Here is a 230686-nt window from a genome sequence, read left to right as displayed (position 1 = left end):
TGACCCGGACAACTTCCTCACCCCGCAGTTTGCCTGTGCCTCGCTCGAATCCGGGCTGAACTTCGCGCGCTATTGCGACCCGCAACTGGACAAACTGATCGCCGATGGCAAAAGCACCAACGACCCGGCGCAGCGCAGCCAGTTGTATAAAAAGGCGCAAACGATCATCCAGCAACAAGCGCTGTGGCTGCCGCTGGCGCACCCAACCGCCTACGCGCTGACGCGCAAGCAGGTCGAGGGTTACCAGGTCAGTCCATTCGGTCGCCAGGACTTTTCCAAAGCGCGCCTGAAGCCTTAGAGCCAACCGTACTCGGCCATCGACAGTGGCTCACCGTCGCCGACGATAAAGTGGTCGAGTACGCGCACATCCACCAGCTCCAGCGCCTCTTTAAGGCGGCGGGTCAGCACCCGATCCGCCTGACTGGGCTCGGCGACGCCGGACGGATGGTTATGGGTCAGAATCAGCGCGGCCGCGTTGTGCGCCAACGCGCGTTTGACCACCTGACGGGGGTAAACGCTAGCACTGTCGATGGAGCCATGAAACAACGCCTCGAACGCCAGCACGCGGTGTTTGGCATCGAGAAACAGGCAGCCAAACACTTCATGCGGCTCGTGGCGTAGCAGCGCTTTCAGGTAATCACGCACAGCCTGCGGGCTTTCCAGCGCCGAATCGCGGCGCAATTGCTCGGCCAGATGCCGACGTGCAATCTCTAGCACCGCCTGCAACTGGGCAAATTTGGCGGGCCCCAGGCCTAGTCGCTGACTGAACGAAGACAGGTCGGCCTGCAACAAAGCACGCAGGCTGCCGAAGTCGCCCAACAGGTGACGCGCCAGATCCACAGCACTCTGCCCGGCCACTCCGGTGCGCAAGAAAATTGCCAACAACTCAGCGTCGGTGAGCGCGGCGGCGCCTTGAGCGAGGAGTTTTTCCCGTGGGCGCTCGGCCGCCGGCCAATCACGAATACTCATCACACCTCCATGTGTGCTAAAAGGCGCGACAAAGCGCCACGTCAGCGAGCGCAAAGCCAAGCCAGGCAAGCACTTGGCAGCGCTACTCGCATACAACCCTTGTGCTATCGTAGCCCAACTTTTACGCGGCGACCGGCCTGGGGAGGTGTCAGCGTCGCGGTGTATACCCATCTCTATAAAGGCAGGCCTATGCAGCGGCTGTATCGGAAACGCATCATTGTTGGCGTGGGCGGCGGTATTGCCGCGTATAAAAGTGCTGAGCTGATTCGCCGACTCAAGGACCAGGACGCCGATGTACGCGTGGTCATGACCAAAGGCGGCCGTGAGTTTATTACGCCACTGACCCTGCAAGCCCTGTCCGGGCATCCGGTGCACCTCGACCTGCTCGACCCCGAGGCCGAAGCGGCCATGGGCCACATCGAGCTGGCGCGCTGGGCCGACTTGGTCCTCATCGCCCCCGCCACCGCCGACCTCATGGCGCGCCTGGCTCAAGGTGTCGCCGATGACCTGCTGACCACACTGGTGCTGGCCACCGACGCCACCGTCGCTCTCGCACCAGCAATGAACCAGGCCATGTGGCGCGACCCAGCGACCCAGGCCAATGCCCAGCTGCTGACCCAACGCGGCCTGCACCTGTTCGGCCCAGCCGCAGGCAGCCAGGCCTGCGGCGATGTCGGCCTGGGTCGTATGCTCGAAGCGGAACAGCTGGTGCAGTGTGCCGCTGACTGCTTCCAGCATCAGGCACTGACCGGCAAGCATGTGCTGATCACAGCGGGCCCGACCCAGGAAAACATCGACCCGGTGCGCTACATCACCAACCACAGCTCCGGCAAAATGGGTTTTGCCCTCGCCGAAGCGGCAGCTGAGGCCGGCGCTAAAGTCACCCTGATCAGCGGCCCAGTACACCTGCCAACCCCTGAGCGCGTTACCCGCATCAACGTCACCAGCGCCCGCGACATGCTCGCCGCCTGCGAAGCCGCGATGCCCTGCGACCTGCTGATCGCCGCCGCTGCGGTGGCCGATTACCGCCCGGAAGTGGTCGCCCAGCACAAATTGAAAAAAGACCCCACCAGTGGTGATGGCCTACTCCTGCAAATGGTCCGCAACCCGGATATTCTCGCCACCCTGGCGGGGCGTAGCGACCGGCCGTTCAGCGTCGGCTTTGCCGCCGAAACCGAAAATCTGCTGGAGTACGCCTCGCGCAAACTACGCGACAAGAATCTCGACCTGATTGTCGCCAATGACGTGGCCAACCCCAGCATCGGCTTCAACAGCGAAGAAAACGCCATCACCATCATCGACCGTGAACTGCAACAAAGCAGCTTTGCCCAGACCAGCAAGAGCAAGATTGCCCGCCAGCTGGTGAGCTTTATTGCCGAGCGCATGGCCAGCTGCTGACGCCCACTTACCGAACAGAGCCCGATATGCACGCCTTACAAGCCAAGATCCTCGACCCGCGCCTGGGCACCGAATTTCCGCTGCCGCACTACGCCACACCGGGCTCCGCCGGCCTCGACCTGCGTGCCATGCTCAAGCAGGAGCTGGTGCTTGAGCCGGGGCAAACCGTGTTGATCCCCACTGGCCTGTCGATCTATATCGGCGACCCCGGCCTGGCCGCAATGATCCTGCCGCGCTCGGGCCTGGGTCACAAACACGGCATCGTGCTGGGAAACCTCGTCGGGCTGATCGACTCGGACTACCAGGGCGAATTGATGGTGTCTTGCTGGAACCGCGGACAAAGCGCCTTCACCATCGCCATCGGCGAACGCATCGCCCAGCTGATTCTGGTCCCGGTGGTGCAAGCGCATTTCGAACTGGTTGAACAGTTCGATGAGAGTCAGCGTGGCGCAGGTGGCTTTGGCCACTCCGGTAGCCATTGATTGCCTTAATCTAATTTCCAGGATGAATTGCCGAGGAGACGCTGCATGAAACTCTTCAAGCGCACGGCCAAGGACACTGACGAGACAAGCGCCAGCGCCCAACTGACCAGCGCCCCCGCCGAGGTCAAAGCGGCCAAGAACAGCCCCAACGCCCTGTTACCGGGCATGCTGGCTGCCTTGATCGGCATCATCCTGGCCGGTGCACTGCTGTGGTTTGGCCCGCTTAACAGCGCTTACCAGCAGCAACTGCAACAACTCAGTCAGGCGTGGGGCGGTGGTCAGGCGACTGTGCTGCAGAAAGCCCTGCAACAGCTTAGCGCTGACACCCAGGCGGCTGCTCGCAACCCGCAACTGCTGCAGGCCCTACAAAGTCAGGACATTACTCAGGTACGCGCAGCCGAACGCAACCTCACCTACTGGTACGGGGTAGTCGACGCGCACCTCAATGCCCGCGGCCAGGCTGTGCAGGACATGGGCCGCAGCGCGCCGATGAACTTCGCCGCGCTGGACATGCTGCGCCGCGCCGAAAACGGCCAGACGCCTGCACCCGAGGCCTACAAGGTCGGCCAACGCTGGCTGGTGTATAGCGCCGCGCCGCTGCGTCTAAGCGAAGGTGAGCCGCTGCATGGCACCCTGCTGCTGGCTGTAGACCTGGAGCGTCTGCTCGCTAGCCTGCCAGTGATGCCCGCCGAAATCGGCCAGATCCAGCTGATCCAGCAATTCAATAACACCGCTGCACAGGTCCTGGCCCAGCGCGGTGACGCGCAAGGCAACGCGCAAGCATTCAGCACCGGCAACCCCAACTGGACGGTCAGCTTTACCCCTGGCCCGTCACTGACCAACCCGGTGTTCTCGCCACTGCTGCTGGCCATCGCCGGGCTACTGGCTCTGGCTGGCGCCATTACCGGCCTCTACCTATTGCAGAGCAGCCTGCAACGCCACCTGCGTGACGACGTGCTGCAGCTGGGGCAGATGCTCAAGGAGCTGTCCGCCGGCAAGGCCGTCAAGGCGTTCAGCCTGAGCCTGCCTGCCCTGGATATCCTGGCGCAAAACCTTGCACGCATGCCGCGCCGCGCCACGGAACAGGCCGCCGCCCCGACTGCCAATGCAGGCGCAGCCAATCCAGGCGTCGCCGCTATGCAGACGCCTGCCAGCGCCATGGTCGACCCACTGTTTCAGGACACCGATATCCTCGATATCGATATTCTCGACGAAGATCAGGACCTGCTCGGCCTCGATGAACCGACGCCAGCCCCCGTGCAGGCGAAAGCACCCAAATTGCCGGCCGATATCTTCCGCGCCTACGATATTCGTGGCGTGGTCGGCCGCACCCTGAATGCCGAAACCGCCTACTGGATCGGCCGCGCCATCGGCTCGCAAAGCCTGGCCCAGGGCGAGCCGAACATCGCCGTCGGCCGCGACGGCCGCCTGTCCGGCCCAGAGCTGGCGCAGCAGCTGATCCAGGGTCTGCTCGACTGCGGTTGTAACGTCAGCGATGTCGGCATGGTGCCGACGCCCGTGGTGTATTACGCCGGGCATATCCTCACCGGTAAATCAGCGGTGATGCTCACTGGCAGCCACAACCCACGCGATTACAACGGATTCAAGATCGTCATCGCCGGCGACACCCTGGCCAACGAACAGATCCAGGCCCTGAAAGCACGCATCGACAACAACGATCTGGCCAGTGGCGTTGGCACGGTCGAGCAGGTTGATGTGCTGGAGCGCTACTTCAAGCAGATCCGCGACGACATCGCCATGGCCAAGCCCATGCGCGTGGTAGTCGATTGCGGCAACGGCGTAGCCGGAGTGATCGCGCCGCAATTGATCGAGGCGCTGGGCTGCTCGGTTATTCCGCTGTACTGCGAAGTCGACGGCAACTTCCCCAACCATCACCCGGACCCCGGCAAGCCGGAAAACCTGGCGGACCTGATCGCCAAGGTGAAAAGCGAGAAAGCCGATATCGGCCTGGCCTTCGATGGCGATGGCGATCGCGTCGGCGTGGTAACCAATACCGGCACCGTCGTCTACCCCGACCGCCTGCTGATGCTGTTCGCCAAAGACGTGGTGTCACGCAATCCCGGCGCGGACATCATCTTCGACGTCAAATGCACGCGCCGCCTGACCCCGCTGATCAGCGGTTACGGCGGCCGCCCGGTGATGTGGAAAACCGGCCACTCGCTGATCAAGAAAAAAATGAAGGAAACCGGCGCGCTGCTGGCCGGCGAAATGAGCGGGCATATCTTCTTCAAGGAGCGCTGGTTCGGCTTTGACGATGGCATTTATGCCGCCGCCCGCCTGCTGGAAATCCTCAGCCAGGATCGCCGCGACGCTGAACACGTGTTCAGCGCCTTCCCCAACGACATTGCCACCCCGGAAATCAATATCCAGGTCACCGAGCAGAGTAAGTTCAGCATCATCGAACGCCTGCAGCGCGACGGTGTATGGGGTGAAGGCAATATCACCAACCTCGATGGCGTGCGCGTCGACTACCCCAAAGGCTGGGGCCTGGTACGCGCCTCCAACACCACGCCGGTGCTGGTGCTGCGCTTCGAGGCGGAAACCGAAGAAGAACTCGAACGGATCAAGGAAGTCTTCCGCGCCCAGCTGTACAGCACGGTGCCCGACCTCGACCTGCCGTTCTGATTGATTAGCGAATTTTCTACTGGAGCCCTGCATGACCCTCGAACGTGATGCCGCCACCAACGTCGCCAAGGTACTGTCCGAAGCGCTGCCGTACATCCGCCGCTTCGTCGGCAAGACGCTGGTGATCAAATACGGCGGCAACGCCATGGAAAGCGAAGAGCTCAAGCAAGGCTTCGCCCGCGACATCGTGCTGATGAAAGCGGTGGGCATCAACCCGGTAGTCGTCCACGGCGGTGGTCCGCAGATCGGTGACCTGCTCAAGCGTCTGTCCATCGAAAGTCACTTTGTCGACGGTATGCGCGTCACCGATACCGCGACCATGGACGTGGTGGAAATGGTCCTCGGCGGCCAGGTCAACAAGAGCATCGTCAATCTGATCAACCAACACGGCGGCAGCGCCATCGGCCTGACCGGTAAGGATGCCCAGCTGATCCGCGCCAAGAAACTTACCGTGACCCGGCAGACGCCGGAGATGACCCAGCCGGAAATCATCGATATCGGCCATGTCGGCGAAGTCACCGGGGTCAACATCGACCTGCTGAACATGCTGGTCAAGGGCGACTTTATTCCGGTCATTGCACCGATTGGCGTCGGTCAGGATGGCGAGTCATACAACATCAACGCTGACTTGGTGGCTGGCAAGGTGGCCGAAGCGCTGAAAGCCGAAAAGCTGATGCTGCTGACCAACATCGCCGGCCTGATGGACAAGCAAGGCCAGGTGCTCACCGGTCTGACCACCGAACAGGTCGATAGCCTGATCGCCGACGGCACCATTTATGGCGGCATGCTGCCGAAGATCCGCTGCGCCCTGGAAGCGGTGCAAGGCGGGGTGACCAGCGCACATATCATCGACGGTCGCGTACCGAACGCCGTGCTGCTGGAAATCTTCACCGACAGCGGTGTGGGTACCCTGATCTGCAACCGTAAGCGCCACTGAGAACCTGTTTACGATCTGCTGCGCGTCGGCCCTACTGTGTTAAAAACAGGCTCGGAATGCTCATTTACACCAGTAAACTCCGCTTCCTCGCCTGTTTTTTCCTTCTATGGCTCTAGCTCGCAAGATCGTAAATAGCTTCTAAGCATCCATAAGCGAATCAGCCGGGTAATCCTGGCTGATTCAGCCGCCTGATAGCCTGCTGCAACCCTTGCAGCAGGACGCCGCAACACCGAAGCTCAGTGATCCCACTGCCAGCCAGAGGTGTACCGCATGCCAACCGCGCCATCCCGTGAAATCTTCAGCTTTTTCCACACGCTGCGCGTGCGCTGGGCCGAAGTCGACCCGCAGAACATCGTGTTCAACGGTCACTACCTGACCTACGCCGATGTCGCTATCACCGAATACTTCCGTGCCCTGGACATCCGCTATCCGGACGATTTGAGCCGCGACGGCGGGGATTTCTTCGCCATCAAGACCGTGTTGGAGTACTTGGCCCCCGCCCGTTTTGATGACGAGTTGAACATTGGCATCCGCGTCGCACGCCTGGGCCGCTCCAGCCTGAGCTTTGCCATGGGCATCTGGTGTGGCGAGCAGGCGCTGACCGCCGGAGAAGTGATTTATGTGCACGCGGACAGCGCAAACCGCAGCAGCAGTCCGCTACCGGCATGGTTGAGGGAGAAGATTCTGACCTTTGAGCGCTGCGCGCCCGAGCAATAACGCTACCGGTTGCGGCCCAGCAGTTCCTTGAGGCGATCACGATCAGCATTGAAACTACTGTCCGCCTCTTTACGTGCAGCCTGATAACGCAGGATGTCGTCCTTGAGACGTTCCTGTTCGGCTTTCTGGTTATCGATCTGCGCCAGCAAATGCGCCGGCACTGCACGCCCCGCACGCTCATGGTCAGCGGCCTGACTTTGCAGGTTGGCCTGCTGAGTACGCACCGACTGCAGGTTGCCGCGCGCTACACCAATCAATCCATCCAACTCGGCCAGCTTGCGCTCACGCGCGCGCTCGACATCGTCTGGCGTGCTGTAGAGCCGCAGCAGCTGTGCATCAGAGCTGGCGCGGGCCTTCTCAGCAAGGATGTGTTTCATTTCCTCCGGGCTGGGCGCCGGCGGGACCACCTGAACCACTCGTCCCTGGTCATTCAGTACTTCATAGCCCTTGCTGATGTGCTCCGGCGGCACACCCTGGCGGCTGAGCACCGTGGTGCCCTTGTCATCGACGTAGCGGTACAACTCAGCCGCACCCGCCACAACCGGCAGCAGTAGGCCTAGCAACAGCGAACAGCAGGTCAGGGCAGGTCTATGCATCGATGCAGCACCTTATCGACAGGTTAGATTCCGTATTCGGCGCGGTAAGCTTGTACCGCCGGAAGATACTGCTTGAGTTCAGCATCCTCTGCCAGATATTCCAGTACCTGTTCGAGTGACACAATGCTCACCACCAGCATGCCGTAGTCGCGCTCGACCTCTTGAATCGCCGACAACTCGCCTTTTCCGCGCTCCTGACGGTTCAGGGCGATCAGCACCCCCGCCGCCTGAGCGCCTTGCGCCTGGATGATCTGCATCACTTCACGAATCGCCGTACCAGCGGTAATCACGTCATCGATGATCAGCACACGACCTGCCAGCGGAGCGCCCACCAAGGTGCCACCTTCGCCATGATCCTTGGCTTCCTTGCGGTTGAAACACCAGGGCATATCACGCTGATGGTGTTCGGCCAGCGCCACGGCGGTGGTCGCCGCCAACGGAATGCCCTTATAGGCCGGGCCAAACAGCACGTCGAAGTCGATACCGCTGTCCACCACGGCCGCTGCATAGAAACGCCCGAGCTGAGCCAGGGCCAAACCGCTGTCAAACAGCCCTGCATTGAAGAAATAAGGACTGATGCGCCCGGATTTGAGGGTGAACTGACCGAAGCGCAGAACCCCACGCTCGATGGCAAAACGGATGAAATCACGTTGATACGCTTGCATTAAAAAGCCCCGGACAGCACGGATTTACTAGGTAATTTAGCTAATAGAGGTGAGCTCGGGTATCATACACGCACGTGATTTTGGGGGCCATTTATGCGGATCATCAGTGTGAACGTGAATGGTATTCATGCTGCAGTCGAGCGCGGTTTGCTCAGTTGGCTGCAAGCACAGAATGCCGACGTCATCTGCCTGCAGGACACCCGCGCCTCCGCCTTTGAACTGGACGACCAAGCCCTCCAACTGGATGGCTATTTCCTCTATGCCTGCGATGCAGAAGTGCCCAGCCAAGGTGGCGTGGCGCTGTATTCGCGGTTGCAACCCAAGGCGGTAATCAGCGGCCTCGGCTTTGAAATGGCCGATCGCTACGGGCGCTACCTGCAGGCCGATTTCGACAAAGTAAGTATTGCCACCATGCTGATGCCTTCGGGGCAGCAGGGTGATGAGAGCTTGAATCAGAAATTCAAGTTTATGGATGATTTCACCCATTATTTGGACAAGCAGCGCCGCAAGCGCCGCGAGTACATCTACTGCGGCTCGTTCTACGTGGCACACCAGAAGCTCGATGTGAAGAATTGGCGCGACTGCCAGCAATCACCCGGCTTCCTCGCCCCTGAACGCGCCTGGCTGGATGAAGTGATTGGCACCATGGGCTATGTCGACGCACTGCGCGAAGTCAGCCGCGAAGGCGACCAGTTCAGCTGGTGGCCGGACAGCGAGCAGGCCGAGATGCTTAACCTCGGCTATCGCTTCGACTACCAGCTGCTCACGCCCGGCATGCGCCGCAGCATCCGCAGTGCCCGCCTGCCGCGTCAGCCACGCTTCTCGCAGCACGCGCCGCTGATCGTCGATTACGACTGGATGCTCAGCGTATAGCCTGATCTGCAGACAATAAATAGCCGGCATTTAGCCGGCTTTTTATTGTCTGCAGAGCGCCTATTTCACCAAGCGCCAGACGAAGGGATAGCGATAGGCCTGGCCTTCATTGGCTTTGATCCCGGCAATAATCGTCAGCACCAGCGCCGCGATGCTAACCAGCAGCAGCAGCGGGAAACCGATTACCACCACCATCAGCAGGAAGCACAGCAGCGCAGCCAGAGCCACGCTGATCTGGAAATTCAGCGCTTCCTTGCCCTGAGCATCGACGAACGGATCGAGATCCTTCTTGATCTGCCAGACGATCAACGGCCCAAGCAGATTGCCAAAGGGAATCACCAGCCCGAGAAAGGCCGCAAAGTGGCAAAACATAGCCCACTGACGGGCTTCAGGACCGGGAACCGGTTGTGGCGCTTGGAACTCGTCGCTCATGGTGCTTCTCCGTGCGTGATGGGCGTGTAATACAGCTCAATCAGTCTGCCAGTGCTGCTTGTTGCAACTCGAACAGCTCAGTCATGCCTTTCTGCGCCAACGCCAGCATGGCGTTCAGCTCCGCAGGCTGGAATGGCGCGCCTTCGGCAGTGCCCTGCACTTCGATAAAGCCACCGGCGCTGGTCATCACCACGTTGAGGTCGGTTTCGGCGGCGGAATCTTCCAGGTAATCCAGATCCAGCACCGGCTCGCCCTGGTACATGCCCACCGATACAGCGGCAATCATCTGCTTGAGCGGATCACCACCTTTCAGACCGCCACGTTTCTTGATCACTTTCAGCGCGTCGACCAGAGCCACCATGGCACCGGTGATGGACGCGGTGCGGGTGCCACCGTCAGCCTGGATCACGTCGCAGTCAACGTACAGGGTGTTCTCGCCCAGCTTCGACATATCCAATGCGGCGCGCAGCGAACGGCCGATCAGACGCTGGATTTCCAGGGTGCGGCCGCCCTGCTTACCACGGCTGGCTTCACGCTGGTTACGGTCGCCAGTGGCGCGCGGCAGCATGCCGTACTCGGCAGTCAACCAACCCTGGCCTTGGCCTTTGAGAAAGCGCGGAACGCCCGACTCGACACTGACCGTGCAAATCACTTTGGTATCGCCAAATTCCACCAGCACCGAGCCCTCGGCATGTTTGGTGTAGTTGCGGGTGATGCGAATCGAGCGCAACTGATCGGCGGCGCGGCCACTAGGACGTTTCATCTAGGAATTCCTGCTCTGAATAAAAAATCTGCTCGGCATTATAGGGCCGTAAGCCCGTAGCGGGTGCGCCGAATTGGGAGCGGCCGACGCACTGCGCTACAATCTTGCGCCTTTCGTTCCGACTTTTCGCGAGGTTCACCCCATGATCCACAGCATGACTGCCTTCGCCCGCGCCGAGCAGGCCGGTGCCAACGGCACCCTGAGCTGGGAGCTGCGCTCGGTCAACCATCGCTACCTGGAACCTCATCTGCGCCTGCCGGAAAGCTTCCGTGACCTCGAAGGCGCGGTGCGCGAAGCGCTGCGCAACGGCCTGTCGCGCGGCAAAGTCGAATGCACCCTACGTTTTAGCGACGACAATGCCGGCAAGGCCCTGCAAGTCGACCTAGAGCGCGCCGCACAGCTAATCGCCGCCGCCGAAAGCGTGGCCGGCCTGATCAAGCAGCCCGCCGCACTTAATCCACTGGAAGTGCTCGGCTGGCCTGGCGTCCTAGTGGCCGACGCCGCCGATCCGCAAGCATTGAATCAGAGCGCCCTGAGCCTGTTCACCGAGGCGCTGAACGAACTGAAGAACGGCCGCGAGCGCGAAGGCAGCGAACTGGCCAAGCTGCTCAATGAGCGCCTGGATAGCATCCTCGAACAGGTGGTCGCCCTGCGCGAACTGGTGCCGCAGATGCTCGCCGGACAACGCCAGAAGATTCTCGACCGCTGCGCCGAGATGCAGGCCGAGCTGGACCCGCAGCGCCTGGAACAAGAGCTGGTGATCCTCGCGCAGAAAAGCGATGTGGCCGAAGAGCTGGATCGCCTCAGCACCCACGTCAGCGAAGTGCGCCGCGTACTGAAAGCTGGGGGCCAGGCCGGTCGCCGCCTGGACTTCGTCATGCAGGAACTCAACCGCGAAGCCAATACCCTCGGCTCCAAGGCCTTCGACACCCGCAGCACCCAGGCGGCGGTAAACCTTAAAGTGCTGATCGAGCAGATGCGCGAACAAGTGCAGAACATCGAATAAGCCCGACCGCCACTGCTACTCTCTGAACAACGCGTTCCAGGATTGATCCATGAGCATAACCACCGGCACCCTCTACATCATTTCCGCCCCGTCTGGCGCGGGCAAAACCAGCCTGGTCAAGGCACTGATCGACAGCGAGGCGCAGATTCGCGTGTCCGTGTCGCACACCACACGCGCCATGCGTCCGGGTGAAGTGGATGGGGTGAACTACCACTTCGTCAGCCGCGAGCAGTTCCACGCCATGCTCGACAAGACCGAATTCCTCGAACACGCGGAAGTCTTCGGCAACCTTTATGGCACCTCTCAGGAATGGGTTAAACAGACCCTGCGCGACGGCTTCGACCTGATTCTGGAGATCGACTGGCAAGGCGCGCAGCAGGTACGTCGGCTGATGCCGGAAGCCAAATCCATCTTTATTCTGCCGCCGACCCAGGAAGCGTTGCGCCACCGCCTGACCAACCGCGGCCAAGACAGCGGCGAGATCATCGAGCGGCGTATGCGTGAAGCCGTCAGCGAGATGAGCCACTACGTCGAATACGACTACCTGCTGATCAACGATGACTTCGCCCACGCCTTGAGCGATCTGAAGGCGATTTTCCGCGCCAATCAGCTGCTGCAAAGCCCGCAACAGCAACGCCACAGCGGCTTACTCAGCGAGTTACTGGTCTGACTTATTACGCTGCGGCAAATCAAAGCTTCCCTTAATGCTGGTGATTTTTTAGACTATCCAGTCCGCTCGCCCATTTGGGCCCAGCTCTATTACGCATTTGCTACGAGGAACACCATGGCCCGCGTTACCGTCGAAGATTGCCTGGATCACGTTGATAACCGCTTCGAGCTGGTCATGCTCGCTACCAAGCGCTCGCGCCAACTGGCTACCGGTGGCAAAGAGCCGAAGCTGGCTTGGGAAAATGACAAGCCAACAGTAGTCGCGCTGCGCGAAATCGCTGCTGGCCTGATGAGCTACGACGTCATCGCGCAAGACGATATCGTCGAAGAAGAGCCACTGTTTGCTGCATTCGAGGAAGAGGCTAACGAGCCTCTGTAAGCCTATGCCGGGTCGACGTCGTCAGGCGCAGGGTCATCTGAATCGGCAAGGGGAACGCCCATGCCGAGCATAGACGCCCTCGCCGACAGACTTTCGACCTACCTCGATGGCGACCAGGTCAATCTGGTTCGCCGCGCTTATTTCTACGCCGAACAAGCCCACGACGGCCAACGCCGCCGCAGCGGCGAAGCTTATGTCACCCATCCCCTGGCAGTGGCGAGCATCCTGGCTGACATGCACATGGACCATCAGAGCCTGATGGCTGCGATGCTGCATGACGTGATCGAAGACACCGGTATCGCCAAAGAAGCTCTGGACGCGCAGTTCGGCGAATCCGTTGCGGAACTGGTTGATGGGGTCAGCAAGCTGACCCAGATGAACTTCGAGACCAAAGCCGAGGCCCAGGCCGAGAATTTCCAAAAGATGGCCATGGCCATGGCCCGCGATATCCGGGTGATTCTGGTCAAACTGGCCGACCGTCTGCACAACATGCGCACCCTGGAAGTGCTGTCCGGCGAAAAACGCCGACGCATCGCCAAGGAAACCCTGGAAATCTACGCCCCGATTGCCAACCGCCTGGGCATGCACAGCATGCGCATCGAGTTCGAAGACTTAGGCTTCAAGGCCATGCATCCGATGCGCTCCGAGCGCATCCGCACCGCGGTCAAGCGTGCTCGGGGCAACCGCAAGGAAATCGTCAACAAGATCGAAGAGTCGATCACTCACTGCCTGGCCCGCGAAGGCATGGAAGGCGAGGTGATGGGCCGCGAGAAGCACCTCTACGGCATCTACCAGAAGATGCGTGGCAAGCGCCGGGCGTTCAACGAAATCATGGACGTCTACGCCTTCCGTATCGTCGTCGACAAGGTCGACACCTGCTACCGCGTGCTCGGCGCCGTGCATAACCTGTACAAGCCCCTGCCCGGACGCTTCAAGGACTACATCGCAATCCCCAAGGCCAACGGCTACCAGTCGCTGCACACCACGCTGTTCGGCATGCACGGCGTACCGATCGAGATCCAGATCCGTACCCGTGAGATGGAAGAGCTGGCCAACAATGGCATTGCCGCACACTGGCTGTACAAATCCAACGAGGAAGACCAGCCCAAGGGCAGCCACGCCCGCGCGCGGCAGTGGGTCAAGGGCGTGCTGGAGATGCAGCAGCGCGCCGGCAACTCGCTGGAATTTATCGAAAGCGTGAAGATCGACCTGTTCCCCGACGAGGTCTACGTGTTCACGCCCAAGGGCCGCATCATGGAGCTGCCGAAAGGCTCCACGGCGGTCGACTTCGCCTACGCGGTACACACCGACGTCGGCAACACCTGCATCGCCTGCCGCATCAACCGCCGCCTGGCGCCGCTGTCGCAAGCCCTGGAAAGTGGCTCGACGGTGGAAATCGTCACCGCTCCCGGCGCTCGGCCAAACCCGGCCTGGCTGAGTTTTGTGGTCACCGGCAAGGCCCGCACGCATATTCGTCATGCGCTGAAGCTGCAGCGCCGCTCGGAATCCATCAGCCTTGGCGAACGCCTGCTGAACAAAGTGCTGGCCGGTTTCGACAGCCGCGTCGACAAGCTCTCGCCCGAGCGGGTGCAGGCGGTGCTCGCCGAATACCATCAGGACGTCATCGAAGACCTGCTGGAAGACATCGGCCTGGGCAACCGCATGGCCTATGTAGTGGCGCGCCGCCTGCTCAGTGACAGCAACGAAGCGCTGCCGAGCAGCGAAGGGCCGCTGGCGATCCGTGGCACTGAGGGCCTGGTGCTGAGCTACGCCAAATGCTGCACGCCGATTCCGGGCGACCCGATTGTCGGCCACCTGTCTGCCGGCAAAGGCATGGTGGTGCACCTGGACAGCTGCAAGAACATCGGCGAGATTCGTCACAACCCGGAAAAATGCATCCAGCTGTCCTGGGCCAAGGACGTTACCGGCGAGTTCAATGTCGAGCTGCGCGTCGAGCTTGAGCACCAGCGCGGTCTGATCGCCCTGCTGGCCGGCAGCGTGAATGCCGCCGACGGCAATATCGAGAAGATCAGCATGGACGAGCGCGATGGCCGCATCAGCGTCGTGCAGCTGGTGGTCAGCGTGCATGACCGCGTACATCTAGCCCGCGTGATCAAGAAGCTGCGCGCCCTGACCGGGGTGATCCGCATCACCCGCGCGCGCGCCTGATCGGCGAATACCCGAATTGAACAGCGCAATCAGCCGCCAGCTGTACTTTGACAGCTGCGGTGGCTTTCACCCAACCTAGGCAATCTAACTGGCAGCGCGCCCATGTGCGCTGCAGTGTTCCTCCACATCAGCTTTACAGGAGTTCCCATGAGCAAGAGCGTTATCACCAGCGACAAGGCCCCAGCGGCAATTGGCACCTACTCCCAGGCGATCAAGGCGGGTAACACCGTGTACATGTCCGGGCAGATCCCACTGGACCCGAAAACCATGGAGCTGGTGGAAGGCTTCGAAGCTCAGACCGTTCAGGTATTCGAGAACCTCAAGGCCGTAGCAGAAGCCGCTGGCGGTTCGTTCAAGGACATCGTCAAGCTGAACATCTTCCTCACCGACCTGTCGCACTTCGCCAAGGTCAATGAAGTCATGGGCCGTTACTTCGAGCAGCCCTACCCGGCCCGCGCCGCCATCGGCGTAGCCGCCCTGCCTCGCGGCTCGCAGGTGGAAATGGACGCTATTCTGGTTCTCGAATAAGTCCCTCGGCGGGGCCGCTGTCCCGCCCTTCTCTCTTGAGGACGCCGCATGCGTTGCCTGTTTGTTGCCCTGCTCACCGGCGTCCTGCTCAGCGGTTGCGCCAGCACACCGCAAGACCCAAGCGGCACTTGGATCAACCAGGCCGCCATTGAAGCTGCCGTCGAAAGCGGCAATCTGCGCGAAGCCTTGCTGGCTTATGGGCCTAACCTGGAGTGGCAGCTCGACAGCCCGCGCCAGCTGGCCAGTTTCAGCAACGGTTTTGAACGTGGTGAAGGTCGTTTTAAACGCCAGGCAGATGGCGAGCTGCGCGTGCACTTCTACGGCGACTTTGAAGAAAGCCTAAGCCTTAACAATGACGAGCTGATTCAGGCGCAGAGCGATACCTGGCCGGAGCAGCGCTTTGTCCGCGCACCGACAGCCCCAGGTCCACTTGCACCGCCAGGGAGCAGCTTCGAGCAGGCGTTGTACAGCGCCTACCTGGGCGGCACCTGGTTGATTGAGGAAGGTCTGGGCCAAGGCGGTCTGGTACTGTTCCAGGCCGACGGCAGCTTGCAGGGCCTGCCAGGCGCTGAGCGTTATGCGTTGTGTCTCGCAGGTGATTGCGCGGCCATGAGCGGCGAGTTCGACAGCCTCTGGCTGCAGCTGGGCGACCAAGGGCAGAGCTGGCTGTTCGAGCGTGAAGGCGACCAGTTGCGCGTCTTTGAAGCGCTCAATCGCTCACAGATCGATGAAATGCCCAACTACTACAAAGGCCAGCAGCGCTGGCTGTTGGTCAAACGCTAAACCGCGCGAAATGCCAAGCTACAGCTGCTGCAAAATCGCCCGGTAACCCTCGCGGTAGCTCGGGTACTGCGGCGTCCAACCCAAGGCGCGAGCACGGGCGTTGCTGCAGCGTTTGCTGCCGGAACGGCGCACCGTTGAGTCGTCGGACCAATGACTGATTTCCAGCTGCTCACGCAACCACGCCACCACGTCATGCAGCGGCGCAGGCTGATCGTCGACGCCGATATAGCAGTTATCCAGCGCCACACCACGGGCATCGGCCTGCAGCAGATAGGCCAGTAGCCCAGCCGCGTCGTCGACATGGATGCGGTTGCCATACAACGGCGGCTCACTGACCACCCGATAACCCTGACGCACTTGCTTGAGCAACCACTCGCGGCCGGGACCATACAGGCCGGTGAGGCGCACCAGGCTGGCGGGTAGCCCGCTGTTCAACGCCAGTTGTTCAGCCTCGCGCATGATGCGGCCGGAATAGCTGTCAGCCTCTGCAGGGGACTGCTCATCCACCCATTCACCGAGTTGTTGGCCATAGACGCCACTGCTGGAAACAAACAGCAGGCGCTTGGGCCGTTGGCTGTATTGCGCCAGCCAGGTGAGCACGCGGCGCAAGCCATCGACATAGGCGGCGCGGTAACCGGCCTCATCATGGTCGGTGGCGGCCGCGCAATACACCAGGTAATCCAGCGGCTCGCTCGGCCAGGCGGCCGGGCAGACATCGGCATGCAGATCGCCGGCTACCGGGCGAATACCCTGTGGCAGCAGCGCCACACTGCGGCGCAGGCCATACACCGTCCAGCCTGCAGCGCTTAGCTGCTGACCCAGACGGCCGCCGACATCACCACAGCCGGCAATCATCAGTGTCTTACTCATCGTTGCGTATTCCTTAGGGGCTGTTGCTTATCAGGGCAACAGTGCCACCAAGCTGGCCTGTTGCACCAGCTCCAGTAGCGGCTGCGGATACACACCGAGGAAGAACGCCAGCAACGCGACGAACAGCAACATCACACCACCCGCCTGCTGTCCCCAATGCAGAGGCGCGTCATGGCGGCGCAGGTTCGGCTCGACCATAAACAGGGTGACCATCACCCGCAGGTAATAGAACACACCGATGGCGCTGCCGATCACGAGGGCGGCGAGCAGCCACCACTGCTGCGATTGCACGCCAGCAGCGACTACGTAGAACTTGCCAATAAACCCGGCCGTCAGCGGAATGCCAGCCAGCGACAGCATCATCACGGTGAGCACCGCGGTCAGGTAAGGGCGGCGCCAGAACAGCCCACGGTATTCATACAGGGCATCGGCATCACGGCCGCTGTAGGGCGTCGACATCAGGGTAATTACGCCGAATGCACCCAGGCTGGTCAGCACATAGGTGGCCAGGTACACGCCAACCGCTTCCACGGCCAAGCCCTTGCTGGCGATCAACGCAACCAGCAGGTAGCCGAAGTGGGCAATGGAGGAATAACCGAGTAGACGCTTGAGGTTGTTCTGCAACAGCGCCAGCAGGTTGCCGAAGATGATCGAGGCGATGGCGATCAGCGTCAGCAGGTCATTCAACCAGCCGCCTGCGGTAGCCGGCGACATCTGATACAGACGCAACAGCACGGCAAACACGGCGACCTTACTGGCCGTGGCGAGGAAGGCTGCCACCGGAGCCGGCGCGCCCTCGTAAACGTCCGGTGTCCATAAATGGAACGGCACCAGCGACAGCTTGAAGGACAGGCCAATCAGCATCATACCCACGCCCAACTGCGCCAGCATGCTCGGCAGGCCGTCGGCGGCCAATTTGGCGCCGATGCCAGCGAAGGTCAGGTTGCCCGACTCGGCATACAGCAGCGCCATGCCGAACAGCAAAAATGCCGAACCGGCGGCGGACAGCACCATGTACTTGATGCCGGCTTCCAGCGAACGCTTGTTGAAGAAGGCGTAAGCAATCATGCCGTAGGTCGGCACCGAGAGCAGCTCCAGGCCGATAAACAGGCCCGCCAGATGCTGCGCGCTGACCAACACCAGACCGCCGGCAGCGGACAGCAGCATCAGCAGGTACAGCTCTTCGCGGTTGCCCGGGTAACCCTTGCCGGACTCGCCGCCCAGGTAGGCGTGGGTCAGCGTCACACAGGCCAGGGTCGCGGCCAGCACCAGAGCCATGTAGTAGCAGGCGAATTTATCCACCAGCAGCAGCGGCGTAACCTCGATGGGCGTTACGCCCAGGGCCGGCAGCAGTGACAGCAGGGCCAGGTTGAGGCCCAGCACCGAGAGGCCGAAGGTCAGCGTGTGGTTGCGCTTCCAGGCGATGGCCAGCATCACCAGCACCACCGTGGCACTGGTGATCAGCAGCGGCAGCAGCGCGATAAAGTGTTGAGTCGTGAATTCCATACGCTACTTACCGGGCCGGAACAGGTTGATTGAGGGCACTACCCAGCCACTGCTGCACGCCTTGCATGCTGGCGGCGGAGGTGTCGAGCACCGGCTGCGGGTAAACACCTAGCAGGATCAGCAGCACAGCCAGGCCGAGCACCATGCTCAGTTCGCGCAGCTGCAGGCCAGGCAAGGCAGTTTCCGCCTTGGCCGGGCCGAAGTAGGCGCGGTGAATCATGATCAGCGAGTAAACCGAACCGAACACCAGACCAGTGGCGGCCAATACGGTGACCCATGGCGCGCTCTGGAAGCTGCCGATCAGAATCAGGAACTCACCGACGAAGTTACCGGTACCCGGCAGGCCCAGCGCCGCAGCGGCAAAGAACAGGCTCAGCGCCGGCAGCCATGGCATGCGCGCCCAGATGCCGCCCATTTCGCGCATGTCGCGAGTATGCAGGCGCTCGTACAGCTGCCCGCAGAGGATAAACAGCGCGGCGGCGGACAGGCCGTGGGCGAGCATCTGCACCACGGCGCCCTGCAGGGCGATCTCGCTGGCGGAATAGATGGCGATCAGCACGAAGCCCATGTGCGACACGCTGGAGTAGGCCACCAGGCGCTTGATGTCGGTCTGCGCAAACGACAGCAGTGCGCCGTAGATGATGGCGAACACGCCAAGCCACTGGGCGATCGGCGCAAACTCGGCCGAGGCATTGGGGAACAGCGGCAGAGCAAAGCGCATCAGGCCATAGGCGGCAGTTTTCAGCAGGATACCGGCTAGATCCACAGAGCCTGCGGTCGGCGCCTGGGCGTGGGCGTCCGGCAGCCAGGAGTGAAACGGCACCACCGGGAACTTCACCGCGAAGGCGATAAAGAAGCCGAGCATCAGGATGTACTCGGTACCGGCCGCCATCTTGGTGTTGAGTAGATCGGCGTAGTTGAAGGTCAGCACGCCGGTTTGGTCGAAGTGCACAAATACAAGGCCGAGAATCGCCAGCAACATGATCAGACCGCTGGCCTGGGTGAAGATAAAGAACTTGGTGGCAGCGGTGATGCGGGTCTTGCCGTCGCTGCCGCTATGACCCCAGAGCGCGATGAGGAAATACATCGGCACCAGCATCATTTCCCAGAAGAAGAAGAACAGGAACAGGTCGACAGCGAGGAACACGCCGACCACGCCGCCGAGAATCCACATCAGGTTGAGGTGGAAGAAACCGACGCGGTTCTGGATCTCGTTCCACGAACAGAGCACCGAAAGCACACCGAGCAGGCCAGTGAGGCTGATCATCAGCACCGACAGGCCATCCAGCGCCAGGTGCACGCTGATGCCGAAGCGCTCGATCCATGGCACTTGGAACTCGGCCGCCCACTGCGGCGCAGCACCCGGCGCAGGCGCCAAGCTGAAGTCGCCAGTGGCCCACAGCCACAGACTCAGACCGAACAGCAAGGCCATGGTCAACAGGGCGATCCAGCGTGGCAGGATGTTGCCGAAGCGCTCGCACTGCCAGCACAGCAGGCCGCCGATAAAGGGGATCAGGATTAGCCAGGGCAGAATCATGACGGGCTATTTTCCTTAATTCAGAAACAGGAGAACGGCGAGCACCAGCACGGCGCCCCCGGCTATCGATGTGGCGTACCAGCGCACCTGGCCGGTCTCGCTGCTGGCCAGCAAGGCGTTGCCGCCTCGCGCCAGACGCGGAATCAGGCCAATACTGCGGTCGATCGGGTCGTGCCCGAGCAACCGGCAAAGCAACAGATACGGTCGCACAAACAGCTTGTCGTAGAGCCAGTCGAAGCCCCAGGCGGCGAACCACCAGGCCGATAGGAACCGCCCCGGTGCACTCTGCGCCACCGCTGTGGCGAAGCTACGCTTGCCGAGGAACAGCAGCGCGGCCAGAACGATGCCGATGATGGCAATGGCCCCCGAGGCGATTTCCAGGCTGTGCTTAGCCTCGCCACCGGCATGACCAACGCTTTGCGGCAACACGCCCGCCAGCGGTGGGCTGATCAGCGCGCCAATAAAGGTCGACAGCACAATCAGGGTGACCAGCGGCAGCCAGTGAGCGACGCCATGGCCGGCATGAGCTTCGGTCTTCTGCTCGCCATGGAAGGCGATAAAGATCAGGCGGAAGGTGTAGATCGACGTCAGGAAGGCGCCTGCCAGGCCTGCGTACAGCAGCCACTGGTGACCACTGGCAAAGGCTTCCCAGAGGATTTCATCCTTGGAATAGAAACCCGCCGTGATCAGCGGCAACGCCGCCAGCGCCGCGCCGCCGACGATAAAGCTGGCGTAGGCCAACGGCAGTTTCTTCCACAACCCGCCCATCTTGAAGATGTTCTGCTCGTGGTGGCAGGCGTTGATCACCGCACCGGAGGCGAGGAATAGCAGGGCCTTGAAGAAGGCGTGGGTCATCAGGTGGAAGATCGCCGCGTCCCAGGCGCCAACGCCCAAAGCGAGGAACATGTAGCCGATCTGGCTCATGGTCGAGTAGGCGAGGATGCGCTTGATGTCGGTCTGCACCAGCGCGGCGAAGCCGGCCAGCACCAGGGTCACGCCGCCGACAATGCCAACCAACTCAAGAATTTCCGGAGTCAGCAGGAACAGGCCGTGGGTACGGGCGATCAGGTACACGCCGGCGGTAACCATGGTCGCGGCGTGGATCAACGCAGAAACCGGGGTCGGGCCGGCCATCGCATCCGCCAGCCAGGTTTGCAGCGGCAGCTGCGCAGATTTACCCACCGCACCACCGAGCAGCATCAGCGTGGCGATCCACAGCCAGCTGTCGCCTTCCACGTACTTCTGCGGCGCCAGCACCATCAGCTCCTGAATATTCAGGGTGCCCAGGTGGAGGAACAGGATAAACAGGCCGATGGCCATAAACACGTCGCCGATACGGGTGACGATAAAGGCTTTCAGCGCCGCGTTGCCGTTGGCGGTGTGCTTGAAGTAGAAGCCGATCAGCAGGTAGGAGCACAGCCCCACGCCTTCCCAGCCGAAGTACAGCACCAGCAAGTTATCGCCGAGCACCAGCAGCAGCATGCTGAAGATAAACAGGTTGGTGTAGGCGAAGAAGCGCGAGTAGCCCTCCTCACCGCGCATGTACCAGCTGGCGAACAGATGGATCAAAAAGCCCACCCCCGTGACCACGCCGAGCATGGTCAGCGACAGGCCATCGAGATACAGGGTGAAGCTCGGCGCAAAACCGGCCACGCTCATCCACTGCCACAGCACCTGGGTAAACACGCCGTTTTCCGGCGGATTAAGGTTGAACTGCACGATCACCCAGGCCGCCGTCAGCGCGGACAGGCCCACCGAACCGACGCCGATCAGCGCGGAGAGGTTCTCGGAGAAACGCCCGCGCGAGAAGGCCAGAAGAAACCAGCCCAGCAGCGGAAATACACAGGTCAGAAATAGAAGGTTCATCCGCGCATCTCGCTGGCAGCGTCGACATCGAGGGTGTTGAAGCGGCGATACAGCTGCAACAGGATCGCCAGGCCGATACTGGCTTCGGCGGCCGCCAGGGTGATCACCAGGATAAACATCACCTGGCCGTCAGGCTGGGCCCAACGGCTGCCCGCCACCACAAAGGCCAGGGCGGTAGCATTCATCATCACTTCCAGGCTCATCAGCACAAACAGGATATTTCGCCGCACCATCAGGCCTATCAGGCCGAGGCTGAACAGCACGCCGGCCAGCGCCAGGCCGTGCTCTAGGGGAATCGCATTCATGCCGTTGGCTCCTTGGCATCGTGACGGCCGAGGTGATAGGCCGCGACCAGCGCAGCGAGCAGCAGCATCGAAGCCAACTCCACCGCAAGCAGGTAGGGCCCGTACAGGGCGATACCGACCGCTTTAGCATCAATGGTCTGCAAACCGAGGGCCGCACCACTGGGCGACTGGAACAGCACGTAGAGCAATTGCCCCAGCAACAACGCTGAGAGAATCGACGGGCCGGTCCAGATACCCGGCGTCAGCCACTGGCGCTCGTGCTCGACCGCCGCCGGGCCGAGGTTGAGCATCATCACCACGAAGACGAACAGCACCATGATCGCACCGGCGTAGACGATGATTTCCAGCGCGCCGGCAAACGGGGCGCCGAGGGCGAAGAAGGTCATCGCCACGGCCAGCAGCGAGAGAATCAGGTACAGCAGGGCATGCACCGGATTGCTCGCGGTGATCACCCTGAATGTGGCCGCCACGGCAACGCCGGCGGCGAGGTAGAAAGCGAATTCCATGTCCCCTCCTTAGGGCAGTAGGCCTTTGACGTTGATCGGTTCGGCTTCGTTTTGCGCGGCGCCTTTCGGCTTGCCGGCAATGGCCATACCGGCGACGCGGTAGAAGTTGTAGTCCGGATTCTTGCCCGGGCCGCTGATCAGCAGGTCTTCCTTCTCGTACACCAGGTCCTGACGTTTGAACTCGCCCATCTCGAAATCAGGAGTGAGCTGAATCGCCGTGGTCGGGCAGGCTTCTTCGCACAGGCCGCAGAAGATGCAGCGCGAGAAGTTGATGCGGAAAAAATCCGGGTACCAGCGGCCATCTGGGGTTTCCGCCTTCTGCAGCGAGATACAGCCCACCGGGCAGGCCACCGCACACAGGTTGCAGGCCACACAGCGCTCTTCGCCGTCGGGGTCGCGGGTCAGGACGATGCGCCCGCGATAACGCGGCGGCAGGTACACCGCCTCTTCCGGGTATTGCAGGGTGTCGCGCTTGCGAAAGCCATGGCTGAAGACCATGACCATGCTGCGCAGTTGGGTGTAGGTGCCGTGCACCACATCCCGTATATATTTGAACATTCTGTGGTTCTCCTTACTGGGCCGCGGCCAGCACGAATGCGCCGGTCACCAGCAGGTTGATCAGGGTCAGCGGCAGGCAGAACTTCCAGCTGAAGGCCATGACCTGGTCATACCGTGGCCGCGGAATCGAGGCGCGCAGCAGGATGAAGATCATGATGAAGAAGCAGGTTTTCAGGGCGAACCAAAAAAACGGAATCTGCGGCAGGATGCCAAACGGCCCGTGCCAACCACCAAAGAACAGCGTTACCAGCAGCGCCGAGATGGTGATGATGCCGATGTATTCGCCGACGAAGAACATGCCCCATTTCATCCCGGCATATTCGATGTGGTAACCGTCGGCCAGCTCCTGCTCAGCTTCCGGCTGGTCGAAGGGGTGACGGTGTGTCACCGCCACGCCGGCGATAAAGAAGGTACAGAAGCCGAAGAACTGCGGAATGATGAACCAGAGGTTTTCCGCCTGGTAATCGACGATATCGCGCATGTTGAACGAGCCAACCTGAGCGACGATGCCCATCAGCGCCAGCGCCAGGAACACCTCGTAGGACACCGTCTGCGCCGAGGCGCGTAGCGCACCGAGCAGGGCAAACTTGTTATTACTTGCCCAGCCGGCGAACAACACGGCATACACCGACAGCCCAGCCATGGCGAAGAAGAACAAAATGCCGATGTTCAGGTCCGCGACGCCCCAGTTCGGGGTGACCGGGATGATCGCAAAGGCCATCAACATGGCCGCGAAGGCGATCATCGGCGCCAGGATAAAGATGAACTTGTCGGCGAACGGCGGCGTCCAGTCCTCCTTGAAGAACATCTTGATCATGTCCGCGGCGATCTGAAACATGCCGAACGGTCCAACCCGGTTGGGGCCGTAGCGGTCCTGCCACCAGCCCAGCAGGCGCCGTTCGACAAAGCTCAGCAGCGCGCCGCAGACCACCACCACCAGCAGAATCACAATGGCCTTGAGTACGGCGATCAGCACGTCCAGCACTTCGGGGGTCAGCCAACTCATTGCGCGGCCTCCTCAATGCGGGTGACCACGCTACCTGCGATCAGCGCCGGCATGCCCGCCAAACCGACGGGCAAACCGACCACGCCGATGGCCAGCTCTTCGGTGATCTGCAGCGGCAGACGCAGGGTCTGCCCAGCGACTGTCAGGCTCAGCAGCGCGCCATCACTCACCCCCAGACGATCCGCTTCGGCCTTGGCCAGCAGCGCGTAAGATGCGGGAATGCGCTCTTGCAGCGGCGCGGCGCCGGCCGAGGTTTCTTCACTGCCGAACAGGTGATGCAGCGCCACGGCCTGCAAGGTGCCCGGAGCCGGGTTAAAGGCGGCCGGTACACTGAACCACGGCAGCACCGTGCCTTTGGCTTCCAGCAGACGCACACCGGGGTCACCAGCGCGCAGATGGCCGCCGACTTCGTCCTGGAACTTGTTCCAGGCCTGCGGCGAGTTCCAGCCCGGCGACCAGGCGAATGGAATCTGCTGACGGTCTTCCTTGCTGCCGGAATAGCCTTCCATGGAGAAGGCAAACGCCGAATCCTGGTCCTGCGGCTGACGCGGCTCGTGCACGCTGATATTGGCGCGCATGGCGGTGCGACCGCTGTAACGGTGCGGCTCACGGGCCAGCTTGAGGCCCTTGATGCGGAAGGTGGCGTTGGGCGCGGCTTCGCCGATGCGTGCCAGCAAGCTGTTGCTGGCAGCAACGGCAGCGGTCACCGCATCCAGCTGGGTCCAGTCGAGCGGCTTGCCCTGCAGGGTGCTGTGCAGAGCATGCAGCCAGCGCCAGCCTTCACGAATCAGGATGTTGGCGTCGTAGTAGCTCGGTTCGAACACCTGGAAGAAGCGCTGAGCACGGCCTTCGAAACTGACCAGGGTGCCATCGCCTTCGGCGAAGCTGGCTACCGGCAGCAGCAGATGGGCTTTTTCGCTTGTGGCGGTGTGCTGATGGTCGGCGACGATTACCAGCTTGGCGGCCGCCAGCGCGGCATCAACCTGGGTAGCATCGGCGCGACGGTACAGATCGTTTTCCAGCACGATCACGGCATCGGCCTGGCCGGACGTCAGCGCCTGCAGCGCCGCATCGACGGACTCGCCACCCAGCAGGACCAAGCCCATGCTGTTGGCTTCCGGCACTACCAGGCTGATGGAGGCGTTCTTTTCGCGATTCTTCAGCGCGCTGGCGATATTCGCTGCTGCTTCGATCAGGCTCTTCTCACCCAAGGAGGCACCAGAGACGATCAGCGGACGCTTGGCTTCAAGCAGCGCCTCGGCAATCAGCTGCACCAGCTCACCGACATCCGCATCCAGGCCGTTAACCGCCGGGGCGCTTGGGTCGATGGCATGGGCAACGGCGAAACCGATACGCGCCAAGTCGGCCGGTGCCGCATGCACGCAGGCTTCGGCGATGTCATCCAGGCGCGTGGCGGTGACGCTGGCGATAAACAACGGATGCAGCGCGTCCTGAGCGACGTTCTGCACGGCAGCCATGTGCCAGTCCTGAATCTTCATCGACGCGGCGATTTCAGTGGCTTTGCCCTTGACCGCCTGACGCAGGGCCAAGGCCAGACGAGCAGCGGTCTGGGTCAGGTCTTCGCCGAGGATAAACACCGCGTCGTGCAGTTCGACTTCACGCAGGGTCGGCACCGGCAGCGGACCGTTCTGCAGGATGTCGCGGATCAGACGGATATTTTCCAGCTCGCCAGCGGCGATACCGGAGTAGTAGTTAGCCTCGCCGACCAGCTCACGCAGGGCGAAGTTGCTTTCCAGGCTGGCGCGCGGCGAACCGATGCCGATCACCCGCTTGCCCTTGAGCAGCTCGGCGGCCTTGTCCAGCGCAGCGTCGATGCCGAGCTTTTCGCCACCGTCTTTATTCACCAGCAGCGGCTGACGCGGGCGATCAGTACGATTGACGTAGCCGTAGCCAAAACGGCCACGGTCGCAGAGGAAATACTGGTTCACATCGCCGTTGAAGCGGTTTTCGATGCGCCGCAGTTCACCGTAACGCTCACCCGGGCTGGTGTTGCAGCCGCTGGCGCAGCCATGACAGATGCTCGGGGCGAACTGCATGTCCCACTTGCGGTTGTAGCGCTCGGAGTGGGTCTTGTCGGTGAACACACCGGTCGGGCAAACCTCGACCAGGTTGCCGGAAAACTCGCTTTCCAGCACGCCGTCTTCGACGCGGCCGAAGTACACGTTGTCGTGCGCGCCATACACACCCAGGTCAGTACCGCCGGCGTAATCCTTGTAGTAACGCACGCAGCGGTAGCAGGCGATGCAGCGGTTCATCTCATGAGAGATGAACGGGCCGAGCTGCTGGTTCTGGTGGGTGCGTTTGGTAAAGCGATAACGGCGCTGGTTGTGGCCAGTCATAACCGTCATGTCCTGCAGGTGGCAATGGCCGCCCTCCTCGCACACCGGACAGTCGTGCGGGTGGTTGGTCATCAGCCACTCGACGACGCTGGCGCGGAACGCCTTGGATTCTTCATCGTCGATGCTGATCCAGGTGTTGTCGGTGGCCGGCGTCATGCACGACATGACGATGCGCCCGCGCGTATCGTTTTCATCGGTGTACTGCTTGACCGCGCACTGGCGGCAGGCGCCGACGCTACCGAGCGCCGGGTGCCAGCAGAAGTAAGGGATATCGAGACCGAGTGACAGGCAAGCCTGCAGCAGGTTGTCCGCCCCATCGACTTCGAAATCTTTGCCGTCTACGTGGATAGTGGCCATGGTTCAGGTTTCTTCTTTGCCCACCGAAGCGAGCTTGGCTAATGGAATCACGTTGTGCTGCGGGGCCAGGTCAGTGGCCGCCAGAGCGCCATTGTTTTACGCGGGGACGAACTGCCCCGTCGTTGCCGGAGCCGCCGAGCTGGCCACGCCAGCCTCGAACTCCGAGCGGAAATACTTGATCGCACTGCCCAGCGGCTCAACTGCACCTGGTGCGTGAGCACAGAAGGTTTTGCCCGGGCCAAGGAAATTGACCAGACCAAGCAGCGTGTCGATGTCCTGCTGCGTGCCTTGCTTGCGCTCCAGAGCGCGGAGGATCTTCACGCTCCAGGGCAGGCCATCGCGGCACGGCGTACACCAGCCGCAGGACTCGCGGGCGAAGAACTCTTCCATATTGCGCAGCAGCGAAACCATGCTGATGCTGTCGTCCACCGCCAACGCCAGGCCCGTACCCATGCGCGTGCCAACCTTGCCGATACCGCCGGCATACATCAGCGCATCCAGGTGCTCGGGCAGCAGGAAGCCGGTGCCGGCACCGCCGGGTTGCCAGCACTTGAGGGTGTAGCCATCGCGCATGCCGCCGGCGTAGTCCTCGAACAGCTCGCGAGCGCTTACGCCGAAGGGTAGCTCCCACAGGCCAGGGTTCTTCACCTTGCCGGAGAAGCCCATCAGCTTGGTGCCGTGGTCTTCACTTTCAGGGCGGGCCAGGCTCTTATACCAATCCACACCGTTACCAACGATGGCCGGCACGTTGCACAGGGTCTCGACGTTGTTCACGCAGGTCGGCTTGCCCCACACGCCGACGGCGGCAGGGAACGGCGGCTTGGCGCGCGGGTTGGCGCGGCGGCCTTCGAGGGAGTTGATCAGTGCGGTTTCTTCACCGCAGATATAACGCCCGGCACCGGTGTGAACGAACAGTTCGAAATCGAAACCGCTGCCGAGAATGTTATTGCCCAGCAGGCCGGCGGCCTTGGCTTCCTCAATGGCGCGATTCAGATTCGTCGCCGCATCGACGTACTCGCCGCGCAGGAAGATGTAACCGCGATAAGCCTTGAGCGCGCGGGCGGAAATCAGCATGCCTTCCACCAGCAGGTGCGGCAGCTGCTCCATCAACATGCGGTCCTTCCAGGTATTCGGCTCCATCTCATCCGCATTGCACAGCAGGTAGCGGATGTTCATGGATTCGTCGGCGGGCATCAGCCCCCACTTCACACCAGTGGGGAAGCCGGCGCCGCCACGGCCTTTAAGGCCAGAGTCCTTCACCGTCTGCACGATGTCAGCCTGAGCCATCTCACTCAGCGCTTTGCGCGCAGCGACGTAGCCGTTCTTCTGCTGGTACTCCTCCAGCCACACCGGCTGGGCGTCGTCACGCAAGCGCCAGGTCAGCGGATGGCTTTCCTCGCTGCGGGCGATCTTGTTGGCCGGGCCGATGGAGGTCAGCGTCTTGATGCTCATACGTAGGCCTCCAGCAGTTTGGCGACGCCGTCAGGTTGCACGTCGCCAAAGGTGTCGTCGTCGATCATCAGCGCCGGGGCCTTGTCGCAGTTGCCCAGGCAGCACACCGGCAGTAGGGTAAAGCGGCTGTCGCTGGTGGTCTCGCCGAGGCCGATACCAAGCTGCTTGTGCATTTCAGCGACGACCGACTCATGGCCACCGACATAGCAGGTCATGCTGTCGCATACACGGATAATGTGGCGGCCCACCGGCTGACGGAAGATCTGACTATAGAAGGTGGCCACGCCTTCGACGTCGCTGGCGGGAATACCGAGGATTTCACCAATCGCATCGGCGGCGCCATCCGGCACCCAGCCACGGGCTTTCTGCACGATTTTCAGCGCTTCGATCGACGCCGCGCGCGGGTCTTCGTAGTGGTGCATCTCGTGCTCGATGGCCGCATGTTCGGCTTCGCTGAGGATGAAACGATCAGTCTGGATTAGCGTGTTGCTGTTGGTTGTCTGGGTCATGTCAGCGGTCCACGTCAGCCATAACGAAGTCGATACTGCCCAGGTACGCAATCAGGTCGGCAACCATGCTGCCGCGAATCACTGAAGGGATCTGCTGCAAGTGCGGGAAGCTCGGCGTGCGAATACGCGTGCGGTAGCTCATCGTGCTGCCGTCGCTGGTCAGGTAATAGCTGTTGATGCCCTTGGTCGCCTCGATCATCTGGAAGCTTTCGTTGGCCGGCATCACCGGGCCCCAGGAGACCTGCAGGAAGTGGGTAATCAGGGTTTCGATGTGCTGCAGCGTGCGCTCTTTCGGCGGCGGCGTGGTCAGCGGGTGATCGGCCTTGTACGGGCCTTCCGGCATATTGCGCAGGCACTGGTCGATGATCTTGATGCTCTGGCGCATCTCTTCCACGCGCACCATACAACGGTCGTAGGCATCGCCATTAGCGGCCAGCGGCACTTCAAACTCGAAGTTCTCGTAACCGGAATACGGCCGCGCCTTGCGCAGGTCGAAGTCGCAACCCGTAGCACGCAAGCCAGCACCGGTGGTACCCCACTCCAGCGCTTCCTTGGTGTTGTATTGCGCCACACCGATGGTCCGCGCCTTGAGGATGCTGTTTTGCAACGCGGCCTTTTCGTACTCGTCGAGGCGCTTGGGCAGCCAGTCGACGAATTCTTTGACCAGACGATCCCAACCACGCGGCAGGTCGTGAGCGACACCACCGATGCGGTACCAGGCCGGATGCAGGCGGAAGCCGGTGATGGCTTCGATCACCTTGTAGGCGCGCTGGCGGTCGGTGAAGGTGAAGAACACCGGGGTCATCGCGCCGACATCCTGAATATAGGTGCCGAGGAACAGCAGGTGGCTGGTGATGCGGAAAAACTCGGCCAGCATGATGCGAATCACGTCGACCCGCTGCGGCACGGTGATGCCCGCGAGTTTTTCCACAGCCAACACGTACGGCAGGTTGTTCATCACCCCGCCGAGGTAGTCGATGCGGTCGGTGTAGGGAATAAAGCTGTGCCAGCTCTGCCGTTCAGCCATCTTCTCGGCGCCACGGTGGTGATAGCCAACTTCCGGCACGCAATCGACGATTTCTTCACCGTCGAGCTGCAGGATGATGCGGAACGCACCGTGGGCCGACGGGTGATTGGGGCCGAGGTTAAGGAACATATAGTCCTCGTGCTCGCCGCCACGTTTCATGCCCCAGTCTTCCGGTTTGAAGCGCGCGGCTTCTTCTTCCAGCTGCTGCTTGGCCAGGGTCAGGCTGAACGGGTCAAACTCGGTAGCGCGCGCCGGGTAATCCTTGCGCAGCGGGTGACCTTCCCAGGTCGGCGGCATCATGATCCGCGTCAGGTGCGGGTGGCCGCTGAAATTAATGCCGTAGAGGTCCCAGACTTCGCGCTCATACCAGTTGGCGTTGGGCCAGATGCTGGTGACGCTGGGCACATTGAGGTCGCGCTCGCTCAAGGCGACCTTGAGCATGATGTCGCTGTTTCGTTCCAGCGACATCAGGTGATAGAACACGGTGAAATCGGCACCCGGAAGACCACGACGCTGGGTGCGCAGGCGTTCGTCGACGCCATGCAGGTCATACAGCATGACGTAGGGGCGCGGCAGGTTGCGCAGGAAGGTCAGGATCTCGACCAGGCGCTCGCGGGCCACCCACAACACCGGCATACCGGTACGGGTGCTCTGTGCGGTGAAGGCGTCAGCGCCAAAACGGGAATTCAGTTCGACGACCACATCTTGGTCGTCAGCCTTGTACGGCGGTATGGACAGAATGCTGTCTGCAGTCATGGTCTCGGTCGCTATCGGTCAACGGCGTCAGTAGGCGGGCTCAATAGAGCCCAGGCTCACACTTCGTCGGGGCTACGCAGATTGGTCACGGCGATCCGCTGCTCGCGACGCTGCTCTTTCTGCGAAGGCATTTCGGCACGGTAAACACCCTGATCACCGACCACCCAGGACAACGGCCGGCGCTCCTGACCAATGGATTCCTGCAGCAGCATCAAGCCTTGCAGAAATGCCTCGGGACGGGGCGGGCAACCGGGAATATAGACGTCGACCGGCAGGAACTTGTCGACTCCCTGGACCACGGAGTAGATGTCGTACATGCCGCCAGAGTTGGCGCAGGAGCCCATCGAGATCACCCACTTGGGTTCCAGCATCTGCTCGTACAGTCGCTGGATGACCGGAGCCATCTTGATAAAGCAGGTGCCGGCGATGACCATGAAGTCCGCCTGGCGCGGGGAGGCCCGGATCACTTCCGCACCAAACCGCGCAACGTCGTGCGGCGCAGTGAAGGCGGTGGTCATTTCCACATAGCAGCAGGACAGGCCGAAGTTGTAGGGCCACAGGGAGTTCTTGCGCCCCCAGTTCACTGCGCCATTGAGAACATCTGAGAGCTTGCCCATGTAGATGTTCTTGTGGACTTGATCATCTAGCAGCGGGTCGGAAACAGTCTCCCGCTCGCCGACCGGATAGCGCTCATTGGGCGCATCCGGATCGATCCGAGTAAGTTTGTAGTGCATTGCCAAAGCCTCATTGTTTTAGCTTCGCCTGCCGCTCACGACGACCCTGAGGTGCCCAATCGAGCGCCCCGATCCGCCAAAGGTAGACAAGACCTGCCAACAGAATTGCTATAAAGACTGTAGCTTCGATTAGCCCAGCCCAGCCGCTTTCGCGTACTGAAACGGCCCAAGCGAAGAGAAAGAGGGCTTCGACGTCGAAGATCACGAAGAGCATCGCGACCAAATAGAATTTAGCTGACAGGCGCAGGCGCGCACTGCCGACGGGCAACATGCCGGACTCAAAGGGTTCGTTTTTGCTGCGGCCCCAAGCTTTGCTACCCAGCAGGCTAGACAAACCAAGCATAAAGCCAATCAGCCCGAAGACTCCGAGCAGGAACACAGCAAAAGCCCAGTTATGGGACATAGTCGTTACCGCATCAGGCATGCCGGTACTCCCTAGGTAAAAGGAACGGCTTGTAAAATTTTATTATGGCGAACGCGACCCAAAACCGGGTCATTTGCAAAGTATGGCCGCAATTCTATGCGCACAACGCTTTAGTAACTAATTATTTTCTGTTCACAAAGCGACAAAAATACGTAGCCAATCGCCAAAACCCTCTCAACGCATCAACCACGGGCGTTGAACCGCATCAGCAGTTGGTTCGATTGAATACAGCCGCTATGCTTGGCTGCATCTCAATGGATAAAGACTATGACCCTCACCGAACTGCGCTACATAGTCACCCTCGCTCAGGAACAACATTTCGGCCGTGCAGCCGAACGTTGTCACGTCAGCCAGCCAACGCTGTCGGTGGGGGTGAAAAAACTCGAAGATGAGCTCGGCGTGCTGATCTTCGAACGCAGCAAAAGCGCAGTGCGCCTTACGCCTGTGGGTGAAGGGATCGTGACCCAGGCGCAGAAGGTGCTGGAGCAGGCCCAGGGTATTCGCGAACTGGCCCAGGCCGGCAAGAACCAGATGGCCGCCCCCCTGAAAATCGGCGCTATTTACACCGTCGGCCCTTACCTGTTTCCCCATCTGATTCCGCAGCTACACCGCGTCGCGCCGCAGATGCCGCTGTATATCGAAGAAAACTTCACCCACGTGTTGCGTGACAAGCTGCGCAACGGTGAGCTGGACGCGATCATCATCGCCTTGCCGTTCCACGAAGCCGATGTGCTGACCAAGCCGCTGTACGACGAACCCTTCTATGCCCTGCTGCCAGCCGGCCATCCGTGGGCGGAACTGAAGACCATCGACAGCAAACTGCTGAATGACAAGAGCCTGCTGTTGCTTGGTGAAGGCCACTGCTTCCGCGATCAGGTGCTGGAAGCCTGCCCAACCCTGCGCAAGGGCGGCGAAGACAGTGCCAAGCACACCACCGTGGAATCCAGCTCGCTGGAAACCATCCGCCACATGGTCGCCTCAGGCCTTGGCGTGTCGATCCTGCCGTTCTCCGCCGTCGACAGCCATCATTACGCCCCTGGTGTAATCGAAGTGCGCCCGCTCAGCCCGCCCACACCGTTCCGCACCGTAGCCATTGCCTGGCGCGCCAGTTTCCCACGGCCGAATGCCATCGAAGTCCTGACCGACTCGATCCGTCTGTGCTCGGTGGCCAAACCACTGCCCAAGAGCAGTTAACACAAGCCATGACCGAATTGGCCGCGGTTTCTGTTACCGCGCTGAAAGGCGTGGGCGCTGCCCTGGCTGAAAAGCTCGCCAAGGTTGGCCTGGAAACCCTGCAGGACGTACTGTTCCACCTGCCGTTGCGCTATCAGGACCGCACCCGCATCGTGCCAATTGGCGCGCTACGTCCCGGTCAGGATGCCGTCGTTGAAGGCATTGTTGCCGGCGCCGATGTGGTCATGGGGCGGCGGCGCAGCCTGCTCGTGCGCTTGCAGGACGGCAGCGGCACCCTGTCTTTGCGCTTCTACCACTTCAGTCAGGCGCAAAAGGAAGGCCTCAAACGCGGCACACAGGTGCGCTGCTACGGTGAAGTGCGACCTGGTTCTTCGGGTCTGGAAATTTATCACCCGGAATACCGTGCGCTGTCTGGCAGCGAGCCGATTGCCGTGGAACAGACCCTGACGCCGATCTACCCGACCACCGAAGGCCTCACCCAGCAGCGACTGCGTCAGCTCAGTGAACAAGCCCTGGCGCGCCTCGGCCCGCACAGCCTGCCGGATTGGCTGCCGCCCGAGCTGGCCGACGATTACCAGCTCAGCCCACTCGATCGGGCCATTCGCTATTTGCATCGACCTCCACCGGATGCCGACCTGGAAGAACTCGCCGAAGGCCGCCATTGGGCCCAGCACCGCCTGGCCTTCGAGGAATTGCTGACTCACCAACTGTCGCTGCAACGCCTACGCGAAAGCGTCCGCGCACAGCAGGCCCCGGCGCTGCCCCTGGCGAAACGCCTGCCGCAGCAATACCTGGCCAACCTGGGTTTTACCCCCACTGGCGCGCAACAGCGGGTCGGCGCGGAAATCGCCTACGACCTCAGCCAGAGCGAGCCGATGCTGCGCTTGGTGCAGGGCGATGTCGGCGCCGGCAAGACCGTGGTCGCCGCTTTTGCCGCACTGCAGGCACTGGAGGCCGGCTATCAGGTGGCGCTGATGGCCCCCACCGAGATTCTTGCCGAGCAGCACTTTATCAACTTCAGCAAATGGCTCGCGCCGCTGGGGATCGAAGTCGCCTGGCTGGCCGGCAAACTCAAGGGCAAGGCCCGCGCCAGCGCCCTGGAACAGATTGCTGGCGGCGCCCCAATGGTGGTGGGCACCCACGCGCTGTTTCAGGAGGAAGTGCGCTTTGCCAATCTGGCGCTGGTGATCATCGATGAACAGCACCGCTTTGGCGTGCAACAGCGCCTGGCCCTGCGACAGAAAGGCATCGGCGGGCGTATGTGCCCGCACCAACTGATCATGACCGCCACGCCGATCCCACGAACCCTGGCGATGAGCGCTTACGCTGACCTCGACACGTCGATCCTTGATGAACTGCCGCCTGGCCGAACACCCGTGAACACCCTAGTCATCGCCGACAGTCGCCGCCTGGAAGTGGTCGAGCGTGTACGTCTGGCCTGCAACGAAGGGCGCCAGGCGTACTGGGTCTGCACGCTGATCGAGGAATCCGAAGAGCTGACCTGCCAGGCAGCGGAAACCACCTTCGAGGATTTATCGGCGGCGCTCGGCGGTCTGAATGTGGGCTTGATTCACGGGCGCATGAAACCGGCAGAAAAAGCCGCGGTGATGGACCAGTTCAAGCAGGGTCGGCTGCAGCTGTTGGTCGCCACTACCGTGATCGAGGTCGGCGTCGACGTACCCAATGCCAGCCTGATGATCATCGAAAATCCGGAACGCCTGGGCCTGGCCCAGCTGCACCAGCTGCGTGGCCGCGTCGGTCGCGGCAGCGCTGCCAGCCATTGCCTGCTGCTCTATCACCCGCCATTGTCACAGCTGGGCCGCGAACGTCTGGCCATCATGCGCGAGACCTGCGATGGCTTCGTGATTGCCGAAAAGGATCTGGAATTGCGCGGGCCCGGTGAAATGCTCGGTACTCGCCAGACCGGCTTGCTGCAGTTCAAAGTCGCCGACCTGATGCGTGATGCCGACTTGCTTCCAGCAGTGCGCGATGCCGCGCAAACCCTGCTGGAACAATGGCCGCAGCATGTCAGCCCGCTACTTGAACGCTGGCTACGGCATGGCCAACAATACGGACAAGTGTGAGCGAGAGTCTGCTGGCGTTTCGTTCGCAGGCTGCGTTGCTGCGCAAAATCTCGCAAGACTAAACGGAGGACGCAGGTAATAGTGTTGCCTTACCAAGTCATCCAACAGCGCATGGCGAGATTTTTCGCGCAACCCGAAGGGCAGGCCTGTTTTAGCGCGATACTGGGTTTCTCGACACTCATTTGGCACACCAAACTTCGTGTCTCGTGCCTTGCCTCGTGCTAAAACAGATCCCAGCGCGGCCGCTAACGAAACGCCGACAGCCCCAAACAGCACAACCGTCGTCTGCGCCGCATTTTCCTGATCCCGCTGTTTATACTCGGGGTATTGCTACTTCTGCTGGATACCGTCATGACCGAACTTGCCCTTGCTCCCGAGACCGCTCCGCGCCCGCCAGCGGTGATTCTGCAGTTGCTGGAAAAGCTCGGCCTGCCCTATCAAGTCTGCCGTGATCTACCGGGTCTGGCGGTCGCACAGCGGCTTCAGGCGGTGTTGCTGGATGACGCAGTGGGCGCCCTGCTGGTGCTCTATCCACAGAGTCAGCTACTCGACCTCAACCGCCTGACTGAACTGACCGGCCGCCAGCTAACGGCCGTCAAGCCGGAGCGCCTGGAGCGGATGCTCGGCAAGCACAACCTGAAAGTGCTACCCGGCCTACCGCCTTTGACCAGCTCGCCGTGCCTGTATGACGAACGCCTGCTGGACGTGCCAAGCCTGTACATCGAGTCGGGCCAGCCTGGTGTGCTGCTGGAACTGGCCATTGATGCGTTCAAAAGCCTGCTGAGCAAAGCCAGCGCCGCGCGCTTTGGTGAGCCGCTGAGCAATATCCGCCTGAACCTCGACCGCCCAGACGACGACCGCGCGGAAATCACCCTGGCGGTGCAAGCCTTTACAGCCCGGCGCATTCAGCAGCGCCTGGAAGAAACCATCGAAATCCCCCCCCTGCCGGAAACTGCGCAAAAAATCATCAAATTGCGCGTCGACCCGGAAGCCACGGTCGATGACATCACCGGCGTGGTCGAAACCGATCCAGCCCTGGCCGCCCAGGTGGTCAGCTGGGCCGCCTCACCTTATTACGCCGCCCCCGGTAAGATCCGCTCGGTGGAAGATGCCATTGTCCGCGTGCTGGGCTTTGATCTGGTGATCAACCTGGCCCTTGGCCTGGCGCTGGGCAAAACCCTGAGCCTGCCCAAAGATCAACCGCAGCACGCGACGCCTTACTGGCAACAGGCGATCTACAACGCAGCCGTAATCGAAGGGCTGACCCGCGCCATCCCGCGCGCGCAGCGCCCGGAAGCCGGCCTGACCTACCTCGCCGGCCTGCTGCATAACTTCGGGTATCTGGTGCTGGCACATGTGTTTCCGCCGCACTTCTCGCTGATCTGCCGGCACCTGGAGGTCAACCCGCACCTGTCGCACAGCTATATAGAGCAACATCTGCTCGGTATCAGCCGCGAACAGATCGGCGCCTGGCTGATGCGTTACTGGGATATGCCGGAAGAACTGGCCAGCGCCCTGCGCTTCCAGCATGACCCGGAATATACCGGCCCCCACGCCACCTACCCGAACTTAGTGTGCCTGTCGGTCAGCCTGCTGCGTAATCGGGGTATCGGTGCCGGCCCGCAGAGCGAAATTCCACAAAGCCTGTTCGACAACCTAGGCATTAGCCGGGAAAAAGCCGAAGACGCCGTGAGCAAAGTGCTGGCCGCCGAAGTCGCGCTGCGCGAACTGGCCGCGCAATTTCACCCTGCGAACTAAAGCGGGCTGAACAGAAAAAGGGGCCCCACGGGCCCCTTTTTCATGGCTGTCGGCTGACTATTTCTTCAGCTGCGCGCGCCGTGCGGCAAACAACTCCGGCAGCACCTGCACACTGCTATCGAGCAACTGCGCTACGGCTGGCTGCTCATACAGGGCGGCATATTCAGCCAGCTTTTCACTGGGCATCTGCCGGTAGGCATACAACATAAAGGACTCCACCGCTTGCGCGCTGGAAGCCCGCAGCGCGTCTTCCTGGGCCTTGGTTTGAGTGCTCAGCGCTTTTTCGTCGATGCTTTCGCCACGTCCCTGCAACGCCAGAAACGCCTGGGTTTTGCCGACTTCATAGCGCAACAAGGTGGCCAGGGTCGTGGTGTGTGCGGCAGCATCCAGACGACGGATCAAAGCAAGACGCTCCTCACGCGGCGGGCGATCAACCAATTGCGTGCGATAGGCTGTCAGCCCCTCAGCACCCCCTTCACCAACCGAACGCTCGGCGGCAGTAAAGCCCTGCGCCAGCGGGCTTTCCAGCAGGCTCTTGGCCTGTACCAACTGGGCTTGATCGAGTTTACCGGTCAGCTTCTTGGCCAAGTCCAGGCACAGGCCATCGGCGGCAAACACCTTGGCCAGCTGCGCTTGCTGTTTATCGCTCAGCCCGCGTTGCACCAGCGGCGCGCTCTGCTCGCAGAGCAAACGAATGCCTGCCAGCTCGAATAACGGCGCAAAGGCCTCGGCTTTGGGGGGCGCGGCATGGACAAGGGTGGTGGAAAACAGCAGGGCAATCAGCAACAAACGCATGGGCAAACTCTCACTAGGGCTATGCCCAGCCTAGCGAATGCGGTGCGCGCAGGCCAGCCCTGGCGCGCACAGCTGCGGATCAGGCAGCTTTTTTGGCGGCGTCTTTCTTTTTCGGCATCAGGTATTTGGTCAGGCCCTGGAACCAGATGACCAGCGCAGGGTTGCCCTGGATTTGGATGTCCTTGTTCTGGATGCCCTGCATAAACGCCAGCTGCTTGTTCTTCGCGCTCATGGTAGCGAAACCATAGGCAGCATCCTTGAAGCCCAGGGCGAAAGCCGGCTCAGTGGCCGCGCCGCGCTTGCTAGTAATGCGTTGATCTTTGACGATGAAGTGACGGGCAACTTTGCCATCCAAGGTGTGCAGTTGGAACACCATATTGCGATCGACCAACTGCTGCTGGAATGCCGGGTTTTCACGGCTGGCCTTGGCCATCAGGCGGCCCAGCATCCACAGAAGAAAACGAAATTTCATGCGCAAGGCCTCGCGAAGGGTAGGGAAAAGGCGGCGCATTGTAGCGGTTTGCAGCGGGGACTACATCCGGCTGAAAGAAGGGCGTGAGTACGCCAGCCGGTAGGAGCGACCCGGAGCCGAAGGCTCCGGGCTGAGGACTCAGTTAACCGCGTCTTTCAATAACCCGCAGAAAACCGTTTCAAAATTCACGTTTTGCAATTTATTTATTCATAATCATGCACTTACAATGTATAAATCCATGCTACTGCGCTAATCGTTTCAATTCAACCCCTCAGCCCCCTAGATTCGTTGCGGAGGGATCAGGATCGCCGTGATTTTGAAACAGCGACCGCTCGGTGACTCCCCCAACACGATCTATGAGCTGCCAGAAAATGATACGTTTTGATAAATCGGTGCCTCCAAAGCTGCTTGTAATACACGAACATCCCGTCCTCCGCGCCCAGGCTCGCAAGCATCTGGAGTCATCCGGATACACGGTGGTTGAAGCAGGTAGCTGTAGAGAGGCTATCGCAATCATGCATACCTGCACCTTCGCAGGAATAATTGTCGATAACGATATGGCTGATTATGAGGCTGCATCTCCACTTTCCGCTCGGAGCGCTACTGGAAACTCTAATATCCCGTGCATAGTACTTGCAACAACTCGGGTTATTCGAAAGCCGGATAAAGATTTCAACACAACCTTAGATGATTACTTGTATAAGCCTTTCAAACCTAGCGCTCTAGCCAAGCATGTACATCAATTAATAAAGACCTCTGTTGAGATCGAGCATTTAAGGCTTGTATGCCCCGCAGCCTACGCATTGACAGGGACAACAGGAATTAACCTCACAAAATTCAACCTTCCTTTTAAACAGATGATTGTGCTTCATGCTCTTGTCAGCAACTCACCTCGCGTTGTGAGCAAAGCATGTTTCGTAGACGTTCTATATTCACACAAGAGCCCGCCAATAAATCCTTATAATGCGGTAGAGTCCTTAGTTTTTCATTTACGTAAAAGACTACGCGCCGAAGAATCAAATGTGAGTATAAAATCTGTTCGAGGCGTTGGGTATAGAGCTTCCATTAACCAAATACAGAATTCGATAAAAAATGTTAATTTTCTGAAGCTCTAAAAATCCAGCCTCTACGAAATATCGGGATTGAAAGCCGCGTCTTTACCGGATTTACTTTATCAAATTAAACGTTTAAAACATCCTAGTACACCTATCACCGACTATGGGTGCCGGACTTGGTGATGAAGGTATTTCTTCGACTTTAACGATGATTTGTTCGTTACTTAATACGCTGAGGGCAGGAAGTGCTTAGACGGTTCTTCTGACCGGGATGCCCTTCTCAATGAGGTGAAGGCTGTCAAACTGCCCATGATCGTTATGAACGATGACGACCCAAACGACCGGTTGTGTCCATATTGTCTGGGTGAGCGCTCCCGGCCAAGAAGCCAACGGGCTCATTTTCCCGTCCTTTTGTCGCCGCAACGCGGAACATACTGTGCTGCCACTCTGGCGTGGGTGTCATCAAGCGTGCCGCTTCGTGTGAGAACTTAGCTATCAAGGCATACTTGCGGGTCTTTCTTTTTTGCTTCAAGTTAATCCTCGGCATACATGAGCGCGCAAACATCTCTCAAGCTTCGCAATCGGCACACGCGCCCGATCGAAGTAGCACGCGTAAAAGCGCTGCAACCATCGCAGATCCATTCATCAGCCATGCCTCAACGTCTGAGTCATAATCTCCATGCTCACACCCACTAATTTCTTAGTCAATGACACGGCCAACCCTACACATTCGCAACTCGCACTACTCCAGATTCATTAGGCGTCAACACATCAAAAACAAGCCAACAACTGCTGCCTGTAATGCTGGGAAAAACTCACCTGATAACTTGGCTCGACTGAAAAGCCCTCTAGTGAAATGATGCTCGTAGTTCCAGCCCCAATAGCCTGCTCTTTGCCACATCCAATACTGTTATCCAGATTATTGATATTGTCTGCAGCCTCGGCCGAACTAGGCGTTGAGCCTGAAGTGGAAGCTGGCATCTGTACCTCGCTCAGTACCGCCAAGTCCTCCGGCAAATCATCCGCAATTCTCTCAGCCAAACACTGCAGCGTCGGCTCCGCCAACATGAACAGCCAAGCTTGATCATCTGACTCACCTGTACGCCTAAGCACTCGCCCAAGCACTTGCCGATAATGCAGCTCGGTGCGAATACGGCTGAGATAGCAGCACACCTGAAGCCGAGGGATGTCCGTTCCTTCGCTGATCATTCCGACAGCGACAATCCAGGGAGAGGCGCTCTGCCTAAACGCATTGATCACCTGCTGCGCATCCGGGATTTTGTTGGTCACAATGCAGCAAACTCCACCCCTGGACTCCAGAGCCTGGGCAATTTGCTGAGCGTGCTCAATGTCAGTGGCAACAACCAAACCGGCAGCATCCGGCTTGATTTGGCGAAGCTCATTGAGCTTGCTACAGCCAAGATCGAGTAGCTGATTGATCACGTCGTCATGGCGTAGCAATTCTTCGTAGGTGACAGGCGATTCCCCCAAGAGTTTGGCAATGCTGGGGAACATCCTGACTGTACTCTCAGGCCCCATCTCCTCAGTCAGTTTCACCTTCTGATTGTCGAGCAAGACAATACGAGGAGAACGGCACACCCCGTCGGCAATAGCCTCTTTCAGTCCGTAGCGGTAGTCACAGATCAAGTACCCTTCTGGTGTCGAGTAGCGGGCTAAGACAATAGCCCGGTCATCCGAGCGCCATGGCGTACCAGAGAGAGCCAAGGTGAAGGCTGCGCGGTCTTGTATCCGATGCAATATTTGTTGCCCCCAGGCGTTGCTGAGAAGAAGATCATGGCCAGCGCAGTGGTGAATTTCATCGAAGACCACAAATACACGGTAGTCATCAAGAAGCTGCCAGAATCCTTCATCTCGGTACTCCATGGCCTGGTAGGTAAACGCCGTTCCCACAGCACCTATCTGGCCATCCAGTCGCCTACCAAGTACCTCAGCGAAGGTTGAGCGGAAGCCATCGACAACCTGGCAGGATGGCGCGAAACACATAACCAGATCGATTCTGTCCTGCTTAAGCAGCCTGCTGGCCAGCTCTGCTGCCATGCGCGTCTTCCCAGCACCCGGTGTCGCCTGGCAAAAGAAGTGCGGTGTGGCAGTAAAGTGCTCCAACGCCGTGTCGATGCAGCTGAGTTGCCAGTCCCGCAGCGATGTGGTCATCGTTTAGAGGCAAGCGTCTTGAGGGTCTTTTCGATGGCGCGAAGATGTCCTAGCAGACGTGAACTGCGATCTCTGGCCTCCAGGTACTCGTCCTCAACCTTATCCCGCAAATGCGGCATATCTTCTAGGAGCAGTTTGAACCGCTCTGCCTCGCCCATCGAAGACAAAAAGTCCAAGCGGATTTCTTTGTGGAGCGTTTCCAAATGCTGATCTGCACTGGCTGACGATTCGAGCGGGACAGCCTCAATTTCATGCGCTGCTGATTCCCGCTCGTGCTCACAAGCAGTCTTGAGGCTGTTCTCAAACCCGTTATCGATCAGCTGCAATTGCAGATGTACCGGAATCGGCTTCAGGTGGTAGACCTGCCCACGCGGACGACGCTCTTCATCTAGCACAAGCCAGCCCATGCGCAGTAATCGTCGAATCTGTTCATACACATAACGGCGTAAATCGGCGACACGAAAAGTCATGCCATCTAGGCGCTTGGCATAGGCATCACGCAGTTCACGGGTCGTGAATCTTGTGTTCCCTTCTTCCTGAAGCAGCTCATACAGACGCCTGTCGAAGATAAACGAGGCCGATTTCATTGAGGCACCAGAAGAGTTAACGCGGAAAAATGCGGATTATAGTCCGTGGCTCCTGCGTCCGCAAACGCACGATAGTGCCGTCTCAGAGGAATTGAGACGGTCATGGATAAATTGGCGAAAGTGTTAGGGGAACGCATCCGAACACAAAGGAAGATTTGCCACATGTCTCAGGATGTACTGGCGTTGGCCTGCAGTATCGACCGTAGCTATATGGGCCGGATCGAGCGTGGCGAAGTAAACATCACCGTCGAGAAGCTTTATCGCATCGCAGGCGAGCTGGCCTGCGATCCATCCCGCCTTCTGCCTCAAATGTCAGAGCTACAACCGCCTGATTGATACTGGCGAAGCCTGGCGTTATCTACTGACTGCTCGGATTTGTTTTTCGGCTCCAAGGTGCCGTCCTGCACCAGCTCGCGCATGAACTTTTACACCCGCATGCTTTCTGGGTTATTCGGGTTGAGGGAACGTGCCGCAAGCTTGGCGGAAGTGGAGACGCCCTCCATAATGAAATCAGAGCGAGGCTTTCTAACCCAAAGTCTGTGGTTCCTTGCTTCATACGAGCAACCCGCCATTGCTCGTCCCACCAAATCCCGACGCATCAAGGTCCATACTGCGAGGACTGGTTCATGGAGCAAGCTCTTTCCGCCCGGATTGATCAAGAACAAGACCGCCATTCCCTGACCCTTGACGCGTTGGCCGAGGTGGATGCAGGCCGTGTGATTAACCACAAAGCAGTCCAAGATTGGGCTGACAGTCTCAGTGACGGAGATCCTACCCAGCGCCTTCTGCGCTGATACGCCCTCAAGTAATAGCGCTAGGCAGACTACTGCCTGCCCAAAAACTGCAATTGAACTAAGGGTATCTATGTTTGACTACAGTGATCCGCAGTACAAAGAACTATTTGCACTAGCCACAGAAGTTCTTGGCAGTAGCGAAATGGCTGTTGCATGGATGAATGGACCTGCTTTAGGCCTAAATGGCTCTCGTCCGATCGACCTTATTTTCGGCCCAAATAGTGCGGAGGACGTGAAAGCTCTATTAGATCGTATGCACTATGGGATTTATCATTAGCAAAACTATGGCAGCGGCTCGCGATTGCACGCTTGAATAATTGCTTCCGTTCTTTTCACGAACAATTCTAAGCTTTACCTCTAAATGGTTCGGCCAACTGATCTATATATCCGGTGGGGTAGCGCCGATCACGCAGGCCGACATCATTACTACCAGGTTGCTTGGCACTGTCGTAGAAGGTTTTGAATAGCAGATCCCACACCAACAGAAACTCGCCGAAATTAACTTGGGCATCCTCAAAATCACGTTTGTGATGCCAACGATGTGTTTCAGCTACGCCGATAATGCGCCGCAACCATCCAATCGAATAATCTAAGTTGGAGTGCTGAAAAGCCAGATGCACCGTGAGTATTCCAAACCAGGTGGCCACCAGCGAAGACGGTGTTCCCAGCGCGAACAGCAACAACAATCCAGGTCCTGCCATGATGGCCGCATGCAGGGGATGACGCCGCTCTCCGTTCATCCAGTAGAGCCGCTCAGCGCTGTGATGGGGCTCGTGTAGGTGCCACAACCAGGGGATGTGATGGCTGAGGCGGTGCATGGAATACAAACTCAGGTCTAAGATAGCTGCCACGATGAGCAGTTGTAGCCAGAGAGGCAGCTCGGTAGGAAACCCACTCAGCTCAGCAGGCACAAGGTCCCCCACACGAGATAGAACAGCGGCAGTGAACTGGATGACCGACAAATTCACGACTAGGTGAATAAGGTCCGTTAGAGTGTCATCGTGATCGTTGAGCCAGTCCTGCCGGAAAGGCTGGAGTCGCTCCATACCAGCTACACAGCCGACTCCCACGGCCGCCAGGATTGCTGTGCTTGGCCAGTAAGGGATGCCTTGATAAAGCAGCCAGATCATCGCTGCCGATATACCACCGAAAATCGCCGGATAACTAAACCAGCGAAGCAAAAACCTCGACGCGCTGCCCATTGTGAACCCTCCATGCAGTTGGTTTCACTTTGAACTGTTCGCCCGCTATACGCTTGAACGAAGGAGCTAATAACTCGGGCTGTGGATACGCAAACAGCATCGGTAGAAGTATCCCGGTTGAAGTAAATGTCAGCTTTGTAGCCTCACATGACCGAGCGCTGAAGAGGGGTCGAGTCCGAACAGCGCACGAAAAGAACGTGAAAAATGGGCTGCGTCGGCAAATCCAGCGGCATGAGCGGCCGCTGTTAGATTATGTCCGATAGATACGAACTGCAGCGCCACAACCAGCCGACTCCATTTGCGATAGCTACGCAGCTGAAGTCCGGTTTGCTCGACAAACCAATGAGAGAACCGGGTGGGCGACAGATGCACAAGCGCGGCCAGTCGCACCCGATCATCTTGTCGCTCTTCCAGCGCCTGAAGCACAGCCCGCATACGCGGATCAGCCGCCTGCGGTGTTTTCAGGCCTAGTAGTCGCCTGACCTCCTCACGAACCAGCTGAGCAGATACCTCCGGCGTTTCAAGTAGCTGCTCGATGGCAGCCGTATTGTCTGCCGGGATCGAGACCAACTGGGCGGCCGATATACAGCTCATGGCACGGGCCTCTTCCGACAGCGCATCAAGGTAGATCGAAAGCACTTCAGTGCCTTCAATCTGGTGCAGTGTGCCAGCCTTTATGCAGATGGCCGGAGCAGTAAGCACCTGATTCAGACCTCGCACCGTCACTTGACCGCAAAGGCCAATGGTCACTTGGTGCGCCATATGGCTGTGCAGATCATGGCTGCCAGCATGCCCCAAGAAGATCCCCAGCCCTGGCGATACCCAGGCTTTTCCACGCCAGCAGACGCCCTCGGAAATGGCCATTTAAGCGCCTCAGGCCTTTGTGTCGTGCTGCTGTTCGATTTTGCGAATTTCGGCCTGAAAAGCCTCATCTAACAAGCTCGGCTTCTTGCGCCAAGGCTGGCGGTCAGGCTTGCGCTGGGCGGCGTACAACACAACTTCAGCTCCCGTGGTAGCGACAAAGCTTTGTGCTTGTCGCTCAAGTTCGGCCCTCAACTCGTCTTTGGTCATAGCGCTCCTAGGATGGTTGCTGGGGGAAATTCCATGTGAAAGGCGGTGATGCCATTGCTGGAAGTGCACCAGATCTTGCCATTGTGGGCCGCCACAATGGATCGAGTAATGGCCAAGCCAAGCCCGGCATTGCTCGGGCTGCCTTCACGGCGAGCCGGGTCTACTCGATAGAAACGGTCGAAGAGCTTATCCAGGTGCTCCGGCTTGATGGTTTCGCCTGGGTTCTCGACAATTAGAGTAACGGCACTTGCGGTCGACTTGATCGTTACCAATATCGTCTTCCCGGCAGTTGTATAGCGCAACGCATTGGACAACAGGTTCGAGATCGCCCGATCCAGCATCAGCTTGTCACCCAGCACGCTGCCAGAGCCGGTCACAACCAACTGGATGCCTTGCTCGTCCGCTAATAGGTGGTAGTACTCAATCAGCTTGGTGGCTACCTCGCTGAGCTCAATGCGCGATTGCTCGGGAATGATCAGGCCGTTGTCCGACTTAGCCAGGAACAGCATGTCATCGATCATTCGCGACATGCGTTTCAGATCGTCTAGGTTCGAGTAAAGATTCTCTTCATAGGCTTCGAGGTTACGTTTTTGGGTGAGTACCACCTCGGTGTGCGTCATCAGATTACTGAGTGGTGTGCGTAACTCATGGGCGATATCGGCAGAAAAATTTGAGAGCCGAACAAATGCATCGTCGAGCCTGGCAAGCATCGCATTGAACGAAGTCACCAACTGCTGAAGCTCAAGAGGGACGGGCTCCAGTGGAATGCGCTCCTTCAGTGACCGCGCAGACATCGACGTCGCGACATGGGTCACCTGTCGCAGGGGTCTCAACCCACTACGCGCGACCACCCAGCCCAACGCAGCGCTGACCAGTGCGCTAATCACCAAGCCAATCCAGAACCACCGCTGCAACGTTTCAAAGAAATGCACATGGTTGGTCACATCAAGGATCAGCAAAGCCGTTAGAAACGCAGGTTGGTCAGGGGTTGATACCTGCGCGGTCATCCCTCGATACATGTGTCCATTTTCCTCCCACGCCCACATGCCGTGGTCAGGATTGAGGCGGTATTTCTCGGGAATATTGAAAGGCAGTGGCTCGGCAAAAAGCACGGTACCGTCGTTTGCAAGGATGATCGCCGCTAAATCGTGGTGAGCCCCTAACAGCGCTTTCAGCTGAGGCAGCACCTCTTCAAGGTCTGCATGGCTACGCGTATTACTCAGGATTTGCTGAGTCGATTCTAGCTTCTCGTCCAGCGTCTGCTGGTCAAGCATCATGAAGTGATGCCGGCTGAGCTCGTTGAAACTCAGGCCGGCCACCGTTAGGACTGCAATCACCGCAAACATGAACATCAAACTCATACGCGCGGTCAGTGACAGGTGCTTCATTCAGACTCCGGCGCATCAAGCATGTAGCCCATACCACGAGCGGTATGAATCAGTTTTAGCTCGAAATCATCGTCAATTTTCGCCCGCAAGCGTCGGATAGCCACTTCAATCACATTGGTGTCGCTGTCGAAATTCATGTCCCAGACCTGGGACGCGATCAACGACTTGGGAAGAACTTCGCCACGCCGACGCAGCAGTAATTCGAGCAGCGAGAACTCCTTTGCAGTCAGATCAATCCGCTTACCACTGCGCACGGCACGACGCTTAAGCAGATCAACTTCAAGATCGGCTATTTTCATTGTGGTCTGCGTCGGCGAACTATTGCCGCGGCGGAGCAATGTCCTGACGCGGGCTAACAACTCAGAAAAAGCGAAGGGCTTGACCAGGTAGTCGTCCGCCCCCAGCTCTAGACCTTTCACACGATCCTCGACACCGTCCCGCGCCGTCAGAAATAACACCGGGACATCCTTACCTGCAGCCCGAATCATCCGCAGCACTTCCCAGCCATCCAGGCCCGGCATCATCACGTCCAGAATCAACAGATCATAGGCCTCGCTCAGCGCATGCTGGAGTGCATCCGTTCCCGTCATAACGCGGTCGACGTTGAAGCCAGCCTCAGTGAGACCTTGTTGCAGGTAAGTGCCTGTTTTTGGCTCGTCTTCAGCGACCAGAAGTTTCATGCGGGCGGTTCCCAAATTTTGAGTGGCCTGAGTGTGCAGTCAAATCCCCCTCCCAACCAGAAGCTTACGAAAATGTAATCCTAGCTTCAGGCCTCTGTCAGGCGGCCCTGTCTAGGGTGCAAGCATGAGCACTAGGTTGTGCTCTTGGCCCTCTAATGAATAACAACAGAGGTGCCGGTCACTGCTTCAATTGAGGAGACTGCCCTATGAAACTGCTTAAACCTTTATTTCTGGTTGGTTCGCTCCTGCTTGCTTCAGCCGTTTGGGCAGAGGGCGGGAGTGACCGCGTCTTCGAGCGCATCGAGAGCATGCGAGACAAAGCCGAAGCGGTACTAATTCAGGCGGAAAAGGCTCCCGCCAGCGAGCGCCATGTGCATATGAAAGAGCACATGAAAATGCTCGACGAGATGATGAACCAGCTTCACAGCGAGCATCCTGCTCCCGGCATATCTACGGAAGAACATCTTGCGTGGATGGAGCGACACGACAAATTGGTCGACGACGTACTTGCGCAGATGATGCGTGAGCACAAGCTGATGATGGCCGATAAAGAGTGTCACCCATAAGAATTCCCATCTTCAAGGCCTTCATGATTGCTCCTTTGGCCTAGCGGCACCTCGACGGTGCCGCGTTTTTTTCAAGCTGACTAATTTGTAGTTTTGGGGTCAGCCCCCCGGCAGGAAACGGGGAATAGCATGAGATTTCCAACCACCTCAGTGAGGTCTCATCATGAAACGTTCACGCCCCCAGTTGTTGATCACGGCGCTGCTGTTCGCAGCTGCAACTCAGGCCTCGGCACAAACGCTTGGCCTTGAAAGCAACATTGGTCAGCCGGCCAAAGCAACCCCCGCTACACGTACAGTTTTCGTGAAAATGGATGACATCAGCTACGGCCAGAAGTCTATCGATGTGAAGCCTGGCGAAACCGTCCGCTTCGTGTTGAAGAACGAAGGGGCACTGATGCACGAATTCAATATCGGTAAAGCCGTATCGCAACTGGATCATCAACGCAAAATGGCTGCTTTGGTCAAGGACGGCACACTGACGCCAACAGGCAAAGCGAAGTCAATCGTCTGGCATGAACGGTCGGGCCTTGGAGACTCCAATCCACCTGGCATTCCTGAAGTCGTTGAAGCAATACATGATGACCCAAACGCCATCCTTGTTGAGCCCGGAACTACCAAGGAGTTTGTCTGGACCTTCAGCGACTCGGCCAACCTCAACTTCGCCTGCACCCTCCCTGGACATTATCAGGCCGGGATGGTCGGTGAATTCGTAATGCGCTGAGACAACAATCAGGTGCCCCCGGCCAATGCCGGGCCGCACCTGATTTCAGTGCATCTTTCAGATATGTAGTTTTCGCGTAAGCCAGCTGACAGCACCGCCTGATTAGCATTGATGTTGTTCCTAACAACTCCATTTTCCGAGATGCATTATGAAAGCCAAACTAACTTCATTTTTTCTCGCCACAACCCTGGTTTTCTCCGCCTCTGCTGCCATGGCTAACCCGAGCCATAGTAAAAGCGATATAGGCCAACCAGGAGACGCCAAGCAAGCTGATCGCATCATCGAAATCAAGATGGGCGATATCTATTTCGAGCCGAAGAGCATTGATATCAAAGCAGGAGAAACCGTCCGCTTCGTACTCAAGAATGAGGGCTCGCTACTGCATGAATTCAACCTGGGCATGGCAGCCGCACATGCAGCACATCAAAAAGAAATGGCCGCAATGTTTCAGAACGGCACGCTGTCTCCAACGGGCGCACAGGACATGAGCAACATGGATCATGCTATGGGCGGGATGAAGATGGTCGGCATGAAACACGACGATCCAAACAGCGTCTTGATCGAGCCGGGAGCCACTGAAGAACTGGTATGGACCTTTACTAAGGCAACGGGGCTTGAGTTCGCCTGCAACATCCCAGGCCATTACCAATCGGGGATGGTTGGTAAAGTGAACGTACGCTAATCATTGAGTTCGGATTGATATACGTCAATTGCTGGGACGCAGTAGAGACTATTGTCATTTGCTGTCCCACCAATACTGCCTCAACTCAAACGAGGATCGAGCTATGGACCACTCCCACCACCCAGGCTCTGAATTGCCATTCTGGAAAAGCAAAACTGGCATTGCACTGATCATGTTGGCTGTCATCGCCGTTTTTTATGTGGCCCGCGAGCATTTTGGCCACATCTCCCAGGCACTGCCTTACTTGATTCTGCTGTTGTGCCCGCTGATGCACATGTTCGGCCACAACCATGGTGGGCATTCCCATCAGGATGGTGCTGATACTCCCAAGGACGACAACCGGAAGTAAGCCCTATGCACACCACATCGCGCCAACTTGACCATGAGCATTCCAAGCATCAGGAAGACCAGCATGGGAGTCAGCACGATCCGGTGTGCGGCATGGCCGTCAAGCCAGACAGCCCATTCAGTGAGAGCCACGAAGGTCAGACATACCGTTTCTGCAGCGCGAAATGCCAGGAGAAGTTCCGGGCAGCACCTACCAGCTATTCGAACCCGCCCAAGAGTACGGAACACCAGCATCATGAAGCTGCGCCTCCCTCATCAGGGGCCGCAGGGACGGCGGAGTACACCTGTCCTATGCATCCAGAAATACGCCAGCCAAAACCTGGCAATTGCCCCATCTGTGGCATGACCTTGGAGGCAGTGATTCCGGAGCTGGAGGAAGAGGAGAATTCAGAACTTAAAGATTTCTCCCGGCGATTCTGGTGGACACTCCCACTCACGATTATCGTGACGGTCTTGGCTATGGCCGGCCACTCATTAACGCTATTTCATGGCGCAACGCAGAACTGGGTAGAGCTTGCCTTGGCGACGCCTGTGACACTCTGGGGCGGCTGGGTATTCTTTGCCCGAGGCATCGACTCAGTCCGTCATCGCAGCCCAAATATGTGGACACTGATTGGCCTGGGTACAGCCGCAGCCTACCTCTACAGCGTTGCTGCGACCCTGGCCCCACAGCTGTTCCCCCAAGCTTTCTTCCAGGACGGGCGCATTGGTGTCTACTTCGAGGCTGCGGCGGTAATCATCTCCCTGACGTTGTTGGGCCAGATGCTCGAACTCAAGGCTCGTTCACAAACCTCAGCCGCAATCAAATCGCTATTGGGCCTGGCACCCAAAACCGCGCGGCGCATTAACCCTGACGGCCAGGAAGAAGATATTCCGTTGACCCATGTGCACCTGGGCGACCATCTGCGAGTACGTCCCGGCGAGAAAGTCCCAGTTGACGGCACCGTTCTCGAAGGCGAAAGCGCCGTCGACGAGGCCATGCTGACCGGCGAACCGCTACCGGTTACCAAGCGCGTTGGCGATACGCTGATCGGCGCAACCATGAATACCCACGGTAGCCTGGTAATGCAGGCGCAGAAGGTGGGGGCCGACACCATGTTGTCCCAAATCGTGCAGATGGTCGCCAGAGCACAGCGCTCCAAGGCCCCCATGCAGCGCATGGCCGATGCAGTCGCGGGCTATTTCGTACTCGGCGTGATCGCCATCGCGATCCTCACGTTCTTCGGCTGGGGCTTTTTCGGACCGGAGTCGGGCTGGGTATTCGGCCTGATCAACGCGGTTGCCGTACTAATCATTGCCTGCCCTTGCGCACTTGGCTTGGCGACCCCCATGTCGGTGATGGTCTCGACAGGCAAAGCTGCCACCAGTGGCGTCTTGTTCCGCGATGCCAGTGCCATAGAGAACCTGTGCAAGATCGATACGCTGATCGTCGACAAGACCGGCACGCTGACCGAGGGACGGCCTGTATTTCATAGCGCAGAGGGTAGCGGTCAGTTCGCGCCTAACGAGGTGCTGCGCTTTGCTGCAAGCCTCGATCAAGGCAGCGAGCATCCGCTGGCTCATGCAATCGTTGACCACGCCCGCGCCCAAGGCGTTGAGTTGGCCAAGCCGGATTCTTTCGAGTCGGGCTCAGGCATTGGTGTGCGTGGCCACGTGGACGGTCGACAACTGCAACTGGGTAATACTGCGCTGATGGAAGAGGCCGGAGTAGATGTCACCCCTCTGCGCAACCGTGCAGAGCAACTTCGACTGGAGGGCATCAGCATTATTTACTTGGCGGTAGATGGCGTACTGGCAGGGCTGCTGGCTGTCTCTGACCCGATCAAACCGAGCGCCAAGCAAGCAGTCATCCGACTTCAAGAGGTCGATGTGAAAGTCATCATGGCCACCGGTGATGGACTCACGACCGCAAGAGCTGTGGCCAAGGAACTGGGTATCGAAGAAGTCCATGGCGAGGTTAAACCCCAGGATAAGGAAAAGCTGGTGGCCGACCTGCAGAGCTACGGTCGCCGAGTGGCCATGGCTGGCGACGGCATCAACGATGCCCCCGCACTGGCCCGTGCCGATGTCGGTATCGCGATGGGAACCGGTACTGACGTGGCCATGAACAGTGCTCAGGTGACCTTGGTCAAAGGTGATCTGATGGGCATCTTACGGGCAAGAACCTTGTCCGTAGCCACGGTGAAAAACATGCGGCAGAACCTAGCCTTTGCCTTCATCTATAACGCCATGGGAATTCCACTCGCAGCAGGGGTTCTTTATCCCCTGACTGGCCACCTGCTGTCGCCCATGATTGCGGCACTGGCCATGAGCGTCAGTTCAGCATCGGTTGTATTCAACGCATTGAGGCTGCGGAAAACCCGCATCGACTGAAATGAACGTGAATCTAAAGCCAGTCGGCAGGTATCAGTAATTCCATCAATTCCGAAAGAACATCTACCAACGCTAAAAAACAAGCTTGACCTTACCATCGTGTCAAGGTCGATGCTCAGGTTACGGCATCTATGCCGCCTAACCAACGAGGTGATTTATGTTCGTTCTACAGGTATCAGGAATGGGTTGTGGCAGTTGCGTCAGCAAGATCACAAAGGCAATTCAGGCGGTAGATGACACCGCAAAAGTGGAGATTGACCGTGCTGCCGGCAAGGTATCGGTAGACAGCCAAGAACCCGCGGAATCTATCCGCAAGGTGATTCAAGACCTGGGTTATGCCGCGCAGGTCAGCGCGTAAGCGCCAACTGAGTGGTGATCGAGACACCCTCAATCCGAGCTTTTGCGAGCGCTGAGGTCATGGCTTCGGGGCCATGACCTCATTTGAACTCTTAATATCAGACCAGCACCGCTACCTGGGCCTCGATCAGAGTTTCCACGGCCGCGTAGAGGTCAATATCCGTTTGCTGAGTTTTGATCGACACCACCAGACTGTACCTCACGGTGTCGTCATATCGCTGCTGCTTAACGAGAGTTTTCCACCACCCCAGTGCGGGATAGATACCAAGCATTCCCCGACCCGCCAGTTCGGCTGCAGTGCCTCGCCAGATGTCCGAGTGGAGAGAACCGCGATGCCGTGTCTGAGTACCGAGCAGCCAGTTCGGATCTGAGCCGCCGCCCTGGTAACCACCTTCTTCCTCATCCCGTGCACGCTTGTTGATGCGCTGGCGGAACTGGTCACGGTCTTCGTTTGGGCGACTGACATCAAAGCGCAAGCCGTGCGACTCGTAGCGATAGCGCCCCTTGATACCGCGTTCGGCTATGCCAGGGTTTGGCTCTACGAAGTAGGAAAGGGTCACTCGCATTTCCACCTCGATGTTGCCTAGGTTGAGCAGTTCCTCCTGTGGCCAGGGAAGCAAGTGAAGATGCATGTCCCGCGCGGTGGGCGGCTTGGTGCCCTGCCTCATGAACGGCCTCAGATGATCCTCGACAATCATGGTCAAGGAGTCGCCGGCGCTCCACAGGGCACGACTCAGGTCTGGTACGCCAAAGCCGCAGTGCTTAACCAGATTTTCGTAGCCGGCCTTAGTGCCAGCAGCAAGGAAATCCTGTCGCATACGATCAGGCCACTCAGCCGAGTGCACGATTAGGGCTCGCACAGTTTCGGGCCAGAACTGTGGGTAGTTGGTGGAGACTTGTGCCGCCATACGAGCTGCCAGCGCGGATGCTGCGCTGGTGGCGCTGGTCGTCGTCAACAGCCGTCGCTCTGGTTCGTGGGCAGTGGTTACGAGGGATAGGCATGGCTCGGTGTAGGCTGTATGCCCATCTGTGGCCAGGTTGCCTCCCTCGAACACTACATCGGGTTTCAAGGGCCAGGCCGAGTTGGTCCAGGTCCCAGAAGTCGTGCTATATGGGCTGAGGCTGCCTGCGGCAGCGATCGGGCGCAATCCAGGATTGGGAGGGTCGATAGTGACTTTCTGGGTGTAAGCACCTACGCACAGCGCATTCCAGGCCTGTGCCGGGTCATGAATTCCGTCTGTGGTGGTGTTGTGCGGGTAGAGGGTGGCCTGGTTCTTGTCCGCATTACCGGCAGACACGACGATCAAACGAGGGTTGGCTCTCTCCCCCAATACGTCGGATGCGAGCTCATCAACTGCGGCTGACCATGCGGAAGGGCGGCCACGATCCCGGTAATCGAGACTGGTGATCGCCATGCTGTAGACCCGGCGCACTTCTGGCTTGGCAGTATCCGGTTGGGTTACAGCGTCGATCATCAGCGCGCCGTAGGGCTCCTTCTGATTTCCTTGGGCAGCGGGAAGCAGTTTCACCGACTCAAGGCGGTGCTCGATCGAAATGGGGCTTTGTCCACTAAGAGGGTCAAACAGATCACCATAAAGTGCGATTCCAGCTAGCTCTGTGCCATGACCCGTAGTGTCCGCGAGCCCCCAGTTGGCATCGACGGTATAGAGGTCATTCGCGTCAATGTGCTGAGCCAAGAGTGGGTGGCCCCGATTGACTCCGGTATCTAGGAGGCAGACGCGGATACTGTCGTCCCCTGCGGGGGTGGTTCGCTCAAGCAGGTTCTCGACCCATTCTCTTTGTTCTAGCGGCGCAAGAGCATCAAAAAACTCGGCGGTGTCCTTGGCTCTACGAATCTCGGCGACTTCGTTGAGCAGCAAGAGTGACCGAGTTATGGCTGCTCGTGAGGCGTAGACATTGAGGACTGTCCGCTCAGGAAACTTCAGCACTTTTTCGGATGTATGAAAGCCACATGCTTCGGCAACCGACTTAAAGCGGTTCAGCACTGCTTCACGGCCGTCCCTGATAGGCAGCCAGAATTCCCACCAAATAGTTTCGTTTTCATCTGGCGGCAACACTGCAGGATCATCGGTCCACAAGGCGTTGAAAGCTGCGACTCGGATTTCTTGGATTGGATTCAGGAGTGGAGCGTTGCGCGGACTCCCCTTGGAGGTCTCTACCTCCAGGTATTGCCTGACGAGGTTCTCAAAGGCTTTGAGCTGGCCATCTGGAACAAACACAGTGGCGAAGTCAGTATTCGTGGCGGGGTCATGACGCAGGTTCATAAGCTCGATGCGCTGAGCGCCTCGGGCAAGTCCTTCGAATGCAAGCGCGTAACCAGGCTCACTGCGAAATTCGATTTGCAGGCCGTACCCACCATCGGGCCTGTCCCCTTGTCGCATTTGCCTTTCAGATGCTTCGCGCTGCAGCTGCACTGCAGAGGCCATCTGACCGCTGACATGCTGGAGTTGAGCGAGTAGCTTCCCGCCATGAGCCCCTCGATTTGGCGTGGGGTAGCGAGGGTCTCGTGTTGCTGATGCTGTGGATCGGAACCGTTCGGGTAGTCCCTGTCCCTGGAGATGAAAGTGAGGCCGTTGTCCGTTGATCGATTCCGTCATCTAAATGCTCTACTACGTTAGGAGTGCCGCCTCCCGTGGAAAGTCTTCCGTTCTTCAAGGTGTCTTTCCACGTCCTTGACCGCCATCTCGGTACGATCATGAATGATCGTGTCCTTGATCGCGTCGTCTGCCGCCCTCGCCAGTTCTGCATGGCTGAGCCCCTCTGCGACCTTGCAGAGTTTGTCCCAGCTGCGAATCGACTTGGAAAAGTTCGCCAGTCGATTCTTGAGCACAGCCTTGGTCTGTTCCTGATTGGGCAGTCCGTATTCGACAACATCATCGAAGCGCCGGAACAAGGCGTAGTCAAGAATTTCAGGGTGGTTGGTAGCAGCGATGATCAGGCTATTGGACTGGTCCTGCTCAATCATTTGCAGAAAGCTGTTCAGGACGCGGCGGATTTCGCCCACGTCGTTGGCAAGGCCACGCTGGGAGCCGATGGCATCGAATTCGTCGAAGAAATATATGCCGCGTGTATCGCGAATGGCATCAAAAATCTGACGCAGCTTGGATGCGGTCTCACCCATGTACTTGGTGATGAGGCTATCAAGCCGGACGATGTACAGCGGAATCCCAAGCTCGCCGGCAAGCGCCGAGGCGGTCATGGTCTTGCCGGTACCGGGTGGCCCTACCAAAAGCAGCTTGCGGCGAGGTGAGAGGCCATGTGCGCGGATCTTCTCGAAGTTGCGCTGCTCATTGATGATTCTTCCAAGACGGCCATGAGTGGCCTCGTCCAGGATCATTTCCGAAAAGCGAGTCTTCGGAAGAGCTACTGACAGCAGGTTGCTCAGCTCGCCGCGCGGCTGGCCTATGGGCACCGGCTGCCCGGAAGGCAGACGATTTTTCTTGGCCGAATCAATTAGAGCCCGCAAATCTTCTGCAAGCTTCCCGTGCCCCTGCTTAGCCTCATGGGCCGCCATCTGCATAGCAACGGCAAAGAAATGCGTGTCATCTCCCTTGATATGCGAGCGCAGAAGCGCTTTCAGTTGTTCGCCGCTAGCCATGGTTATCTACCTTCCCGTAAGGGTTAGTTTAATCGTTAAGACCCGCTTCTGACCTTGAATACGTCAACTTTTATTCACACAAGCAATCAGTGTCTGGCCTGAGTTCAACGCAACTCATTTAACACCGCGGCCCTGCCAAGGGCGGTGGCCATCCAGCTGGGAAGGCTCGCACGGACCGAACCTAGGCTTTCCCACTCCACCTCCGCTAAGTGCCGCCGAAGTTTCTGGGCCGAATTTTCAGCCTGATCTTTGCCCACCCAGGCCATCGCCCTGAGCGCATCCCCGGCCGGCGTCGCACCCAAGGAGAACAGCCAGTAGGGCGCGTGCTGGAAGTAAATTGTCCGGGAGCCGACTACTAACCGCTTACTGCGCCCTGTGGTGAGGTACACCTCTTTAGTAGAAGCAGCTCGCGTCAACCCCATTGATCTCGCGGCCTGTGCGCCATCGAGCGAGATGCACTGCTTACCCTGAGCGGCGATTGATTTCGCCAATGACTCTGCCGACGGTGCCCTGGCCTGGTCTTTTTCACGCACCGGCGCAACGTAAATACCGCGCGCTATTCGCATCAGTTGCCCGGCTTTAGCCAAGCGACAAAACGCCTGATCAACCGCCGCACGACTACCAAGATGAAGAAACTCCTTGGGCGCAAGAACTCCACCCTCGCTTAGGGATTGGCTGCGTTCCAAGATCGCTTGCGGGATCGATCGCATATGAAAGCTCGGCTCATATCAATGTCAGATATTTGATTATACTTCTGATATTTGAGCAACAGCCGTTCGTCTTTTGTCGCCAGAGTTGGGCTAACCGGCTCTTTCTTACTGAGCTACAGGTATTCGAGGCTGCGCTGAACGTCACAACGGTGCGAAGGCTAAAGCGGCACAGGTGCTCGCGCATGTAGTACAGGTGCGAGCCAAGCAGCTGTCACCCAAAAGTTCTTAGCGTGCGGGCTCAGCCCAGAGTCTGATGCGGGTTGCGGCAGTGCCGACGGCAGTTCGAACTGGCGCGTCGTGAAATAAATCGCCCACATGCCTTGACCTTCCCACACGGGGAAGCTTGAAACTTCTCTTCAACAGAAACATTCAAGGGATATTTCAATGGCTTCCGTTGCCCAACAAGACGTCAATCCATCCATGGCCTCAGTCACTCGCCTGAGCCTGCCCGTCGAAGGTATGACGTGTGCATCGTGTGTCGGCCGTGTCGAGCGTGCGCTGAAAGAGGTTCCCGGCATGCAGACGGCTACGGTCAATCTGGCCACCGAGCGCGCCGACATAACCTTCACCAGCTTGGCCAGTCCGCAGGCGGCTGTGCGCGCCATCGAGAGTGCTGGCTACACCGTTCGCGAAGAGACCACCGAGCTCGCGATCGAGGACATGACCTGCGCTTCATGTGTGGGCAGGGTTGAGAAGACGCTCGCAAAAATCCCGGGCGTACTCGAAGCCACGGTCAACCTGACGACCGAGCGCGCGCGGGTGCGCCACCTTGCTGGGGTTGTCACCACGACCGACCTTGAAGCTGCAGTCGAACAGGCGGGTTACAAGTCCCGCCGCTTGTCCGTCGAAACGGCGACTGCTGGAGATCAGGACGCCGAGCGTCGTGAGAGCGAGGCACGGGCGCTGCGGCGCGATCTGTTTGTTGCATCCATCCTCACCTTGCCAGTCTTCATCCTTGAGATGGGCTCTCACCTCATTCCAGCCGTGCACCATTGGGTGATGGGGGGCCTGGGTCAGCAGACGAGCTGGTATATCCAGTTCGCGCTTGCCACCCTCGTTCTATTCGGTCCGGGCCTGCGCTTCTTCCGCAAGGGCGTACCGGCGTTGCTGCGTGTCGCCCCCGACATGAACTCGCTGGTCTCGCTCGGTACTGCGGCTGCATACGGCTATTCGGTGGTCGCGACCTTCATACCCAAAGTGCTTCCGCAAGGTACCGCCAACGTCTATTTTGAAGCCGCCGTGGTCATCGTGACCTTGATCCTGCTCGGACGAACGCTGGAAGCGCGCGCCAAGGGGCGAACGTCGCAGGCGATCAAGCGGCTAGTCGGACTTCAGGCCAAGACCGCGCGCGTCGAGCGCAACGGCGAGACGATCGAAATTGCCCTTGATCAAGTGGCGACAGGTGACGTCGTGCTCGTTCGTCCGGGCGAGAAGATTCCGGTCGACGGCGAGGTCGTCGAGGGCACCTCTTATGTCGACGAGAGCATGATCACCGGCGAGCCGGTGCCCGTGTCGAAGGGAGCGGGGGCAGAGGTCGTAGGCGGCACGATCAACAAGACGGGCGCTTTCAGTTTCCGCGTAACCAAGGTCGGCGCGAACACGATGCTCGCGCAGATCATCCGCCTCGTCGAAGAAGCGCAGGGTTCCAAGCTGCCGATACAGGCGCTGGTCGACAAGGTGACCATGTGGTTCGTCCCGGCCGTGATGGCGGCGGCCGCGCTGACTTTCCTGGTCTGGCTGATCTTCGGCCCAGACCCGGCGCTGACCTTCGCGCTCGTGAATGCGGTCGCGGTTCTCATCATCGCCTGCCCGTGTGCCATGGGGCTGGCCACGCCGACCTCGATCATGGTCGGTACTGGCCGCGCGGCCGAATTCGGCATTCTCTTCCGCAAGGGTGAAGCCTTGCAGGCGCTGCGCGATGTGAGCGTGGTCGCACTCGACAAGACCGGCACACTGACCAAAGGACGTCCCGAGCTGACCGACCTCATTCCCGCCGAGGGCTTCGAATACAACGAGGTTCTGGCTCTCGTTGCGGCGGTCGAGACTCGCTCAGAGCATCCGATCGCCGAAGCGATCGTCGCAGCCGCAAAGCAGCGGGACATCACCCTTTCACCCATTGAAGGCTTCGACGCAACACCAGGCTTCGGCGTGTCTGCCAAGGTCGCCGGTCGGACCGTCGCTGTCGGCGCGAACCGGTTCATGACGCAGCTCGGCCTTGACGTGTCGAGCTTCCTGCCGACCGCCCAGCGTCTTGGCGAGCAAGGCAAGAGCCCGCTCTATGCCGCGATCGACGGCCGCCTGGCGGCGATTATCGCGGTCGCCGATCCGATCAAGGAAACGACGCCCGCTGCGATCAAGGCGCTGCACGCGCTCGGGCTCAAAGTCGCGATGATCACGGGTGACAACGCTGCTACAGCCGCAGCGATCGCCAAGCAGCTCGACATCGATGAAGTCGCTGCCGAGGTCTTGCCCGACGGCAAGGTCGCAGCACTGAAGAAGTTCCGGATCAATGGGGCTCGGGTCGCCTTCGTGGGCGACGGTATCAACGACGCGCCGGCACTCGCAGAAGCGGACGTCGGGCTGGCCATCGGGACGGGAACCGATGTGGCGATCGAGGCAGCTGACGTAGTACTGATGTCGGGTGACCTGCGTGGCGTGCCGAACGCCATCGCGATCAGCCAGGCAACGATCCGCAACATCAAGCAAAACCTGTTCTGGGCCTTCGCCTACAACGCCGTGCTGATTCCGGTCGCGGCGGGCGCGCTCTACCCGGTAAACGGCACGCTGCTTTCGCCGATCTTCGCTGCTGCTGCGATGGCCTTCTCCAGTGTCTTCGTGCTCGGTAACGCGCTCCGACTCAAACGCTTCCGGGCACCTATGACGGTCGAAACCAGCACCGCGAACTCAGTAAACCTAGCGATATCGACCAAGTCACGCCTGGTGTCCGAGCACTGATCTTGGGCCGAAGCACCTCTGCACTGAACACCAATACGGGTTAAGGAAGGAACTGCATGCCGAAACTTATTCACACGGAGATCCGGGTGACGGATATCAATATTTCACTGCGGTTCTACCAGCAAGCCTTTGGACTCAAGGAAACCCATCGCATTGAGTTTGACGATTTCTCCCTCGTTTATCTGCGCAATTTCGAGAGCGAGGCTGAAATCGAACTCACTTGGAACAGCGGACAGGCCGAATACAGCCACGGCAGTGGTTACGGTCAGGTCGCGTTCGTCGTCGACGATCTGGGCCTGCATTTCAAACAGCTTTGCAACCTCGGTTTAAAGCCTGCACCCATCAAGGAATTTAAAAAAGGAGGCGAGCTGCTGGCCCGCTCCTTTTTTATTCAGGACCCCGACGGCTACAAAATCAAAGTTCTCCAGCGAGGCGGGCACTACCAGTAAAACCAAGTACCAGCAGTCCTGTGCCAGTAACGAAATGGAGATGAAAATAAGAGATAGTTGCAGGAGCTGAGCGCACCACGGTTACCTGAGCATCAAACGCGTGATTTAAGGCTTTTACCTCTTCCGCCAACGAGTGAAAGAGGTAACTCTCGGCCAGTGGCACCACGCCCTGCACATCCAAGGCATTATTTACCCACGCTGAAGCAGTCCCTCACAGACCCATTGCTTCAGCCAGGTAACAGCTCGCTGGGGAGCCTGCTCGCCGTGTTGACCCAATAAGTCCTCGCACAGCGAAGCGAATGAGCCGCCATCGGCAAGCAACCGCAAAGCCGAAGCTTCACCCGGCTCCAGAGTACGGTACTGGCACACCAACTCATGCCGCCAAACCAAGCAATCCAGGGGGGCGGATAGCGCAACGGCAGCAGGAATATCGGCCTCGGCCTTGGCAGCCACCCACATGCCCAAAGTGTTGTGCTGCAACTGCAACCAACGAACCGAGGGGATAAGGCACACCCGCAGATAGACCCAGTCATCGGCGGAAAAACTACCCATCACATCCAGCGACAGCGGTACTGCATCGGGTGCGTCGAAGGCCAGGGTAAAGGCCCACTCAAGTGTGGCGAGTTCCAGCATCGGAGAACGCTGTGGCTCGGCAATATAGCCACTGACGAACTCTGGCAGCTTTTCACCCAGCCAGCGCAAACTGAAATGTCTCGGCGGCCACGCACTGATGTAAGCCAATGCCAGCTGTTCGAATGATTCGTCACCCAACCAACGATGCAGCGCTGGAAAGTCTTCCCTCATGACTGAGAGAAGCCTGGCGCGATAGGCATTGTGGTAAATCATCAGGCCATCTGCAGCAGGCAGCGTATTGCTACCTTGAATCTGCACCAACAGCTCAGAAGGGATAACGCTATCGCCTGTGGCCAGGTAACGCTCCAGCGCTTCCTGCTGAGCACTCAGGCGCATGGTGCGGCAGCCCCTAGAACATTGGCGGAGATAGAGCGCGCCTTGAACAGCTCCGCTAATAGCTCGTCAAAGGGCGGGAAATGATCATCTCGCTCAATCAGGGTGGCAGTAGCACCCAAATAGCTCAGCGTTTTGCTATACAGAGTCCAAACCGGATCGGCAATCGGCTGATCATGGGTGTCGATGAGGTAGTGGCCGTAGTCGCTGTGGCCAGCTAGGTGGATCTGGCGAATTCGACCATGAGGCAACTCCATGATGAATTGCCAAGGGTCGAATCCCTGGTTACGTGAACTGACGTATACATTGTTCACATCAAGCAATATCTCGCAGCCCGTCAGGCTACTCAGCTCGGCCAGAAACTGGGACTCACTCATACACGAGGTTTTCCACTGCACGTAGGCCGACACGTTTTCAAGCACCAGGGGGCGCTGCAATACATCCTGAACCAGCCGAACCCTTGACGCGACATGCAGCAGGCTTTCCTGGGTGAATGGCAGCGGCAGCAGATCATGCAGGTGATGGGCACTACCCCGACTCCAACACAGATGATCAGCGACCCAACAGGGCTGAACTCGGTCGGCCAAGGTTTTCAATTGCCGCAAGTAGTCGGCGTCGATCTCATGAGGACCGCCAATCGACAAGGAAACCCCGTGCATAACCAGCGGATACTGCTCTTTGATCGCGTCGAGAAAATAGAGGGCTTTCCCCCCGCCGACCATGTAATTCTCGGAGATGATCTCGAACCAGTCGACTTCAGGACGTTGCTCCAAAATCTGCTGGTAATACTCGCTACGTAAGCCCAGGCCAAAACCCAGCGTGTTGCTTTTGCTCATTAGAACTCCGAGTCAAGGGAGTGACTTGCACTCCCTCGGATGGACTTACTCGCTGGTTTTACCACCGGCCTCATCGCACTTTTCTTGGGTCATCAAATTGAAACCCTGGCCTTTGCATTCCCCCTGGCCTTTGCAGGCATTCTTTGCAGTCATGCAATCGTTTTGGCCTTTGCAGCCATTCACACCAAAGCATTTGACTTCGGCTGTTTTCGCGTCCTGAGCCGCTTGAACCGGCAGGGTGGCAAATAGGCTGGCGGCAACGAGTGCCAATGCAGCGCCGGTAGCAACGGTATTTTTCGTCGACATAGTGGCTATCTCTCTTGAGCGTTGTGTGGGGGTCAGGACTATTTAGCGCCACTGACCGGAAGAAGCTTAGGCATCGCTGCCAGGCATGCCATAAAACGAATCCGCGCAGGCTTCATAAACGGGCATGAGTAGACACTACAGAGGCCCGTGGAGACTCGACAAGAGAGAAGTAGCAACCTGACAGAACTGTAATGTTCAGCTCAGGTTTATGACAGGGCGCTCTGGTTAAGGTTACTTCGAGCCTGAAGCTCAATGCCTGATGCCGACCCACTCAGGGTCACCGGGCCAACTGAACTGAATCGAGGAACGCCCATATGAAATCAATTAAAACCCTGTTCGTGGTTATCGCGCTTACCGCCTCCTCTTTGGCGATGGCCGAAGGCGGTGCTGACCGGACTTTTGCTCGCATGGAACAGGCCAGCAAAGTATCGATGGAAGCCTATCAACTGGCCCAGCAAGAGAAAAAAGAGTCGCCGGTTGCAGGTAATAAAACCCAAACAGCCGACCACGCTAACTGCTAGTACACGGCCAACCTGACAGAAATGTAATCACTTAGCCGGTTGAGATATGGCAATTTCTCAAGCTCGCTGTCGAACCGATTTGAAAAATCACGGCAGTGGGCAAGGCTGATAGGGAAACCCTCCCAGGATGAAGCTGACAATCAACCTGAAGTTACGGTTGTTTACCCTGGTTCCTCTAACTGATTGGACATAACGGCATGCACTGCAAAACCTCAAGACGAACCTTCGTAAAAGGCCTGGCCGCCACCGGCATTCTCGGAGGCCTTGGCTTGTGGCGCACTCCCGTTTGGGCGGTGACCAGCCCAGGTCAGCCCAACGTATTGACTGGTACCGACTTCGACTTATTCATTGGTGAAACGCCAGTGAACATTACCGGAGCAGCCCGGACCGCGATGGCTATTAATGGGTCCATTCCAGGGCCAATTTTGCGCTGGCGGGAAGGCGATACCGTCACACTGCGTGTGAAAAACCGCTTGGCCGAAGACACCTCGATTCACTGGCACGGCATCATTTTGCCCGCGAACATGGATGGTGTGCCTGGCTTGAGCTTCCACGGCATCGCGCCCGATGGCATGTACGAGTACAAGTTCAAGGTCAATCAAAATGGTACTTACTGGTACCACAGCCACTCTGGGTTGCAGGAGCAGATTGGCGTTTACGGTGCCCTGGTCATCGATGCCAAGGAGCCTGAGCCGTTTAGCTATGACCGTGACTACGTGGTGATGCTGACTGACTGGACTGATGAAGACCCAACACGGTTATTGGCCAAGCTTAAAAAGCAGTCGGACTACTACAACCAGCACAAGCGCACCGTTGGCGACTTTATCAATGACGTGAGCGAGCAAGGTTGGTCGGCAGCGGTTGCTGATCGCAAGATGTGGGCCGAGATGAAGATGAGCCCCACTGATCTAGCCGACGTAAGTGCCTACACCTACACCTACCTGATGAATGGCCAGGCACCTAATGGGAACTGGACAGGTATTTTCAAACCGGGCGAAAAGCTCCGTTTGCGCTTCATTAACGGCTCGGCCATGACCTACTTCGACGTGCGCATTCCAGGCCTGAAGATGACGGTTGTTGCGGCCGATGGCCTGCACGTCAAGCCAGTCAGCGTTGATGAGCTGCGCATCGCCGTGGCCGAGACTTACGACGTGATTGTCGAACTCGCTGACCAAGAGGCTTACACCATTTTTGCCCAGTCCATGGATCGCACCGGCTATGCCCGCGGCACTCTGGCTACACGTGAAGGGTTGAGCGCTCCAGTACCCGAAACCGATCCTCGCCCCCTGATCGCCATGGGCGACATGGGTATGGATCACGGCAGCATGGCGGGCATGGACCACGGCAGCATGCAAGGCGGCATGAGCGGCATGGATCACAGCAAGATGGCCGGGATGGACGCTGGCGGAATGCAAGGTGATATGGCAGGTATGGACCACAGCAAGATGGCTGGCATGAGCCCTGGCACCATGCAGGGTGACATGGCCGGTATGGATCACAGCAAAATGACCGGCATGGACCATTCAGGTATGGCGGGTATGGGCGCAGCAATGCAATCGCATCCGGCCTCTGAAACCAATAACCCGCTGGTCGACATGCAAACCATGACTCCGACCCACAAGCTTAACGATCCAGGTATCGGCCTACGCGACAATGGTCGTCGCGTGCTGACCTATTCCGACTTGAAAAGCATCTTCCCCGACCCGGATGGCCGCGAACCCAGCCGAACCATTGAGCTGCACCTCACCGGGCACATGGAGAAATTTTCCTGGTCCTTCGACGGCATCAAGTTCTCGGATGCCGAGCCTTTGCGCCTTAAGTACGGCGAGCGTGTCCGCATCACGCTGGTCAACGACACCATGATGACTCACCCCATCCACCTTCACGGCATGTGGAGTGATCTGGAGGATGCGAACGGCAACTTCATGGTTCGTAAACACACCATCGACATGCCGCCAGGTTCCAAACGCAGTTATCGAGTGACTGCCGATGCATTGGGTCGCTGGGCCTACCACTGCCACCTACTACTCCACATGGAAATGGGCATGTTCCGTGAAGTTCGTGTGGATGAGTAAAGGAGATATCTGATGAGTACTTTTATGAAGCGGAAGGCCCTGGTTGGCAGCGCTACCTTATTGAGCCTTTTGGCTGCCCTACAAGCCCCGGTGTTGTTGGCCGGCGAAGGTCACAGTGAGCACGAACAACATGCTACTGAGACACAGGCTCCCAAATCGGTACCTGACAAGAAGGCCGCACAAGCGAAGGAAAGGGCTGCTAGTCAGCAGATGGATCACGGGGACATGAACCATGGCGGCATGGATCACGAAAGCATGATGGATAAGCATGGCGGCACCGAAGCCGAAGCAGGTTCGAACCATGACCACTAGGTTTTTACGTCCGCCCCTAACAGCACTGGCAGTGTCGCTGAGCATGCTTGGCAGCGGGCTCACCCTCGCTGCGGAAGAAATGGATCATTCGGCAATGGGCCACGGTTCCATGCCGATGGACCATAGCAAGATGAACCACGGTTCTGCCAAAGAGCCGATGAAGGGCATGGATCATAGCCAGATGGGCCAGAGCCAACAAAAGGCTCCGACTATGGACCACAGCAAGATGGGTCACGGCGCTATGCAGGGGCAGATGGGGGGTATGGATCATTCAAAGATGAACCATGGTTCCGCTGACGCCACGAGAACTACCAGCCGCACGCCTATCCCGGTACTGACAGATGCGGATCGTGAAGCAGCGTTCCCGCCTTTGCCAGGCCACAAGGTTCACGACAGCGCCATCAACAGCTTTTTCCTACTCGATCAGCTCGAATACCAGGATGCCGATGAAGGCAGCACCTTGGCTTGGGATGCGTCCGGCTGGATTGGCGGAGACATCAATCGTCTCTGGCTTCGCTCCGAAGGTGAACGCACCAATGGCGTAACTGAGGATGCTGAATTGCAGGCCTTGTACGGGCGCTCGATTGGTCCTTGGTGGGATGTGGTCGCGGGTGTTCGCCAAGACTTCAAGCCAGAGTCGCCACAGACTTGGGCCGCATTCGGCATCCAGGGTATGGCGCTGTATGCCTTCGAGGCGGAGGCCACTGCCTTTGTCGGCGAGAACGGCCAGACGGCTGCGCGCTTAGAGGGCGAGTACGACATTCTGCTGACCAATCGCCTGATCCTTCAGCCGACCGCTGAAGTGAATTTCTACGGCAAGAACGATCCGGAGCGAGGCATCGGCTCCGGTCTGGCCAACGCCGAGGTCGGTCTTCGACTGCGTTACGAGATCATTCGCCAGTTCGCACCCTACATCGGCGTTTCCTGGAGTCGCTCCTTCGGCAACACGGCCGACTTGGCGCGAGATGAGGGGGAGGATGTTGAGGAGGCACGCTTCGTTGCCGGTATTCGGATGTGGTTTTGAGAGCCTGACATGAAAAGAACAATTAAAACCTTAGTGGCGGCGAGCGTAGTCGGAAGTATCGCGGTAGGTGCCGTGGCCTATTTTGGCCTGGTCAACGTGGGTGCCGATGATCCTCACTTCCCAGCAGTGCATGCATTCCTGACGATGGCCCGTGACCGCTCTATCGAAGTGCGCTCCAAGGACATTGAGGTGCCTAACCTCAATGACGAGGCACTGATTAAAGCTGGCGCAGGCAACTACAACTCGATGTGCATCGGCTGCCATTTGGCACCAGGTGTTGCGGAAACAGAGCTTAGCCAATCCTTGTATCCCGCTCCGCCGAACTTGGCCCAAGTGGGTATCGATGGCAATCCAGCCGCCGCATTTTGGGTAATCAAACACGGCATCAAGGCCACCGGCATGCCGGCCTGGGGCAAGAGCATGGGCGATCAGTACATCTGGGGGATGGTCGCGTTCCTCGATCAATTGCCGAAAATGGATGCCAATCAGTATCAAACGCTGGTTGCATCGAGCGGCGGTCACGAACATGGCGGTGGTGAGACCCAGATGCATAACCACGAAGGTCAGCATGGAAGCGCCAAGACGGATCATCACGCCGAGCCTGAAGCTGCGACAGATCATCATGCTTCGGATAGTTCAGTGACGAACGCAGGTGCTGATCATCACGGCGCTTCGGCTAGCGGTGCGGACCATCACGCAGCAGATATGACGCCATCAGGCAGCGGCGCAGACCACCATGCAGCTGATGACCCGAAGACACAGGGTGGCGTTGATCATCACGACCCAGCGCAAGCTCAACAGGAGCAGCCCCCGGCTCCCGCTCCCAAAACTCACACCCATGCCGATGGCAAAGAGCACCTACATGACAGCTAAACGTAATGGCGCGCGAGTGGCGATGCTGGCCGCCTTGTTTATGACCTCAGCAGTCCATTCAGCTGATGCCCTGACAATCGACGTACACCGTGATGCAAATTGCGGATGCTGCAAGAAGTGGATCTCGCACCTGGAAGCAAACGGCTTCAAAGTCATCGACCATGTCGAGCGCGATATGTCCTCGGTGAAGCAACGACTCGGCGTCGCCCCAAGACTGGCGTCCTGCCACACCGCTGTGATCGACGGAAAATTTGTCGAGGGTCATGTACCAGCAGCGCAGGTCATCGAACTTTCCAAGCGCTATGACCTGGCTGGCATCGCCGTTCCTGGCATGCCGGCAGGCTCGCCGGGCATGGAGGTTGACGGTACCCAGCACGCTTATCAGGTGATCGGATTGACCAAGGCCGGTACTGACCAAGTGATTGCCGACTACCCCGCGAAGTAACCCCCGCTAAAACCGAGCACTTACTCTTTAAAAGGATGAGTGCTCGGAATCATAACTGCGCAGTCCTGCGCCCTCTTTCAAACCCCAAATAAAGTACGATTGGCCTAGGAAATCGAGGTTCAGGTCAATGAAACACAGGATAAACAGATCTCCCTGAGCGATCCCGATGCCCGCTCGATGAAGACCTGTTTCAGCCAGGACGACACCGTCGAAATACTGAGCCCTGAATTTCCTCTTCTGCTAGGCATGGCACTAGGCTATTGTTCAGTCAGACCTACATCTGTGTGTTGCAAAGGGACTGACCAATGGAAGGATTTCGACTTGGCTAGATGCACGGCACCAACAAGAGGCCATCGCTCAGCAAGCGCAGCAGCGGACTGCCCCGCATGTAGTAGCCGCTATAGCGGTTACAGGTCAAATGCATATTCGCCTTCATTCTACTCCTCGTCGGGTAGCAGCGGAGCTAGTTCTGGCAACAATGGCGGCGATGGCAGCAGATCCAGCAGCAGTTCAAGGCCGCGCTGGTCGAGAGCGGGTTCGTCCGTGTCGTACACGTCTACCCAGGTGCAGTCACTCACGCCAATCCGCGAAACCGTGGAGGCGCGAGCTGCGGCGCAGCCTGATCTTCGTGACGTCTTCCTGTGCCACGCTTGGGACGACCGGCAGGGTCCGGCCAAAGAGCTGCATGAGTTGCTCGTGGCGGCTGGTGTCAAAGTTTGGTTCAGCGAAAAGGACCTTGGCCTAGGCGTTCCGATGATGCGCGCTATTGACAAGGGCTTAGCAAATTCTCGAATTGGGCTTGTTCTGGTGACCCCTGCGCTGCTGGCCCGCCTCCCCAAAGAGAGCGTCGCCGACAAAGAGCTTTCGGCACTCCTGGCGGGTAATCAGCTCGTTCCCATCGTGCATAACACGACGTATGAAGCTCTCCGCAATGTCAGCCCCTTACTCGCCTCCCGAAGTGGTCTGGACACTGAAGAAGACTCAATGGCGGTAGTCGCGGCAAAAATCGCCGAGCTGGTCGCGCTCTAGCGCCATTGCTCGCAGATGTTCGCAATTCCGATGCGCTGTTCGGAAAAATGCGCTCCAACCCCTCGGTCAACCAGCCCCACCTCCGGCAGACCGGTTATCTCCAACGGTAGTGTCCGCTTTTTGCCCCTATTTGCCCTCTGCGCAGGGCAGCTTAGGGTCGGTATGAGCCCCTTAGCTTCGACTTCTGGTCTGCCAGATTCTCTGCAATCGGCGGTCAAGCCCAATACAAAGACTGCTCAGGTCGTGGGGAAGTGCGTGGTCAAACGCGCTGCAATTGCGCCAAAAAGGCACCCGAGGGTGCCGAAGGCTGTCTCCAAACCAAAGGAGCACTAACGGAGACAACAGCCGCGCAAGGCGAGTGCCCGCAGGCACTCGCCGACAACGCTTTAAAGCACTTCGAGCGGATATTCGACGATGAGACGAACCTCATCCAGATCCGATTCGAAATCGGTTGCACGGGTAGTCGCTTGGCGAATACGGAAGGACATGTCTTTCATTGAGCCGGCTTGCACGACGTACTTGGCTTCGATGTCGCGCTCCCATCGCTTCTGATCGGTCAGCGGATTACCATCATCGTCGCGCCGCATGTAAACCTCGTTGGCGTTGGTGTAGTCAGCATCCCAGCCCTGCGCGTAGCGGGTCATGAAGCTCAGGCCGGGTACACCAAAAGGCTCCATGTCCAAGTCATAGCGCACCTGCCAGGACTTTTCCTTGGGCGAGTTGAAGTCGCTGTACTGGATGGAGTTATCCAGGTAGATCGAGTCGGACTGACGCAGGTAATCGAAATCGTCATCGCCGTTATTGCGCTGAATGCCAACCATGACGGTATGGGCACCAAATTGCACTCCAGCCTTACCGCTCCAGATGTTGTTATCGAAGCTGCCCAGATGTTGTTTTCCCTCATCGACAGCTTTGTAGTAATTAAGTCCACCGATCAAGGCAACATCGTCGGAGAGCGGATAGCTCAACGTGGTACCAGCGTAGTACTGGTTCCACGCATCTTTGAGACGGCTGGTATAGAGGCTGATGCCGACGTTGTCGTTGACCGAGTAATCGCCGCCAAAATAGGCAATCCAGGGAGCGTCGACGGAGCCGGCATAGAACGTTGCGAAGCCATCGCGCATGCTGCTTGAGTTGGGCTCGCTCATTGAATGCAGGCGGCCACCTTGCAGGGCCAGGCCGTCAATACTGTTGTTGGCCACGGTGATACCGCGGAAGCTTTCGGGCAGGAGTCGCGAGTCGCCGTATTGAACGACGGGGCTAACAGGAAAAACATCGCCAGCTTTGATGACTGTATCCATGAACCTGGCTTTAACCGCACCTCCCACCTTGGAGTAGTCATCCTCGGGTTGCCCTGCACTGTTGTAAGGCATCACATCAACGGAGCCACCTGCGCCGGATCGCCCATCACCAGAGTCGAGTTTCAGGCCCAGCATCGCAAACGCGTCGATACCAAAGCCAACGGTACCCTCGGTGAATCCAGACTCAAACTGCCCGATGATTCCATGGGCCCACTCTTCCGAGTAACCATTACCTGTGCCGCTCGACTGCCCCTTACGAAAGTCACGATTGAAGTAGAGGTTGCGATTCAGAATAGTGAGGCTGCTGCCCTCGACGAAGCCTTCGGCCTTTTCTTCGGCGGCAATTGCAGCCTGTCCGGTGCCGATACTCAGAGCTATCAGCGATAAGCAAAAAAAGGGGTTATTCATGTGACGCTCCTGAATTATTTGGCAGTTTTATCTCGGTGAGATTTCTTGTAGTAGTTGCCGTAGCGCGCCAGGTATCGCCCGTGCGCGCTCACGCCATACTTCCACACGCCAAATAACGTCAGGGTGACTTGAAAATTACTTTTAAGTCAGTGACCTGTAAGCTCCTATGTAGCTCAGTTTTGATTCCGGCAGGCTGTACCCATTGCCCGATATTCAACAGTCTGCAAATCGCCGCTGGAGTCCTCATAGGTCATCTGAGCCGGCATTACCTCGCAACCAGAGCCTGTAGGGCTCGTATGTACAACCTTCGCGATGTCCAGCTTCATGCCGTAGCGATAGTGAGTCACCTCTGGCGGAGTCTTGCCACGAGCAGCAGCGTATTCCTGCATCGCTCTTTCATTATCCTGAATCATTCGACCATAGACACGGTCACCGCCGCCTTCGGCCATAACCAAGGACGATGCAGAAAGAATAGATACCGCCAAGACAGATTTAAGAATGTTCACGTTTAATTCCTCTACTTAGGTTGTAGTGAAAATATAAACGTATGCACCTGTCATCAAAGTGAAGCGAAAATTACATCTTCGTAATTGCAGTATTAGGGGGCTTTTTAGTAGCTCAAAAATATTAAATGACAGGGGCAACTCAGACTTCCTCTCCAGTTACCCTGTGTCATCCCCAGACCTGCTACATCATGCTTCTCCCCCTTTACGCCGCATCAACCAATACGCTGCCGGCAACACCAGCATCGACAACAATGGTGCGGTAATCATCCCACCTACCATCGGAGCGGCGATTCGCTTCATGACTTCGGACCCTGCTCCCTCGCCCCAGAGGATCGGCAATAGACCGGCAATGATCACCGCGACCGTCATCACCTTCGGCCGCACGCGCAGTACCGCCCCCTCTCGAATTGACTCAAGCAAAGCAGGATTATCTGTGCGCCCCGCTTCAACTCGGGAATGCCAGGCGTTCTGCAGATAGATCAGCATGATCACCCCGAACTCTGCCGACACCCCAGCCAGCGCAATAAAGCCAACACCAGTGGCCACCGATAGGTTGAAACCCAGCCAGTAGAGCAGCCAGACACCGCCTGTCAGGGCGAACGGTAAGGTGGCCATGATCAGCAAGGCCTCGGCCAAACGATTGAAGGTCAGATAGAGCAGCACGAAGATAATCAGCAGTGTCGCCGGAACCACCCAGGTTAGGCGTGCATTGGCGCGTTCCAAAAACTCGAACTGCCCCGAGTAGGAAATGGTCATGCCCGCATCTGGCTGCACAGACTCCGACACCCGCTGCTGGAGCTCACGTACGGTCGACGCTAGGTCACGGTCACGGACATCGACATAGACCCAGCCGGAAAGACGTCCGTTTTCGCTGCGCAGCATCGGTGGTCCTTCGCTCAGGCTTATGTCGGCCACAGAACCGAGCGTGATCTGCTGGCCTGCCGCCGTAAGGATGGGCAGCCGTTGCAACGCCTCGGGGCTGTCTCTCCACTCGCGGGGATAACGCAGATTGATCGGATAGCGCGCCAACCCTTCTACGGTTTCACCGATGTTGCTGCCACCAATAGCACCTGACACCACCGCCTGGATTTCATCGACGTTGAGGCCATAACGCGCTGCGGCCAGGCGATTGATTTTTATATCCACGTAACGCCCGCCAGTCAGTCGTTCAGCCAGCGCCGAACTCACCCCCGGCACCTGTTTGGCCACCCCTTCGATCTCACGGGTGATGCGCTCAATATCGACCAACGAAGTGCCGGCAACCTTCACCCCGATAGGACTCTTTATACCGGTGGCGAGCATGTCGATGCGGTTGCGGATCGGTGGTACCCAGATGTTCGAAAGCCCGGGGACTTTTACCGCTTGATCAAGCTCATCGATCAGCTTCTCCGCTGTCATGCCATCGCGCCACTGATCGCGTGGTTTGAACTGCACCGTAGTCTCGAACATCTCCAGTGGCGCGGGGTCAGTGGCGGTCTCTGCTCGGCCTGCTTTGCCGAACACCTGCGCCACTTCCGGCACACTGAGAATCATGCGGTTAGTCTGTTGCAGCAGCTCAGTTGCTTTACTTGCTGGAAGGCCGGGCAATGCCGAGGGCATGTAGAGCAGGTCGCCTTCGTCCATCGCTGGCAGAAACTCACCGCCAAGCCGACTTAGCGGCCAGAGACTGGAGACGAAGACCAGTAATGCCAATGCCAAAGTGGTCTTCGGCCATGCCAGCACCGCTTCAAGTACAGGCCGATAGGCCGCGATCAGCCAACGGTTCAGGGGGTTTTTCTGCTCATTGGGTATATGTCCGCGTATCCAGTAGCCCATTAGCACCGGTACCAGAGTGACTGACAGCCCGGCAGCAGCAGCCATGGCATAGGTTTTGGTAAATGCCAGCGGACCAAACAGCCGGCCCTCCTGGGCTTCGAGGGTAAACACCGGGAGAAACGACAGGGTAATGATCAGCAAGCTGAAGAACAGCGCAGGGCCAACCTCGGCAGCCGCCTTGCCGATCACCTGCCAATGCGTATCGCCTTGTAGGCGCTCGTTCGGATGCTGCTCTTGCCACGTTTCGATGTGCTTGTGGGCGTTCTCAATCATCACCACGGCCGCATCGACCATGGCACCAATGGCGATGGCGATACCGCCTAGGGACATGATGTTGGCATTGATGCCTTGATGACGCATGACGATAAACGCCATAAGGATGCCGAGCGGCAGGGTAATGATCGCCACCAGCGAGGAGCGCAGGTGCCAGAGAAAGATCAGACAGACCAGGGCGACGACGACAAACTCTTCCAGCAGCTTGAAGCTGAGGTTATCTATGGCCCGGTCAATTAACTGGGAGCGGTCATAGGTCGTCACCAACTCGACGCCCGCAGGTAGGCTTGCGCGCAAGCTGTCCAGCTTCTCTTTGACTGCGCTGATCACTTCGCGAGCGTTTTTGTCCGAGCGCATGATCACCACACCACCGACCACTTCGCCTTCACCATCTAGCTCGGCTATGCCACGGCGCATCTCCGGGCCGAGTTGAATGCTGGCTACCTGGCCAAGCAAAATTGGTATGCCGGTCTGTGAGGTGCGCAACGGCACATTGCGGAAGTCCTCCAGGCTTTCCAGATAGCCTGAGGCACGCACCATGTATTCACGCTCGGCTAACTCAAGGACGGCACCCCCGGCTTCCTGGTTCGCCCCCTGTAACGCCTCCTCAATCTCCCGCTGCGTCACACCGTAGGCAACCATCTTCTGCGGATCGAGCACGACCTGATACTGCTTGACCATGCCGCCTAACGTGGCGACCTCCGCCACGTTAGGTAGGCTTTTCAGCTCGTACTTAAGAAACCAGTCCTGGATTGAGCGCAACTGCGCGAGATCATGTTTGCCGCTGCGATCCAGGAGGGCATATTGGTAGATCCAGCCCACGCCAGTGGCGTCTGGACCAAGGGTGGTGGTGACCCCATCAGGCAGTCGATCCTGCGCCTGGTTGAGGTACTCCAGTACGCGGGAACGTGCCCAGTAGAGATCTGTACCGTCCTCGAATAACACGTAGACAAACGAGTCGCCGAAGAACGAGTAACCACGCACGGTCTTCGCGCCAGGCACAGAAAGCATGGTGCTAGCCAACGGGTAGGTGACCTGGTTCTCGATGATCTGGGGGGCCTGACCTGGGAAGCTGGTGCGGATGATCACCTGAGTGTCAGAAAGATCCGGTAAGGCATCCAGCGGTGTGCTACGTAAAGACCAGATGCCCCAGGCAGTGATAAACAGGGTCGCCAACAAGACCAGCATGCGGTTGCCAATCGACCAATGAATCAGGCGCGCGATCATTGGCTGGCTCCTTGTTTAATGAGCTGCTCAACGACCAATCCGGTATCGCTCTGTCGCACAGCAATGCGTACGGAGTCGCCGATCTTCAGTCCGGTCGCGACCTCGGGCTTGGCCAGTTCAAAGGCCATGGTCATGCCGGGCATGCCCAGGCTGTTGAAGGGGCCGTGCGCAAGCGTGACCGTTTGCCCGTCAAGTTCGCGGATCACCCCCTGCGCCTCATGCAGCGGGGGTGGCTCAGGCAGCGCGTCATCGACCTGCGCCATCACGCCCTGCAGGCTGGCTTCGGAGTCGATCAGGAACTGCCCCGAGGTCACCACCGCCTGTCCCTCAGAGAGGCCCGCAAGCACTTCGAAGCGGCCATCGGCCTCCCGCCCGACCTGGATCTCATGAGGACGGTAGCGTCCTTCGCCTTCAGCCAGCATGACCAGGGCGCGTTTACCGGTGCGAATCACTGCCTCGCTGGGAATAAGCAGCACCGGCTGCTCGCCTGCGCTATTCAGCCGCACCGATGCAAACATACCGGGGCGTAACTTGCCTTCTGGATTGGGCAGTTCACTGCGCACCGTCAGCGTTCGTGTCTGCACGTCGGCACTGGGCAATAGTGCAATCACCCGGCCTTTCAGGGTTTGGCCTGGAAAAGCCGTCAGGCTTGCCCTGATCTGCGCGCCAAGCTGAACCGCTGCGGCCTGGGACTCAGGGATGGCCGCGTCGAGCCAGATGCTCGACAGCCCGTTGAGGCGTGCCAGGTCTTGGCCTGCCGAAACCGCCATGCCAGCGCGTAACTCTAGGGACAGCAACTCACCGCCAATTGGGGTGACCAATGTCTGCAATGCCTTCGGTTTAAGGGTACGTTGCACATGATCGATCAACCCTTTTGGCATACCCAGCAGCCGCATGCGTTCACGCGCGGCGTCGACCAGCCGAGCATCACCGCTCTGCAATACCGCGATGAACTCAAGCTGGGCAGCCGACCACTCGGGGATCAGCAGGTCAGCCAACGGCGTTCCTGCAGGCAGTACATCTCCGGGGGCACGGCCATAGACCCGCTCGACAAAGCCGGCAGAGCGCGCCTGCAAAGTAGCGACTTCGCGCTGGTTGTAGGCCAGTGAACCTACCGCATCGATACCGGATGGTAGTACTGCCCGTACGACCGTCGACGTGCGCATGCCTAGGTTCTGGATTGCTTGTGCAGGCACGCTGATAGCGCTCGTATCCTGCTCAGTGCCGGCATACTTCGGCACCAGCTCCATGTCCATAAAGGGAGACTTGCCTGGCTGCTCGAAACGCTGAGTCGGCACCATCGGGTCGTACCAGTAGAGCACCTGGCGATCTTCTGATTTTGCTGCTGGCATCTGCTCATGGGATGAGCTTTGCTGGCCCAGCCAGAAACCGCCAGCGGTTCCACCCGCCGCGATGGCTAGGCCCAATAGGCAATACTTCAGAGTGAGCGCTTTCATTTCAGGCCCTCCACATAGGCGTAATACAGACTTGCGGAGAGCTGGCTGAGCTGGCGCTGTTGTTCGATTTTCCGCAATTGCGCCTCGATCAGGTCACGACGGGCATTGATCACAGCCGCCAATTGACTGTTGCCCGCTTTGTAGGCAGCAAGCTCCAGATCCACGCGCTTGCTCGACAAGGGGATAAGGTGTTGTTCGGTACGGATCAACATCTTGCGCAGCTGCGCCAACTCGGCGAGGCCGCTTTCCAGTTCGGCTTGGTGAGCGCGCAGCAGCACCTCCTGTTCGGCCTCCACCTGGGCCACGCTGTGTTGCTTGGCGTTGATCTTGGGTCCCTGACGGGTGCCGACGAACATGGGCAGGTCAAAGGTGAACTGCAACATCACCATGTCGCCGAACTGGTTATCACGGTTGTTGTAGGCGAACTCCACACCCCAGTCGGGTTTCTTCTCGGAAACTGCCTCGGCCAGCTCAGCATTAGCTTCGCCCACACGGGCGGCCGCAGCCCGCAGATCTGGATGTTCCCCCAGGCGATGCTGCAGGTGCGGTACTTCCAAGCTAAGCGCAGGTGGAGTCCCGGCCAGTGGCTGACTCGCATCATCGCCTACCCAGCGGCGTAACGTGGCGCGTGCAATCGCAACATCACGATCCAGCTCATCACGCCGGTCCTCAAGCGTTAGTGCTTCCTGATCGGCCTGAAGAAGCTCGCTGGATCGCGCGGAGTTGCCAGCGATCAATGCCTGTATAGCTGAGCGCAGCAGGGTGATCTGTTCATCCAACTCAGAGAAAAGCTCAACGCGACGCTCTGCGTAATAGACATCGAGCCAGCTCAGCGCCGTCTGCCGCTTGGTCTCCAAGACCATCGCGCGTTGCTCTGCTTCGGCACGGGTAACAGTGGCCTCAGCCAGTTGCCGGCGAGCCTGGCGCTTATCGCTGTTGGGCACTTCCTGCATCAGGCCAATGCGGCGCATGGTCATAAAGTCGCGATTAAGCGAGTAGCGATCCGGGCCTTCAATCGGCAGGTTATCCACGCCCAGGATCAACTTGGGATCAGGTAGAGCATCCGACGGAAGCACAGCCTGTTGTGCCGACTCGACTTGGGCCTGCCTGGCAAGATTCTCTGGGGCCGTACGTTCGACAAGGGCTTGAGCACGGGCGAACGTAAGTGGCTCCGCCTGCGCGGTGAGAAATGAACTCACCCACAGCACAGCAGCCAGCACGCCCGAACAGCCACGGCGTGCGAAAAGGAAAGCAGGCATGCTTTCGTCTCCAATGACGTTGATCGATGCCGCCTAAATGCAGGCGACAACAGAACGCTCTCTTAGCGGAGCGCATTTCAGATCAGAGCATCAGGAGACGCGGGGTGGACGCCAAAGACCGGCGGGCTCTCGTTGAAGTAGCGGCTGTATCAGCGCTGTTTGCGGGGAAGCATGCAATGGAGCGAAGAGTTTGATCACCACAGTTTGCAGCAGACCACTGGTTTTGCATTCCTGGCCGGCTTTGCAGGGCGATTTGCTGCCTGAGCTGGATGTGTCGCTCATGTCCTCACAGCAAGGAGCCTCACTGCCGGCATGATCCATATCGGCCATGGCACTTTGCATCGGGCAAGGTTCAGCTGCCGGCATGCTGCCAAAAGCTGGCAGCATCAGGCTGAGTACCAAAACCAGGACCGAGAAAAACCGATACATAGCGGTTGCCGTTAGCGTGTCTGAATAAACATTAGCAGAGCTCTTTTGCTCAACACAGCGATAAAACGTGCCATGGAACACTTGATCAATAAACTGGATTGTCTGGTCACTGTGGCGATTTAGAGCACTGGTAGTGCCAGCCAGCATCGGGCGGGCGGGTTCTGCTTGGGCTTGGACATATCTTCAACCTTTCCACGGCGGCAAGGTCAAGCGTTTTTCTTTCAGTTAACTAACACTTGCATATCAAGCTCTGCAGTGCAGCACAGTGTGGGTGAGGCTCGCGATGTTGGATCTTCCTTGATCCAAGCGCGTCCTGCGTCTCCTCAATGAACGTGATTACAACAGTGGAAGTGTGTAGCTGACGATCAGGCGGTTCTCATCAACGTCGTTGCCGAAGTTGGTTGAACGTAGTGTGGCGTTGCGCCATTTCACGCCCAGGTTTTTCAGTACGCCGTCCTGGAAGACATAGGCGATGTCAGTGTTGCGCTCCCACTCCTTACCATCGGCTTTGCCTGCGCCTAGATCAATATTGTCACCAGTCAGGTAACGGGTCATGAACGTCAAGCCAGGGATGCCAACGCTGGCAAAGTTGAAGTCATAGCGGGCCTGCCATGAGGTTTCGTCTTTGTTAGCGAAGTCGCCGATCTGTACATAGTTGACCAGGAACGGATCGGTGCCGTTGATGTAGGCGTAACCGGTGTCTCCGCTCATGCTCTGGTAGCCAACGCCGAGGGCGTGGCCACCAAAGGCGTAGGTAAACATTGCTCCGAATGCCTTGTTGTCGACGTTGCTGTTACCTTCGTCGGTAGAGCGGGCGTAGCGCAGATCAGTTTTCAGCGATTGTTTGTCACCTAGCGGCAAGGTGTGCAGGACCGTGAAAATATGCTGCTTGTAGAACTCGTCCAGATTGCCGTAGTTGTAGCCGGTGGCCAGGTTGCTGTTCCATTTGTAGGTCGCCCCGGCGAAGTTGAATTCATCGCTCGTCTGGGTTCCGCCGCCGCTGATAGCGCGGGCTGCGCCGCTGGCAATGCTGAGGTCTTCGCTATCGGATGAGTCGCGCTGACTTACTTGCTTGAGCTGGCCTGCATCGAAGGTAAGCCCGTCAATCTCCAGCGAATTCAGGTGCCCGCCTTGAAAGGTCTGTGGCAGCAGGCGCGAATCGTTTGCTTGGACGGTTGGCAGTCTAGGTTGCAGCGTGCCCAGTTTCAGCACGCTGTTTGAGGCGCGCAGCTTCGCGGTTAAGCCCATCTCACCATATTCATCCTGCGCGGCACGAGGTGCTTCTTTATCGCGCTTGAGCAGGCCCGAGCCTGAGCGGTCGGCGCTAGAGTCCAGCTTGAGGCCAAGCATGCCAATGGCGTCGATGCCCACGCCGACTGTCCCTTCGGTGAACCCGGATTCGTAGCGCAGCAGGAAGCCCTGGGCCCATTCTTCCTGCTTTGATTGGCTGGCTGAGTCTTGGCGGAAGTCGCGATTGAAATAGAAGTTACGCGCTTCCAGCCCGGCTTTGCTGTCTGCGAAAAACTCAGCTGCGGCTGGCTGGCTAAGACTGAGTACCCCAGTACTCACCGCGACTGCCAAGAGGGTCTTCTTCATTGTTGTTTATCCATGTTCAGGGGGGTGGCATATCGGGGAGCCGTCGCTGTATGCCGTGCTCTCCGAATAGGGGCGGGTTCCTCTGCGGCCAATCTTCGGCTGGTCGTTATGCCTGTACGCCTGCAGGTCTAGGTCGAGGAACCATTGCGGACTTTGGGGAAGATCAAACGGAATACGGTGAAGCTGCCTGGCAGGCTACTGACCTCGACCGTGCCCTGATGCAGGCTCATGATCGAGCGAACAATTGCCAGGCCCAGCCCTGTCCCACCTTCGGCACGAGAGCGGCTGGTATCGACGCGGTAGAAGCGTTCGAACAAATGAGGGATGTGCTGTGCGGGGATGCCAATCCCCGGGTTTCCCACCGAGAACGACACGGTTTCGCTGTGCTTCTCGATCAGCAGCGAGATGTTTGCGCCAATGGGGCTGTGCCGAATCGCATTGGACAAGAGGTTTGAAATGGCGCGCTGTACCATCAGCCGATCACCGAAGGTTCGGCCGGCCCCGGAAATGCTCAGGCTGATCTGTTTCTCTTCAGCGGAGATGCTGAACAGATCCACAACGCGTCTTGCCTCGTCCTCCAGTGCAATCTTCTCGAAGGGAACCAGGGATGCGGGGTGGCTGACTTGAGCGAGAAACAGCATGTCGGACACGATTCGGGTGACGCGCTCCAGCTCTTCTGTGCAGCATTCCAGTACGGCTTTGTACTCCTCAGGTGGACGCTCTCTTGAGAGCGTTACCTGCGCTTTACCCATCAGGTTGGTGATAGGTGAGCGCAACTCATGGGCCAGGTCATCAGAGAACTGCGATAGCTGCTGAACGCCACCATCAAGACGATGCAGCATGAAGTTGATGCCGTGGGCCAGCGCGCTGAGTTCTTGTGGAAGTTTGTCGACGGAAATCCGATGGGTCAGATCCTGCGTGGATATCAGCGATGCAACCTGGCGAAATTGCCGGAGCGGAGAAAGGCCCCGTTGTACAATCCACCATGCGCCCATGCCAATTAGCGCCAGAAGAAGAGGGAGCGCGATCAACGTTGACTTGAGGTAGGCACTGAGCAGTGCTTCGTCGGCAGATCGATCAATTGAGAGTAAGACCCTGACGTGGTCGCCGTCGTTGAGCAGCATCACCTTGGATGCGGTCAGGAAGTTGTTTCCCTCAGCATCCGACCAGCTTTGGTAAATAGGGGTATCGCCTGCTGGTATGTTGGCAAGAATGGGCTCCCTGGATTTCTCACCCAGATTCAGGAGTAATTTGGTGCCTGACTTTTTCCCGTAGATCGTCAGGTGCAGATTGTCATGCCCCATGACCAGATCCAGCAGCTCGTGAGGTTGCTGGGCAATTGCATGTGCGCTCATGTCTTCGGCGAGATTGTGCTGAATCTGCTCAAGTTTGCCGTCAAGACTCTGCTTGGCCAACGAGTCCAGCTCATGGGTAAGCGCGAAGTAGGCGAGTGCTGCTAGCAGAACAACCAGTGCCGCCCCCATCACGCTGACCGACAGGCCAAGGCGCATGGATAGACTGGTCGGCTTCATGCACGTTCCTCAAGCACGTACCCGACACCCCTGAGGGTGTGAATCAGCTTGTTATCGAACGGGTCATCAATTTTGGCGCGTAGTCTGCGGATGGAGACTTCGACGACGTTGGTGTCGCAGTCAAAATTCATATCCCAGACCAGCGAAATGATCTGGGTGCGCGATAGCACTTCCCCAGAGCGGCGCATCAGTAGGTGCAGCAACGCAAACTCTTTAGTGGTCAGGTCGATGCGCTGCTCACCACGGAACGCGCGGTGCCTCGCCGGATCAAGCTCAAGGTCGGCTACCCGCAGCACTTCCGGTACTGGAATTTGCTCGCTTCGCCGTAGCAACGTACGAATTCGCGCAAGTAACTCAGGGAACTCGAACGGTTTGACTAAATAATCATCCGCCCCCAAATCCAGGCCTTTAATTTTATCCACTAAGCGCCCGCGTGCAGTCAGCATTATCACGCGAGTACTGCTGTTACTGCGTATATGCTCAAGCACGCCCCAACCATCAATTCCAGGCAGGTTTACATCAAGCACTACCAAGTCGTAAGTGTGCTGCCTAACAAGGTGGAGACCGTCCACGCCAGTGGCGGCCTTATCAACTACATAGCCACTTTCGCTTAAACCTTGGTGTAAGTATTCGGCAGTCTTGGGCTCGTCCTCGACAATAAGGATTCGCATAAAAATTCACCTTAAAATATGCGGCCAGTATTTCTAGATATTTTTTTGTTATGGCTGCGGAGTGGTTTTAATTCTTTCATCGGCGGTCACGGATATGACCTACGGCTTTTCAGGTTGCTCCAAGGCTAAAGCCTGAAGCGGCTTTAGGGTCAAGCTGTAATGCCTATTTCGCATGGCTCAAAGGGGTTAAGCGACAACATGTCGCAGTACTTGTCCTTATCCAAAACACCCAACTTTTGACTGGCAGGGCTGCCCGGGGGCGCTACCCGCGAGGCAACCGCTATTTAACTGTGTTTGTTTCTAGTTGTTGCTGGGCGCTAAATTGCCTGCTCTCTTGAGCGCTGCCAATACTAATACAGGCCTACTTGGAAAAGTGCTGGATAACGTATTTGTAATTTTCCAGTCACCTTGCTGATAGGCATGGAGCACTACATTCTGCCGGGAATTGGCTTTCTACTTATTTTCCCAAGCGATAATCCTCGATATCCCTCGGGATTAATAAATATAAAGGCCTTCATTATATTCCAGCAGAGCTAGTTCTGTGGAGGACTTTAAGTGCATGTAAAAACAATGGCCGGACATGGAGTTGGAATAGGTAAATTCTGTGTATTTTCAGGGCTACTGGCTGCATTGTTAATTGCTCCAGTTCCAACAACTGCTGCCGAATCAACAAGGCAGTCAATAACGATTGATGAGGCGTTTGCGCAAGCGCTCACTGAGAACCAGGAGTTCGCTGCAGCACAATGGAATACAGGTATTGCCGAAGGTGCTCGTACTCAAGCTGGGCTGATCCCGAATCCTGAGTTGTCCTGGAGCGTTGAGGACACGCGCAGTGAGTCGCGCGTTACCAGCATTCAGGTATCTCAGCCAATTGAGCTGGGCGGCAAGCGTAGCGCGCGTATTGATGTGTCTGAGCGTGATCAGGACGCGGTGGCGATTGATCTGGAGCGTAAGAAAAACATCTTGCGCGCTGAGGTCATCCAGGCCTTTTACTCAGCTCTGCGTGCCCAGGAAGGACTGCAGCTTTCCACACAGTCGTTAGACCTTGCCCGTCGCGGACTTCAGGTGGTCGAAGGGCGCGTAAAGGCCGGCAAGGCTTCGCCAATCGAAATTTCGCGTGCTCAGGTGCAGCTTTCGGAAATTCAACTGGAGCTGAATCGCGCACGCCTCAATCAAAGCAATGCCTACAAGCAACTGGCGCTCATAACGGGTGCCAAGACACCGAACTTCGCGCATGTCGAGGGTGATCTTGAGCGCCTGCCGTACCTGCCGTCGCAGGCTGAGATGCTTGCACGCATAACAGATACAGCGGACCTACGGCTGGCCAACACGCAAATCCAGCGTGCCGAGTCTTCCTTGGAACTCGAAAAGTCGCAGCGCATTCCAGACCTCACCGTCAGCGTTGGCAGCCAGTACGACGAAGGGCTTGGCGAGCGCGTCAATTTGCTCGGCTTGTCGATGCCTATTCCGTTGTTCAACCGCAACCAAGGCAATGTGCTGGCCGCTGCTCAAGGAGCTGACCAAGCGCGGGATTTGCGCAATGCCGCAGAGCTCCGCCTGCGCGCGGAAGCCCAGCAGGCATTTGAGCAGTGGGAAAGCGCTAGAAGTGAAGTCGACTCGATCAGCGGCACACTGCTGCCGACCGCGCAGCAAGCAGTAGAGGGCGCAGTACGTGGATTCGAGATGGGCAAGTTTGCCTTTATCGATGTACTCGATGCTCAGCGCACCCTCGTAAGCATGCGCTCCCAATACCTGAATACCCTGGATGAAGCTATTTCGGCCTGGGTGAGCTTGGAGAAGATTTACGGCTCCCAACTCAACATCGAATTCAAAAAATAAGCATCTCTCACACCTACATAACGCCTTAGATGGTCGCGTCATGCGACATGAAGCCTCGCCTGCTTTCCTGGCGGCTGCATGTTTATTGAGCGCGTTTAGTCGCCGCCTGGGCATGAGTCAAATTCAATACTTTTGATAATTTGGAGTTACCAATGGCATCAACAACTCCCAGAAAGCAGTGGCTGATGATTGTGGCTGTTGTCGTCATCGGTTTAGCCGTGGCGGGTCTGATTCTAAGTGGTAGCCCTGGTAAGTCCGGGGAGGAAGGCCATGGCCATGATGAGAGTCATGAGGATGTATCGGCTCACGCAGATCCCGAGCACCACGGGGAGGCTTCGGCCGACGAGCATGAAGAGGCCGATGAGCATGCAGATAAAGAGCACCATGAAACTGTAGAACCCACCAAGGGCGAGCATGGCGGCAAGCTTTTCACCGAGGGTGATTATGCACTTGAAGTGACGATTTTTGAGGAGGGCGTAGAGCCTCAGTTCAGGCTCTATACCTACCTGGACGGTAAGCTTTTAAATCCTACTGAAAGCACGGTACAGGTGACCTTGTTGCGTCTTGGCCAACCTGCGCAAATCATCAATTTCAGCAAAGAGAATGACTACCTACGTGGCGATGCCGCGGTTGTAGAGCCGCATTCATTCCAGGTTTCCATCAGCGCCAAGCACAGTGGCAAGAGCTATTCGTTCGGTTACGAGCAGGTTGAGGGCCGCGTGACGATGACGGATGCGCAGCTTGAGCAGGGTGGCGTCACGCTCGCCACTGCTGGTCCAGCGAAAATCGCCTCCACGCTGCAAGTGCTCGGCGAGGTTCGTTACAACGGTGACCGCACGGTTCAGGTGACCCCGCAACTTGCCGGGCGCGTCGACTCGGTGGCGGTTAGTGCTGGCGATACGGTCAGCAAGGGTCAGGTATTGGCCAAAATCTCCAGCCAGGCGCTGGCCGAACTGCGTGGCGAGCTAATGGCCGCCCAGCAACGCTCTGCGCTTGCCCGCACGACCTATGCACGTGAAAAGCAATTGTGGGAAGAGAAGATTTCCGCCGAGCAGGACTTCCTGCAGGCGCAAGTTGCCATGCAGGAAGCTGCTATCGCAGTGCAGCGCGTCCAGCAACAAATCGCTTCGCTGGGCGGTGCCCCGGCCAAAGGCCAGAATCTCACCGAATTCGAGATTCGTGCCCCTATCGATGGCGTGATAACCAGCAAAAGCATCTCTGTTGGTGAAGTACTCAAAGAGGACTCCGCAGTCTTTACCGTCTCGGATTTGTCGACCGTATGGGTGGACTCAACCGTCGCGGCGAAAGACTTGGGCGTAATCGCCGAAGGGCAAAACGTTGTCGTGAGCTCCAGCGCATTCGCCGCCACGGCTAAGGGCTCCATTTCCTATGTCAGCGCTCTGGTTGGGGCGCAAACCCGCTCGGCGACTGCTCGCATCGTGCTAGCCAACCCAGATCGGATATGGCGGCCTGGTTTGCCAGTGACGGTCGAGGTGATTGCCGAGGAGAACGACGTTCCCGTTGCAGTAGCGGTCGAAGCGATCCAGACCGTTCGCGATTGGCAGGTAGTGTTCGGCCGCTTCGATAACCAGCTAGAAGCTCGGCCTCTTGAGCTGGGCAAATCCGACGGCCACTTCGTCGAGGTTATCTCGGGTCTGAAGGCGGGCGATCGATACGCGCTGAAGAACAGCTTCCTGATCAAAGCTGAGCTTGGCAAAGCCGGCGCGAGCCATGACCACTAATTCGGAGTCGAGCTATGAAACAAGTTACAGCTATTTTTCGTCCGATCCGGCTTGAAGCCGTCGAGCAAGCGCTGCACGCACTGCCGCATCTACCAGGATTCACCATCCTGCCAGCCCATGGTCATCCGCGTGGTCACGGCAAGGATCATGGATATATCGCAGACGAATGGAATCCAGACGCCCATCAGCATCTCGTGCTGCTGGCGTTCTGCTCCGATGAGGTTGCCGATGAGATCGTCCATGCCATCGAGAAGGCCGCCCACACAGGTGTTCCCGGTGATGGAATCGTCGCCGTGGCCCCTTTGACCGACGCATTGCGCATCCGTACTGGAGAGCGCGGTGATGCTGCGCTTTAGGGGAAATTGACATGTACGAACGATTAATTCGCTTCGCCATCGACCAGCGCTGGCTAGTCTTGCTGGCTGTGCTCGGCATGGCGGCGTTGGGTGTTTACAGCTACCAGAAGTTGCCGATTGATGCGGTTCCCGACATCACCAACGTGCAGGTGCAGATCAATACCGAGGCAAAGGGCTACTCGCCACTGGAAACTGAGCAACGCGTGACCTTTCCGATTGAATCGGTAATGGCTGGGCTGCCCAACTTACAGGAAACGCGTTCAATCTCACGCTACGGGTTGTCGCAGGTCACCGTCATTTTCGAAGACGGCACAGACATCTACTTCGCTCGTCAGTTGGTGAATGAGCGGATACAGGAAGCGCGTAGCAATCTACCCAGTGATCTGTCGCCGAGCATGGGGCCAATCGCTTCTGGTCTGGGCGAGATCTACATGTGGACCATCGAGGCGCAAGACGGTGCGAAGAAGCCGGATGGCAGCGCCTATACTCCGATGGATTTGCGTGAGATTCAGGACTGGATCGTCAAGCCGCAACTGCGAACCGTCAAAGGTGTTACCGAGATCAACACCATTGGCGGTTATGCCAAGGAGTTCCAGGTTTCACCCAAGCCGGAGCGCCTGGTCGCACATGGCCTCAGCCTGCAGGACATTGTGGTTGCGTTGGAGAGCAATAATGCCAACGTTGGTGCGGGCTACATCGAACGCAGCGGCGAGCAGTACCTGATCCGCGCTCCGGGACAAGTCGGCAATATCGCTGACATCGCCAACATCATCATCAAGAACACCGATGGTGTTCCTGTGCGCATCGGTGATGTGGCCGAGGTTGGCCTGGGTAAGGAGCTGCGCACCGGGGCCGCTACTGAGAACGGCCAGGAGGTGGTGCTCGGCACTGCCTTTATGTTGATTGGTGAGAACAGCCGCTATGTATCGCAGGCTGTCGACCAGCGCATAAAGGAGATCAATCGCAACCTGCCGAAAGGAGTCATAGCGAAGACGGTCTATGACCGCACTGTATTGGTCGATAAGGCCATCAATACGGTGAAGAAGAATCTGATCGAAGGCGCTCTGCTGGTTATCGCTATCCTGTTCCTGTTCCTGGGTAACATTCGGGCGGCCCTCATCACCGCAATGGTGATTCCGCTGTCGATGCTGTTCACCTTTACGGGCATGGTCAGCAACAAGGTCAGCGCGAACCTGATGAGCCTTGGCGCACTCGATTTCGGCATCATCATCGATGGTGCCGTGGTGATCGTAGAGAACTGCGTGCGTCGTTTGGCTCACGCCCAGGCCGCAGCAGGCCGAACGTTGACCCGTAATGAGCGCTTCCATGAGGTGTTCGCGGCGTCGAAGGAGGCGCGTCGTCCACTGCTGTTCGGCCAACTGATCATTATGGTGGTGTACCTGCCGATATTTGCGCTCACCGGCGTGGAAGGCAAGATGTTCCACCCAATGGCGTTCACCGTGGTGACAGCCCTGTTCGGAGCCATGATCCTCTCGGTGACATTCGTCCCGGCAGCTGTTGCACTGTTCCTCAATGGCAACGTCAGTGAAAAAGAAAATCGGCTAATGGCCTGGGTCAAGCAAGGCTACGCGCCGTTGCTAGATTGGGTCATGGTCAGCAAGCCGTTAGTGCTGACCATTGCGACAGTCATCATGGTGCTTTCTGGTTTAGCTGCTTCGCGGATGGGCAGTGAGTTCGTGCCGAGCCTGGATGAGGGCGATATCGCTTTGCATGCCCTGCGTATTCCTGGCACTAGCCTTTCGCAAGCAATTGAAATGCAGGTGCAACTCGAACAACGAATCAAATCCTTTGCCGAGGTTGATACGGTGTTCGCCAAGCTTGGAACTGCTGAAGTCGCAACCGATCCAATGCCGCCGAACGTGGCGGACAACTTTGTCATGCTAAAGCCGCGCGACCAGTGGCCCGATCCTGATCGCAGCAAAGCCGATTTGGTTGCGGCGATGCAGGAGGCGGTTGAACAGGTTTCCGGCAACAACTATGAGTTCACTCAGCCCATTCAGATGCGCTTCAACGAGCTGATCTCCGGCGTACGCAGTGACGTCGCAGTGAAAGTGTTTGGCGATGACATGGATGTGATGAACGAGACCGCCGAGCAAATCGCTGAGGTGCTGGAGGGTATTCCAGGAGCAGCTGATGTGAAGGTCGAACAGACCACCGGTCTGCCGATGCTCAGCGTACAAATCGACCGTGAGAAAGCCGCACGATTCGGTTTGAATGTCTCGGAGATTCAGGACGCCATTTCCACCGCCATCGGCGGGCGCGAGGCGGGTGCACTGTTTGAAGGTGACCGGCGTTTCGATATCCAAGTTCGCCTGGCGGACGAGTGGCGCAATGATGTCGACAAGATCCAGCAGCTACCTATTCGTCTGGCCAATGGCGATGGGTTGGATGGCCCAGGGTTTGTGCGCTTGGCTGATGTGGCGAGTGTGGTGTCCGCACCGGGGCCGAACCAGATCAGCCGTGAAAGTGGCAAGCGCCGCGTGGTGGTCACCGCTAACGTTCGCGGTCGCGATATCGGCTCATTTGTCGCCGAGGCCGAGAGCAAGATCGCCCAGGCGGTTAGCGTCCCTACAGGCTACTGGACGACCTGGGGCGGCACCTTCGAGCAGCTTCAGTCGGCGGCCAAGCGCCTGCAGATTGTCGTACCGGTCTCATTGCTGCTGGTGTTCACACTGCTCTTTATGATGTTCGGCAATGTCAAAGATGGCCTGCTGGTGTTCACCGGCGTGCCCTTCGCGCTGACAGGCGGGATCATGGCCTTGTGGCTGCGAGATATTCCGCTCTCGATCTCCGCGGGCGTGGGTTTCATTGCTTTGTCGGGCGTGGCGGTGCTCAACGGCCTGGTAATGATTTCCTTCATTCGCAGTTTGCGTGAGAACGGCATGGGGCTGGACGAGGCCATCCGCGAAGGCGCATTGACGCGCCTACGGCCAGTGCTGATGACTGCTTTGGTGGCGTCTCTGGGCTTTATTCCAATGGCCACTGCCATCGGTACGGGCGCGGAAGTTCAGCGCCCTCTGGCGACGGTAGTGATTGGCGGAATTCTGTCCTCAACAGCGCTGACGCTGCTGGTTTTGCCATTGCTCTACCGCTTGGCCCATCGTCTGCGCTAAGTTCACAGCGCTATTCGTTTGCAACTGAAAAGCCCCGCTCTTGAGCGGGGCTTTTTGCTTACCGTAAATACCGCTCAATGTGGGCGGTGACTGTGCCGTGACGTCCTCAGCGGCTTTTTTTACGCCAGATGAGAATCGGCACTGCCCGGATGTAGACAAGTTCACCCACCAACTCAACCAGTGTCTGGGTGATGACCGCTGCGGCTGCAAGCCCTCGTATTTCTTCAGGTAATGCCAGGGCCAGCGGAAGAACCACCAACGAGTTACGTGTGGCGGTACTGAAAGTAACCGCTCTCGCCGTCGAGGCGGGCAGTTTATAAGCTTTTGAAGCGAGTGCGCCCACTACGGGGGCCAAAAGCATGAAACCGATATACACCGGGATCACCGGTAAAAGCTGGTCGATATCACGTACCACTGGCGAGATTTGCGACCCAACCACCGCAATGAGAACTGCCGCCATCGCAGGGACTGGCATCCATGCCCATACGGTGTTCCAGCGACCTACGATCCGCGAGCGCTTAGCCAAGGCTGCTGTAGCCACCGCGAGCAATAAAGGCACGACAATCAGTGCGAGAAAGGCTTCAGCGAAAGGCGCTATCGAGATAACGACTTGGGATTGCTCCCCTAGCATAAAAGCCAAATACACAGGCAACAGCACAAGTTGCAACAGCAAGAGGATGGGGGTTGCTGCAAGAATCGCACGCGAGTCGCCTCTGCCTATGTGCGTAAATACCACCACGTAGTCGATACAGGGAGTGAGCAAAACCAGAAGAGCGCCGATTAGTACTGCCGGGTGTTCTGCGAGCCCTCTGGTTAGTGCCCACACCAACAGTGGACTCAGTACAAAATTGGCGATCAGCAAGGCAGACATGAAGCGTTTGTTGCTAAGACTCTCGCGGAAATCAAGAAAGGGGATTTGCAGGAACATCGCGTACATCAGCACGGCGATAGTCGGGGTCACTAATGCGTTCAGGCTCTGCGTAGCTGCAGGAGCTATTAACCCACCGATTGCCGCTGCAATGACCGCAACGAAATAGATCGGTATCTGGTTTTGTTCAAGCGCATCCCTACTCATAGCATCCTCAAGGAGTAAAAACTTCAGCTTACATGAGGTAGCGGAGAGCGCGGCGATACTCTTGGATGGCCTGAATCATGAAAAATTGAGATGGGCACGGCGTCTAGCTATTGAGTAGGTATCTGCTGACGGTGCAAGGGCGCGGTATTCAAATGACACCGTGTTCTAGCATCGGGGTGATAGCCAGTGCCTTTGCAGATATCAGGCAGATCAATCTAAAGGCCTGCACCGGTATCATTTTGCCCTTCTTGCTACACGCTGACAGCGATGGCTTGTTGCAGACATGAATGACTTGCGGAAGAGTAGAGTTAGTTTTCTAGCTTGGAGGTTTAAACTCCCAGTGAGTCTTTTTTATTAAAGATTAAATAAAAAAAGCGCCCCGAAGGGCGCTTAGGGTACACCTCTTTCCAAAGGAGCTCGGGAGCTTCTAGAGGTGAACATCGTTCGGAAGTGGGCGGTTAGTCAGCGTTGGTTTCTTTTTTAATATCGGTATTGGCCCGATTTTGGTTGCTGGTCTTAACCTTTAGTTCGTCCGCCGGTTTGGCAGAAGGCTCAGTTCCGTGAATTCGTTTTTGATCTGCTCGAAATTTTTCCTGAGCTTTCATTGAGCGATCATAGCCATCTTCTGCATAAGTCTGTGTGGAGCCGACAAGAAGTACCGATCCAATAACTAGAGCTTTCAACATCTTCATAAGGCAGGCCTCGTAAAATTCAATTAGTAGCTTGTCGAGGTTCATGGACAAGTTCTGCAAGTTCGAGTGAATTTTACGGGGGTGAAGCTAACAGCAGCGTGAGCTCAACATTACATTCTTGAAATCTAATAACTATCTATCTTGTTATGCATGAGCGGGCAGGGCTTTTAGAGCCCGCCCGCCCATCCATTTTTAGAGCACGCTCAGTGGGTACTCGACGATCAGACGAACCTCGTCCAGATCCGACTCGTAATCCGTTGCGCGGGTAGTCATCTGGCGAACGCGGAAGGACATATCTTTCAGCGAGCCAGCTTGTACGACGTACTTGGCTTCGATGTTGCGCTCCCAGCGCTTCTGGTCGGTCAGCGGATTACCATCGGCATCACGACGCATATACACATTGTTGGCGTCGGAGTAGTCCGCATCTGTACCCAGCGCATAGCGCGTCATGAAGGTCAGTCCAGGAACGCCATAGCTGGCCATATCTAGGTCGTAGCGCAGCATCCAGGACTTCTCTTTCGGCGAGTTGAAGTCGCTGTACTGAATAGAGTTGTCGAGGAAGATGGAATCAGACTGGCGCAGGTAGTCGAAATCATCGTCGCCGTTGTTGCGCTGGTGCGACAGGGCAACGCTGTGTGCACCGAACTGCACACCCACTTTGCCGCTGTAAATGTCGTTATCGAACTCACCCAGCAGCTGCTGGCCGTCATCGACAGCTTTGTAGTAGTTCAAACCACCGAACAAGGAAACACTGTCGGTCAGCGGGTAGGTGAAGGACGTACCGGCATAGTGCTGCTTCCAAGCATCCTTGAGTTGGCTGCTATAGAGACTAAAGCTCAGGTTGTCATTTAGCGAATAGTCACCGCCGAAATAGGCAACCCATGGCGACGCGACAGAGCCCGCATAGAAGGTTGCGAATTCATCACGCATGGTGCTGACCTGCGGCTGGCTCATGGCATGCAGGCGGCCACCCTGAAGGGTCAAACCATCAAAGCTGGTGTTCTCAACCGTAACGCCGCGAAAGCTTTCCGGTAGCAGGCGGGAGTCACCGTAGTGAACCACCGGAGTCATGGGGAACACATCACCCACTTTGACAACGGTGTCGAATAGCCGGGCTTTTACTGCACCACCCACTTTGGAGTAGTTATCTTCAGCTTCACCATCACTATTTACCGGCAGCAGATTAACAGTACCACCTGGGCCATATCGACCATCCCCGGTATCCAGTTTAAGGCCGAGCATGGCGAAGGCATCAATACCAAAGCCTACGGTGCCTTGGGTAAAGCCCGACTCGAACTGGCCAATGATGCCGTGTGCCCAAGCTTCAGTATAACCATTGTCAGTGTTGCTCGACTGACCTTTACGAAAGTCACGGTTCATGTAGAAGTTACGGTTGAGAATATTGAAACTGCTACCTTCTACAAAACCTTCGGCTTGCTCTTCTGCGGCCGCCATGAGCGGAGCTGCACTGACAATCGCCGAAAATACTGCAAGGGATAGTTTGGTTTTATTAAGCATTTATTGCTCCTTTATATTGGCAGTTATTAGTCTAGTTTTCGCCATGGCGTTCTTATAGGTATTGCACCCTCAAGCGCTCTGCGCCTTTGGGGAGCTGAGCCCTATCCTTGCAAGCTGAAGATAACTTGAAGATGATTGGAAAATTACAATTCTGTAATCTTCACAAGGCGGCAATAAAAGTTGTCTTAAAGCGACATTTAAGTGCAGGTTTTCAACAAAAACGGCGTATAGGCCGTGAGAGCGCCCAGCTTGGGTTGGCCCAGGTCATTCGCTAGAGAGGCGATCAGCTCACTGCAACGCTATGTATTGCAGTGAAATGGGCCACTTGCTCCAGAGGATATGAGTCGCCCATTCCAGTGGTTGTGCACCACTCTGCTGATGGTTTCGAGCCATGAACCAGTAGTTGAATCAGCTCGCGTTTGAGTTCGGCCGAGCTCGCAATCGATGCGATCTCCAGCTCAGATTAACTGCGACTGGCATAGCCTTGGGCTCACATTGGTTGCGGGCGAGCGAGCTTACGTTGGGTGGCATCGGCTCAACGGGCGCGCGCTTTCATCAGCTAGCCAGAGCCACTCACTAGGGGCATCGTGTTGCACCTAGCGGCAGCCCTTCGCAAGAGAATCCGTTAGCCTTGGCTTGTAAGGTCTCGCCCAAAGGGTTCGGTCAACTGTCCAAGGTAGTCTTTGGGATAGTCCTTTTCATGCAATCCAACCTCTGCCTCTCCCAGCTTCCCTGCGCTGTCGTAGAACGTGCCAAACAGTCGATCCCACACCATCAGAAACTCTCCGAAGTTAACCTGGGCATCCGCAAAGTCGCGCTTGTGATGCCAGCGATGAATTTCAGCAACCCCGATGATGTGGCGCAGCCATCCCAGTCGGTAGTCCAGGTTTGCATGCTGGAACGCCAAGTGCACGGTCAAAATGCCAAACCAGGTAGCAACCACTGCGGATGGAGCACCTGATGCGAGCAGAATCACCAGCCCCGGACCGGCCATGAGTGCGGCGTGCAAGGGGTGTCGGCGCTCCCCGTTGATCCAGTACAGCCGCTCGGCGCTGTGATGAATCATGTGAAAACGCCACAGCCAGGGTACATGGTGGCTGATACGATGCATGGCATACAGGCTCAGATCGAGCACGGCGGCGACCAGCAGCAGTTGCAGCCAAAGTGGGCTCTCGACTGGGAAGAGACGAACCGTAGCTGGCACTGCATCGCCCAGCCTGGCCAGGATTTCAGCGGTGAACTGGATGACGGAGAGATTCACCAGCATGTGCAGTAGGTCGGTCGCGGTGTCTTGATGATCCTCAAGCCAGGCTTCGCGAAAAGGCTGGATGCGCTCTAACCCCGCGACGCTTAACAGACCCACCGCGGCGACTACCGGTGTGGTGGGCCAATACGGCACTCCCGCGTACAGCGCCCAGAGCATGAAGGCGGCACAGCCACCAAACACAAGTGGATAGCTCAGCCAGCGTAGGGGGAATCGCAGGAAAATAGGCATCGCTCAGCTCCTGGGTAGGGAGCCATGACTGTATGTGGGGAGACCCGCTTTCGGCTTGAACGAAAGAGCTATGACTCCTGAAGATCGACCTCAGCCAGTGCGGAAGAAGGATCGATGCCCAGCAGCGTCCGGAATGTCCGGGAGAAATGCGCCGAGTCAGAAAAGCCCGCTGCATGAGCTGCTTCGGTTAGTCGTACACCTTTGGCCACATATTGCAGGGCCTGCGTGAGACGCAACCATTTCGCATAGCTGCGCAGCGGCAGGCCGGTTTGCTCTACAAACCAGTGGGAAAACCGTGAGGGGGATAAATGCACCAACGCGGCCATTTCGTCGCGTCCCATTTGGCCACTACGCAGCGCCTCAACCACAGTGGTCAAACGAGGATCTGAAGGCGGCGGATCGGAAAGTTGCAGTGATTGGCGCACCCCCGCTCTTACCTGAAGTGCAGTGTGCCCTGGCTCACGTAGCGCCTCGATAATCGGCGTGATATCCCCCGGCGCGATCTCAATCACCCGCGCTGTTTCGCTGCCACACAAAGCACGCGCCTCATCGGACACTGCATCCAGATAGATCGATAGCACTCGGTTGGCGCTGAGCCGATGCGGCAAGCCGGCCGGGATGAAGACGGCCGATCCTGTTTGAATGCCCAGCGGCGTTTCAACCAATACAGGTGAATCGAGACCCGCTGAGATCTGATGTGCCTGATGGTGGTGCCAATCCTGGTGGCCGGCACGGCCATGAAAGATGCCGATGCCGGGCCCCACCCAGGCATGGCCTGCCCAGCGCACCGCGCCTGTTGAGGGCAAGTCTTTCATTCTCTGGCTCGGCCGATTTCCTCATTCGGGTTCAGTAAGCTGCTCAGGATCAACATGGTCGCACCACCGACGATACCGATATCCGCCAGGTTAAACGCAGGCCAATGCCAGGACTGCCAGTAAAAATCCAGGTAGTCGATCACATGGCCTTGCGAGGCTCGATCAATCAGATTGCCAACGGCACCGCCTAAGATGAGGCTATAGCCTAGGGCTTCGCTGTTGGCTCTGGGTTTACGCAATATCAGAGCCAGCACCACCGAAACGACCAAGGCGATGACGCTGAAAAAGTAACGCTGCCAACCACCCGCGTCAGCCAGGAAGCTGAACGCTGCACCGGTATTCCAGAAATGAACCAGATTGAAGAACGGGGCCAGCGGAATGACGCTGCCGACCGGTAGCGCCCCCGCAATTGCGCTCTTGAGCGCTTGGTCGGCCGAGGCAATGGCCAGCGCTAGCGTCCACCAACGCCAGGGAGCGATAAAGTGTGTCACTCCAGGAAGTGACTTCATTGTTCTCCTCCTTGGAGAAGTCGCTGCAACTCCTGAGAGATGGGCATGGGCGCGAAAGCACTGATCCTCGAGCGGCCGGTATTGCCGATGGGCACCCAAATTCTGGAAAACAGCAGGGCCGCGACAATGCGCGGTATTTGCCCCGCCACCTCGCGATAATCGCCAATTTGCCAGCCGAGCGTGAGCATCAGCCAGTGTGACCTGGCATGCAGCAAAGGTTGGCGCTGAGTCAGGATGTGCGCGCGCTCCAGCCATTGAAAGGCATCTGTACTGCGCTGTTCCTGCATGGCCTGCCGGGCCTGCTGAAAGGCTTGTTCAATTGCGAGTTGCAATGCTGCTTTCATCTTCAATCCTCCAACCCTACTTTTTAAGCAGGCGCAGGCCGTTGAACACCACCAGCAGACTGACACCCATGTCGGCAAAGACGGCCATCCACATCGTCGCCTGCCCCGTTAAGGTAATGGCGAGAAACAGGGCCTTGATCCCTAACGCCAGCACGATGTTCTGCTTGAGGATGACGGCGGTCTGTTGAGACAGGCGGATGAAGGCCGGGATCTTGCGCAGGTCGTCATCCATCAAGGCCACATCCGCAGTTTCGATGGCCGTGTCCGTGCCGGCGGCGGCCATGGCGAAACCGATTTCAGACTTCGCCAGCGCCGGCGCATCGTTGATGCCATCGCCGACCATCCCTACAACGTAGCCGCGCGCCTGCAATGCTTCAATGGCCTGCAATTTGTCGACTGGCAGAAGGTTGCCGCGTGCCTCGTCGATGCCTACCTGCTGTGCAATCGCATCTGCGGTGTGCGGGTTATCGCCGGTCAGCATTGTGGTCTTCACGCCAAGCGCGTGAAGCTCCTCAATTGCCTGGCGGCTGGAGTCCTTGACGGTATCGGCAACGGCGAACAGGGCAATGGCACGCTGCGGATTGCACAGCACCACCACTGTTTTACCTTGGCGTTCGAGACGCTCCAGCGTCGCTTCCAGCTCGGGTGAGCAGAGGCCAAGCTCTTCCACCAGGCGGTGGTTACCCAGGTGGAAATCTATGCCTTCGATGGTGCCTCGAACACCTCGACCCGGCAGGGCTTCGAATCCCTCAACGGCAGCAAACGTCAGGCCATTCTCAGTGGCATGCTTGGCTATTGCCTGCGAAACCGGGTGGTCAGAGCGACTGGCGAGGCTGGCAGCATGAGTACGGTAGAGTTCTGAATCCTGTTCAACCAACGGCATGTAATCGGTCTGTACCGGCTTGCCATGAGTAATGGTTCCGGTTTTGTCGAGTGCCAGGAAGCCAAGCTTGCCACCGATTTCCAGATAGACGCCGCCTTTGACCAGAATGCCTTTACGCGCCGCCGCTGCCAGGCCACTGACAATGGTGACGGGCGTCGATATGACCAAGGCGCAAGGGCAGGCGACCACCAGCAGCACCAAAGCACGGTAGATCCAGTCGTACCAGGGCTCGGCCATGAAGAGTGGCGGCACAATGGCGATAGCTAGGGCGAATAGGAATACGACAGGGGTGTATACCTTGGCGAATTGATCGACAAAGCGCTGGGTCGGCGCACGTGAACCCTGCGCCTCTTCGACCGCGTGAATGATACGTGCCAGCGTGGTGTTGGCAGCGGCGGCTAGGACGCGGTATTCCAGGGAGCCGGCTTCGTTGATGGTTCCTGCAAAAACCGGGTCGCCAATGGTTTTCTCTACGGGCAGGCTTTCCCCCGTGATGGGCGCTTGGTTGATGGTGGAGTTGCCGGACGTAACCTCGCCGTCGAGACCGATTCGTTCGCCCGGTCTTACCCTGACCAATGCGCCTACGGCGATAGTTTTAACGTCAACTTCAAGCCATGTGCCATCGATCTGCTGCACCGTGGCGCGCTCCGGCGTCAGATCCATCAGGCCGCGGATGGCATTGCGAGCCCGATCCAATGACTTCGCTTCGATCAGTTCTGCTACAGAAAAGAGGAACATGACCATGGCCGCTTCTGGCCATTGCCCAATCAGCACCGCACCGGTCACCGCGATACTCATCAGCGCATTGATGTTCAGGTTGCGGTTCTTCAGCGCGATCCAGCCCTTTTTATAGGTCGTTAGGCCGCACAGCAGAATGGCGAGCAGCGCCACGCCAGCCACAGCCCAATCTGGCGCAAGCTCGGCAAAGTGGATCACTTCCGCCGATACGGCGGCCACGCCCGAGAGCGCCAAGGGCCACCAGGCTTTCTTGCGCGGGGTTCCTTGCGCTTCTTCATTTGCTGTTGCTGAATCCTCAACCACTGGCGTGAAACCAAGGTCGCGAATCGCGGCCAGTGCTGCTGGCAATGCTTCTGCTGTGTGGCTAAACGTCAGTACGCGTTGCAGCAGGTTGAACTCCAGCGCGCTGATGCCGGGCACTGAGGAGAGCTTGTCGCGGATCAGCTTTTCTTCCGTTGGGCAGTCCATCTGTTCAATTTTGATGCGGGCTTGCCCTTCAGCAGAGAGCGGTTCTGCCTGCATTCCCAGGGACAAGATCGCCTCCTCGATGGGGGCGGTCGACGGCAAGTTGTGCCATACCCCAAGAATCCGTTTGATCAGGTTGAAGTCGAGCTTATCTACGCCTGCGAGCTTGCTCAGCTTGTCCTGAATCAGCGACTGTTCGGTAGGGCAGTCCATTTGCGCAATGCGAAAGCTGCTGAGCCTGGAGCCAGCTACGGCATTTACCGTTGAGGCTGTAGCGGAGGAGCACTTAATTGCCTCATTGGGGTCACAGCAGACATCATTTGAAACCGCTTCAGGTTTGTGTTCATCACTGCAGCAGCCAGCCATGGGGGTATCCTCATTGATCAGTTATGCAGAGTGAACACCCTGAAGCCACTACAGGGTCAAGCGTTTGTCGAAGAGGTATTTCATGAAAATTGGAGAGCTGGCCAAGCTTGCCGATTGCCAGGTTGAAACGGTTCGCTATTACGAGCGCGAGGGGCTGTTGCCGGCTCCGGCTCGCAGCGAGGGTAACTACCGCCTGTACAGCAGTGAGCACCTTGAGCGGCTTACGTTCATTCGCAACTGCCGAACGCTGGACATGACCCTGGACGAGATCAGAAGTTTGCTGGCGCTGATGGATCGGCCAGAGGAAAACTGTGAGGGTGTAAATAGCTTAGTGGATGAGCACATTGAGCATGTGCAAGCACGCGTGACCAGCCTGTTGGCGCTGCAAAAACAGCTGGTTGAGTTGCGCCACCGCTGCGCTTCTGAGCGGGGCGTAGACGAGTGCGGAATCCTCCAGCGCCTGAACACCACTGGCGGAGTCAATGCGCTTCCGGATGACGGGCACACCCATGTTGGGAAAAGCCACCGTCATTGACCATCGCCTTAGAAGAGCGCGGAAAGTATTTACAAACCCCCGGCGCGATTCACGTTGTAGTTGCCAGCCCCAGCCTTAATGGGAGCTTCGTCATCAAGATGAACCGCCCAGCTCGATAGTTGCTGTGCCTGCTGGTTGCAACGCCAAGCGAATCGACCGGTTCCTGTGCAGGACGCATGCTGTAACACAAAGCCAATCGACAGCTGCTGCGGGCCCGCTAACGTGCCATCCCTATTTAAGGAAAATGGCGAGTAAATAACGATGAGAAGCCAGAGTCACCCCTCCGCTAACCCCTGGGGTTTGCTGCTCTCTGTGTGGTTGCTGGCTGTGGCCGCAACCCTAGCCGCCTTGTTTATCGGTGAAGTCATGGGCAAAACCCCATGCGTGCTGTGCTGGTTCCAGCGCATCTTCATGTTTCCTTTGGGGGTAATGCTGACGGTCGCCTGTTATCGCGCGGACTTCGCCGTTTGGCTTTACGCCTTGCCCCTGGCCGTTATCGGTTGGGCAATCGCCCTGTATCACTCCCTGCTGTTCATGGGCATACTTCCAGAAAACCTCAAGCCGTGTAGCGCCGGAACCTCCTGTTCCGGGGCCGATATGCTGATCTTTGGTAGCGTGCCGCTGCCGCTGCTTTCCCTGGCGGCTTTCACCGCCATCGTCTTGCTTCTTGCCCTGATTCGCCGGAGAACCCTTGTATGAATAGACGTGCCATCGTACTGACCATCAGCGCTGTAACCATTGCCGGCTTTATCGCTGCGGCAGTGCTCTATCAGCGTTTTTCAGCACCTCAGGAGACTCAAGCAGTCACCCAGGCGAGCAGTTCGTTGGTACGTTTCCACTCGCCAACCCTTGGGCCAATCAAGGCGCCGGTCACCATCGTCGAGTTCTTCGACCCATCGTGCGAAAGCTGCCGGGCGTTCTTCCCCTACGTAAAGCAAATCATGGCGCAGTACCCACAGGACGTGCGTCTGGTCGTGCGCTATGTGTTGTTCCACAAAGGTTCAGAAGAGGCCGTGCGCCTGCTGGAGACGGCGCGAATGCAGGGGCTTTACGAGCCTGTGCTAGCAGCCGTGCTGGAGGCCCAGCCGCTGTGGCATGACGACGCGAAAGCGCAGAAGGCCTGGGAAGCCGCAGCAGCAGTTGGCCTGGATGTCGAGAAGGCCCGCGCCACGATGAACTCGCCGGCTATCGACGACATCCTGGCTAAAGACGCAGCGGACGTTAAGAAAGTGGGGATTCAAGGCACGCCAACTTTCTTCGTCAACGGCACGCTGTTGACGAAGTTCGGCCCGGAGCCGCTGCTAGAACTAGTGCAGAGCGAACTGCAAAAAGTACGCTAAACATAGCGACTGGCGCAAACGCTGTGGCTGCGTTATCGAGCACTTTTATGCGAACACTGGAAAACAGGATACCTCCGCCGATTGTGGCCAGTATTTTCGGGTTACTTATGTGGTTGGCAGCCTGCTATGTGCCAGGTCTCGCCTCGAAAACCTCTGGCCTGATCATCAAGGGCGGCCAGGAGGAGTTATCGAGGTTGGCGGTAAACGAGTACCGTTGTATGTCCGCGGCAAGGGCGGCGGGAATTGCGGTGCCGGAACTCTATCTCTCCGCCAACGCCAAGTAGTTAGTTATGCGCCGCATCGACCGAGATGAGAAGCTCAACCCCATCGGTTTCGAGGACAGGGTGGCATTGAGGGGCTGGCCGCGGAGCAAAAGTACAGCAAGAGCTATTTGGCCTTAAATGCCAGTACAAAGCCAGATGATGGCACCCGACTTGGCTAGTGCCCCTTTGATGGCAGCTTGACCACCGAGCCGCCTTTGGCAGGCTTACGAAACACTGGGCTCTCATCTAAGAATTCCGCAGGATCGATATTCTTACGGCGAGCAATCATAGAGGCGTATATGAGTCTTTCGCGCTCCCTATTTAATTGCTTCGTCAACTCCTGGACCTGTGCCTTGAGCACCTCGATCTGGTGATCTCGATCACGATCTCTGGCCGCTTTCAGTGAAACCTCTTGATCGAACTGTTTCTCACCACGAGCATAACTTTTGACAACTTCCTTAATACGTTGAAACTCTTTTTCAAATTCCTTGTTTCGCCAAAGGGTCGGCTTAGATACACCAGACTTATCGGTAATATACTTCCACCCAAAGTTTGAAGGATCTATCAGCTGTCTTTCAAATTGTTGCAATACCGAAAAAGCTTTACCCCATTGCTCAGTAGACGTAGTCACAATCAAGCTACTCCACATTGGAATACACAGTCGCTTGGAACAGAGCCATTGGTCCTAAATGGCTGATAGTCCTTACTCTTTTCAACTTGAATTTCGTTAAGCACCACCTCAGAATTATCTAAAATATAAGAAGCATTTCTAAAAATCGCCATTTGATGTTCGATATGCATTTCAACAGACTCTACCGGGATACTGGGTCTATTCAAGGCTTCAAAAAGCCGCGCCAACTCAATTTCTGATCTATTACGCTCTGACTCGACTTGCTTTATTTGAACTGGATCTAAAAGATCTACAACGAACTCTCTACAGCCTTTTCCTGAATTGCCGGTCAGACACTTCAGATGAAATTCGCAGGGCTTCAAATTAATATCACGAAAACAATGCCCAAGCGGACCGTAATGTACGGTTTGCAGCATATCAGTCAAAAAGGTCTGCACATTCTGGGTCGGAATATCATTGTCAGTCCAAGCCTTGACCTTATTCGCCAGATCACCAATAAAGCGGGACTGCTCAGAGAGCATAAGCTCACCGACTTTCTCAGCACGTTCTTTAGCAGTCTGATGATCGTAATGATCACCTTGACTATCAGATCTTCCCATCCACTTATTCACAATACTTGCAGCCAAGCCCGCCCGAAAAAGTGAATTAGTTTGCCAATGTCGTCCCTTGTGGGTCTGAAACGTACTTACAATCTCTTCATTGGCTACAACACCGTAACGGACAAACGCTGACTGCCCCTGCTTAGCTGGTTTTATCGCATATAGAACAGAAAAATAGCCAAGGATAGATGGAATGTGTTCGTTATACACACCGCCAAGATTGCTTGGGACAACAAATAAATAATCAGAGACTTTTTGATTTATCCCAAATGTAGCCGAACCAATCTCTACTCCATCCGCTAGAAGTTCCTCTTTAATTCCCTGGATTAGTTCTGACTTAACTTTTGTATTAACTGATACAAAAGCATCTACAACGGCACTTTTAATGCTGGCCTGTTCAACCAAGAACCCAGATACGGCAGAATGCTTAACTCTATTGCTTTTCGCGACTGGCCTATAAAAATTGATTCGTTCTTCCGAGACTCTAAGAAACGAGTAGAACCCAGCCGCATTTGCATTAGCAATGTAGGTCATGGTCTTCTGGTTGAACAGCTCTGGATAAAGTTCCTCAGCATCTAATATCGGAATGTAAGCGCGATAATCATACCCACCACTGACAATATTTCTTATTGCGGCAACTGCATCGTCACGACTAAGATATACTATCCTCGCACCATAAAGACACGACTCCCCCGTCAAGACAAAGGCTTCCAAAGAAGCCAGGCTTTGCGACTGCAACCTATCTTTTAGAGCGTGTACATCCTTAGACCGACTTCCTGCAGGTGGTCGTTTATGGAGCACCTCAAAAAACTCAGAATATAAAACAATATTGCGGCGAAACTCTATCAATTGAGCAAGTCGCTGCTTAACATCAGATCCTCGTACATAATAAACGCACTTTACCTTTCCGAGTGATTTTGAAGTTATCTTAAATCCGTTTTTTTTGTAGAATTTAAGGAGTGAAGTAGAGTCGTGCGAATTCGAGGCAAATGGTAAGTACTCACGCAAATTCTTGAGCTCAACAAGTTCTTCATCCGGCAGATACTTCAGGAGGCGCAACTGTCTTTCAGACGCTGAAACATTAGACTCTATTTTCTTAGATAGACAGTTTAGGGTAGACTCAATATGCCGATCAATTGCTTCTGTTCTTCCCTGAAAGCGATAATCGAGAGTCTCGGCATAGGAACCATCTTCAATGCTCAAAGCCCTTTTTCTGTAGGGTTCGCAGATGGCATCAATTCGGAGAACCGCTTCACAGAGGGCGGCTCTCCAGATAGTAGGGACATACCTGGCGATTGGCTCCGCACCTTTTTCTGTCCATACTCGACAATATAACTCACTGTTTATTGTAACTAAGCAGTTCTTAGGTAACCGCAGAACCTCCCCGATTCTTAGGCCTAATCCATATTGAAATGCCTGAGTCAGAACCGACAACATATCCATCTGAGCACGAAAGCTGCCATCCCACTGGTCTTGCACTGCCCACTTCAACGCTATGATTGCTTTGACCAATTCTGGAAGCGGCAGTTTATCTCCAAGGGCAACACGGCCATACTTATCTTTCTCTTGAAGATCCTGCGTACCGATGAGGTCAAAATTGCTAACGGTCAAGGAAGAATTAAAGATGAATCTGATAAAATAATTTAGCGATCTACATGCACTAGCAGGTGATTTATAGCGTGTTTGAATATATTTAAACGTTGTCATGTAGGAAGATTGATCAAGCCCTCTAAGGTTAACAACACCCTGAGCAGCCATATACTTTACCGCAGCCGATAAGTCCATAACGCGACCAGCTGATACCACCTTGTGGTCCGCCCTTCTGTCCCAGAGATAACTTACCAAGAAGACCTTATTAAGTAGCATTAACTCTGCATTAGTTTCTCCGCGAGCCAGCAAATAAACATTATGCCTTCCGTTATATAACCAGGAGAGATCCTCCCACTTTGACCCATTGAAACAACTGAGTTTTGAGAATCTCTCCTCGGCTTTGCTGGCAAGGCGGTTTAGCTTAATCCGAAGCTCCTCATGCAAAATATCCTGTGCCATTATATTTTGCACTCAGACTTCCTTCACATTAATTAGAACCACGTCCTGCCCTTCAGAGTAGGCGATTGCAGCACGGCAACCAGCTATGGCCTGGTCTATAACTGAAACTACATTAGCGGTGCTGACGGTTAGCAAGCGATCTTTTCGCTCTACCAAACCCTCCAAAGCACTTTCATGTGCTACAACATCTTTATTAGGACAAAATCTGTCACACGAATAGCAAGATACCGCCGGCTCCTCGAAGCATATAGATTGAGACGCACACTTTCCTATGACATTGAAATTTCTTGGTTCACATACGTGACTATATATATTATTTACAAGGTCACCTTCTCTCATCCAAGCAGCTGTGAATTGCTTCTGTTCAATGCGACTCAACGTAGCATTTTCTAGAATCTCCCACATTTCATGAGTGAATCTGAAGTAGTGTTTAATGCTATTCGTATCATTGTGATCGAGTAAATCGGCAAGCTCTTCTGGCGAACAACCGGACATTACTGCTTGCGTGCCAACCGTGTAACGAAATCTATATGCACACAAACTGAATTTCTTTCCGGTACGAGGGGAAAATGGCAGCCTATGTTCATTTCCCCAAAGGATATAATTAATTTTGCCACTCGACTTTTGGTAGAGTATGGCCCGCTTTGACTCATCTGAGAAATAGTCACTTGACAACCGCTCTGCATCTTCCCAGTAGTGACTTCCTAAGGTATTTCCGTCTCGTTCTAAATTTATCGATTTTGAGTTAATAAAAAGTGGTAGCTCTGCAGGATCAATACCATCGGGATTTTTTGCAGAATCTATGTAAGACTGAATAAGACTTGCAGTTCTTTCCGTGAGTATTCGAGAGCTGAATTGAACTCGCCGATTGCGCGAATCTTGCTTCACGCGCGGCACGTTAAGATAATACAATCCGCTCCTACTATCTTTAATAAAATCTTTTCTTTTCAATAAAGAAATTTGTATTGGTCTCAACCCAAAACACAAACACAGATCTAACACCAAGCGAAATTCCAACGGAAGTGCCTGGTTATTAACCTGACCTGACAGTACGGAAACTTCCTCTCTAGTAAATGGCCCTCTGGCATCATCCATTACAAATAGAGCTAAATAGGCATTTTCTTTACCTGAATAATTTCGAAGTTTATGGAAATCCTCATACACTTCAAGTGAAAGATCTTCATAGCCGCAAAGCAATAGAAACTTCAAAAATTCCTTACAAGCAGAGATATATGCTGCCTTTTCTTTATTTTCAAGCACAGAAAGACTTTCCAAGAAGTCATTGATATGAACTCCTTTGGACATCTCACGGGCAAACAAATCAAGAAATTTATATTTAATTCTAACAGTTGAAGCGTGATATCTCTCCAAGATATATCTTAGATAACTCCTCGCAATCTCTCTTAACTCAAAATCCAACAGATTAAGATAATGTGATGTAAGATAAACAAACTCACCCGTATCATCCGGCAATTTTATTGCAGATCGAAAGCCACCATACTCATCAAATAATTCGATGTCATAGCCCAATCGACTTTTTACAAAAGTGCCTCCCGGCAAAAAATCTGAAAGTTCATCGTTGCCGGACAACACCCTCTGACTCTGGAGTTCTTTCATTTAATCAACCAGTTGTGGCTTAAGGGCTTCTTGCTGGAGTAGGGCTTGTAACTCGGCTACTTTGGCTTGTATCGATCCTTTAGCATAATGCTCAGGCATATTACTATTCTTAGCCCAACCGCCTGCCGCTTCCTGAATAGGTGCTTTCAAAATCTTACGACTTAAACCACTTTCACCCTTAAACTTTCTATCCAGTGCCTGATTCAAAAGATCATGAAACGTATTGCGAAGGCGATGGGGGCTGAGAAGACCCACAAACTCTGGATATTGTTTTATAAGTTCATTCAGGATTGAATTAGGAGTCTGCACTGAAAGAGGACGCCCATCCCGGTAAGACAGGAAGACATAGCTTGTTGACTGCCAGCCGATGAATTCTTTTCTGACATTCACAATGTAGTGTTCAACTAATGCGGCCAGTTGATCATGCAACACCACCTGCCGACCGAGTGTTTTAACTGAGGGGGACTCAGCGCGAGGATAATCAATCACATCTTTGTTCTTGACGATGTCGTAATACTTTCGCATTCCTGTAAGCTGGAAATTATTCAGCTTCAACAGTAACGTCTCACCTTTACGATTTCCGCCCAACATCAATAGAAGCAGGAGAATATAATTTCTCCATCGCACCTTATAAATCTTCCAAGGATTTAAATTATTGCTCTCATCAGGGTCAATAATAGCAATGAACTTAGCCTGAAGTGCAGGAGTAAGGCCGATCCTGTCTTTTTTATCGCCCCTGTAAGGAGCTTTCATATACAACTTGAAGCCGGCAGTCATCCTCTCATACGAACGCTTAGCAATTTTAAGTTGCTCCAAGTTTCGAGCGCACCGCCCCTCATAGAACAGCCATAGGTAATCTATAAATTTTTTAGCGCCTCGCATGCGGGCACCATACCAATTCGGATTAACCTGCTCGCCGCTCTGTTGAGCAAAGCCGCAATACGATGAGAAAGATTCAATTTCACCGATAGTAAGCGGATTAAGATTTGCGATGCGCTCGATCAAATCTACTTTTTGAATTTCACAGAACCGATATAGGATCAGAATTGAACTCTGATCAACTCGTATGGTATTTGGCTTCGAGCCATTGTCGAATCGTTGCAAAGCATACGCGCCGGCAAATATATCAACCTGGCTACTTTCAGTTACTAACTTTAGTTTTATACCGCCCAATTTATCGAAGACGACGGTAGTGAGCGAAAAGACTGAATTCTTCAAATGAAACACCGCGCTTTTTTCACGAGCACGGAAGCCTATAGACAGGCTAAATGGGCGTCAATAATGAAACGCTACTGCTTCAATGCGGTCACTTTTTCTTTTAAATACTTAATGAAACACCGTTTCGATATTTTCACTTACCCCAGATAGTGCAAAGCCCCGATTCTCGGGGCTTTGCAGAACTTATCCACAGAAAATGAAACACTCTCTGTTTAATTTACAGCATCTTTCAGGGACTTGCCTGGTTTGAAGGCTACGGTGTTGCTGGCCTTGATCTTCACCGGCTCGCCGGTTTGCGGATTTTTACCGGTGCGAGCACCACGGTGGCGTTGCACGAAGGTACCGAAGCCGACCAATGTGACGCTGTCCTTGCGGTTCAGTGCATTGGTGATTTCTTCGAGTACGGCGTTAAGTACACGGTTTGCCTGATCTTTAGTCAGATCCGCCTTATCGGCGATGGCGGCGGCGAGTTCCGGTTTACGCATAAATGCCTCTTTACGGTTTTTTGTTGTTGTGTCCGGGCTGCTCTGCGCGAGCAGATACCAAGGCGCGGCAACAGCTCTAGGCTGCGGCAGACTGAGGGAGGATGGCATGCCATCCAGCCCTGCGCCAGTCTTGTCCGACAGTTAAACCGGGCAATTTTGTGGCATATCCGACAGAACGACCGTCATTCAGGCCAAAAGCGCAGGCAGCAGCTTATTCAACGCCAATTTGTCCTGCACGGCCGTACCGGTGAGGGCGTAGCCCAGTAGCGCACCGCTGCTGTCATGGCACAGCGCCTTGATATCAGCGCCGCTGCCTTCAACGCTCCACTCGCCTTGCAGCCCGCGCGGTGGTGGCGATACCACCAGCGGACAGACCGGAGTTTTTACCGTTACTGGCATCGGCCCGTAGCTGACTGCCGTAGGGGTACCGGCCAGGGTTTGGGCCAGTGCACGGGCACTGGTCATCAGCGGCATAACGTAGAGCAGGTTGATGCCATCGACTTCGGCGCAATCACCCAGGGCGTAAATATTGGCGTGCGAGGTGCGCAGCTGGCGGTCGACCATCACCCCGCGATTGACCGCCAGCCCAGCCGCTGCCGCCAGCTCGATACGTGGACGCAGGCCCACAGCCGAAAGCACCAGATCGCACTCAATCAGCGTGCCGTCGGACAGGTGCGCTTCCAGTGCATCACCTTTGTGATTCAGGCTGGCCAACACCGGCCCGAGGTGAAAGCGCGCGCCCAGCCCTTCCAGACCCGCTTGAACTGCGGCGGCAGCAGCCGGATGCAGCAGGCCAGGCATCACCTGCTCGCAGGGTGCGACCAGTTCGACCTGGTAGCCGCCCAGAATCAGGTCATTAGCAAACTCACAACCGATCAGCCCGGCGCCCAGCAGCAGGACGCGCTGCTTGCCGGCAGCAGCCGTGCGAAAGCGTGCATAGTCTTCAAGATCATTGATCGAGAAGATCGCATCGTCGGCATCACCTTCCACCGGCACACGAATCACCTCGGCGCCCCAGGCCAGGATCAGGTCGCGATAAGGCACAGCCTCTTCGCCAATCCACAGCTGCTTGTGGCCGGGGTCAATGCCGCTGATCCGAGTATGGGTGCGAATTTCCGCGTTGAGCTGATCGGCCATGGCGCCCGGCTCGGCCATGCTCAGGCCATCGGCATCCTTGTTTTTGGCAAAGCCGGTGGACAGCATGGGTTTGGAATACGAGCGACCGTCGTCAGCGGTGATCAGCAGCAGCGGGGTCTCGCTGTTCAGCTTGCGAAATTCACGGGCCAGGTTGTAGCCGGCCAGGCCGGTGCCGACGATGACGACAGGTGCACTCATGCTGCATTCCTCACACAGGCCGCGCATTGCGGCGGCCGTAATAGATTTCAGGGCTGACGCGGCTCAGACAATCTCGATCATCTCGAAATCCAGCTTGCCGACGCCGCAATCGGGGCACAACCAATCGGCGGGAATATCTTCCCAGGCCGTGCCCGGGGCGATGCCTTCCTCGGGCAGGCCGAGGGCTTCGTCATAGATAAAACCGCACACCACACACTGCCACTTGCGCATAACCACCTCGCGCTTAATCAGCTCGTTCGAGGGTTTAGTATGCGCACTCGCTAAACAAAACGGCGACCCGCAGGTCGCCGTTTGTCACAGCCTGGACTCAACCGATTTCGATCATTTCGAAATCCAGCTTGCCCACGCCACAGTCAGGGCACAGCCAGTCTTCCGGGACATCCTGCCAGAGTGTCCCGGCGGCGATACCGTCATCAGGCCAGCCTTGGCTCTCGTCGTAAATCAGTCCACAGACCACACATTGCCACTTCTTCATAACTACCTCAGGTGGATCACACGGCTATTGCGCCGGGGAAACTACCGTATATGCGCAGGTGCGCCAAGCCGCCGGGCGATGAATAGCGCGCCATTGAGGCCAACCAAAGTCGGGTTGTGCCCGGCGTAGCGGCCAATCGCCGCGCCTTGCGTCATCTATCCAGGCGCAAGGCCCATGCTAGACTCGCGCGCCTCTGCCTACGGTGAAACCGCTCGTGCCCCACACCGCCCTCGCCCACCCGCCGCGTTGGCTAACTGCCAGCCAGCTGCACCCTGCGCCCACTGCTGCGGTGCGCGACTGGCTATTCAATGAGGATTCGCTGACGCAGCGGCTCACCGCCCTGTCGGCCGATAGCTTCAGCGTCACCCCGCTGCAGGAAGGCTGGCAGCACCTGCGCAGCGATGAATGCAGCGCACTGGGCGTGGTCAACGGCAGCCAGGGCTGGGTGCGCGAAGTGTATCTGCGCGGTCACGGCCAACCCTGGGTATTTGCCCGCAGCGTGGCAGCCCGCAGCGCATTGGAAGGTTCCGGCCTGGCGCTGGACCAACTCGGCAGCCGCTCGCTGGGAGAGTTGCTGTTCAGCGACCGCGCCTTCGATCGCGGCGAACTGCAGGTATGCCGCTACCCGGCGCAGTGGCTGCCAGTGGAAGCCTGCCGCGAGCGCCTGTGGGCGCGGCGCTCGTGCTTTAGCCGTGGCGCGCTGGGCGTATTGGTGGCCGAGGTGTTCTTACCCGCATTCTGGCAGGCCGCCGAGATCGACACGCCGTAAGGCGGGTGTCGTTTTTACATCCACCTGACAGCCACCATGCTGGATCGATAAAACGTGATCCACCCTACGCCCGTCTTATAATCAGCCGCACCTCGCATGGAGACGCGCTCGATGTATACCCGCCTGCTGCATTCACTTAATCGCCTGCACCCACGCGCCTGGGACTTTATCCAGCTGATGCGCCTGGACAAGCCCATCGGCATCTACCTGCTGCTGTGGCCAACGCTGTGGGCGCTGTGGGTTGCTGCCGAAGGCGTGCCGAGCGTGAAGAACCTGCTGATCTTCGTGTTCGGGGTGATTCTGATGCGCGCTGCTGGCTGCGTGATCAACGACTACGCCGACCGCAACTTCGACGGCCACGTCAGCCGCACCAAGGCCCGGCCGCTGGCCAGTGGCAGGGTCAAGCCGCGTGAAGCGCTGATCCTATTCGTCGTGCTGGTGGCGCTGAGCTTCGTGCTGGTGCTGTTTACCAACGCCACCACCATCTGGCTGTCGTTCGGCGGCCTGGCTCTGGCCGCCTGCTACCCCTTTATGAAGCGCTACACCTTCTACCCGCAGGTGGTGTTGGGCGCGGCCTTCTCCTGGGGCATGCCCATGGCTTTCACTGCCGAAACCGGCAGCCTGCCACCGGAAGCCTGGCTGCTGTATATCGCCAACCTACTATGGACGGTGGCCTACGACACCTACTACGCCATGGCCGACCGCGAGGACGACCTGAAGATCGGCGTGCGCTCCACCGCCATTCTGTTTGGCGATGCCGACCGTCTGATCATTGTCATCCTCCAGGGCCTGGCGCTGCTCTGCCTGCTGCTGGCGGCGGCGCGCTTCGAGCTGGGCTTGTACTTCCACCTCGGTCTGCTGGTCGCGGCCGGCTGCTTTGCCTGGGAGTTTCACAAGACCCGCAACCGCAAGCCAATGGCCTGCTTCAATGCCTTTCTGCATAACCATTGGGCTGGTCTGGCGATCTTTATCGGCCTGGTAGTGGACTACGCTGTGCGCGGCTAGAAAGAAGCTTTGCCGCGCACCTGTCATATCGCTGCAATAATTCCGTTATCTAATGCAGCCCATTACAGCGAGATGACCCGAGGCTTGACCCATGGTTGGCAAGAACATCCTGATCGTCGATGACGAAGCACCGATCCGTGAAATGATCGCCGTGGCCCTGGAAATGGCCGGCTACGAGTGCCTGGAAGCGGAAAATACCCAGCAGGCACATGCCATCATCGTCGACCGTAAACCTGATTTGATTCTGCTCGACTGGATGCTCCCCGGCACCAGCGGCATTGAGCTGGCGCGTCGCCTCAAGCGCGATGAGCTGACCGGCGACATCCCGATCATCATGCTCACGGCCAAAGGCGAAGAGGACAACAAGATCCAGGGCCTGGAAGTCGGCGCCGACGACTACATCACCAAGCCATTCTCCCCGCGCGAACTGGTCGCCCGCCTGAAAGCCGTGTTGCGCCGCGCTGGACCAACCGACAGTGAAGGGCCGATCGAAGTTGGCGGCCTGCTGCTCGACCCAGTCAGCCACCGCGTCACCATCGACGGCAAACCGGCCGAGATGGGCCCCACCGAATACCGCCTGCTGCAGTTCTTTATGACGCACCAGGAGCGCGCCTACACCCGCGGCCAGCTGCTAGACCAAGTCTGGGGCGGTAACGTGTATGTCGAGGAGCGCACCGTCGATGTGCATATCCGTCGCCTGCGCAAAGCCCTCGGTGAGGCCTACGAAAACCTGGTGCAAACCGTACGCGGCACCGGCTATCGTTTCTCCACCAAGAGCTAACACGGTTAGGATGGCCTGCTGGCGCGATGAGCGCTCGGTGAAAAGGATTGATTGGCGGATGAGCTCGAATTGAATCAAGACTGGCGCGGCCCCCTGATACGTCGCTTGTTGCTCCTGGTCAGTGTCTGCCTGCTGCTGGGGCTGATCACTGGCGAATACGCCTGGGCACTGGTCATTGGCCTGGCCGGCTACCTTGGCTGGCACTTGCAACAACTGCTACGTCTGCACAAATGGCTGCGCACCCGCCAGGGTGACGAAGCGCCGCCCGATGGCTACGGCCTGTGGGGCGAAGTGTTCGACAGCATCTACCACCTGCAGCGCCGCGACCAGAAAGTCCGTGGCCGCCTGCAGGCAGTGATCGACCGCGTCCAGGAGTCCACCGCTGCGCTTAAAGATGCGGTGATCATGCTCGACCGCGACGGCAACCTGGAGTGGTGGAACATCGCCGCCGAGAAACTGCTGGGCCTGAAAACCCCACAGGACAGCGGCCAGCAGATCACCAACTTGGTACGCGACCCGCGCTTTATCGAATATTTCGAGAACCACAATTACATCGAGCCGTTGGAGCTGCCCTCACCAGTCAGCGACCGCCTGCGCCTGCAATTCCACATCACCCAGTACGGCAACCGCGAACACCTGATGCTGGTACGCGACATAACCCGCCTGTTTCAGCTGGAGCAGATGCGTAAGGATTTCGTCGCCAACGTCTCCCACGAGCTGCGCACCCCCCTGACAGTGATCAGCGGCTACCTGGAAACGCTGTTGGATAACGTGGAGGACGTAAATCCGCGCTGGCTGCGCGCCCTGCAGCAGATGCAGCAGCAAGGCGGACGCATGCAGAATCTGCTTAATGACCTGCTGTTGCTGGCCAAGCTAGAAGCCACCGACTACCCCTCGGACAATCAACCAGTGGCCGTCGACCTGCTGCTGCTGAGCATCAAGAACGATGCCCAGGCGCTGTCCGGCGAGCGCCACCACCGCATCAGCCTGGAAGCAGACCCGCACCTCAAGCTCAAGGGCAGCGAAACCGAGCTGCGCAGCGCCTTCTCCAATCTGGTGTTCAACGCCGTGAAATACACCCCGGACGAAGGCAGCATCCAGATTCGCTGGTGGGGCGATGAACAGGGCGCGCACCTCAGCGTGCTGGACAGCGGCCTGGGTATCGAGGCCAAGCATCTGCCGCGCCTGACCGAGCGCTTCTACCGGGTCGACTCCAGCCGCGCCAGCAACACCGGTGGCACCGGGCTTGGCCTGGCCATCGTCAAGCATGTGCTGCTGCGTCACCGCGCGCGCCTGGATATCACCAGCACCCTGGGCAAAGGCAGCACATTCACCTGCCACTTTCCGACGCTGCAAATGGTACGGCGCGGCCAGTAACCGCGCCCTACTTGCAAAGCCGGCTGTCAGCCCCCACCCTTTAGCGGTCATTCACTACCCGAACCCTTTATGGACCCCTCCACGAGTTACGTCGCCAGCAACTATTTCGCCGATTTCGGTCTCGTCCTATTCGCTCTGTTTCTGGTGCTGCTCAACGGTTTCTTCGTTGCCGCCGAGTTCGCCATCGTCAAACTGCGCGCCACCAAGGTTGACGCCCTGGCGGAAAAAAATGGCTGGCGCGGGCATATTCTGCGCACCGTACACAACCAGCTCGACGCCTACCTCTCAGCCTGTCAGCTGGGTATCACCCTGGCCTCCCTCGGCCTCGGCTGGGTCGGCGAACCGGCCTTTGCCCACCTGCTCGAACCGCTGCTGGCGGGTATCGGTATCGAATCGCCGAAGCTGATACATGGCATCGCCTTCTTTACCGCGTTCTTTATCATTTCCTACCTGCATATCGTGGTCGGCGAGCTGGCACCCAAGTCCTGGGCCATCCGCAAACCCGAGCTGCTGTCGCTGTGGACGGCCGCGCCGCTGTACATGTTCTACTGGGCCATGTACCCGGCGATCTTCCTGCTCAACGCTAGTGCCAACGCCATCCTGCGCGTAGCCGGCCAGGGCGAGCCGGGGCCGCATCATGAGCACCACTACAGCCGCGACGAACTCAAGCTGATCCTCCATTCCAGCCGCGCCAGCGACCCCAGCGACCAGGACATGCGTGTGCTGGCCTCGGCCGTGGAGCTGGGCGAACTGGAGGTGGTGGACTGGGCCAACTCCCGCGAGGACCTGGTCTCCCTGCCGCTGACAGCCGCATTGGATGAAGTGTTCAGCGTGTTTCGTCGGCACAAGTACAGCCGCTACCCGATCTACGACGATATCAGTGGCGAGTACGTTGGCGTATTGCACATCAAGGACTTGCTGCTGCACTTGTCGCTGCTGGAGATGCTGCCCTCGGCACTGAAACTGGCTGACCTGATGCACCCTGTTGAACGCGTCGGCCGGCACATGCCGCTGTCCAGCCTGCTAGAACAATTCCGCATAGGTGGTTCGCACTTCGCCTTAGTCGAAGAAGCCGACGGCAAGGTAATCGGCTACTTGACCATGGAAGACGTACTGGAAGCCCTGGTGGGCGACATTCAGGATGAACACCGCAAAGCCGAGCGCGGCATTCTCGCGTACCAGCCGGGGAAACTGCTGGTACGCGGCGACACGCCACTGGCCAAGGTCGAACGCCTACTCGGCGTCGACCTCGATCACGTCGAAGCGGAAACCCTCGCCGGGCTGATTTACGACACCCTCAAGCGCATGCCCGAGGAAGAGGAAGTACTGGAAGTCGACGGCCTGCGCATCATCGTCAAGAAGATGAAAGGCCCGAAGATCGTGCTGGCCAAGGTGCTTAAGCTGGATTGAGGGACAGACTGCCGTAGAACGTGTTTACGATCTTGCGAGCTAGAGTCCTACACGGCGCTACCTAGGAACAGCCTTCGGCTGGTCAAGACAGCGAGCAAGCGGACTGGGCTCGCACGCGAGTGTACTTTCGTACATGAGCATTACTCATTCCACTCGCCCTTCGGGTCGCGCTAAAGCGCGTTAGCCGTAAGCGGCTTGCCGAGTCTTTTTTAAACGCAGTAAGACCGAAGCGCAGCAGATCGTAAGCAGGTTCTTACTCGCCGCCGACAGCGAAATTAGGCAGGCTGTTGACCGGCTGAGCGAAGTTGAACGGGATCGACTCCAACGCCAAGCCAACGTTGCGCTGCACCACGAAGTGCAGATGCGGCCCGGTGCTATTGCCCGTGTTGCCCGAACGCGCGAGCAGGCTGCCAGCACGCACACGGGCACCTTCACTGACGGCCACCGACCCCTGCATCAAGTGCAGGTAAACGCCCATGGTGCCGTCGTCGTGCAGGATGCGCACATAGTTGCCGGACGGGTTGTTGCCGCGCCCACTTTGCTGATTCTCGGTTTTCACCACGATGCCACCGCGCGCCGCAACAATCGGCGTGCCTTCGGGCATGGCGATATCCATGGCGTAACGGCCTTTGGGGGTGAAGTGGCTGTACTGGCCGTTAGCCCCTTGAGTCAGACGGAACGGCCCACCACGCCACGGCAGTGGGTAGCTTTTCTGCGTCGGCAGCAGGCGCGGGTCGCCCATCGCATAACGCAGCTTGGGGGTATACCGCATGGGTTTGCTGGCATCACGCGGGGCCAGGGTGGCCAAACGGATATTGCTGCGCGGCGGTAATACCCAGCTAATCGGCTTTTCCGGCACGCCGGTGACGTTATCCGCAGCTTCCAGGCGCAGTTCAATTTGCACCGGGGCGTGCAGGTCGTTGCGCACCAACAGGGTTTCACCGGCCTCGTGTTTCTTGGTCTCCAGCTTTACCTGATTGTCCAGGCGCTCAACCATACGGTCGCGAAACACAAACACCTGGGCACCGGGCGCGGCCTGGTCGGTATAGGTGACCACGCCGTTAGCATCGGTGTACTTGTAAATAGTCAACGCCGCTACCTGGCCGGCAAGGGTCAACAAACTGCAGAGAAGTATCAGACGCCCTAGCATAACGACTCGGATCTTATGATTTGTCTGTCCGGGCCAATCAGATTAGCAGCCGAACCCATGCGACGCGAACCGGCGCGCCAGGGTTGTGAGCCATCTCGCATGCACCGGCGGGGTAGCCTGCTCAGGCGCCGGGGCTGAAATGCTTCTGCGCAGTTCCCCGGGCGATCAGCCGGGAGATGTAGTCGAGCTTCTGCGGGTCGCGGTCGACGAATCTGAAGGTCAGTTGCAGCCACTCGCTGTCTGGCTTCGGCTCGAAGGCCGCCACGGCATGCAAGTAGCCGTTGAGCCGAGCGGTTTCCGCCGCGTCGCCCTGCTCCAGATCTAGCACCGCACTGTCGAGCACCTGCGGCAGCTCCTCGGTGCGTTTAACCACCAACAGTGCTTCCTTGAGGCTCAGGGCCTTGATCACGCAGGACATGGTGGCGCCACCGGGTAACCGCAGTTGACCCTGCCCGCGCCCGCTGGGTGCGCTGGTAGCAGGTGCCTTGGCGGCGGGTTTGCTGGCAAAGGCAGCAGCGGCTTGCACGGCGGCGGGTTTGACGGTATCGGCTTTACCGCCAGTCAGTGCGGACAACGAATCGTTGGCGAAGGCACCGCTGCTGAGCATTTTCGGTGGGGCACTGGACACCAATGCCTGCAACTTGCCAGCCCGGCTCAGGGCCTTCTTCACCTTGGTGATCAGCTGCTCGTTGGAAAAGGGCTTGCCGATAAAATCGGAAACGCCCGCTTGAATCGCCTGCACCACGTTCTCTTTGTCACCGCGACTGGTGACCATGATAAACGGGACGATCTTCAGAGCATCTTGCTCGCGGCACCAGGTGAGCAGCTCCAGGCCGGACATTTCCGGCATTTCCCAGTCGCACAGAATCAAGTCAACCGGCTGACGCGTCAGCATCTGCAGGGCTTTGCGCCCATTCACGGCTTCCTCGATCTGGATACCTGGAAAGTGGTCGCGCAAACCCTTTTTCACCAAATCACGGATAAAGGTTGCGTCGTCCACTACCAGCACGCTGACTTTGCTCATCGGCCACTCCTGTTCTGATGGCCATAAGCATAGTCACGGCTACTGGCCAAAGGCCAACCGAAATGCACCCAATGTCGCGATCAGGTGCATCTTGGCCATCGGGCAATGCGTTCACTGCCCGCAACAGCCGACTCAGCTGTCCTTCTTGGTGCCCTGCACTTCTTCCTGCATGCGGGTCAGGCCGAGGTGCTTCACGTCGGTGCCGCGCACCAGGTAGATAACCAGTTCGGCGATGTTGCGGGCGTGGTCACCGATGCGCTCCAGCGAGCGCAGCGCCCAGATGATGTTGAGCACGCGTGCGATCGAACGTGGGTCTTCCATCATATAGGTGACCAGCTCACGCAGAGCGGTCTTGTACTCGCGGTCAACGGTCTTGTCGTATTGCGCCACAGACAACGCCAGGTCAGCGTCGAAACGGGCAAAGGCATCCAACGACTCTTGCACCATCTTGCGCACTTGGTCGCCGATATGACGCACTTCCACGTAGCCACGCGGCGCTTCACCTTCTTCGCACAGCAAGATCGCGCGCTTGGCGATCTTGGTGGCTTCGTCACCGATGCGCTCGAGATCGATTACCGACTTGGAGATGCTGATGATCAAACGCAGGTCGGATGCTGCCGGCTGACGACGAGCGAGAATGCGCACGCACTCTTCGTCGATATTGCGTTCCATCTGGTTAATCTGGTCATCAATCTCGCGCACTTGCTGAGCCAGACCGGAGTCGGCGTCAATCAGTGCGGTTACGGCGTCGTTAACCTGCTTCTCGACCAGGCCGCCCATCGCCAGCAGGTGGCTGCGCACCTCCTCCAGCTCGACGTTGAACTGCTGGGAGATGTGCTGGGTAAGGTTTTCTTTGTTGATCATGTGCAAACCCTTGAATTAACCGAATAACGTCTCTGCTTAGGATGGGCTTTGGCAGAGGGTGCTGGGCAAGGAGGCGGAACGCAGGCAGTACAAGTAGTCCGGCAAGTTCCGCCGACGCAGTCCAGCGCACTCTGACATGGCCATCAGCCGTAACGACCGGTGATGTAGTCCTCTGTCTGCTTCTTGTCCGGGTTGGTGAACAGCGTATCGGTATCACCGAACTCGATCAGTTTGCCCATGTACATAAACGCCGTGTAGTCCGATACCCGCGCAGCCTGCTGCATGTTGTGGGTAACGATGACGATGGTGTACTTGGATTTCAGTTCGTAGATCAGCTCTTCGACTTTCAGCGTGGAGATCGGGTCGAGCGCCGAGCAGGGTTCGTCAAGCAGCAGCACTTCAGGCTGAACTGCCACGGTGCGGGCGATCACCAGACGCTGCTGCTGACCACCGGACAGGCCGAGAGCCGACTCGTGCAGACGGTCTTTGACCTCATCCCACAGTGCTGCGCTTTTCAGTGCCCACTCCACGGCTTCATCGAGCACGCGCTTCTGGTTAATACCCTGGATGCGCAGGCCGTAGACCACGTTCTCGTAAATGCTCTTGGGGAACGGGTTGGGCTTCTGGAACACCATGCCGACGCGGCGACGCAGCTCAGCCACGTCTTCGCCTTTGCGGTAGATGTTCTTACCGTCGAGGTTGATTTCGCCTTCTACGCGGCAGCCGTCAACCAAATCATTCATCCGGTTGAAGGTGCGCAGCAGGGTTGATTTACCGCAACCAGACGGGCCGATAAACGCCGTCACACGCTGATTGGGGATAGTCATCTTGACGTCGAACAGCGCCTGCTTCTCGCCGTAGTACAGGTTCAAACCCGGTACGTCGATGGCCACGCGTTCGTTGGCCATGTTCAAGCCCTGGCGGTCGCGGCCGAGGGCCGCCATGTCGATACCGTGTGTGTGTGCTTCGTGCTGCATGGGATGCTCCCTACGCTAACAAATTCGTTAAGCCGCCACGGCCAGTGGGCCGTGGCGCAATGATTAGTGATCCAGCGCCTTGTACTTCTCGCGCAGGTGGTTACGGATATAAACCGCCGCCATGTTCAGCACCACAATGACCAACACCAGCAACAGCGCAGTGGCATAAACCAGCGGCCGCGCGGCCTCAACGTTGGGGCTCTGGAAGCCGACGTCGTAGATGTGGAAGCCCAGGTGCATGATCTTCTGATCAAGGTGCAGGTACGGGTAGTTGCCATCCACCGGCAGGCTCGGGGCCAGCTTGACCACGCCCACCAGCATAAGCGGCGCCACTTCACCAGCGGCGCGGGCCACGGCGAGAATCAGGCCGGTCATCATGGCCGGGCTGGCCATTGGCAACACCACGCGCCAGAGGGTTTCTACTTTGGTTGCGCCAAGGGCCAGGGAGCCTTCACGCACGGCGCGGGGAATCCGCGCCAGACCTTCTTCGGTGGCCACGATCACCACCGGCAGGGTGAGGATCGCCAGCGTCAGCGAGGCCCAGAGCAAGCCCGGCGTACCAAAGGTCGGCGCCGGCGCGGCTTCGGGGAAGAACATGCGGTCGAGCGAGCCACCCAGCACGTAGACGAAGAAGCCCAGGCCGAACACCCCGTAAACGATGGCCGGAACGCCCGCCAGGTTGTTTACCGCGATACGGATCACCCGGGTCAGCGGGCCCTGCTTGGCATACTCACGCAGGTAGATGGCCGCCACCACGCCAAACGGCGTCACGATCACGGCCATGATCAGGGTCATCATCACGGTGCCGAAAATCGCCGGGAAGATGCCGCCTTCAGTGTTGGCTTCACGCGGGTCGTCGCTGACGAATTCCCACAGCTTGGCGAAGTAGAAGCCGAGCTTTTCACCCATGCCCATGGCATTCGGCTGGAACGCGCGCACCACCTTGCCCATGCTGATGGTCACTTCGCGGCCATCAACGGTCTTCAGCGTGACGCTGTCGCGATTGAACGCCTGATTAAGGGCGATCAGCTCGGTTTCCAGCACCTTGTATTCGGCGTCCCACTGCGCGCGCTCGGCGTCCAGTTCAGCCTGGGCAACATCGTCCAGTTTGCCCTGCAGCTCCAGCTTGCGGGTTTGCAGACGGATGCGCTCCAGGCCGGCGTTGATCCGCCCGATGTCCTTCTTCTCCAGGCGCACCAGCTGAGTGTGCAACTGCTCGACACGCTCAATACGCTCCTGCAGCGCCGGCCAGCTGGCATCACCCTCGGCGACCAATACGCCGGCTTCCTTGACGTTGACCAAGTAACCGTAGAAGTTACCCCACTCGCGGCGCTCCAGCGCCGTGAGGTTTTCCGGGGTACGCTGGTTACTCAGCCACTCGCCGACCACCCAGGTGAAGTCCGCGCCATACACATCGCGGTTACCCACTTTGAACAGCTCGCGGGTCATAAACTCGCCGCCTTCAGCCTCCACCGGCAAGCCGGAAGCGGCCAAACGGGCACGCGGCACTTCTTCGATCTGGGTGATCTCACCGGCCATCACCCGGGCTTCCTGACCAGGGATCTGGTAGTCGGCTTCAACGATATCAGCCGGCCAGAAGTGGCCGAGGCCGCGCACGGCGATCACCATCAGCAGACCGAGGGTCATGATCACCGCGATCGACACCGCGCCGGCGTTCATCCAGATCCACGGCGAACCGCTCTTGAACCAGGCTTTCAGATTGTTCTGTTTCACGGACATATACCTTCCCAAGCCTTAGAGCGAGGCGTACTTGACGCGCAGACGCTGGCGCACCAGCTCCGCCAGGGTGTTCATGACAAAGGTGAAGCCGAGCAGCACCAGCGCCGATAGGAACAGCACGCGGTAGTGGGTACCACCCACTTCCGATTCGGGCATTTCCACCGCTACGTTGGCAGCCAGGGTGCGCAGGCCCTCAAAGATGTTCATGTCCATGATCGCGGTGTTACCGGTGGCCATCAGCACGATCATGGTTTCGCCTACGGCGCGGCCCATGCCGATCATCACCGCGGAGAAGATGCCTGGGCTGGCGGTGAGAATCACCACCCGAGCCAGGGTCTGCCACGGCGTGGCACCGAGGGCCAGGGAACCGAAGGTCAGGCTCTTCGGCACGCTGAATACGGCGTCTTCGGCAATCGAGTAGATGTTCGGGATTACCGCAAAGCCCATGGCCAGACCGACTACCAGGGCGTTGCGCTGGTCGAACGGAATGCCTAAGTCATTGCTCAGCCACATACGCATATTGCCGTCGAACAGCCAGTTCTCCACATGGCCGCTCATGGCCAGCGAGACATAGCCAATGAGCAAGATTACTGGGATCAGCATCGCCGACTCCCAACCATCCGGCACTCTCAGGCGAATCGACTCCGGCAAGCGGCTCCACAGGTACCCGGCCAGCAGAATACCGATGGGGGTGAACAGCAGCAGACTGAAGATGCCCGGCAGATGACCCTCCACATAAGGTGCGAGGAACAACCCGGCGAAGAAGCCAAGAATAACCGTTGGCAACGCTTCCATCAGCTCGATCACCGGCTTGACCTTGCGGCGCATGGCCGGAGCCATGAAGTAGGCGGTGTAAATCGCTGCGGCAATCGCCAGCGGAGCTGCCAGAAGCATCGCGTAGAAGGCCGCTTTCAGCGTACCGAAGGCCAGCGGCGCAAGGCTCAGTTTAGGTTCGTTGTCAGTGCTGGCAGAAGTCGACTGCCAGACATAGCCAGGCGCGTCGTAATTCTCATACCAGACCTTGCCCCACAATGAGCTCCAGGAAATTTCCGGATGCGGGTTGTCGACGATCAAGCGCTGCAGCTGACCATCACTTTCCACCAGCACGCGGTTGGCACGCGGCGACAGGGCGGCCAGGGCCTGACCTTCAGCCACCGGCTCGACCAGCAGAGTGCGGTGTGCGGTGCTGTGGAAGATACCCAGATTGCCTTTGGCATCCAGGGCGAAGAAGCCTTTGCGGCGCTCTTCCGGGAGAATCTGGATGATCGGGCTGTCGGCCAGCTTGAAGCTACGGATCGACTTCAGTACCGCCTTGTCGTCTGCTTCGCGCACCATAAACCACTGGGCGATGCCGCCACTGCTGTCGCCGATCATCAGCGAGATACCGCCGAGCAGCGAAGTGGCGTTGCTGACTTCCCGCTTGCCGTCCTCCAACAGCTTGTAACGACCGTTCAGGCTGTTGCTGCGCATGTCGAAGACATCGGCCGTGGCACGGCCGTTGACCACATACAGCCACAGGTGGCGTGGGTCGATGATCAGTGCCTTGATCGGCTCAGCAATCTGCGCCAGCGCAATACGCTCCTCGCTTAGGGTAACTTCGCCGGTCATCATGTTTTCTTCACGACCGAGCTTGAGGACATGCAGCTCAGTGCCAGTGGAGCCGGTTAGCATCAGGGTACCGCCATTCAGGCTGACCCCCATGTGGTCCAGCGCGCGGCCTTGCGGATCAAGCTCAATCGGCGCTTCGCCGAATGGATATTCGATCTTCGGCGTGATGGTTTGCACATCGTTCGGGTAGCTGAGCTTGTAGACGTGCTGGAATACCAGCACCTTGCCGTTCGACAGGCCCAAGGCGACGCGGTTGCTGCCCGGCTGGTCCTGGCCGACGGAGGCAATCTGCACATCCGCGGGGATCGGCAGCTGCACGCTGCTCAGCGGCTGCATCTTCTTCGCATCGAAGAATTGCACCTTGCCATTCTGGTCCAGGCGCATGGCCATCTGGTTCTGTTCTTCCAGGGTCAGCAGCAGCGGCGTGGCCGCTTCATTTAACCAGGCAACCTGCACCGGCTTGCGGCTGTCCAGGCTAGCGCCCTGGAACATCGGCAGCACCACGTAGGCCAGGTAGAAGAAAATCAGGGTGATGGCGCCAAGCACAGCCAGGCCACCGACGGATACCGCCCAGCGGGCGAAGCGATCTTTCAGCGCACGGATACGCCGTTTGCGCTGCAGAGCCGGAGTGTTGAAGTCCAGCCCAAGGGATTTGGAGGTGGCGGTCATGGTTTCACTAGCCAAGTCATTCATAGGTAAGAGCGTCTCTGCGCAGCCATGAGCGCGCCATAATGAGTTCTGTCGCTATTCGCGCGGCCACTTTAACCACACTGTATGACAGAAAAGTTACAGCGCTTTGACAAAGCAACGCCCACCTGTCGTAAACGAAGGCGGGCGTGCGACTTACATAGGCGTCCTTGCCAGTCAGGCCGGTCTTACAGACCCAGTTCCTGCAGGGTTTTATCAACCACTTTCTTTGGCAGCGGGATGTAGCCGTCTTTCACCACGACATCCTGGCCTTGCTTGGACAGCACCAGCTTGATGAACTCAGCGTCCAGCGGGCTCAGTGACTTGTTCGGCGCCTTGTTGACGTAAACGTAGAAGAAGCGCGACAGCGGGAATTTACCTGCAAGCGCGTTCTCTTCGTTGGCCTCAAAGGCTTCGCCGCCTTTCTTCGACAGCGGTACAGCACGAACACTAGAGGTTTTGTAACCGATACCGGAGTAACCGATAGCGTTTACGGTGCTGGAAATCGACTGCACAACAGATGCCGAACCCGGCTGCTCGTTAACGTTGGCTTTGAAGTCACCCTTGCACAGTGCCATTTCCTTGAAATAGCCATAGGTGCCGGACACGGAGTTACGGCCAAACAGCTGAATTGGCTTATCAGCCCATTCGCCAGTCAAACCCAGGTCACCCCAAGTCTGTACATTGCTGCCACCGCACAGGCGAGTTGCAGAGAAAATGCCGTCGATTTGAGCCATGTCGAGGCTCTTGATCGGGTTGTCCTTGTGCACGAATACCGCCAGGGCATCGATGGCCACCGGTACGGCAGTCGGCTTGTAGCCGTACTTCTCTTCAAACGCCTGAATCTCGGCATCCTTCATTGGGCGGCTCATCGGGCCCATGCTGGCGGTGCCTTCGGTCAGAGCGGGCGGCGCAGTGGACGAACCGGCGGCCTGAATCTGAATGTTTACGTTCGGGTATTCCTTTTTGAACTCTTCAGCCCACAGCGTCATCAGGTTGGCCAAGGAGTCGGAACCGACGCTGGACAGGTTGCCCGATACGCCGGAAGTCTTGGTGTAGCTCGGCAGAGCCGGGTCGACAGCAGCAACCGCAGTGGCGGTAGCCACGCCAGCGGCGACAAACGTCATGGCCGCCATCAAACGCTTAAGTTTCATGCCTTACTCCTGGAAAACTAGTGTTGGATTGAACGGGGCCAAGTATTTGTAGGCCGCATGACGACTGTATGTAATCAATGTGACAGTTAGATGAATGCAGCCAATGTTTTGCTGCAGTCGATGAACTGAGGTGCAACGCCCAGGCGGCCAAGTGCCATGGTCGCCCTGCGACTGCTGAGTCGCTATACTCGCTGCGCCCGCACTCCCGCGGGCCTGCAGGGCCGACCCGCGATAGCCGCAGAGCCTAACTCGCCGCCACCGCCAAGCCCCGTACCGCGCCAATAAAAACAACCGCGCCGCGAGCCTAGATAGATGCACGATTTCGAACAGGAAGATCCCATCCCGCAAGGCGACCTGGCTTTGCAAATCACCGCGCTGCCGCGTGAAACCAATGGTTTTGGCGATATCTACGGCGGCTGGCTGGTATCGCAGATGGACCTGGCCGGCACGGCCATGGCCTGCAAGGTTGCGGGCGGGCGAGTAGCCACCGTGGCTATCGATCGCATGGCCTTTCTGGTGCCGGTGGCGGTGGGTGCGCAACTGTCCTTCTACACGCAAACCGTGGAAGTGGGCCGCAGCTCGATTCAGATGCTGGTTGAAGTGTGGAGCGACGATCCGCTGTCCAGCGAATGGCGCAAGGTTACCGAGGCAGTCTTCGTCTTCGTCGCCATCGACGGCAGCGGTCGCACGCGCCCGGTGCCAGCGCGGCGCTGATTGCCGATGGTGAAACGAAAACGCCGGCTATGAGCCGGCGTTTTGCTGTGCGCTAAGAATCAGCCGCGGATGTTGTAGATGTCCTTCTCATTCAACTCGGCGTAGTCGTACAGACGCTGCAGATAAGCCTTCTGCTGGGCCCATACCTTGCTCGCTACCGGATCGGCGGCGGCGCTGGCATCGACCACTTCGGCGGCCACTTCCTTGAGTTTGGCCAGCACTTCATCCGGCAGACGGCGTACTTCTACGCCCTCGCCTTTGAGCTGCTCCAGGGCTTCCATGTTCTTCGCGTTGTAATCGTCGAGCATGTCGCCATTCACTTCGCGAGCGGCGGCGCGGACGATAGCCTGCAGATCAGCCGGCAGGGTTTCCCAAGCCTTGATGTTGATATCCAGTTCGAAGGTGACGTTCGGCTCTTGCCAGCCCGGGGTGTAGTAGTACTTGGCGGCTTTGTGCAGGCCCAAGGCCTGATCGTTGTATGGACCAATCCACTCGGTGGCGTCGATGGCGCCAGTTTGCAGCGCGGTGAAGATTTCACCGGCCGGCATGTTGACCACCGTGCCGCCCATCTTAGTCAGCACCTCGCCACCCAGGCCTGGGGTACGCATCTTCAGGCCCTGGAAGTCGGCCACGCCGTTGATTTCCTTATTGAACCAACCCGCAGTTTGCACGCCAGTCGCACCACAGGCCATCGGCAGTACGCCGAACGGCTTGTAGGTTTCTTCCCACAGCTGCATACCGCCACCCTTGTGCAGCCAGGCATTCATTTCCTGGGCGTTAGGGCCAAATGGCAGGGCGCAGAAAAACTGGGCGGCTGGCACTTTGCCTTTCCAGTAGTAAGGCGCGCCGTGGCCCATTTCGGCGGTGCCGCGGCTCACAGCATCGAATACTTCCAGCGCCGGCACCAACTCGCCTGCGGCATAGACCTTGACCTTCAAGCGGCCGTTGCTCATTTCTTCAACCAGCTTGGCAAAGCGCTCGGCACCGACGCCTACACCCGGGAAGTTCTTCGGCCAGGAGGTAACCATTTTCCAGTTGAAGGTTTGGCTGCTCGCGCCTTCTTGGGGCTTACCAGCGGTTTCAGCCTCTTGTTTACAGCCGGCCAGTGCCGTGGCTGCAAGGCCTACGCCTGCTGCTGCGAGAATTTGACGACGTTTCATGCAAAGCTCCTTTATTGTTGTAGTGGTCTGACCACAGGATCACTGCGGACCCACCGCGCCTGAGTAACATAGGGGTAAGTGACTCTCAAGCCTAGCGGATACGACTAAAGTTGTAGTGCCATTGCCGCATGCGTACAGGCCTGCCTAGAATCGCCGGCCTGCCTGCCCACAAAGCCCATAACCATAAGGACTCATGATGTCCGACAAACCTCCTCTGCTGCTCGGCCTTGCTCGTTTGATCGACTCTGGCAACGCCTATTTCGGTAAAGCCTGCGCCTGGCTAACCCTGTTTCTGGTACTTGGCACCGCCATCGTGGTGATCCTGCGTTATGGTTTCGGCATCGGCGCCACCGCCTTGCAGGAAGCCGTGTTGTACGCCCACGCACTGGTATTCATGGGCGCCGCCGCCTGGGTGTTGCAACGCAACGGCCACGTGCGCGTCGACATCTTCTATCAGACGTTCAGCCCCAAACGTAAAGCCCTGGTCGACAGCCTCGGTACCTTGCTGTTTTTGCTGCCGGTGTGCCTGTACCTCGGCTGGAGCAGCTGGGATTACGTCGGCAACTCCTGGTCGACCCTGGAAGGCTCCAGCGAGTCGGGCGGCCTGAAATTCGTCTACCTGCAGAAGAGCATCATTCTGGTGCTGGTGATCAGCCTGGTCTTACAAGGAATCTCTGACTTGATCAAATTCGCCAATATCCTCACCGGCCGCCTGCAAGTCGCGGAGGTGAACCATGGCTGAGTTGATGGCGATTCTGCTGTTTATCAGCATCTGCGCGGCCCTGATGGCCGGCTACCCGGTGGCCTTCACCCTGGGCGGTGTGTCGCTGCTGTTTGCCGGTATCGGTATCGTCACTGGCACCTTTGATGCCGGCTACCTGGGCGCCCTGCCCAACCGCCTGTTCGGCATCATGAACAACCAGACCATGCTGGCGGTGCCGTTGTTCGTGTTTATGGGCGTGATGCTGGAGAAATCCAGGGTCGCCGAAGACTTGCTGGAGTCCATGTCGCGGCTGTTCGGCACGCTGCGTGGCGGTCTGGCGATTTCCGTGTGCGTGGTCGGCGCACTGCTGGCGGCATCTACCGGTATCGTTGGCGCAACCGTGGTGACCATGGGCCTGCTGGCCCTGCCAACCATGCTGCGCCGCGGTTATGACCCGGCGATTGCCACCGGCACCCTGGCCGCCACCGGCACCCTGGGGCAAATCATTCCGCCGTCCATCGTGCTGGTACTGCTGGGTGACGTGATGTCCAGCGCCTACCAGCAGGCACAGCTGAAGATGGGCATCTTCTCGCCAAAGACCGTCTCGGTCGGTGACCTGTTCGTCGGCGCCCTGGTTCCGGGCCTGATGCTGGTCGGTCTGTACATTGTCTACATCATCGTGGTGGCAATCTTCCAGCCGAAGAAATTGCCGGCACTGCCGCAAGAAGAGCTGGGCCCGATCGAATGGGGCAAGCTGATCAATGCCCTGGTGCCGCCGCTGCTGTTGATCGGCGCGGTACTCGGCTCGATCCTCGCCGGCTACGCCACCCCGACCGAAGCAGCCGCACTCGGTGCAGTCGGCGCGATGCTGCTGGCCTTCTACAAGGGCAAGCTGAACTTCGGCCAGCTGCGTGAAGTGACCTACGGCACCACCGAAATCAGCGCCATGGTGTTCCTCATCCTGATTGGCGCCTCGCTGTTCTCCCTGGTGTTCCGCGGCTTCGGCGGCGAGGCGATGATCGAGGACGTGTTCGCTCAGTTGCCTGGCGGCGTGCTTGGCGCGTTCTTCTTGGTGATGGTGGTGATCTTCCTGCTCGGCTTTATCCTCGACTTTATCGAGATCACCTTCGTGGTGGTGCCGATTGTCGGCCCGGTATTGCTGGCCATGGGGTTGGACCCAGTGTGGCTGGGCGTGATGATCGCGCTGAACCTGCAGACGTCCTTCCTCACGCCGCCGTTCGGCTTTGCGCTGTTCTATTTGCGCGGGGTCACGCCGCTTTCGGTGCCCACCAGCACCATCTATAAAGGTGTGGTGCCGTTTATCCTCCTGCAGATCCTGATGCTGGTGATCGCCTATATCTTCCCGGGGCTGATCACCTGGCTACCGGAGCAGGTATACGGCAAGTAACACGGCTGAAAAACATCAAAGCGCCCGTCCCAGTGACGGGCGTTTTGCTTTCTGCGCGCAAGCTGCGCTCCAATAGACTTCTTTAAATTCCTATATCTATGAGTACGCCAATGGCCAGATCCCATGTTGAACGCCTTGAACTGGACGAACTGACCTGCTGGCGCGCACGCGTAGGAACCCGCGAGCTGCTGATCAGCCAGCAAGGCGCGCAGGTACTCAGCTACCAGGAAGATGACCAGCCGCCGCTTATCTGGCTCAGCGAGCAAGCCGCCTACAAGCGCGGCCAGGGTGTGCGCGGCGGTGTGCCGGTGTGCTGGCCTTGGTTCGGCGGCCTGCAACGCAACCCGCAGACGGTGCAGGCCATGCATCTGCAGCCTGCCGCTGCGCCCGCCCACGGCCTGGTGCGTAACCTCGACTGGCAGCTGCAAGGCATCGACAGCCGCGATGATGGCGTCCAAATCGAGTTCGTCTACAACAGCGCAGCTCAGCCCCTGGCCGACTGGCCCCACGCCGCCGAACTGCGCCTGAGCATTCGCCTGGATGAGCGCCTGCATATCCAGCTGAACAGCCGCAATTTGGGCGACACGCCGCTGGCCATCAGCCAGGCGCTGCACAGCTATTTTGCCGTCAGCGATATCCGCAACGTCGCAGTCGAAGGCCTGCACGGCTGCCGCTATATCGAAACCCTGGAAGACTGGCAGCAACGCCAGCAGGACGGTCTGCTGCAGTTCAGTGGCGAGACCGACCGCATTTACCTGGACACCCCAGCGCAGCTGAGTATTCTCGACCGCACATGGCAGCGGCGCATCCAGCTGCACAGCAGCGGCTCAAACTCGGCCGTGCTGTGGAACCCCTGGATCGACAAGGCGCAACGCCTCTCGCAATTCGCCGCCGACGCATGGACCGGCATGCTGTGTATCGAACACGCCAACGTACTGGACGACATCCGCGTACTGGCGCCGGGCGAGCAACATCAGCTCGGTTTGAGTCTCTGGGCTGAATCCTGTAGCGATTAACCGACCAACGGTTTACGCCCTCCCTTCGCCGAGCCCGTTCGGGCTCGGCCGCAGCACATCGGTCACAGACCAACCCGGCAAAACCTGCACTGCATCACACTAACTTGCAGCAATTCGGCAACTTCTGTGACGAGCCACTAATTTGCCAGTAAGCAATTACTTACATATATAGAGCCATATACCTACACAACTTCCCAGGCACATCTTATTGTGACGAAACACTCACAATTTTTAGGAACTATCGTCCCATCTATTAATCCCCGAATATCTCCCACTGTTACATATTTCACACTTTCAACGGTTGTTCGACACGAGCCATGGGGCTAGGATGCCCACCTCACTAGGACGTGCGCAACTTGTTGCACATTTAAGTGCGCAACTTTTTGCGCACTTCGGGCGCAGCAAGACGGTCTTCAAATGCTTAATCAGCTTTAATGAAGTTACCCGCAGCGATAATCGAGTCATGGAATGACCTATTCAAACAAGCTCACTGCTCATTATTTAGAGCTGGCCAAACTCCCTATTAATGAAGGGAACTTTGCCGGTAATGACGTGCGTTATTCCAGCGAATACGAAGTTCTCGAAAATGAGCTGGGAAAAGCCACGGCGCTGCACGAAACGGCGGCGATTGACTGGCAAAAGGTCCGCGAAAACAGCGAGATCTTGCTCAGCGCCCACTCCAAGGATTTACGCGTCGCCGCCTGGCTGATCTGGGGCCTCTACCAGCGCGAATCCTTCCCCGGTCTGCAGGCCGGTTTCAGCCTGCTGCACTACCTGTGCATCAATCACTGGACCGAGCTGCACCCACGCAAAGCCCGCACCCGCGCCGCCGCCATCAGCTGGCTGATTCCGCGCCTGGAACAGGCGCTGGCCGAGCACGTACCGATTGGCGAACAACTGGCACTATTCCGCAGCCTGGCCGAACAACTGCGCGCCCTGGAAGCCTGTCTGGCCGAACACCTGGGTGAAGATGCGCCACTGCTGCTGCCGCTGTGCCGGCGCCTGGATGAGCTGGTCAAGCGCGCCAGCCAGGGTCAGCCAGAGCCAGGTTCGGTCGGTGCGGCGATTGCACAGGTCAAGCAGGCTGCCAGCCAGATGCTCACCCCCGGCGCCCCGGTGGAAAGCGAAAAAGAAGCGCACAAGAGCCTGCGCAGCCTGCAAGACCAGGCCCGCCCGCTCTGCGCCTATTGGCTGAAACAAAAAGCCAGCGACCTGCGCGCCCTGCGCCTAGCCCGCACTCTGCTCTGGCTGCCCATCGACAGCCTTCCGGAACGCAACGCCGAACAGATCACCGCACTGCGCGGCCTGCCAGCCGACAAGCTGGCCAGCTATCAGGAGCGCTACCAGAACGGCCAGTACGCCGATCTGCTGGTCGACCTGGAAGCCAGCATCGCCCGCGCGCCCTTCTGGCTCGACGGCCAGCATCTGGTCTGGCAGTGCCTGCATGAGCTGGATGCCGAGCAGGCGATGCGCGAAGTGGAAATCCAGCTCGCACTATTTATGCAGCGCATGAGCGGCCTGGAAGAACTGCGCTTCCACGACGGCAGCCCCTTCGCCGACGCGCAGACCCGCGCCTGGCTCAGCACCCATGTGATGCCACACGTGCAGGCCCCGGTCAGCGACAACACCCCCGTAGCCAGCGAGGGCAACAGCCTCCCGGCTTGGGATATCGCCCTGCAGGAAACCCTGCCCAAGCTGCGCAAGGACGGCCTCAAGTCGGCGGTGCAGCAACTCAAGCTCGGCCTGGCCAAGGCACGCGGCGGCCGCGAACGCTTCTTCTGGCAGCTGACCCTGGCGCGCCTGTGCTACAGCGCAAAGAAATACGAACTGGCCAAGACCCAACTCGAATCGCTCGACCAGACGCTACAGGCCACCGGCCTCGGCGACTGGGAACCCGATCTCGCCCTGGACGTACTGCGCATGCTGCACAGCTGTTGTGAGCTGTTGCCGCAGAACCACGCAATACGTGAAAGCAAGGAAGAGATCTACCGCAGGTTGTGCCACCTCGATCTTGAAGTGGTACTGGACTAGGCCCTCGGGCCATAACCGTAACGGAGAATGACCATGGCCAAAGAAGGCTCGGTAGCCCCCAAGGAACGCATCAACGTCACTTTCAAACCCGCCACCGGTGGTGCTCAGGAAGAGATCGAACTGCCACTGAAACTGATGGTTCTGGGTGACTTCACCCAGCGCGCCGACGATCGCAAGATCGAAGACCGCAAGCCGATCAGCATCGACAAAAACAGCTTCGACGAAGTGCTGGCCAAGCAGGAACTCAACCTGACGTTCGCCGTGCCTAATCGTCTGCAAGACGACGCCGAAGGCGACGACATGGCCGTGCAGCTGCGCATCAACTCGATGAAGGACTTCAACCCGGCCAACCTGGTCGACCAGGTCCCTGAGCTGAAAAAGCTAATGGAGCTGCGCGACGCCCTTGTAGCTCTGAAAGGCCCACTGGGCAACGCCCCGGCCTTCCGCAAAGCCATCGAAAGCGTGCTGGCTGACGACGACTCGCGTGACCGCGTACTCGGCGAACTCGGCCTGGCTGCCCAAGGCAAGCTGGACTCCTGATTAAATTAACAAGGAAGCTAATTCATGAGCACTAGTGCAGCAGTAGAAAGCGGTCGCAGCGCCGCCGACCTCGGCATCCTCGACCGCATCATTGCCGAGACCAAACTGACTCCAGACGACGAAGCCTATGACATCGCCAAGCGTGGCGTGTCGGCCTTTATCGAAGAGTTGCTGAAGCCGCAGAACGAAAATGAGCCCGTGAAAAAGGCCATGGTCGACCGCATGATCGCGGAGATCGACGCCAAGCTCAGCCGGCAGATGGACGAAATCCTCCACAACGCCGAGTTCCAGGCGCTGGAGTCCTCCTGGCGCGGCCTCAAGCTATTGGTGGATCGCACTAACTTCCGCGAAAACATCAAGCTGGAGATCATCAACGCCTCCAAGCAGGATCTGCTCGATGACTTCGAAGACAGCCCGGAAATCACCCAGTCCGGCCTGTACAAGCACATCTACACCGCCGAATACGGCCAGTTCGGTGGCCAGCCGGTCGGCGCGCTGATCGCCAACTACTTCTTCGACCCGAGCGCACCGGACGTCAAGACCCTGCAATACGTTGCCAGTGTCGCCAGCATGTCCCACGCGCCGTTTATCGCCGCTGCCGGCCCGAAATTCTTCGGCCTGGAAAGCTTCACCGGCCTGCCGGACCTGAAGGATCTGAAAGATCACTTCGAAGGCCCGCAATTCGCCAAATGGCAGAGCTTCCGCGAGCAGGAAGATGCTCGCTACGTCGGCCTGACCGTACCGCGCTTCCTGCTGCGCAACCCGTACGATCCAGAAGACAACCCGGTGAAGACCTTCGTCTACAAAGAGAACGTCGCCAACAGCCACGAGCATTACCTGTGGGGCAACACCGCCTACACCTTCGCCTCCAAGCTGACCGACAGCTTCGCCAAGTTCCGCTGGTGCCCGAACATCATCGGCCCGCAGAGCGGCGGCGCGGTAGAAGACCTGCCGCTGCACCACTTCGAAAGCATGGGCGAAATCGAAACCAAGATTCCGACCGAAGTGCTGGTCTCCGACCGTCGTGAATACGAGCTGGCCGAAGAAGGCTTTATCGCCCTGACCATGCGCAAAGGCAGTGACAACGCCGCATTCTTCTCTGCCAACTCGGCGCAGAAGCCGAAGTTCTTCGGCATCAGCGAAGAAGGCAAGACGGCTGAACTGAACTACAAGCTCGGCACCCAGCTGCCGTACATGTTCATCATCAACCGCCTGGCCCACTACCTGAAAGTGCTGCAGCGCGAGCAGATCGGCGCGTGGAAAGAGCGCACCGACCTGGAGCTGGAACTCAACAAGTGGATCCGCCAGTTCGTGGCCGACCAGGAAAACCCGAGTTCCGAAGTACGTAGCCGCCGTCCGCTGCGCGCCGCTCAGGTGATCGTTAGTGATGTTGATGGTGAGCCGGGCTGGTACCGCGTCAGCCTCAACGTGCGCCCGCACTTCAAGTACATGGGTGCCGATTTCACCCTGTCGCTCGTCGGCAAGCTGGACAAGGAATAAGCATCCTTATGGCCGGGTACGGAAGCCTATTCGAACGCCTCGGCGGTGAAGCCAGCCAGCGCGCTGGCTGGAGCCGCGAGGTTGCCGCCATGGCGTCGGTGGCTACCCACCTGGCGAAAATGCTCAGCACCCGGGCGGGCAGCGTGCAAACGCTGCCCGACTACGGGTTGCCCGATCTCAACGATATGCGCCTGTCGCTGCACGATTCGCTGCAGCAGGCACGTATCGCCATCGAACGCTTTATCGAAGCGTACGAACCGCGTTTAAGCGACGTGCGGGTGATTTCCCTGCCCCGCGACAACAACCCGCTGAGCCTGGCCTTTGCCATCGAAGGCCTGCTGGAAGTGGACGGCTTAAAACGCCAAGTCAGTTTCTCCGCGCGCCTGGACGGCAGCGGACAGGTCAAGGTCAATTAAGGAGAGCCCATGTCCGGTAAACCCGCAGCCCGCGTCAGCGACCCAACCGCCTGCCCGATTCCCGGCCACGGCACCAATCCGATTGTCGCCGGCTCGCCCGACGTGCTGTTCGACAGCCTGCCCGCCGCCCGCATGGGCGACCCCACCGGCTGCGGCAGCGCCCTGGCCAGCGCGGTAATCCCCACCGTGCTGATCAACGGCAAGCCAGCCACCGTGCTCGGCACCGTGGGCAACCATGGCAATCCGGTGATCGCCGGATCCGGCACCGTGCTGATCGGCGGCTGAGCCGACACAGCCACAAGGACGAACTGCTGAATGTCTTTTAACCACTACTACCAGAGCGAACTCACCGCCCTGCGCCAACTCGGCAAGCGCTTTGCAGAGCGCAGCCCTGCGTTGGCGCCGTTTCTTGGGCAGAGCGGGCGCGACCCGGATGTCGAGCGGCTGCTGGAAGGCTTCGCCTTTCTGACTGGGCGCCTACGGCAGAAGCTCGATGATGAGCTGCCGGAGCTGACCCATTCGCTGATGCACCTGCTGTGGCCGAACTATATGCGTCCGCTGCCGGCGTTCAGCATGTTGCAGTTCGACCCGCTCAAACGGCCGGGCGGTGCCTTGTTAGTGCCACGGCATACACCGGTGGAATCCAAGCCGATCCAGGGCGTGACCTGCCGTTTCCGCACCGCCTTCGCCACCGAAGTGCTGCCGCTGGCGCTGAATGGCCTGGATTACTCGGTCAAGGGTGACGGTGCGCTGCTCAGCCTGCGCCTGGCGATGAGTGCCGATGGCCATCTCGGCGATCTCGACCTCAAGCAGTTGCGTCTGCACCTGTCCGGTGAGCGCTATATCAGCCAGCTGCTGTACCTGAGCCTGCTGCGTCACCTCGGCGGCGTGCAGCTGGTGCTGCTGAATGCGGCCGGCAAGCCGTTGCAGGGGGCCGATGAGCGCCCACTAGTGCCACTGCAGCTGCCGGCCAGCAATGTTCAGCCGGTGGGCTTTGCCGAAGATCAGGCGCTGATCCCCTACCCGCTGAACACCTTCCGCGGTTACCGCTACCTGCAGGAATACTTCGCCTTCCAGGACAAGTTCCTGTTCGTCGACCTGCTCGGCCTGGATGTGCTCAAGCGCGTGCCGGAAGACGTGCTCAAGCAGGCACGCGGCATCGAGCTGCGTTTCGATATCCACAAAGCCGGCGTGCAACGTATCCGCCCTACCCTGGATAACGTACGGCTGTATTGCACGCCGGTGGTCAACCTGTTCGCCCACGATGCCATCCCGATTCGCCTAGACGGCAAGCAGGATCAGTATCTGCTGCTGCCCTCGGAGCTCGACTCCGAGCATTGCGGGGTGTTCTCGGTGGATCGCGTCACCGGCTGGAAGCCCGGCGGCAAGGGGTATGAAGAGTACGTACCGTTCGAATCCTTCGAGCACGACGCCAGCTTCGACGTGCCGCTGGCGCGCCCGCACTACAGCGTGCGTCAGCAACCTTCGCTGCTTGGCGACGGCCTGGAAACCTACCTGAGTTTCGGCCTGCGCAACCTCGATCAGCACGAAACGCTGTCCATCGAGCTGACCTGTACCAATCAGAACCTGCCGCGCCAGCTGGGCCTCGGTGATATCTGCATGCCCTGCGAGGACACCCCGGAGTTCCTCACCTTCCGCAATATCAGCGCGGTCACGCCGAGCTATGCGCCGCCGCTGCACCGCGACTTTCTCTGGAAGCTGATCAGCAATATGTCGCTGAACTACCTGTCGCTGGCCAACGTCGACGCGCTCAAGGTGATCCTGGAAACCTACGACCTGCCGCGCTACTACGACCAGCACGCGGAGAAGGTCAGCAAACGCCTGCTCGACGGCCTGAAAAGCATCAGCCACCAGCACGTCGACCGCCTGCATCGCGGCTTGCCGGTACGCGGCGTACGCACGCAATTGACGATCAACCCCGAGGGCTATGTCGGCGAGGGTGACCTGTTCCTCTTCGCCACCGTACTCAATGAATTTTTCGCCCTGTATGCCAGCTTGAACTCGTATCACGAGCTGCGCGTACAGAGCACACAGGGAGAGGTGTACCAATGGACGCCGCGCATGGGGCTACAGCCCCTGCTCTAAACCGGCTTAGCCGGGGCATCCGCGAGTACAGCCTGTTTCAGGGTGTGCAGCTGGTGCTGGAACGCTTGCACGCCGCCCATCCTGAACTGGATGAAGAGGCGCTGTATCAGCGGCTGGAACTGCAGGCCAACCCGAGCATGGGGTTCCCCGGTAGCGATATCGATCGCGTGCACTTCTTTGAAGAGCACGGCGAGCTGCGCGCGCGTCTGCGCATCAACCTGGTCAGCCTGTTTGGTGCCGGCTCGCCGCTGCCAGCGTTCTACGGTGAACAGGCGCTGGGCGACAGTGAAGACGGCAACCCAACGCGGGATTTCCTCGACCTGTTCAACAACCGCCTGCAGCGCCTGTTACTGCCCACCTGGCAGAAATACCGCTACCACACACGTTTCCAGAGCGGCGCGGTCGACCCGTTCTCCGCGCACCTGTTTGCCCTGATCGGCCTGGGCGGTGAAACCATTCGCCAGGCGCAAGAATTGAACTGGAAACGCCTGCTGCCCTACCTCGGCCTGCTCAGCCTGCGCGCCCACTCGGCAGCGCTGATCGAGTCGGTGCTGCGCTACTACTTCAAGCACGCCGACCTGCATATCGAACAGTGCCTGGAGCGCCAGGTGGAAATCCTCGGTGAACAGCGCAACCGCCTCGGCCTGGCCAACAGCCAGTTGGGCGAAAGCCTGGTACTGGGCGAGTTCGTACGCGATCGCGGCGGCAAGTTCCGCATCCATGTACGCCAGCTGAACTGGGATCGTTTTCATGAATTTCTGCCTATCGGCAGCGGCTACCAACCGCTCTGCGCGCTGGTGCGCTTCACCCTGCGCGACCCGTTGGATTACGACATCCGTCTGGAGCTGCGCCAGGACGAAATACGCGAATTGCGCCTCGGCGCGGACAACCCCTGCCTACTGGGCTGGACCACTTGGCTGGGGCGTGACAACGCAGACGGCGTGGTCACCCTCGGCAGCAAAGCTCATTAAGGATTGATGAAATGATCAACGTCGATTTACAGCAACTGGTGCAAGCCCTCGACGCTGCCAGCAAACAGGACCTGGAAACCGCCGCCGAGCGCTGCGTAATCCGCGGCGGCAGCAAAATTCTCGTGGAAGACCTCTTGCTCGGCCTGCTTGAGCGTCCCGAAGGCTTGCTGCCTCGCGCCCTGCAGGATGCCGAAGTGGACGCCGGTGAACTGGCCCGTGCGCTGCAACCGCGTGGCGAACACAGCGAATCGCGCAACCCGGTGTTTGCCACCGAACTGGTGCAATGGCTGCAGGACGCTCTGCTGGTTGCCAGCCTGGAACTCGGCCAGAGCCAGATTGATGAAGCCGCGCTGATCCTCGCCCTGCTGCGCAACCCGATGCGCTATGCCGGCAGCCACTATCAGCCACTGCTGGCCAAGCTGAATGCCGAGCGCCTGCGCGAATTCGCCATGGCTCAGCAGCCGCAAACCGCCGCAGGCAAGCCGGCTGCCGGTGGCGAATCGAACCTCTCGCGCTTCACCCACAACTTCACCCAGCAAGCCCGTGACGGCAAGCTCGACCCGGTGCTGTGCCGCGACGGCGCGATCCGCCAGATGATCGACATCCTCGCCCGCCGCCGTAAAAGCAACCCGATCGTTGTCGGCGAAGCCGGTGTCGGCAAAACCGCCATCGTCGAAGGCCTGGCCCTGCGTATCGCCGCCGGTGAAGTGCCGGCCGCGCTCAAGGGTGTCGAACTGCTGTGCCTGGACCTCGGCCTGCTGCAAGCCGGCGCCAGCGTCAAAGGTGAATTCGAACGCCGCCTGCAGAGCGTGATCGATGAGGTCAAATGCTCGCCCAAGCCGATCATCCTGTTTATCGATGAAGCCCACACCCTGATTGGCGCCGGTGGCCAGGCCGGCAGCGGCGATGCCGCCAACCTGCTCAAGCCCGCCCTGGCGCGTGGCGAGCTGCGCACCATCGCCGCCACCACCTGGAGCGAATACAAGAAGTACTTCGAGAAGGACCCGGCCCTGGCCCGCCGCTTCCAGCTGGTGCAACTGCATGAGCCGACCGTCGATGAAGCCGTGACCATCCTCCGTGGCCTGGCACCAGTGTATGAAAAGAGCCATGGCATCTACCTGCGTGACGACGCTGTGGTCGCCGCCGCCGAGCTGTCCGCGCGCTACCTGGCTGGCCGCCAACTGCCGGACAAAGCCGTCGATGTCCTCGACACCGCCTGCGCGCGGGTACGCATCAGCCTGGCCGCCGCCCCGGAAGCACTGGAGCGCCTGCGCGGCGAGATCGCCGAAGGTGAACGGCAGAGCGAGGCCATGGGCCGCGATATGGAAGCCGGCCTGAACATCGACAGTGAAATCCTCGACCAGCTCGAAGCACGCCTGAGCCAGGCCCGCGCCGAACTGGAGCAGATCGAAACCCGTTGGGCGGTGCAGCGTGAACTGGCCGAGCGCTTGCTGGAATTGCGCAAGCAATGCGCCAGCCTGCGCCAGAATACTAGCGACGCCGAGAACAGCGACGGCCAAGCCGTGCAGTTGGAACAACTGGAAGGCGAGCTGCGCGCCGTGCAAGCCGAGCTGGCCAGCGCTCAGGTGAATGAGCGCCTGGTCAGTTTTGAAGTCTGCCCGCGCCTGGTAGCCGAAGTGATCAGCCACTGGACCGGCGTACCGCTGAGCCAGCTGGCCCGCGAACACAACAGCAAGGTACTGACCTTCGCCCACGACCTCGGCCTGCGCGTACGCGGCCAGGCGCAAGCCATCGCCGCGCTGGACCGCTCCATGCGCGCCACCGCCGCCGGCCTTAATCGCACCGATGCGCCGGTCGGCGTGTTTCTGCTGGTCGGCCCCAGCGGCGTCGGTAAAACCGAAACCGCACTGGCCCTGGCGGATCTGCTGTATGGGGGCGAGCGCTTCCTCACCACCATCAACATGTCCGAATTCCAGGAGAAGCACACTGTTTCCCGCCTGATCGGCGCACCACCCGGCTACGTCGGCTATGGCGAAGGCGGCATGCTCACCGAAGCCGTGCGGCAGAAGCCTTACTCGGTGGTGCTGCTCGATGAAGTGGAAAAAGCCGATCCGGACGTGATGAACGTCTTCTATCAGATCTTCGACAAAGGCGTGGCCAACGACGGTGAAGGCCGCGAGATCAACTTCCGCAATTGCCTGATCCTGATGACCAGCAACCTCGCCAGCGAGCGTATCGCCAGCCTCTGTGAGGGCGGCCAGCGTCCAGATGCCGAAGACCTGGAGCAGGCAATTCGCCCGACCCTGACCCAGCACTTCAAACCGGCACTGCTCGGCCGCATGCGCGTGGTGCCGTACTACCCGATCAATGGCGAGGTGCTCAACGAGCTGGTTGGCCTCAAGCTCGCGCGTTTCGGCGAGCGCCTGCAACGCCGTCAGCTGCAGTTCAGCCATTGCCCGGCGCTGCTGGAAAACCTCGCCGACCGTTGCAGCCACAGCGACAGCGGCGCGCGCCTGATCGATCACCTGATCGACCAGCACCTGCAACCGCTGGTGGTCGACCGCCTGCTCGACGCCATGGCCAGCGGCGAAAGCCTGCAACGCGTACACGCCACCCTGGACGGCGAAGGGACGGTGGTCTGTGAGTTCGCTTAACGTGTCGCTGATGTTCAGCCAGGTGCCGCAGCCACTGCGCTATGCCGAAGCGCTGTTGCAACGCTTCGCCACGCTGGCGCGCGCGGCCAATAGCAACGCCCTGCTCGGCGGCCTGGTGGAAAGCGCCGCGCAGCTGTCCGGCAGCGAACTGAGCCAGCTGTACCTGCTCGACGACACCCACACCCGCCTGACCCTGTCTGCTGAATGGCAGGACGGCCTACTGCAGCCGCGCGCGGATGCCAGCCTGTCCAGCGACTACGACGGCGAACAACTGCTGCAATACTGCCTGTGCCAGAACCAGACGCTCAGCCTCAATGAACTGGACAGCAGCCTGCACCAGACCGGCTTCCTCCCCGAGGCGCAGCAACCCTGGCGCAGCCTGCTGTGCCAACCGCTACTGGATGAGCAGAAAGGCGTCACCGGCCTGCTGCTGATTGCCAGCCAGCGCTCGCGTGAACTGCAGGGTTTTGCCGACTCGCTCGGCCATCTGGGCAGCTTTGTTGTCGCCCAACTGCATCTGCTGCAGCGCCTGCGTTCGCCACGCAGCGAGCAACCGGTTGCCGTGGTCAGCACGCCCTGCGCCAGCGGCTATGGCCTGATTGGCGACAGTGCGCCGATGCGCGCGCTGTATCAGATGATCGGCAAGGTGCTGCACAACCCAGTCAGCGTTTTGCTGGCGGGCGAAACCGGCACCGGCAAGGAGCTGGTGGCCCGCGCCATCCACGACTGTGGCTTCCGTCGCAGCAAAGCCTTTGTCGTACAGAACTGCGCCTCGTTGCCGGAAAACCTGCTGGAAAGCGAACTGTTCGGCTACCGCAAAGGCGCCTTCAGCGGCGCCGACCGCGACCATCAGGGCCTGTTCGATGCGGCCAATGGCGGCACCCTGTTTCTCGATGAAATCGGTGATATGCCGCTCAGCCTGCAAGCCAAACTGCTGCGCGTGCTGCAGGAAGGCGAAGTGCGCCCGCTGGGCTCCACCGCCACGCACAAGGTCGATGTGCGCATCGTCGCCGCCACTCACCACAACCTGCGCAACTTGGTGGAAGAAGGCCGTTTCCGCGAAGACCTGTTCTATCGCCTGGCGCAGTTCCCCATCGAACTGCCGGCCCTGCGTGAGCGCGATCAGGACATCCTCACTCTGGCGCGCTACTTCGCCGACAAGGCCAGCACCTTTCTGCAGCGTAACCAGTGCCGCTGGGCTGATAGCACCCTCGATCACCTGGCCCGCTACCCCTTCCCCGGCAACGTGCGCGAGCTCAAAGGTCTGGTCGAACGTGCAGTGCTGCTGTGTGAAGGCGGCGAGCTGCTGCCAGAACATTTCGACCTGCGCCAGGCCGGCAGCAACGATGAGCCCGGCATGAACCTGCGCGAGCGCATGGAGCGCGTCGAACGCAGCCTGCTGCTCGACTGCCTGCGCAAGAACCGTGGCAACCAGACCAGCGCCGCCTGCGAGCTGGGCCTACCGCGCCGCACCCTGCTGTACCGCATGCAGCGGCTGAATATCAGCCCGGCTGACGTGTAAGGCTTAAGGAGAAGAGCATGTTCAACGCCGCCAATCAGTCCCATTTCAGCCTGAGCATCGAAGGTGCCAGCCACGATCTGCAGGTGCTCGAATTTACCGGCCGTGAAGCCATCAGCCAGCCGTTCGTGTTCGAGCTGGAGCTGATCAGCGAGCGCCCCGATCTCGACCTAGAAAGCCTGCTGCACCAGCCGGCTTTTCTCGCTATCAGCCCGGACGGCAGTGGCATTCACGGCCTGATCTACCGCATCGCCCAGGGCGACTCCGGGCAGCGCCTAACCCGCTACCACGTCACCCTGCGCCCGCAGCTGGCCTATCTGGCGCACCGCATCAATCAGCGGATCTTCCAGCACCTGAGCGTGGAAAAGATCATCAGCCAGGTGCTCGAAGAGCACGGCATCCAGAGCAATGCCTACAAATTCCAGTTCGGCCCCAGCGTCTACCCGGCGCGCGAATACTGCGTGCAGTACGACGAAAGCGACCTGCACTTTATCCAGCGCCTGTGCGAAGAAGAAGGTATTCATTACCACTTCCAGCACAGCGAACAGGGCCATGTGCTGGTCTTCGGCGATGATCAGACGGTGTTCCCCAAACTAGCGCCCACCGCGTACCAGCAGGACAGCGGCCTGGTCGCCGACGACCCGGTGATCAAGCGCTTCGCCCTGCGCCTGGAAACCCGCAGCAACCGCGTCACCCGCCGCGACTACAACTTCGAAAAACCCAAGCTGCTGATGGAAGCCGCCTTCAACAGCGAGTTCCAGCCTGACCTTGAGGACTACGACTACCCCGGCAGTTTTGTTGAACGCGAGCGCGGCAAACACCTGGCCAAACGCAACCTGGAACGCCACCGCAGCGACTACGAACTGGCCTGCGGTGAAAGCGATCAGCCGCTGCTGGTCAGCGGCCACTTCCTCAGCCTTAGCGAGCACCCTCGTGATGACTGGAACCAGCTCTGGCTGCTGACTGAAATCAGCCATGAAGGTAAACAGCCGCAAGTGTTGGAAGAGTCCGTCACCAGCCACACCCAGGTCAGCGACGGTTTCCAGCAGGGTTATCGCAACCGCTTCAGCGCCACGCCCTGGGATGTGCTGCATCGCCCAGCGCTGAAGCACCCGAAACCCAAGGTGCTGGGCAGCCAGACCGCTGTGGTCACCGGGCCGGCAGGTGAAGAGATCCACTGCGACCAGTACGGCCGGGTCAAAGTGCAATTTCACTGGGACCGCGAAGGCCAGGCGGATGACACCACCAGCTGCTGGCTGCGCGTGTCCTCCAGCTGGGCCGGCGATGGCTACGGAGCTATCGCCATCCCACGCATCGGCATGGAAGTGCTGGTGACCTTCCTCGAAGGCGATCCCGATCAGCCGCTGGTCACCGGTTGCCTGTACCACGCAGCCCACGTCGTGCCCTACGCGCTGCCAGCAAACAAGACCCGTAGCCTGTTCAAAACCCTGAGTAGCCCAGGCGGTGGCGGCTACAACGAGCTGCGCATTGAAGACAAGAAAGGCGCCGAACAGATCTATCTGCACGCCCGGCGCGACTGGGACGAAAACATCGAGCACGACCAGAAGATCCGCATCGGCCACGAACGCCACGACACGGTCGAAGCCAACAGCTACAGCCAGTTTCTCGCCGAAGAACACCGCACCACCCACGCCGACCGCAAAGTGGAAACCCGCAGCAACGACCACCTCACAGTCGGGCAGAAACAACATGTGAAAGTCGGCGTCGGCCAGTTCGTCGAAGCCGGCAACGAAATTCACTACTACGCCGGCAACAAAGTGGTCATCGACGCCGGCATGGAACTCACTGCATCGGGCGGTGGCAGCTTCCTCAAACTCGACCCAGGCGGCGTCACGCTCAGCGGCGCGACGATCAAGATCAACTCTGGCGGAGCGCCAGGTAAAGGCTCGGGCATTGCTATCCTGCCGCCCACTATTCCGGGGGCAGCGGATGCGGATAAGGCGGGCAATCTGCTCGATAGCGCCAACGCCAACACCACTTGGTTGGAATTGAACCTGCACTACAAGAACCTGGAGCCCGTGCCGGGTGCAGCTTACCGCGTCGAGTTTGCAGATGGTTCTGTTCGTGAGGGCGTTTTAGACACGGACGGTTTCGCCCGGCTAGAAGATGTACCGCCTGGGCCGGCCAAGGTGTGGTACGGCGAAGACCCGCGCCCATTCGTGCGCAAGTCGGTCAAGGCAGTCGACGTTACCGATGCAAGTATTGAGGACGACTTGCGCAAGCTTGGACTGGACCCCAGTCAAGTTGATTTACAGCAATTGGTTGAGCAAGCAGCAGGGAGGCTGGCATGAGCACTGGAGAAAAGCAGGCGGCATACAACGAAGCATTAACCGAACTGGCTGCTGGTATTGCACTAGGTGCAGTGCCCTTCCTAGGCCAAGCGATTGATGCCTATGACACGGTTGAGTCGTGTATCCATCTCTACAACGAGAAGACTGCCCAGGGCAAAGAAGACGCCCAGTTTGACTTGCTAATGGCCATCATCGGTTGGATTCCAGGGCCGGGCGACGGCCTGAAAAAAAGCCTGCGTATTGTCAACAAGGATCCTCAACGTTTTGCACCTGTGTTGTTTGACCTGCTGCGCTTTGTTCTGCAGGAGTGTGGTGTCAAAACCAGTCCGGAAGAGCTGCTGGCACAGGTATTTAACGCAGGTGCCCTGCGTGCCGAACTGGACGAAATCATCTCTGGGGTAAAAGGCTCATCTGCATTCAAAAACCTGCCCGCATGGATGCAAAGCGCCGTATTGACGGTACTTTCTACTTCACGAGACAGCATGCCTGCTCTTGTCGGGATCGTCGAAAAACGCCTGACCAAGTGGAAACGTATACAACGCAATAGCGCGGCTGCATCGGCTGGAAGAGGTCCACGCCAAGGGCAAAAGCCCGCCGCCAAAGATGGGCAAGTGGCCGCAGAGGGCAAAGACGGGGCGAGCCAAACTCACTCCAACAAAATCGATAACTCCAGCCTCGGCACCCAAACACTCTCCAGCCTAACTAACGAAGGCTTAGGAGTCAGCGGTGAACATATCGCCGACTACATTTGCGCCGACGAATTCGGCTGGGGCAAAGACTGGGATGGTCACGACAAGGGCGTCGAAGGCCAGTGGCTGGAAGGCAAGCCAAGCACCCGCAAGATGGGCAAGCTGTCGAAAGGCGGCAGCCCTAAATCGCCCCACGTGCTTTACAAACTAACCGACGGCGCCAACGGCACAGGTATCGATGCTGTTTGGCGTGCCAATCCTGCTACGAACGGTGGGAAGAAATTCGCCATTGTCGAAGCAAAGGCGAGTAAGGATGAGGACGCTCCAAAGTTCCTGCGTAAGCTGAACAATAAGCGCAAACCAGGTATCACCTCCAAATTAGGCGTTTCGGGAATTGCAGATCCCAGTGAGCTTTTAGAGCCGCGTGAGGAGGATGTAACCCCAAACCCGCCATCCAAAAAGAAAAAGAATAAGTCTGGTGGAAAGCAAGGAACAACGCCATCCACACCTCAGGCCTCGAACCAAGCGGCGCGACCTAATAAGGGCAATCGCATTCTTGTGCAAATGAGCAAAGAATGGATATACGAGAACATAATCAAGTCATTTCCTCGAAGCACATACCAAATAATTCTAACCTCATACAATAGGCACTTGTTTTTTTCACCTTTATATCACCCAAGTGGAAGCCCTAAAAGCCACGCTGAGGCAAAACTATCAGGGCAAAAAAACGAGCATGCAGAGCATGCTGCCTTTCACTATGACGATGCAGAAATAACTCAAGCCGTTAATAAGAAGAAGAAATCTCTCGTCGCCAAGCACGGCAAATTAACTACTCTGGCTATTGAGTAACTTATCTATGCAAAGAAGACAAAAATTTATTACCCCTGGCTACTACAAGAGCGTACTCGCGTTATGTGAAGGAACAGAATCTTTTTGGGCTAACAACTCAATGGAGTCTGACTCTGCCGAGCAAGAGGCAGCCCTCAAGGCTCGAGATATTCAATCCGCTGCACTTGATAAGATTTTTATTCAATATACAGCCGGCGAGCCCATTGATGTGCTTATTCCGTCGCTGGAAAAATTGATCGATAACTACGAAAATTACCAGAGAGCACTGGAGATACAAGAGCAGCTTCCCAATATTTCACCCCTCGCCATCGACGATTGGCCTGGACAATACGAAGAGTGCGTACAGGTTATAAGTCTCTGCATTCTGCTGCATCGGATCGACTTGCTGCAGCGCTTTGTCGCCTTGTTAGACAACGCCGGTTATGCCGGTGAAGACACGCTGTATGAAGATCTACTACGCAAAGTTTTACCTGGCCGCAATGACTTGGATGAGTGGTATCACGATATTTATACGCCGCTAATCCGAGCTATTTATGCACCCACCAAAGAAGAGGCATCCGCATTACTGAAGCTTTATTGCGATCAGTGGTACAGCGCTTTTGAAGACAAGCAAACCAATTGGCATGACACCCACCTAGATATCGACGGCGACGAGGGCAGTTATTACGGCTACTGGGCCTTCGAAGCCGCTGCCATTGCCTTTCTTTACGACATCGACGACAGCGAAGTCGATCATATGGTCTACCCCAAAGACCTGGTCGCTTACGCCCGTAATTTCAGTTCGTCGCCTAACTCTGCAAAGACCGGCCGCATCGAATCCGGGCAACCCTGCCCCAAAGCGGGCTACTGGTTTACCCCGGCACAAGCCAATTCCCGGCGTGCGTTCAAGCAGGGCGAAATCATGCCTGCTTTCGACGGTTCCCGTTGGGGCGCGACGCTTTGGTATTGGTCCGGCGAAGACGATGCCTGATATCTGCTTACCCACCTTTCGCACTTAAAAGAGAAGAGCAACCGATGCTGAAACGTTATTACCCAACCGCCCTGCTCGCCCTGGCTCTATGCCTCTCCGCCTGCAGCGGCAATTACAAGTTCAACGATGACGAATACCGCCCGCTGGGCGAACCGCAAGCAGTGAAACGCGGCAACTGACCGCAAGGAGTTAACAACCATGGAACTGGTCTTCGATGTGGTCAGTGCACAGCAGTTCGTGCCAGGTCTATTGACCACCAAAACCTTCAAGCAGGCCGGCGGCATTATTGGGCGGGCGGAGGAATGCGACTGGGTGATTCCGGATCGCAAGCGTGTGCTGTCCAGCCGGCATGCCGAGGTGAGCTACCGCAATGGCTCGTTCTATCTGACCGATACCAGCAGCAATGGCATCCAGCTGAAAGACAGCGGCGCCAGCCTGCGCAAGGGCGAGGCCCAGCGTATTGAGCATGGCAGCGTGTATTGCTTTGGCGATTTCGAGTTGCGTGCGCGGCTGATTCAGGACCCGGCCATGTTTGCCGGTGATATCGGCCGTGCGCAGCCGGCCGGCAGCATCATCCCGGACGATGCCTTTCTCGATCTCGACCCGCTCACCGCCATCGACCAGCAGGAGCGCGTATACGCAGAGGTCGATGACCTGACGGCGATTCTGCGTCCGCATAACGTGCAGGCGCAGCAGCGTGACTATGCGCAGATTGATGAAGAAAACCTGCTGGTGCCTGCGCTGGTAATGCCCACGCCTGAGCCGCAGCCCAAGCGTGCACCGGAACCGGTGCGACTGCCGCCGACCTTCTGGGAAAAATTCTCCGAGGCCCTCGGGGTCAAACTCGATGATCTCGATGACGATGCCCGCGAAGCCCTGGCCATCCACAGCGCCAAGCTACTTAAGCAGAGCATCGGCAGCCTGCAGCAAAGCCTGCGCACCCGCAGCGAGCTGAAGAACGAACTGCGCCTAGCCCTGACCACCGTGCAGAGCGCCGGCAACAACCCGCTCAAGCACACCGCCGACAGCAGTGAAGCGCTGAGCGCCCTGTTGCGTGGCGGCAAGGCCGGGCAACTGAGCGCTGAGCAGACCATCAGCCGCAGCTTCCGTGATCTGCAGGCTCACCAGGTCGCGCTGCTCGCTGCCAGCCGCGCGGCAGTCAAGGGCATGTTCGAGCAACTGTCGCCGGAGCAACTGAGCCTGCGTTTCGAGCGCGAGGGCCGCAAGCCGCTGATCGCCACCGCCGGCAGCCGCTGGCGCGCCTACCGTCGCCTGCACAGCGCCCTGGAGCAGAACGACGACTGGAGCGACCGCCTGTTCGCCCGCGACTTCGCCAACACCTACGAAGAACAGGTTCGCCTGATCGCCACCCTCAACAACGACGTTCAAGGATGATCTCCATGCACCGTTTCACCTGCCTGGCCCTGTTGGCCGCCATGCTCAGCCTCACTGGCTGCGCGGCGCTTTCGCCCTATTCGGATATGACCAAGCTCGACCTGACCCTCAACGGCAGCGATGAGCTCAACCCGGACCTCAACGGCCGCCCTTCGCCGATCGTCCTGCGCCTGATTGAGCTGAAGCACCCGGTGGCCTTTGAGACCGCCGATTTCTTCTCGCTTTATCAGCGCCCGAAAGAAGCCCTGTCGCCGGACATGGTGGTGCTCGAAGAGCTGGAGCTGCGCCCAGGCGAGCAACGCGAAATGAAGCTCTCGGTACAACCGGGCAGCCGCTATGTCGGCGTGCTGGCGGCCTACCGCGACCTGCCAGAAAGCAACTGGCGCGTGGTGATTCCGCTGCAGGAGCGGGAACGCAACAGCAGCGTGCTGACCCTCGATGCCCTGGGCATCAAGGCCCAGGACGACGCCAACAAGGAAGAGGAATAAGCCATGGCCATGCATAAAGTGGTCTGGCAGGAAGGCATGTTGCTGCGCCCGCAGCACTTCCAGCAGAACGACCGTTACTACGACTACCAGCTGAAAACCCGCACGCAGAAGCTCGACAGCTATGCCTGGGGCTTTTTCGAGCTGGAGATCGACCGCCAGTTCCTCAATATGGGCAAGCTGGTGGTGAGCAAGGCCAGCGGCATCCTGCCGGACGGCACCCTGTTCGACATCGGCGCCGAGCGCGAGCCGCTGGCCCTCGACGTGCCGCCGAACACCGGCAACACCCCGGTGTATCTGGCACTGCCCCTGGTTACCGGCAACCATATCGAGAGCCGCCGCCCGGAGCAGCAGGACGTGCTGGCGCGCTTTACCGCCTTCGATGAAGAAGTGACCGACTCCAACGCCGGCGACAGCGCATCGAGTCAGGTCAGCTGCGGCCGCCCGGATTTCCGCCTGCTGCTCGGCGAGCAACAGAGCGACCAGGCCTACGTCAAATTGCAGCTGTGCGACGTGCTCGATACCACCCCGGACGGGGTGATCAGCATCGACCCGGAATTTATTCCGACCTACGTCAACTTCCAGGCTTCCGGCTACCTGCTCAGCTGCCTCAAGGAAGTGATCAGCATGCTCGCCCACCGTGGCGACATTCTTGCCGAACGTATTCGCGCTACCGGCAAGGTCGGCGGTGCGGAAGTCGGCGATTTTATGATGCTGCAGCTGATCAACCGCTTCGAACCGGTACTGCGTCATTACCTGGGCATCGAGCAGGTGCATCCGGAGCAGATCTACCGCGAATTGCTCGGCCTGCTCGGCGAGCTGGCGACCTTCTCCAGCGAGATCAAACGCCCGCGCCTGGAAGGCCGTTATCTGCACAGCGATCAAGGCCTGAGCTTCCGCAAGCTGATGGATGCAATCCGCCAGGTGCTGTCGATGGTGCTGGAACAGCACGCCATCGAAATGCTCCTGCAACAGCGTCAGTACGGCATTCAGGTGTCGCCGCTGCACGATCACAAACTGCTCGCCACCTCCACCTTCGTCCTCGCCGCCAGCGCCCAGTGCGACTCGGAAGAACTGCGCCAGCGCCTGCCGGCGCACCTCAAGGTCGGCCCAGTGGAGCAGATTCGCCAACTGGTCAACCTGCACCTGCCCGGCATCAAGGTCAAACCGATGCCCGTGGCGCCACGGCAGATCCCCTTCCACTCGGGCAAGACCTACTTCGCCTTGGAACTGGGCTCAGAGGAACTGGCGCAGCTGGAACGCTCCGGCGGCTTCGCTTTCCACGTGTCCGGCGAGTTCTCCGGGCTTGAGATGAAATTCTGGGCGATCAGGAACTGACGATGACGACCAAGGAAATGGAATACGGCCAGGACGACAAAACCGTCATCCTCAACCGCAAGGGCGATGCCCCCGCGCACAGCCCGCTGACTGACTTCGCCGCGCCGCCGAAATTCGAGCAGCTGGAAGAACGTATGATCTACGCCGCGCGCCTGCGCCCGGCCGAGAGCTTCAATATCAGCCTCAACCCGCTGGTCGCAGCCGCCGCCGCCCTGCTCTCGGAAGTCGTGCGCCTCAAGCACAGCTTCGACAGCGAAGACATGCATGCGCTAAACCAGCGCCTGGCCAGCGCCATCAAGTTGTTCGAACACCGCGCCCTGCATGAAGGCGCGGAAAGCAGCCAGGTGATGGCCGCGCGCTACGTGCTCTGCACCGTGGTCGACGAAGCCGTGGTGACCACGCCCTGGGGCAATGAGAGCGAGTGGTCGCAGATGAGTCTGCTGTCCTCCTTCCACAACGAGACCTTCGGCGGCGAGAAGTTCTTCCAGCTGCTCGAGCGCCTGTCGCGCAACCCGGTCAAGCACCTGCCGATGCTCGAGCTGATGTACCTGTGCCTGTCTCTCGGTTTCGAGGGCAAGTACCGCGTGCTGCCGCGCGGCATGCTCGAACTGGAAGCGGTACGCGACAGCCTCTACCGGCAGATCCGCCAGATGCGCGGTGACGTACCGCGCGAAGTTTCCCCGCACTGGCAGGGCCTGAAAGACACCCGCCGGCGCCTGGTACGCATCGTGCCGTGGTGGCTGGTGGCGCTGTTCACCCTGGTGTGCCTGGTGGTGATGTATGGCGGTTTCGCCTGGGTATTGGGCGAACAACGCGAAACGATTTTGCAGCCGTACGAGCAACTCGACCCGTCTGCGGGTGTAAGCATGGATGATCTGAAATGAAGCCTTTTTTCGGCAAGTTAGCCGCATTTTTCCGCAAGACCTGGGTATGGAGCCTGTGTCTGGTATTGGTTCTGGCACTGCTGGTGTGGTTTGTCGGCCCATTGCTCGCGGTCAACGATTACAAGTTCTGGGAATCGGCTACCAGCCGCCTACTTAGCATCAGCGGGTTGTTCCTGATCTGGGGCCTGGCCATGGTATTCGCCAGCTGGAAGGCCACCGCCCGCAAAAAGGCCGAGGAAGACGACGCCGATGCCCAAGAGCGCCTGCGCCGCGAAGGCCTGATCAACGAAGAGCAGCTCGAGCTGCGCAATCGTTTCAAGCAAGCCCTGCATACCCTCAAGCGCTCCAGCCTGTACCGCGGCCGTAGCGAAAAATGGCGCAACGAGCTGCCCTGGTACCTGCTGCTCGGCCCACAGAGCAGCGGCAAGACCAGCCTGCTGGACTTCTCCGGCCTGGATTTCCCGCTTAATCGCGGTGACCAACAGCGCCTGACCAAAGACGTTTCCGGCACCCGTTACGCCGACTGGTATTTCGCCGACCATGCGGTGCTGATCGACACCGCCGGGCGCTACCTGACCCAGCCCGACCCGGCCATCGACAGCCGCGCTTGGGACACCCTGCTAGGCCTGCTGCGCAAACGCCGCGCACGTCCGCTGAACGGTGTGCTGGTCAACATCCCCGTGGAGCAGCTGCAAGGTGGCAGCGAAATCGAACTGGAAAATCTCGCCCGCCAAACCCGTCAGCGTCTGCAGGATATTCACCAGCGCCTCGGCGCCGATGTCCCGGTGTATCTGGTGCTGAGCAAGGCCGACAAGGTGTTGGGCTTCGATGAGTTCTTCGACCAGCTTTCGCGCGAAGAAAGCGATCAGGTACTCGGCGCAAGCTTCCGCAAAGAGCAGAACGCCACCGACGTGCAGGTGATTCGCCAGGAGTTCGAAGAACTGCTTCGCCGCCTCAACAGCCAGGTGATCCTGCGCATGCACCAGGAGCGCGACACCCAGCGCCGTGGTCGTATCCTCGACTTCCCGCACCAGCTGGGCCTGCTCGGCGAGCGTCTGTGCCTGTTCAGTGAGCTGGCCTTTAGCGGCAACCGCTACCAGCGCGCCAGCCAGCTGCGCGGTTTCTACCTGACCAGCGCGCCGGAACTGAACGACCAGCTCGACCCGAGCACCAGCAGCATCGGCCGCAACCTAGGCCTGTCCAGCAGCGCCCTGCCGACCTTCCGCACCGGCCGCGCACGCTTTATCAATCACCTGCTCAGCCGAGTGATCTTCCCCGAAGCCGACCTGGCTGGCCTCGACCAGAAGGAAGTCCGTCGTATCGACTGGGGCCAACGCGCCATGTACGCCACCGCTCTGGTGGTGCTCGGCATATTCGGTGTGGTCTGGGCCGGCGGCTTCTCCGGTAACCACGGCCGCCTGGAGCAACTGCGCGACCTCGCTCAGCAACTGACCCAGCAACACAACAGCCTCGGCGCTCAGGACGATGCCCTGCGCACCCTCAAGGCGCTGGATCACAGCTACGCCGCCACTCAGGTATTCCCGCCGGTGGATGAGGTGTCCTACCTGCAACGCGGCGGTCTGTACCAGGGCGAGAAAGTCGACCCGACGCTGCAACAGGCCTACCGCGCCGAGCTGGAAAACCTGCTGCTCAGCCGCGTCGGGCGTCAGCTGGAAGCGCAGGTCCGCGCCAATCTGGGTGACCGTGAGCGCCTGCTCAACAGCCTGCGTGCCTACCTGATGCTCAATCTGGAAGAGCGCCGCGACAAGGCCTTCCTGCAGGAGTGGCTGGCGGCCGACTGGTCGCTGCGTTACGCCGGCAACAGCGCCGGTCAGCGCGGCCTGAACGAGCACTTCGAGCGCCTGCTGTCCGAGTCGTTCGCGCCCTACTCGCTGAATGAACCGCTGGTGGCCCAGGCCCGGCAGATCCTGCGCAGCGAATCGCTGGCCAACGTGGTCTACCGCATGCTCCGGGATCAAGCGCGCAGCCTGCCGGAGTATCGCCTGAGCCAAAAACTCGGCCCGCAAGCCGGTCTGTTCGTTGGCAGCGACTACGCCATTCCGGGTTTCTATACCCAGGTTGGCTACCAGAAAACCTTCACCGCCAAGGGCGCCGACCTGGTGCGCGACCTGCTGCGCGACAACTGGGTACTCGGCGAAGGCGACACCCTCAGCAGTAACGACCTCAGCCGTCTGCTGGTGGAAATGGAGCAGCTGTACTTCCGCGATTACGCCAACTACTGGGGCGAAGCCCTCGCGCAACTGTCACTGGACCCGATCGGCAGCGCCGGCCAGGGTGCCCTGCAACTGGCCGGCCTGACCGCCGCCAACTCGCCGCTGCTGCAACTGCTGGTGGAAGTGCGCGACAACACCCGCTTCAAAGGCATGGCCGAAGCCGCCGATGATGCCGGTGCCGCCGCCGAAGCGCTGGAAGGTGCCAAGGGCAAGCTAGGCAAAGTCGCCAAGCTCGCTGGCGCTGCCGCCGAACAGGCGCAAGCGGCACTGGTGAAAAACCTGCCGGATACCGCGCGGAAAACCCTGGAGCGCCGCTTCGAACCGCTGCACCGCCTGCTTGATGAGAACGGCGGTGCCGGCCCGGAACTGGCCACCACCCTGCAGGCGTTGGATGCCCTGCAACTGCAACTGGCCAGCCTGGCCCACGCCAGCGCTCCGGAGCAGGCTGCGTTCGAACTGGCCAAGGCGCGTATGGGTGGCCAGCGTGATGCGATCAATCAGGTGCGCAGCAGTGCCGCGCGCCTGCCGCAACCGGTCGGCAACTGGCTCGGCCTGCTCGCCGAAGACAGCTGGATGCTGGTGCTCAACGACGCTTACCACTACCTCAACCAGCGTTATAAGAGCGAGCTGTACGCCGCTTACGACGGCTCGTTGAAGCAGCGCTATCCGTTCAGCGCACACAGCGAAAGCGATGTGGCGATTGCCGATTTCCGCGAGTTCTTCAAGGCTCAGGGGATTGCCGAGCGCTTCTTCGACAACTACCTCAAGCCGTTCGTCAGTGGCACCGCCGGCCAGTACCAACTGCGCCGCGTGGATGGCCGCGGCCTGCCGCTGTCGCGCGAGTTCCTGCTGCAGATGAGCCACACCCAGACCATCCGCCGCAGCTTCTTCGCCGAGAACCCCAACGAGCCGAAAGTGCTGTTCAAGCTCGAACCCTACTCGCTGGATTCCAGCCTAGGCCGCGCCGATTTCCGCTTCGGCAACCAGCAGATGGAATACCGCCACGGGCCAATCGTGCAGACCGCCTTCAGCTGGCCGTCCGAAGCCAACGAAGGGCGCACCAGCCTGGTGGTCGAAGAGCTCGGTGGACGCAAAGTGGGTATCGAGAAGAACACCGGCCCCTGGTCGCTGTTCCGCCTGCTCGACCTGATGAGCGTGGACTACCACAGCGGCCGCGATGTGCTGATGCTCAAGGCCGACCTCGGCGGTCTGCGCGCCAACTATCTGTTGCACAGCCAGCGCTCGCCAAACCCGTTTGACCTGGACCAGCTGCGCAGCTTCAAACTGCCGGCCACGCTCTGATGCAGGAGGTTGCCAACCTCTGGCGCAGCGCTGCGCGTACCGACACCGGCAAGGTGCGGGCGCGCAACGAGGATGCCTTTCTGGCCCTGCCAGAGCAGGGCCTGTGGGTGGTTGCCGACGGCATGGGCGGGCACCAGAACGGTGCCCTGGCCAGCCGCCTGATTGTCGAGCAGTTGGCCGAGCCGAGCGCAGGCGATTTGCCGCAGCGTCTGGATGAGCTGCGCAAGCGCCTGCATTCGCTCAACCGTCGCCTGGGCCAGGAGCTGACGGTTACCGCCGCCCATCCGGACCCGGTGATCGGCAGCACGGTGGTGGCGCTGCTGATCGAGGGTGACCGCGCCGCCTGCGTGTGGGCCGGCGACAGCCGCTGCTACCTGTGGCGCGGCAGTCGGCTGTATCAGCTCAGCCGCGATCACTCGCTGCTGCAGCAGCTGATCGATGAACAGCAACTCAGCCCCAGCGAAGCTGCTCGGCATCCGGCAGCGCACGCCCTGACCCGCGCCATCGGCGCCAGTGACGAGCTGAAGCTGGAAATTCTCGAACTGGATGTGCTGCCCGGCGATGCCTTTCTGCTGTGCAGCGACGGCCTCTACCAGGGCCTGTCGGCCGATGCTTTGGGCGCGGCGCTGAACCTGCCGTCACCGCAGCTGACGCTGAATCGCTTGTTCCAGCAGGCCCTAGACGGCCCGGCGCGGGACAACCTGAGTGCGGTGGTGATCCGCCGATGAGGACTCACGGATGAGTGAACAGCTGCTCGACGAACTGCAGCTGGCCAGCAGCCCGACCAGCGACCTGACCTACTTCGCCCTGGCCGCGACTGCCGCCAAACCGGCGGCGCAAGCCCCGCGCGAAGTACTCAGCGAACTGCCGGAAGTGCTCGGCGGCCGCTACAAGATCGAGCGCCTGCTCGGCGTCGGCGGCATGGGTGCGGTGTATCGCGCCCGTGATTTGCTGCGCGAACAGTTCGGTGATCCCGAGCCCTATGTGGCACTGAAAACTCTCAGCGATGACTTCGCCGAATACCCGGACGCCAACTCGCTGCTGTACAGCGAGTTCGCCCTCACCGCGCGGCTTAATCATCCGCATGTGGTCAGGCTGTTCGGCTTCGAGGTGGATGTGCCGAGTCAACGCGCCTTCCTCACCCTGGAGCTGCTCAAGGGCCTGACGCTCGACCAGTTGCTTAGTGAACGCCCCGAGGGCCTGCCTTGGAGCGAGCTGCAGGAAATCGCCATCGCTTTGCTCGATGCCCTGAGCTATTCGCACAGCCTCGGCGTGCTGCATGGCGACCTGAAGCCCAGCAATGTGATGCTCGCCGAAGACGGCCTGCGCCTGTTCGATTATGGTCTCGGCCAGCCCGTGGAAGGTCTGCTACCCGGCCTGCCGCGCCTGTGCCGCAACCGCTTTACCGCCTGGACGCCGCGCTATGCCGCCCTGGAGCTGCTCGACGGTGCGCCGCTAACCGCCGCTGCCGATGTCTATGCAGTGGCCTGTGTGCTGTATGAGCTGGCCAGTGGTCGCCACCCGTTCAGCCGGCAGAGCGCCAAACAGGCCAAGGCCATGGAACTGGATAAACAGCTGCAACGCCCCGAGCAGTTACCGGCGCATTGCTGGCCCGCCCTGCGCACCGCGCTGGCGTTCGATGAAGCACAGCGCAGCATCAGTTGCACGCAGTTGCTTGAGGTATTTCGCCAGCCCACGCCCAGCCGCTGGCGGCGCTGGCTCCGGCGAGGCACTTAGTAGGTTGGCGCTGAGGCACGAAGCCCAACGGCTCCTGGCGACATCAATGGATGATCTTTTAACAAGGAAATGACCATGTTCAACCCGGCCAATGAAACCCACTTCAGCCTGAGCATCGAAGGCCTTGAGCACGACCTGCAAGTGCTCGAGTTCAGCGGCCGCGAAGCCATCAGTCAGCCCTATCGTTTTGAGGTGGAACTGATCAGCGAAAACGCCGAGCTGGATCTGCAAAGCCTGCTGCATCAGCGCGCCTTTCTCGCCTTTACCCCAGACGGCCTGGGCATTCACGGCCTGATCTACCAGGTCGCCCAAGCCGAATCCGGCAAGCGCCTGACCCGCTACAAACTGAGCATCGTGCCGCAGCTGAGCTACCTGGCCCTGCGCACCAATCAGCGGATTTTCCAGCATCTAACAGTGCCGCAGATCGTTGCTCAGGTGCTGCAAGAGCACGGCATCGTCGAAGGCGGCTACCAGTTCCTGCTCGGCCCCACGGTTTACCCCACGCGCGACTACTGCGTGCAGTACGACGAGAGCGACCTGCACTTCATCCAACGTCTGTGCGAAGAGGAAGGCATTCACTACCACTTCCAGCACAGCGAGCAGGGTCATGTGCTGGTCTTCGGCGATGACCAGAGCGCCTTCGGCAAACTCGGCCAGCCCACTGCCTACCTGCAGGACAACGGCATGACCGCCGACGAGCCGGTGATCAAGCGCTTTGCCGTCCGCCTGGAAACCCGCACCAGCCGCATCACCCGTCGCGATTACGACTTCGAGCAACCACGCCTGCTGATGGAAGCCGCCTTCAAGGAAGATCGCGACCCCGAGGCCAAGCCGCTGCCGGATCTTGAGGATTACGACTACCCCGGCCGCTTTGTCGACCGCGCGCGCGGCAAGCACCTCAGCCAACGCCACCTCGAACGCCACCGCGCCGACTACCGCCTGGCCGAAGGCCGTGGCGATCAGCCGAAACTGCTCAGCGGGCACTTCCTCGAACTCTCCGACCACCCGCGCCAGGACTACAACGACCTCTGGCTGCTGCACGAGGTGATTCACCAGGGCAAACAGCCGCAGGTGCTGGAAGAGTCAGTCACCAGCCATACCGCAGCCAGCGATGGCTTCACCCAGGGCTACCGCAACCACTTCAACGCCACGCCCTGGGACGTACCCTTCCGCCCGCCACTGGCCCATCCAAAACCCAAGGTGCTCGGTAGCCAGACCGCCGTAGTCACCGGCCCAGCAGGCGAAGAAATCCACTGCGACGAATACGGCCGGATCAAGGTGCAATTCTTCTGGGACCGCGAAGGCCAGGCCGACGACACCACCAGCTGCTGGCTGCGCGTGGCCTCCAGCTGGGCCGGTGATGGCTACGGCGGCATCGCCATCCCGCGCATCGGCATGGAAGTACTGGTGACCTTCCTCGAAGGCGACCCCGACCAGCCGCTGGTAACCGGCTGCCTGTACCACGCCGAACACGTCGTGCCTTACGACCTGCCGGCGAACAAGACCCGCACCGTATTCAAAACCCTCAGCACATCGGGCGGTGGCGGTTACAACGAGCTGCGCATCGAAGACAAGAAAGGTGCCGAGCAGATCTACCTGCACGCCCAGCGCGACTGGGACGAAAACATCGAGCACGACCAAAAGATCCGCGTCGGTAACGAACGCCACGACACCGTCGAAGCCAACAGCTACACCGAGCTCAAAGCCGAAGAAAACCTGACGGTCAAAACCGAGCGCAAGCTCGAGGTCAAACCCGACGACCACCTCACCGTCGGGCAGAACCAACACATCAAACTCGGCACCGCCCAACTGACCAAAGCCGGCCGCGAGATACATCTGAAAGCAGGGCAAAAGATGGTCATCGAAGCCGGCACCGAACTGACCCTCAAAGCCGGCGGCAGCTTTATCAAACTCGACCCCGGCGGCATCACCCTGCTCGGCCCCCTGGCCAAAATCAACGCCGGCGGCGCACCGGGTAAGGGCTCGGGGATCAAGATCAAACCACCGGTACTGCCGGGTGCGGCGGATAGCGATAAGGCGGGGAGTTTGTTGGATGAGGCATTGGTAGGAGGCCTGCTCAACCCCAAAAAGAAAGTAAAAAGAACCATGAATTTTTCAGGCTGAGGTAGACAGTGAACGCCATGACCAAAACAAACACGCCTGGGAGCCGATATATCGTCGGCCAGGTAGTCGTATTCATCCTGACCTGTGGCTACCTAGCTGGTTGTACGGCCCTTGAACTTGAACCCATTACCTATCAGGAAGCCGTCACCCAATATCAGGAGGGGGGCGGCATCGAGAATTATCGCTGCGCGCTGGTGCCGGCCGATGAGCATTACAAGGCCCTGGACGATTCCCAACCAATCGCCGTTGAGATCGATGACGTGCTGTTCGTCAAGATTGATGGATTTGTCCATGAGCTGCAGCAGCGCGAGATCGATGAAACACGCACCGCCTATGCCTTCGAGGATATGAGCGCCGCTCTTACCACGGTCAGCCAGCTCAATAAGTCCGAATACAACGAGTCGGATGACCGGCACGTTGACCTTACCTTCGCATCTGCTGGCCAAACAGCCACCTACAAGACCTTCGGAGCGGCCTGCGGCCTCTAACCGTTAAAGAAGATTACAACTTTTTCATAGGACAAGTCATGACAGGGCGTCGCTTCAAAATCGTTGAAAGTGTGGGAAGGCGTCTCGAGGACGTGAACAGTTACGAGGATCTCGCTAAGCACCACCCTTCCTCGGGGCGTGAGCCGAACCGGGACTACGAAACCATCAATGGCCAGCTTGAAGAAGTGCGTCATATCGGTGGTCGCACGCTTATCAAGAAGGACTTCGTGCTGCTCGTCGAGGGCAGCAACCGCTCCATCCCGGTTCCAAGTCCGCTGGCCGGCTATGCCAGGACCAGCCGCTCCTACGGCACGCTGAAGATCTATGACGCCCCAACCAATGGCCAACTGATCGGACAGATTCTGCACCTTCACCCCACCTTCAAGGTCAACGACGGGGACGCCATCACCTACGGCCAGCACATTGGCCTTCAGGCGGGAACGGATAGAGCAGGTGCCCAAAGCTACGCCATCCACGTTCACGCCGAACTCGAGGAAGGTGACTTCAAACGCTATATCGCGGATATGGTGAACGGCACACTGAACCCGGACGAGGCAAAGCCGACCGCCGCCGAGGGCAGTAAAGGCGGTGCCAAGGGTGATTGGTGTTACCCCTACTCGGCGACGGCGGGCCATTCGCTGCAACACCTGACCGCATTGAGCAAAGCCAAGGGCGGCTTTTACCCGATTGGTGGAAATGGTTTGTGGCATGGCGGCATTCATCTGGACAAAGGCACATCCGATGCCTTCGACCAGAGCCGTATCAACTGCATGACCCACGGCGAGGTAGTCGCTTACCGTGTAGACGAGGAATACCCCGTCAGCACTTACAACGGCACACCGCCGTTTCAAATACGCGCACCGTTTTCCACCGCCTTCGTCCTGGTTAAACATACGCTCCAGGCCAAGGCGCCCACCACCGAAGACGCATCGAAACCCCAGCCTCCGGCGTTGACGATCTACAGCCTGTACATGCACCTCAAATGCTGGAAAGACTATCTCCAGAACGAAAAGCTGGAACGCCCAGCGTTCTGGGGTTCCAACCTGTACACCGTCAATACCCGCAGCAACGAACTCAACGTTCGGGGCGAGGCCAGGAGCAACGCACCCATCGTGGGCAAACTCACCAAGGGTGCCCAGATTCGTATCTCGGGTGAAGGTGCATTCCTCAAGCTCGAGGAGGTCATCAGCGGCAACACCGAGCCGGTATTGACGCCAAATGAAGACGGAACGCTGCCAGGCTATGTCTCTTCAACCTTTCTGACGCCTAAGGCACAACCCAAAGCCATGGGCTCTATCGTGTTGCTGGACCCGCCAGTGCCAATCAAGGCAGGCGATCTGATTGGGCATGTAGGCAAGTACCAGAATCAGAGCGACGGTTCGCCTCAGGAACTGTTGCACCTTGAAGTCTTCAGTTGTGATGACGTCCCTGCGTTCATCGGCCAAAGCCGGACGTGGGCGCAGAACCTGCCGAATGAAGAAAAGACCCTACTCAAGGTCCATGCAGGGGCCAGTAAACTGATCCCTCACCGCGAAGACATCAAGAGCGGCAATCCGCCGAAGCTAAGCGATGCAGGCGCCGAGATCGGTGTTGACCTGATTCTGCCGCAGAACTTGCTGGATGCGTTGCCGGCTGAGGCCAAGATCAAGGTCGCGGCCAGCAACACTGCAACCGGCTGTACACCCGAGACCAATTGGTGGCGACTCGATAATCTTCTGGCCGACATGGATGGACAGCCCATCAATGGCTGGCTGTCGGAACAGGAACTCATTACAACCCGCCACAGCCCATGGGAATGGGAAGGCTTCGACTTTGTCGAAGATACCGACACACCACGCTCGGGGCTGGCCTACTACCTCAACACGGCACGCCGCTTGTCCGATGATGAAAAGACCAGCTACCAGGCCGCAATCGACCAATCTGACAAAGGGCCCGTACGAAGCCGTCTCTACGACATCATCGACAGCAATCGCGACGGAAAGATGACCTCAGAAGAAATCCAGGCAGCGCTGGAAAAGCCATGGCACGCTCAATCCATCTCGCAGCTTGTCACGCAGCATGACAGTGAGTGGTTCTGGGATTCCTCGCGCTGGGACGAACTCGATGACCTGATGGGCCACAGCCCCGATGATCCCAACCAGGATTGGGTTGAGGAGAAGAGTCGTATCAGGGCGTTGAGCTGGTGGAGTGATGTGGCAGGCAGTCTGAAACTTGATGCGACGGGCAAGGCTTGGCACTTCCAGCCGATAAATCTGGTAATCATGCAGAATCTTTCGGCTGCACCGGCTTCCGAGCTGATCAGTGCGGAAAATATGCAGAAGATATTCCCGTCATCACAAGAAGCCGCACGAGAAGAAGTCAGGACACTGTTCAATAAATATGCGGGCTCATTTGAAATCAATACGCCAGAACGAATTTCTCAATTCTTTGCGCAAGTGAAAGCAGAAGTAGGCGACGCGCTGGTGGGTAAAGAAGAAAGTCTGTGGTACTCGACGACCGCGCTTCGCAGCACGTTCGCCAGGTATTTCAGCCATTACCCTCAGGAAGCGGAAGAGTTGGGGTATAAACGAATATCGAAACAGCAGTACAACAACCTTCCTGCCAACGCAAAAAGCGCTTATACGGTTAAAAACGACTATGCCTATTCCCAGCTGCCACAAGAGGATGAAATCGCCAAGCGTATTTACTGCTGTAGCGTTCCCGGGCAGAACTTCCACCTGACCGCCGGGGGATGTTCGGAAGGGCTGTCCTACAAAGGTAAAGGCTTCATTCAGCTCACGTGGAAAGAAAACTACAAAGCGGTTGAAGCTCTTTTGAAAGCTAAGGTACCAAACGAAAATATCAATATCGTCGCCAATCCAGATCAAGTACTGGAAACCAAATATGGACTGCTGACCGCCCTAGGATTCTGGGAGTGGCAAAAATTGAACGCGAAATCTGGCCCTAGCACGACCAATACCGATCAAATAACCAAGGTCGTGAATCTTCATACTAAAAGCTACGACAAGCGGAAAGAGAACTTTGAATTCATATACGGGATACTGAAAAATGCACAATAAATTCAGCATATTGCATTTTTCACTCGCCTCAACCTTGGTGCTAGCCTGCGTTATTGCGAACGCCGAAACGATACGACCTGAGGGGCTGTCCTCACTACAAGAACTGCGCCTTGTAGATAGTAACGACGCACGCTCCCAGCGCCTGCTGATTACAGACCTTGCAGGCACTACGGTTGTTGATTCGGATAAAGCCCTGCCCCGCATCGAAAACTCGTACTCGCCCAATAGTTACGACGGCTACATGGCTGACCTGGCCGCCGAACACCAGGGGAAAGTATCGGTTACCGATCTGCAAGGTGAACGCTATACCCTGCTCTCGCCCTCGACCCAGGCGGGAGACTATCTGGTTCTGATCACCAGAGAGGACGGGAATGGCGCATACAATTTCAACCTGAAATTCAAGTACAACAGCGCCGCAAAGTCCTTTGACCTTACACAGGTCCTGTTGAATGAAAACGACACCGAGTGCGAGCAGTCGCGGCTCAGTACGTACGTAATCGACAAGCAACATCTTGCCTTCACGTCGATAGACGACTTCGACGGTACCCGTGCATTCGGCAAGCTGAAGGATCTGCGCTTTGAACATCAAACATCAGGGACCGCGTCAGAAAAATTGATGTCGCAGACCGAGTCAGACAATTTCAACGCTGCGCTGCAAGCGTACAAAGCTGACGACAGTGAAGAATTGAAGACTCTTGTCAGCTATTTCATTGCAGGTGAGGGCGATGGCACATGCAATCCTGGAAAATACATCGTTGAAAAATATTACTTCCCTAAAAAAGTCAGCTGGTCCAATGACCTTGGCTTCCTGTTCGAGCAGGCGGGGTATCATTTGGAAGCCGCTGAGCTACTGAAACATATCACGCTGAAGCACCCAGACAGAGTGGTCGCCTACTTGAATCTGGCGGATGCTTATTGGGCACTAGGAAAGAAAGAACCCGCTCAAACAGCCTACAACCAGTACTACGAAAAAATGATCGAGGCCGGAAAGAAAACGAGAATTCCGGAGCGCGTCCAATCGAGAAAATGACATGTAGTAATGCCGCTAATCCCGCACAGAGCCTACTCTGCCAACTATCTGTAGGGAAAAATGACTTCAACATTTAGCCGTTCCGATCATCAAGCCTTGATTGCGGGGCATGCTCAAAAGCAAGGGGCCACCTCAGAAAAAATCTCGGCCAAGGAAATCGTCACGCCATGAAGCACATGCTATGCGCCACACTGCTTTCCCTTGCGCTAGTCACCCCCGCACAAGCACAGGCAAAACCTCTCACATTCGATAAAGGTGGCAGCACTGAATCCTACCGGGCGGATATGAAAACCGGTGAGTTGACGATCAGTTGGGGAACAGAAACCAAGGTATTCGCAGATCTCGTTGGCTACGCCGGCCAGGCGTCCAGAGCCTTGGTTTCGTTCAACGGGGCTCCTGCACTGGTTTATGAAAACGCCGGATCAATTACTTCTTTCGAGGTGTTCTACACCCTCGCGCTAAAAGAAAAAGTTCCGGTCATCGATTGCCTGTACGGCAATATCCGCAATGGGCATAACGGTGTTTCTATCCGCAAGGCTGTGTGCAATCTGGATAAGCCGCTGTCGAGCGGATACCAGGACCTGATTTTCGCCTACTCGGACAAGTGGATCGAAGCCTCTAATTCGGTATCCCTGCAATCGGTTATGGCGGAGCCCTCGCAGCCAGCCGATGCGCCTCTTGGCCGCCTAGGCGAGGTTGATGTCGTATTGCGCTACAGCACGGTCGACGAGCTGATGTCCGCTGCCCCGAAAACCATCGCGACGTTGGGAAAGAAAACCCATGAGGTGAGCAACGGCAATGCGTACTTCGTTTATGAGGCTGATGGCATCACGCCGCTGGCGCTGGACGTGGAGACGGAACCGGCCACACACACGCTCAAACGCCTGACAGCAGCAGAGCTGCTGCGCAGCATCGAAGCCAACTGAGTGGCTCCAAGCTGATTACGCTAACGCGCTGAGCGAAAGGTAACTACCGCCCCGCCGCCTCCAACGCCTGCGCCAACTCGGTAGCATCGGTAAACCGGCGCTGCCCCTGTAGCTGGCCCTGGCGCAGGTCGAGCCAAAGTACGCTGGCATTGTCCGCCGGGTATCGGGGTGCGATGCGGGCGTCGCGGTCGAGGAAGACGCGGTAGTTGTAGTCGCGCATTTTGGGGATGGCGAAGAGTTTGCCGATGATGCTCGGCATGCGGCTGATATCGGCGAGAAACACCGTGTGGCGCTGCTCCAGATAGCCCTTGGGCTTGCCCTGCAGGGCGGCGTCAACGAGTTTGGCGGCGTCCATGCTGCGGGCTACCAGCAATACTTGCAGCTGATCGTCCAAGGTGTAGGCCTGGTCGTGCTGATCGAGCAGGGTCCAGGGCGCCAAACGCTCACCGGTTTCCAGGGCCATGCTGGTGGCGGAGAACAGGCACAACAGCAGAGCAATAGCGGCTTTCATGGTGGGCACTCCGGCTTTATAGGTCGTCATCGGTCACCACTCTAACCAGATCCGCCTGCATGGCATATGCGGCATCCGCCAACTCGTTGTTGACCTGTTCAATCTTCAGCGTACCGCTGACCCAGAGCGGGGCGTAGATGTCTTCCAGTTCAATACCTTTGGGGTAGCGCACCAGCACCAGCTGATTGGGCGGTGGCGGCGGTACGTGGATGCAGGCGCCGGGGTAGGGAACCAGGAAGAACAGCGTGCTGTGGCCCTTGCTGTCGGTTTCCAGTGGAACCGGATAGCCGCCCAGGCGCACCGCCTTACCATCGAAGGCGGCGACGGTTTTCGTCGAGTACATCACCGCCGGCAAGTTCTGATCCTGCTGCTTGAGGCCACCGGGGTTATAGAAGCCACTGTCCTGCTCAAGGCCTTGGTGGCTGATCTCGGGCATGTCTTCCAGGGCCTGGCGGTCTTCCGGTGGCATCAGCTCCAGCCAATCGGTTTCCGGAAGTTCGGCACAGGCCAGGGTGCTGAGCAGCAGCAGAGGTAACAACAGGTAGCGCATCGGTGGGCTCACAGGGCAGCGAAGTGACAGGGCCTTAGCCCTTTTTAACAGCGCCGTAGATTACCAGCAGCACCACCGCGCCGATTACTGCACCGATAAAACCAGCAGACTCGCCCACCTTGTAGATGCCCAGCGCCTGGCCGCCATAGGTCGCAGCAATCGAGCCGCCGACGCCCAGCAGGATGGTCATGATCCAGCCCATGCTGTCGTTACCCGGCTTGATAAAGCGCGCGATCAGACCGACGATCAAGCCGATAAAAATGATGCCAATAATGCTCATGCGAGCCTCCTCAGTGGACGGTGGGATTTGCGACCGTTGATCTGACCACGGGAAATGCTGGCAGTTCGCTACTCTTCGGTCTCCGGTGGCACGACACCGTAGCGGTGGTAGATGCGGGCAATCTCGCCACTCTCGCGCATGCCGCGCAGCGTCTGCCCCAACTGCTCGTAGAGGGCCTTTTTGTCACCCAGATAGTGACGCTTCGAGGCACCGTAATAGTTACCCACGGATTGCTCGTACTGGTAGTCGGCATAGCTGTAGTCGCTGAAGCCAATCTTGTGGAACTGCGCCTCAATGGCTTCGGCATCCAGCACCACCATCACATCCAGGCGTCCGGCACGAAACATCCCGGCCAGCAGGTAGTCGTCCGTCGCCAGGCTTTTTGTCAGGGCACTGTCGCCGTCGAACTGATCGAAATAAGCGGTGCCGCGTTTGACCCCGATCACCTTGCCCTGCAAGTCGGCATAGCTGCGCAGGCTGGCCTGCTGACCGGTCTTGACGATAAAGCGGATGCTTTTGCGCTGGGTGCCGATAGACGGCAGAAAGTGCACGTAGTCCATGCGCTCGGTGGTGAACAACACACGGGGGGCTAGATCAATCCGCCCGGATTTGAGGTCTTCCAGGCTGCGCACGAAGGGCGCGTAGCGCCATTCGATTCGCGCACCGACGCGTTGCGCAGCCGTATTCAAGACCTCAATCAACGGGCCAACGGGCAGCGCGTCGATGGCCTGCATCTCTGGCGGGCGCTCGCGGTAATCGGCGCGCAACACCTGTTCGGCATGGCACAACGGCAGGAAGAATAGAGACAACAGCAGTAGACACTTCATGACTAGGCTCTTGTGTGTTCTACGCAAGAGCCTAGTCACAAAGCAGGGGTCAGGCCTTGGCGATCAGCGCTTCGACAGCCGCGATCTGCTTATCCAGAGTGGCACGATCCGCACAGCGCAGGGTGGCGTGACCGACCTTACGCCCAGCCTTGAAGGCCTTGCCGTAGTGGTGCAAGCGGCAGTCGGCGATGGCGATAACCTGCTCCACCGGCGGAACCACGCCGATAAAGTTGAGCATCGCGCTCTCACCGATCTTGGCGGTCGAACCCAGTGGCAGCCCCGCGACGGCACGCAGATGGTTTTCGAACTGGCTGCACTCGGCGCCTTCGATGGTCCAGTGCCCGGAGTTGTGCACGCGCGGGGCGATTTCGTTGGCTTTCAGGCCGCCATCGACTTCGAAGAACTCGAAGGCCAGCACGCCGACGTAATCGAGCTTGGTCAGCACGCGGCTGACGTAATCTTCGGCCAGCGCCTGCAGCGGGTGATCGGTGCTGGCGATGGACAGTGCCAGCACGCCGCTGTCGTGGCGGTTATGCACCAGCGGGTAGAAGCGCGTTTCGCCATCACGGGCGCGCACCGCCACCAGCGACACTTCGCCGGTAAACGGCACGAAGCCTTCGAGAATGCACGGCACGCTGCCCAGCTCAGCAAAAGCGCCGGTTACGTCTTCGGGCTTGCGCAGGACTTTCTGGCCCTTGCCGTCGTAACCCAGGGTGCGGGTCTTCATCACGGCCGGCAGACCGATACTGGCCACGGCGGCGTCGAGGTCAGCCTGCGATTGGATATCGGCGAAATCCGGGGTCGGAATGCCGAGGTCCTTGAACATGGATTTTTCAAACCAGCGATCACGGGCGATACGCAGCGCGTCCGCGCTCGGGTACACCGGGACGAACTGCGAGAGGAAGGCCACGGTCTCGGCCGGCACGCTTTCGAACTCGAAAGTCACCAGGTCAACTTCATCAGCCAGCTGACGCAGGTGATCCTGATCGCCGTAATCGGCGCGGATATGTTCGCCCAGCGCTTGCGCACAGGCATCCGGCGCAGGGTCGAGAAAAGCGAAGTTCATCCCCAGCGGCGTACCTGCCAGGGCCAACATGCGACCCAGCTGGCCGCCACCGATTACGCCGATCTTCATGGGTTAGGCCTCACGCGGGTCCGGATTGTCCAGTACGGTTTCAGTCTGTTCCTGGCGGAACTGCTTGAGCGCCGCATGAAACTGCGGATGCTGGTGACCGAGGATGCTCGCGGCAAGCAGCGCGGCGTTTACGGCACCAGCCTTGCCGATGGCCAGGGTAGCGACTGGAATACCGGCCGGCATCTGCACGATCGACAGCAGCGAATCGACGCCCGACAGCACCGCCGATTGCACCGGCACGCCGAGTACTGGCAGGTGGGTCTTGGCCGCACACATGCCCGGCAGATGCGCCGCGCCGCCGGCACCGGCGATGATCACCTGAATGCCGCGCTCTTCAGCCTGTTCGGCGTACTGGAACAGCAGGTCCGGGGTGCGGTGGGCGGAAACCACCTTCACTTCGTACGGAATGCCCAGCTTGTCCAGCATCTCGGCGGTGTGGCTAAGGGTGGACCAGTCGGACTTGGAGCCCATGATCACGCCAACCAGTGCGCTCATCGTCGTGCCTCTTCTTCATCAAGTGCCCGTAGGCGCTGCAGAAACTAACAAGCCACGCTGGAAACCAGGCGTGGCTTGTTAGGGAATGAATTATGGCGGTGCGGACCGCCAAAGGCCGCGCAGTATACCGTAAAGCCTGGGCTGGCGTGCACACCGACGCACCGTTTGTCGCGGGCCGCACGCCATGATGCCCAGTGGCAGCTCAGCTAGCGCCACGAGCAGACCTGGCGCACAAATCGCGGCAGGCGGCCTGGCTATACTGGGCGTCCTTTAAATGACCCAGGACACCACCATGACAAGGCTGTCACTGCTCCTCGCCGCTGCCCTCTTCACCCTCAACGCCAACGCCCTCGAACTGGCCAAATACCCGCAAGTATTCGATGCCGGCAATGGCATCAGCGTGACCGTCGCACCCAGCAGCGACGGCAAACAGGCGCTGATCCAGGTCAGTGGCATCAACCACCCATTGGATGAAGTGGTACTGCTGAGCACAGTCAACGAGCACGGCAACGATGAGCGGGATTACACCACCACCCTCGACGGCAGCGCCTACAACATGCTGATCAAGCGCCAGGGCTGGGGTGGCGAGCAATACCAGCTGTACCTGCCGAGCACCGACGGCTTCGAACTGGGTTTTGATGAAGCCAAGAGCAAACAGACCAAACCAGCCAACCTGCTGGCGCTCTACGAGCAGCAGAAGAAAAAAGGCATTCAGGACAAGCTGAGCAGCTTCGACCGGGAAAAGCGCGTGGCCGACTTCACCCAGCAGCTGCAGCAGATCGACCAGGACGCCTCGAAGGCCTGCAACACACCGCTGACCACCCAGGTTGACTGGAACGCCATCGACGACGACAAGCTCAAGCGCCTTAGCGTGCCGAGCTTCTGCGGTGAAGTGGTCAACCAGCTGGCTAACCTGTGCCAGAACGGCGACGAGCAGCAGGCTGTCGCCAAGGGTCTGAAAACCGTGCAGTGCAGCTTTGCGCAGAAGCTCAAGCTGCGCGAAAACGAGGCGACCCTGACCTTCACCACCCATGAAAAAGCACCCAATCAGGGCGACTTTATCAACGCCTTCCTGCGTAATCGCTAAATCATCCTAGATCACAGCGGTCCGGATCAGCCCCGGCCGCTGCGGTACCGCGGCATAGTTCTTGCCTCATTCAGGCATCCTGAACTGTTGCGGTTGTCCCGATGTTGCACGCCCACCTGACCACCCTGCATGTGGTTTCGATGATTCTGGAGTTATTTGCCGCACAGCCCGAGCTGACCGAGCCCTTGCTGGCGGGCAGCGGCATCACCACGGCTGATCTGGCCTGCGCAGACACCCGTATCACCCGCGCGCAGGAATTGCAGGTGTGCGCCAATGCCCTGAAAGTGCGCAGCGATCTGGGCCTGGAGTTGGGCCGGCGCATGCACGTGTCGGCGTATGGCATGGTCGGTTACGCCGCGCTATCGAGTGCCACCTTTGGTGACGCTTGGCGCTTGCTGCTGCAGTACCCCGCCCTGCTCGGCACCTACTTCAAAATGGACCTGCAGATTGAAGGCGAGTTGGCCTGGGTCAGTGCCAGCGACTACCAGCACAGCCCGGCACTGGAAGTGTTCAACGTGGAAATGTGCCTGGCCTCACTCAAGCTGATCAGCGATGACCTGCTCGGCCAACCGCTGCCGCTGAGCGCCGCGCAGTTCCGCTATGGCGAACCCGACTACAGCGCGCGCTACCCGCACAGCTTCGCCTGCCCGTTGCAGTTTGACGCGGCACGCAACGCCTTCGCCTTTCCCGCCAGCTGGCTGCAACAACCACTACCGCTGGCCGATGCGGTGACCCACCGGGAAATGCTTGAGCGCTGCCGCAAGCAAAACAGCGAGTTCAACACCCGCCAGGCCTGGCTCGCGCGTATCCGCCAGTTATTGACCGAACAGCTCACCGCGCCACCCGGCCTGGAACAGCTGGCACAGCAGATGCACTGCTCGCCGCGCACCCTCCGTCGGCATCTGCAGGAACTGGGCACGCACTACCAGGAACTGCTCGATGAGCTGCGTTTTGAGCGGGCAAAAACCCTGCTTGGCCAAGAGGAATGGCCGATCTGCCGCATCGCCGAATACCTCGGCTTTAGCGAAACAGCCAGCTTCCGCCATGCCTTCCAGCGCTGGAGCGGCGTTCCGCCAAGCCGTTTCCGCGCGTAGGTTCATAGGCTTGTGGGATGCTCATTCCTCGGGCCGAACATTGCGGTACATCTGCAAGCGTGAGGCTTCATGCAGGCCGCGACTGAGCGCCAACAGGCGCTGGAACTCTTGCGGGTGATCCGCGGCCACGTTATCGCGCGGGGTGGGCGAGTGCAGGCTGTGCAAGGTCGGCGAGCTGCCGTCATGCTGCATCTGCAAGAGGAAGTCGCGGGTCACCGCGCCGATCACCGGGAAGCTGCCTTCCTGCAACACCAGGGGCACCACCCGTTCGCCTTCTGGCGCCGGCTGCTGGATATCACGCCCCAGGCTGCCGTTGCTGAACGGCACGCCAAGCATGCCCGCCACGGTAGGCAGCAGATCGGCCAGCCCCACCGCCTCATCAAACTCGCGTGGCGCCAGCCACTGCGGCGCGTGGATCAGCAGTGGCACGTTGTTGCTCTCCAGCCCCAACTGCTCGAAGGCCGGCGCCATGTGCGGGATCTGGCTGATACGCGTGTTGTGGTCACCAAAGAACACGAAAATGGTGTTGTCGTAGAAGCCGTGTTCCCTGGCCAGCTCCATCAGGCGGCCGATGTTGAAGTCCAGCAGGCGCACGGCGTTGTACTGCTCCACGCTGCGCGAACCGGCCTGCTGCACCTGCTCCAGCGGTAGATCGAGCGCCTCGAAACTATCGTTGTTCTTGGGGATGGTGAAGGGCCGGTGGTTGCCGGAAGTCTGCAGGTAAGCGAAGAACGGTTGATCCTTGGGCACCGCGCCGAGGATGCGGCTGCTCTCCTTGAAGAAATCCAGATCAGAGATGCCCCACACGTCGACCTGGGGTGACTGCCAATCACGTTCCTCATAGAGCCGCACGCCGTCGATGCTCTGGCGAATCAGCGCATTGATATTGGCCCAGCCGGCGTTGCCGCCGATCATGTAGAACTTCTCGTAACCTGCAAGCTGGTTGATCAGCGTGCGCTGGCGGGCAATCAACGGATTGCGCGTGGCAGTCTCCTGGCGCGACACGTCGGGAATGCCGGTGATGCTCGCCCACACCGTCTTGGCGGTGCCAGTAACCGGCACGTAGAAGTGCCGGAAGAACCAGCTCTCCTGAGCCAAGCGATCCAGATTCGGTGTCGGGTTCAACGGGTTGCCGTAAGCCCCGACGGCACTGGTGCCGAGCGATTCGAGCATAACGAAGACCACGTTGGGCGGGCGCTCGGCCTGGATGCGGTGCGCCTGTACCGGTTGCTGACGGAAGAAGTTCAACCCCTCCGCGTCGCGGTCGCTGACACCCAGGTAGTCAGCCACCACCGCGTAATGCTCACGGGTGGCCGCCTCATCGAAGGCGCTGGGTTCAAGCGTGAGGGTGTCGAACAAAAACAACGCCGGATTAAGGCCCAGCGCCGCCACTTGGCTGTTGCCGCTGAAGAAGGCATCGCTCCAGCGCAGCGGCACCGGGTTCTCCAGGTTCAACGCCGTGGCGCGGCCGAGCAAGCCAAAAAACACCAGCACGCCCACCACCGCCGCGCCGCCAAAAGCCGGCAACACGCCAACACGTTGCGCTGGCGGCCGATCCAGGGTGGCACGCTCCAGGCGCAGCAGCGCCCAGGCCCACAGCGTCACACCAGCCAGCCAGGCCAGGGTGATCCATAGCACCGGATAGGTTTGCCAGAGCATGCCGGCGGAGATCTGCGCATCACCAGCAAAGCGCAGCACGGTGGCGTTGAGGCGTACGCCCAGGTAGGCGTAGTGGCCGAAGTCGAGGATATACAGCAGACCCAGCGCCGCCACGGCCAGCACTAGGTAGGCACGCAGCAACCAGCGCACGGCGCGAAAGCGCGCCAGGCGCAGCTTGGGCAGAGCCAGCAGGATGCCTGCCGGCAGCATCAGCAGCAGGGCCAGGCGCAGGTCGAAGCGCAGACCGATGCCAAGGGTGGGCAGTACGTCCGACTCGCTGATGCTTTCGACGGCGGAGAAGCCCAGCAGGAACAGCACGCGCAAGCTGGCGAAGAGTATGAACAGTAGCGCTGTCAGGCCTGCCAGATAATGCAGGCGACGGGATTTCAGCCAGCTCATGCGGCGTTCCTTGTGTCAGTTGTACGCATGCCCTGACGCCGCGCCAGCAACCCGCGCAGGCCGGAACTCAGCAGTGCGCCAAGGCTGTAGAGGGCCAGGTAGGGGTCAATCAGGTAATCCCAGTAGTTTTCCGAAGCGTTCAGGTGCAGGGTGAAGGCCAAGGTCGCCAGCACCAGCGCCAACGCGCCGAGCCAGCTGCGCTGGATGATCAGCACCAGGCTCAGCAAGCCCAGTACCAGCAGCATGGGCCGCGGCGCAAAGCCCAGCTGGTACGGGTCGCTGTAGCTCAAGCCCAGGGCTGCCGGGTAGAGCAGTACAGCCAGGCCGGCGAACAGCGCCAGGCTGGCCAGGCGATCACGGGGGCTGGCTCCCGGCAAGCCAAAACGGCACAGCGTCGCCCAGCTCAGCAGCACCAGGCTGCTGATCGACAGGTCACCGATGTAGGTGCGCAACTGCAGCGCCAGGCTGATGCCCTGTACCGGCATCAGGCTCAGCAGCAGACTGCCCATCAGCAGGATGCCGCGCTGCGCCGCATTGCGTGCCAGTCGAACGAAGATCAGGAAAACCAGCAGAGTGAACGCCAGGTGCGGCAACCAGAAGTCAGTCATGTGGGCGGCGCTCCGTCAGCCAGGCTTCATTGAAGGCCAGGTGCTTGATAAACATGTCGTTCCACGAATAGACCAAGTGATACGTGCCATCGGTGTCACGGGTGAAATAGGGGTATTCGTAATCGAAGTCGCACCCCGTCGGGCTGCACATCCGGGCACTGACCTGCTCAAGAAAGCGCGCCTCCTGCTCGGGGCGGCCGCCGCTGGCGCGGAACTTCTCGCGGATCACCGTCGGAAATTCCGCCGGCGCGATGGGTTCGCCCCAAGGGTTGGGGCTTTCATCCAGCTCACCGAGGGTGCGCCAGTTCGCCAGCTGGCTGTCGGTGGCGTAGAGGGTCAGGCGGAAGCGACCATCCTCCAGATCATTCATCGCCACCAACAGGCTGCCATCGGGACGACCGACGGCGGCCAGCGATGAGTTGGGGTTGCTCGGTTCCAGCGGTTGCGGCGTACTCCAGGTGCGCCCGCTGTCCGTGGTGTGGCTGGCCAGCACACGGTGATGCTGCTCGCCGGCATAGCGCAGTAACGCCACGGCACGCTGCTCATCCAGCGCCACCACGGTTGGCTGCAGCGAGTAGCGACCCTTGCCGATGCGGTACTTGCCCAGCACCTCACCGCGTGCGCTCAGGTGCAGGTACTCGGGGAATTTGCCGAGAAATTCGTGATACACCGGCAGGCCAATGCTGCCATCGGCATGAAACACCGGTGCGGCGCGTACCAGGGTGCTGATGTTGAGAAACGGGCTGGTCACCAACTGGCGCGGTGCCGACCAGGTCTTGCCCAGGTCGTCGGACACCATTGCATTAACCGCACTGCCGGCCCAGCCGCCAAGCGAAACCGAGACATAAAACAGCCACAGGCGCTGGTCCGGTGCCAGGCTGATCACCGGGTTGCCCAGCTTGCGGATGTGCTTACCGACCGCGCGCTGGGTGGATTCGCGGGTGGCCAGCACGCGCTCGGCACTCCATTGGCCGCTGCGGGCGTCAAAGCGTGCGGCGCGAATTTGCACATCCGCCGCGCCTTCGCGACTGCCCGCAAACCAGGCGGCCATCAGGTCACCGCCAGGCAGTCCGGTAATGGAGGCGGAGTGCACGAAGTCGTCCATGTCCGACGAGGCGAATTTCGCGCTGAATTCCGGCGCACTGGGCGTCGGCGCCGGTAGCGCGGCGAAGGCGGCAGGCGGCTGTGCCGGTGCGCGCTGCCACGCCCCGGCGAACACTGCCAGTACCGCCGTGAGCATGAGGGGGATGAGCAGTTTTGGCGTCATGGCTTGGCCACATGCGCGGTGGCGACTTCAGCCACAGGCGTGGCATCGACCGGGTTGTAATAGATTTCGACCTTCTCGCCGTTCACGTCGAAACCGTAAATCTCGTAACAGTTACCCGGAGTGATGCGGAATTTGGTGATCTGTACGCCCTGGTTTTTCATCTGCTGACGAAAGTGCGATTCGGGCATCCAGCCCGCGCGGTCGGCGCTTGGGCATTCCACATCCGCCAGCACAGGCGTGGCCAGCCAGGCACACAACAGCGGCAGTACCTGGCGAGTCTGATTGAGCATGCTCTGCCCCCTTATCGGCAATGAAGGGGCAACGCCCCCGGCGGGGCGCACCATGCGTTTTCCAAGCTTAAGAAAGGCTTAAGGTTCATGGCTTGTTACAGTTTGCGCGGCTCGGTCAGCCGTGGCGGCCATGAAATTTGGCCACATCGATCTCCTTTTGGCCGTTGTCAGCGTTCTCCATCCGGCGATGCAGGCGAACAATGCAGGCACAACAACAAGCCTGGAGCCGTGCCACATGCTCACTTTTTACAGCGACGACCATCACCTGCACCACGGCAGCTGCGAGCTGATCGACGGCCAACTGATGCCCTGTTTCGAAAAGCCGCAACGCGCCGACCACATCCTGCAACGCGTCAAGGACCGTCAGCTCGGCGAGGTGCGCCCGCCCCAGGACTTCGGCCTGGCGCCGATTGAGCGCATCCACAGCGCCGCCTACCTGAACTTCTTCAAAGGTGCCTGGGATCGCTGGCAAGCGCAGAACGGCACTGGCGATTTGCTGCCCTTCACCTGGCCGGCACGCACCCTGCGCCAAGTCATCCCGCGCGATTTGCACGGCCAGCTTGGCTATTACAGCTTCGACGGCGGCGCGCCGATTACCGCCGGCACCTGGCAGGCAGCTTACAGCGCGGCCCAAGTGGCCTTGAGCGCCCAGGCTGAAATCGCCGCCGGCGCCCACAGTGCGTTTGCCTTATGCCGGCCACCGGGCCATCACGCCGCAGGCGAGTTGATGGGCGGTTACTGCTACCTGAACAACGCCGCTATCGCTGCCCAGGCCTTTCTCGACCACGGCAAGCAGCGCGTGGCGATCCTCGATGTCGATTACCACCACGGCAACGGCACTCAGGACATCTTCTACACCCGCAACGATGTGCTGTTCGCCTCGATCCACGGCGACCCGGCCGACGAGTTCCCCTTCTTCCTCGGTTATGCCGATGAACGCGGCGAAGGGGCTGGCGAGGGCTGCAACTTCAACTACCCATTGGCCATGGGCAGCCCCTGGGCGGTGTGGAGCGCCGCACTGGAAGAAGCCTGCCAGCGCATCGCCGAATTTGATGCCGAGGTGATCGTGGTGTCGCTGGGTGTGGACACCTTCAAGGACGATCCGATTTCCCAGTTCAAGCTCGACAGCCCGGATTACCTGGCCATGGGCAAACGCATCGCTGCCCTTGGCAAGCCGACCCTATTCGTTATGGAAGGCGGTTATGCAGTGGAGGCCATCGGCGTCAACGCGGTCAACGTGCTGGAAGGGTTCGAAGCAGCTCACGTACAGGCCTAGCCAACACAACATCAATAATGATTCAGGGGTGAGACACGATGAACACGATCAAACACCTGCTCGCTGTCGCCGTCTGCGGCGCAACCCTGCTGGCCACGGCGGCCCAGGCACAAACACCGGAGCAATCGCCGGGCAAGCAGCGCGAGCTGCGCGTGTACAACTGGGCCGACTACATGTTGCCCTCAGTGCCCAAGGATTTTGCCGCCAACAGCGGCATCAAGCTGACCTGGGATATTTTCGACACCAACGAAGGCCTGGAAGCCAAGCTGCTCACTGGCAACTCGGGTTACGACTTGGTGGTGCCAACCAACACCTTCCTGGAAAACGAAATCAAAGCCGGGGTGTTCCAGAAACTGGACAAGAGCAAGCTGCCCAATTGGCAGCACCTCGACCCAGGCCTGCTGAAGTTGATGACCGCCAACGACCCCGGTAATCAGTTCGCCGTGCCTTACATGTACGGCACCGTGTTGATCGGCTTCAACCCGGCCAAAGTCAAAGAAGCCCTCGGCGCTGACGCCCCGGTGGACAGCTGGGACCTGATCTTCAAAGAAGAGAACATCAGCAAACTCAAGCAATGCGGCGTGGCCATGCTCGACTCGCCTGGTGAAATTCTGCCGATCGCCCTGCACTACCTGGGCCTGGACCCCAACAGCACCAAGCCTGAGGACTATGAGAAAGCCAGCGCGTTAATGCTGAAAATCCGCCCTCACGTGGCTTATTTCAACTCCGCCAAGTACATGACCGATATCGCCAACGGCGACATCTGCGTGGCCATCGGCTATTCGGGCAGCTTCTACCAGTTCGCCAACCGCGCCAAAGAAGCGGGCAACGGCGTGGTGGTTGATTGGCGCTTGCCGAAAGAAGGTGCACCACTGTGGTACGACTCCTTCGCCATTCCGAAAAGCGCACTGAACGTCGCCGAAGCCCATGAGTTCCTCAACCACCTGCTCGAACCCACGGTGATTGCCCCCATCAGCGATTTCCTCGGCTACCCCAACCCGAACAAGGACGGCATGCCGCTGGTCGGCGCGGCAATCCGCGACAACCCTGGCCTGACCCCTACCGCCGAGGCGCAGAAAACCCTCTATGTGCTGCAGCCCCTGCCGCAGAAGACTGAACGCATCCGCACCCGCGTGTGGAACACCATCAAGTCGGGCACCTGATGGCCACTCATCGCTGATAAGGCGTTCGGCTCAACGAGCGCTGGTAGATAAAAAACGCCCCGCCGAATGGCGGGGCGTTTTTCCTGCAATGCGCTTAACGCAGCCCGGCTCAGCAGGACACTGGCTCATCCGCCAGGCGACGGTGCACCCCTTCAATATGCTCGAACAGTGATTCCATCAGCTGCACCAGCGCTGGATCGAAATGCTGCCCGGCTTGCTCACGAATCAACGCCTGAGCCTTTTCCGCCGACCAGGCGGGCTTGTAAGGGCGCGTGGAGCGCAGCGCGTCATACACATCGCACAGCGCCACGATGCGCGCTGACAGCGGAATGGCCTCACCCGCCAGGCCCTGGGGGTAACCGCTGCCATCCCACTTTTCATGGTGGTGCAGGGCAATCTCTGCGGCCAGAACGAGCAACGGCGAGGCCGCACTGTCCTGCAAAATATCGTGGCCGATTTGCGCATGGGTATTCATCACCAGGCGCTCGTCATCCGTCAGTTTGCCGGGTTTGCAGAGGATGCTATCGGGAATGCCGATCTTGCCTACGTCGTGCATGGGTGCGGCCTGGCGCAGCAACTCCACCCACGGAGCATCCATGCCGTAGGCGCGTGCCAGCAGCGCAGCCGACTCACCGATGCGCATGATGTGATTGCCGGTTTCGTTGTCCTTGTAATCCGCCGCACGCGCCAGGCAGCGAATTACCGCCTGATAGCTGGCCCCCAGCTGCTCAGTCCGCCGCACAACCCTGTCTTCCAACTCACCCCGCTCACGCTGCAGGGCTTGGCTGGCCTCGCTCAGTTGCAGGTTATTGCACACCCGCAGCAGCAGTTCGGGCAAGTCCAGCGGCTTGCAGACGTAATCATTGGCCCCCAGTTCTAGGCCTTTGCGGCGGTTTTCCACGTCATTCAGTGCCGTAACCAGGATCACCGGTGCACAGTGTCGATCACGGGCCGCCAGTTGCCGCAAAATCTCGAAACCGTCCGGGGCCGGCATGTCCAGATCCAGCAGCAGTAGGTCCCAATGCTGGTTCTGCAGCCACTCCAGCCCCGCTGCCGAGTCACTAAAGCCTTTGACCTCTCGCAGCCCGAGCACTCGCAAACTCGACTCCAGTAGACGCAGGTTGGCGGTGACATCATCAATCACCACCACCCGGGAAAACCGTAAGGATTCACTCAGCATCTTCCATTACCTCACTCAGCAGGGCCTCGACCAGGTCATGCAATTCCTTCATATCCAGCGGCTTGCGCAACAAGCCCTGGCAATTAGCCGCTGCAGCGGTAACCTCTGCACTCATCCCAGCCGTTAGCAACACCACGGGCAAATGCTCGGTGTGCGGGTGGCGGCGTAGCTGCGCAAGCAACTCCTGACCGCTCAACCCCGGCAAGTCCAGGTCCAGTAACAAGAGGTCGGCGGGGTCACTCAGCAACTGCGCTAGCGCCACCTGGCCATCACTGGCCACGCTGACACGGCCTAGCTCAGCCAATTCCGCAGCGACGGCCTGCTGATTCGCGGCGTCGTCTTCAGCGTAGAAGATATGCACGCCCTGACCGGCACGACGTGACCTGTCAGGCGCGACAAATGACATCAGTTCAATCCAGAAGCTACTGCCCATGCCTGGCTGGCTGCTCACGCCGACGCTGGCACCCATCAGGCTGGCGTATTCACGGCACAGCGACAGGCCAATGCCAGTGCCCTGAATCGCGGTGTTTTCACGCCCCAGGCGCTGGAACGGGGTAAACAACAGCGCCTGCTGTTCGGCACTGATGCCCAGCCCGGTGTCATCAACCTGCACGCGCACATGCCCGTCGAATACCCGGACGCTGAAGGTGATCTGCCCATTGGGGCTGTTGTATTTCATGGCATTGGATAACAGGTTGAGCAGCACCTGGCGCAGTCGGCGAGGCTCGGCGCGGACCTGCAACGGCAGGTCTGGCAGCTGCACATTGAACTGCAAGCCTTCGCGCTTGATCTCCTGACGCACCAGGTCGGCGCACTCATTCATAAGCGTGCCGAGGTCTACCGCCTGCAGCTCCAGCTGCGGCTTCTGCGCCTGGATGCTCGACCAGTCGAGGATATCGCCAACCAGCTGATTGAGGTGCTGGCTGGCCTGGAGGATTTCTTTGAGGTATTCGTCCTGAGTGGTGGGCGGCAGATCCCCCATGCGCATCAACTGGCTAAAGCCCTGAATGGCATTGAGCGGGGTGCGCAGTTCATGGCTCATGCTGGAAATAAAGCGCGACTTGGCCTGGTTGGCCGCCTGCGCCTCCGCAGTGGCTTGGCGCAGGGCTTCCTCACCCTTCTTGAGGGCATCAATATCCACATGTGTGCCTGCCAGCACGCGTGCTTGGCCCGTGTATGGGTCGTACTCCACCACCCGGCCACGCCCCATTAGCCAGGAGTATTTACCCCCGGCATCGGCAAACCGAAACTCGGCTTCATAGCGCTGACTGCTGCCTTCACGCACGCGCTGCACGGCGTCGCGAATACCCCTGACATCGTCCGGGTGAACGCGCTGCAGAAACTGCTCCTCACTGAGGACGTCCTCAACAAAGCCAAACCGTTTGCAGAAGCGCCCACGCACATGCACCAGCCCCGTATCAAAGTGGCGCTCCCAGAGACTCTCCGTCGCCCCTTCCAACACCACTTCAAGCCGCTGTTGGGCCTCGTGGTTGCGCGCTTCACTCTGCTCTAGGGTGATGCCCATTTGCGCGGCCTGTCCGGCCATATCATCCAGTTCACGGATATCCGCAGTTACCCGCGCGGGATGCCACTGGCCCTGACCAATTGCCGCCATCATCGTGGAAATACCGGCAATCGGCCTGAGCAAGTACTGACTCAGGCGCCGTGAACGCACCCACATAAAGGCAAAGAACAGCAGGTAGAACATCACCAACCCGGCGATCAACAGAAAGCCGATCTGCTGATAATGCGTCGCCAGCAAATTGGTCTGACTGAAGACCTGTGCTTCGTCCACCACGGTCAGCAGCTGCCAACCAGTGGCCTCGATGGTGGTCCAGGCCACCATATGCGTGCGCCCGCCGAGGCTGACCGATTGCACGCCCTGCGGTTGGCGCGCCATGGCCTCGGCCAGAACACGGGTCTGTGCATGTTTGCCCAGGTTGAAATCTTCGGGCTTGAACATCTCGCGGCGGATCGCTTCTTCATAGGAGTGCGTCGTCAGTTCATTCAACGCAAAGTCGTCTTCGCCCGCCTTCGGCATGGCCATGATGTTCAGGTCCTGGCTGACCAGCATGGCGTAGCCGTCCCAGGGCACTTGCAGCTGGTTGATCTGCTCGAGAATGCCGCCCACGGTGATGTCCACGCCGCTGACGCCCTCAAGGAAATCACCGCGGTACACCGGGGCAACGGCCGACATCATCCACCCCTGGCCAGCGGGGTCGAGGTAGACATTGGTCCACACCACCTCACGCGTCGGGTTATGCGCCGCATCCGCGAGGTAATAGAAATTGAAATCGGGAATGACCATGTCATGCGGGTACTGGTCCGGTGTGCGGAACCAGGGGTAGATGTGGTTGAGGCTGTCCCAGCTGTTGAAATACAGGCTGGCCACCAATGGGCTGCTCTGTTTGAGTTCGCGCATCAATGGGTCGAGCGTTGCCAGCCGAGCCGCCTTGTTCAGGTCCTGCTGGGCGGCGGGCGTCGCCGCCGAGTAGAAGAACGCCGCGCCGCCCGTGTCCTGCGGGCTGTAACGCACACCGCTTTCGGTGATTGCCAGAGTCGGCGCGCTGACCGCTGGCTGCAGCAAGGCGCGCTGCGTCAGGTTGCGGTAGGTGGTTGTCAGGGCTTCGATTTGGGTCAGCTGACCCTCGATGATCCGTGCTTCCAGGTTCGCAGAGGCTTGCAGGTCACTCAGGGCCGTCTGTCGTAAATAATCAATCTGGGCATCACGAATGGCGTTGTTGCTGAAGAGATAGATGGCTATCAGTGCTGTCTCTACCACGATCAGTGGAATCAGCGCACTTTGCACAAAGGCCCGCCAAATCCATTGGCTCAGACCGAGAGGAGGTTTTAGCGGCACGAGGGCTGACTCCTGTTAACAGTCACAGACGGCAAGCGTAGTCGCTGCCGCGTGATGCCAGAATGATATCAGCGCAATCCTTAAGGGCTTATTAGCCCTTAGTCACCCCCTACCCAAGGCCGCCCAATCCTCCCTCCAGTTTGCGCCACAGCAAGCGCACCGAGGCCTTGCGCACCAGGGCGCAGCGGTACAGGCGAATCTCCAGCGGCGCTTGCCACTGTTCATCACCGCACACCACCAGCTCGCCGCGGGCCAGTTCGGCGGTCACGCTCAGGCGCGGGACCCACGCCACGCCCATACCTTGCAAGGCCATGCTTTTCAGGCTGTCGGCCATCGCCGTTTCGTACACCGTGGTCGAGCGCAGCGCGCGTTGGCGCAGCAGCAGGTTGACCGAACGACCGAGAAACGCCCCGGCGCTATAGGCCAGCAGCGGCACGCTTTGGCCGCTGTTGAGGTCGAACAGCGGCGCGCCGTCTTCGCCCACCGCGCACACCGGGAGCATTTCCGTGCGGCCCAGGTGCAGCGAGGGGAAGATTTCCGGGTCCATCTGCAACGCTGCGTCCGGGTCGTAGTAGGCGAGAATCAGGTCGCAAGCGCCTTCACGCAGCGCATGCACCGCCTCACCGACGTTGGTCGCCACCAGACGGGTGGTCAACGGCAGCCCTTCACGGCGTAGGCGGGCAATCCACTCGGGGAAAAAGCCCAGGGTCAGCGAGTGCGCGGCGGCAATCTGCATGACCTCACCCTGCTGGCCTTCGAGGTTATGCAGATGACGCACCACCTCACCGAGCTGCTCGACCATGCTCCGTGCGGTGACTAGAAACAGCTGGCCGGACTCGGTCAGCTCAATGGGCGTGCAGGCGCGGTTGACCAAGGTCAGACCGAGCATGTTCTCCAGGCTGCGAATTCGCCGACTGAACGCCGGCTGGGTGACAAAGCGCTTTTGCGCTGCCTGGGAGAAGCTGCGGGTAGCGGCCAGGGTGACAAAGTCTTCCAGCCATTTGCTTTCGAGGTTCATGGATCAGCCCTTGTGCATGCGAATACGTCGGCCAACGCTGAGCGGTCACACCAACGTTATGCCGATTATGCATGACCCAGTGCTTAACAGCATTGGCCAGTACCAAGCTGCAGCCCCTAATCTACGGGCCATCGCGGCATATGCCGTATTTCCTGAGATGACCTTGATCATGTCCCCTGCTGCATCCACTCGCCTCGAAAAAGACCTGCTCGGCACCCTCGACGTTCCTGCTGATGCCTATTACGGCATCCAGACCCTGCGCGCCGTGCAGAACTTCCGCCTGTCCGGCGTGACGCTGTCGCACTACCCGAAACTGGTGGTCGCCCTGGCCATGGTCAAGCAGGCCGCCGCCGACGCCAACCGCGAGCTGGGCCACCTGTCCGCCGCCAAGCACACAGCGATCAGCACCGCGTGCGCACGCATCATTCAGGGCGAGTTTCACGACCAGTTCGTGGTCGACATGATTCAAGGCGGCGCTGGCACCTCGACCAACATGAATGCCAACGAAGTCATTGCCAACATTGCCCTCGAAGCCATGGGTTTCGAGAAAGGTGACTACAAGCAGCTGCACCCGAACAACGACGTGAACATGGCGCAGTCGACCAACGACGCCTACCCGACCGCCATCCGCCTCGGCCTGCTGCTCGGCCACGACAGCCTGCTGACCGCGCTGGACAAACTGATCCAGTCGCTGTCGAAAAAGCACCTGGAATTCAGCCACGTGCTGAAAATGGGCCGCACCCAGCTGCAGGATGCCGTACCGATGACCCTCGGTCAGGAATTCCGCGCCTTCGCCACCACCCTCGGCGAAGACCTGCAGCACCTCAAGCTGCTCGCCCCGACCCTGCTCACCGAAGTCAACCTGGGCGGCACCGCGATTGGCACCGGCATCAACGCCGACCCGCAATACCAGCTGCTGGCGGTTAAACGCCTGGCGATTATCAGCGGCCAGCCGCTGACCCCGGCCGCCGACCTGATCGAAGCCACGTCGGACATGGGCGCCTTTGTGCTGTTCTCCGGCATGCTCAAGCGCACCGCGGTGAAGCTGTCGAAGATCTGCAACGACCTGCGCCTGCTCTCCAGCGGCCCGCGCACCGGCATCAATGAAATCAACCTGCCCGCGCGCCAGCCAGGCAGCTCGATCATGCCCGGCAAGGTCAACCCGGTGATCCCGGAAGCGGTCAACCAAGTGGCCTTCGAAGTGATCGGCAACGACCTGGCGCTGACCATGGCAGCCGAAGGTGGCCAGCTGCAGCTGAACGTGATGGAGCCGCTGATCGCCTACAAGATCTTCGACTCGATCCGCCTGCTGACCCGCGCCATGGATATGCTGCGCGAGCTGTGCATCGACGGCATCACCGCCAACGAAGCGCGCTGCCGCGAACTGATGGAAAACTCCATCGGCCTGATCACCGCGCTGAACCCTTACATCGGCTACGAGAACGCCACGCGCATCGCCAAAGTAGCGCTGGACAGCGGCCGTGGCGTGCTGGAGCTGGTGCGCGAGGAGAAGCTGCTGGGCGACGCCGAGCTGGCCGACATCCTGCGCCCGGAAAACATGATCGCCCCGCGCCTGGTGCCCCTCAGCCAGTAAGCGAACCTCTGCGTTACAGGAGGCTACCCCCGCCTCCACTCCTCAAGGGATGGCCACGGCCATCCCTTTTTTGTGTCATACCCGCGCCTGGGAAGAGTGGTCTGCATGGATGCGCTGTTGCCGCGCGGCAACGATTAGCTGCCGAGCTGACGAATCCATTGTTCATAGCCCGCCGCATCAACCTGGGTGGCCCTGGTGCCGCGCCCCGACGATGCCCAGCGCAGCTCGCGCGCCTCGCTGGGGCTGTACCCAAAATGGTGGCGAAATGCCCGGCTAAAGTGCGCCTCATCGGCGAAGCCCCACTGATAGGCGATCACCCCGATATGCCGCTGCTCATGCGGCTGACAGAGCTGGCCATGGATGCGCTCCAGCCGGCGCTGGCGAATGTAGGCCGCCACCCCGCCCAGCGGCTCGAATAACCGGTAGAGCCGCGACCGCGACAAGCCAAGCTGGCGACACAACCATTGCGGGGAAAGTCCGGGGTCGGCCAACGCCTGTTCAATGGCCCCCTTAATTCGGTTCAGCTGACCGGCCTCAATGGGCTGACGCGCCTGTTCGAAACTGTCCAGGCTGGGGTTTAGGCAGGCGCCGAGTAGATCGACAGTGGCCCGCGCGACGTCGCCGGCTTCATCTAGGTGAAGCTGCGGCAAACGCTGCTCAAGGGCATTGAGGTAATCACCGAACAGACTACCCAGGCCGCCGCGCAGAATCCGTCCATGGATATCACGCAGTGGTCGACGGCTCTCCAGGCACTCGCGCGGAACCACCAGGTTGGTGATGTGGGCGCGACTGGCCAGGGTGTCGAAACTGCACGTGAGGTCCAGCACAAACAGCTCGCCTGGCTCGACGCAAAAGGGTGTGCCGGCAAAATCGCCGCGTTGTCCGCCAGAGCGGTAGACCTGCAACAGCACATGGTCGAGCTGATCAGCATGAATACGCCGTGCGCCACGACACAGACGCTGCGCATCTAGCACAGCCGTGCCGAACACCAGGTCCCCCAGGTGGTAGGCCTCGACCTCCGCATGAAAATCAGCAGACGGCTCGCTCCCAGGGAATATCTGCGCCTCGAACATCACCCCGATGCTCTGTCGCCACGCCTCAAAACTATCCGTGCCGGGCAGTTCGCGGGTGCTGAAGCGACTGACCGGCAGCTTCTCTGAGTCCATTGCCAAACCTCCATCCCTGGGACGCGGCAGAGTCTTGTGCATCAGGGACAAACCGTCAAGAAACTGGGACAGCAATCCAAGTACACCGGCAAAGCGCCAACATACAGTCACCGCCTGGATATTCCGTGAGCACATGACAGGAGACGCAATGTCAGCAAAGGCATTCGGTGATTGCCCGGAGCGGCAGCCATGAGTGGTGCCGCCTGGTTGGCCTACCTCGCGGCGATCAGCGCGCTGATCATCTCGCCAGGCCCCTCGGCGTTACTGGTGGTGCGCACCGCCAGCAGCCTGAGTTTTGTCGCAGCCATCCGAGTTATCCTCGGCGGCAGCCTGTCGGCGCTGATCCTCATCTGTGTGTCGCTGGCTGGGCTGGCGCGCCTGGCCGGGGAGGATCTGCTCGGCCTGCTGCGCCTCTGCGGTGGCCTGTATCTGCTCTACGCCGGTATCAGCCAATGGCGCCAGGCGGCGCCAGGCGGCGCCACTGCAGACCCAGAGCCCCAGTGCACCCCACCAGCGGTTATTCCTGTCAGCGTTTCTGGTCGGCATGAGCAACCCCAAGGACATCCTGTTTTTCTCCTCTTTTCTCAGCCTGCTGGTCCCTCAGAACGGCAGCCTGCTGCTGCACAGCCAGATCGTGCTGGTCTGGGTGCTGGTCGACCTCGTGATCATGCTCGGGTATGCCTGGTTCGCTCGGCATCAGCGGCTACTCGACGGCCGTCAGTTATCCCGATGCTGCGCGGTGCTGCTGGGCGCCTTCGGCAGCGCAGCGCTACTGCTCGAAACGCAACCGCTCTACGCCCACCTCAGCGCACTCTAAGGCGGCGCTAGCACCAGGCCCGGCGCAGCGCCCGCAATGCCTCGCTGATCTGCGCTTCAGGCACCGCGGCAAAGCCCAGCACCAGCCCGGCGCGCTGATCTTCCGGCGTGCGGCTGTCGGGCAGCCAGTAACTGCTAAGCGCGCTGATCTCCACACCAACCCGCTCGGCGGCGCTGATCAGCTCACGCTCGCGAGCCAGGCTGTCGACCCGTACGCACAGATGCAGACCCGCCTCCACCACCGGCAGCGGCGCGCAGCCGGTTACATCCGCAGGCCAGCCCGCCAACAGCGCATCGCGCCGGCTGCGGGCCGCCGTGCGCATGCGGCGGATATGCCGCTGAAAGTGACCGGCGGCGATAAATTCGGCCAGCACCGCCTGGGTGCCGATTTCCGAATGGCGTATATCCAGGGCGCGACGTTGGGCAAAGGCTTCGGCCAGCACCGGCGGCAATACCAGATAACCCAGACGCAGCGCCGGAAAGGCGATTTTGCAGAAGGTGCCGACGTAAAGCACCCGGCCCTGGCGGTCGAGCGCCGCCAGCGGTGCCAACGGCGTGCCGCTGTAGCGGTACTCGCCGTCGTAATCGTCCTCGATAATCAGGCCGTTATTACGCTCGGCCCACTCCAGCAGTTGCAGGCGCCGCGCCAGCGACAGGGTGACGCCGGTCGGGTACTGGTGAGATGGCGTCACGTAGACCAACCGGCACTCTTCAATCTGCTCCAGCGCGGCGGTGTTAAGCCCTTCGCCATCCACCGCCACACCGCACAGTTGCGCTCCAGCTATCGCCAGGGCATGGCCGGCAGCGCGGTAACCGGGGTTCTCCACGGCCACCCGCGCGCCGGGCGTGACCAGCAATTGCGCGCACAAGCTGATGGCCTGCTGCGCGCCATTGGTGACGATGATCTGCGCCGGATCGCAATGCAGGCCGCGGCTGTTGCGCAGGTAAGCGGCGATCAGCTCGCGCAGCTGCCAATCGCCAGCCGGGTCGCCATAGCCCAGACGCGCCGGCGAGGGTTTGCGCCAGAAGCGCGCGGACAAGCGCGCCCAGGTTTCGAAGGGAAACAGATCAAAAGCTGGCACGCCGACGCGAAACGCCCGTGGCGGGCCGCTCAATGGCGGGTTCAGATGATGATTCTGTAACAGCTGCAAAGCGGCACTCTGCGTGCTGCCAGACAGCTGAGCCTGGGCAGAGGGCGCGGGCGTTGGCCGCGTCGCCCCGCTTAACTCGGCCACATAAGTGCCGGCGCCGATGCGCCCCTCGATATAGCCCTCGGCATACAGCTGATCGAAAGCGCGGGTCACGGTGTTGCGCGAGATACCCAGCAGGTTCGCCAGATCACGACTGGCCGGCAAGCGCGTGCGGCGTTGTAGGCGGCCATCGAGGATGCGTTCACGCAGCGCCTGATACAGCTGACGCGCCAGGCCGCGCTGTGGGTCGAGGTGAATGCCGGACAGATCGACCGGCAGCGGCGCAGCGGACGGAATGGCCATGCCGATTGGCTCCATAGAAGTCGCAGAAAGTGGATCTTACAACAGACCAATATTCTGCCTAGCATGGCTCCATCGCGTTCGCAGGCTGTTGAAAAACTACCTGCGTTGCCATTGCGGCGTTAAAAACAGGCCGAGACACGGCGTCTCAAAATGCTCATTTACAGCTCGTAAACTCCGCTTTTTCGCCTGTTTTTGCCTTGCACTGGCTGCCTCGCCAACGTTTTTCAACGGCCTGCTAGGAGCCCGCCCATGTACACGCCCGCCGCCTTCCGCCAGGACGACCTCGTCACGCTGCACCAGCAGATACGCGCAACGCGCCTGCCTACGCTGGTCAGCCACGGTACTCAGGGCCTACTCGCCAGCCATCTGCCGTTGCTGCTGGATGCCGATGAAGGCCCCTACGGCACACTCTACGGCCACTTCGCCAAGGCCAACCCGCAGTGGCGCGACCTCGACGAGGGCAGCCAGGCGCTGGTGATCTTCCAGGGCGCGGAGGCCTATATCAGCCCGTCCTGGTACGCCGTCAAAGCCGAGCACGGCAAGGTGGTGCCGACCTGGAACTACATCAGCGTGCAGGCCCATGGCCGCGCCAAAGTGTTCGATGACGCCGAGCGTCTGCTGCAATTGGTCAGCCGCCTCAGCGATCAGCACGAAGCCGAGCGTCCGCAGCCCTGGGCGGTCAGCGATGCACCGCGCGACTACATCGACAGCATGCTGCGCGCCATCGTCGGCTTCGCCCTGCCCATCGAGCGCCTGGAAGGCAAATGGAAGCTCGGACAAAACCGCAGCCAAGCCGACCAAACCGGCGTGCGCGAGGGCCTGCACGCCAGCCATGACCCATGCGACCGCGAACTGGCCGCACAGATCAATAGCCAACACTTAGCCAAGGAAGCGCCATGAGCATTGAAATCCGCCCCGTCAGCACTACCGATCACGCCGCCTGGTTGCCGCTGTGGCAGGGCTATCTGCACTTTTACCAAAGCGCGTTGCCCGCCGAGGTCAGCGCCATGACCTGGCAGCGCTTTCTCGACCCGAGCGAGCCCACCCATGCCGCCCTCGCCTGGCGTGACGGCCAGGCCGTGGGGCTGGTGCAGTGGATCTTCCACCGCAGCAACTGGTCGCTGGAGCACAGCTGCTACCTGCAGGATCTGTTTGTCGGTAGCGATCAGCGCGGCGGCGGCATCGGGCGGCGGCTGATTGAGCACGTCTATACCCAGGCCCAAGCGGCCGGCTCCAGCCGCGTGCATTGGCTGACCCAGGAAACCAACTACCCAGGCCGCCAGCTCTACGACCGCATCGCCGAGCGCTCGGGCTTTATCCAGTACCGCAAACAGTTCTGAACAGGAGCTGCAGCATGCCCCAGCAACCGCTACACGACTGGCAGCCCGTGCCCACCCCGGCCCATAAACCCCTGGACGGTCAGTATGTGCGCCTCGAACCGCTCGACCCGGCGCGCCATGGCGACGATCTGTGGCAGGCGTTGCAAGGCCCGGATAGCGACCCGGCACTCTGGGATTACCTGCCCTACGGTCCATTCAGCGAACGCGCGGGGTTCGATGCCTGGCTGAGCGGTCATGCGGCCAGTCGCGATCCGTTGTTCTTTTGCGTGATCGGCCTGAGCCAGCAGCGTGCAGTTGGTCTGCTGAGCTATCTGCGCATTGCGCCCAAGGATGGCTGTATCGAGATCGGCCATATCGCTTTCGGCCGCGCCATGCAGCGCAGCCCGGCGTCGACCGAGGCGGTTTACCTGCTGGCTAAGCTGGCCTTGGGCGAGCTTGACTACCGCCGCCTGGAGTGGAAATGCAACGCCGACAATGCCCGCTCGATGCGCGCCGCCAAGCGTCTGGGCTTCCGCTACGAAGGGCTGTTTCGCCAGCATATGGTGGTCAAAGGGCGTAACCGCGACACCGCCTGGTTTGCCATCCTCGACAGCGAATGGCCGGCCTGCAACGCGGCCTTCGAACGCTGGCTGGCGGTGGACAATTTCGATGCAGAGGGGCGGCAGCAGCAGCGTCTGCAAGACCTGCGGTAATAGCGCAGCGATTTATTCGATCTCGAACAGCCCGTTCTTTAGCGGTGCATCGGCCAGCCGCTGGCGCACGTCGTCGTCGATGCGCGGATCATCCGGGCGGTACAGGCGCACCTGGCGGTAGGCGCTGATGCGGTTGATCTCGGTGCCCAGGTATTCCCACACCACGCGGGTACAGGCCGGGCTACGGCGGTCGCCGCTGGAGACGCCGGTTTTCAGGCCGTTCAAGCGGGTGATGCGGCTCTTGTAGCTGGGAATCAGAATGGTCTGACTCATTTCGTTGAGGGTCAGCGATTCGTAGTCCATCAGAAACAGCCGGTCCTGCAGCTGAAACGCAGCACCTAGGTAGCGGCAGCGCACCCAGTCTTCGCCCTGCACGTCGGCGCTGGCGGATCGCTCCTGACGCTCCTGGCGCTCGAACAGGAAGTCGCCGTCCTCCTCCCACAGATGCACCAGCGACAACAGCACGGTGCCCGGCACCGACATGCAGTTGGAGTATTCGAAGTAGTAGCCGCAGTAACGCGACAGGTTGCCGGCATGTGCGCGCAGGGGCTTGAGCAGCTCCACCAATGCGTCGGTACGTGCGCCGGAAACCTGGCCCGGCGTACGCGCACCAATCAGGTCGGCAAACTGCTCGGCCGGCAGGCTCAGCTCGTAGGCTTCGACACCGAAGAAATCGCAGATCCGCTTGAGGTTGTAAGCCGTCGGTCGGCTTTGTCCGCTCAGGTATTTGTTGAACTGGGCGCGATTGATCGCGAGCTTGCGGCAAACCTCGGCGATTGACCGGTAATGGCTGCACAACAGCTTTAGATTGGACCCTAGATGGTCGGACATGGCGGTTTTCCTGGTGATGCGAGCGACGCGATTCTAGCATCAACTCGCATCAGTTCGCCGCGACCCGCGAAATTGCACGACAAAGGCCCTTGCACAACCATGCCGGGGCCGCACGGTGGCGCGGTGTCAACCTATCTAAAACAACAAGAGAGGCAACCTCATCATGCTCGATCTGCTCAATGACCTGCTCTGGAGCAAGGTCCTCATCGTCGCCCTGGTCGGGCTCGGTCTGTACTTCTCGATTCGCTCGCGTTTCGTCCAATTCCGTTACTTCGGCGACATGTTCCGCATCTTCGCCGAAGCCTTTGAGCGCCAGCCAGGCCAGCTCAGCTCGTTTCAAGCACTGATGCTTTCGGTCGCTGGCCGCGTAGGGGCCGGCAACATCGCTGGCGTCGCAGTGGCGATCATGCTCGGCGGCCCTGGCGCCGTATTCTGGATGTGGCTGGTGGCGCTGCTCGGTATGGCCACTAGCTACTTCGAATGCTCCCTGGCGCAGCTGTACAAGCGCCGCGAGGCTGATGGCACCTACCGTGGTGGCCCGGCGTTCTACATCCTGCACGGCCTGGGTCAGCGCTGGATGGCGGTGGTGTTCTCAATCCTGCTGCTGGTGACCTTCGGCTTCGGCTTTAACGCCGTACAGTCCTACACCGTCGCCACTTCGCTGCATGACACCTTTGGTCTGCCGACCTATGTCAGCGGTCTGGTACTGGTAGCGGTCATCGGCCTGATCATCTTCGGCGGCATCAAGCGCATCGCCAGCATGGCTGACGTGCTGGTACCGATCATGGCGTTCTCCTACATCGGCATGGCGCTGGTGGTACTGGGCATGAACATCACCGAAGTACCAGAAACCCTGGCCCTGATCGTGCGTAGCGCCTTCGGCCTGGAGCCAGCTTTCGCCGGCGGTATCGGTGCGGCCATCATCATGGGCGTGAAACGCGGCCTGTTCTCCAACGAAGCGGGCCTGGGCAGTGCGCCAAACGTAGCAGCCGTCGCCGAGGTCAAGCACCCGGCCGCTCAGGGCATCGTGCAGTCGCTCAGCGTGTTTATCGACACCATTCTGGTATGCACCAGCACCGCGCTGATCATCCTGCTGTCGGGCGTGTATCAGCCGGGTAGCGAGATGGCGGGCGTCGTTCTGACCCAAACTGCTCTGGCCGCCGAAGTTGGCGAATGGGGCCGCGTATTCGTCAGCATGGCGCTGCTGCTCTTCGTCTTCACCACCCTGGTGTACAACTACTACCTGGGTGAGAACGCCCTGAGCTTCTTCAGCAAGAAGCGCTGGTTGCTGCAGCTGTACCGCGTGATGGTGATTGCACTGGTGCTGTGGGGCTCGATGCAGGACCTGTCGACCGTATTCGGCTTCGCCGACGTAACCATGGGTCTGCTGGCATTGGTCAACCTGACCGCCATGTTCCTGCTGTTCAAGACTGGCCTGCGCCTGATGCGCGACTATGACGACCAGCGCAAAGCCGGTGTAGAGTCCCCAGTATTCGATGCGAAAAACTTCGCTGATCTGGACCTCGACCCAGCCGCCTGGCCAAACGCGGCGCAAAACGCCCCGGCCAACCATGCGGAAATTGGCAACAGCGTGCATCAGCGCTAAGCCGCCGCTAACGCTGTATACGCTGTAATAAACAGGGGGCTTGGCCCCCTGTTTTCTTATAAGAACAATGAAAGTACGGAGACCCCTGATGGGTTGTAGCAATCTTCTGGTGCTCTACACCGGTGGCACCATCGGCATGCAAATGAGCGCCACGGGCCTGGCCCCAGCGTCCGGTTTCGATGAGCGCCTGCGCCGCCAGCAAGCGCTGGAGTCTCAGCCGCTGCCGCAATGGACCTTCCGCGAGCTGCTGCCGCCAATCGACAGCGCCAATATGAACCAGCACAACTGGCTGGCGATGGTCGCGGCGATTCGCGCCGGCATCGAGCAGGACGGCTGCGACGGCGTACTGCTGCTGCACGGCACCGACACCCTGGCCTACAGCGCTGCCGCCTTGAGCTTTCTGCTGCTGGGTTTGCCCGTACCAGTGATTCTCAGCGGTTCGATGCTGCCGGCCGGTGCCGAGGGCAGCGATGCCTGGGGCAACCTGTTCGGCGCCATGCGTGCGCTGCAGGCCGGCGTCACGCCGGGCGTGCACCTGTATTTCAACGGTGAGCTGCTGCATGGCGCGCGGGTGAGCAAGCTGCGCAGCGATGCCTTCGATGCCTTCCACGTGCTGCCACGCCAGCGCCAGAGCCCACGTGCGGAAAGCATTCCAGCGAATATCGACTACCGCCAACCGCGCCAGCCGGTGAATCTGGCCGTACTACCGTTCTACCCCGGCATCCAGGCAAACCACGTGCGCGCCTTGCTGGACAGCGGCGTGCAAGGTCTGCTGCTGGAGTGCTACGGCAGCGGCACAGGCCCGTCAGACAACGCTGAACTGCTCGATGTGCTCAAGGCCGCCCATGCACGTGGCGTGGTGCTGGCCGCAATCAGCCAGTGCCCGCACGGCCATGTCGAATTTGGCGTATATGCCGCCGGCAGCCAACTGGCCAGCGCCGGGCTGATTTCCGCCGGCGGTATGACCCGTGAAGCGGCGCTGGGCAAGCTTTTCGCCCTGCTCGGCGCCGGTCTGAGCCAGGCCGAGGTGGAACACTGGTTCGCCCTGGATGTCTGTAGTGAACGCGCCGATTGAAGGCTGGGCTCTTGCAGCTAGGCTGTAAGGGCTTTACTAAACCAACGAGGTTGCCAGCATGCCCATCCGCATTCCCGTCGAGATCCGCCCGATAACCGACGCCGACCATGCCGTATGGCTACCGCTGTGGCAGGGCTATCAACGGTTCTATATGACCGAGATCGCCGCAGCGACCAGCGACACCACCTGGCAGCGCTTTCTCGATCCGGCCGAACCGATGCACGCCGCGCTGGCCTGGCACGAAGGTCAGGCGATCGGTTTGGTGCACTGGATCTACCACCGCTCGACCTGGACACCCGGCGACTACTGCTACCTGCAGGACCTGTTTATCAGCAAGGATGTACGCAGCAGTGGTGCCGGCCGTAAGCTGATCGAGCACGTCTACCGCGAAGCCCAGGCACAGGGCTGCTCGCGTACCTACTGGATGACCCACGAGAGCAACAGCAAGGCCATGCTGCTGTATGAACGTATCGCTGAACGCTCTGGTTTCATCCAGTACCGCAAAGTGTTCTAAGCACTGACTGCGTGGTCAGAAATTATGCCATGCGCTCTTGCCGCAGGCAGATTACAGCGTTATCTTTTGCGCCACGCCCGGCCACCTGCGCCGGCCGCGCACCTGGATCAGCAGACAGGGTAAACACTGAGCTGGCTAACCTGAACCCAACTTCAGAGGAGCCAACTCAATGGCTGCTACACGTATCTGGATCAAAAACCCCCTCGCCATCTTCACTGCCAACAACCTCGACGCTGCCGGCGGCTTGGTGATTGACGACGGCGTAATCAGCGAACTGCTCAAGGCCGGTCAGCAACCCAGCCAACCCTGCAATCGCACCTTCGATGCCCGCGAACATGTGGTGCTGCCGGGGCTGATCAACACCCACCACCACTTCTATCAAACCCTCACCCGCGCCTGGGGCCCAGTGGTCAATCAGCCGTTGTTTCCCTGGCTGAAAACCCTTTACCCGGTGTGGGCACGCCTGACACCCGAGAAGCTCGCCCTGGCCAGTAAAGTGGCCCTCGCTGAACTGTTGCTGTCCGGTTGCAGCACCGCGGCGGACCACCACTACCTGTTCCCAGGCGGCCTGGAAAACGCCATCGACGTGCAGGTGGAAGCGGTGCGCGAACTGGGCATGCGTGCCATGCTCACCCGCGGCTCGATGAGCCTCGGCGAAGCCGACGGCGGCCTGCCACCGCAGCAGACCGTGCAACAGGGTGAAGTGATCCTGACCGATAGCCAACGACTGATCCAGGGCTACCACCAGCGCGGCGACGGCGCGCAGATCCAGATCGCCCTAGCGCCCTGCTCACCCTTCTCGGTGACCCAGGAAATCATGCGCCAGAGCGCCGAACTGGCCGAAGAACTGGACGTGCGCCTGCACACCCATCTAGCCGAAACTCTCGATGAAGAGGACTTCTGCCTGCAGCGCTTCGGCCTGCGCACCGTGGACTATCTGGACAGCGTCGGCTGGCTCAGCTCACGCACCTGGCTGGCCCACGGCATTCACTTCAACCCGGATGAAATCGCCCGCCTCGGCCAGGCCGGCACCGGCATCTGCCATTGCCCAAGCTCGAATATGCGCTTGGCCTCGGGCATCTGTCCGACCCTCGACCTGGAAGCCGCCGGCGCACCCATAGGCATCGGCGTGGATGGCTCGGCCTCCAACGATGCCTCGAACATGATTCTCGAAGCGCGTCAGGCTTTGTATATCCAGCGCCTGCGCTACGGCGCCGAGAAGATCACCCCGGAACTGGTGCTGGGCTGGGCCAGCAAGGGTTCGGCCAAGCTGCTGGGGCGCAGCGATATTGGCGAACTGGCGGTGGGCAAGCAGGCCGACCTGGCCTTCTTCAAACTCGACGAGCTGCGCTTCTCCGGCAGCCACGACCCAATCTCCGCCCTGCTGCTGTGCGGCGCAGACAAGGCCGACCGGATGATGATTGGCGGCCAGTGGCGGGTGATTGACGGCCAGATCGAAGGCCTCGACGTGGCCAAGCTGATCGCCGATCACCGCCAGGCGGCGAAGGAGCTGATTGCCGGGTAAAACGCGTAGTCGGCTAATCCACGACACCCGAGACGGGTTTACGGTCTCGCGAGCTAGAGTGAGACGAGGCTGTTTTTAACGCAGTATCACCGACGCGCAGCAGATCGTGGCGCGCTAGAACACCGACCAGCCGATCCGCTCGCTCAGCAGCTCCAGGGCCTTGATCCCGGCCAGGGAGTTGCCGGCGGCGTTCAGCTCAGGTGACCATACGCACACGCTGAAACGCCCCGGCACCACCGCGACAATGCCGCCGCCAACACCACTCTTGCCCGGTAGGCCGACACGGTAGGCAAAGTTACCAGCTTCGTCGTACAGGCCGCTGGTGGCCATGATCGCGTTGACCTGTTTGCTCTGCCGCGCACTCAAAATCGACTGACTGCTGTGCTTGCAGAAGCCGTCGTTAGCCAAAAAGCAGAACGCCCGCGCCAAGTCGACGCAGCTCATGCGCAGCGCGCAGTAACTGAAATAGCTGCGCAATACCGCTTCCACATCGTTGTGAAAATTGCCGAAGGACTGCATCAGGTAAGCCGCCGCTGCATTGCGTGCGCGGTGCTGGTATTCCGACTCGGCCACCCGCTGGTCCACCGCCACCTCCGGATTACCCGCCAGACGGCGCACAAAGTCACGCATCGACAGCACTGGCGCAGCAAAGCGCGACTGATTGATGTCGCAGATCACCAGCGCACCGGCATTGATAAACGGATTGCGCGGCTTGCCCCGCTCGAACTCCAGCTGCACCAACGAATTGAAGGGTTGGCCGGAGGGCTCATGACCCAAACGCTGCCAGATATCCTCACCGGAATGCTCGATCGCCTGCACCAGGCTGAACACCTTGGAAATGCTCTGCACGGAGAACGGCGTGTGCGCATCACCGGCGCAGAACAACTCGCCGTCGTTGCTGTACACCGCAATGCCCAGCTGGTTGGCCGGCACATCAGCCAGTGCCGGGATGTAATCGGCCACTTTCCCTTGCCCGATCAGCGGGCGGACTTGATCAAGAATTTCATTCAATAGCGCTTGCATACTCAGGCCCATAGCGGCGCCCAGACGCCCGGGCTCTGTGGCTAGACGCTTGCGGCAAGACGCTGATCACAGCCGGGCCCGGAAAACTTTTCAGGAACACCCCCGGCACAGGCAAACCCGATCAAAACTGGGTATATTGCGCGCCCGCGCAGCTGGCCAATGGCCAGATTGACGCCTGCTCGTGAATGTTCACGGATGACCATAAGGATCGACACGCATGTCCGCACTCCGCCTCAGCACCCTGTTACTCATCGCCCTCGCCTGCGCAGGCTGCTCCACCGGCGCCTGGTTCAAACTGCCGGAAAACAGCACCCTGGTGATCAACGAACGACCGGCGAAGAACAACCAGGGGCTTGTCCGCAGCCGTCCCTTCTCCTGGGGCGCCAGCGCAGGTATTCCCTACCGTATCGAAGACAATCAGGCCAATACCATCCGCTCTGGCAAATTGAAGAGCCGTTTCCGAGTGGCCTCGATCTTTTGGCCACCAGTCGGCATCGCTTACTGGCCAATGGGTTTCGGTCAACGCTGCTTTGATCTAACCGGCGAAGCACCGCAGACCTGTACCTATCAAGACCTGCTGGAACTGCGCACCGCCCATCGCCTGCGCCGCTAAAACTTTTCCGCGCGCAGCACTTCCACCTGGGCCAGGTAGCAGACCATGGCGTAGTTGGCGTAGTAGCGCGCCTGCAGGTGGCCGGCGATGCGTTCAGCGACATCGCGGGTGCAGATGATATCCACGCGGATATTGCCTTCGGTGTCCCAGCCGGCACTGCGCACGCCGCGGCCACCTCGGCCGCGGGCATCGGAGATGGTCCAGCCCGGCGCGCCGAGCTGTTCCAGGTCAGCCACCAGCTTTTTCTCCAGCGCCGCTTCGCAGATCACGGTAAGCAGGGTGCGGATATGCGCGTCCATCTAGAGCCCCCAGGCCATCAGCTGTTCGGCCAGCATCAGGTACAACGGGATGCCGACGATGATATTGAAGGGAAAGGTAATGCCCAGCGACGCCGTCAGCGACAGCGACGGGTTGGCCTCGGGCAAGGCCAGGCGCAAGGCCGCCGGCACGGCGATATAGGAAGCAGACGCCGCCAGCGTAGCCAGCACCGCTGTACCGCCGAGGCTCAGGCCCATAAAACGACCGAGTAGCGCGCCGATCAACGCACCGAACAACGGCATCAGCAAGGCAAAACCTAGCAGGCGCAAACCGAACTGCTTGAGCGAGCCGAGCTGACCGGAGGCAATCAGCCCCATCTCCAACAGGAACAGCGCCAGCACCGGTTTGAACATGCTGGTGTAGAACGGCTCCAGCGGCTTGATTGCCTCTTTTCCGGCAATCGCACCGATGATCAGGCCGCCGAGCAGCAGCATGATGCTCTTGCCGAGAAAGATTTCCCGGCCCAACTCGCCCCAATCGGTGTCGCGGGCAATCCCCTTAGCCAACAGGATGCCGACCAGAATCGCCGGGATTTCCAGAATGGCGACAAACAGTGGCATGTAGCTTTCGAACTCGATGCCCTTGGCCAGCATGTAGGCCACGACCACAGCAAAGGTCCCGGCGCTGACCGAACCATAGTGCGCCGCCACTGCGGCGGCATTGACCCGGTCGAAGCCCAGACCGCGCAGCACGGCAAAGGCCAGCAGCGGCAGCGCCACACCCAGCCCCAGCACCCAGGCGGCCTGCCCGAGCAACTGCCAGCTGGCCTGCTCGGCCAACTCCACACCGCCGTGCAGACCAATGGCCAGCAGCAGAATGATGGAGAGGGTTTCATACAGCGCAGGTGGCAATTTCAGCTCGCTTTTCAGCAAACCCGCCAACAGGCCGAACACAAAGAACAGCACCACCGGATCCAGACTCACCGCGCATTGCTCCCGTATTGAACTGCTATTAAGACGCCTGTCGCGTCACACCTGCTCGAATAAAAGGTCATGCCCCCACCACGCGTTGTGCTGATACCCGCAGTTTTGCCCAGTCTCCTGCTGAGAACAGCAGAACCCTGCACAGCGGGGCATAACCGAAAAAAGGAGCCTTACGGCTCCAGGGACTCAGGCACTGGGCCTAAGAACCCATGCAGGTGCGACGAATAAGCCGCGCCTGCGGTGTAAAAAGAAGCCCCAAAAAAGCCATTCAAATGCCTGTTCAAACAGCCGGGGCTTCCGAGGTTAACCTTCGATTTCCACCAGTACGTCGCCCGGATTGACCCGGTCGCCCTTGGCCACATGCACCGCCGTCACGGTACCGGCAATCGGCGCCTGCACTTCGGTTTCCATTTTCATCGCTTCGCTGATCAGTACCGCCTGACCGGCCTTGACCGTGTCACCGACCTTGACCAGTACATCGACGATATTGCCTGGCATGCTGGTGCTGACATCGCCCGGCGCACTGGCCTGCTTACGCTTGCCAGAACTGCCCGCGACAAAATCATTCAGCGGTTCGAACACCACTTCTTCCGGCATGCCGTCGATCGACAGGTAGAAGTGGCGCTTGCCGTCGCTCTTCACGCCAACGCCGGTGATGTCGACGCGGTAGCTTTCGCCGTGTACATCCACCACGAATTCGGTCGGTACACCTTCACCACCCGCTGGGGCCACACCGCCGGCTTCCGGGATCGGCAGCAGCACCTCCGGTGTCAGGGTGCCGGCAGCACGGTCTTCAAGGAACTTGCGCCCGATATCCGGGAACATGGCGTAGGTCAGCACGTCTTCTTCGGACTTGGCCAGGCTGCCGATTTCCTCGCGCAGTTTGGCCATCTCCGGCTTGATCAGGTCGGCCGGACGCACTTCGATGACTTCTTCGCTGCCAATCGCCTGCTTGCGCAGCTGCTCGTTGACCTTGCCCGGCGCCAGGCCGTAGCGGCCTTGCAGATACAACTTCACCTCGTTGGTGATGGTCTTGTAGCGCTCGCCAGCGAGGACGTTGAACACCGCCTGGGTGCCGACAATCTGCGAGGTCGGGGTAACCAGCGGCGGAAAGCCGAGGTCTTCACGCACCCGCGGGATTTCCGCGAACACTTCGTTGATGCGATTCAGCGCGCCCTGCTCTTTCAACTGGTTGGCCAGGTTGGACATCATCCCGCCCGGCACCTGGTTGACCTGCACGCGGGTGTCCACGGCGGTGAACTCGCTTTCGAACTGGTGGTACTTCTTGCGCACCGCATGGAAGTACAGGCCGATCTCCTGGATCAGCGCAAGGTCCAGGCCAGTGTCGTAGGGGCTGCCCTTGAGTGCGGCGACCATCGACTCGGTGCCCGGATGGCTGGTGCCCCAGGCGAAGCTGGATATGGCGGTGTCGATATGGTCGGCACCGGCTTCAATCGCCTTGAGCTGGCACATCGAACCCATGCCAGCGGTGTCATGACTGTGGATAAATACCGGCAGGTCGACTTCCGCCTTCAGCGCCCGCACCAGATCAGCAGTGGCGTATGGGGTGAGCAGACCGGCCATATCCTTGATCGCGATGGAGTCGATGCCCATGGCCTGCATGGCCTTGGCCTGCTTCACAAACGCCTCAACGGTGTGCACGGGGCTGGTGGTGTATGCGATGGTGCCTTGTGCGTGCTTACCGGCGGCCTTCACCGCTTCAATGGATACGCGCAGGTTACGTACGTCATTCATCGCATCAAAGATGCGGAACACGTCGATGCCATTGACGGCGGCTTTAGCCACAAAGGCGCGCACCACGTCATCACTGTAGTGGCGATAACCGAGCAGGTTCTGTCCACGCAGGAGCATCTGCAAGCGGGTGTTAGGCAGACCGGCCTTGAGTTTGCGCAGGCGCTCCCAGGGATCTTCCTTGAGGAAGCGCACGCAGGAATCGAAGGTCGCGCCGCCCCAGACTTCCAGCGACCAGTAGCCAACCTGATCAAGCTTGGCGCAGATCGGCAGCATGTCATCCAGGCGCATGCGTGTAGCGATGATCGACTGGTGGGCATCGCGCAGGATGGTATCGGTGATGGTGATCTTCTTGTTCATGGTCTGATTCCTTCCCCTACAGGCCGGCGTGGGCAGCGATGGCGGTGGCAATGGCGATGGCCAGGTGCGACGGGTTGCGCTTGATCGAGTATTCGGTCAGCTCCGGGTGCGACTCGACAAAACTGGTGTTGAACTGGCCGCTGCGAAATTCCGGGTTACGCAGGATTTCCTGGTAATAGGCGGCGGTGGTTTTGACCCCTTGCACGCGCATGTCATCCAGGGCGCGCAAGCCACGGGCCAGGGCTTCTTCCCAGGTCAGCGCCCAGACGATCAGCTTCAGGCACATGGAGTCGTAGTGCGGCGGAATGGTGTAGCCGGTGTAGATCGCCGTGTCGGTGCGTACTCCAGGACCGCCGGGGGCGTAATAACGGGTGATCTTGCCGAACGAGGGCAAAAAGTTGTTCTTCGGGTCTTCGGCATTGATACGGAACTGCAGGGCGAAACCCCGGTGGATGATGTCTTCCTGCTTGATCGACAACTCCAACCCCGAGGCGATGCGGATCTGCTCACGGACAATGTCGATGCCGGTGATTTCTTCGGTGATGGTGTGCTCCACCTGAACCCGCGTGTTCATCTCCATGAAGTACAGCTCGCCGTCCTCGGCCAGCAAGAACTCCACGGTACCGGCGTTCTCGTAACCCACCGCTTTGGCGGCGCGTACCGACAGGTCGCCGATGTAAGCGCGCTGCTCAGGAGTCAGCTGGGGGCTGGGGGCGATCTCAATCAGCTTCTGGTTACGCCGCTGAATTGAGCAATCGCGCTCGAACAGGTGCACGGTGTTGCCAAAACTGTCGGCAAGCACCTGCGCCTCAATGTGCTTGGGATTGACGATGCACTTTTCCAGAAACACTTCGGCACGGCCGAAGGCCTTGGTCGCCTCGGAGATCACCCGTGGGTAGGCCTGCTCCAGCTCGTCGCGGCTGTTACAGCGCCGGATACCGCGCCCTCCGCCGCCATTGGTGGCCTTGAGCATCACTGGGTAGCCGATGCGGTCGCCTTCGCGCAGTGCCTCGGCGATATCCGCCACGTTGCCTTCGGTACCGGGGGTGCAGGGTACGCCAGCGGCGATCATGCTGCGCCGCGCTTCGGTCTTGTCGCCCATGCGCCGGATCACTTCCGCGCTCGGGCCGATAAACTTAATGCCCCGCTCGACGCAGATGTCCGCCAGCTCGGCGTTTTCCGAGAGAAAGCCATAGCCGGGATGCAGTGCATCACAGCCGGTTTCCACCGCCAGGTTGACCAGCTTGCGCGGGTTCAGATAGCCGGCCAGCGGTTCCTCGCCAATGCTGTGGGCTTCGTCGGCGCGCTTGACGTGCAAGGCGTGGCGGTCGGCATCGGAGTACACCGCCACCGAGCGAATACCCATTTCGGCACACGCTCGCACGATGCGTACGGCAATCTCACCGCGGTTGGCTATCAGGATTTTCTTGATCACGAGCCAGCGTCCTCGATCACGTGAGCAGGCGAACGGCAAAACCGGTCGACGTGTGACCGCAACAGCAGCAGCGGTCAGGTGCTCACGCTACGCCGGCTTGGTGATTAACCAAAATCAATTATTATTGGGTTAGGCATTAGCTAAAGATTATAGTTAAGCCTGACCACTGCCCTCACACAGGTAAAATTTGTGCGTAAGTCCTTGCTGCGTATGACTTTTCGTCAGATTCAGGTATTTCGCTCGGTGTGCAGCCACCTGTCCTACAGCCGCGCCGCAGAGGAAATGGCCCTGACCCAACCCGCCGTAAGCCTGCAGATTCGCCAGCTGGAAGAGCTGATCGGCCAGCCGCTGTTTGATTACATCGGCAAGAAGCTGTACCTGACCGAAGCCGCCGAAGCCCTGCAACGCGCCAGCGCGGATATTTTCGGCCGTTTGGAAAGCCTCGACATGCAGCTCTCTGACCTACAGGGCTCACTGCAAGGGCAATTGAGCCTGGCGATCGAATCCAGCGCCAAGTACTTCATTCCGCACCTGTTCGCCGCTTTTCGCCAGCAATACCCGGAAGTCAACTTACAGCTGGTGGTCACCAATCACACCCAGGCCCTCAAGCGTCTGAACGCCAACCGTGATGACCTGTTGATCATGTCGCGGGTGCCAACGGACATGAACCTGGAGTTTCTGCCCTTTCTGACGAACCCTATCATCGCCGTGGCGCCCGCCGATCACCCGTTGTGTAGCCAGGGCCCACTGAGCCTGCAGGACCTCACCGCATTTCCGCTGCTGATCCGCGAAGCGGGCTCCGGCACGCGCCAGGCCTGTGAGGAGTATTGCCACCAGAAGCGCGCGCACTTCGCGCAAACCTTGGAAGTCGGCTCCATGGAAGGTCAGTGCGAAGGCGTCATCGCCGGCCTTGGCCTTGCCCTGCTGCCACGTCACGCGGTGCGCCGCGAGTTGGAATGCGGCGTCCTGCGTGAGCTGCCGGTGAGCGAGCTGCCGCTGCTGCGCAGCTGGTGCCTGGTGCACCCGCGCAGCAAATACCTGTCACCGGTGGCCCAAGCGTTTTTCGCCTTCGTGCGCGATCAACGCAGCCTGATCAACACGCTGGCTGAGCGGTTTGCTGCGCCAATGCCTGCTTGCCCGCCAGGTAATTAGCTGCAATCAACTCCGGAAAGTCGACCAACTCATGTTGCAGCTGACGCTGCTCGGCATAGCTTTCAATGGCGCGACGGTATTCCATGCGGCGCTGGTCGATCAGCTTGCGCCGAGCTTTTGCATCGCTGCTTTCGTGAGACTGCGGTTTATCCAGATAGCCAGACATAGGGTGCAACTCCCAAGCTGAGTAAGGGAGTACCAGCATCGACCCTGGATATGACGCTTTGATGGCCACGCGATAACGTGGCGATGACATCAATCTTCGACGGTCTTATGCGACTTCGGCGACAGGCGCAGGCTGCGCAGACTGCGTTTGACACTCTTCAGGTGATTCACCAGGCCAGGGCCACGGGCCATGGCCACGCCCATGGCGAGTACGTCGATCACCACCAGGTGGGCGATGCGCGAAGTCAGCGGAGTGTAGATTTCAGTGTCCTCCTGCACATCGATGGCCAGGTTGACCGTGGCCAGATCCGCCAGCGGCGTCTGACTCGGGCACAGGGTGATCAACGTCGCGCCGGTTTCACGCACCAGGTTGGCGGTGATCAGCAAATCCTTGGAGCGCCCGGACTGCGAAATGCAGATGGCCACGTCGGTAGGTTTCAGGGTCACCGCACTCATCGCCTGCATGTGCGGGTCGGAATAGGCTGCAGCCGTGAGCAGCAGGCGGAAGAACTTGTGCTGGGCATCCGCCGCCACCGCGCCGGACGCACCAAAGCCATAGAATTCCACACGCTGGGCATTGGCAATCGCGGCAATGGCCTGCTGCAAGGCCTGGGTGTCGAGCTTTTCGCGCACTTCGATCAGGGTGTGCAGAGTGGTGTCGAAGATTTTCAGGCTGAAGTCGGCCACTGAGTCGTCTTCATGGATGGCGAACTGGCCGAAGCTGGCTCCCGCAGCCAGGCTTTGCGCCAATTTGAGCTTGAGGTCCTGAAAACCAGTGCAACCAATCGCCCGACAGAACCGTACGATCGTCGGCTCGCTGATGCCGACGCTATGGGCCAGCTCAGCCATGGAGCTGTGCATGACCGAAGCCGGATCAAGCAGAACATGGTCGGCGACCTTGAGTTCCGATTTGCGGAGTAGATGACGCGACTGGGCAATGTGCTGCAACAGGTTCACAGGTTTAGGCTCGGCTTTTGGCTAACGAATCCATCTAGCACGCCGCATCGGAGTCATGACTCGGTTATGATCGGCGAAAGACAGGTTGTAGTGGTCTTGTAGTTATACTACATGGCCGCCGCCGCCGCACGGTTAAACCGAGTCGGAGTTCCCACCTTGAGCATTCCCTGCGACATGCTGGTGTTTGGCGGCACCGGCGACCTGGCCCTGCATAAACTGCTGCCAGCGCTCTACCACCTGCATCGCGCCGCGCGCCTGCATACCGACACACGCATTCTGGCCCTGGCGCGCAGCGCGCTCAGCCGCTCAGCGTTTCAGGCCCTGGCCGAGCGCCATTGCCGCGCTCAAGTAGCGCGCAACGACTTCGACAACGACACCTGGGCCAGCTTCGCCGCACGGCTTGATTATTTTGCCATGGATGCCAGCCAGAGCGCCGATTTCGGCCGCCTGGGCAAACGCCTGGGGAACGATCCAGAGCGGGTGCGCATTTACTACCTGGCCACCGCGCCGGATTTGTTTGAAGACATCGCCTCGCACCTGAAAATCGCCAGCCTGGCTGGGCCCAAGGCGCGCATCGTGTTGGAAAAGCCGATTGGCCATTCGCTGGAGTCAGCTAAGGCCATCAACGCGGCCATTGGCGCCGTGTTCGATGAGTCACGGGTGTTCCGCATCGACCACTACCTGGGCAAAGAGACGGTGCAGAACCTGATGGCACTGCGCTTTGCCAACGCCCTGTTCGAGCCGATCTGGCGCGCCGGGCATATTGATCACGTACAGATCAGCGTGTGCGAAACCCTCGGCGTGGAAAATCGCGGCGCTTACTACGAAAAAGCCGGCGCCATGCGCGACATGATCCAGAACCACCTGCTGCAGCTGCTGTGCCTGGTGGCCATGGAAGCGCCGGTGCGTTTCGACGCCGAGGCGGTGCGCAACGAGAAGGTGAAAATCCTCGAAGCGCTGAAACCCATCACCGGTCTCGACGTGCAGGACAAGACCGTGCGCGGCCAATACACCGCCGGCAAGATCGGCGGCCAGGAAGTGCCCGCCTATTACTTCGAGAAGAATGTCGACAACGACAGCGACACTGAAACCTTTGTCGCCGTACAAGCCGAGATCGACAACTGGCGCTGGGCCGGCGTACCGTTCTACCTGCGCACGGGCAAACGTTTGGCGCGTAAAACCTCGGAAATACTCATCCAGTTCAAGCCAGTGCCACATCAACTGTTCGGCGGCGGCGAAGCCAACCGCCTGTTGATTCGCCTGCAACCGGAAGAACGCATCAGCCTGCAACTGATGGGCAAAAGCCCCGGTAAGGGCATGCACCTGCAGCCGGTTGAACTTGACCTCAACCTGGCGGATGCCTTCCATAAACAGCGCCGCTGGGATGCCTACGAGCGCCTGTTGCTCGACGTCATCGAAGGCGACTCAACGCTGTTTATGCGCCGCGACGAAGTGGAAGCCGCCTGGAGCTGGGTCGACCCGATCATCAAAGGCTGGCACCAGCACTACCAGAGCCCACGCCCCTACCCGGCCGGCAGCGATGGCCCGGAACAGGCCGGCAACCTGCTTGAACGCCACGAACGGCAGTGGATGGAATAGCCCAGCGGCTAGGCTAGTTGCTCTTCAAACACTTGCAGCACCGCTTCTGGCAGTTGCTGACGCAAGCCCTCGCCGCTGATCAACAGCAGCAGCGGCAGCAGTTTACGCAGGGTCGCTGGCTGCAACCCCGCGCACACATCGGCTTGCCGCGCTAAGGACAAACCGCCCAGCACCTGCGCTGCTACCGGTAGGTTGCGGTCCACCACCGCAGCCTCGGTGAGCTTGCACAGGTAGCCGGTAGAGAAGCTGCGCAGGCTCTCGCTGATCAGCGGCATATCGACGATGTGCCGAGCAATCTGCAGCACATGGTCAACATCGTTGATGCCGTAAATCAGCACCTTGATCTGCTTGGCCGACAAGCACTCGGCATACAGCGCCGCCGTGGCAAACGCACCATCGGCGCAGAGCTGGCGCGCCACCTCCAGGTGCAGGCTATCGGGCAGGCTGAGGTAGGTGTCGAGGATCAGTCGCGGGTCCAGATGGGTGGTCACCGCCGCCGCAAACTCAATGGGCATAACCATGATCAGCTCACGCAACTGCCCCGGCGGCATATGCGGCGCCAGCAGCGCGGCTTTCTCGGCTCCCAATTGCTGCACCAGCCCCAGTTTGACGCTTAACGGGGCCATGGCCTGGGACGCCAACAACAGGCGCAGGCCGACACTCAGGCTCGCGGGTTTGCGCATACGCACCTCGATTCAATCCAGACAGGCGTGCAGGATTACTCGCGTGAGGTGCAAAGGCAGCCATCTTTGATCCGGTTGCACAGCGGGCAGGCACGCTGTCGACCGATTCAGGTGGGAATAGAGGAAACACCGCGATGGCACGGCCCGGAAACCGACCGGTGAACTATGCGGCGCTGGCCGCCGGCCGAGCGCCACGCCAGAAGTACAGCAGCACGATGGGCAGCGCCAGCAGCCCCAGCACACCGGCGCTGATAAACAACGTGGCAAAACCCAGCTGCTCGGCCAGCCAGCCGCTGGTGGCGCCCACCAGCCCAGCCAACAGCAGCTGCACGCTGGCCTGCAGGGTAAAGTCCGCGCCCTCATGCTCGGGCCGGCACTGGCGCATCATCACCGCGAACAGCGCCACCGTGGACATGCCATCGGCGGTCTGCTCGAACAACGCCACCAGGTAGACCAAGCCGGTGCTGCTGCCGGCATTTACCAAAAGAGCCATGGCGGCGATCCCGCAAGCCTGCAACAGGCCGAACAGCAGCAGCGCCCGTAACGCGCCGATCCGCGCATACAGCAGGCCGCCGAGAAACGCCCCGGCGATGCCAGCCAGGCTGCTGATAAGGGTCAGCTGACCCAGCTCAGCATTGCTCCAGCCCTGATCCACCAACATCGGCTTGATCATCGGCGAACCCAGCGCATCGCCCAGCTTGAAACTCAGCAGCACCGCCAGCCAGAACAGCATGCCGGGCTGCAGCAGCAAGCCACGGTAATGCCGCAGCAACAGCCCAGGCCCGGCCGGCTCCACCTGCGCCGGTTGAAACGGCAGCTCGCGTCGCTCGTTAAAACGCCAGATCGGCAGCGTCATCAGCACCAGCAGCAGCGCCACCAACGCCACACTCAGGTTCCAGCCCAGCGCATCCATCGCCAGCAGCAGACCACTGCCGCTGACCAGCATGCCGACCTTGTAGCCACCCACCTGCAGACTGTTGCCTAGCCCGCGCCAGCGCTCTGGCAGCAGGCGTACGGCCAGCCCATCAGTGGCAATGTCCTGGGTCGAGGCAGCCAGGTTGACCAGCAGCAACAGGCCGATCAGCAAGAAAAAATGACTGTCGAACAGCCGCTCGGGACTCATCAGCGCCAGCGTCGCAATCACCGTAATGACGCCAAGCTGCAACGGCAGAATCCAGCCGCGATGATGACCCAAGCGCGGCGAAGCCAGCCGATCCACCCACGGCGCCCAGAGCACCTTGAGCAACCAGGGCAAGGCCAACAACTTGAGCAGGCCAATCAACGCCAGATCGACACCATGCTGACGCAGCAACACCGGCAGCGAATGCGCCAGTAACCCCGAGGGCAAGCCCTGGGCGCAATACAGCGAGGCCAGCAGGATCAGGGTGGCATTGGCCGGGCGCGCTGCGGGGGCGGAAGAAGTGGGCTGCATGTTGCGTCCTGCGAGTCAGCGAAAGCGCGACAGTAGCGGCCAGGCCGGCGGCAGACAAGCCGCCGGCCTGCCAATCAGAACTTGCTGACCTGCTCGCGCAGCAACTGGGCGAACTGCTCGACCGGCACCGGCTTGCTGATCAGGTAACCCTGGATCTCGTCGCAGCGCTGGCTCTTGAGGAAATCCATCTGCGCCTGGGTTTCCACGCCCTCGGCGACCACCTTGAGCTCCAGGCTGTGGGCCATGGCGATGATCGCGCGGGTGATAGCGGCGTCTTCGCTGCCGGGGGTGAGGTCGCGGATAAAGGTCTGGTCGATCTTCACGTAATCCACCGGGAAACGCTTGAGGTAGCTGAGCGAGGAATAGCCGGTGCCGAAGTCGTCGATGGCCAGTTTGACCCCCAGCTCGCGCAATTGCTGGAAGGTGCTGATCACACTTTCAACGTTGTCCAGCAACTGGCTTTCGGTCAACTCCAGCTCAAGGTACTGCGCCTCAAGGCCGGTTTCATCGAGCACCTGGCGCACCAGGCTGAGCAGGTTGCCCTGGCGCAGCTGATGCACCGAGAGGTTTACCGACACGCGAATATGCGCCAAGCCCTGCAGTTGCCAGGTACGCGCCTGCAGGCAGGCTTGGCGCAGGACGAATTCACCAATCGCGCCGATCAGCCCGGTTTCTTCGGCCAGCCCGATAAAGTCGCTCGGCGGCACCAGGCCCAGCTCCGGATGCCGCCAGCGCACCAGCGCCTCGGCCGCATTGAGGCTGTCGGACGCCAGGCACAGCTTGGGCTGGTAGAACACTTCCAACTGGCCTTCGTCGATGCCTTTGCGCAGCTGGTTTTCCAGCTGCAGGCGCTCCAGGGTGCAAGCCTGCAGGTTATCGGTGAAGAACTGGAAGGTGTTGCCGCCCAGGTGCTTGGCGTGTTGCATGGCCATATTGGCCTGGCTGACCAGAGCGGAGATTTCCCGCGCGTTATCCGGCAGCAAGCTGATGCCCAGGGAGGCGCTGACCACCAGCTCATGCCCGCCCACGGTCATCGGCACGCGCAGCTTGCTCAGTAGGCGGCTGGCCAACCGTGCCAGGCTGGAGAGGCTGCCGTAGGCGTCGATGAGGATGGCGAATTCATCACCGGACAGACGCGCCAGGGTATCGGCCTCCGGCACAGCCTGAGTCAGGCGCCGGCTGACCTGGCGCAGCAGCTGGTCGGCGACTTCATGGCCGAGGCTGTCGTTGAGCAATTTGAAGCGGTCCAGGTCGACGTGCAGCAAGGCGATACTGCGCCCGCTCTGTCGCGCCCGCTGGCTGGCGTCGTGCAGGCGCTCCTTGAACAGGCTGCGGTTGGCCAGGCCGGTCAGTTCGTCGTAGTGCGACAGGTAGCGCAGGCGCTCTTCGGCTTCCCGGCGCGACGACAGGTCGGCGAAGAAGCCGACGATATGGCTGACACTGCCCCGCGCATCGCGCACTACATTGAGTTGCAGCCACTGCGGATACAGCTCGCCGTTCTTGCGCGTTTCGATCAGCTCACCGCACCAGGTGCCGCTGTTTTCCAGCTCCAGGCGGATCATCTGATACTGCCGACGGCTGTCGCTGCTGCTGATCAGGCTGATTACGCTTTTGCCGACCACTTCGTCCTGGCGATAACCGGTCACGTCGCTGAAGGCCTGGTTGACCGACAGCAGGCGGTAGTCCGGGTCGAGAATCACGATGCCTTCGCTGGCGGCCTCGAACACTGTGGCGGCCAGCTGTTGCTGCTGCTCCTGCACCTTGCGCGCACTGATATCACGACGGGTGCCGAGCATGCGCAGCACGCGGCCTTCGGCGTCGCGCTCGACCGCGCGGCCACGGTCTTCGATCCACACCCAATGACCGGCGGCGTGCTTGATGCGGTATTCCACCTGATAGTCGTCACTGCGCCCTTTCATATGCTCGACCAGTGCACGACGCAGCACTGGCAGGTCATCCGGGTGCAGGCGCGGCTTGAGGTCGCGCAGCATCACCTGTACTTCATGGGGCTCCAGGCCGAAGATTTCCTTGAGGCGCGAGTGGTGCACCTCATCGCTCTGCAGGTCCCAGTCCCACAGGCCCAGCTCACTGGCCTCAATCGCCAGGGTCAGGCGCGCGCGGCTCTTGCTCAGGGCGTAGGTGGTTTCATCCAGTTCAAGCGTGCGCTCAGCCACGCGCATTTCCAGCTCATCATGGGCCAGGCGTAACTCGTGTTCGGCACGCCGCCGCTGTTCCACTTCATGGGCAAGCTCACCATTGAGACCTTCAGCCTGCTGCTTGGCGTGCTCCAGGTTGCTGATCAGTGCCTGGTTGTGAAACCGCTGTAGCAAGCTGCGCTGCACCAGCCGATTGACCTGCCAGGCCACCACCAGCAGGGCCAGCAGCAGAATACTGCCGAGCACACCCCAGCCCTGTTGCAACGGATGCTCGCTGAGCAGCAGATAGCCCACCGAGGGCAGCAGGCAGGGCAAGGCAAAACTGAGGAAGGCGGTAAAACTGATGGCATAGGCCACGCTGGCTGAAAGAATCGCCGCGGCAATCAGGCCGTAGACCAGGGCTTGCAGGTAAAACACATCCGCCGGCACCAGAGCGATAGCCGCAAACGCCAACGTCAGTCCCGAAGCGCCCGCGCCAAACAGGAACAACAGACGCCAGGAGCGTTCAGCCTGACGGCTGGGCAAGGCAGTATTGAAGGCCCGGACCTGCACCAAACGCAGCACGGCGAGGATCACCAGCCAGATTGCCCAGCTGACCAGCAGCACCGGTGGCAGCGCGCCCCATAACAGGAAGGCACACACCACGCCGCTGAGCAGCATGAACAAGGTTGGCACCTGCGAGCCCTGATAGAGCATGCGGGTGCGTTCGGCGGCGATATCTGTCGCGAACAGCTGAGCCACTTCCCGCCCGGAAGTCGGCTTGAGGCTATTGGCGGCAGCAAATGAAGTCGATGCGGTCATAGGCGATTTTCTTATAGTGGTTGCCTAAACGTCGGCGCAGCATACGCGAGCTAGACGCTTCGCCCAAGCCGGATGTGCGCCAATTCACAGTACAAATACCCAACTTTCGATGGTCACAGCCATAGCCCATCTACGCTCGTTGAGCTGACTCACCAGTCGTCCAATAAAACCGCCACAACAGCCTGGTTTGCCCTGCCTGACGCAGCCCCCTAGAATGCCGCGATGCAAAATGACCCCGAACTCCTGATTGCCTCTCTTAATGATGCCCAACGCCAGGCTGTTGCCGCGCGTGTGGGCCGCCAACTGGTACTGGCCGGCGCCGGCTCCGGTAAAACTCGCGTGCTGGTGCACCGCATTGCTTGGTTGATCCAGATCGAGAATGCTTCGCCGCACAGCATCCTGTCGGTGACGTTCACCAACAAGGCTGCCGCCGAAATGCGTCATCGCATTGAGCACATGCTCGGTGTCAGCCCGGCGGGCATGTGGGTCGGCACCTTCCACGGCCTGGCCCACCGCCTGCTGCGCGCGCACTGGCAGGAAGCCGGCCTGGCGGAAAACTTCCAGATTCTCGATTCCGACGACCAGCAGCGCATCGTTAAGCGGGTGATCCGCGACCTCGGCCTGGATGAACAGCGCTGGCCGCCTAAACAGGCGCAGTGGTTTATCAACGGGCAGAAGGACGAAGGCCTGCGGCCAAAGAACATCCAGCCCGGCGGCGACCTGTTCCTGGCCACCATGCTGAAGATCTACGAAGGCTACGAAGCGGCCTGCGCGCGCGCCGGGGTCATCGACTTCTCCGAGCTGCTGCTACGCGCCCTCGACTTGTGGCGGGATAAGCCGGGCTTGTTGGAGCATTACCAGCGGCGCTTCCGGCATATCCTGGTCGACGAATTCCAGGACACCAACGCCGTCCAGTACGCCTGGCTGCGCCTGCTCGCCAAGGGCGGCGACAGCATGATGGTGGTGGGCGACGATGACCAGTCGATCTATGGCTGGCGCGGCGCGAAGATCGAAAACATCCAGCAGTTCTCCGATGACTTCAGCGATGCCGAAGTGATCCGCCTGGAGCAGAACTACCGCTCCACCGCCGGCATCCTCAAGGCCGCCAACGCCCTGATCGCCAATAACCAGGGCCGCCTGGGCAAGGAACTGTGGACCGAAGACGGCGATGGCGAGCCGATCAACCTGTATTCCGCGTTCAACGAGCACGATGAAGCCCGCTATGTGGTGGAATCGATTGAGGATGCCCTGCGCAAGGACGGCCTCAAGCGCAGCGAAATCGCCATTCTCTACCGCTCCAACGCCCAGTCACGGGTGCTTGAAGAAGCCCTGCTGCGCGAGAAAATCCCCTACCGCATCTATGGTGGCCAGCGCTTCTTCGAACGCGCGGAAATCAAGAACGCCATGGCCTACCTGCGCCTGCTCGACGGCCGCGGCAACGATGCGGCGCTGGAGCGGGTGATCAACGTACCGGCCCGCGGTATCGGCGAGAAGAGCGTCGAAACCATACGCGAATATGCCCGCGCCCATGATGTATCGATGTGGGAAGCCATCCGCCTGATGGTCGCCGCCAAGGCCTTACCGGCCCGTGCGTCGGGTGCCCTGGCCGGGTTTATCGAACTGGTCGAAAACCTCGCCGCCAAAGTGTTGAGCATGCCGCTGCACCTGATGACCCAGACCGTCATTGAGCAGAGCGGACTGATTGCCTACCACAAGGCCGAAAAAGGCGAAAAAGCCCAGGCACGCATCGAGAACTTGGAAGAACTGGTGAGTGCCGCGCGCACTTTCGACAACACCGAGGATGACGAGCTGACGCCGCTGCAGGCCTTCCTCAGCCACGCCTCGCTGGAAGCCGGCGACACCCAGGCGGCAGAAAACGAAGACAGCGTGCAGCTGATGACCCTGCACAGCGCCAAGGGCCTGGAGTTCCCCCAGGTGTTTCTGGTGGGCATGGAAGAAGGCCTGTTCCCACACAAGATGAGCCTGGAAGAGCCCGGCCGCCTGGAAGAAGAGCGTCGCCTGGCCTACGTCGGCATCACCCGCGCCATGAGCAAGCTGGTGATTACCTACGCCGAAACGCGCCGTCTGTACGGCAGCGAGACCTACAACAAGGTGTCGCGCTTCGTCCGCGAGATTCCACCGCAGCTGATTCAGGAAGTGCGCCTGTCCAACAGCGTCAGCCGGCCGTTCGGCGCGGTCAGCCGCAATATGGGCGGAAACAGCATGAGCGGCGACAGCATGTTCGCCGGCAGCGCGGTGCCGGACACCGGTTTCAACCTCGGCCAGCGCGTGCAGCACTCACTGTTTGGTGAAGGCACCATTCTCAACTTCGAAGGCTCCGGCGCGCAGGCGCGGGTGCAGGTGAATTTCGAGAGCGAAGGCAGCAAGTGGCTGATGCTCAGCTACGCCAAGCTGCAGGCGCTGTAATCGACAATCTATTCAAACAACAAGGAGCCCCCATGATCCGCCGCCCTCTGCTGCTCGCCAGCGCCCTGCTCGCCGCTTTCGGGCTCGCCGGCTGCAAGGAAGAACCTGCCGCGCCAAAAGCTACCGCCGAGCCGGTACAGACTTTCCACTGGAAGATGGTCACCGCCTGGCCGAAGAACTACCCCGGCCTGGGCACCGCCGCTGAGCGTTTGGCCGAGCGGGTCAAGGCCATGAGCAACGGCCGCCTGACCATCAAGGTGTATGCCGGTGGCGAACTGGTGCCGCCGCTGGAAGTGTTCGACGCCGTGTCACGCGGCACCGCCGAGCTGGGTCACGGCGCGGCCTATTACTGGAAGGGCAAGGTGCCGGCGGCGCAGTTCTTCACCGCTGTGCCGTTTGGCCTGTCTACCAGCGAAATGAACGCCTGGCTGAGCAAGGGCGGCGGTCAGGCGCTATGGGATGAAGCTTATGCTCCCTATGGCGTAAAACCGATGGTCGTGGGCAACACCGGCATGCAGATGGGCGGCTGGTACAACAAGGAAATCAACTCGCTGGATGACCTCAAGGGCCTGAAGATCCGCATGCCAGGCCTGGGCGGCGAAGTGCTGAGCAAACTCGGCGCGACTACCGTGAACCTGCCAGGCGGCGAGGTATTCACCGCTCTGCAAACCAACGCCATCGATGCCACCGACTGGGTCAGTCCCTACAACGACCTAGCCTTTGGCCTGCACAAGGCAGCCAAGTTCTACTACTACCCAGGCTGGCAGGAACCCCAGGCGGTACTCGAGCTGCTGGTCAACCAGAAGGCCCTCGACAGTCTGCCGGCAGACTTGCAGGCAATCCTCACGGAAGCGGCCCGCGCCGCCAGCCAGGACATGCTCGACGATTACGTCTACCACAACGCCATGGCTCTGGATGAGCTGAAGCAACAAGGCACCCTGCTCAAGCGCTTTCCCGACGACGTGTTGGCCGCAATGCAGCGCGAGTCCGCCGTGGTGCTCGGCGAACTGGCCGCGCAGAGCGAGCTGAATGGGCGCATCTGGGCTTCGATGCAGGCCTTCCAGGCCCAAGTCAGCCAGATGCACCAGCTGTCGGAGAAAGAGTTGTACAACTGGCGCTAAGTACCCGCCACACGCACAAACAAACGGAACCTTCGGGTTCCGTTTGTCGTTTCAGATCAGCCCGACGGCGCTCGCCGCCCATACTGCATGGCGAGGTGAGCCGATGAAACGCGCAACTGTCTCCGCGTCACAGATACTCGATAGCGCCCTGCAACTGGCCGATGTTTGCGGCTGGGAACGCCTGCATCTGTTCGATGTGGCTGCCGACCTGGGTGTGGGCCTGGATGCCATCGCCGTGCATTACCGCGAGAAGGATCAGCTGGTGGAAGCCTGGTTCGACCGTGCCGACCAGGCCCTGCTGGCGCGCGGCAACGACGCAGACCTGCTGACGCTAGAGCCGGCCAAACGCCTGGAAGAATTGCTGATCGCCTGGCTCGACAGCCTGGCCGCGCACCGCGCAGTGAGCGGACAAATGCTGCTGTACAAGCTGGAACCGGGGCATATCCACCTGCAAATTGGCGGCCTGCTGCGCATCAGCCGCACCGTGCAGTGGTGGCGTGAAGCGGCGCGGCGGGAAACCCTGCACCTGTGCCGTATCGCCGAGGAAAGCCTGCTGACCGGCGTGTACCTGCGCTGCTTTATCCACTGGCTGCGCCACCCCGAGGAAAACCCCGCCGACTTCCGCGCCCTGCTGCGCCGGCAGTTACGCTGCGGGCCGCTACTGGTGCTGCTGCGCCGCTGACTCAGGCGCACGGGCAAAAGCTCGAAACATTCTAGGCCTAGCCAGCGCCGCTCACGCCGGGCAAGATGCCGCGCGTAGATCCAATCACCAAGAGACAGCTAACCATGCAGCGTTTCCTTAGCATCGCCCTGGCCATGTTCCTCAGCCTGGGACTGACCACCATGAGTTTCGACGCCGAAGCCAAACGTATGGGCAGCGGCAAATCCTTCGGTTCCGCGCCAAGCCACCAGGCTCGCCAAGCGCCAGCCCAGCAAAGTGCAGCACCTGCAGCGGCCGGCCGTCAGCCTGCAGCAGCCAGCGGTGCATCGAAGTGGTTGGGCCCATTGGCCGGTCTGGCCGCAGGTGGTCTGCTGGCCTCGATGTTTATGGGTGACGGCTTCGAAGGCCTGCAGATCATGGACATGCTGATCTTCGGCCTGATCGCCTTCCTGCTGTTCCGCTTCCTCGCCGCCCGTCGTCAGCAAGCCAGCCCGGCGACTGCCAACGGCGCACCGATGCAGCGTGAAATGCCAGCGGCTCCAGCCTCGATCTTCGGCGGCAGCAGTGCAGCGGCTGCGATCAAGCCGGTGATCAATGCCCCGGCCTGGTTCAACGAGCAGAGCTTTATCAGCGCCGGTCGTGAGCACTTCCTCAGTCTGCAACAGCACTGGGATGCCAACGAGATGGACAAGATCGCCGAGTTCGTCACCCCACAGCTGCTGGAATTCCTCAGCCGCGAGCGTGCCGACTTGGGCGATGGCTTCCAATCCACCTACGTCGATAACCTCGATGTGCAGCTGGATGGTGTCGATGATCTGAGCGACAAGACCGTTGCCACCCTGACCTTCACCGGCGTGGCCAAGACCTCGCGCTTTGACCAGGGCGAAGTGTTCAGCGAAAGCTGGCGCCTGGAGCGTGCTGTTGGTGACAACCAGCCGTGGCTGGTGGCCGGTATCCGCCAGAACGGCTGATCCCTCGCTATGCTGAGAAAACCCGGGCAAGTCCCGGGTTTTCTTTGTCTATCATTCAGCAACTGTATGGACTGGCGCGCGGCCTACTCAAAGTGCAATCTGATCCGCGCCAAGCACACCACCCTGAGGATTAAGCAATGATCGGATACACCACTGTGGGCACCACCGACATGGAAAAAGCCAAGTCGTTCTACACCCCTTTGCTGGCAGAGATGGGTGCCAAAATCGTCATGGATTTGGGCCGCATCGCGTTCTATGGCATCGCCAAGGGGCAGCCGATGTTTGCCATCTGTATTCCCCATGACAAGCAAGCACCGACGCCAGGTAATGGCCAGATGATCGCGCTGCCAGGCGGATCACGCGAGGGTGTGGACAAACTGTACGCCAAAGCCATCGCGTTAGGCGCAAGCGACGAAGGGGCGCCGGGCGAACGCATACCGGGCTTCTATGGCGGCTATTTCCGTGACCTGGACGGCAATAAACTGGCCTTCTTCCACATGGGCTAACCGCTAGCCCGGATCGACGCTGGTACCCGGCGGCTTGGCCGCCGGGGCTGGCTGCTGGGCCTTTTCACTCCATGCCTGGATTTCTTCACGGCGCTGACGGCTGTTCAGTTCAGCGCGGTCAATCATTTCGTTGTAATCAGCCAGCCAGCTGCGCGAACCCGGCAGCATATTGGCCAAATCACGCATACCGGCCTTCAGCCCCTGCATCACTTGCTGATAATCACGCTCCTGAGCCTGCAATACCTTGCTCACTTCAGCGATGGTGTCTGGGTTCTCCACGCGCTCGAACATTCCGGTCAGCTGCGATGCCTGCTGGCTGGCCAGCAGTTCTTCCTGATTGCTCAATGCGGTCTGCTGCACGGCCAGTTGCTGCTCAATCTGCAGGAGCTTTTTTTCCAGCACCTGAATACGCGGCCCATCACCGGCACTGAACACGCTGTGAATATTCAGTCCAACCGAAACCAGCATCAGACTACCCAGCACCCCGGCCAACGCCAGGATAAACAGCCGGTTGCGCTTGCCAGCGGTGGTCAGCAGTTGGAGCCGCTCCTCCTCGCTGAGCGCACCGCCTTCCGATTCTTGCGTTTCACTTTTCATGACTCGACCAATTAATGACGTTCAAAAATTGACGCACTGTCCACATGAACAATAGCACTGTGCCAGCTTTTTGCTTAGACCCGTCTAAGGTATAAGACGCTCCCGTATTACCTGCAAAAGAGGCTAACCCCTTGGAAGAAGTCATCGAACAGTTGCGCGAACTCAACGAGCCGGTGCCCGTCCCGCTGGAGTTGCCGGAAGAAGAAACCCTGGTGGAGATTCAGGAGCAGATCCTTATCCATCTGCCCTTCGCCCTGCGCGAATACCTGCTGCAGGTCAGCGATGTGGTCTACGGCCGCCTGGAACCGGTAACCGCCAGCGACCCGCAGTCGCATACCTACCTACCGGAAGTCGCCGCCACCGCCTGGTCGCTGGGCGTACCGCGCGAATTCGTGCCGCTGTGCGAAGACCACGGCAACTACTACGTGGTCGAAGAAGACGGCACCGTGCTGCTGTGGGAAGCGGAAACCGGCGAAATCAACGAAGACGAAACCTGGGAATCGGTCTGGCACTGGGTGCGTGACGTCTGGCTGGAAAGCTAAGCGTTTTTTACGGCCTTACGTGCGGCCCTGCGGCGTTATACACACCGCAGGGCCGCAGTCGTTTCAGGGCAAATAAATCCTGAACACCCCTCCACCCAGCGGTGCGCCGTTGGCCAGCTCTATATACCCGCGCACACCGTGGCGTTCGTGCAGCTCGGCAATGCGCCCGGCGAAGTAGAGGCCCAAGCCGGTGCTGCCGGTGCTGTGCTTGAGGCCGAGGACGTAGTTGGATTGCTGGCTGAGCATCTCCTGCGGGTAGCCCTGGCCGTCGTCACAGATCGCCAGCACCAGCTTGCCGCCTTCCTCCCAGGCCCGAATCAGCAAGGCGCTGTGGGCGTAGCGGATGGAGTTGGTGATGATATTGGCGACCACCGAGCCGAGTAGCTCTTCATCGAAGAAGCCCATCAGATCGAAGCTTTCCACCTCGCAGCGTGCGCTGATCTGCCGGCTTTGCAGCACCTCGAAGTGCCGCGCCAGCTGGGCCTGGAGAAAATCCTCAACCTCGTGATAACCGGGGCGCATAGGCAGCTGGTTAACGCCGAGCTTATACAGGCCGAGCAGTTGCACCAGCATGCCGTTGAGACGGGCAAACTCGTACTCGATCACGCCCTGCTCGCTGGCCTGCTGCTGCTCAGGCGGCAGCTGCGACTGCCACTGCGCATGGGCGCGGGTGAGCATAGCCAGGGAGTTTTTCATGTCGTGTACGGTGGAGGCGATCACCGTGGAGAAGTCCAGTCCTCCGGGGGAATCACTCATTGGCCGGACGCTCGCCGCTGCAGTTGCAGGTAACGCGCATGCCGGGCATCCGTCTCGGGCATCTGGCTGACCACGGCCAGGCAGCGCCGACACTCCTCGAGTAAAGCGGCAGACGCTTCGCCGCTGGCCGATTGCAACAGCGATTGTGCGGTATTGAGGGCGATGCTGATGTTCTTCGGTTGCAGGGCAAAGGCCTGACGGAACAACCGGAGCGCCTCGTCGAACTGCTTCTGCTGGTAGCAGCGCACACCTTGGCGATTGAGCTCCACGGCCTCTTTACCGCCAGAGAGAATCTCGGCGTTGTCAGTCTGCCGGGCCACGCCTTGCATCACCTGCGGGTCGTCGCCGTATACCTCGACACAACTTTTCAGCAACGCATCACTGGCTGCCGTCTGGCCCAGCGCGCGCAACTGACTGGCGACGCTGAGGGCAGTATCGGCGGCGAACAGCTGCGGCAGCTTTTCCATCGCCGCAGCGGCTTCGGCGGCCAGTTGCGCAGCACGCTTGGGCTCGCCGGATTTATTCAGGCTGCTGGCCAGGGCCAGGCGTGAGCGCACCTGCACATTGGGGTCATGGGCATAGATTTTATCCAGCTCACCGAGAGCCTGACTGACCTCGATCTGCAAGCGCTTATCGAGCGAGCCGTCACCGGCCTGGGCGGTGATCGCCTGGGCCAGACCAAGGTAGTTTTCCGGGCTCTTGAATTTGGAGGTGCGACCTTGCTCCATGGCTTGTCGATAGGCCTTCCCGGCGCTGTCGAAGTCCTGGTTATCCAGCGCCAGTTTGCCCAGCTGCATCTGCCGGCGAATCGCCAGCGGAGCCAATTTGACCGCATCTTCCAGGGCTTGCTGAGCGCGCTGGCTCTCGCCCTGCGCCAGCAGCACGGCGGCCAGGCCGTCGTACAGTGCCGGCATCATCGGGAATAGCTGCAAACCCTTCTCGTAGAGGCTCTGCGCACGACTCAACTCGCCGCGCTTGTGCATCAGGCCGGCCAGCGCCACCTGCGCCCAGGGCAACGGTCGCTCGGCCAATACGCCATTGAGCAGCTGCTCCAGCTCATCCAGACGCCCCAGCTCGCGCAGCGCCGTGGCTTGGTAGCGCTGGCACAAGGGCAGGTAGCGCTTGTCCTGCTGGCTGAGGGTTTTGCAGGCCTCCAGTACGGCGGCCGGGTCCTGTTTGTCGAGGCCTTGAAGAATGCCTTTGAGCGCAGTTTTGCGCTCCACCAGTTTGTCCAGGCGCTGATCGAGGCTGGCGCGGTTGAACGGCTTGGTCAGGTAGGCATCCGGCTCATGCTCAAGGGCGCTGAGGACCATGGCCTGGCTGCTTTCGGCGGTGACCATGACAAAGATGCACTGATGACTGATCAGCTTGCCGGCGATCAACTCTTCCAACACCTGCTGACCATTCTTGCCGCCGCCCAGGTTGTAGTCATGCAGGATGATGTCGTAGCGCTTGTTGCGGCACATGCTCAGGGCTTCTTCACCGCGATCGGCGGTGTCCACATCACGCGCACCCATGTCACGCAGCATGGACTTAAGCGAACTGCGAAAGTCGGTGAAATCATCGACGATCAGGATGCGTTTACTGCCGTATTCCAGCATTGAGGAGCCCTTGTGCTGTCGTCTCAGAGTCGAATCAGTGTAGTTGTCGGTGCACCCGCTGCCAGCAAGGCAGCGTCCACTCAACGCTGGCCGGATTCCAGATCAAGCAAATTGAGAAGAAAACGCGCGAAGTAACTCAAGTCCTGTTCCATGGCCTGGCGCGCAGCCTTGGCATCACCGGCTTCGATGGCGGTAAAGGCCTCTTCGTGAAAGTCGTTAAGGCGCAACGACAGGTCCGCACCCGTGAACAGCTGGTTGAAAAACGGCCCAACCTGCAGCCACAACGACTCAATGCTGCGCAACAGCACCGGGTTGCCACACGCGCTGTAGAGGTGCAGGTGAAACTGGCTGTTGGCATTCAGGTAAGCCTGCACCTGGCGCTGCTCGATGGCCTGATCCATGCGCGCCACACAGTCACGCAGCTCAGCCAGGTCGGCCGGCGTCAGGCGCGGGGTGGCCAGTTCTACAGCCAGACCTTCAAGCCCCAGACGCACCTGGAAAATGTTCTGATAACGCTCGCGGGTCATCGGTGGCACTCGCACCGAGCGCTGTGGCTCGCCTTCCAGCGCACCCTCAGCGACCAGGCGCTGCAAGGCGGCGCGTACCGGCATCGGGCTGGTGCCCCACTCGGCCGCCAGATCACGAATTTTCAAGCGTTCACCGGGCTGGAAGCGCCCAGCCAGCAGGCCTTCACGAATACGTTGGTAGAGTTGATCTTGCAGGTTATCGGCCATGGTTCAGCAGCATCCTTGTGCCGGCGGTGCAGGGAGTTGGGCAAGTGTCAGCGAGCAGTTACGCATGGGTATTCCTTCTAACGAAGAGCGCCGCAATTGAGCGGCGGCATGAATTCTACTGGTTCACGGCGCCTTGTTCTCGATCAGGCAGTTACCGCCATCCACCACCAGCACTTCACCGGTGATGTAGCTGGCCTCCGGCGAGGCAAGGAAGGCTACCGCCGCTGCCACTTCGTCAGGCCGACCGGCGCGACCCAGCGGGGTGTACTCGGCGGCATGGCGTTCTTCGTCGGTGCTGGAGCCGGTGGCAATCCAACCCGGCGCCACGCTGTTGACCGTAATGCCCTGTTTGGCCACTTCCAGCGCCAGCCCCATGGACAGGCCGAGCATGCCAGCCTTGGCCGCGCTGTAGGCCGCCTCACCAGGGTTGCTGCCACGGGTGCCGGTGGTCGAGCTGATATTGACGATGCGCCCGTAGCCGCGTGCACGCATGCCTGGCAGGACCGCGCGCGTGAGCAAGAATGCCGTGCCGAGGTTGCGCGCGATGGACAGGTTCCAGGTCGCCAGGTCCATGTCCGCCAACTCGGCAAACGGTTCGGGGCTGCCCTGCATGGCCATGCCGGCATTGTTCACCAGAATGTCGATCTGCCCCCACTGTGCGTGGGCCCAGTCGAGTAATTCAGCGACCTGCTGCTCATCAGTGAGGTCAGCGGCGCGACCCCGTGCTTGAATACCTTCTGCACATAGTTCAGCGACCCGTTGCTCGACCCGCGCACTGCTGGCGGTTAACAACACTCGCGCACCGGCACGGCCCAGCCGGCGCGCGATCGCCAGGCCGATACCGGATTCACTGCCCGCGCCGCTGATTAACGCAACGTGCTGTTGAAAGACCATTTCATAGAATCCTGTGATCACAAATATGGCGATAATCTAGCAATAAAGCCCAATCAAACCAATGCTTGAGTTTTCTGTGATCACAAAATAGCATGTGCAGATATTCGAACGAGGTGTTCAACATGACTGCCAGTGGTATCCACCCATCCGCCGTAGAAACCTTCGCCCAACGTGAGCGTGAGCGCTTTATCGCGCGCAATCCAAAATCCGTGGCCCTGGCCGAGCGTGCGCGCCACTCGCTGTACGGCGGCGTGCCGATGCACTGGATGGCCGACTGGTCGACACCGGTGCCGCTGTTTGTCGAGCGGGCCAAGGCCGCACGCTTCTATGACGTCGACGGCCACGAATACATCGACTTCTGCCTGGGCGACACCGGCACCATGTTCGGCCACTCCCCGGACCCGATCGCCAAGGCCATCGCCGAACAAGGCAACAACGGCCTGACCACTATGCTGCCCGGCGAGGATGCGGTGGTCTGCGGTGAGCTGCTGGCCGCGCGCTTCGGCCTGCCGTTCTGGCAGGTCACCGCCACCGCCACCGACTCTAACCGCTACGTGCTGCGCTGGGCCCGCGCGATCACCCAGCGCAAAACCCTGCTGGTGTTCGACGGCTGCTACCACGGCACCGTGGATGACGTGATGGTGCGCTGCATCGACGGCGAAACCGTGCCGCGCTCCGGCCTGGTTGGCCAGGCCTACGACCTGACCCAGTACAGCCGCTCCGTGCCGTTTAATGATGTGGCAGCGTTGGAAGCCGCACTGGCCCAGGGCGACGTCTGCGCCCTGATCTGCGAACCAGCGATGACCAACATCGGCATGGTCCTGCCCGAGCCGGGCTTTATGCAGACGTGCCGCGAGCTGACCCGCAAATACGGCACGCTGCTGATCATCGACGAAACCCACACCATCTCCACCGATATGGGTGGCTGCACGAAGCTGTGGAACCTCGACCCGGACTTCTTTGTGGTCGGCAAGCCGATTGCCGGCGGCGTGCCTTGCGGCATCTTCGGCTGCAGCGCAGCGATGGCCGAGGCCATGACCACAGCGCGCAAACGCGCCAGTGAAGGCAGCCATGGCCACGGCCACAGCGGCATGGGCACCACCCTGTCGGCCAACGCCCTGGCCATGCACTGCATGCGCGCCAACCTGGAACAGGTAATGACCGAGGCCGCTTACGCGCACATGTTGCCGCTGGCCAAGCGCCTGGCGGATGGCTTCCGCACGCTGATCGGCAAGCACGACCTCAGGTGGTCGGTGACCGAGCTGGGCGCGCGCAGCGAGTTCCAGTTCTGCCCGGTGTCGCCGAAAACTGGCGCCGAAGCCGAGGCAGCGTTCCACGACGAGCTGCAGATGGCCCTGCACCTGTACCTGATCAACCGCGGCATCCTGATCACCCCATTCCACAACATGACCCTGTGCTGCCCAAGCACCACTGCCGACGATGTGGACAAGCTGATCAGCATGCTCGACCAGGCCCTGACCGAACTGCTGGCCATCCCCGGCGCCCGCGAGTAACTCATCGATCAGCCTGTGGGAGGGGCTTCAGCCGCGACAATCGCCGCTAAAGCGCCTCCCACGAATTGACGACTCACTGTGAGAATCACCATGCAATTCGCCAATCCCCAGGAAGCCCGCGATTTCCTTACCGCCCACCCCGACGTGCGTCTGATCGAACTCATGTTGATCGATGCCAACGGCATCCCACGCGGCAAGCTGCTGCACCGCGACGAGCTGCTGGCCATTTATGAGAGCGGCCGGCCGCTGCCCAGCTCGATCCTGGCGCTGACCATTCAGGGCGAGGACGTTGAAGAAAGCGGCCTGGTCTGGGAAGTCGCCGACGCCGACTGCTGGACCTACCCGCTGCCCGGCAGCCTGACCCTGCAACCCTGGCGCACCACGCCCACCGGTCAGTTGCAGGTGAGCATGCATCCGACCCAGGGCCTGCCGGCAGCGCCGGCCGACCCACGGCATGTGCTGGTGCGCGCCATCGACCGGCTCAAGGCCGACGGCTACCACCCGGTAATGGCGGTCGAGCTGGAGTTCTATCTGCTGGACAAGACCCGCGACGCCAATGGCCGTCCGCAGCCGGCGCTGCAAGCCAACGGCGTGCGCCCGCAGGCACCACAGGTGTATGGCGTGCTGGAGCTGGAGCAGCAGCAAGCCTTCCTCGACGACCTCTACGCCGCCTGCGAAGTGCAGGGCCTGCCAGTGCGCACGGCGATATCTGAATACGCGCCCGGCCAGCTGGAGCTGACCCTGGAGCACCGCTTCGACGCGTTGCAAGCGGTGGATGAAGGCGTGCGCTACAAGCGCCTGGTCAAGGGCGTGGCCAACAAACACGGGCTGCAGGCCTGCTTTATGGCCAAGCCGTTCGGCGACCAGGCTGGCAGTGGGATGCACATGCATGTCAGTCTGGCGGATGCCGACGGCAACAACCTGATGGCATCCGAAAACCCACACGGCACGCCACTGCTCAAGCACGCCATCGGCGGCATGATGGCCACGCTCAACGATGCCCTGGCCATCTTCTGCCCCAACGCCAACTCCTTCCGCCGCTTCCAGGCCAATAGTTACGCGCCGCTGGCCAAGAGCTGGGGCGTGAACAACCGCACCGTGTCGTTCCGCGTGCCCGGCGGCCCGGCCAAGAGCCGCCACGTCGAGCACCGCATCTGCGGCGCCGATGCCAACCCTTATCTCGCGGCAGCGGCGATCCTTGCCGGCATCCATCACGGCATCCGCAACCAGATCGATCCGGGCGAGGAAATCATCGGCAACGGCTACGAGCAGGCCCGTGAAACCCTGCCCACCGACTGGTTGACCGCCCTGCGCGCGCTGGAGAACTCGGCCTGGGCCAAGGACGCACTCGGCGAGGACTTCCTCAAGGTGTTCCTGGCGATCAAATGGAACGAGTTCCGTCAGTTTATGGGCGAAGTCGGCGAGCAGGATTGGCGCTGGTACCTGACCCACGCCTGACGACAACGGCGGCGCAGGCTACGCTGTATTGGATCGGAGCACCCTGGAGTGGCCCATGCGCCTCTGCATTATCCTGGTCTGCTGGCTGTACAGCGTAGTTGCCCTGGCCCAGCCGTTGCGTGTTGGCCTGGAAAACCACGACTACTATCCCTACTACAAGGCTCTAGAGGGGCAGGCCTACGACGGTTACTGCATCGCCCTGCTGCAGGCCTTCGCCAAGCACGAAGGCCTTGAACTGGAACTGCGCCCGCAACCGGTCAACCGCCTGTACCGCAATATGCTGGGTGAACATAGCCTCGACCTGCTGTTCCCCGATAATCCGGCCTGGCCCCGTAAAGCCCGTGACGGCCAGCCGCTGTATTACAGCCAAGCCGTGGTGGAGATCGTCGACGCCACCTTGGTACGCCGCGAGCAGCTCGCTCAGGGCCTGAATGCGATCAAACGGGTGGGTATCGTGCGCGGCTTTACCGCCGAGGCCTGGCAACCACTGCTGGATCAACACAGCATCGAACTGGTGGAAGTGCAGGACATCCAGAGCCTGATCCGCATGCTCGAACGGGGCCGCCTGGATGCCATCTACGCCAACCCGCAGGTGGTGGAACACCATATGCAACTGCTCGGCATCGCACCGCAGCAACTGCAGCGTGACCCGCAATTACCGCAGATCACCACCAGCTTTCACTTGAGCAGTTACCGGTATGACCAGCTGATCAAACGCTTCGATCACTTCCTGAGCGAGCAGGCCCCCATGCTCAACCAGCTGCGCCAGCAGTTCGGATTGCCCTGATCAACCGCGCGGGCCTGCCCCTGCACCTGCTATGGTTGCCACAAACCCAGCACAGAGCCCGCTATGGAACCCGGAAACGCCCAGCTGTCGATGACCGTACTGATGACCCCGGACATGGCCAACTTCTCCGGCAATGTGCACGGCGGCACCCTACTCAAATACCTCGATGAAGTCGCCTACGCCTGTGCCAGCCGTTTTGCCGGGCGCTATGTGGTCACCTTGTCGGTGGATCAGGTGATCTTTCGCGAGCCCATTCATGTTGGCGAACTGGTGACCTTCCTCGCCTCGGTCAATTACGCCGGGCGTACGTCGATGGAAGTCGGCATCAAGGTGATCACCGAAAACATCCGCGAACGCTCGGTGCGTCACACCAACAGCTGCTTCTTCACCATGGTGGCGGTGGATGAACAGGGCAAGCCGGTGCCCATTCCCGCCCTGGAGCCGACCACTGCGGACGCCTTGCGGCGACAGCGCCAGGCCCTGCAACGCCGGCAGATCCGCCACGAACTGCAACAGCGCTACCAGGCACTGAACGAAGAAAAAAGCTGAACGAGCAGACAACACCACACGCCAGCGGCACAATTACGCCCCGTGCATAACACCGAGTAAGGCCATGGAAAGCCTGTATTTCTCCCCCATGCTGCTGGGCCTGAACCTGATGCTGGCGAGCGCCATTGCCTGCAGCGGGCTCTGGTATTTCTCCCGCCCCTACCGGGGCCCCGGTTTGTGGATGCTGGGCAGCTGGACCCTGATCATCGGCATCCTGCTGTTCATGGGTTTTATGGCCAGTGGCAGCAAACTGCTGAATATTCTTGGCAATGCCCTGCAACTGGCCGGCGAGGCGATCATCCTGCTCGGCGTGTTTCGCTTTCTCGGCCTGCCGCTGCCCTGGTGGACCGTACCCGCCAGCGCCGGATTGATGAGCCTGGCACTGAGCTGGCACTGGTGGCTCAGCCCCATCAACTCGGAATACCTCGTCGCGCTGTACGCCGCCATTGGCGGCCTGCTGCCCCTGCAAGCCTGCTGGGCGCTATGGCGTGCGCCCAGCGAGGTGGAACTGCGCGGCGTCTGCCAGTTTGTCGCCATCGCCTTGCTGGGTTATGCCCTGGTCACCTTGCTGCGCGGCTTGATTGGCCTGCACGATGGCCTGCAAGGCATCGTCCATGACGACGTCACGCGCTCGGTAAGCTACCTGCTGCCCTACAACTTCGGCATTCCCCTGTGGCTTGTGGCCTTGGTCGGCCTGGTACTGCTGACCATGCGCCGCATCCTCGCCGACAGCCAGCGTAACGCCCTGCAGGCCGCTGCCAACGCCGAACGTTTCGAACGCCTGATGAGCGTGAGCAACGCCGGGGTGATGGTGCTCGACGGCGAACGCATCATCGACAGCAACCCCAAGCTGGAACAGCTGTTTGCGCAAACCCGTGAGCAACTGCTCGGCCAACCGCTATCGCGGCTTTTCGACAGCAGCAGCCAACAGCCGCTCAGCGAACTGCTGCAACAGGCTGATGGTCGTCCCCACGACCTGCTTGCTCAACGTGCGGACGGCCAGCCATTCGCCGCCGAGCTGAGCATCGCGCGCCTGGCCGAAGCGCAGCAGCAGGTCGCCGAGATCCGCGATGTCAGCCAGCGCAAGGCCCTGGAAGAACAGCTGCGCCAACTCGCCACCACCGACCCGCTAACCAGCGCCCTGAACCGCCGCGCCTTCCAGCAACGTGCCGAACACGAGCTGAGCCGTAATCAACGCCAAGGCACCCCGCTGTGCTTGGCGATGCTCGACCTCGATCACTTCAAACGGGTCAACGACCAATACGGCCATACCGTCGGCGATCAGGTGCTGGTGGCGTTCAGTGAACTGTGCCGGCAGCAGGCGCGCAGCACCGACTTGTTCGCCCGCTTCGGCGGTGAAGAATTCGTCATCCTCCTGCCCGACAGCGACCTCAACGCTGCGCAGCAGCGCCTGGAACGGCTACGCAACGCCCTGCACGCGCAGCCCCTCGCCACCGTTCAGGGCCCGTTGCACGCCACCGTCAGCATCGGCCTGACCTGCGCCCGTCCCGGTGACAGCCTGCAACAGCTGCTGCAACGCGCAGACACCCAGCTGTACAACGCCAAAGCGCAGGGGCGAAACCGTGTCTGCGTGGATGCGTAAGCGAACGACAGGCTCTGTTAAGCTCAGCCTCCTGCCGCCGGAGCCGCCATGATCGACCTCTTCGATGTATTTCTGCTGATGCTGTTCGCCACCGCGTGCGCCTGGTTGTGGCATGCCCATGGTCTGCGTGAACACGCACTGGGGTTGGTGAAACAACATTGCGCCAAATCCGACATCGAGTTGCTGGATGAGAATGTCGCCCTGCGGCGGCTCGCCCTGTTACCCGATGCACGCGGGCGCAAGCGCTTGGCGCGGGTGTATGGCTTCGAATTCACCGTCACCGGCGAGCAGCGGCATGTCGGCAGCATCACCCTGTTTGGCAAACAGCTGGGGCGTATCGAGCTGGCGCCGCACCCTTTCCGTGAGCCGCCGGCACCCAGCGCTCAGGTGATTGAGATGCAGCAGTGGCGCAGTCAGCGTCAGGATTCGGACAACAACACGCCGCATTAAGGCCGACTAGTTAAAATCCCGATCAGCCAGAAAGACCAAGATCTGCTGCCATTCGGCGCGACAGCCGTAGGTCATCGACCGGCGTAGCACGCGGCATTTCAACCGATGCCAACGCCCGCCCAACTGATTGCGTCGGCAACCCGCAAACAGCCATTGCGCCTCGAACCCCTCCCACACCCCGGCGACGGCCCAGTGGTTAAGCCAGACCTGCGGTGCCACCTCATACGCGTAGATCTGCTGCAATTCATCCAGGCTCAAACCACTGGCGCGCAACCGCGTGGCGATAGATCGGAGCGCCGTCTCATCCAGCTCAGTGTCCAGCCACAGCTCGGAGAGCGCCAGCCAGGCATCCTCACGGCAGCTCATCGGGCTTAATCGCGCTGCAACAAAAAATGCGTAACCCGCGCGGCGCTGTCGATCGGGTGCTCCTGCATAAAGCAGTGTCCGCCGGGTACCACATGGGCGCTGACCTGGGCGTTACTGGCGCACCAACGTGCCACCGATTTAGCGACAAAGGGGTAGCTGCGCTCGCCATAAAGAACCTGCGTCGGCGTCGTCACCTTGGCCAGTGACGGCCACAGGCGCTTGGGAAAGGAACTGAAAATATCGGCTTCGCGACTTGGCCGGCAACGCAGCTCGGCGCCCTTGTCGCTGTCTTTCAAGGCATGCTGGATATACGCGGCAAACGCTTCTTCGGTCCAGCCACGGAACATCCCACGGCCATGCAACGCGTCATACGCAGCGGCGCGATCTGGCCAGCTGCTGCGGCGCTTGAGCGCCTTGCTGGCCAACGTGGTGCGCCGGCTCAGGCCCACAACATCGGACAGCGCCATAACGCCGATCATCGCTGGGCTGAACAGCACCGGATCAAGCAACACCGCACGCTGAAACAGTTGCGGTTGCTGGGCCAGGATCAGGCTGGTCAACACCCCGCCAAAGCTGTGGCCCAAGGCATAAGCCGGCGCACCGCCAAACCGCTCACGCCCGGCGTTAAAAGCTTCTACCGCCAGTTCGGCGCTGCGGTTCCAACCGTGGAAGCGGCCACCGTGATCACTCTCACCATGCCCCTGTACATCGCATAACCACAGGTCGAAATCCTCGGCCAACAGCGCCAGCAGTGGTGTGTAGACCCGACCGCAGTAGCCGTTGCCATGCAGAAAATGCAGCACGGGCTTGCCCGAAGGCGGTGAATGCCAACCGCGCAAGGTAAAGCCGGCGCTGCTGTCGTGTGACCAGGGGTGGAGATGCATGAGCGTGCCTTGCGTGATCGTATTCAGGTGGGGATTATCCGCATCGCCAGAGGACTCGTCAGTTCTATCTGACTCCGGCATCCTGGCCGCAGACCTATCAAGGAGGACGTCAGGGTGTTTGTTTTAATGGAATCCAGCCATGCAGGCTTTATCGAGCACCTGCAAGAACAACTCAGCAGCGCCGGCATCGACTGCCATGTACTGGACATGGGACGCGCCGCAGACGGCGAACTGCACTTTGCTATTCGCCTACCGCTTTACAGTCAGATGAGCCACGCTCGGCACCTGCTGTACCGCGACAGGCTATTTGCCCTGCGCATCGACCCTGCGTTCCGCCAAGAGTGGCATGCACTGCGTGAAGTACCCAAACAGCAGGCGTTGCAGTGGATCACCTCACCCCTGGCTTTGCGTATCAGCGCCCTGGCTGTGCTGATTCTGCTGTTCGGCAGCCTGGCCGAAATGCTCTGGCGCTAATGCACAAGCCGCGAACCCGGCCTGCAACGCCGACACCTCCTGCGCTTCGCTGAAGATCAGCTCCAGCCGCGAGTCCTTGCGCCATTCGCTGTTTTGCCAATGCAGGGCAACAGCGTTAAGGGCGTTGGCGGACAGCCAGCCGGCATTGGTGTGCAGCACCAGCTTGGCGCGGCGCCAGGGCAAGCTGCTCAGCCACTCTTGTACACGCATCAGCTCGAACTGCTGGCTGGGGTGCCAGCGCCAACCGATGCTCCAGCCTTCGGCCTGCTGTTGCACCTGGCAGATCGGCTCGCTTGAGCTGCGCCACAGTTGTGGCAATGGCGCCGCGGCCGTGGGCAGGTTATCCGGCATAGCGTCGCCATCGGCCTGGACGCTAAAGCCGGGCAGCGCTGCGAGCGGCAAGGCACCCTGACTGGTCCAATAAATCGGGCGCGCGGGCAGTTGCGCCTGGATGCGCGCCTTGGTTGCTTCATCTAGATCTTCGGCCTTGTTCAACAGCAGCAGCCCGGCACGGCTAAGCGTCGCCTGCTGGCTATCGGGCAGCGCTTCACCCGCAGCAAGGGCCTGAGCGTCCAGCACCAGCAGCGGTGCCTGCACCGCCAAAACCTCAGCCCAGGGCATTTCACGCAGTTGCTCAAGCAGTACCAGAGGATGGCCGAGGCCGGACGGTTCGATCAGTAGGCGATGCGGTTTGGCTTTGCGCAACAGCCGGCCAAGGCCAACCTGAAACGGCACGCCGTTGACACAACACAGGCAACCGCCCGCCACTTCGCCCAGGGCCACGCCATCGTCATCGGTGGTCAGCAGCGCGGCATCCAAACCAACCAGGCCGAATTCATTGATCAGCACCGCCCAACGTTCGTGCGCCGGACGCTGCGCCAGCAGATTACGGATCAGGCTGGTCTTGCCAGCACCCAGGGGGCCGGCAATTAGGTGGGTAGGGATATTTTTCAGCATGGTCGGCGCTTGCCACTGTCTATCGAGAAGAAGAGTCCTGCTGCGGCCATTCTAGCGGTGTAGAGCATCGTTAGAGCGGGCCTACGCAGACTGATTAAAAACAGCATGCTAGAGTCGCCGGCATATTTTCAGAGGGTCAATGGATGCGCGTTTTTCTGCTGCTGAGCCTGTTCACACTGTCCGGCCTGGCCTGGGGTGAAGCCTGTGTGGTGCATAGCCAGGCCGAGCGCCTGGATGTGAAGGTCTGCCAGCAGAACCGTAGCATCCCGCCCAACCTGTTCCGCACCGGTTTCTGCCAGCCGCAGCTGCAGGGGCAGAAGGTCGAGGTGGAGTTTGTCGAGCAGTGCCCGATGGGCTCCTTCGGCGTATGCCGCAATTCAACGGTGGGCGGCACGCCCTATAAGCAGGATGTGCATTATTACGGCGTGGCCAGCGACGCCACCTACCTCAAGCCCTTCTGCGAGCAGCAGAGCAAGGGTGTATGGATGGCGCGCTAACCGTCATCAAAGCGTAATCCTGTCTATGTTTTAGTGGCCTTGGGTACCTCACCCCTGCATGCCGGGTCACGCGCCGGTGTGCCTTTCTGGTGCTTAAGGCTGCTTTCTCGCAGCCTATTTTTTTGCCTGAAATTTAAGCCAGCCAGTCCAGGGTCAAGAGCAATCGCCGCTCACCGGCCGGCGGTTGCGGCGAGCGGTGGATCAAGCCGCCGCCCTCGTTGCCAATCCACTTCTCGCCCTTGGCCAGCAGCACATGGCCCGCCTCGGCGTGCTCGATCAACGCGGCATCGCTGGGTTCGGCGGCCGGGTCGCCGAGGCGACGACGCGCCATTACGCCCTCCTGCAGCCACTCACTGCCAACCCCGGCGTAGCTGGTAATCAGCCGCACCGGCACGTGGTCAACGTGAAAGCGCGGGCACATGGCCTTGTCGAGAATACGCAGGCGCAGGCCGATGCGTTTGGCATCGAACAGGCAGGCAAAAGCACTGATCAGCCAACTAACGTCCTGCAAAAAGGCCGCCTGCCCCGGCAGATCGCTGTAGCCATCGACCAGACCGCTCAGGTTCGGCTCACTCTCCGGGCTGGCCAACTCCAGCACCATGGAGTGGCCCAGCGGTTCGCCCTGAGCCAGCAAAGCGCTGGCGAAATCACTGATCTGTGCCGGCAACTGGCGTTGCCAGACGGCCAAGTTGACCTCGTCACGCAGTACCTCGCCAAGCACATCAATCTGTTCGCTGCTGACCTGCTGCAGCGGATGGCGCAGCACAGGCGCGAGCATCAGGCAGCTTCCTCATGCCAGGGGCCAAACGGGTCGGGCAGCGCCTGCCAGGCATCTACGCCCAGGGCCATTTCCGCATCGGTCAGCAGGCAGGCATCCAGTTCGGCGGTCAGCAGAGCGAAGTCGATGTTTTGGCCGATAAACACCAGCTCCTGACGGCAGTCGCCGGTTTGCGCCTGCCAGTTTTTCATAATTGCCTGTAGCCCTTCTTCGTCGGTCGGCCATTGCGCCTTGGGTACGAAGCGCCACCAGCGCCCGGCAAAGCCGTGACGCATCAAACCGCCCGCCTGGGACCAGCTGCCGGCCTCCTGGTATTTGCTGGCCAGCCAGAAAAAGCCCTTGCTGCGCAGCAAGCGGCCATTGGTCCATTCACGATTAATAAAGTTGAAGAAGCGCTCGGGATGCAGCGGCTTGCGCGCCCGGTAAGCCGTGGAAGCAATACCGTATTCCTCGGTTTCCGGAATGTGTTCACCGCGCAACTCTTTAAGCCAGCCCGGTGCCTGGGCGGCGCGCTCGAAGTCGAAACGACCGGTGTTGAGGATTTTCTCCAGCGGCACCGCGCCCATGGCCATCGGCACAATTTCGGCGTGAGTGTTGAGGCCCTTGAGGATGGCCATTAGCTCTTCGCGCTCGTGGCTGCTGATCAGGTCGATCTTGCTGATCAGTAGCACATCGGCGAATTCCACCTGCTCGATCAGCAGGTCGGTGATCGAGCGCTCGTCCTCCTCACCGAGGGTTTCGCCACGGCTGGCCAGGCTTTCGGCCTCATGGAAATCGCGCAGAAAGTTCACCCCGTCGACCACCGTTACCATGCAGTCCAGGCGCGCCACATCGGCCAGGCTCTGGCCGTCCTCACCACGGAAGGTAAAGGTTTCCGCCACCGGCAGCGGTTCGCTGATCCCAGTGGATTCGATGAGTAAGTAATCGAAACGCCCATCGCGGGCCAGGCGGCCGACTTCTTCCAGCAGGTCTTCGCGCAGGGTGCAGCAGATACAGCCGTTGCTCATTTCCACGAGCTTTTCTTCGGCGCGGTTCAGGCTGACATCGCGCTGAACTTCGCTGCCATCGATATTGATCTCGCTCATATCGTTGACGATTACCGCCACCTTTAAACCCTGGCGGTTTTTCAGAATGGCGTTAAGCAGGGTGCTTTTACCGGCGCCGAGAAAGCCGGACAACACGGTTACGGGAAGACGATTGGTCATGGTTTCAGGCTCCATCAGAATTCTGCGTGGCGCAGGTGTTTTTCGCGTTGTTCCTGACGCTCTTTGGCTTCGATGCACAGGCTGGCGGTAGGCCGTAGCAAAAGGCGCTTGAGGCCAATCGGCTCGCCGGTCTCCACGCACCAGCCGTATTCACCACGGGCCAGCCGCTCAAGGGCTTCGTCGATTTTGTCGAGCAGCTTTTTTTCCCGCTCCAGCAAGCGCAGTTGCCACTGGCGTTGCTCTTCGGCGCTGCCAATGTCAGCGGGATCGCTGCTGGTTTCGCGCTCGCGCAGGCCTTCGAACTCTTCGGCAATGCGGGTTTGCAGCTCGCCGCGCTGGGTGAGCAGCAGCGCGCGGAAGAACTGCTGCTGCGCGGCATTCATGTAGTCATCTGCCGGCTGGGCGAGCAGTTCGGCGTGGGTAAGCGGCGTTTCGGTCATCGTCAGGATTCGCTGGCTTTGTAATTTACTTGTTATAACATAACATTTAAACCCACAGCCGAGGGCTGATTTCTGATGAACGCACTGACCTTGCCGGACATAGCCACGCAAGCGCCTGCCCACGTCCTGGCCCTAGACTGGGTCGGCATGCAGGGCATCGCGCTGCCGATCAAACTGGCTGAGCAACACATCCATGCCCGCGCCGATATCGGGGTTAGCCTGGACTATGGCAATGCGCGCGGCATCCATATGTCGCGCCTCTACCTGGCGCTGCATGCGCTGGAACAGCGCGAACTGAACCCGACGACGCTGCGAGAGTTACTGGGCGAGTTTCTCGACAGTCATCAGGGTTTGTCGCAGCAGGCATCGATTACCTTGCGCGGCGAGGCCTTGCTCAACCGCCCAGCACTGGTCAGCCCCCTCTCAGGTTGGAAGGCCTACCCCTTCGAAGTGCGTGCACGCCAGGATTCATGGGGGTTTCACGTGGAACTACAGGTAGAAGTGACCTATTCCTCGACCTGCCCTTGCTCCGCCGCCCTGGCGCGCCAGCTGATTCAGCAGCGCTTTGTCGAGGACTTCGCCAACCAGCCGCTGGACCACGCACAATTGCTGGCCTGGCTCGGCTCAACCCAGGGCATCGTTGCTACACCACATAGCCAACGCAGTACCGCCACTTTGCAAGTGCGCCTGCACGGCGACAGCGCGAAGTTGCCGCTGGTTGCGCTGATCGACGCCGCCGAACAAGCCCTCGGCACCGCCGTGCAGACGGCGGTAAAGCGCGCCGATGAGCAGGCCTTTGCCCTGGCCAACGGGCAAAACCTGATGTTCTGCGAAGACGCCGCCCGTCGCCTGCACAGCGCCCTGCGCGAACAACCGGCCTTCAGCGCCTTTCACCTACGCGTGGTGCACGCGGAAAGCCTGCACGCCCACGATGCCGTTGCCGCCAGCACGTGGAACTGGCGCTGAGGCGATTTACCTGGCCCATACGCGGCGCTAACCTGCCGGGCAAACCCTTGCAGCCACTCCGATGACAACCCAGCCGTCCGCCGCATTCAACTTACGGGCCTACCAACCTCAGGATCTACCCGCCCTGGTCGCACTGTTTCAGGCATCGGTCAGCCAGTTGACCACCCAGCATTACGACGCAGCGCAGCGACAGGCCTGGTCTCCCGAGGTTGCAGACCTATCGGTCTGGCAAACACGTTTGATGTCACTTAATTTACTTATCGCCGAAGATGGCAGCTCAATGGCCGGATTTATCGGCTTTCGCCTGGATGGCTATATCGACCTGCTGTACTGCGCGCCCGCTTATGCCCGCCAGGGTGTGGCCAGCGCCTTGTATGCCGCTGCCGAGCAACGCTTGCGCGCGGCGGAGGTGCGCGAGCTGTTTACCGAAGCCAGCCTAGTGGCCCAGGCGTTTTTTGCCGGTCAGGGATTTTCTGTGCAGCAGGCACAGACGGTGACGCGCGGCACTGTTAACTTGCCGCGCATGCTGATGCGCAAAACTCTGGAGCTGCGATGAACACCCTGACGATTATCGTGCTAACCGCCGTGGTGCTGGCCGCCTGCGCCCTGGCACTGTGGAGCTGGTACAACCAGCGCAAACTGGAAAAACTCGATGAGCGGATCAACCGGCAGAGCGAGCTGATCGCACAACTCGACAGCGTGTTGGAAAACCCGCAGCTCAGTGAAGCCGAGCAGTTGGCGAAGAGCGAAGCCTTGCTGGCCAAGCTGCAGGAAACTCGAAAGCCTTAGCGTTGCTGAGGTCATGATGTGTGGGAGGGGCTTTCGGCTTGGGCATCCTGCTCCGCTCTACCTCCTGCATCCATGCAGTCGTAGCCGCGATCAACGTTAGTCGCGGCTCAAGCCCCTCCCACAGAAGCTTCCTACCAACCGCCGCCTCCCCCGCC

213 protein-coding genes and 2 pseudogenes (1 of these 215 cut by a window edge) are annotated in these 230686 nt (G+C 59.4%); 111 read left to right on the top strand and 104 right to left on the bottom strand.

Going from position 1 to position 230686, the window contains the following annotated elements; translation table 11 throughout:
- Positions 1-298 carry the 3' end of an ABC transporter substrate-binding protein gene (locus tag CUR33_RS03810; protein WP_289238729.1) on the top strand. Its footprint begins 1292 nt before the window's first position, so only the last 298 of its 1590 coding nucleotides appear in the window; the start codon falls outside the window, past its left edge; the stop codon is at positions 296-298.
- Here CUR33_RS03810 and radC read toward each other — a convergent pair.
- Entirely contained in the window at positions 295-969 is a 675-nt protein-coding gene (gene radC, locus CUR33_RS03805) for a RadC family protein (RefSeq protein WP_289238728.1), read from the bottom strand. The two genes, CUR33_RS03810 and radC, sit on opposite strands and share 4 nt — an antisense overlap.
- A gap of 189 nt (positions 970-1158) precedes the next feature.
- Between radC and coaBC the strand changes: the two genes are divergently transcribed.
- The 5 genes from coaBC (at position 1159) to CUR33_RS03780 (ending at position 7149) form a co-directional block, all read left to right on the top strand.
- On the top strand, positions 1159-2367 hold the full coding sequence (gene coaBC, locus CUR33_RS03800; protein WP_289238727.1) for a bifunctional phosphopantothenoylcysteine decarboxylase/phosphopantothenate--cysteine ligase CoaBC: 1209 nt from the start codon (positions 1159-1161) through the stop codon (positions 2365-2367).
- Between the two features lie 26 nt (positions 2368-2393).
- A complete protein-coding gene (gene dut / locus CUR33_RS03795; protein WP_090250542.1) occupies positions 2394-2849 on the top strand; it encodes a dUTP diphosphatase in 456 nt (151 codons plus the stop codon).
- Between the two features lie 45 nt (positions 2850-2894).
- Entirely contained in the window at positions 2895-5495 is a 2601-nt protein-coding gene (locus tag CUR33_RS20655) for a phosphomannomutase/phosphoglucomutase (RefSeq protein WP_448703081.1), read from the top strand.
- Positions 5496-5526: 31 nt separating this feature from the next.
- Entirely contained in the window at positions 5527-6432 is a 906-nt protein-coding gene (gene argB / locus CUR33_RS03785; protein WP_090250547.1) for an acetylglutamate kinase, read from the top strand.
- Between the two features lie 270 nt (positions 6433-6702).
- On the top strand, positions 6703-7149 hold the full coding sequence (locus CUR33_RS03780; protein WP_289238726.1) for an acyl-CoA thioesterase: 447 nt from the start codon (positions 6703-6705) through the stop codon (positions 7147-7149).
- 2 nt (positions 7150-7151) lie between these two features.
- On the opposite strand, the gene CUR33_RS03775 is transcribed toward CUR33_RS03780, so the two are convergent.
- Both CUR33_RS03775 and pyrE read right to left on the bottom strand, forming a co-directional pair.
- Complete coding sequence (locus CUR33_RS03775) at positions 7152-7745, bottom strand: DUF4124 domain-containing protein (RefSeq protein WP_289238725.1); 594 nt, start codon at positions 7743-7745, stop codon at positions 7152-7154.
- Positions 7746-7768: 23 nt separating this feature from the next.
- The gene (gene pyrE, locus CUR33_RS03770; protein WP_289238724.1) at positions 7769-8410 is read right to left on the bottom strand and encodes an orotate phosphoribosyltransferase; all 642 of its coding nucleotides are present in this window, start codon (positions 8408-8410) and stop codon (positions 7769-7771) included.
- Positions 8411-8503: 93 nt separating this feature from the next.
- Between pyrE and CUR33_RS03765 the strand changes: the two genes are divergently transcribed.
- Positions 8504-9283 carry an exodeoxyribonuclease III gene (locus CUR33_RS03765; RefSeq protein WP_090250555.1) on the top strand — a complete coding sequence of 260 codons (780 nt, stop codon included), beginning with the start codon at positions 8504-8506 and terminating at the stop codon, positions 9281-9283.
- 60 nt (positions 9284-9343) lie between these two features.
- Here CUR33_RS03765 and CUR33_RS03760 read toward each other — a convergent pair whose 3' ends face one another.
- Together CUR33_RS03760 and rph are read right to left on the bottom strand one after the other, a co-directional pair.
- Positions 9344-9715, bottom strand: coding sequence for a DUF4870 domain-containing protein (locus CUR33_RS03760; RefSeq protein ID WP_289238723.1), 372 nt, complete (start codon positions 9713-9715; stop codon positions 9344-9346).
- A 40-nt stretch (positions 9716-9755) separates the two neighbouring features.
- Positions 9756-10478 (bottom strand): ribonuclease PH, encoded by a 723-nt coding sequence (gene rph, locus CUR33_RS03755; RefSeq protein WP_090250558.1) that lies wholly within the window; start codon positions 10476-10478, stop codon positions 9756-9758.
- A gap of 142 nt (positions 10479-10620) precedes the next feature.
- On the opposite strand from rph, the gene CUR33_RS03750 reads away from it, so the two are divergent.
- The 6 genes from CUR33_RS03750 to CUR33_RS03725 all read left to right on the top strand — a co-directional run bounded on the left by CUR33_RS03750 (position 10621) and on the right by CUR33_RS03725 (position 16012).
- Complete coding sequence (locus CUR33_RS03750) at positions 10621-11484, top strand: YicC/YloC family endoribonuclease (RefSeq protein ID WP_289238722.1); 864 nt, start codon at positions 10621-10623, stop codon at positions 11482-11484.
- A 49-nt stretch (positions 11485-11533) separates the two neighbouring features.
- Positions 11534-12154: a guanylate kinase gene (gmk, locus tag CUR33_RS03745; protein WP_289238721.1), complete on the top strand. Its 621-nt coding sequence runs from the start codon at positions 11534-11536 to the stop codon at positions 12152-12154.
- Positions 12155-12268: 114 nt separating this feature from the next.
- A complete protein-coding gene (rpoZ, locus tag CUR33_RS03740) occupies positions 12269-12532 on the top strand; it encodes a DNA-directed RNA polymerase subunit omega (RefSeq protein ID WP_090250565.1) in 264 nt (87 codons plus the stop codon).
- A 60-nt stretch (positions 12533-12592) separates the two neighbouring features.
- Entirely contained in the window at positions 12593-14701 is a 2109-nt protein-coding gene (gene spoT / locus CUR33_RS03735) for a bifunctional GTP diphosphokinase/guanosine-3',5'-bis pyrophosphate 3'-pyrophosphohydrolase (protein ID WP_090250567.1), read from the top strand.
- 147 nt (positions 14702-14848) lie between these two features.
- Positions 14849-15229, top strand: a complete 381-nt coding sequence (locus CUR33_RS03730; RefSeq protein ID WP_090250570.1) for a RidA family protein — start codon at positions 14849-14851, stop codon at positions 15227-15229.
- A 48-nt stretch (positions 15230-15277) separates the two neighbouring features.
- Positions 15278-16012, top strand: coding sequence for a hypothetical protein (locus tag CUR33_RS03725; RefSeq protein WP_289238720.1), 735 nt, complete (start codon positions 15278-15280; stop codon positions 16010-16012).
- Positions 16013-16030: 18 nt separating this feature from the next.
- Here the strand turns inward: CUR33_RS03725 and CUR33_RS03720 are convergent, their stop codons facing one another.
- The 14 genes from CUR33_RS03720 to CUR33_RS03655 form a co-directional block, all read right to left on the bottom strand.
- The gene (locus CUR33_RS03720) at positions 16031-16882 is read right to left on the bottom strand and encodes an SDR family oxidoreductase (protein ID WP_289238719.1); all 852 of its coding nucleotides are present in this window, start codon (positions 16880-16882) and stop codon (positions 16031-16033) included.
- A 30-nt stretch (positions 16883-16912) separates the two neighbouring features.
- On the bottom strand, positions 16913-18388 hold the full coding sequence (gene nuoN / locus CUR33_RS03715; protein ID WP_289238718.1) for an NADH-quinone oxidoreductase subunit NuoN: 1476 nt from the start codon (positions 18386-18388) through the stop codon (positions 16913-16915).
- A gap of 7 nt (positions 18389-18395) precedes the next feature.
- Positions 18396-19925: an NADH-quinone oxidoreductase subunit M gene (nuoM, locus tag CUR33_RS03710; protein WP_289238717.1), complete on the bottom strand. Its 1530-nt coding sequence runs from the start codon at positions 19923-19925 to the stop codon at positions 18396-18398.
- Positions 19926-19940: 15 nt separating this feature from the next.
- Positions 19941-21791 carry an NADH-quinone oxidoreductase subunit L gene (nuoL, locus tag CUR33_RS03705; RefSeq protein WP_289238716.1) on the bottom strand — a complete coding sequence of 617 codons (1851 nt, stop codon included), beginning with the start codon at positions 21789-21791 and terminating at the stop codon, positions 19941-19943.
- A complete protein-coding gene (gene nuoK / locus CUR33_RS03700) occupies positions 21788-22096 on the bottom strand; it encodes an NADH-quinone oxidoreductase subunit NuoK (protein WP_090250586.1) in 309 nt (102 codons plus the stop codon). Before nuoK ends, nuoL begins: the two co-directional genes overlap by 4 nt.
- Complete coding sequence (gene nuoJ / locus CUR33_RS03695; protein ID WP_289238715.1) at positions 22093-22602, bottom strand: NADH-quinone oxidoreductase subunit J; 510 nt, start codon at positions 22600-22602, stop codon at positions 22093-22095. Before nuoJ ends, nuoK begins: the two co-directional genes overlap by 4 nt.
- A gap of 9 nt (positions 22603-22611) precedes the next feature.
- Positions 22612-23160, bottom strand: a complete 549-nt coding sequence (gene nuoI, locus CUR33_RS03690; protein WP_160086025.1) for an NADH-quinone oxidoreductase subunit NuoI — start codon at positions 23158-23160, stop codon at positions 22612-22614.
- Between the two features lie 13 nt (positions 23161-23173).
- Complete coding sequence (nuoH, locus tag CUR33_RS03685) at positions 23174-24166, bottom strand: NADH-quinone oxidoreductase subunit NuoH (protein WP_160086028.1); 993 nt, start codon at positions 24164-24166, stop codon at positions 23174-23176.
- A complete protein-coding gene (gene nuoG / locus CUR33_RS03680; RefSeq protein WP_289238714.1) occupies positions 24163-26883 on the bottom strand; it encodes an NADH-quinone oxidoreductase subunit NuoG in 2721 nt (906 codons plus the stop codon). The genes nuoH and nuoG overlap by 4 nt, the downstream gene beginning before the upstream one ends.
- Before the next feature lie 96 nt (positions 26884-26979).
- Entirely contained in the window at positions 26980-28335 is a 1356-nt protein-coding gene (nuoF, locus tag CUR33_RS03675; protein ID WP_289238713.1) for an NADH-quinone oxidoreductase subunit NuoF, read from the bottom strand.
- Complete coding sequence (gene nuoE, locus CUR33_RS03670; protein WP_289238712.1) at positions 28332-28844, bottom strand: NADH-quinone oxidoreductase subunit NuoE; 513 nt, start codon at positions 28842-28844, stop codon at positions 28332-28334. The genes nuoF and nuoE overlap by 4 nt, the downstream gene beginning before the upstream one ends.
- 1 nt (position 28845) lies before the next feature.
- Positions 28846-30627 carry an NADH-quinone oxidoreductase subunit C/D gene (nuoC, locus tag CUR33_RS03665; protein WP_289238711.1) on the bottom strand — a complete coding sequence of 594 codons (1782 nt, stop codon included), beginning with the start codon at positions 30625-30627 and terminating at the stop codon, positions 28846-28848.
- A gap of 56 nt (positions 30628-30683) precedes the next feature.
- Positions 30684-31361 carry a NuoB/complex I 20 kDa subunit family protein gene (locus CUR33_RS03660; RefSeq protein WP_090250605.1) on the bottom strand — a complete coding sequence of 226 codons (678 nt, stop codon included), beginning with the start codon at positions 31359-31361 and terminating at the stop codon, positions 30684-30686.
- 10 nt (positions 31362-31371) lie between these two features.
- Positions 31372-31785, bottom strand: a complete 414-nt coding sequence (locus CUR33_RS03655) for an NADH-quinone oxidoreductase subunit A (RefSeq protein WP_090250607.1) — start codon at positions 31783-31785, stop codon at positions 31372-31374.
- A 267-nt stretch (positions 31786-32052) separates the two neighbouring features.
- Here CUR33_RS03655 and CUR33_RS03650 point away from each other — a divergent pair, with 267 nt between their 5' ends.
- The 3 genes from CUR33_RS03650 (at position 32053) to CUR33_RS03640 (ending at position 36821) form a co-directional block, all read left to right on the top strand.
- A complete protein-coding gene (locus tag CUR33_RS03650) occupies positions 32053-32979 on the top strand; it encodes a hydrogen peroxide-inducible genes activator (protein ID WP_090250610.1) in 927 nt (308 codons plus the stop codon).
- Positions 32980-32987: 8 nt separating this feature from the next.
- Positions 32988-35063, top strand: coding sequence for an ATP-dependent DNA helicase RecG (gene recG, locus CUR33_RS03645; RefSeq protein WP_289238710.1), 2076 nt, complete (start codon positions 32988-32990; stop codon positions 35061-35063).
- A 351-nt stretch (positions 35064-35414) separates the two neighbouring features.
- Positions 35415-36821, top strand: a complete 1407-nt coding sequence (locus CUR33_RS03640) for an aminoacyl-tRNA deacylase and HDOD domain-containing protein (RefSeq protein WP_289238709.1) — start codon at positions 35415-35417, stop codon at positions 36819-36821.
- 57 nt (positions 36822-36878) lie between these two features.
- Here the strand turns inward: CUR33_RS03640 and CUR33_RS03635 are convergent, their stop codons facing one another.
- On the bottom strand, positions 36879-37616 hold the full coding sequence (locus CUR33_RS03635) for a hypothetical protein (protein ID WP_289238708.1): 738 nt from the start codon (positions 37614-37616) through the stop codon (positions 36879-36881).
- A 79-nt stretch (positions 37617-37695) separates the two neighbouring features.
- Positions 37696-38088 carry a helicase gene (locus tag CUR33_RS03630; RefSeq protein WP_090251339.1) on the bottom strand — a complete coding sequence of 131 codons (393 nt, stop codon included), beginning with the start codon at positions 38086-38088 and terminating at the stop codon, positions 37696-37698.
- 356 nt (positions 38089-38444) lie between these two features.
- On the opposite strand from CUR33_RS03630, the gene CUR33_RS20595 reads away from it, so the two are divergent.
- Positions 38445-39203: a response regulator transcription factor gene (locus CUR33_RS20595; protein WP_090250620.1), complete on the top strand. Its 759-nt coding sequence runs from the start codon at positions 38445-38447 to the stop codon at positions 39201-39203.
- A gap of 711 nt (positions 39204-39914) precedes the next feature.
- On the opposite strand, the gene CUR33_RS03625 is transcribed toward CUR33_RS20595, so the two are convergent.
- Positions 39915-41315, bottom strand: coding sequence for a DEAD/DEAH box helicase (locus tag CUR33_RS03625; protein WP_167143835.1), 1401 nt, complete (start codon positions 41313-41315; stop codon positions 39915-39917).
- On the bottom strand, positions 41312-41902 hold the full coding sequence (locus CUR33_RS03620) for a hypothetical protein (RefSeq protein WP_167143838.1): 591 nt from the start codon (positions 41900-41902) through the stop codon (positions 41312-41314). The genes CUR33_RS03625 and CUR33_RS03620 overlap by 4 nt, the downstream gene beginning before the upstream one ends.
- Before the next feature lie 102 nt (positions 41903-42004).
- On the opposite strand from CUR33_RS03620, the gene CUR33_RS03615 reads away from it, so the two are divergent.
- The 3 genes from CUR33_RS03615 (at position 42005) to CUR33_RS03605 (ending at position 42973) form a co-directional block, all read left to right on the top strand.
- On the top strand, positions 42005-42238 hold the full coding sequence (locus CUR33_RS03615) for a helix-turn-helix domain-containing protein (RefSeq protein WP_167143841.1): 234 nt from the start codon (positions 42005-42007) through the stop codon (positions 42236-42238).
- Between the two features lie 290 nt (positions 42239-42528).
- On the top strand, positions 42529-42696 hold the full coding sequence (locus CUR33_RS03610; RefSeq protein WP_241693739.1) for a CopG family transcriptional regulator: 168 nt from the start codon (positions 42529-42531) through the stop codon (positions 42694-42696).
- Between the two features lie 70 nt (positions 42697-42766).
- Positions 42767-42973 (top strand): MbcA/ParS/Xre antitoxin family protein, encoded by a 207-nt coding sequence (locus CUR33_RS03605; RefSeq protein WP_167143845.1) that lies wholly within the window; start codon positions 42767-42769, stop codon positions 42971-42973.
- 67 nt (positions 42974-43040) lie between these two features.
- On the opposite strand, the gene CUR33_RS03600 is transcribed toward CUR33_RS03605, so the two are convergent.
- From CUR33_RS03600 to CUR33_RS03580, 5 genes are all read right to left on the bottom strand, one after another.
- Positions 43041-43898 carry a sterol desaturase family protein gene (locus CUR33_RS03600; RefSeq protein ID WP_167143848.1) on the bottom strand — a complete coding sequence of 286 codons (858 nt, stop codon included), beginning with the start codon at positions 43896-43898 and terminating at the stop codon, positions 43041-43043.
- A gap of 129 nt (positions 43899-44027) precedes the next feature.
- Positions 44028-44762 carry a helix-turn-helix domain-containing protein gene (locus CUR33_RS03595; RefSeq protein ID WP_167143851.1) on the bottom strand — a complete coding sequence of 245 codons (735 nt, stop codon included), beginning with the start codon at positions 44760-44762 and terminating at the stop codon, positions 44028-44030.
- Positions 44763-44771: 9 nt separating this feature from the next.
- Positions 44772-44969, bottom strand: coding sequence for a hypothetical protein (locus CUR33_RS03590; protein WP_167143854.1), 198 nt, complete (start codon positions 44967-44969; stop codon positions 44772-44774).
- Positions 44966-46357, bottom strand: coding sequence for a heavy metal sensor histidine kinase (locus CUR33_RS03585; RefSeq protein ID WP_167143857.1), 1392 nt, complete (start codon positions 46355-46357; stop codon positions 44966-44968). Before CUR33_RS03585 ends, CUR33_RS03590 begins: the two co-directional genes overlap by 4 nt.
- Positions 46354-47037: a heavy metal response regulator transcription factor gene (locus CUR33_RS03580; RefSeq protein ID WP_167143860.1), complete on the bottom strand. Its 684-nt coding sequence runs from the start codon at positions 47035-47037 to the stop codon at positions 46354-46356. Before CUR33_RS03580 ends, CUR33_RS03585 begins: the two co-directional genes overlap by 4 nt.
- A gap of 206 nt (positions 47038-47243) precedes the next feature.
- On the opposite strand from CUR33_RS03580, the gene CUR33_RS03575 reads away from it, so the two are divergent.
- The 6 genes from CUR33_RS03575 (at position 47244) to CUR33_RS03550 (ending at position 52085) form a co-directional block, all read left to right on the top strand.
- On the top strand, positions 47244-47603 hold the full coding sequence (locus tag CUR33_RS03575) for a co-regulatory protein PtrA N-terminal domain-containing protein (protein WP_167143863.1): 360 nt from the start codon (positions 47244-47246) through the stop codon (positions 47601-47603).
- A gap of 163 nt (positions 47604-47766) precedes the next feature.
- The gene (locus tag CUR33_RS03570; RefSeq protein ID WP_167143866.1) at positions 47767-48324 is read left to right on the top strand and encodes a cupredoxin domain-containing protein; all 558 of its coding nucleotides are present in this window, start codon (positions 47767-47769) and stop codon (positions 48322-48324) included.
- 148 nt (positions 48325-48472) lie between these two features.
- Positions 48473-49006, top strand: coding sequence for a cupredoxin domain-containing protein (locus tag CUR33_RS03565; RefSeq protein WP_167143869.1), 534 nt, complete (start codon positions 48473-48475; stop codon positions 49004-49006).
- 103 nt (positions 49007-49109) lie between these two features.
- Positions 49110-49355, top strand: a complete 246-nt coding sequence (locus CUR33_RS03560; RefSeq protein WP_167143872.1) for a DUF2933 domain-containing protein — start codon at positions 49110-49112, stop codon at positions 49353-49355.
- Between the two features lie 5 nt (positions 49356-49360).
- Positions 49361-51727: a heavy metal translocating P-type ATPase gene (locus tag CUR33_RS03555; protein WP_167143875.1), complete on the top strand. Its 2367-nt coding sequence runs from the start codon at positions 49361-49363 to the stop codon at positions 51725-51727.
- A gap of 157 nt (positions 51728-51884) precedes the next feature.
- The gene (locus CUR33_RS03550; RefSeq protein ID WP_167143878.1) at positions 51885-52085 is read left to right on the top strand and encodes a heavy-metal-associated domain-containing protein; all 201 of its coding nucleotides are present in this window, start codon (positions 51885-51887) and stop codon (positions 52083-52085) included.
- A gap of 97 nt (positions 52086-52182) precedes the next feature.
- Here the strand turns inward: CUR33_RS03550 and CUR33_RS03545 are convergent, their stop codons facing one another.
- From CUR33_RS03545 to CUR33_RS03535, 3 genes are all read right to left on the bottom strand, one after another.
- Positions 52183-54531: a S8 family peptidase gene (locus CUR33_RS03545; protein ID WP_167143881.1), complete on the bottom strand. Its 2349-nt coding sequence runs from the start codon at positions 54529-54531 to the stop codon at positions 52183-52185.
- 188 nt (positions 54532-54719) lie between these two features.
- On the bottom strand, positions 54720-55703 hold the full coding sequence (locus CUR33_RS03540) for an AAA family ATPase (RefSeq protein WP_167143884.1): 984 nt from the start codon (positions 55701-55703) through the stop codon (positions 54720-54722).
- 104 nt (positions 55704-55807) lie between these two features.
- Positions 55808-56413 (bottom strand): DUF6088 family protein, encoded by a 606-nt coding sequence (locus CUR33_RS03535; protein ID WP_167143887.1) that lies wholly within the window; start codon positions 56411-56413, stop codon positions 55808-55810.
- A gap of 384 nt (positions 56414-56797) precedes the next feature.
- On the opposite strand from CUR33_RS03535, the gene CUR33_RS03530 reads away from it, so the two are divergent.
- The gene (locus tag CUR33_RS03530; protein WP_167143890.1) at positions 56798-59368 is read left to right on the top strand and encodes a heavy metal translocating P-type ATPase; all 2571 of its coding nucleotides are present in this window, start codon (positions 56798-56800) and stop codon (positions 59366-59368) included.
- Between the two features lie 56 nt (positions 59369-59424).
- On the top strand, positions 59425-59817 hold the full coding sequence (locus CUR33_RS03525) for a VOC family protein (RefSeq protein ID WP_167143893.1): 393 nt from the start codon (positions 59425-59427) through the stop codon (positions 59815-59817).
- A gap of 189 nt (positions 59818-60006) precedes the next feature.
- Here CUR33_RS03525 and CUR33_RS03520 read toward each other — a convergent pair whose 3' ends face one another.
- Genes CUR33_RS03520 through bufA2 form a run of 3 tightly spaced genes read right to left on the bottom strand, consistent with a single transcriptional unit; the run spans position 60007 to position 61925 of the window.
- Complete coding sequence (locus tag CUR33_RS03520; RefSeq protein ID WP_167143896.1) at positions 60007-60786, bottom strand: HvfC/BufC N-terminal domain-containing protein; 780 nt, start codon at positions 60784-60786, stop codon at positions 60007-60009.
- Positions 60777-61619: an MNIO family bufferin maturase gene (bufB, locus tag CUR33_RS03515; protein WP_167143899.1), complete on the bottom strand. Its 843-nt coding sequence runs from the start codon at positions 61617-61619 to the stop codon at positions 60777-60779. Before bufB ends, CUR33_RS03520 begins: the two co-directional genes overlap by 10 nt.
- Before the next feature lie 45 nt (positions 61620-61664).
- Positions 61665-61925 (bottom strand): BufA2 family periplasmic bufferin-type metallophore, encoded by a 261-nt coding sequence (bufA2, locus tag CUR33_RS03510; RefSeq protein ID WP_090250697.1) that lies wholly within the window; start codon positions 61923-61925, stop codon positions 61665-61667.
- A gap of 314 nt (positions 61926-62239) precedes the next feature.
- On the opposite strand from bufA2, the gene CUR33_RS03505 reads away from it, so the two are divergent.
- The 6 genes from CUR33_RS03505 (at position 62240) to CUR33_RS03480 (ending at position 67175) form a co-directional block, all read left to right on the top strand.
- Entirely contained in the window at positions 62240-62446 is a 207-nt protein-coding gene (locus CUR33_RS03505; protein ID WP_090250699.1) for a co-regulatory protein PtrA N-terminal domain-containing protein, read from the top strand.
- A gap of 197 nt (positions 62447-62643) precedes the next feature.
- The gene (locus CUR33_RS03500; protein ID WP_090250702.1) at positions 62644-64521 is read left to right on the top strand and encodes a copper resistance system multicopper oxidase; all 1878 of its coding nucleotides are present in this window, start codon (positions 62644-62646) and stop codon (positions 64519-64521) included.
- Positions 64522-64533: 12 nt separating this feature from the next.
- On the top strand, positions 64534-64833 hold the full coding sequence (locus CUR33_RS03495; protein WP_090250704.1) for a hypothetical protein: 300 nt from the start codon (positions 64534-64536) through the stop codon (positions 64831-64833).
- On the top strand, positions 64823-65857 hold the full coding sequence (locus CUR33_RS03490) for a copper resistance protein B (protein WP_167143902.1): 1035 nt from the start codon (positions 64823-64825) through the stop codon (positions 65855-65857). Before CUR33_RS03495 ends, CUR33_RS03490 begins: the two co-directional genes overlap by 11 nt.
- A gap of 9 nt (positions 65858-65866) precedes the next feature.
- Entirely contained in the window at positions 65867-66730 is an 864-nt protein-coding gene (locus CUR33_RS03485; RefSeq protein ID WP_167143905.1) for a c-type cytochrome, read from the top strand.
- On the top strand, positions 66720-67175 hold the full coding sequence (locus CUR33_RS03480; protein ID WP_167143908.1) for a DUF411 domain-containing protein: 456 nt from the start codon (positions 66720-66722) through the stop codon (positions 67173-67175). The genes CUR33_RS03485 and CUR33_RS03480 overlap by 11 nt, the downstream gene beginning before the upstream one ends.
- A gap of 437 nt (positions 67176-67612) precedes the next feature.
- On the opposite strand, the gene CUR33_RS03475 is transcribed toward CUR33_RS03480, so the two are convergent.
- Complete coding sequence (locus tag CUR33_RS03475; protein ID WP_289238751.1) at positions 67613-67753, bottom strand: hypothetical protein; 141 nt, start codon at positions 67751-67753, stop codon at positions 67613-67615.
- On the opposite strand from CUR33_RS03475, the gene CUR33_RS03470 reads away from it, so the two are divergent.
- Positions 67740-68204: a toll/interleukin-1 receptor domain-containing protein gene (locus CUR33_RS03470; RefSeq protein WP_289238748.1), complete on the top strand. Its 465-nt coding sequence runs from the start codon at positions 67740-67742 to the stop codon at positions 68202-68204. The genes CUR33_RS03475 and CUR33_RS03470 overlap by 14 nt on opposite strands.
- 386 nt (positions 68205-68590) lie before the next feature.
- On the opposite strand, the gene CUR33_RS03465 is transcribed toward CUR33_RS03470, so the two are convergent.
- The 8 genes from CUR33_RS03465 to CUR33_RS03430 form a co-directional block, all read right to left on the bottom strand.
- Positions 68591-69913 (bottom strand): OprD family porin, encoded by a 1323-nt coding sequence (locus CUR33_RS03465; RefSeq protein ID WP_167143911.1) that lies wholly within the window; start codon positions 69911-69913, stop codon positions 68591-68593.
- Between the two features lie 173 nt (positions 69914-70086).
- Positions 70087-70419, bottom strand: a complete 333-nt coding sequence (locus CUR33_RS03460) for a DUF2790 domain-containing protein (RefSeq protein ID WP_289238707.1) — start codon at positions 70417-70419, stop codon at positions 70087-70089.
- Between the two features lie 186 nt (positions 70420-70605).
- Positions 70606-73734, bottom strand: a complete 3129-nt coding sequence (locus CUR33_RS03455; protein WP_167143917.1) for an efflux RND transporter permease subunit — start codon at positions 73732-73734, stop codon at positions 70606-70608.
- Positions 73731-75191: an efflux RND transporter periplasmic adaptor subunit gene (locus tag CUR33_RS03450; protein WP_167143920.1), complete on the bottom strand. Its 1461-nt coding sequence runs from the start codon at positions 75189-75191 to the stop codon at positions 73731-73733. Before CUR33_RS03450 ends, CUR33_RS03455 begins: the two co-directional genes overlap by 4 nt.
- On the bottom strand, positions 75188-76450 hold the full coding sequence (locus CUR33_RS03445) for a TolC family protein (protein WP_167143923.1): 1263 nt from the start codon (positions 76448-76450) through the stop codon (positions 75188-75190). The genes CUR33_RS03450 and CUR33_RS03445 overlap by 4 nt, the downstream gene beginning before the upstream one ends.
- A 765-nt stretch (positions 76451-77215) precedes the next feature.
- Complete coding sequence (locus CUR33_RS03440; protein ID WP_289238706.1) at positions 77216-78475, bottom strand: OprD family porin; 1260 nt, start codon at positions 78473-78475, stop codon at positions 77216-77218.
- Positions 78476-78603: 128 nt separating this feature from the next.
- On the bottom strand, positions 78604-80007 hold the full coding sequence (locus tag CUR33_RS03435; RefSeq protein WP_167143938.1) for a heavy metal sensor histidine kinase: 1404 nt from the start codon (positions 80005-80007) through the stop codon (positions 78604-78606).
- Positions 80004-80678 carry a heavy metal response regulator transcription factor gene (locus CUR33_RS03430; protein WP_090256273.1) on the bottom strand — a complete coding sequence of 225 codons (675 nt, stop codon included), beginning with the start codon at positions 80676-80678 and terminating at the stop codon, positions 80004-80006. Before CUR33_RS03430 ends, CUR33_RS03435 begins: the two co-directional genes overlap by 4 nt.
- Before the next feature lie 570 nt (positions 80679-81248).
- On the opposite strand from CUR33_RS03430, the gene CUR33_RS03425 reads away from it, so the two are divergent.
- The 4 genes from CUR33_RS03425 to CUR33_RS03410 all read left to right on the top strand — a co-directional run bounded on the left by CUR33_RS03425 (position 81249) and on the right by CUR33_RS03410 (position 87749).
- Positions 81249-82517 carry a TolC family protein gene (locus tag CUR33_RS03425; RefSeq protein WP_090256272.1) on the top strand — a complete coding sequence of 423 codons (1269 nt, stop codon included), beginning with the start codon at positions 81249-81251 and terminating at the stop codon, positions 82515-82517.
- A gap of 152 nt (positions 82518-82669) precedes the next feature.
- Positions 82670-84259, top strand: a complete 1590-nt coding sequence (locus CUR33_RS03420) for an efflux RND transporter periplasmic adaptor subunit (protein WP_167143941.1) — start codon at positions 82670-82672, stop codon at positions 84257-84259.
- Between the two features lie 14 nt (positions 84260-84273).
- The gene (locus CUR33_RS03415; protein WP_090256271.1) at positions 84274-84615 is read left to right on the top strand and encodes a P-II family nitrogen regulator; all 342 of its coding nucleotides are present in this window, start codon (positions 84274-84276) and stop codon (positions 84613-84615) included.
- Positions 84616-84626: 11 nt separating this feature from the next.
- A complete protein-coding gene (locus CUR33_RS03410) occupies positions 84627-87749 on the top strand; it encodes an efflux RND transporter permease subunit (protein ID WP_090256270.1) in 3123 nt (1040 codons plus the stop codon).
- A 106-nt stretch (positions 87750-87855) separates the two neighbouring features.
- On the opposite strand, the gene CUR33_RS03405 is transcribed toward CUR33_RS03410, so the two are convergent.
- From CUR33_RS03405 to CUR33_RS03370, 8 genes are all read right to left on the bottom strand, one after another.
- On the bottom strand, positions 87856-88824 hold the full coding sequence (locus CUR33_RS03405) for an arsenic resistance protein (RefSeq protein ID WP_289238705.1): 969 nt from the start codon (positions 88822-88824) through the stop codon (positions 87856-87858).
- A 458-nt stretch (positions 88825-89282) separates the two neighbouring features.
- On the bottom strand, positions 89283-89561 hold the full coding sequence (locus CUR33_RS03400; protein ID WP_241693742.1) for a hypothetical protein: 279 nt from the start codon (positions 89559-89561) through the stop codon (positions 89283-89285).
- 147 nt (positions 89562-89708) lie between these two features.
- Positions 89709-91034, bottom strand: coding sequence for an OprD family porin (locus CUR33_RS03395; protein ID WP_167143947.1), 1326 nt, complete (start codon positions 91032-91034; stop codon positions 89709-89711).
- Between the two features lie 625 nt (positions 91035-91659).
- Entirely contained in the window at positions 91660-92529 is an 870-nt protein-coding gene (locus CUR33_RS03390) for a sterol desaturase family protein (RefSeq protein ID WP_257776551.1), read from the bottom strand.
- 68 nt (positions 92530-92597) lie between these two features.
- Positions 92598-93344: a helix-turn-helix transcriptional regulator gene (locus CUR33_RS03385; RefSeq protein ID WP_167143953.1), complete on the bottom strand. Its 747-nt coding sequence runs from the start codon at positions 93342-93344 to the stop codon at positions 92598-92600.
- Positions 93341-93853, bottom strand: coding sequence for a signal peptidase II (gene lspA / locus CUR33_RS03380; RefSeq protein ID WP_289238704.1), 513 nt, complete (start codon positions 93851-93853; stop codon positions 93341-93343). The genes CUR33_RS03385 and lspA overlap by 4 nt, the downstream gene beginning before the upstream one ends.
- Entirely contained in the window at positions 93850-94197 is a 348-nt protein-coding gene (locus CUR33_RS03375; protein ID WP_167143959.1) for a DUF3703 domain-containing protein, read from the bottom strand. Before CUR33_RS03375 ends, lspA begins: the two co-directional genes overlap by 4 nt.
- A 16-nt stretch (positions 94198-94213) precedes the next feature.
- Positions 94214-96496: a heavy metal translocating P-type ATPase gene (locus CUR33_RS03370; RefSeq protein WP_167144326.1), complete on the bottom strand. Its 2283-nt coding sequence runs from the start codon at positions 96494-96496 to the stop codon at positions 94214-94216.
- A 235-nt stretch (positions 96497-96731) separates the two neighbouring features.
- Here CUR33_RS03370 and cadR point away from each other — a divergent pair, with 235 nt between their 5' ends.
- The 4 genes and pseudogenes from cadR to CUR33_RS03350 all read left to right on the top strand — a co-directional run.
- Positions 96732-97184: a Cd(II)/Pb(II)-responsive transcriptional regulator gene (gene cadR / locus CUR33_RS03365; protein WP_167143962.1), complete on the top strand. Its 453-nt coding sequence runs from the start codon at positions 96732-96734 to the stop codon at positions 97182-97184.
- Between the two features lie 261 nt (positions 97185-97445).
- Complete coding sequence (locus CUR33_RS03360) at positions 97446-97883, top strand: disulfide bond formation protein B (RefSeq protein WP_167143966.1); 438 nt, start codon at positions 97446-97448, stop codon at positions 97881-97883.
- Positions 97880-98524 carry a DsbA family protein gene (locus CUR33_RS03355; RefSeq protein ID WP_167143970.1) on the top strand — a complete coding sequence of 215 codons (645 nt, stop codon included), beginning with the start codon at positions 97880-97882 and terminating at the stop codon, positions 98522-98524. Before CUR33_RS03360 ends, CUR33_RS03355 begins: the two co-directional genes overlap by 4 nt.
- Positions 98525-98667: 143 nt before the next feature.
- Positions 98668-98924 (top strand): annotated as a pseudogene (locus CUR33_RS03350) (HipA domain-containing protein); the annotation flags it as partial.
- Positions 98925-98962: 38 nt separating this feature from the next.
- Here CUR33_RS03350 and CUR33_RS03345 read toward each other — a convergent pair.
- From CUR33_RS03345 to CUR33_RS03310, 8 genes are all read right to left on the bottom strand, one after another.
- Entirely contained in the window at positions 98963-99418 is a 456-nt protein-coding gene (locus tag CUR33_RS03345) for a hypothetical protein (RefSeq protein ID WP_167143973.1), read from the bottom strand.
- A 2-nt stretch (positions 99419-99420) separates the two neighbouring features.
- On the bottom strand, positions 99421-102078 hold the full coding sequence (locus tag CUR33_RS03340; RefSeq protein WP_289238703.1) for a hypothetical protein: 2658 nt from the start codon (positions 102076-102078) through the stop codon (positions 99421-99423).
- On the bottom strand, positions 102079-103683 hold the full coding sequence (locus tag CUR33_RS03335) for a site-specific integrase (protein ID WP_167143979.1): 1605 nt from the start codon (positions 103681-103683) through the stop codon (positions 102079-102081). It lies immediately after the preceding gene.
- Positions 103684-104901 (bottom strand): tyrosine-type recombinase/integrase, encoded by a 1218-nt coding sequence (locus CUR33_RS03330; RefSeq protein WP_143003809.1) that lies wholly within the window; start codon positions 104899-104901, stop codon positions 103684-103686. It lies immediately after the preceding gene.
- A gap of 212 nt (positions 104902-105113) precedes the next feature.
- Complete coding sequence (locus tag CUR33_RS03325) at positions 105114-105386, bottom strand: HU family DNA-binding protein (RefSeq protein WP_090250753.1); 273 nt, start codon at positions 105384-105386, stop codon at positions 105114-105116.
- A 186-nt stretch (positions 105387-105572) separates the two neighbouring features.
- On the bottom strand, positions 105573-106721 hold the full coding sequence (locus CUR33_RS03320; RefSeq protein WP_289238702.1) for an NAD(P)/FAD-dependent oxidoreductase: 1149 nt from the start codon (positions 106719-106721) through the stop codon (positions 105573-105575).
- A gap of 63 nt (positions 106722-106784) precedes the next feature.
- Positions 106785-106952 (bottom strand): rubredoxin, encoded by a 168-nt coding sequence (locus CUR33_RS03315; protein WP_282874646.1) that lies wholly within the window; start codon positions 106950-106952, stop codon positions 106785-106787.
- A 97-nt stretch (positions 106953-107049) separates the two neighbouring features.
- Complete coding sequence (locus CUR33_RS03310) at positions 107050-107217, bottom strand: rubredoxin (protein WP_090250760.1); 168 nt, start codon at positions 107215-107217, stop codon at positions 107050-107052.
- A gap of 214 nt (positions 107218-107431) precedes the next feature.
- Between CUR33_RS03310 and CUR33_RS03305 the strand changes: the two genes are divergently transcribed.
- The 5 genes from CUR33_RS03305 to CUR33_RS03285 all read left to right on the top strand — a co-directional run bounded on the left by CUR33_RS03305 (position 107432) and on the right by CUR33_RS03285 (position 112559).
- Positions 107432-107986, top strand: a complete 555-nt coding sequence (locus CUR33_RS03305; RefSeq protein ID WP_289238701.1) for a chorismate--pyruvate lyase family protein — start codon at positions 107432-107434, stop codon at positions 107984-107986.
- A 111-nt stretch (positions 107987-108097) separates the two neighbouring features.
- Entirely contained in the window at positions 108098-108991 is an 894-nt protein-coding gene (ubiA, locus tag CUR33_RS03300) for a 4-hydroxybenzoate octaprenyltransferase (protein WP_289238700.1), read from the top strand.
- Positions 108992-109082: 91 nt separating this feature from the next.
- Positions 109083-109772: a phosphate regulon transcriptional regulator PhoB gene (gene phoB / locus CUR33_RS03295; RefSeq protein ID WP_090250769.1), complete on the top strand. Its 690-nt coding sequence runs from the start codon at positions 109083-109085 to the stop codon at positions 109770-109772.
- A gap of 69 nt (positions 109773-109841) precedes the next feature.
- The gene (gene phoR, locus CUR33_RS03290) at positions 109842-111149 is read left to right on the top strand and encodes a phosphate regulon sensor histidine kinase PhoR (protein WP_289238699.1); all 1308 of its coding nucleotides are present in this window, start codon (positions 109842-109844) and stop codon (positions 111147-111149) included.
- Between the two features lie 69 nt (positions 111150-111218).
- Positions 111219-112559, top strand: a complete 1341-nt coding sequence (locus CUR33_RS03285) for a hemolysin family protein (RefSeq protein WP_289238698.1) — start codon at positions 111219-111221, stop codon at positions 112557-112559.
- A 253-nt stretch (positions 112560-112812) separates the two neighbouring features.
- Here the strand turns inward: CUR33_RS03285 and CUR33_RS03280 are convergent, their stop codons facing one another.
- The 7 genes from CUR33_RS03280 to CUR33_RS03250 form a co-directional block, all read right to left on the bottom strand.
- On the bottom strand, positions 112813-113709 hold the full coding sequence (locus tag CUR33_RS03280) for a peptidoglycan DD-metalloendopeptidase family protein (RefSeq protein ID WP_289238697.1): 897 nt from the start codon (positions 113707-113709) through the stop codon (positions 112813-112815).
- A 121-nt stretch (positions 113710-113830) separates the two neighbouring features.
- Complete coding sequence (locus CUR33_RS03275) at positions 113831-114733, bottom strand: response regulator (protein WP_160086058.1); 903 nt, start codon at positions 114731-114733, stop codon at positions 113831-113833.
- Positions 114734-114865: 132 nt separating this feature from the next.
- Positions 114866-115597: a phosphate signaling complex protein PhoU gene (gene phoU / locus CUR33_RS03270; RefSeq protein ID WP_160086060.1), complete on the bottom strand. Its 732-nt coding sequence runs from the start codon at positions 115595-115597 to the stop codon at positions 114866-114868.
- Between the two features lie 143 nt (positions 115598-115740).
- A complete protein-coding gene (pstB, locus tag CUR33_RS03265; RefSeq protein ID WP_090250782.1) occupies positions 115741-116574 on the bottom strand; it encodes a phosphate ABC transporter ATP-binding protein PstB in 834 nt (277 codons plus the stop codon).
- A gap of 63 nt (positions 116575-116637) precedes the next feature.
- Positions 116638-118314 carry a phosphate ABC transporter permease PstA gene (pstA, locus tag CUR33_RS03260; protein WP_289238696.1) on the bottom strand — a complete coding sequence of 559 codons (1677 nt, stop codon included), beginning with the start codon at positions 118312-118314 and terminating at the stop codon, positions 116638-116640.
- A gap of 15 nt (positions 118315-118329) precedes the next feature.
- The gene (locus tag CUR33_RS03255; RefSeq protein WP_289238695.1) at positions 118330-120615 is read right to left on the bottom strand and encodes an ABC transporter permease subunit; all 2286 of its coding nucleotides are present in this window, start codon (positions 120613-120615) and stop codon (positions 118330-118332) included.
- 182 nt (positions 120616-120797) lie between these two features.
- Positions 120798-121763, bottom strand: coding sequence for a PstS family phosphate ABC transporter substrate-binding protein (locus CUR33_RS03250; RefSeq protein WP_282874639.1), 966 nt, complete (start codon positions 121761-121763; stop codon positions 120798-120800).
- A gap of 312 nt (positions 121764-122075) precedes the next feature.
- Between CUR33_RS03250 and CUR33_RS03245 the strand changes: the two genes are divergently transcribed.
- On the top strand, positions 122076-122477 hold the full coding sequence (locus CUR33_RS03245; RefSeq protein WP_090250791.1) for an acyl-CoA thioesterase: 402 nt from the start codon (positions 122076-122078) through the stop codon (positions 122475-122477).
- A gap of 59 nt (positions 122478-122536) precedes the next feature.
- On the opposite strand, the gene CUR33_RS03240 is transcribed toward CUR33_RS03245, so the two are convergent.
- On the bottom strand, positions 122537-123637 hold the full coding sequence (locus CUR33_RS03240) for a TRAP transporter substrate-binding protein (RefSeq protein ID WP_090250792.1): 1101 nt from the start codon (positions 123635-123637) through the stop codon (positions 122537-122539).
- Between the two features lie 196 nt (positions 123638-123833).
- On the opposite strand from CUR33_RS03240, the gene CUR33_RS03235 reads away from it, so the two are divergent.
- From CUR33_RS03235 to CUR33_RS03100, 28 genes are all read left to right on the top strand, one after another.
- Entirely contained in the window at positions 123834-124379 is a 546-nt protein-coding gene (locus CUR33_RS03235; protein ID WP_090250795.1) for a TRAP transporter small permease subunit, read from the top strand.
- Positions 124372-125748 (top strand): TRAP transporter large permease, encoded by a 1377-nt coding sequence (locus tag CUR33_RS03230; RefSeq protein ID WP_090250797.1) that lies wholly within the window; start codon positions 124372-124374, stop codon positions 125746-125748. The genes CUR33_RS03235 and CUR33_RS03230 overlap by 8 nt, the downstream gene beginning before the upstream one ends.
- A gap of 110 nt (positions 125749-125858) precedes the next feature.
- Positions 125859-126764, top strand: a complete 906-nt coding sequence (locus tag CUR33_RS03225; RefSeq protein ID WP_289238694.1) for a D-hexose-6-phosphate mutarotase — start codon at positions 125859-125861, stop codon at positions 126762-126764.
- Positions 126765-127232: 468 nt separating this feature from the next.
- The gene (gene tssA, locus CUR33_RS03220; RefSeq protein WP_289238693.1) at positions 127233-128795 is read left to right on the top strand and encodes a type VI secretion system protein TssA; all 1563 of its coding nucleotides are present in this window, start codon (positions 127233-127235) and stop codon (positions 128793-128795) included.
- Positions 128796-128828: 33 nt separating this feature from the next.
- The gene (gene tssB / locus CUR33_RS03215; protein ID WP_160086074.1) at positions 128829-129335 is read left to right on the top strand and encodes a type VI secretion system contractile sheath small subunit; all 507 of its coding nucleotides are present in this window, start codon (positions 128829-128831) and stop codon (positions 129333-129335) included.
- A gap of 24 nt (positions 129336-129359) precedes the next feature.
- Positions 129360-130835, top strand: coding sequence for a type VI secretion system contractile sheath large subunit (gene tssC / locus CUR33_RS03210; RefSeq protein ID WP_108489172.1), 1476 nt, complete (start codon positions 129360-129362; stop codon positions 130833-130835).
- Between the two features lie 8 nt (positions 130836-130843).
- Positions 130844-131251, top strand: coding sequence for a type VI secretion system baseplate subunit TssE (gene tssE, locus CUR33_RS03205; RefSeq protein ID WP_108489173.1), 408 nt, complete (start codon positions 130844-130846; stop codon positions 131249-131251).
- Positions 131252-131260: 9 nt separating this feature from the next.
- On the top strand, positions 131261-131536 hold the full coding sequence (locus CUR33_RS03200) for a PAAR domain-containing protein (protein WP_289238692.1): 276 nt from the start codon (positions 131261-131263) through the stop codon (positions 131534-131536).
- 30 nt (positions 131537-131566) lie between these two features.
- Positions 131567-133357, top strand: coding sequence for a type VI secretion system baseplate subunit TssF (gene tssF, locus CUR33_RS03195; protein WP_289238691.1), 1791 nt, complete (start codon positions 131567-131569; stop codon positions 133355-133357).
- Entirely contained in the window at positions 133321-134328 is a 1008-nt protein-coding gene (tssG, locus tag CUR33_RS03190) for a type VI secretion system baseplate subunit TssG (protein WP_160086082.1), read from the top strand. Before tssF ends, tssG begins: the two co-directional genes overlap by 37 nt.
- An 11-nt stretch (positions 134329-134339) precedes the next feature.
- A complete protein-coding gene (gene tssH / locus CUR33_RS03185; RefSeq protein WP_289238690.1) occupies positions 134340-136943 on the top strand; it encodes a type VI secretion system ATPase TssH in 2604 nt (867 codons plus the stop codon).
- 10 nt (positions 136944-136953) lie between these two features.
- Positions 136954-138465, top strand: a complete 1512-nt coding sequence (locus CUR33_RS03180; RefSeq protein WP_289238747.1) for a sigma-54 interaction domain-containing protein — start codon at positions 136954-136956, stop codon at positions 138463-138465.
- Positions 138466-138482: 17 nt separating this feature from the next.
- Positions 138483-140774 carry a type VI secretion system Vgr family protein gene (locus CUR33_RS03175; protein ID WP_289238689.1) on the top strand — a complete coding sequence of 764 codons (2292 nt, stop codon included), beginning with the start codon at positions 138483-138485 and terminating at the stop codon, positions 140772-140774.
- Positions 140771-142312: a hypothetical protein gene (locus CUR33_RS03170; protein ID WP_289238688.1), complete on the top strand. Its 1542-nt coding sequence runs from the start codon at positions 140771-140773 to the stop codon at positions 142310-142312. The genes CUR33_RS03175 and CUR33_RS03170 overlap by 4 nt, the downstream gene beginning before the upstream one ends.
- A 7-nt stretch (positions 142313-142319) precedes the next feature.
- Positions 142320-143282 (top strand): PoNe immunity protein domain-containing protein, encoded by a 963-nt coding sequence (locus CUR33_RS03165; protein ID WP_289238687.1) that lies wholly within the window; start codon positions 142320-142322, stop codon positions 143280-143282.
- Between the two features lie 44 nt (positions 143283-143326).
- Positions 143327-143461 carry a type VI secretion protein gene (locus CUR33_RS03160; RefSeq protein WP_289238686.1) on the top strand — a complete coding sequence of 45 codons (135 nt, stop codon included), beginning with the start codon at positions 143327-143329 and terminating at the stop codon, positions 143459-143461.
- A gap of 19 nt (positions 143462-143480) precedes the next feature.
- Positions 143481-144677 (top strand): type VI secretion system-associated FHA domain protein TagH, encoded by a 1197-nt coding sequence (gene tagH, locus CUR33_RS03155; RefSeq protein ID WP_289238685.1) that lies wholly within the window; start codon positions 143481-143483, stop codon positions 144675-144677.
- 5 nt (positions 144678-144682) lie between these two features.
- The gene (tssJ, locus tag CUR33_RS03150) at positions 144683-145165 is read left to right on the top strand and encodes a type VI secretion system lipoprotein TssJ (RefSeq protein WP_289238684.1); all 483 of its coding nucleotides are present in this window, start codon (positions 144683-144685) and stop codon (positions 145163-145165) included.
- Between the two features lie 3 nt (positions 145166-145168).
- Complete coding sequence (tssK, locus tag CUR33_RS03145) at positions 145169-146500, top strand: type VI secretion system baseplate subunit TssK (protein ID WP_289238683.1); 1332 nt, start codon at positions 145169-145171, stop codon at positions 146498-146500.
- 2 nt (positions 146501-146502) lie between these two features.
- The gene (gene icmH / locus CUR33_RS03140; protein ID WP_289238682.1) at positions 146503-147384 is read left to right on the top strand and encodes a type IVB secretion system protein IcmH/DotU; all 882 of its coding nucleotides are present in this window, start codon (positions 146503-146505) and stop codon (positions 147382-147384) included.
- Positions 147381-150920: a type VI secretion system membrane subunit TssM gene (tssM, locus tag CUR33_RS03135; protein WP_289238681.1), complete on the top strand. Its 3540-nt coding sequence runs from the start codon at positions 147381-147383 to the stop codon at positions 150918-150920. Before icmH ends, tssM begins: the two co-directional genes overlap by 4 nt.
- On the top strand, positions 150920-151648 hold the full coding sequence (locus CUR33_RS03130) for a PP2C family protein-serine/threonine phosphatase (protein ID WP_090379571.1): 729 nt from the start codon (positions 150920-150922) through the stop codon (positions 151646-151648). The genes tssM and CUR33_RS03130 overlap by 1 nt, the downstream gene beginning before the upstream one ends.
- Before the next feature lie 10 nt (positions 151649-151658).
- Positions 151659-152657 (top strand): serine/threonine-protein kinase, encoded by a 999-nt coding sequence (locus CUR33_RS03125; protein WP_289238680.1) that lies wholly within the window; start codon positions 151659-151661, stop codon positions 152655-152657.
- A 75-nt stretch (positions 152658-152732) separates the two neighbouring features.
- Positions 152733-154781: a type VI secretion system Vgr family protein gene (gene tssI / locus CUR33_RS03120; protein ID WP_289238679.1), complete on the top strand. Its 2049-nt coding sequence runs from the start codon at positions 152733-152735 to the stop codon at positions 154779-154781.
- Between the two features lie 17 nt (positions 154782-154798).
- The gene (locus CUR33_RS03115) at positions 154799-155269 is read left to right on the top strand and encodes a hypothetical protein (protein ID WP_289238678.1); all 471 of its coding nucleotides are present in this window, start codon (positions 154799-154801) and stop codon (positions 155267-155269) included.
- Between the two features lie 38 nt (positions 155270-155307).
- On the top strand, positions 155308-158328 hold the full coding sequence (locus tag CUR33_RS03110) for a hypothetical protein (RefSeq protein ID WP_289238677.1): 3021 nt from the start codon (positions 155308-155310) through the stop codon (positions 158326-158328).
- Positions 158318-159358, top strand: coding sequence for a hypothetical protein (locus CUR33_RS03105; RefSeq protein WP_289238676.1), 1041 nt, complete (start codon positions 158318-158320; stop codon positions 159356-159358). Before CUR33_RS03110 ends, CUR33_RS03105 begins: the two co-directional genes overlap by 11 nt.
- A 167-nt stretch (positions 159359-159525) precedes the next feature.
- Positions 159526-160284 (top strand): hypothetical protein, encoded by a 759-nt coding sequence (locus CUR33_RS03100; RefSeq protein WP_289238675.1) that lies wholly within the window; start codon positions 159526-159528, stop codon positions 160282-160284.
- A gap of 43 nt (positions 160285-160327) precedes the next feature.
- Here the strand turns inward: CUR33_RS03100 and CUR33_RS03095 are convergent, their stop codons facing one another.
- From CUR33_RS03095 to purE, 6 genes are all read right to left on the bottom strand, one after another.
- Positions 160328-160795 carry an FAD/FMN-containing dehydrogenase gene (locus CUR33_RS03095; protein WP_289238674.1) on the bottom strand — a complete coding sequence of 156 codons (468 nt, stop codon included), beginning with the start codon at positions 160793-160795 and terminating at the stop codon, positions 160328-160330.
- Positions 160796-160811: 16 nt separating this feature from the next.
- Positions 160812-161345 carry a DUF3299 domain-containing protein gene (locus CUR33_RS03090; protein WP_167144066.1) on the bottom strand — a complete coding sequence of 178 codons (534 nt, stop codon included), beginning with the start codon at positions 161343-161345 and terminating at the stop codon, positions 160812-160814.
- A 34-nt stretch (positions 161346-161379) separates the two neighbouring features.
- Positions 161380-161625 (bottom strand): GlsB/YeaQ/YmgE family stress response membrane protein, encoded by a 246-nt coding sequence (locus tag CUR33_RS03085; protein WP_090250808.1) that lies wholly within the window; start codon positions 161623-161625, stop codon positions 161380-161382.
- Positions 161626-161693: 68 nt separating this feature from the next.
- Positions 161694-162452 carry a substrate-binding periplasmic protein gene (locus CUR33_RS03080; RefSeq protein ID WP_289238673.1) on the bottom strand — a complete coding sequence of 253 codons (759 nt, stop codon included), beginning with the start codon at positions 162450-162452 and terminating at the stop codon, positions 161694-161696.
- Positions 162453-162501: 49 nt separating this feature from the next.
- Positions 162502-163587 (bottom strand): 5-(carboxyamino)imidazole ribonucleotide synthase, encoded by a 1086-nt coding sequence (locus tag CUR33_RS03075; protein ID WP_289238672.1) that lies wholly within the window; start codon positions 163585-163587, stop codon positions 162502-162504.
- 3 nt (positions 163588-163590) lie between these two features.
- Entirely contained in the window at positions 163591-164082 is a 492-nt protein-coding gene (purE, locus tag CUR33_RS03070) for a 5-(carboxyamino)imidazole ribonucleotide mutase (RefSeq protein WP_090250815.1), read from the bottom strand.
- Between the two features lie 292 nt (positions 164083-164374).
- Here purE and CUR33_RS03065 point away from each other — a divergent pair, with 292 nt between their 5' ends.
- Together CUR33_RS03065 and CUR33_RS03060 are read left to right on the top strand one after the other, a co-directional pair.
- Complete coding sequence (locus CUR33_RS03065; RefSeq protein ID WP_289238671.1) at positions 164375-165169, top strand: hypothetical protein; 795 nt, start codon at positions 164375-164377, stop codon at positions 165167-165169.
- A 101-nt stretch (positions 165170-165270) separates the two neighbouring features.
- Complete coding sequence (locus tag CUR33_RS03060) at positions 165271-166263, top strand: AraC family transcriptional regulator (RefSeq protein WP_160086130.1); 993 nt, start codon at positions 165271-165273, stop codon at positions 166261-166263.
- 21 nt (positions 166264-166284) lie between these two features.
- Here CUR33_RS03060 and CUR33_RS03055 read toward each other — a convergent pair whose 3' ends face one another.
- The 4 genes from CUR33_RS03055 to CUR33_RS03040 are packed head-to-tail and all read right to left on the bottom strand — an operon-like array spanning position 166285 to position 170486.
- The gene (locus CUR33_RS03055) at positions 166285-168321 is read right to left on the bottom strand and encodes an LTA synthase family protein (protein WP_289238670.1); all 2037 of its coding nucleotides are present in this window, start codon (positions 168319-168321) and stop codon (positions 166285-166287) included.
- Positions 168318-168929: a hypothetical protein gene (locus tag CUR33_RS03050; protein WP_289238669.1), complete on the bottom strand. Its 612-nt coding sequence runs from the start codon at positions 168927-168929 to the stop codon at positions 168318-168320. The genes CUR33_RS03055 and CUR33_RS03050 overlap by 4 nt, the downstream gene beginning before the upstream one ends.
- A complete protein-coding gene (locus CUR33_RS03045) occupies positions 168922-170169 on the bottom strand; it encodes a sialidase family protein (RefSeq protein ID WP_289238746.1) in 1248 nt (415 codons plus the stop codon). Before CUR33_RS03045 ends, CUR33_RS03050 begins: the two co-directional genes overlap by 8 nt.
- Before the next feature lie 23 nt (positions 170170-170192).
- Positions 170193-170486 (bottom strand): PepSY domain-containing protein, encoded by a 294-nt coding sequence (locus CUR33_RS03040; protein WP_289238668.1) that lies wholly within the window; start codon positions 170484-170486, stop codon positions 170193-170195.
- 235 nt (positions 170487-170721) lie between these two features.
- On the opposite strand from CUR33_RS03040, the gene CUR33_RS03035 reads away from it, so the two are divergent.
- Together CUR33_RS03035 and CUR33_RS03030 are read left to right on the top strand one after the other, a co-directional pair.
- Positions 170722-171762: a histone deacetylase family protein gene (locus tag CUR33_RS03035; RefSeq protein ID WP_090250834.1), complete on the top strand. Its 1041-nt coding sequence runs from the start codon at positions 170722-170724 to the stop codon at positions 171760-171762.
- A 38-nt stretch (positions 171763-171800) separates the two neighbouring features.
- Entirely contained in the window at positions 171801-172925 is a 1125-nt protein-coding gene (locus CUR33_RS03030) for a polyamine ABC transporter substrate-binding protein (protein ID WP_289238667.1), read from the top strand.
- 109 nt (positions 172926-173034) lie between these two features.
- Here CUR33_RS03030 and CUR33_RS03025 read toward each other — a convergent pair whose 3' ends face one another.
- The 3 genes from CUR33_RS03025 to CUR33_RS03015 form a co-directional block, all read right to left on the bottom strand.
- Entirely contained in the window at positions 173035-174105 is a 1071-nt protein-coding gene (locus tag CUR33_RS03025) for an HD domain-containing phosphohydrolase (protein ID WP_167144082.1), read from the bottom strand.
- Positions 174095-176965, bottom strand: a complete 2871-nt coding sequence (locus CUR33_RS03020) for an ATP-binding protein (protein ID WP_289238666.1) — start codon at positions 176963-176965, stop codon at positions 174095-174097. The genes CUR33_RS03025 and CUR33_RS03020 overlap by 11 nt, the downstream gene beginning before the upstream one ends.
- A 109-nt stretch (positions 176966-177074) precedes the next feature.
- Positions 177075-177983: a LysR substrate-binding domain-containing protein gene (locus CUR33_RS03015; RefSeq protein ID WP_160086146.1), complete on the bottom strand. Its 909-nt coding sequence runs from the start codon at positions 177981-177983 to the stop codon at positions 177075-177077.
- Between the two features lie 169 nt (positions 177984-178152).
- On the opposite strand from CUR33_RS03015, the gene CUR33_RS03010 reads away from it, so the two are divergent.
- Entirely contained in the window at positions 178153-179577 is a 1425-nt protein-coding gene (locus tag CUR33_RS03010) for an aspartate ammonia-lyase (protein ID WP_160086148.1), read from the top strand.
- 134 nt (positions 179578-179711) lie between these two features.
- Here CUR33_RS03010 and CUR33_RS03005 read toward each other — a convergent pair whose 3' ends face one another.
- On the bottom strand, positions 179712-180743 hold the full coding sequence (locus tag CUR33_RS03005) for a helix-turn-helix domain-containing protein (protein WP_289238665.1): 1032 nt from the start codon (positions 180741-180743) through the stop codon (positions 179712-179714).
- 189 nt (positions 180744-180932) lie between these two features.
- On the opposite strand from CUR33_RS03005, the pseudogene CUR33_RS20590 reads away from it, so the two are divergent.
- Both CUR33_RS20590 and CUR33_RS20585 read left to right on the top strand, forming a co-directional pair.
- Positions 180933-181157: pseudogene (locus tag CUR33_RS20590) on the top strand (LysE family transporter); the annotation flags it as partial.
- Positions 181096-181560 (top strand): LysE family transporter, encoded by a 465-nt coding sequence (locus CUR33_RS20585; protein ID WP_354000938.1) that lies wholly within the window; start codon positions 181096-181098, stop codon positions 181558-181560. The pseudogene CUR33_RS20590 and the gene CUR33_RS20585, both read left to right, overlap by 62 nt.
- 7 nt (positions 181561-181567) lie before the next feature.
- Here the strand turns inward: CUR33_RS20585 and pdxR are convergent, their stop codons facing one another.
- Entirely contained in the window at positions 181568-183052 is a 1485-nt protein-coding gene (gene pdxR, locus CUR33_RS02990) for a MocR-like pyridoxine biosynthesis transcription factor PdxR (RefSeq protein WP_354000937.1), read from the bottom strand.
- 249 nt (positions 183053-183301) lie between these two features.
- Between pdxR and CUR33_RS02985 the strand changes: the two genes are divergently transcribed.
- From CUR33_RS02985 to CUR33_RS02975, 3 genes are read left to right on the top strand one after another with little or no spacing between them, the layout of a single operon-like run.
- On the top strand, positions 183302-183952 hold the full coding sequence (locus tag CUR33_RS02985) for an FMN-binding negative transcriptional regulator (protein WP_289238662.1): 651 nt from the start codon (positions 183302-183304) through the stop codon (positions 183950-183952).
- Entirely contained in the window at positions 183949-184392 is a 444-nt protein-coding gene (locus CUR33_RS02980; RefSeq protein WP_289238661.1) for a GNAT family N-acetyltransferase, read from the top strand. Before CUR33_RS02985 ends, CUR33_RS02980 begins: the two co-directional genes overlap by 4 nt.
- A gap of 14 nt (positions 184393-184406) precedes the next feature.
- On the top strand, positions 184407-185084 hold the full coding sequence (locus tag CUR33_RS02975; protein ID WP_289238660.1) for a GNAT family N-acetyltransferase: 678 nt from the start codon (positions 184407-184409) through the stop codon (positions 185082-185084).
- Between the two features lie 12 nt (positions 185085-185096).
- Here CUR33_RS02975 and CUR33_RS02970 read toward each other — a convergent pair whose 3' ends face one another.
- Positions 185097-185915, bottom strand: a complete 819-nt coding sequence (locus CUR33_RS02970; RefSeq protein ID WP_160086160.1) for a helix-turn-helix domain-containing protein — start codon at positions 185913-185915, stop codon at positions 185097-185099.
- A gap of 163 nt (positions 185916-186078) precedes the next feature.
- Between CUR33_RS02970 and CUR33_RS02965 the strand changes: the two genes are divergently transcribed.
- The 4 genes from CUR33_RS02965 to CUR33_RS02950 all read left to right on the top strand — a co-directional run bounded on the left by CUR33_RS02965 (position 186079) and on the right by CUR33_RS02950 (position 190635).
- On the top strand, positions 186079-187521 hold the full coding sequence (locus tag CUR33_RS02965) for an alanine/glycine:cation symporter family protein (RefSeq protein WP_289238659.1): 1443 nt from the start codon (positions 186079-186081) through the stop codon (positions 187519-187521).
- Positions 187522-187609: 88 nt separating this feature from the next.
- Positions 187610-188596 carry an asparaginase gene (locus CUR33_RS02960; RefSeq protein WP_289238658.1) on the top strand — a complete coding sequence of 329 codons (987 nt, stop codon included), beginning with the start codon at positions 187610-187612 and terminating at the stop codon, positions 188594-188596.
- A gap of 58 nt (positions 188597-188654) precedes the next feature.
- On the top strand, positions 188655-189110 hold the full coding sequence (locus tag CUR33_RS02955) for a GNAT family N-acetyltransferase (RefSeq protein WP_289238657.1): 456 nt from the start codon (positions 188655-188657) through the stop codon (positions 189108-189110).
- 169 nt (positions 189111-189279) lie between these two features.
- Positions 189280-190635 (top strand): 8-oxoguanine deaminase, encoded by a 1356-nt coding sequence (locus CUR33_RS02950; RefSeq protein WP_289238656.1) that lies wholly within the window; start codon positions 189280-189282, stop codon positions 190633-190635.
- Positions 190636-190749: 114 nt separating this feature from the next.
- Here the strand turns inward: CUR33_RS02950 and glsB are convergent, their stop codons facing one another.
- Complete coding sequence (gene glsB / locus CUR33_RS02945; protein ID WP_167144112.1) at positions 190750-191658, bottom strand: glutaminase B; 909 nt, start codon at positions 191656-191658, stop codon at positions 190750-190752.
- A 217-nt stretch (positions 191659-191875) separates the two neighbouring features.
- Here glsB and CUR33_RS02940 point away from each other — a divergent pair, with 217 nt between their 5' ends.
- Positions 191876-192271, top strand: coding sequence for a hypothetical protein (locus CUR33_RS02940; RefSeq protein ID WP_160086170.1), 396 nt, complete (start codon positions 191876-191878; stop codon positions 192269-192271).
- Here the strand turns inward: CUR33_RS02940 and CUR33_RS02935 are convergent.
- From CUR33_RS02935 to CUR33_RS02920, 4 genes are all read right to left on the bottom strand, one after another.
- Positions 192268-192570 carry a P-II family nitrogen regulator gene (locus CUR33_RS02935; protein ID WP_289238655.1) on the bottom strand — a complete coding sequence of 101 codons (303 nt, stop codon included), beginning with the start codon at positions 192568-192570 and terminating at the stop codon, positions 192268-192270. The genes CUR33_RS02940 and CUR33_RS02935 overlap by 4 nt on opposite strands.
- Positions 192571-193512, bottom strand: coding sequence for a sodium-dependent bicarbonate transport family permease (locus CUR33_RS02930; RefSeq protein ID WP_090250873.1), 942 nt, complete (start codon positions 193510-193512; stop codon positions 192571-192573).
- Positions 193513-193815: 303 nt separating this feature from the next.
- Positions 193816-195624, bottom strand: coding sequence for a sodium-extruding oxaloacetate decarboxylase subunit alpha (gene oadA, locus CUR33_RS02925; protein WP_160086174.1), 1809 nt, complete (start codon positions 195622-195624; stop codon positions 193816-193818).
- Between the two features lie 16 nt (positions 195625-195640).
- Entirely contained in the window at positions 195641-197059 is a 1419-nt protein-coding gene (locus CUR33_RS02920) for an acetyl-CoA carboxylase biotin carboxylase subunit (RefSeq protein WP_090250877.1), read from the bottom strand.
- Between the two features lie 189 nt (positions 197060-197248).
- Here CUR33_RS02920 and CUR33_RS02915 point away from each other — a divergent pair, with 189 nt between their 5' ends.
- Positions 197249-198211, top strand: a complete 963-nt coding sequence (locus CUR33_RS02915) for a LysR family transcriptional regulator (protein WP_090250880.1) — start codon at positions 197249-197251, stop codon at positions 198209-198211.
- Here CUR33_RS02915 and CUR33_RS02910 read toward each other — a convergent pair.
- Complete coding sequence (locus CUR33_RS02910; RefSeq protein ID WP_160086176.1) at positions 198153-198377, bottom strand: PA3496 family putative envelope integrity protein; 225 nt, start codon at positions 198375-198377, stop codon at positions 198153-198155. The two genes, CUR33_RS02915 and CUR33_RS02910, sit on opposite strands and share 59 nt — an antisense overlap.
- Before the next feature lie 89 nt (positions 198378-198466).
- Complete coding sequence (gene hexR / locus CUR33_RS02905) at positions 198467-199333, bottom strand: transcriptional regulator HexR (RefSeq protein ID WP_090250886.1); 867 nt, start codon at positions 199331-199333, stop codon at positions 198467-198469.
- Between the two features lie 111 nt (positions 199334-199444).
- Between hexR and zwf the strand changes: the two genes are divergently transcribed.
- Positions 199445-200932 (top strand): glucose-6-phosphate dehydrogenase, encoded by a 1488-nt coding sequence (gene zwf / locus CUR33_RS02900; RefSeq protein WP_289238654.1) that lies wholly within the window; start codon positions 199445-199447, stop codon positions 200930-200932.
- A gap of 8 nt (positions 200933-200940) precedes the next feature.
- Here zwf and CUR33_RS02895 read toward each other — a convergent pair whose 3' ends face one another.
- The 3 genes from CUR33_RS02895 to CUR33_RS02885 form a co-directional block, all read right to left on the bottom strand.
- The gene (locus CUR33_RS02895; RefSeq protein WP_090250891.1) at positions 200941-201615 is read right to left on the bottom strand and encodes a hypothetical protein; all 675 of its coding nucleotides are present in this window, start codon (positions 201613-201615) and stop codon (positions 200941-200943) included.
- A 163-nt stretch (positions 201616-201778) separates the two neighbouring features.
- Positions 201779-203047 carry an MFS transporter gene (locus CUR33_RS02890; RefSeq protein WP_289238653.1) on the bottom strand — a complete coding sequence of 423 codons (1269 nt, stop codon included), beginning with the start codon at positions 203045-203047 and terminating at the stop codon, positions 201779-201781.
- 74 nt (positions 203048-203121) lie between these two features.
- The gene (locus CUR33_RS02885) at positions 203122-206004 is read right to left on the bottom strand and encodes an EAL domain-containing protein (RefSeq protein WP_289238652.1); all 2883 of its coding nucleotides are present in this window, start codon (positions 206002-206004) and stop codon (positions 203122-203124) included.
- 222 nt (positions 206005-206226) lie between these two features.
- Here CUR33_RS02885 and uvrD point away from each other — a divergent pair, with 222 nt between their 5' ends.
- The 5 genes from uvrD (at position 206227) to CUR33_RS02860 (ending at position 211690) form a co-directional block, all read left to right on the top strand.
- On the top strand, positions 206227-208431 hold the full coding sequence (gene uvrD, locus CUR33_RS02880) for a DNA helicase II (RefSeq protein ID WP_289238651.1): 2205 nt from the start codon (positions 206227-206229) through the stop codon (positions 208429-208431).
- A gap of 32 nt (positions 208432-208463) precedes the next feature.
- Positions 208464-209552 carry a TRAP transporter substrate-binding protein gene (locus CUR33_RS02875; protein WP_289238650.1) on the top strand — a complete coding sequence of 363 codons (1089 nt, stop codon included), beginning with the start codon at positions 208464-208466 and terminating at the stop codon, positions 209550-209552.
- A gap of 103 nt (positions 209553-209655) precedes the next feature.
- Entirely contained in the window at positions 209656-210234 is a 579-nt protein-coding gene (locus CUR33_RS02870; protein WP_289238649.1) for a TetR/AcrR family transcriptional regulator, read from the top strand.
- Positions 210235-210338: 104 nt separating this feature from the next.
- Positions 210339-211184, top strand: coding sequence for a Tim44 domain-containing protein (locus tag CUR33_RS02865; protein ID WP_090250906.1), 846 nt, complete (start codon positions 210339-210341; stop codon positions 211182-211184).
- 137 nt (positions 211185-211321) lie between these two features.
- Entirely contained in the window at positions 211322-211690 is a 369-nt protein-coding gene (locus CUR33_RS02860; protein ID WP_090250911.1) for a VOC family protein, read from the top strand.
- 3 nt (positions 211691-211693) lie between these two features.
- Here the strand turns inward: CUR33_RS02860 and CUR33_RS02855 are convergent, their stop codons facing one another.
- Positions 211694-212287 carry a hypothetical protein gene (locus tag CUR33_RS02855; protein ID WP_289238648.1) on the bottom strand — a complete coding sequence of 198 codons (594 nt, stop codon included), beginning with the start codon at positions 212285-212287 and terminating at the stop codon, positions 211694-211696.
- A 131-nt stretch (positions 212288-212418) separates the two neighbouring features.
- Between CUR33_RS02855 and CUR33_RS02850 the strand changes: the two genes are divergently transcribed.
- On the top strand, positions 212419-212829 hold the full coding sequence (locus CUR33_RS02850) for an SMI1/KNR4 family protein (RefSeq protein ID WP_090250916.1): 411 nt from the start codon (positions 212419-212421) through the stop codon (positions 212827-212829).
- A gap of 63 nt (positions 212830-212892) precedes the next feature.
- Here CUR33_RS02850 and CUR33_RS02845 read toward each other — a convergent pair whose 3' ends face one another.
- From CUR33_RS02845 to CUR33_RS02830, 4 genes are all read right to left on the bottom strand, one after another.
- Positions 212893-213585 (bottom strand): sensor histidine kinase, encoded by a 693-nt coding sequence (locus tag CUR33_RS02845; protein WP_289238647.1) that lies wholly within the window; start codon positions 213583-213585, stop codon positions 212893-212895.
- Entirely contained in the window at positions 213582-215186 is a 1605-nt protein-coding gene (locus tag CUR33_RS02840) for a tetratricopeptide repeat-containing response regulator (protein WP_282874568.1), read from the bottom strand. Before CUR33_RS02840 ends, CUR33_RS02845 begins: the two co-directional genes overlap by 4 nt.
- Before the next feature lie 80 nt (positions 215187-215266).
- Positions 215267-215920 (bottom strand): GntR family transcriptional regulator, encoded by a 654-nt coding sequence (locus CUR33_RS02835; protein ID WP_090250924.1) that lies wholly within the window; start codon positions 215918-215920, stop codon positions 215267-215269.
- Between the two features lie 123 nt (positions 215921-216043).
- Complete coding sequence (locus CUR33_RS02830; RefSeq protein ID WP_289238646.1) at positions 216044-216814, bottom strand: SDR family NAD(P)-dependent oxidoreductase; 771 nt, start codon at positions 216812-216814, stop codon at positions 216044-216046.
- Between the two features lie 122 nt (positions 216815-216936).
- On the opposite strand from CUR33_RS02830, the gene CUR33_RS02825 reads away from it, so the two are divergent.
- The 6 genes from CUR33_RS02825 (at position 216937) to CUR33_RS02800 (ending at position 223175) form a co-directional block, all read left to right on the top strand.
- Positions 216937-218328 carry an aspartate aminotransferase family protein gene (locus tag CUR33_RS02825; protein ID WP_289238645.1) on the top strand — a complete coding sequence of 464 codons (1392 nt, stop codon included), beginning with the start codon at positions 216937-216939 and terminating at the stop codon, positions 218326-218328.
- Positions 218329-218418: 90 nt separating this feature from the next.
- The gene (locus tag CUR33_RS02820) at positions 218419-219786 is read left to right on the top strand and encodes a glutamine synthetase family protein (RefSeq protein ID WP_289238644.1); all 1368 of its coding nucleotides are present in this window, start codon (positions 218419-218421) and stop codon (positions 219784-219786) included.
- A 55-nt stretch (positions 219787-219841) separates the two neighbouring features.
- Positions 219842-220573 (top strand): substrate-binding periplasmic protein, encoded by a 732-nt coding sequence (locus tag CUR33_RS02815; protein WP_289238643.1) that lies wholly within the window; start codon positions 219842-219844, stop codon positions 220571-220573.
- 63 nt (positions 220574-220636) lie between these two features.
- The gene (locus CUR33_RS02810) at positions 220637-221122 is read left to right on the top strand and encodes an acyl-CoA thioesterase (RefSeq protein ID WP_090250937.1); all 486 of its coding nucleotides are present in this window, start codon (positions 220637-220639) and stop codon (positions 221120-221122) included.
- A gap of 64 nt (positions 221123-221186) precedes the next feature.
- Positions 221187-222725 (top strand): sensor domain-containing diguanylate cyclase, encoded by a 1539-nt coding sequence (locus tag CUR33_RS02805; protein ID WP_289238642.1) that lies wholly within the window; start codon positions 221187-221189, stop codon positions 222723-222725.
- A gap of 48 nt (positions 222726-222773) precedes the next feature.
- Entirely contained in the window at positions 222774-223175 is a 402-nt protein-coding gene (locus tag CUR33_RS02800; protein WP_282874558.1) for a DUF3301 domain-containing protein, read from the top strand.
- A 6-nt stretch (positions 223176-223181) separates the two neighbouring features.
- Here the strand turns inward: CUR33_RS02800 and CUR33_RS02795 are convergent, their stop codons facing one another.
- Positions 223182-223541: a DUF7079 family protein gene (locus CUR33_RS02795; RefSeq protein WP_289238641.1), complete on the bottom strand. Its 360-nt coding sequence runs from the start codon at positions 223539-223541 to the stop codon at positions 223182-223184.
- A gap of 5 nt (positions 223542-223546) precedes the next feature.
- Positions 223547-224425, bottom strand: a complete 879-nt coding sequence (locus CUR33_RS02790; RefSeq protein WP_289238640.1) for an alpha/beta fold hydrolase — start codon at positions 224423-224425, stop codon at positions 223547-223549.
- 114 nt (positions 224426-224539) lie between these two features.
- Here CUR33_RS02790 and CUR33_RS02785 point away from each other — a divergent pair, with 114 nt between their 5' ends.
- Positions 224540-224899 carry a hypothetical protein gene (locus tag CUR33_RS02785; RefSeq protein WP_289238639.1) on the top strand — a complete coding sequence of 120 codons (360 nt, stop codon included), beginning with the start codon at positions 224540-224542 and terminating at the stop codon, positions 224897-224899.
- On the opposite strand, the gene CUR33_RS02780 is transcribed toward CUR33_RS02785, so the two are convergent.
- Positions 224819-225856, bottom strand: coding sequence for a CobW family GTP-binding protein (locus CUR33_RS02780; protein ID WP_289238638.1), 1038 nt, complete (start codon positions 225854-225856; stop codon positions 224819-224821). The two genes, CUR33_RS02785 and CUR33_RS02780, sit on opposite strands and share 81 nt — an antisense overlap.
- 143 nt (positions 225857-225999) lie before the next feature.
- Between CUR33_RS02780 and CUR33_RS02775 the strand changes: the two genes are divergently transcribed.
- Complete coding sequence (locus CUR33_RS02775) at positions 226000-226353, top strand: NADH:ubiquinone oxidoreductase (RefSeq protein ID WP_090250956.1); 354 nt, start codon at positions 226000-226002, stop codon at positions 226351-226353.
- 133 nt (positions 226354-226486) lie between these two features.
- Here the strand turns inward: CUR33_RS02775 and CUR33_RS02770 are convergent, their stop codons facing one another.
- The 3 genes from CUR33_RS02770 to dksA are packed head-to-tail and all read right to left on the bottom strand — an operon-like array spanning position 226487 to position 228776.
- Positions 226487-227131 (bottom strand): DUF1826 domain-containing protein, encoded by a 645-nt coding sequence (locus CUR33_RS02770; protein ID WP_289238637.1) that lies wholly within the window; start codon positions 227129-227131, stop codon positions 226487-226489.
- A complete protein-coding gene (gene zigA, locus CUR33_RS02765; RefSeq protein WP_289238636.1) occupies positions 227131-228336 on the bottom strand; it encodes a zinc metallochaperone GTPase ZigA in 1206 nt (401 codons plus the stop codon). The genes CUR33_RS02770 and zigA overlap by 1 nt, the downstream gene beginning before the upstream one ends.
- Before the next feature lie 14 nt (positions 228337-228350).
- The gene (gene dksA / locus CUR33_RS02760; RefSeq protein ID WP_167144160.1) at positions 228351-228776 is read right to left on the bottom strand and encodes an RNA polymerase-binding protein DksA; all 426 of its coding nucleotides are present in this window, start codon (positions 228774-228776) and stop codon (positions 228351-228353) included.
- A gap of 75 nt (positions 228777-228851) precedes the next feature.
- On the opposite strand from dksA, the gene folE2 reads away from it, so the two are divergent.
- The 3 genes from folE2 (at position 228852) to CUR33_RS02745 (ending at position 230531) form a co-directional block, all read left to right on the top strand.
- Entirely contained in the window at positions 228852-229742 is an 891-nt protein-coding gene (gene folE2 / locus CUR33_RS02755; protein WP_289238635.1) for a GTP cyclohydrolase FolE2, read from the top strand.
- Positions 229743-229803: 61 nt separating this feature from the next.
- Positions 229804-230298 (top strand): GNAT family N-acetyltransferase, encoded by a 495-nt coding sequence (locus tag CUR33_RS02750; RefSeq protein WP_289238634.1) that lies wholly within the window; start codon positions 229804-229806, stop codon positions 230296-230298.
- Positions 230295-230531: a hypothetical protein gene (locus tag CUR33_RS02745; RefSeq protein ID WP_160086246.1), complete on the top strand. Its 237-nt coding sequence runs from the start codon at positions 230295-230297 to the stop codon at positions 230529-230531. Before CUR33_RS02750 ends, CUR33_RS02745 begins: the two co-directional genes overlap by 4 nt.
- The last annotated feature ends 155 nt before the right edge of the window (positions 230532-230686 follow it).

Source organism: Pseudomonas sp. FEMGT703P (assembly GCF_002786345.1).
Taxonomy (GTDB): Bacteria; Pseudomonadota; Gammaproteobacteria; order Pseudomonadales; family Pseudomonadaceae; genus Aquipseudomonas; species Aquipseudomonas peli.
This window is presented reverse-complemented; position numbering and strand designations above follow the sequence as displayed.

Bases quoted from the DNA above. Each gene is read 5' to 3' on its own strand.
- radC (WP_289238728.1), bottom strand. From the start codon at position 969: ATGAGTATTCGTGATTGGCCGGCGGCCGAGCGCCCACGGGAAAAACTC.
- coaBC (WP_289238727.1), top strand. From the start codon at position 1,159: ATGCAGCGGCTGTATCGGAAACGCATCATTGTTGGCGTGGGCGGCGGT.
- dut (WP_090250542.1), top strand. From the start codon at position 2,394: ATGCACGCCTTACAAGCCAAGATCCTCGACCCGCGCCTGGGCACCGAA.
- CUR33_RS20655 (WP_448703081.1), top strand. From the start codon at position 2,895: ATGAAACTCTTCAAGCGCACGGCCAAGGACACTGACGAGACAAGCGCC.
- argB (WP_090250547.1), top strand. From the start codon at position 5,527: ATGACCCTCGAACGTGATGCCGCCACCAACGTCGCCAAGGTACTGTCC.
- CUR33_RS03780 (WP_289238726.1), top strand. From the start codon at position 6,703: ATGCCAACCGCGCCATCCCGTGAAATCTTCAGCTTTTTCCACACGCTG.
- CUR33_RS03775 (WP_289238725.1), bottom strand. From the start codon at position 7,745: ATGCATAGACCTGCCCTGACCTGCTGTTCGCTGTTGCTAGGCCTACTG.
- pyrE (WP_289238724.1), bottom strand. From the start codon at position 8,410: ATGCAAGCGTATCAACGTGATTTCATCCGTTTTGCCATCGAGCGTGGG.
- CUR33_RS03765 (WP_090250555.1), top strand. From the start codon at position 8,504: ATGCGGATCATCAGTGTGAACGTGAATGGTATTCATGCTGCAGTCGAG.
- CUR33_RS03760 (WP_289238723.1), bottom strand. From the start codon at position 9,715: ATGAGCGACGAGTTCCAAGCGCCACAACCGGTTCCCGGTCCTGAAGCC.
- rph (WP_090250558.1), bottom strand. From the start codon at position 10,478: ATGAAACGTCCTAGTGGCCGCGCCGCCGATCAGTTGCGCTCGATTCGC.
- CUR33_RS03750 (WP_289238722.1), top strand. From the start codon at position 10,621: ATGATCCACAGCATGACTGCCTTCGCCCGCGCCGAGCAGGCCGGTGCC.
- gmk (WP_289238721.1), top strand. From the start codon at position 11,534: ATGAGCATAACCACCGGCACCCTCTACATCATTTCCGCCCCGTCTGGC.
- rpoZ (WP_090250565.1), top strand. From the start codon at position 12,269: ATGGCCCGCGTTACCGTCGAAGATTGCCTGGATCACGTTGATAACCGC.
- spoT (WP_090250567.1), top strand. From the start codon at position 12,593: ATGCCGAGCATAGACGCCCTCGCCGACAGACTTTCGACCTACCTCGAT.
- CUR33_RS03730 (WP_090250570.1), top strand. From the start codon at position 14,849: ATGAGCAAGAGCGTTATCACCAGCGACAAGGCCCCAGCGGCAATTGGC.
- CUR33_RS03725 (WP_289238720.1), top strand. From the start codon at position 15,278: ATGCGTTGCCTGTTTGTTGCCCTGCTCACCGGCGTCCTGCTCAGCGGT.
- CUR33_RS03720 (WP_289238719.1), bottom strand. From the start codon at position 16,882: ATGAGTAAGACACTGATGATTGCCGGCTGTGGTGATGTCGGCGGCCGT.
- nuoN (WP_289238718.1), bottom strand. From the start codon at position 18,388: ATGGAATTCACGACTCAACACTTTATCGCGCTGCTGCCGCTGCTGATC.
- nuoM (WP_289238717.1), bottom strand. From the start codon at position 19,925: ATGATTCTGCCCTGGCTAATCCTGATCCCCTTTATCGGCGGCCTGCTG.
- nuoL (WP_289238716.1), bottom strand. From the start codon at position 21,791: ATGAACCTTCTATTTCTGACCTGTGTATTTCCGCTGCTGGGCTGGTTT.
- nuoK (WP_090250586.1), bottom strand. From the start codon at position 22,096: ATGAATGCGATTCCCCTAGAGCACGGCCTGGCGCTGGCCGGCGTGCTG.
- nuoJ (WP_289238715.1), bottom strand. From the start codon at position 22,602: ATGGAATTCGCTTTCTACCTCGCCGCCGGCGTTGCCGTGGCGGCCACA.
- nuoI (WP_160086025.1), bottom strand. From the start codon at position 23,160: ATGTTCAAATATATACGGGATGTGGTGCACGGCACCTACACCCAACTG.
- nuoH (WP_160086028.1), bottom strand. From the start codon at position 24,166: ATGAGTTGGCTGACCCCCGAAGTGCTGGACGTGCTGATCGCCGTACTC.
- nuoG (WP_289238714.1), bottom strand. From the start codon at position 26,883: ATGGCCACTATCCACGTAGACGGCAAAGATTTCGAAGTCGATGGGGCG.
- nuoF (WP_289238713.1), bottom strand. From the start codon at position 28,335: ATGAGCATCAAGACGCTGACCTCCATCGGCCCGGCCAACAAGATCGCC.
- nuoE (WP_289238712.1), bottom strand. From the start codon at position 28,844: ATGACCCAGACAACCAACAGCAACACGCTAATCCAGACTGATCGTTTC.
- nuoC (WP_289238711.1), bottom strand. From the start codon at position 30,627: ATGACTGCAGACAGCATTCTGTCCATACCGCCGTACAAGGCTGACGAC.
- CUR33_RS03660 (WP_090250605.1), bottom strand. From the start codon at position 31,361: ATGCACTACAAACTTACTCGGATCGATCCGGATGCGCCCAATGAGCGC.
- CUR33_RS03655 (WP_090250607.1), bottom strand. From the start codon at position 31,785: ATGCCTGATGCGGTAACGACTATGTCCCATAACTGGGCTTTTGCTGTG.
- CUR33_RS03650 (WP_090250610.1), top strand. From the start codon at position 32,053: ATGACCCTCACCGAACTGCGCTACATAGTCACCCTCGCTCAGGAACAA.
- recG (WP_289238710.1), top strand. From the start codon at position 32,988: ATGACCGAATTGGCCGCGGTTTCTGTTACCGCGCTGAAAGGCGTGGGC.
- CUR33_RS03640 (WP_289238709.1), top strand. From the start codon at position 35,415: ATGACCGAACTTGCCCTTGCTCCCGAGACCGCTCCGCGCCCGCCAGCG.
- CUR33_RS03635 (WP_289238708.1), bottom strand. From the start codon at position 37,616: ATGCGTTTGTTGCTGATTGCCCTGCTGTTTTCCACCACCCTTGTCCAT.
- CUR33_RS03630 (WP_090251339.1), bottom strand. From the start codon at position 38,088: ATGAAATTTCGTTTTCTTCTGTGGATGCTGGGCCGCCTGATGGCCAAG.
- CUR33_RS20595 (WP_090250620.1), top strand. From the start codon at position 38,445: ATGAGCTGCCAGAAAATGATACGTTTTGATAAATCGGTGCCTCCAAAG.
- CUR33_RS03625 (WP_167143835.1), bottom strand. From the start codon at position 41,315: ATGACCACATCGCTGCGGGACTGGCAACTCAGCTGCATCGACACGGCG.
- CUR33_RS03620 (WP_167143838.1), bottom strand. From the start codon at position 41,902: ATGAAATCGGCCTCGTTTATCTTCGACAGGCGTCTGTATGAGCTGCTT.
- CUR33_RS03615 (WP_167143841.1), top strand. From the start codon at position 42,005: ATGGATAAATTGGCGAAAGTGTTAGGGGAACGCATCCGAACACAAAGG.
- CUR33_RS03610 (WP_241693739.1), top strand. From the start codon at position 42,529: ATGGAGCAAGCTCTTTCCGCCCGGATTGATCAAGAACAAGACCGCCAT.
- CUR33_RS03605 (WP_167143845.1), top strand. From the start codon at position 42,767: ATGTTTGACTACAGTGATCCGCAGTACAAAGAACTATTTGCACTAGCC.
- CUR33_RS03600 (WP_167143848.1), bottom strand. From the start codon at position 43,898: ATGGGCAGCGCGTCGAGGTTTTTGCTTCGCTGGTTTAGTTATCCGGCG.
- CUR33_RS03595 (WP_167143851.1), bottom strand. From the start codon at position 44,762: ATGGCCATTTCCGAGGGCGTCTGCTGGCGTGGAAAAGCCTGGGTATCG.
- CUR33_RS03590 (WP_167143854.1), bottom strand. From the start codon at position 44,969: ATGACCAAAGACGAGTTGAGGGCCGAACTTGAGCGACAAGCACAAAGC.
- CUR33_RS03585 (WP_167143857.1), bottom strand. From the start codon at position 46,357: ATGAAGCACCTGTCACTGACCGCGCGTATGAGTTTGATGTTCATGTTT.
- CUR33_RS03580 (WP_167143860.1), bottom strand. From the start codon at position 47,037: ATGAAACTTCTGGTCGCTGAAGACGAGCCAAAAACAGGCACTTACCTG.
- CUR33_RS03575 (WP_167143863.1), top strand. From the start codon at position 47,244: ATGAAACTGCTTAAACCTTTATTTCTGGTTGGTTCGCTCCTGCTTGCT.
- CUR33_RS03570 (WP_167143866.1), top strand. From the start codon at position 47,767: ATGAAACGTTCACGCCCCCAGTTGTTGATCACGGCGCTGCTGTTCGCA.
- CUR33_RS03565 (WP_167143869.1), top strand. From the start codon at position 48,473: ATGAAAGCCAAACTAACTTCATTTTTTCTCGCCACAACCCTGGTTTTC.
- CUR33_RS03560 (WP_167143872.1), top strand. From the start codon at position 49,110: ATGGACCACTCCCACCACCCAGGCTCTGAATTGCCATTCTGGAAAAGC.
- CUR33_RS03555 (WP_167143875.1), top strand. From the start codon at position 49,361: ATGCACACCACATCGCGCCAACTTGACCATGAGCATTCCAAGCATCAG.
- CUR33_RS03550 (WP_167143878.1), top strand. From the start codon at position 51,885: ATGTTCGTTCTACAGGTATCAGGAATGGGTTGTGGCAGTTGCGTCAGC.
- CUR33_RS03545 (WP_167143881.1), bottom strand. From the start codon at position 54,531: ATGGCCTCTGCAGTGCAGCTGCAGCGCGAAGCATCTGAAAGGCAAATG.
- CUR33_RS03540 (WP_167143884.1), bottom strand. From the start codon at position 55,703: ATGGCTAGCGGCGAACAACTGAAAGCGCTTCTGCGCTCGCATATCAAG.
- CUR33_RS03535 (WP_167143887.1), bottom strand. From the start codon at position 56,413: ATGCGATCGATCCCGCAAGCGATCTTGGAACGCAGCCAATCCCTAAGC.
- CUR33_RS03530 (WP_167143890.1), top strand. From the start codon at position 56,798: ATGGCTTCCGTTGCCCAACAAGACGTCAATCCATCCATGGCCTCAGTC.
- CUR33_RS03525 (WP_167143893.1), top strand. From the start codon at position 59,425: ATGCCGAAACTTATTCACACGGAGATCCGGGTGACGGATATCAATATT.
- CUR33_RS03520 (WP_167143896.1), bottom strand. From the start codon at position 60,786: ATGCGCCTGAGTGCTCAGCAGGAAGCGCTGGAGCGTTACCTGGCCACA.
- bufB (WP_167143899.1), bottom strand. From the start codon at position 61,619: ATGAGCAAAAGCAACACGCTGGGTTTTGGCCTGGGCTTACGTAGCGAG.
- bufA2 (WP_090250697.1), bottom strand. From the start codon at position 61,925: ATGTCGACGAAAAATACCGTTGCTACCGGCGCTGCATTGGCACTCGTT.
- CUR33_RS03505 (WP_090250699.1), top strand. From the start codon at position 62,240: ATGAAATCAATTAAAACCCTGTTCGTGGTTATCGCGCTTACCGCCTCC.
- CUR33_RS03500 (WP_090250702.1), top strand. From the start codon at position 62,644: ATGCACTGCAAAACCTCAAGACGAACCTTCGTAAAAGGCCTGGCCGCC.
- CUR33_RS03495 (WP_090250704.1), top strand. From the start codon at position 64,534: ATGAGTACTTTTATGAAGCGGAAGGCCCTGGTTGGCAGCGCTACCTTA.
- CUR33_RS03490 (WP_167143902.1), top strand. From the start codon at position 64,823: ATGACCACTAGGTTTTTACGTCCGCCCCTAACAGCACTGGCAGTGTCG.
- CUR33_RS03485 (WP_167143905.1), top strand. From the start codon at position 65,867: ATGAAAAGAACAATTAAAACCTTAGTGGCGGCGAGCGTAGTCGGAAGT.
- CUR33_RS03480 (WP_167143908.1), top strand. From the start codon at position 66,720: ATGACAGCTAAACGTAATGGCGCGCGAGTGGCGATGCTGGCCGCCTTG.
- CUR33_RS03465 (WP_167143911.1), bottom strand. From the start codon at position 69,913: ATGAATAACCCCTTTTTTTGCTTATCGCTGATAGCTCTGAGTATCGGC.
- CUR33_RS03455 (WP_167143917.1), bottom strand. From the start codon at position 73,734: ATGATCGCGCGCCTGATTCATTGGTCGATTGGCAACCGCATGCTGGTC.
- CUR33_RS03450 (WP_167143920.1), bottom strand. From the start codon at position 75,191: ATGAAAGCGCTCACTCTGAAGTATTGCCTATTGGGCCTAGCCATCGCG.
- CUR33_RS03445 (WP_167143923.1), bottom strand. From the start codon at position 76,450: ATGCCTGCTTTCCTTTTCGCACGCCGTGGCTGTTCGGGCGTGCTGGCT.
- CUR33_RS03440 (WP_289238706.1), bottom strand. From the start codon at position 78,475: ATGAAGAAGACCCTCTTGGCAGTCGCGGTGAGTACTGGGGTACTCAGT.
- CUR33_RS03435 (WP_167143938.1), bottom strand. From the start codon at position 80,007: ATGAAGCCGACCAGTCTATCCATGCGCCTTGGCCTGTCGGTCAGCGTG.
- CUR33_RS03430 (WP_090256273.1), bottom strand. From the start codon at position 80,678: ATGCGAATCCTTATTGTCGAGGACGAGCCCAAGACTGCCGAATACTTA.
- CUR33_RS03425 (WP_090256272.1), top strand. From the start codon at position 81,249: ATGGCCGGACATGGAGTTGGAATAGGTAAATTCTGTGTATTTTCAGGG.
- CUR33_RS03420 (WP_167143941.1), top strand. From the start codon at position 82,670: ATGGCATCAACAACTCCCAGAAAGCAGTGGCTGATGATTGTGGCTGTT.
- CUR33_RS03415 (WP_090256271.1), top strand. From the start codon at position 84,274: ATGAAACAAGTTACAGCTATTTTTCGTCCGATCCGGCTTGAAGCCGTC.
- CUR33_RS03410 (WP_090256270.1), top strand. From the start codon at position 84,627: ATGTACGAACGATTAATTCGCTTCGCCATCGACCAGCGCTGGCTAGTC.
- CUR33_RS03405 (WP_289238705.1), bottom strand. From the start codon at position 88,824: ATGAGTAGGGATGCGCTTGAACAAAACCAGATACCGATCTATTTCGTT.
- CUR33_RS03400 (WP_241693742.1), bottom strand. From the start codon at position 89,561: ATGAACCTCGACAAGCTACTAATTGAATTTTACGAGGCCTGCCTTATG.
- CUR33_RS03395 (WP_167143947.1), bottom strand. From the start codon at position 91,034: ATGCTTAATAAAACCAAACTATCCCTTGCAGTATTTTCGGCGATTGTC.
- CUR33_RS03390 (WP_257776551.1), bottom strand. From the start codon at position 92,529: ATGCCTATTTTCCTGCGATTCCCCCTACGCTGGCTGAGCTATCCACTT.
- CUR33_RS03385 (WP_167143953.1), bottom strand. From the start codon at position 93,344: ATGAAAGACTTGCCCTCAACAGGCGCGGTGCGCTGGGCAGGCCATGCC.
- lspA (WP_289238704.1), bottom strand. From the start codon at position 93,853: ATGAAGTCACTTCCTGGAGTGACACACTTTATCGCTCCCTGGCGTTGG.
- CUR33_RS03375 (WP_167143959.1), bottom strand. From the start codon at position 94,197: ATGAAAGCAGCATTGCAACTCGCAATTGAACAAGCCTTTCAGCAGGCC.
- CUR33_RS03370 (WP_167144326.1), bottom strand. From the start codon at position 96,496: ATGGACTGCCCTACCGAACAGTCGCTGATTCAGGACAAGCTGAGCAAG.
- cadR (WP_167143962.1), top strand. From the start codon at position 96,732: ATGAAAATTGGAGAGCTGGCCAAGCTTGCCGATTGCCAGGTTGAAACG.
- CUR33_RS03360 (WP_167143966.1), top strand. From the start codon at position 97,446: ATGAGAAGCCAGAGTCACCCCTCCGCTAACCCCTGGGGTTTGCTGCTC.
- CUR33_RS03355 (WP_167143970.1), top strand. From the start codon at position 97,880: ATGAATAGACGTGCCATCGTACTGACCATCAGCGCTGTAACCATTGCC.
- CUR33_RS03335 (WP_167143979.1), bottom strand. From the start codon at position 103,683: ATGAAAGAACTCCAGAGTCAGAGGGTGTTGTCCGGCAACGATGAACTT.
- CUR33_RS03325 (WP_090250753.1), bottom strand. From the start codon at position 105,386: ATGCGTAAACCGGAACTCGCCGCCGCCATCGCCGATAAGGCGGATCTG.
- CUR33_RS03320 (WP_289238702.1), bottom strand. From the start codon at position 106,721: ATGAGTGCACCTGTCGTCATCGTCGGCACCGGCCTGGCCGGCTACAAC.
- CUR33_RS03315 (WP_282874646.1), bottom strand. From the start codon at position 106,952: ATGCGCAAGTGGCAGTGTGTGGTGTGCGGTTTTATCTATGACGAAGCC.
- CUR33_RS03310 (WP_090250760.1), bottom strand. From the start codon at position 107,217: ATGAAGAAGTGGCAATGTGTGGTCTGTGGACTGATTTACGACGAGAGC.
- ubiA (WP_289238700.1), top strand. From the start codon at position 108,098: ATGTATACCCGCCTGCTGCATTCACTTAATCGCCTGCACCCACGCGCC.
- phoB (WP_090250769.1), top strand. From the start codon at position 109,083: ATGGTTGGCAAGAACATCCTGATCGTCGATGACGAAGCACCGATCCGT.
- CUR33_RS03285 (WP_289238698.1), top strand. From the start codon at position 111,219: ATGGACCCCTCCACGAGTTACGTCGCCAGCAACTATTTCGCCGATTTC.
- CUR33_RS03280 (WP_289238697.1), bottom strand. From the start codon at position 113,709: ATGCTAGGGCGTCTGATACTTCTCTGCAGTTTGTTGACCCTTGCCGGC.
- CUR33_RS03275 (WP_160086058.1), bottom strand. From the start codon at position 114,733: ATGAGCAAAGTCAGCGTGCTGGTAGTGGACGACGCAACCTTTATCCGT.
- phoU (WP_160086060.1), bottom strand. From the start codon at position 115,597: ATGATCAACAAAGAAAACCTTACCCAGCACATCTCCCAGCAGTTCAAC.
- pstB (WP_090250782.1), bottom strand. From the start codon at position 116,574: ATGCAGCACGAAGCACACACACACGGTATCGACATGGCGGCCCTCGGC.
- pstA (WP_289238696.1), bottom strand. From the start codon at position 118,314: ATGTCCGTGAAACAGAACAATCTGAAAGCCTGGTTCAAGAGCGGTTCG.
- CUR33_RS03255 (WP_289238695.1), bottom strand. From the start codon at position 120,615: ATGAATGACTTGGCTAGTGAAACCATGACCGCCACCTCCAAATCCCTT.
- CUR33_RS03250 (WP_282874639.1), bottom strand. From the start codon at position 121,763: ATGAAACTTAAGCGTTTGATGGCGGCCATGACGTTTGTCGCCGCTGGC.
- CUR33_RS03245 (WP_090250791.1), top strand. From the start codon at position 122,076: ATGCACGATTTCGAACAGGAAGATCCCATCCCGCAAGGCGACCTGGCT.
- CUR33_RS03240 (WP_090250792.1), bottom strand. From the start codon at position 123,637: ATGAAACGTCGTCAAATTCTCGCAGCAGCAGGCGTAGGCCTTGCAGCC.
- CUR33_RS03235 (WP_090250795.1), top strand. From the start codon at position 123,834: ATGTCCGACAAACCTCCTCTGCTGCTCGGCCTTGCTCGTTTGATCGAC.
- CUR33_RS03230 (WP_090250797.1), top strand. From the start codon at position 124,372: ATGGCTGAGTTGATGGCGATTCTGCTGTTTATCAGCATCTGCGCGGCC.
- CUR33_RS03225 (WP_289238694.1), top strand. From the start codon at position 125,859: ATGGCCAGATCCCATGTTGAACGCCTTGAACTGGACGAACTGACCTGC.
- tssA (WP_289238693.1), top strand. From the start codon at position 127,233: ATGACCTATTCAAACAAGCTCACTGCTCATTATTTAGAGCTGGCCAAA.
- tssB (WP_160086074.1), top strand. From the start codon at position 128,829: ATGGCCAAAGAAGGCTCGGTAGCCCCCAAGGAACGCATCAACGTCACT.
- tssC (WP_108489172.1), top strand. From the start codon at position 129,360: ATGAGCACTAGTGCAGCAGTAGAAAGCGGTCGCAGCGCCGCCGACCTC.
- tssE (WP_108489173.1), top strand. From the start codon at position 130,844: ATGGCCGGGTACGGAAGCCTATTCGAACGCCTCGGCGGTGAAGCCAGC.
- CUR33_RS03200 (WP_289238692.1), top strand. From the start codon at position 131,261: ATGTCCGGTAAACCCGCAGCCCGCGTCAGCGACCCAACCGCCTGCCCG.
- tssF (WP_289238691.1), top strand. From the start codon at position 131,567: ATGTCTTTTAACCACTACTACCAGAGCGAACTCACCGCCCTGCGCCAA.
- tssG (WP_160086082.1), top strand. From the start codon at position 133,321: ATGGACGCCGCGCATGGGGCTACAGCCCCTGCTCTAAACCGGCTTAGC.
- tssH (WP_289238690.1), top strand. From the start codon at position 134,340: ATGATCAACGTCGATTTACAGCAACTGGTGCAAGCCCTCGACGCTGCC.
- CUR33_RS03180 (WP_289238747.1), top strand. From the start codon at position 136,954: ATGTTCAGCCAGGTGCCGCAGCCACTGCGCTATGCCGAAGCGCTGTTG.
- CUR33_RS03175 (WP_289238689.1), top strand. From the start codon at position 138,483: ATGTTCAACGCCGCCAATCAGTCCCATTTCAGCCTGAGCATCGAAGGT.
- CUR33_RS03170 (WP_289238688.1), top strand. From the start codon at position 140,771: ATGAGCACTGGAGAAAAGCAGGCGGCATACAACGAAGCATTAACCGAA.
- CUR33_RS03165 (WP_289238687.1), top strand. From the start codon at position 142,320: ATGCAAAGAAGACAAAAATTTATTACCCCTGGCTACTACAAGAGCGTA.
- CUR33_RS03160 (WP_289238686.1), top strand. From the start codon at position 143,327: ATGCTGAAACGTTATTACCCAACCGCCCTGCTCGCCCTGGCTCTATGC.
- tagH (WP_289238685.1), top strand. From the start codon at position 143,481: ATGGAACTGGTCTTCGATGTGGTCAGTGCACAGCAGTTCGTGCCAGGT.
- tssJ (WP_289238684.1), top strand. From the start codon at position 144,683: ATGCACCGTTTCACCTGCCTGGCCCTGTTGGCCGCCATGCTCAGCCTC.
- tssK (WP_289238683.1), top strand. From the start codon at position 145,169: ATGGCCATGCATAAAGTGGTCTGGCAGGAAGGCATGTTGCTGCGCCCG.
- icmH (WP_289238682.1), top strand. From the start codon at position 146,503: ATGACGACCAAGGAAATGGAATACGGCCAGGACGACAAAACCGTCATC.
- tssM (WP_289238681.1), top strand. From the start codon at position 147,381: ATGAAGCCTTTTTTCGGCAAGTTAGCCGCATTTTTCCGCAAGACCTGG.
- CUR33_RS03130 (WP_090379571.1), top strand. From the start codon at position 150,920: ATGCAGGAGGTTGCCAACCTCTGGCGCAGCGCTGCGCGTACCGACACC.
- CUR33_RS03125 (WP_289238680.1), top strand. From the start codon at position 151,659: ATGAGTGAACAGCTGCTCGACGAACTGCAGCTGGCCAGCAGCCCGACC.
- tssI (WP_289238679.1), top strand. From the start codon at position 152,733: ATGTTCAACCCGGCCAATGAAACCCACTTCAGCCTGAGCATCGAAGGC.
- CUR33_RS03115 (WP_289238678.1), top strand. From the start codon at position 154,799: ATGACCAAAACAAACACGCCTGGGAGCCGATATATCGTCGGCCAGGTA.
- CUR33_RS03110 (WP_289238677.1), top strand. From the start codon at position 155,308: ATGACAGGGCGTCGCTTCAAAATCGTTGAAAGTGTGGGAAGGCGTCTC.
- CUR33_RS03105 (WP_289238676.1), top strand. From the start codon at position 158,318: ATGCACAATAAATTCAGCATATTGCATTTTTCACTCGCCTCAACCTTG.
- CUR33_RS03100 (WP_289238675.1), top strand. From the start codon at position 159,526: ATGAAGCACATGCTATGCGCCACACTGCTTTCCCTTGCGCTAGTCACC.
- CUR33_RS03095 (WP_289238674.1), bottom strand. From the start codon at position 160,795: ATGAAAGCCGCTATTGCTCTGCTGTTGTGCCTGTTCTCCGCCACCAGC.
- CUR33_RS03090 (WP_167144066.1), bottom strand. From the start codon at position 161,345: ATGCGCTACCTGTTGTTACCTCTGCTGCTGCTCAGCACCCTGGCCTGT.
- CUR33_RS03085 (WP_090250808.1), bottom strand. From the start codon at position 161,625: ATGAGCATTATTGGCATCATTTTTATCGGCTTGATCGTCGGTCTGATC.
- CUR33_RS03080 (WP_289238673.1), bottom strand. From the start codon at position 162,452: ATGAAGTGTCTACTGCTGTTGTCTCTATTCTTCCTGCCGTTGTGCCAT.
- CUR33_RS03075 (WP_289238672.1), bottom strand. From the start codon at position 163,587: ATGAAGATCGGCGTAATCGGTGGCGGCCAGCTGGGTCGCATGTTGGCC.
- purE (WP_090250815.1), bottom strand. From the start codon at position 164,082: ATGAGCGCACTGGTTGGCGTGATCATGGGCTCCAAGTCCGACTGGTCC.
- CUR33_RS03065 (WP_289238671.1), top strand. From the start codon at position 164,375: ATGACAAGGCTGTCACTGCTCCTCGCCGCTGCCCTCTTCACCCTCAAC.
- CUR33_RS03060 (WP_160086130.1), top strand. From the start codon at position 165,271: ATGTTGCACGCCCACCTGACCACCCTGCATGTGGTTTCGATGATTCTG.
- CUR33_RS03055 (WP_289238670.1), bottom strand. From the start codon at position 168,321: ATGAGCTGGCTGAAATCCCGTCGCCTGCATTATCTGGCAGGCCTGACA.
- CUR33_RS03050 (WP_289238669.1), bottom strand. From the start codon at position 168,929: ATGACTGACTTCTGGTTGCCGCACCTGGCGTTCACTCTGCTGGTTTTC.
- CUR33_RS03045 (WP_289238746.1), bottom strand. From the start codon at position 170,169: ATGCTCACGGCGGTACTGGCAGTGTTCGCCGGGGCGTGGCAGCGCGCA.
- CUR33_RS03040 (WP_289238668.1), bottom strand. From the start codon at position 170,486: ATGCTCAATCAGACTCGCCAGGTACTGCCGCTGTTGTGTGCCTGGCTG.
- CUR33_RS03035 (WP_090250834.1), top strand. From the start codon at position 170,722: ATGCTCACTTTTTACAGCGACGACCATCACCTGCACCACGGCAGCTGC.
- CUR33_RS03030 (WP_289238667.1), top strand. From the start codon at position 171,801: ATGAACACGATCAAACACCTGCTCGCTGTCGCCGTCTGCGGCGCAACC.
- CUR33_RS03025 (WP_167144082.1), bottom strand. From the start codon at position 174,105: ATGCTGAGTGAATCCTTACGGTTTTCCCGGGTGGTGGTGATTGATGAT.
- CUR33_RS03015 (WP_160086146.1), bottom strand. From the start codon at position 177,983: ATGAACCTCGAAAGCAAATGGCTGGAAGACTTTGTCACCCTGGCCGCT.
- CUR33_RS03010 (WP_160086148.1), top strand. From the start codon at position 178,153: ATGTCCCCTGCTGCATCCACTCGCCTCGAAAAAGACCTGCTCGGCACC.
- CUR33_RS03005 (WP_289238665.1), bottom strand. From the start codon at position 180,743: ATGGACTCAGAGAAGCTGCCGGTCAGTCGCTTCAGCACCCGCGAACTG.
- pdxR (WP_354000937.1), bottom strand. From the start codon at position 183,052: ATGGCCATTCCGTCCGCTGCGCCGCTGCCGGTCGATCTGTCCGGCATT.
- CUR33_RS02985 (WP_289238662.1), top strand. From the start codon at position 183,302: ATGTACACGCCCGCCGCCTTCCGCCAGGACGACCTCGTCACGCTGCAC.
- CUR33_RS02980 (WP_289238661.1), top strand. From the start codon at position 183,949: ATGAGCATTGAAATCCGCCCCGTCAGCACTACCGATCACGCCGCCTGG.
- CUR33_RS02975 (WP_289238660.1), top strand. From the start codon at position 184,407: ATGCCCCAGCAACCGCTACACGACTGGCAGCCCGTGCCCACCCCGGCC.
- CUR33_RS02970 (WP_160086160.1), bottom strand. From the start codon at position 185,915: ATGTCCGACCATCTAGGGTCCAATCTAAAGCTGTTGTGCAGCCATTAC.
- CUR33_RS02965 (WP_289238659.1), top strand. From the start codon at position 186,079: ATGCTCGATCTGCTCAATGACCTGCTCTGGAGCAAGGTCCTCATCGTC.
- CUR33_RS02960 (WP_289238658.1), top strand. From the start codon at position 187,610: ATGGGTTGTAGCAATCTTCTGGTGCTCTACACCGGTGGCACCATCGGC.
- CUR33_RS02955 (WP_289238657.1), top strand. From the start codon at position 188,655: ATGCCCATCCGCATTCCCGTCGAGATCCGCCCGATAACCGACGCCGAC.
- CUR33_RS02950 (WP_289238656.1), top strand. From the start codon at position 189,280: ATGGCTGCTACACGTATCTGGATCAAAAACCCCCTCGCCATCTTCACT.
- glsB (WP_167144112.1), bottom strand. From the start codon at position 191,658: ATGCAAGCGCTATTGAATGAAATTCTTGATCAAGTCCGCCCGCTGATC.
- CUR33_RS02940 (WP_160086170.1), top strand. From the start codon at position 191,876: ATGTCCGCACTCCGCCTCAGCACCCTGTTACTCATCGCCCTCGCCTGC.
- CUR33_RS02935 (WP_289238655.1), bottom strand. From the start codon at position 192,570: ATGGACGCGCATATCCGCACCCTGCTTACCGTGATCTGCGAAGCGGCG.
- oadA (WP_160086174.1), bottom strand. From the start codon at position 195,624: ATGAACAAGAAGATCACCATCACCGATACCATCCTGCGCGATGCCCAC.
- CUR33_RS02910 (WP_160086176.1), bottom strand. From the start codon at position 198,377: ATGTCTGGCTATCTGGATAAACCGCAGTCTCACGAAAGCAGCGATGCA.
- zwf (WP_289238654.1), top strand. From the start codon at position 199,445: ATGGCCGCCGCCGCCGCACGGTTAAACCGAGTCGGAGTTCCCACCTTG.
- CUR33_RS02895 (WP_090250891.1), bottom strand. From the start codon at position 201,615: ATGCGCAAACCCGCGAGCCTGAGTGTCGGCCTGCGCCTGTTGTTGGCG.
- CUR33_RS02890 (WP_289238653.1), bottom strand. From the start codon at position 203,047: ATGCAGCCCACTTCTTCCGCCCCCGCAGCGCGCCCGGCCAATGCCACC.
- CUR33_RS02885 (WP_289238652.1), bottom strand. From the start codon at position 206,004: ATGACCGCATCGACTTCATTTGCTGCCGCCAATAGCCTCAAGCCGACT.
- uvrD (WP_289238651.1), top strand. From the start codon at position 206,227: ATGCAAAATGACCCCGAACTCCTGATTGCCTCTCTTAATGATGCCCAA.
- CUR33_RS02875 (WP_289238650.1), top strand. From the start codon at position 208,464: ATGATCCGCCGCCCTCTGCTGCTCGCCAGCGCCCTGCTCGCCGCTTTC.
- CUR33_RS02870 (WP_289238649.1), top strand. From the start codon at position 209,656: ATGAAACGCGCAACTGTCTCCGCGTCACAGATACTCGATAGCGCCCTG.
- CUR33_RS02865 (WP_090250906.1), top strand. From the start codon at position 210,339: ATGCAGCGTTTCCTTAGCATCGCCCTGGCCATGTTCCTCAGCCTGGGA.
- CUR33_RS02860 (WP_090250911.1), top strand. From the start codon at position 211,322: ATGATCGGATACACCACTGTGGGCACCACCGACATGGAAAAAGCCAAG.
- CUR33_RS02855 (WP_289238648.1), bottom strand. From the start codon at position 212,287: ATGAAAAGTGAAACGCAAGAATCGGAAGGCGGTGCGCTCAGCGAGGAG.
- CUR33_RS02845 (WP_289238647.1), bottom strand. From the start codon at position 213,585: ATGAGTGATTCCCCCGGAGGACTGGACTTCTCCACGGTGATCGCCTCC.
- CUR33_RS02840 (WP_282874568.1), bottom strand. From the start codon at position 215,186: ATGCTGGAATACGGCAGTAAACGCATCCTGATCGTCGATGATTTCACC.
- CUR33_RS02835 (WP_090250924.1), bottom strand. From the start codon at position 215,920: ATGGCCGATAACCTGCAAGATCAACTCTACCAACGTATTCGTGAAGGC.
- CUR33_RS02830 (WP_289238646.1), bottom strand. From the start codon at position 216,814: ATGGTCTTTCAACAGCACGTTGCGTTAATCAGCGGCGCGGGCAGTGAA.
- CUR33_RS02825 (WP_289238645.1), top strand. From the start codon at position 216,937: ATGACTGCCAGTGGTATCCACCCATCCGCCGTAGAAACCTTCGCCCAA.
- CUR33_RS02820 (WP_289238644.1), top strand. From the start codon at position 218,419: ATGCAATTCGCCAATCCCCAGGAAGCCCGCGATTTCCTTACCGCCCAC.
- CUR33_RS02815 (WP_289238643.1), top strand. From the start codon at position 219,842: ATGCGCCTCTGCATTATCCTGGTCTGCTGGCTGTACAGCGTAGTTGCC.
- CUR33_RS02810 (WP_090250937.1), top strand. From the start codon at position 220,637: ATGGAACCCGGAAACGCCCAGCTGTCGATGACCGTACTGATGACCCCG.
- CUR33_RS02805 (WP_289238642.1), top strand. From the start codon at position 221,187: ATGGAAAGCCTGTATTTCTCCCCCATGCTGCTGGGCCTGAACCTGATG.
- CUR33_RS02800 (WP_282874558.1), top strand. From the start codon at position 222,774: ATGATCGACCTCTTCGATGTATTTCTGCTGATGCTGTTCGCCACCGCG.
- CUR33_RS02795 (WP_289238641.1), bottom strand. From the start codon at position 223,541: ATGAGCTGCCGTGAGGATGCCTGGCTGGCGCTCTCCGAGCTGTGGCTG.
- CUR33_RS02790 (WP_289238640.1), bottom strand. From the start codon at position 224,425: ATGCATCTCCACCCCTGGTCACACGACAGCAGCGCCGGCTTTACCTTG.
- CUR33_RS02780 (WP_289238638.1), bottom strand. From the start codon at position 225,856: ATGCTGAAAAATATCCCTACCCACCTAATTGCCGGCCCCCTGGGTGCT.
- CUR33_RS02775 (WP_090250956.1), top strand. From the start codon at position 226,000: ATGCGCGTTTTTCTGCTGCTGAGCCTGTTCACACTGTCCGGCCTGGCC.
- CUR33_RS02770 (WP_289238637.1), bottom strand. From the start codon at position 227,131: ATGCTCGCGCCTGTGCTGCGCCATCCGCTGCAGCAGGTCAGCAGCGAA.
- zigA (WP_289238636.1), bottom strand. From the start codon at position 228,336: ATGACCAATCGTCTTCCCGTAACCGTGTTGTCCGGCTTTCTCGGCGCC.
- dksA (WP_167144160.1), bottom strand. From the start codon at position 228,776: ATGACCGAAACGCCGCTTACCCACGCCGAACTGCTCGCCCAGCCGGCA.
- folE2 (WP_289238635.1), top strand. From the start codon at position 228,852: ATGAACGCACTGACCTTGCCGGACATAGCCACGCAAGCGCCTGCCCAC.
- CUR33_RS02750 (WP_289238634.1), top strand. From the start codon at position 229,804: ATGACAACCCAGCCGTCCGCCGCATTCAACTTACGGGCCTACCAACCT.
- CUR33_RS02745 (WP_160086246.1), top strand. From the start codon at position 230,295: ATGAACACCCTGACGATTATCGTGCTAACCGCCGTGGTGCTGGCCGCC.